We start from the raw sequence: 230,686 nt of genomic DNA, 5'->3' as shown, positions 1-230,686 counted from the left end.
CGTCGGCCGGGCCACAAGAACCGCCGAGGCGCACAGCAGCACGACGACGAACAGCGGGTGTCGGCGAGAGAAGCGCATGTCAGCGATCGTGGCCCGATCCAGCGCCACAGTCCTGTTCGAGTCGTACAGCTGGGGGACACAGTGCCCCGGACGGTCCAAGGGCGCTGGGCCGAACAGGAACCTGACCGCGGCGTGTTCGGCGCGGAGACTTGTGGGCGGGGCCGGGCCGTACTAGACGGTCCTGGTCAGAGGAGGCCACGCAGGCAGAACTTGAGGGAGCGGCACCGGAACAGGGAAAGGCGGCGAACCGAACCACCGATGCCACTCCGCGGCTGCCTGCCTCGGACCGCAGCCGACAACACGACAGCCGCCCGTCGGCAGTGGGCGGTGCGCGACAGCGGCGGCGCTCAGCGGGGGCGCCTGGCACACCACCGTCGTCCCCTCGACCGCGGCGAGGCGCTCAGACCCCGGTCAACAGTTCCCCCCGCCGCCTCCCGCTCCACCATCGCCCGCAAGGGGCCGTCGATCACGGCCAGTTCCGCATAGGTTCCGCGCTGCGCGACGCGTCCCTCCGCCAGCACGACGACCTCGTCCACGGCCTCGAGTCCGGCCAGCCGATGGGTGATCAACAGGGTCGTACGGCCCTCGGTCGCGGCCAGCAGGTCCGCGGTGAGCGCGTCGGCCGTCGGCAGGTCCAGGTGTTCCGCGGGCTCGTCGAGGACGAGGACGGGGAAGTCGGCCAGCAACGCGCGAGCGAGGGCGAGTCGCTGACGCTGGCCGCCTGACAGCCGCGCCCCGTGCTCGCCGATCAGGGTGTCCAGTCCATCGGGCAGTTCGTCGGCCCAGTCGAGCAGCCGCGCCCGAGCGAGCGCGTCCCGCAGTTCCACCTCGCCCGCGTCCTTCCGGGCGAGCAGCAGGTTCTCCCGCACCGAACTGTCGAAGAGGTGCGCGTCCTGGGCGCACAGCCCCACGAGTCGCCGTACCGTGTCCCCGTCGAGCGCGTACGCGTCCACGCCGCCCAGCGTGTACGTCCCTTCCCGCGCGTCCAGGAAGCGCAGCAGCACCTGTGCGAGCGTCGTCTTGCCGGCCCCCGAGACACCGACCACCGCGATCCTGCGCCCTTGTTCGAAGGTGAGATCCAGCCCGGCGAGCGCGTCCCGGTCCTGCCCGGCATACCGCGCGCCGAGCCCTTCGAGCCGCAGCGGGAACGGCGACCCCGGTGCCTCGGCCGCCTCCTCCGGTTCACGTACGGGGTCGGGGGCGTCCAGCACCTCGTACACGCGCTCCGCGCTCCTGGTCACCCGCTGGCGAAACTGGGCGGCCAGTGGCATTCCCAGCACCGCCTCGAACGCGGCCAACGGGGTGAGCACGACGACGGCCATGACCACACCGCTCAACCGTCCGTCGCCGACGGCCTGTGCGCCGAAGAGCGCGGTGGCGGCGACGGTGAGCCCGGAGACGAGTGCGGTGAGCCCGTCACCGAGCGCGGTGGCGGTGGCGGCTCGGGAGGCGATCCGGGTGAGCGCATGGTCGGCCTGCCGTACCTCGGCGGTACGCGCCGGCAGGGCCCCTGCGACCGTCAACTCGGCGGTGCCGGTCAGCAGGTCGGCCACGCGGGTGGCGAGCACCCCGCGGGCCGGCGCCAGCCGGTGCTCCGCCCGCCGGGCCACGGCCCCGGTCACGAGGGGCACCCCGGCCCCGGCGGCGAGCAGCCCGACGGCGAGAGCCGCGCCGGCTTCGGGCAGGAGCCAGGCGGTGAACCCGACGGAGGCGGCGGAGACGGCCACCGCGGCCCCGGCGGGCAGCAGCCAGCGCACCCAATAGTCCTGCAGGGCGTCCACATCGGCGACCAACCGTGTGAGCAGATCGCCTCGCCGGGTCGTCCGCAGTCCAGCGGGTGCCAGCCGCTCCAGGCGCCGGTAGACGGCCACCCTGGTGTCGGCCAGCATCCGCAGCACGGTGTCGTGCGACACCAGCCGCTCCGCGTACCTGAACACCGCCCGCCCAATCCCGAACGCCCGCGTCGCCGTCACCGCAACCATCAAATACAGCACCGGAGGCTGCTGCGAGGCCCGAGAGATCAGCCATCCGGAGGTCGCCATCAACCCGACGGCGCTGCCCAGCGCGAGGCTGCCCAGCAGGAGGGCGAGGGCGAGCCGACCTCTGCGCGGGCCGGCCATGTGGCGGACGCGGCCGAGTACACCTCGCCGAGAGGCGGGGGGCGTCGTGTCGGGACGAGGCACCATCCTCCCGGCCGCCTGAGTCCCGCCTCCCACACTTGCCCCAGCCCCGCCCCCTGTTCCTGTTCCTGTTCCTGCCCCAGCCGTGTCGAAGGGTGCCCGCACGGCAGCAGCCTTCTCGTCCGCCCTCGCACCGACGGCCCGCACGACCGCTGTTCCGGGAACACCGGACTCTCCCAGCGCCTCCCCTGCCTCTCGCTGGCGCGGCGCGAGCGAACCGACGGGTTCCCACGACGGAAGCACATGGGTGGGCAGCACCTCAGCCGCCCGCCCTTCCATCCGCACCACCCGGTCCGCCACCCTCAGCAGTGCCGGCCGGTGGACCACCAACAGCACGGTCCGACCCACCGCCAGCCGCCGTACCGCCTCCACGACCTCCGCCTCGGTCTCCCCGTCGAGCGAGGCCGTCGGCTCGTCCAGGAGCAACACGGGGCGGTCGGCGAGGAACGCGCGGGCGAGGGCCAACCGTTGCCGCTGCCCGGCGGAGAGCCCGGCGCCGTCCTCACCGAGGACCGTCTCGGCCCGGGCGGGCAGCGCGTCAACGAACTGAAGCGCCCCCGCGTCGCCGAGCGCCCGCCGCACCGCCGCGTCATCCGCGTCCGGACGGGCCAGCCGTACGTTCTCGGTGATCGACCCGGCGTACAGATGCGGCCGCTGCGGCACCCAGGCCACGCGCGAACGCCACTCGTCCAGGTCGAGCGAGGCGAGATCGACTCCCCCGACCCGCACCCCGCCCGCCGTCGCCTCCGTGAACCCCAACAGAACGTTCAGCAGCGTCGACTTGCCCACACCGCTCGGGCCGACGAGGGCCACGGTCTCCCCAGGGGCCACCGCGAGGGCTACGTCCGAGACCGCCTCGTACGACCGCCCTGGGTACCGGACGGTCACCCCGTCGAAGTGGATGTCACCGGCGGACGGGACGGGCTCTGTCCCTGACGCCGGCAACGGTGTCTCCAGGACCTCGAAGATCTCCTCGGCCGCCGCGAGCCCCTCGGCGGCCGCGTGGAACTGGGCGCCCACCTGCCGGACCGGCAGATAGGCCTCGGGGGCCAGCACGAGGATGACCAGCCCGATGTACAGGTCCATCTCGCCGTGCACGAGCCGCATGCCGATGGTGACCGCGACCAGCGCGACCGAGATCGTCGCGAGCAGCTCCAGCGCGAAGGACGACAGAAAGGCGATCCGCAGCGTCCGCATGGTCGCCTGCCGGTACTCGCCGGTGATCCGCTTGATCGACTCGGCCTGGGCCTTGGCCCGGCCGAACACCTTCAACGTCGGCAGCCCGGCGACGACGTCCAGGAAGTGCCCCGACAGCTGTGACAGCAGCCGCCACTGACGGTCCATCTGCGAGCGGGTCGCCCAGCCGATGAGCACCATGAAGACCGGGATCAGTGGCAGCGTGCCGACGATGATCGCGGCCGACACCCAGTCCTCGGTGACGATCCGCGCGAGTACCGCGACGGGCACGACGACGGCAAGACCCAGCTGCGGCAGATAGCGCGAGAAGTAGTCGTCGAGCGCGTCGACCCCCCGGGTGGCGAGGGCGACCAGCGAGCCGGTGCGCTGCCCGCTCAGCCAGCCGGGCCCCAGCGCGGTGGCCCGCTCCAGCAGCCGTCCCCGCAACTCCGACTTCACCGCCGCACTCGCGCGATGCGCGGCCAGCTCGGTCAGCCAGGAGACCAGGCCCCGCCCCAGCGCAACTGCCGCCAAGAGCAGCAGGGGAGTGCGGAGTTCGGCTACCGACATCCCGTATTCGAAGGCGCCGACCACCACTTCGGCGATGAGCATGGCCTGCGCGATGACGAGCGCGGCTCCGACGACACCCAGTCCGACGACCACCATCAGAAAGAGGCGGGTAGCGCGGGCGTACCGCAGCAGTCGTGGGTCGATCGGTTTCACGTGAAACACCCTCTTCTCAGCAGGCATGTTTCACGTGAAACATGCCTCTTCGGCCTGAGGAAGCTCGCTTGACGATGTTTCACGTGAAACATCATGAAACATGCCTCCTCACCGGGACTCAGTGAGCCGACTCGGCGATGTGCTGTGTACCGATCCGCTTGCGGAACACCCAGTACGTCCACCCCTGATAGAGCATCACGACCGGCGTGGCGATGGCCGCACACCACGTCATGATCTTCAGGGTGTACGGGCTGGACGAGGCGTTGGTGACCGTGAGGCTCCAGTCCTCGTTCAGCGAGGAGGGCATGACGTTCGGGAAGAGCGTGAGGAAGAGCATCGCGACGGCAGCCACGATGGTGACCCCCGACAGGGCGAACGCCCAGCCCTCGCGCCCCGCTCGCACCGCCGCCAATGCCGTCACGAGCGCGGCGACCGCCACGACCGCCGCGACCAGCGACATGCCGTCACCCTTTTCGATCTGGGTCCAGAGCAGGAAGAGCAGCGCCAGTCCGGCCGTCACGGCCCCGACGCGCAGCGCCAGCTTCCGCGCCCGCTCCCGGATGTCCCCAACGGTCTTGAGACCGACGAACACCGTCCCGTGGAAGGTGAACAGCGTCAGCGTGACCAGGCCGCCCAACAGGGCGTAGGGGTTGAGCAGGTCGGCGAGGGTGCCCACGTACTCGAAGTCGCGGTCGATCTTGACACCGCGCACGATGTTCGCGAAGGCCACGCCCCACAGAAACGCGGGGAGCAGCGAGGTCCAGAAGATCGCCGTCTCCCAGTTGCGCTGCCAGTTCTCCTCGGGCCGCTTCACCCGGTACTCGAAGGCGACACCTCGGACGATCAGGCAGACCAGGATGAGCAGCAGCGGCAGGTAGAAGCCGGAGAAGAGCGTGGCGTACCACTCGGGGAAGGCGGCGAAGGTCGCTCCGCCCGCCGACAGCAGCCACACCTCGTTGCCGTCCCAGACAGGCCCGATGGTGTTGATGAGGACCCGCTTCTCCGGACGGTTCCTGGCCAGCAGCTTGGTGAGGACACCGACCCCGAAGTCGAAGCCCTCCAGGAAGAAGTAGCCGATCCAGAGGACGGCGATGAGGATGAACCAGACGTCGTGAAGTTCCATGACTGTGCTCCCTTGGCCCGGTGCGGCCTAGTACGAGAAGGCCATCGGCTTGTCGGCGTCACGGGAGTCGCCGCCGATCTTCGTGGGCGGGTTGAGGTCGGCCTCCGTCAGCTCGGGCGGCCCCGCCTTGACGTACTTCACGAGCAGCTTGACCTCGACGACGGCGAGGATGGCGTACAGCGCGGTGAAGACGATCATCGAGGTGAGGATCTCGCCCTGGGAGACACCGGGGGAGACCGCGTCCTCGGTGCGCAGCACGCCGTAGACCACCCACGGCTGGCGGCCCATCTCGGTGAAGATCCAGCCCCAGGAACTGGCGATCAGCGGGAAACCCAGGGTCAGGACCGCGATGCGCCAGTACCACTTGGTGAGGGTCGGGCCCAGCGCCTTCTTCGGCAGCAGTACGAGATGCGGCACCTCGTCGTCGCCGACCCGGAGGTGCTGTGGCAGCAGGAACTTCTTGCGGGTGAGCCAGAGTCCGACGGCGCCGATGGCGACGGACGCCATGCCGAAGCCGATCATCCAGCGGAACCCCCAGTAGGCGACGGGGATGTTGGGCCGGTAGTCGCCGGGACCGTACTTCGCCTGCTCGGCCTTGTTGACGTCGTTAATGCCGGGGACGTACGAGTCGAAGTCGTCGTTGGCGAGGAAGGACAGCAGACCGGGGACCTCGATGGCGACCTTGTTGTGGCCCTTGTCGACGTCGCCGTAGGCGAAGACGGAGAAGGGCGCGGGCGCCTCGCCGTCCCAGAGGGCCTCGGCGGCGGCCATCTTCATCGGCTGCTGCTTGAACATGACCTTGCCGAGCAGGTCGCCGCTGATCGCGGTGAGCAGGCCGGCGATCACCACGGTGACCAGGCCGAGTCGCAGCGAGGTCTTCATCACCGGGATGTGCTTCTTGCGTGCCAGATGGAAGGCGGCGATGCCGACCATGAAGGCGCCACCGGCGAGGAAGGCGGCCGACAGGGTGTGGAAGACCTGGGTGAGCGCGGTGTTCTGGGTCAGGACGAGCCAGAAGTCGGTGAGCTCGGCCCTGCCCTTGGCTTCGTTGATCCGATAGCCGACGGGGTGCTGCATCCAGGAGTTGGCCGCGAGGATGAAGTACGCCGACAGGATCGTGCCGATGGAGACCATCCAGATGCAGGCCAGATGGATCTTCTGCGGAAGCTTGTCCCAGCCGAAGATCCACAGTCCGATGAAGGTGGACTCGAAGAAGAAGGCGATCAGCGCCTCGAAGGCGAGTGGGGCCCCGAAGACATCACCGACGAAGCGGGAGTAGTCGGACCAGTTCATGCCGAACTGGAACTCCTGCACGATGCCGGTGACGACACCCATCGCGATGTTGATCAGGAACAGCTTGCCCCAGAACTTGGTGGCCTTGAGGTACTTCTCCTTCCCCGAGCGCACCCACGCGGTCTGCAGGCCGGCGGTGAGCGCGGCGAGCGAGATCGTGAGCGGGACGAAGAGGAAGTGGTAGACGGTCGTGATTCCGAACTGCCAGCGCGCCAGGGTCTCCGGCGCCAGGGCGAGGTCCACGTCTTCTCCTTACATGCCGTGGCACTGCGGCAGCCTGTCCCGCCTGTCGCGCACATCTCAGGACAACCGGGACGCGCTTGTGAACGCGTTCACATTCACAAGCAAGTATGACGCATGCCCGTTCGAGACAGGAGCGGGGGGTCCAAAAAAGCAAGGGGTCCGGAGAAAATCTCCGAACCCCTTGGTCAGCAGCCCTTCGAAGCTCTCTAGAGCTCCTTGCGGAACGTCTCCGTCACCTTGAGGAAGATGTCGTTCGCCTCGGTCTCGCCGATCGTCACGCGCACGCCCTCGCCGGGGAACGGCCGCACGACGACACCGGCCTGTTCACAGGCACCGGCGAACTCGACCGTGCGCTCCCCCAGCCGCAACCACACGAAGTTCGCCTGGGTCTCCGGTACCGTCCAGCCCTGACCGCGTAGGGTCTCGACGACCCGGTTCCGCTCACAGACCAGCGAGCCGACCCGGCCGAGGAGCTCGTCCTCCGCGCGCAACGAGGCGACCGCGGCGTCCTGTGCGAGCTGGCTCACACCGAACGGCACGGCGGTCTTGCGCAGGGCGGCCGCCACCGGTTCATGAGCGATCGCGAAGCCCACCCTGAGTCCCGCGAGGCCGTACGCCTTGGAGAAAGTGCGCAGCACACAGACGTTCGGCCGCTCGCGGTAGAACTCGACGCCGTCCGGCACCTCGACATCCCGCACGAATTCCCGGTACGCCTCGTCCAGCACCACCAGCACATCACCGGGCACCCGGTCGAGGAACCGTTCCAGCGCGGCCCGGCGGACCACCGTCCCCGTCGGGTTGTTCGGGTTGCAGACGAAAATCAGCCGGGTCCTTTCGGTGATCGCGTCCGCCATCGCGTCCAGGTCGTGCACATCGCCCGGCGTCAACGGCACCTTCACGGACGTGGCCCCGCTGACCTGCGTGATGATCGGGTACGCCTCGAACGACCGCCAGGCGTAGATCACCTCGTCGCCGGGGCCCGAGGTGGCCTGCAGCAGCTGCTGGGCGACGCCGACCGAGCCGGTGCCCGTGGCCAGGTCCGTGACCGGCACCCCGAAGCGGTCCGCGAGCTCGCTCATCAGCCCCGTGCACGCCATGTCCGGATACCGGTTGAAGGACGCGGCCGACGCCGTCACGCTCTCCAGCACACCGGGCAGCGGCGGATAGGGGTTCTCGTTGGAGGACAGCTTGTACGCCACCGGGCCGCCCGCCGCGGCCGGCTTGCCGGGCTTGTAGGTGGGAATACCCTCCAGCTCGGCTCGCAGCTTGGGGCTCGTCTCGCTCACCGCAGTCCTCCTCGTCGACGTAATGCTTCTCACCTTATGAGGATTCGGCGCCCCTGCGAATGGCCTGTGGACAACCGCGTCCACCCGTGACCACACCTCTGCCGTCCCACCCACCTCACGGGCATCAGCGCACGAAGGGGTACGAACCAGGGGGCGCGCCGCTTGCGGGCTCACGCGCCGGTGGCTCACGCCGTGGCGCGCATCACCCGTGCAGGTGAGTTGAGACCTCTTCGAAACATCAGCTACTTGGCAGGCCCATGCGCGTCGACAAGTCACGTACTAGCATTAAATCGTTCAACTCCCTTGCATTGCAAGGAAATTGGCCCTTGCTGACCATGCAAAAACGTGCCTGTCAACGAGTGCATATGCGTCCGCACTACCCCACCGCATGAGCCCTACTATCGGCTCGCCATGACAGCAGCAGGGAAGCACCAGGTGAGCCGCGCGGAAACTCCCCGCAGAGGCAGCCGGTCGGGCCGGGCGGGCATCCGGGACGTAGCCGCCGCCGCCGGAGTCTCCATCACGACCGTTTCCGACGCCCTCAACGGCAAGGGTCGGCTCCCGGACGCCACCCGACGCCATGTACGCGAGGTCGCCGACCGACTTGGCTACCGCCCCTCGGCGGCGGCCCGAACCCTCAGAACCGGCAAGTCCGGCCTCATCGGCCTGACCGTGACCACCTACGGGGATGAACCTTTCACCTTCACCGAGTTCGCGTACTTCGCGGAAATGGCGCGGGCCGCCACCTCGGCCGCGCTGGCCCGGGGCTACGCCCTGGTCATCCTCCCCGCGACCTCGCGGCACGACGTGTGGTCGAACGTCGCCCTGGACGGCACCGTGGTCATCGACCCCTCCGACCACGACCCGGTCGTCAGCGAACTGGTCCGCCAGGGCTTACCGGTGGTCTCCGACGGCCGCCCGGCCGGCTCGCTGCCGGTCACCGCATGGGTCGACAACGACCACGAGGCCGCCGTCCTCGGCATCCTCGACCACCTGGCCGGCGCGGGCGCCCGCCGGATCGGACTCCTCACGGGCACGACGACGGACACGTACACGCGTCTCTCCACCACCGCATACCTGCGTTGGTGCGAGCGCGTGGGCCAGGATCCGGTGTACGAGGCCTATCCCGCGCACGATCCGTGCGCAGGCGCCCTCGCCGCCGACCGGCTGCTGGCCCGGCCGGACCGCCCGGACGCGGTCTACGGCCTCTTCGACCCGAACGGCACCGATCTGCTGGCCGCCGCCCGGCGGTACGGTCTGCGCGTCCCCGAGGACCTGCTGCTCGTCTGCTGCAGCGAGTCCACCGTGTACGCGACCACCGAGCCGCCGATCACCACGCTCTCGCTCAAGCCGCGCCGGATCGGCACGGCCGTGGTCCAGCTCCTCATCGACGCCATCGAGGGGGTCGAATCGGACCAACCGGTCGAGCAGGTGATACCGACGGAGCTGATCGTGCGGACCTCGTCCGAGCGGCGTTCACCGCGTACGACGGTCAGTCCGCCACGATCACCTGAAGAGGGTTGACGTCCGAACTGAGGATCCGAACGGGAATTGGGTGGGGAGAGCCCCGCCCAATTCGGGAGAAAACCGCGGTGAACTGGGGCCCTGCGCCATTTCACCACCCCTGGGTCATCACATGGCGCGATCCGCATTCCTATGATGGGCGCACACACCGCGGGCCGCTGCGACCAGGCAGTCCGATGCGGTGCAGACGCGGGCGATGGTGGTGGAGGGGTCGATGACTCAGGGGGCCGGTCAGGGACCCGAGGTGCGGACGCCGACGGTGCGCGATTTCCGCGTGCCCGCGTACGTCCACGAGGCCGGTCCGTACGGACACACCACGGACCCCGGTGAGGCCTCCAGGCCCGCCGAGGAACCCGAGGGCTACCCGGAGGGGTACACCCCGACCCAGCGGGACCTGCCGGTGATCAACCGGGGCGACACACTTCAGGTCGTGATCGACCCGGAGGCCGCGGCGGCCGAGCAGTCCTCCGCCCGACCGGGGCCGCTCTTCGTCGTCGGGGACGTCCACGGTTACCTCGACGAGCTCCTCACCGCACTCCGTGAGAAGGGCCTCGTCGACGACGCGGGCAACTGGTCGGCGGGCACCGCCCGGCTCTGGTTCCTCGGTGACTTCACCGACCGGGGTCCGGACGGCATCGGTGTCATCGACCTCGTGATGCGGCTGTCCGCCGAGGCGGCCGCCGCCGGCGGCTACTGCAAGGCCCTCATGGGCAACCACGAGCTGCTGCTGCTCGGCGCCAAGCGGTTCGGCGACACCCCCGTCAACTCCGGCGCGGGCACCGCCACCTTCCAGGCCGCCTGGCTCCTCAACGGCGGCCAGAAGACCGACATGGACCGCCTCCAGGACCACCACCTCCAGTGGATGGCCCGCCTGGATGCCATGGAGGAGGTCGACGGCCACCTCCTGGTGCACTCCGACACCACCGCCTACCGCGACTACGGCGACTCCATCGAGGCGGTCAACGACACCGTCCGCGAAACGATCACACGCAACGACGCGGACGAGGTCTGGGACCTCTTCCGCAAGTTCACCCGGCGCTTCTCCTTCCGCGACGAGGGCGGCGCCGATGCCGTGCGCTCGCTGCTGGAGACCTATGGCGGCACCCGCATCGTCCATGGCCACAGCCCCATTCCGTACCTCCTGGGCGAGGTCGGCTCGGAGGAAGGCGAGGACGGCACGGGCCCCTCGGTCAACGGCCCGTACACCTATGCGGAAGGTTTGGCCGTCGCCATGGACGGCGGCGTGACCATGGCCGGAAAGCTGCTGGTCCAGGAACTTCCCCTGCGTAACTGAGCCCTCAACGGGCAGGCGTCACCGTCGGAAGACTTCGCTGGCCAGGGGCCAATTTATTCAAACCCCCTGTCACGGCCTGCCGTCACCGCTCTACCATCGGCTTTATCCGTAGCAGGCTCCCCTCCGTTTCTGCCCGACGGCTCGTCAGCATGCCGAGTCACAAGCCCTACGGAGCATCGGGGGATGCACATGAACAGCGTTCCGCAGCACCTGCTCAGTGAGGACCGCCAGGAGTACGAGCGGATCCTCGGCGAGGTGCTGCGCTCCGCACCACACCGCCCGGAATTCGCCGCCGGCCTCCAGCGGCTCAACCCCGAACAGCTGCGCACCATGGCCCTCAACGCCACAGCGATCATCACGGCCGCCGCAGCGACCGAATACCAGTACTACGTAAAGGTCCGCGACGAATTCCGCAGCCCGTCGCCGGCCACCGCACCCGCCCACGAGGGGACGGCGTCCGGCTCCAGCGAACCGGACGGCACCGCCGTCGGACTCGCGGCCTCCGTGGGCGAGTTCACCGAGGCGGCCGGCGCGGGTGCCGGTGCCATCGCCGCGGTGCTCGCCCCCGTCCTCGCCGGAACCGCCGCCGTGCTCTTCCTGCTCGTGGGCTACGTCATGAAGGTGCTCGACCCCGAGCGGGCGATCGCCGAGACCCTTCTCACCACTGGTTGGGTCTTCGGCGCGGTCACCGCGGCGGCGATCCTGGTGGCCGCGGTCGGCCTCCTCCTGACCGCCCTGCGCAACAACGCCACCGCCCTCCTGGACGACGGGGTCCGCAACGAGCTGAACGAGGAGGTGACCCGGGCCAGGGAAGCCTGGCGCGAAACCCTCCTGGAGCGCGGCATCCTGCCGTTCCTCCGCGAGGCCCTCGCCAACCCGGGCCCGGCGTTGCTGAGCGAGCCGGACCGGCCGGCCCCGCCCAGCCGCATGCCGCACCTCGGCTACAACCGCCCGAGCTTCAGCAGCAACCCGGACAGCGGCAGCTCACGCTCCCGCCCCAGCTACAGCAGTCCGGACTTCTCCAGCCCGGACTTCGGCGGGCCGGAACACCAGCCCGAGTGACGCCAGGGTTCCGGCCGCCGCCCGGAACCCACAGGGCTGAGACGGCCACCCGGGACGCCCCGGGACCGGCCCCACGGCACCGCCCACCCGCGGCAGCGGGCTCTCCCGGCAACTGGCCGGAAGAGCGCCGCTCGTCGCGCGGACAGCGGCAGCCGCGACCGCACCACGTCCACCACCCTCGCCACCAACGCGTCTCGGTCCGCCATCGGCAGACCACCTGCCCGAGATGGCCCGGAAGCATCTGATCAAAGGATGCCCGCCTGGCCGGCGGCAGCCACCCAGCTCGGGAATTCGGACAGGAGCCGGTCGTACAGCTCCTGGTCGGGGATTGCGCCGATGTCGTCCACAGCGAAAAATCCGACATTGTCGACGCGACGGCCAGGCAGGGTGTCGAAGCGTTCCAGCACTCCGTAGTCGGATCGCCCCAGTCCCACGAACTGCCAGAAGATCGGCTCCTCGACAGCATCCCGCAGCTCTTGCTCGATCAGGTCGTTGCGATGGATACCGCCGTCGGAAAAGAACAGCACGAAAGTGGGGTCAGCGGCGGGATTTTCCCGGACGTATGTGCGGACTTGGGCGATCGCCTTCTGTTCTTCGTTCTGGATGCCAACCATCCGCATATCGACCTGGCCGGCTTGCAGTCCTTTGCCTGGCTTCTTGCTGCGGCGGAAGAGGCTGATCTGTCCCACCCGGACGTGCAGTCGCAGCCATTCGGGAAGGTCCCCGAGTCGCAGGTCGGGCAATCGTGCCGCATTCGAAGCGAACGTCCAGGCTTGCATATGACCGTCATCGTCCAGCTGCGCGGCGACCGCCGCCATGCGCTCCACGACATCGGCGACGACGCCCTTGGAGTAGAGGAGGGACATGGATCCGGAGGCGTCCAGAACCAGAACGACCCGCGCGGTGATGCCGGCCGCTCCATGCTTTCTGAGGCTGACCGCCACCTGCTCCTTGCGCAGCGACAGACGCTTGCGCATGTCGACGGGCAGCTGTTCCTCGTCCTTGCTGAGCCGCGGGCCGACCGGTGCCGCGGCTGGGGCGGGCGGTGCGGCTGGGACAGGCAGTGCGGCTGGGACAGGCGGTGCGGGGACACAGGTCGAGGGGAACGCTGACGGGTCCGAGGGCGCATCGTCAACGGTGATGCCGAAATCGGAGGCCAGTCCAGCGAGCCCGGAGGCATAACCCTGACCGACTGCGCGGAACTTCCACTGCCCCGCCCGTAGATACAGCTCGCCGCCGATGAACGCGGTCTCCGTCCCAGCCTCCATGTGAAACCGCGCGATCTCGGTCTGTGTCGCGGCGTCCAGCAGCCTCAGGGTCAGCCCAGGCACCTGCCCGAACGTTCCGCCATCGGCCGACGCACACAGCACGACCCGCTCGACAGTGGGCTCGAGCGAGTGCAGATCCACCTCGACCGTGTCGGTCAGAACACCACCGGCACTCCGCTTTCCCAGGTGGACCACAGCATTCGAAGCATGCTGCGGCTGGTTGTAGAAGACGAAGTCACCGTCGTCGCGAACACGTCCGACACCGGTGAGCAGCAACGCCGAGGCGTCGACATCGGGTGTGCCGACTCCTCCGGACCACGTCAGTTCAACGCGCACCGTGGGAAATTCGACGGGAAGGTTGGCGCCCTTGCTCAGTGCTCTCGCTGTCATGGGGGCAGTCTGCCCGCCGAGAGAGCGGGAGGGCAGACCTGCTGAGGTCTTCAAGGGTGCGATGCCCCGAAGCACCAAGGCATCGCACCCCGATTCTCATTCCGCCAGCGGCAGATACACCCGGTTCCCGCTCTCCGCGAATTCCTTCGACTTCTGGAGCATCCCCTCAGCGATCTCCTTCTGCGAAGCCCCCTCGGCCGCCGCACCGCCGAACCGCTCTGCGATGCTCTGGCTGATCTTCATCGAGCAGAACTTCGGGCCGCACATGGAACAGAAGTGGGCCGTCTTGGCAGGCTCCGCCGGGAGCGTCTCGTCGTGGAACTCACGGGCCGTTTCGGGGTCGAGGGCCAGATTGAACTGGTCCTCCCAGCGGAACTCGAAGCGGGCGTCCGACAACGCGTCGTCCCACTCCTGTGCGCCCGGATGCCCCTTGGCGAGGTCCGCCGCGTGGGCCGCGATCTTGTAGGTGATGACGCCGGTCTTCACGTCGTCGCGATTGGGCAGTCCCAAGTGCTCCTTGGGCGTGACGTAGCAGAGCATCGCAGTGCCCCACCACGCGATCATCGCGGCGCCTATGCCCGAGGTGATGTGGTCGTACGCCGGTGCGACGTCGGTGGTCAGCGGGCCGAGCGTATAGAACGGAGCCTCATCGCAGATCTCCTGCTGCAGGTCGATGTTCTCCTTGATCTTGTGCATCGGGACATGTCCCGGGCCCTCGATCATGGTCTGTACGTGAAAACTCTTGGCGATCGTGTTGAGTTCCCCGAGCGTGCGCAGCTCCGCGAACTGCGCCTTGTCGTTGGCGTCCGCGATGGAGCCCGGCCGAAGTCCGTCGCCGAGGGAGTACGTGACGTCGTAGGCGGCGAGGACCTCGCACAGTTCCTCGAAGTTCTCGTAGAGGAACGACTCCTTGTGATGCGCCAGGCACCAGGCCGCCATGATCGAGCCGCCGCGCGAGACGATGCCGGTCTTGCGGTTCGCGGTGAGCGGCACATACGCGAGGCGCACGCCCGCGTGGACCGTCATGTAGTCCACACCCTGTTCAGCCTGTTCGATGACCGTGTCCTTGTAGATCTCCCAGGTCAGCTCCTCGGCCTTGCCGTCGACCTTCTCCAGCGCCTGGTAGAGCGGCACCGTGCCGATGGGGACGGGGGAGTTGCGCAGCACCCACTCGCGGGTGGTGTGGATGTTCCGGCCGGTGGAAAGGTCCATGACCGTGTCGGCGCCCCAGCGGGTCGCCCAGGTCATCTTCTCGACCTCCTCCTCGATGGAGGAGGTGACCGCGGAGTTGCCGATGTTGGCGTTGACCTTCACCAGGAACCGCTTGCCGATGATCATCGGCTCGGTCTCCGGATGGTTGACGTTCGCCGGCAGTACGGCCCTGCCTGCGGCGATCTCCTCGCGGACGACCTCCGGCGAAACGTTCTCCCGTACGGCCACGTACTCCATCTCGGGGGTGATCTCCCCACGTCGTGCGTACGCGAGCTGGGTCACCGCCCGGCCGTCACGACTGCGACGCGGCAGGCGTGGCCGGCCCGGGAACACCGCGTCGAGGTTGCGCAGTCCGCCACGCGGCGAGGTGTGCTTGATCCCGTCGTCCTCGGGGCGGACTGGACGACCCGCGTACTCCTCGGTGTCTCCCCGGGCGACGATCCAGTTCTCGCGAAGGGGGAGCAGTCCCCGCCTGACATCGGTCTCCGCTGTCGGATCGGTGTACGGGCCGGAAGTGTCGTACAGGGTGACGGACTGCCCGTTGGTGAGGTGCACCTGGCGGACCGGCACCCGCAGATCGGGGCGCGAGCCCTCGATGTACGACTTGTGCCAGCCGATGGACTTCCCGGCCTCCAGGGGCTGTTCGCCCTGGTTCCTTTCGCCCTCGGACGGGACAGATGTCCCGTCCGCCTGGCTGGAGGCAGGCGTGCGTGTGTCCTCGATGGTCATGAGACCTACTCCCTACGCCGGCATTACCCGGTAACAGGTTCAGCGGTCGACGCAGCGATTTCCGCCCGACGATGTTCCACGTGAAACATCGCGTCTGCGGAGGTCAACGCCCTCTCAGCCCGGTGCTCCGAGCTCCCGCGTGTGCAAAGGTGCCTCCACGCTAGCGGCAGATGTGGCGCGGTGAACAGTGGGCATCGCTCGTTCTTGCGATGATCGGTCGGTGACCACGACGCAGCAGCCCCCGCCTCCACCCCCCGAGCCGCCCCATGGCCATGGTCCCGGAAACGGCCACGGGCATGGGTCCGACGGTGGCCCCGGCTACGGTTCCGGCGGCCACGGCTCCGGAGGCGGCGAAGGCCCGTCCTCCGGTGGCGGCCACGGGCATTCCCACAGCCACAGCCACGGCCCCGCCGCGCCCGTTTCGCAGCACCTGCGCAAGGTCATCGCAGCGGTGCTGATCCCCTTCGCGACCGCGGTCGTCGTGGGCCTCGTCGTGCTCTGGCCCGGCGGCGCCCCGGCGCACGAGCGCACCGGCGTGGGCTTCGACCGGCAGACACAGCAGGCCACCGTCACCAAGGTCGACGAGGTCGACTGCTCGTCGGTGAACGCCTCGGGCGGCACCCCGACCGGCGACACGTCCACCGCCGAGGGCTCGTCCGCCCAACAGCAGGCCAACGGCACCTGCAAAAAGGCCACGATCCGGGTGGAGACCGGCGACGACAAGGGCCGTACGTTCACTGAGATCGTGCAGCCGGACCAGTCACGGCAGTTGGAGCAGGGCCAGGAGGTCGTGGTCGCGTACGAACCCGCCGCGCCCAAGGACCTGCAGTACTCGGTCACCGATGTGAACCGGAAGTTCCCGATGGCGCTGCTCGCCGGGATCTTCGCGCTCGCCGTCGTGGTGGTGGGCCGGATGCGCGGTGTCATGGCCCTGGTGGCGCTGGCCATCAGCTTCATGGTGCTGACCCTCTTCATCCTGCCAGCCATCCTGCAGGGCTCGAATCCGCTGGTGGTCGCGGTGATCGGAGCGAGCGCCATCATGCTGATCGCCCTCTACATGTGTCACGGGCTCTCGGCCCGAACATCCGTGGCGGTGATCGGCACCCTGATCTCACTGCTGCTGATCGGCCTGTTGGGCTCGGGATTCATCGGCTGGGCCTATCTGACCGGCAACACGGACGACAACACCGGTCTGATCCACGGGCTGTACCCGACGATCGATATGAGCGGTCTGCTGCTCGCGGGCGTCATCATCGGTTCGCTCGGTGTGCTCGACGACGTGACGGTCACACAGACGTCGGCGGTCTGGGAACTGCACGAGGCCAATCCGGCGATGGGCTGGCGAGGTCTGTACCGCGCGGGCATTCGGATCGGCAGGGACCACATCGCGTCGGTGGTCAACACCCTCGTCCTCGCCTACGCCGGTGCCGCGCTACCCCTGCTACTCCTCTTCTCGATCGCGCAGAGCAGCGTCGGCACGGTCGCCAACAGCGAGCTCGTCGCCGAGGAGATCGTGCGCACGCTCGTCGGCTCGATCGGCCTGGTGGCCTCGGTCCCGGTGACCACCGTGCTGGCCGCCCTGGTCGTCTCGGCCGACCGCCCGGGGGCCCCGGAACCGGCGGCGGCCGTGCCCGCTCCGGCCCGTGGGGGGAGGGGCCGCCGCCGCAAGCGCTGAAGCGTTACGGCACCCTGGCGCCGTAACGGTTCACCCCGCGCTCTGTTCCTCCGCCAGGATGCGGTCCAGAGCCTCGTCGAGCAGCGTGTCGAAGTCGGCGAGGGAACGCTCCTGCCCCAGCGGCACGAGCTTGTCCGTACGGTCCAGGAAGGCCACCAGCGGCGCCGTGCCGACCCGGAACATCGCCTGGTCGGTGCCCACCTGAAGCCGGATCAGGACCTCGCCGAACGTCTCCGGATCGGCGGGTGCGATGTGGACGTCCCCGTCCCCGCACGGCCGTCCCACGCCGTCGATGAGCAGCTCCCGCCCGAAGGCCCAGGTCACCGGAGCATCGCCCGGTAGGTGGAAGGTCAGCCGCACGGCATAGGGATCACAGGTCTCATAACGCAGCTCCACCGGGATGCGGAAGGAAAGCTCCTCCGAGACGAGGAAGCTCATCATGACCTCTGCCTGTACCGACTCGCGCATCGCCTACCCCGCCGTGTTCGTCGACTGGCCAGGAATCGTCCGCCTGACACCTCTGGAAGTTTGCTGAAAGTACACGAGAGATCACAAGGAGTGATTTTTCAGATGCTGATAGAGATGGCGAGTGTTCCTAGCAGCTTTCCGATCTCGGTCTGCATCTGACGGGCCACCGGCAGCAGCCGGTCCGCCTGGTGCGAGGGCAGCGAGATGGCGAGAGCCCCGGCGGTCGTCCCCGCCGTGATGGGAATCGCGGCGCAAACCGTCCCCAGGGCGTACTCCTGCCGCTCGACGACCGGTTCCATCCGCCCGATCCGGTTCAGGCGCCGCAGCAGCGTCTCGTCGTCACGGACCGTGTACGGGGTGAGCGACCGCACCGGATAGCGGTCCAGGTGGTCGCGGCGGGCCTCGTCGCCCAGTTGGGACAGCAGGCACTGCCCGATGGCGTGCGCGTGCCCGGTCTCGCGGAAGTCGGCCCACTCCTCGACCGCCGGGGTGTTCGGGCTGTCGGCGACGCACTTGACCTCGATCTCGCCGTCCCGGTAGATCGCGAAGTACACGGGCACGCCCAGGGCGTCCCGCCAGTGGGCCAAGGCCTCGCCCACCGTGCTGCGACGTTTCTGCTGCGCTCCGCTGCTGCTCAGCCGCTCGGCCGCCTCACCAAGGAAGAACAGCCCCTTCTCCCGGCGCAGATAGCCCTCGTGGACCAGTGTGCGGAGCAGGTGGTACGCCGTGGGCAGCGCGAGCCCGGCGTCCCGCGCCAACTGTTTGGCGGGCGCCCCGTGTTCTCGCTCGGCCACGGCCTCCAGCAGCCGCATCGCCCGCTGTACGGAGCCGATCAGGGTGCCGGAGTTCGCCTCCGACACGGTCGGCGACGGCGGGGACGGGATACGCGCTCCCCTTCCCGGACCGTGTCCGAGCGGCGACACGGGGCGTACGGGCCCCGCCGCCTGAGGCCGGGTCCTGGTCGGTGGCGCCAGCGGCTGCGCCTGTTTACGAGGCGATGACAACCGTGGCTGCCCCTGTGGCCGAGCCGCCGACGCCGGCGCCGGCGACTGCGCCCGCGTCTGTGTCTGTGTCTGTGTCTGTGTCGCGGAAGGTTCGGGGTATCGCGGGTTCTCCTCGCCCGGCGAGGTCCATGGCTGCGCGGGGGGAGCCGGGCTCTTCGAGGGCGCCGTACGCGGCGGCTGCGGGGCATGTGGCTCCGCGGCGCGGACACGTGGCTGCTCGACGGGAGCTGTCGGTGTCGATCGGGGGCCCGGCTGTGTGGGCGGAACGGCGCTCTGTGTCGACCGGGGGCGCGGCCGGGCGGATGGCAAGAGCGGTTCTGCGGGTGCGGTGTCAGCCGTGGCCAAGGGTCACTCCCGAAGCGCGAGGAGGGCCGCCCGTGCGGGGGACACGGGAGGGAGATGCGCCGCCCGCGGGGTCGAGCCCGCGACGAGTTCCCGGACTCTAGCCGCCCGTCACCGCCCGCAGACGCCCCCGCCGGGAAACTTCCCTCTGGCGAGGGAACCTCAGGTTCCTGTTACCGCCGCGCCCTGACCGGGCCTCACCCACTCACGCCTCACCGGTTACACGGTGCTGACGCCTCACCAGTCGCCGCGTGAGGAGGAGCCCGCCGTGAACTTCCTTACGACGTAGACCAGTCCGCCCACCAGCGCCACGAAGACCAGCAGCTTGAACAGCAGGCCCACCACGACCTGGACGACGCTGACTATCAGCCCTCCGAACACCAGCAGGGCGATGACCGGCACCGCGATCCACTTCACCCACCACGGCATCCCCGCGAAGATCTCTCGCATCGCCCTTGCTCCTTGTGTCTCCACCCGTCGCCCCTCCATCGGGGCACTGATTCCGGGCCTTCTGCTGTCCTGTCGTCGATGCTAGGGCCACGAGGGGGCCACCCGGGGGTTTCGCACCCCTTGTCCATCCCTGATCGTCCCCCTAGGGAACACCGATGCGGACCTCAGCCTTCCGGCGGAGAGAACACCACGACGACCCTCAGGTCCTCGGTGATGTGGTGGAACTTGTGGGCGACCCCGGCGGGCACGTACACGACACTGCCCCGCGCGACCTGGGTGGTCTCCAAGCCGACGGTGAGCGCGGCTCGGCCACTCACCACGAGGTACACCTCGTCCTGGCTGTGCGGCTTCTGCGGGTCGAGTTCGCCGGCATCGAGCGCGTACAGGCCGACCGACATGTTCCGCTCACGCAGGAACTGCAGATAGGCACCGTCATTGGCGGCGCGCTCCGCCTCAAGCTCGTCCAACCGGAATGCCTTCATCGACTTAGTTGCCCCTGCCCGGTGCTCGTACCGATCTCTTCTGCCACGATCAGACACATGATGAATTTCCTAGTCAAGACGATCGCCAACGCGGGCGCCCTGGCGGTCGCCGTCTGGATACTTCCCAAGATCACGCTGACCGGTGACAGCACAGGCAAGAAGGTCGTCACGCTGCTGCTGGTCGCGCTCGTGTTCGGCCTGGTGAACGCCGTGGTCAAGCCGCTCGTGCAGTTGCTGACCCTCCCGCTGTTCCTCCTGACGCTCGGCCTGTTCACGCTGATCGTGAACGCTCTCATGCTGCTGCTCACCTCGTGGCTGGCCGACGTGCTCGACCTGAGCTTCCAGGTGGGGGGCTTCTGGACCGCCGTCCTCGGTGGCCTGATCATCTCGATCGTCTCCTGGGCGCTCTCTCTCGTCCTGCCCGACGGTGACTGAGGATCCGGCATGACCTACCGAGTCTCTTTCGTCTGCACCGGCAACATCTGCCGCTCCCCGATGGCCGAGTCCGTCTTCCGTGCCCGGATAGAGGAGGCCGGGCTCGGGGGCCTGGTCGAGGTCGACAGCGCGGGCACCGGAGGCTGGCACGAGGGTGACGCCGCCGATCCGCGCACGGTCTCCGTACTGGAGGCGAACGGCTACGTCGGCGTGCACGCGGCCCGACAGTTCCAGGTCTCCTGGTTCTCCCGCCTCGACCTCGTCATCGCCCTCGACGAAGGCCACCTCAAGGCTCTGCGCCACCTCGCGCCGACCGCGGCGGACGCTGACAAGATCCGGCTGCTGCGCTCCTACGACCCCGCCGCGGGCGACGACCTCGACGTTCCGGACCCCTACTACGGCGGCATGGACGGCTTCGAGGAGTGCCTGGAACTCGTCGAGGCGGCGAGCCCCGGTCTGCTGGCCGCCGTCCGCGAGAAGGTGGAGGGACAGGCCGCATGAGCACGGAGAACCCCGCCGCAGGCCACGGAGACGGCACCCGCGCGGTACGGGCCGGGCTGCCCGAACCCGTCAAGCACGAGCCGACCCTGCCCGGGCCGGTCTTCGCCGCCCACTACCACCTGCCGGGCGAGCCCACCGGCCCGTACGCCTACGGGCGCGACCAGAATCCCACCTGGACGCACCTGGAACGCGCCATCGGCGAACTGGAGGCCCCCGGACAGGACGACGCCGAAACGGTCACCTTCTCCTCCGGCATGGCCGCCATCTCGGCCGTGCTCTTCTCCCAGCTGCGCACCGGTGACGTTCTCGTCCTGCCGAGCGACGGCTACAACGTGCTGCCTCTGGCCGGTGAGCAGCTGCGGTCGTACGGCATCGAGGTGCGCAGCGCCCCGACGGGTGGCGACGCCCAGCTCGACGCTCTGGACGGCGCCAGCCTGCTGTGGCTCGAGACACCGTCGAACCCGGGGCTGGACGTGTGCGACGTGCGGCGGCTCAGCGAGGCGGCACGCGCGCGTGGCTGTCTCGTGGCGGTCGACAACACCCTGGCGACCCCGCTCGGGCAGCGGCCGCTGGATCTGGGCGCCGACTTCGCCGTGGCCAGCGGCACCAAGCAGCTGACCGGGCACGGGGACGTCCTCCTCGGATACGTCGCCGGGCGCGACGCCTCGCTGATGGCCGCCGTACGGCGCTGGCGCAAGATCGTAGGCGCGATCCCGGGCCCGATGGAGGCCTGGCTAGCGCATCGCTCGCTCGCCACACTCCAGCTGCGCGCCGACCGGCAGAACACCAACGCCCTCGCCGTGGCCGAAGCGCTGAAGGGGTGGCCCGAGGTGACGGAGGTGCGCTACCCGGGACTGCCCGAGGACCCCTCGCACAAGATCGCCTCGCAGCAGATGCGGCGCTACGGGTGCGTGGTGTCGTTCACGTTGCCCACGCGCGCGCGTGCCGACCGATTCCTCGACGCGCTCCGCCTCGTGGACGACGCCACGAGCTTCGGCGGGGTGCGCTCCACCGCCGAGCGGCGCGGCCGTTGGGGAGGCGACGCGGTTCCGGAAGGCTTCATCCGCTTCTCGGCCGGCGCGGAGGACACCGACGATCTCGTGGCGGATGTGCTGCGTGCGCTGGCAGTTTCTGCCGACTAGTACTCCGCTACGCACAACGGACGGTCCGAGCCTCCCCCCTCGTGGCTCGGACCGTCCCGGTTCTGCGCGCGAAGAACCGCGCGAACAAGGCTAGTTGACTCTGTGTCAGTGTCCAATCACAGTAGCGACAGGGGCCTATCGACTTATTTATAGTTGGGCGCTCCGGCGACGACGAGGGGAGGGGCAACCATGGATCTGGCCCTACTGCGCACGTTCGTGACCGTGCACCGAGCCGGTTCCTTCACCCGCGCCGCCGCCCTGCTCGGCCTCTCGCAGCCGGCCGTCACCTCACAGATACGCACTCTGGAACGCCAGTTGGGCCGCCCGCTGTTCCTGCGCCAGGCCCGAGGCGTGACCCCGACGACCATCGGCGACGAGCTCGCCCACAAGGCGGCACCGCACCTCGACGCGCTGGTGGAGATCGCCGAGACCGGCCTCGACGACGACTCCTCCTTACGGACCCTGCATCTCGCCGGCCCACCGGAGTTCACCGCCGAGCGGGCCCTGCCCGCCCTCACCGAGCTGACGGGGGACGACGGCCAGAGCTTCGCGCTCCGGGTCTCCCTGGGCAACGCGGACGAGACGCTGGAGGGGCTCGCCGCCGGGCACAACGACCTGGCCATCACCACCTCCCAGCCACGCGGTCCCCTACTCACCGCGACTCCCCTCTGCGACGAGGAACACGTCCTGGTCGCCGCCCCGCGCTGGGCGGACGAGATCAGTCCCGGAAAGCTGCACCGCAAGGGGGCACAGGCGCTCGAGGCCCTTCCCGTCGTCGAGGTACACGAGTCAATGCCCTTCATCGCCCGTTACTGGGCCTCGGTCTTCGACGCCCGTCCCGCGACCTCCGGCACCGTTGTCGTCCCTGACCTGCGCGCGGTCCTCGCTTGCGCGATCTCGGGCGCCGGACTGGCCGTGCTGCCCCGCTATCTGTGCGCCTCCGCCCTGGACCGCGGTGACGTCGTCGCGCTGCTCGACCCTGCGGTGCCCCCGTTGCGGACCTATTTCCTGGTGGTCCGAACCGGCACTTTGGCCATGCCGCACATCGCGCGGGCGCACGAGTGGCTGCTGAGGGCCGCGGCGAGTTGGTCCTGAGGCAGCCCCCTGGAACCCTCGGTGGAGGGAGGCGCCGGGGGGCCCGCTCATAAGCGCAGCGGCGCGCCGCCTGTCTTCCTCGCCCCGGCGATGTTTCACGTGGAACATGCAGGGCCACATTTCTCCCATGACCGTACGACCCGTGGTCAAGCGCACCGCCCGTGCCGTTCTGCTCGACGGCGACGACCTGATCCTGATCAAGCGGACCAAGCCGGGCATGGATCCCTACTGGCTCACGCCGGGCGGCGGTGTCGAGCCGGAGGACGCCACTGTCGTCGACGCGCTCCACCGAGAAGTGCACGAGGAGCTCGGCGCCAAGATCACCGATGTGGTGCCCTGCTTCGTGGACACCGTCGAGCACATCGGGGAGGACGGCGGCGCCACTGGCGTGAAGGTCCAGCACTTCTTCGTCTGCCGCCTGGAGTCCATGGACCCCTCCAAGCGGCACGGCCCCGAGGTGGACGAGCCGCTGGGCGAGTACGAGATCGTACGCATCCCGTTCACCCGGGTCGGCATCGCGTCCGTGCACCTCGTCCCGCTGTCCCTGCGGCACTACCTGGACGGGAACATCGAGGGCGTACGGGCGATGCACGCGCCCGACCTGGGCTGACGCAGCGGCCGCCGACCGCTCGGCGGAGAGATCTCGGCTGTCAGTCTCCGGCTGCCACCAGTTCCTCCACCGAGTCGTGTCGTATGCGGTCGGAGGGGATACCGGCGCTTTGCAACGCGTCCACACCGCTGCGGATCATGCCGGGCGGGCCGGAGAGGTACGCCTCATACCCGTTCCAGGGTCCGTGGTCCCGTATCGCGTCGGGCAGTTGGAGCAGCCCGTGCCGGTCCACGACCGGGCGGACCTCGAGCCACGAGTTGCTCTGCTGCAGTCGTAGCAGGGTGTCGAGGTCGTAGAGGTCCTGGCCGGTGCGGGCGCCGTAGAAGACCTCGACGGGACGGTGCCGCCCGTGCTCGGCGACGTCCTCGACGATGGCCCTGATGGGCGCGATACCGGTGCCGCCGCCCAGACAGAGCAGTCCGCTGTCGGTGGTGTGGTCGACGGTCATCGCGCCGGTCGGTGGTCCCAGGCGCAGAACGTCGCCGGGCCGGGCACGGTGCACGAGCGCGTTGGACACCCAGCCCGCGGAGATCGCCTTCACGTGGAACGACAACAGTCCGTCCGAGCGGGGTGCCGAGGCGAACGAGTAGTGCCGCCAGATCCGCGGCCACCAAGGGGTCTCCAGGCTCGTGTACTGCCCGGCGAGAAAGGGGTAGGGCTGGTTCGGACGGACGGTGAGGACCGCTATGTCCGCGGTTCGCGGATCGTGCGAGACGACCTCGGCGAGCCACCAGGGCGGGGACCGCAGTTCGTCCGCCGCCGCCGCGTCGATCATCACCTGGGAGATCGTCGTGTACGCCCGGACCCAGGCCGCCTCGGTCTCGTCGTTCCAGCTCGCCTTGGCATACCGACTCAGCGCGCCGATGAGGCACTCGCCGACGGCCGGATAGTGATCGGCCTGCGTGCCGTACTTGCGGTGGCCGCGACCGAGGTTCTGCAGATAGTCGACGAGCACCGGGGTGTTGTCGATGTGCTCGGCAGCAGTGAGCAGCGCTTTGAGCAGGCGGTCGCGCTGGGCGTCCATCGCTGGAGGGAACATCGAGCGCAGCTCCGGGTGCTGGACGAAGAGCAGCGCGTAGAAGTACGAGGTGACCTTGTCGGCAACGGGCCCGACCTCGGCCATGGTCCGCTGGATGAGAACGCCGTCGGGGGAGGCGGTGGCCGCGTGACCGCCGCTCCGGGCCGGCACGCGGGCGTCGAGGGCGGAGTGCTCGGATGCGTGCTCCGCCGTGACCGGGGCGGACTCAGGGCGAGGCGGGTCACTGGGAGGAAGATCCGTGGAGGTCTGTATTCGCTCCTGGACGGCGCTTTCACGGTTCTGCTGCGAGCCGTTCGGCGGCTTCTGGGAACGGCCCACGGGTCGCAGGGCGGCGAGGCGGTTTCCCTCGGGCTCCTGGTCTCCGCCGGGGGACGGCGGAGACGTGTGCGGTGTGAACCAGCCGCCTCCGTCGCTGTCCCCCGAAGTACCGTTGCCGGCCGACGTGGTGGTCGGAGCGTCCATGGTCTGCCTCGCCTCAAGCATCTTTCGGTCGATCTGCGTACGCCTCCAGTCGGAAGTCGCACGCTTTCCCCCGCGGACGGCCTTGCTTTCCCCGTGCGTTCCCCGTCGACCAATGCGGCCACATTCAATCGGGGTTCCCGCTCCGTACGGACTAGTAGGTGAGAGTGTGACGTGAGCCGCAGCACTCACGGCAGCGTTCCACGGCGCACGACCGCCCCCGCCCCGTAACGGTAAACGCAGGTCCTCGATCTCCCTGTCCGGTTAGGCTGCACTGAGCCGTGTTCGTACCCCCACCATGAGACGACTGCATCTCGCTTCGGACACGAACCGGACTCGACCCTACCGGCAGGGCCGCCACACACAAGTCCCCCCATGCCGTACCGGGAATTCCATGGGAGCGAATCAGCAATTCCTTCAATTACCGGGCGCGTCGCACCAATTCATAGGCATCCCACAGATTCCGCCCCTCACGAGCGAGTGGTCGGCCTCATCGGATACTCCCCGGCATTCATGGCCACCGAGATCGGCACAGTACCGAAGAGGGCCGCGTCCAGCCTGCCCCGCATGCGCCACACGCCTCCCCGGGTCGGGGGATGCAGTCGCGCCAGGGCCAACCATGTCTGCACGCATATGCCTGGAGACGGATGTTTCACGTGAAACATCTGTCCGCGCGCTGTGCAGTTGTGCACGAGATGGCCAAAAGGGCGTACGTCCGACCGCAAACCGGTGGACGCCGAGGGCTCGTGTCGGACAGCCTGACCTGCGTGTCGACACCTTCCCCCACCGCTCTGCCCATCCGCCGCCTGACGCCTCGCGATCGGACCGCCTGCGCCGATCTGTCCGAGGACCGGGGCTGGCCTCGCGAGGAGCACAAGTGGGGGCTGCTACTCGCAGCCGGCACCGGGTACGGCGTCGACGACCCCGAGGGTGGCCTTGTCACCGCCTGCGTGGTGACCGAGTACGGGCCGGCGGGCCGCCCGGATCTGGGTGCGATCGGCATGGTTCTGGTCGCCGAGCGGCACGCCCGCCAGGGCATCGGCCGCCGCCTGATGCGCCATGTCGTCACGGAGATGGGCACGACTCCGTTGACCCTGCACGCGACCCCGTACGGACGTCCGCTCTATGAGGAGCTGGGCTTCAAGGTCACCGGGCGGGCCGAGATGGTTCGCGGACACTTCACACCGGAAGGGCCCGATCCTGCGGTCTTCACGCGCCCGGCCACGGCCGAGGATCTCACCACGATCCTCCGCCTCGACGAAGAGGTCTTCGGCACGGATCGCACGCACGTCATCACCCGGCTCCCCGCCTTCGCCGACCAGCTGCGCGTGGCCGAGGAGAAGGGCCGGATCATCGGTTACGCAACCGCCTGGCCCAACATGGACGACCATGTCGTCGGCCCACTGATCGCCCGTGACACACAGACGGCGAAGGCGCTCATCGCTTCCCTGGCCGCCCACACCGACCGACCTTTGCGCACCGACATCGACGTGCGCCATGAGGAACTGCTGACGTGGGTGAAGAAACGCGGCCTGGCGTCGATCGCCTTCAACTCGGTGATGATGTACGGGCTCTCCGAGCTACCGGGCGACTGGACCCGGCGGTACGCCCCGCTGACCGTGGCAGCGGGCTGAGGCCGGCCAGCCGTCAGTGGCGGTGGCCGGGCCGGCCGGCCGCTGCGCAGTCGCTCCGGAGGCCTTGGCGACCCTGCCGACGGCGCTGCCCCTGCGCTCCAGCATCGTCGCGACGAGCGCCGGCGCAAGAGCGCTGACCGCGAGGGGGTGGACCCAGCTGGGTGCCATGTAGCCGAGGCCCGCGTCGATGACGGGGCCGCCAAGCCATGCGAAGAGCGCGTTGCCAAGGTTGAAGGCACCGATGTTCACGGCTGCGGCGATCTTGTAGTGGGCAGCGAACGAGAAGAGCCCGAGGACGACGGCCTGTGCGCCCATCGAGACGTACAGCAGAGACATCAGCGCGCGGTCGGCGTACTTGCCACCCACGAGATTGCCGCCGACCATGCCGAGGCTGAAGAGGACGGGAGCCAGGTGACGGAGGAGTCGTCGAAGTCGACGACGCGCGTCAACATCGGGGCGATGTAGGTGATGGCCGCGAAGACACCACCGAAGCCAGCACCGTCATCGCCATGGCCGGCAAGACCTGGATGTTCTTGAAGGCGGCCTGCTCGTGGCGGAGGCGAACGTCCTTGGGCCCGCCTGTGTCGGGGACCAGCCGGGCGATGCCCGGCAGCCCGACGACACCCAGCGCCGCGACCCCTGCGAAGTGACCCGCCAGCCGGACTGCCCGATCAGGGTGCCCAGCGGCACCCCGACGACGTTCCCGACAGTCAGACCGCTGAACATCATCACGAGGGCACCGGCCTTCCGGTCCCGGGCGACCAGTTCGGTCGCGACCACCGAGCCGATGCCGAAGCGGGCGCCGTGCGCGAGTGAGGCGACCACACGGCCGAGCAGCATGACGGAGTAGGTGGGGGCGAGCTCGGAGAGCAGATTACCCGCGGTGAACAGCCCCATCACCAGCATGAGCATCCGCTTGCGGGACACCCGAGCGCCCAGAGCGGTCATGATCGGCGCTCCGAACACGACACCCAGTGCGTAGCCGGTCACGAGGACCCCACGGTGGGGATGGAGACACCGAATTCGCCCGCGCCCTCCGGCAGCACTTCCATGATCACGAACTCAGTCGTACCGATGCCGAACGACGAGGCGGCCAGGAAGTCCGAACTGGCTCCCCTGGTCCGCGTCGTGGAGTCACTGAACGTGCCCGCATAGGGTGCAGGCGTGGGAGATCTGGAAATTCGCCCGGCGACCGAGGACGACGTCCCGGAGATCGTCGCGATGCTGGCCGACGACCCCTTGGGCGCCCGACGCGAATCGCCGGACGATCTCGCCCCCTACTTCGCAGCGCTGAAACGCCTCAGCGGCGACCCCAACCAGCACGTGGTGGTCGCCACCCGCGAGAACCGCGTCGTCGGCACACTCCAGCTGACGATCATTCCCGGCCTCTCCCGGCGCGGCTCCACCCGCTCGATCATCGAAGGAGTGCGTGTCCATGCCGATGAGCGCGGCAGCGGCCTCGGTACGCGGCTCATCGAGTGGGCGGTCGGCTCATCACGGGACCAGGGCTGCCAGTTGGTGCAGCTGACGTCCGACGTCGAGCGCACCGACGCCCACCGTTTCTACGAGCGGCTCGGCTTCGAGGCCACCCATGTGGGCTTCAAACTGCCGCTCTGAGAAGCGACCCTGGGATGCCGGTGGGTTCCTGTTTCACGTGAAACATCGCAAGCCGGAACTCCACCGGTGCCAGAACCACGCCTACGAGATCCCGCGCCACCCCTCGGGATCCACTCCACCCGGTACCGGAGCGCCCTCGTCGTACGGCTGACGCGTGAACACGAACGACCCGAGGTCCAGATGGCTCACGGTCCCGTCGGTCCTTCGTACGGCCCTCAGGAGCTCTCCGGCGAAGTAGCCGTTGAGCCCGGTCCAACTGCCGTCGTCGTTGGCCCGGAATCGAGCGCCGCGCAAGGTGGCGGAGAGCGGATCCAGCGAGAGCCCGCCGCCGGCGCCGAGACGCAACACGAAGCTGTACGTCCCCCAGTACCAAGGGCCGACCAACTCCAGGACCGAGCGGTCCACCTCGGGCAACGGCCGCCAAGGCTCGGGGATCCGCGGCTCGGCGTCCGCCACGATGCGTACGAGGTCGGCTGCCACCTCCGACACCACCGGCCCGGAGGTGCAGTTGGTCAGCACGACGGCCGCCAGATCGTCCTCGACGCTGAGGGTCATCTGTGCGAGGAAGCCGGGAACCGAACCTCCGTGCCCGACGAGGAACCGGCCGTCCCGGTGGTGGAGCTGCATCCCGAGCCCGTACGCCGAGCCGGCCGACACGTCGGCAGCCTCCCCCGGCGCGGCCGGCGTCCGCATCTCCCGCACGGACTCCACGCTCAGCACCCGGTCGTCCCCGTTTGCCAGGAAGACCGCGAAGCGCGCCAAGTCGGCTGCCGTCGACCAGAGTTGGCCGGCAGGACCCATGCGACCCAAGTCCTCGACCTGCTCCGGCAGCATCACGTCCGCCCAGGGATGCACGGCCCAGCCGCCGGCGTGCGGTGCCTCCGGGTGCCACGTCGTGCGGCGCAGGCCAAGCGGTTCGAGCACCTCGCGCCGCAAGGTGTCCTCCCACGGCGCGCCCCTCAACTGTTCGACAAGCGCGCCGAGGAGCGTGAAGCCCGGGTTGGAGTAGTGGAAGCGGCGGCCAACGGGATGGCGGTGGGGCTGTTCGCCGAGCACATCGGCGAGCTCCGGGCGGAGCGAGCCCGGGGTACGCTCCCACCAGGGCGACGGCGACTCGGCTGCCAGTCCGCCCGTGTGCGCGAGCAGTTCGGCGATGGTCGCCTCCCCCGCGCCGGTACCCGGCAGATGCTTCTCCAGCGGATCACCGAGGTCCAGCACACCCTCGTCACGCAGCCGCAGGACCAGAACCGCGGTGAAGGTCTTGGTGATCGAACCGATCCGGTACTGCACGTTCGCGTCCGGCGCGTGCCCCACCACCGAGGTCCGCGCCCCGTTCCACACCGTCTCCCCGCCCCGGACCACCGCCGCGACCAGCGACGGTGCCCGTCCCTCGGTCTGAGCGACGGCGATGCAGTGCAGCAGAGCCCGGCGTGTGGCGGGAAGCAGATCTTCCTGAGGTGTTGTCATGCGGCCAGTTCACCGGGCCTGACACCATGCGTCGAGCGCATTTCCCGTAGGGTCGCCAATCGCGTGGCATGTCGATCTCAGCTGACCAGCGAATCCTGGGTTGCATCAAGGATGTGATGCGGCTGGAATCTCAGTTCCGTGGCGTTCCTTCGGTTTCCGCGCACTTTGGCGACGTTGCGTAGTCTGCAACGTGTCGGCGCCGACCTGGCGCTATGGGCGGTACCGGTCCGCCCCCTCGGCCGCGCGTCACCGTGAGATGCGGCCTTCAATGCCGTCGAGCAGGAAGTCGAGGCCAATCCGGAAGGTGCGGTCGGCGTCCAGGTGGGCGGCATCGCGCACCACCGTGGCCAGCGCGGGGAATCGGCCGGTGGCGAAGGTCCGCTCCAGATAGGGCCCGAGTGCGGCCTGCCAACGCTTCTCGTCCATCCCTGTGGCCCGCTCGGCACGCCGCTCGGCGACCTCCCGACGCACCGCCCCGATCGCGTACGCGTTGACGGCGGCGACCACCGGCATGATGGCGTCCACGTCGACGCCGCCCAGCGCGGCCACCACGGTCTCCCCACTGGCCAGCGCGTGCGGCCCGAGCTGAGGTCGGCCACCCAGTAGATCGGCGAGCCATTCGTGCTCGTGAGCGGCGTGCCGAGTCGCTTCGGCGAGAGACTGGAGCACCTCCCGCCAGCCGTCTCCGACCGGCCGGATCTCGGCGTGGACAGCGTCGACCATGAGGTCGAGCAACTCCTCCTTGCTCGCGATGTAGCCGTACAGCCGCATCGGACGAACATCCAGCGCGCTGGCGACCTTGCGCAGCGATACCGCGTCCAGACCGTCGGCGTCAGCCAGCTGGATCGCCGCACGCACGATCCGCTCCCGGCTCAAAGGGGCCGGCACGGGTCGATTCGGCGGCTCCGGCCTCTCCCACACCAACATGCCGCTAACCATACATCGCATCGAGCGATACAGTGTATGGGTCCGTACGTCGTATCGAAGGGGAAGGTAACCATGACCATTGCCATCGTCGGAGCGGGCCTCGGCGGCCTGGCTCTCGCCCGTGTGCTGCACGTGAACGGCATGGATTCCGTCGTCTATGAACGTGAATCATCACGCGGTGCGCGCGGTCAGGGCGGCATGCTCGACATCCACTCCGGCCAGCGGGCGCTGCGCGAGGCCGGTCTGATCGACCAGTTCTACGAGATCGCCCGTGGTGAAGGCCAGGACATGCGACTTCTCGAGCCGGATGGCACCCTGCTGCTCCAGGAGGACACGCCCGACGACGCCCCGCTTGAGCGACCCGAGGTCGACCGCGCCGATCTGCGCAATCTGCTGCTGGATTCCCTCCCCGAAGACGTGGTGCGCTGGGGGCACGCGTTCACATCCGCCGACAACAACGGCCTGCTGCACTTCGCCGACGGCAGCAGTGCGACGCATGACCTGATGGTCGGCGCGGACGGCGCCCAGTCCCGGGTCCGCGCGCTGCTCACCGACGCCCGCCCGGCGCATATCGGCCAGAACATCGTCGAGGTCGGCATTCCCGACATCGACCGCACGCACCCCGACCTCGCGGCGATGGTCGGGCGCGGCAATTACTGGGTGCTCGGCAACGGTCTGTCCCTGGCGGCGCAGCGCAACGGCGACGGCCGCGTTCGCATCGGCCTCAGCTTCTACAACACCACCGAGGACTGGTTCGCTACCAGCGGGATCCCGTTCGACGACCCGGCCGGCGCCCGGGCGCGGCTGATCGACCTGCTCCCCGGCTGGGACTCACGGATCACCGCGCTGATCGCGGCCTGCGACGACACGGTCGTGCCGCGGTCGATCACCACTCTCCCGGTCGGCCTGACCTGGCCGTCGACGCCGGGCGTCACGCTGGTCGGGGATGCCGCGCACCTGATGCCGCCGGTGGGAGAGGGCGCCAACATGGCGCTGCTCGACGGCGCCCTGCTCGGTCTCGCGCTGGCCGCGCACCCGGACGACTTTCCGGCCGCCGTCAAAGAATACGAACGCGAAATGTTCGAACGCACCAGCGCTGCCGCCCGGATGTCCGCAGACATGCAGGAATTGCTGACGTCGCCGGACGCCAGCCAGAAGATGCTCGCATTCTTCCAACCTGAAGAAATCTGAGGCCCTACAAGGTCTGTAGGTTCTCACCGTCCGTGACATACGCGTGGTGCTGTGACCTGAAACTTCGAGGACGATGCTGCCGCGAAGTGTCGCACCGCTGCTGTTCCAGGGCCGCCGCCTGGAGCTCAAGGCGGGCCGATGTGCCCGGTACTGCGGGCGAAAAGGTAGTCGGACAGGTCGTCCGCAAGCATGCCGGGTGCTTGTCGGCGAGCACGAGGCGCTGTTCGAGGGCCCTGCGTCCTCGAAGGGCCGGACCAGAATCCCCATCACTGAAAGGTTGAATGGTCCGATCAGGGAGTCGCACAACTTCGGCACAAGTGCCCGTCGTGCCATCGCGACTGAAGCTGTGTCACGAAATCTAGGGCCCTACATTTTCCCGGGTCAGGTCTGCGCCATGTCCACGAACCGCGAGTAATGGCCTTGGAAGGCGACCGTGATCGTGGCCGTCGGACCGTTACGGTGCTTGCCCACGATGATGTCGGCCTCGCCCGCGCGCGGCGACTCCTTCTCGTACGCGTCCTCTCGGTGCAGCAGGATCACCATGTCCGCGTCCTGCTCGATCGATCCCGACTCACGCAGGTCGGAGACCATGGGCTTCTTGTCCGTGCGCTGCTCAGGACCACGGTTGAGCTGCGACAGCGCGATCACCGGCAGCTCCAGCTCCTTGGCCAGCAGCTTCAGGTTTCGCGACATGTCCGAGACTTCCTGCTGGCGGCTCTCGGACCGCTTGCCGCCGGACTGCATGAGCTGCAGGTAGTCGATGATGACGAGCTTCAGGTCGTTGCGCTGTTTCAGGCGTCGGCACTTGGCGCGGATCTCCATCATCGACAGGTTCGGGGAGTCGTCGATGTAGAGCGGCGCTGCCGAGACGTCCGGCATCCGGCGGGCCAGTCGAGTCCAGTCCTCGTCCGTCATCGTGCCGGACCGCATGTGGTGCAGGGCCACGCGTGCCTCGGCCGACAACAGACGCATCGCGATCTCGTTGCGACCCATTTCGAGCGAGAAGATCACACTCGGCATGTTGTGCTTGATCGAACAAGCGCGCGCGAAATCCAGTGCCAGAGTGGACTTACCCATGGCGGGACGGGCCGCGATGATGATCATCTGGCCCGGATGCAGACCGTTGGTGAGCTGGTCGAGGTCGGTAAAGCCGGTCGGCACACCAGTCATCTCCCCCGACCGCGAACCGATCGCCTCGATCTCGTCAAGCGCGCCCTCCATGATGTCGCCGAGCGGCAGATAGTCCTCGGTGGTGCGCTGCTCTGTGACCGCGAAGATCTCAGCCTGAGCTCTGTTGACGATCTCGTCGACGTCGTCGTCGGCCGCATATCCCATCTGGGTGATGCGGGTGCCGGCCTCGACCAGGCGGCGCAGGACGGCGCGCTCGTGGACGATCTCCGCGTAGTACTCGGCGTTCGCCGCCGTCGGCACCGTCTGGACAAGGGTGTGCAGATACGGGGCGCCGCCGACCTTGGTGATCTCGCCGCGTTTGGTGAGCTCGGCGGCGATGGTGATGGGGTCGGCGGGCTCTCCCTTGGCGTAGATGTCGAGGATCGCCTGGTAAATGGTCTCGTGCGCCGGCTTGTAGAAGTCGGGGCCCTTGAGAATCTCGACCACGTCGGCGATGGCGTCCTTGGACAGCAGCATGCCGCCGAGGACTGACTGCTCGGCGTCGAGGTCCTGCGGTGGTACGCGCTCGAAGGCCGAGCCTCCGCCGTCCCACTCCCCGTTGTCCCGGCCGCGGTCGTGCCGCTCGTCTCTGCTCCGGCCTCCGTCGTCCTGACGCCGTCGGGAAGAGGGCAGACGATCACTGGGCCCGCTGTCGGCCCACGGGTCGTCCAAGGGCTCGGAAATGCTCACCGAGCGACCTCCTCCCGTCCGCCGAGCGGACCTCGCCGTGCTTCTCATTTCTACGGCACGACACTGACAAATAAGAGGCCCAACTCCGGTTCTGGCGCGTCGGTTTTGCGAGGTTTCCGCGATCAGCCGAGGAGCGGGCGCCGCACCACCGTAGGCCCGTCGGCACCGTCAGCCAATCTGGTTATCCACAGGGCATGTGGACGACGGCCCAGATGCTGTGGAGAACCCTGCAAAACCTGTGCACGACTCGGTGGACAGGCCTGTGAACAAGACCTCGCCCCGTCCGCCGAATACGCTCTGACCTGCACCTTTATCATCCACTGGCTGTGCAGAAGAAAAACTTTCCCGACCGGATCAAGATCATCACCCTCCCTGCGCAAGAACGCACTCGGCCGAGGGGTGTGTAATAGTCATTAGCGCATTGCATCTCTTACCTGTGGAAGATTGGATTGGTGGTCATGACACAGGCTTCCGCGCCCCCCAGGGCCGCCCGGCGTCGGCATGATCGTGAGATCATCACGCTGGCTGTTCCGGCCTTTGGCGCACTCGTCGCCGAGCCACTCTTCCTGATGGTCGACACGGCCGTCGTCGGCCACCTCGGCACCGCCCAACTGGCCGGTCTCGGCATCGCTTCGGCCCTCCTCGTCACCGCGGTGAGCGTCTTCGTCTTCCTGGCCTACGCCACCACGGCCGCCGTGGCCCGACGCGTCGGAGCCGGAGATCTACGGGCCGCCATCCGCCAAGGCGTGGACGGCATCTGGCTCGCCCTGCTGCTGGGCGCGGTCGTCGTCGCTGTCGTCGTGCCCACGGCGCCCACTCTCGTCACCCTCTTCGGTTCCTCGGACACCGCGGCACCCTATGCCACGACCTATCTGCGGATCTCGGCACTCGGCATTCCGGCCATGCTCGTTGTGCTCGCCGCCACCGGGGTACTGCGCGGCCTCCAGGACACGAAGACGCCTCTGTACGTCGCTGTGGCGGGCTTCGTCGCCAACGGTGCCCTGAACGCAGGCCTTGTCTATGGCGCCGACCTGGGCATCGCTGGATCCGCCTGGGGCACGGTCATCGCCCAGGTCGGCATGGCAGTCGCATACCTCTGGGTCGTGATCCGCGGTGCCCTCAGACACGGCGCCTCGCTGCGGCCGGACGCCGCTGGCATACGCGCCTCGGCTCAAGCAGGGGTGCCCCTGCTGGTCCGCACGGTCTCGCTGCGAGCTGTCCTCATGATCGCCACTGCTGTCGCCGCCCGGCTCGGGGACAAGGACATCGCCGCGCACCAGATCATCCTCGCTCTCTGGAGCCTGCTCGCCTTCGCCCTGGACGCGATCGCCATCGCCGGACAGGCCATCATCGGCCGCTACCTCGGCGCGGGCGATGCCCAAGGAGCTCGCGAAGCCTGCCGCCGTATGGTGCAGTGGGGGATCGCTACAGGTGTCGTACTTGGACTACTGGTGATTCTCGCTCGCCCCGTATTCATCCCGCTCTTCACGGACGACCCGACAGTGCAACAAGCCGCACTCCCTGCTCTTGTCGTGGTGGCGCTCGCCCAGCCGATCTCCGGGATTGTCTTCGTGCTCGACGGTGTACTCATGGGCGCGGGAGACGGTCCCTATCTCGCCCGGGCCATGCTGCTGACCTTGGTGGTCTTCATCCCGGCCGCTCTGCTCGTCCCCACCTTCGGCGGGGGTCTGACCGCCCTCTGGGGCGCCATGACACTGATGATGGCGACGCGCATGCTGACCCTCTGGCTGCGATCCCGTTCCGGCCTCTGGATGGTCACTGGAGCGACGCGCTGAGCATGGACGTGAGCCCGGCGTTGTTTCACGTGAAACATCACCCCGTTCGCTGTGTTTCACGTGAAACAGTCGCTTCGTCGGCATCCTGAGCCGATCGGTACCGGTCGGCAAAGGCCCCGGCAAGCATGTGGGGCCGCACCCTTCACAGGGTGCGGCCCCATACACCGCTTCAGCGAGAGCAACCCTTAGGCCGCGATGACCTCGATGTTGACCTTGGCGGCAACCTCGGGGTGCAGACGCACGGACGTCTCGTGGGCGCCCAGCGTCTTGATCGGAGAAGTCAGCTCGATACGGCGCTTGTCGACCTCGGGACCACCGGAAGCCTTGATCGCCGAAGCGATGTCGGCCGGGGTGACGGAACCGAAGAGACGACCGGCGTCGCCGGAGCGGACAGCCAGACGGACCTTGACGGCCTCAAGCCGGCCCTTGATCTGGTTGGCCTGCTCGATGGTCTGGATCTCGTGGATCTTGCGAGCACGACGGATCTGCTCGACGTCCTTCTCGCCGCCCTTGGTCCAGCGGATCGCGAACTTCCGCGGGATCAGGTAGTTGCGAGCGTAGCCGTCCTTGACGTCGACGACGTCGCCTGCAGCGCCGAGGCCGGAGACCTCGTGGGTAAGGATGATCTTCATTATTCGGTCACCCTTCCTTAGCGCGCGGTGGACGTGTAGGGCAGCAGCGCCATCTCACGGCTGTTCTTGACGGCCGTGGCGACGTCACGCTGGTGCTGCGTGCAGTTGCCGGTCACGCGGCGGGCACGGATCTTGCCACGGTCGGAAATGAACTTCCGCAGCATGTTCGTGTCCTTGTAGTCCACGTACGTGACCTTGTCCTTGCAAAAAGCGCAGACCTTCTTCTTAGGCTTGCGCACAGGCGGCTTCGCCATGGTGTTTCTCCTGTGTGATCAAGAAGTTTGGGGTACGGCCCCGCCCTCGACCTCGAAGACCGGTTGTTCCGGCCTCCGCAGCCTTAGAAGGGGGGCTCGTCCGAGTAGCCGCCACCGCCGCCGGAGCTACCGCCCCAGCCGCCGCCACCGCCCTGGTTACCAGCCTGGTTACCGCCGGCGGGAGCGCCGCTGGCCCACGGGTCGTCGGCGGGAGCGCTGCCGGCCTGCTGGCCGCCACCGGAGCTACCGCCCCAGCCGCCGCCACTCTGGCCGCCACCGTTACCGCCGCCGCCACCGCCGTAACCACCCTGGCCACTGCGGCCACCGCCGGCGGTCTTGGTGACCTTGGCCGTGGCACTGCGCAGGCTGGCGCCGACTTCCTCGACGTCCAGCTCGTAGACCGTGCGCTTGACGCCCTCACGGTCCTCGTAGGACCGCTGCTTCAGTCGGCCCTGCACGATGACGCGCATGCCTCGCTGGAGCGATTCGGCGACGTTCTCCGCCGCCTGACGCCAGACCGAGCACGTCAGGAACAGGCTCTCGCCGTCCTTCCACTCGTTGGTCTGACGGTCGAAGGTGCGGGGGGTGGACGCGACACGGAACTTCGCGACCGCCGCACCGGAAGGGGTGAAGCGCAGCTCGGGGTCGTCGACAAGATTGCCGACGACCGTGATGACGGTCTCGCCTGCCATGGGGGTACCTCTCGGCGGGTTTGCTGCTGGCTGCTTGCTGCTACTCGAATCCCGGGATCAGCTGAGCGGGAGAGCTCAGTGGGTCTCGGGGCGGAGGACCTTGGTCCGGAGGACCGACTCGTTCAGGTTCATCTGGCGGTCGAGCTCCTTGACGACCGCAGGCTCGGCCTGCAGGTCGATGACCGAGTAGATGCCCTCAGGCTTCTTCTTGATCTCGTACGAGAGACGACGACGGCCCCAGGTGTCGACCTTCTCGACCTTTCCGTTGCCCTCACGGACGACGGAGAGGAAGTTCTCGATCAGAGGGGCGACAGCGCGCTCCTCCAGATCGGGGTCGAGGATGACCATCATTTCGTAGTGACGCATGTAGAACCCACCTCCTTTGGACTCAGCGGCCACGGTCGTTCCGTGGCAGGAGGGTCGTGATGCGTACGCAACGGTATCGGCAGCCACTGACAATCGGGGGTCCCCGCTTGGGGATCCCTGTCATGGCCTGGGCAGACACCGGTGCAGACGCTACAGACTACCTGCACCCCCGCTTCCGGTTGAAATCCGGGGGTGGTGACCGTCAATCTGTACACATCGGGTGTGTATGGCGCTACGATGCGCCGCCTTCCGCAGGAGGTGCCCTATGGCACAGACATTGCGACCCAACATCGCCGGCTCTCTGTTCGCCACCGACGACAAGCCTCACCCCGTGCAGGACACCCTGTTGGCCGTGACGCTCGTATTCGGGGCGGTCTCCTTCATCACGGCGATGTTCCACCATCTGCACCTGCTCAGCTCCTGGGCGGGGCTGGTGGGAATTCTGACCGGCGCGTACGGGCAGTTCATCTCGGAGACGACCCGCGAGCGCTTCGGCCTGATCGTGGGTCTCGGTGCCTCGGCCGTCGGCTTCTTCCTCGGCATGGCCCATGGAGGTCTGTTCGGCGGAGTCGTCGGCTGACTCCGTACCCCCGGCCGCACGGGCGGCGGACCGTGTTCCTTGCTGTCCGCCGCCTTACATCGGACCAAGCGCCCGAATAACACCGCCTGACGTCCCGGCCGCATACTGGCCGGGGCCCAGGTTCCATACGGCCAATCGAGGCGCCCGCAGGGCGCAGTAGGCTTCGGCGCGAGAGCCGGAGCCCCTGTACCCATGGGGACACACCAGCCCGAGGAGCGCCCTGAATGAGCCTGACCCTGAGGACGATCAGCCGTGAGCAGCATCTGGCGTACATCCAGAGCCTGCCCGCGGCTAGCCACATGCAGGTCCCGGCCTGGGCCGACGTCAAGGCCGAGTGGCGCTCCGAGAGTCTCGGGTGGTTCGACGACAAGACCAGTGAGATGGTCGGCGCCGGCCTGGTGCTGTACCGCCAGCTGCCCAAGATCAAGCGCTATCTCGCCTATCTGCCCGAGGGTCCGGTCATCAACTGGTTCGCCCCGAACCTCACCGACTGGCTGGAACCGATGCTCGCGCATCTGAAGCAGCAGGGCGCCTTCTCGGTGAAGATGGGGCCGCCGGTGATCATCCGGCGCTGGGAGGCCACGTCCATCAAGGCGGGAATCCAGAACCCGGACGTGAAGCGTCTGCGTGACATCGAGGCCGACTTCATCGAGCCACGCGCCTTCGAGGTCGCCGACAAACTGCGCCGTATGGGCTGGCAACAGGGCGAGGACGGCGGCGCCGGCTTCGGTGACGTGCAGCCTCGTTACGTCTACCAGGTGCCGCTGGCCAACCGCTCTCTGGAAGAGGTTCACCGGAACTTCAACCAGCTGTGGCGCCGCAACATCAAGAAAGCCGAGAAGGCGGGCGTCGAGGTCGTCCAGGGCGGTTACCAGGACCTGGAGGAGTGGCAGCGACTGTACGAGATCACCGCCGTGCGCGACCGCTTCCGACCCCGCCCGCTGTCGTACTTCCACCGTATGTGGACGGCCCTCAACACCGAGGACCCCAACCGTATGCGGCTCTACTTCGCCCGGCACAATGGCGTGAACCTGTCCGCTGCGACCATGCTGGTCGTCGGCGGGCACGTCTGGTACTCCTACGGTGCATCGGACAACATCGGCCGTGAGGTCCGGCCCTCGAACGCGATGCAGTGGCGCATGCTGCGCGACGCCTACGCTCTCGGCGCGACCGTCTACGACCTGCGCGGCATCTCCGACTCGCTGGACGAGACGGATCACCTCTTCGGTCTGATCCAGTTCAAGGTGGGCACGGGCGGACAGGCCGCCGAATACCTCGGTGAGTGGGACTTCCCGCTGAACAAGCTGCTCCACAAGGCACTCGACATCTACATGTCGCGCCGCTGACGCCCCCGTTTTTGCTTCCATACCTCTGATACACCGCAGCCACCAGAAAGGTTCCGGGACTGTCCATGGCGCTCACGCTGTACATCGACACCGCGCGCTGGCGGGCACACCACAAGCATGTTCAGGAGCAGTTCCCGGGACTCGTCCCCGTCTGTAAGGGCAACGGCTACGGCTTCGGGCACGAGAAGCTGGCGGAAGAGGCCACGCGCCTCGGGTCGGACATCCTCGCCGTCGGCACCACGTACGAGGCCGCCCGGATCAAGGACTGGTTCAGCGGCGACCTGCTGGTGCTGACGCCCTACCGGCGCGCCGAGGAGCCGGTACCCCTGCCCGACCGCGTCATCCGCTCCGTGTCGTCGGTCGACGGCGTGTACGGCCTCGTGGGCGCCCGTGTCGTCATCGAGGTCATGTCCTCGATGAAGCGCCACGGAGTGAGCGAGCAGGAGCTGCCCCAGCTCCATGCGGCCATAGAGAACGTGCGCCTGGAGGGCTTCGCCATCCACCTGCCGCTGGACCGCACGGACGGCTCGGACGCCGTCGAGGAGGTCATCGGCTGGATGGACCGCCTGCGTGCGGCCCGCCTGCCGCTGCACACCATGTTCGTCAGCCACCTCAAGTCCGAGGACCTCATCCGCCTCCAGCAGCAGTTCCCGCAGACCCGTTTCCGGGCCCGCATCGGCACGCGGCTGTGGCTGGGCGACCATGAGGCGACCGAGTACCGCGGGGCCGTGCTGGACGTCACCCGCGTCGCCAAGGGCGACCGCTTCGGTTACCGGCAGCAGAAGGCGGCCTCCGACGGCTTCCTGGTGGTCGTGGCGGGCGGTACGTCGCACGGGGTGGGTCTGGAGGCGCCGAAAGCGCTGCACGGCGTCATGCCGCGCGCCAAGGGCGTCGCCCGGGCCGGCCTTGCCACGGTCAACCGGAACCTTTCTCCCTTCGTCTGGGGCGGCAAGCAGCGCTGGTTCGCCGAGCCGCCGCACATGCAGGTGTCGATCCTCTTCGTGCCGTCGGACGCCGCGGAGCCGAAAGTCGGGGAGGAACTGGTGGCCCATCTGCGACACACCACCACGCAGTTCGACCGGATGGTCGACCGCTGACCCCCTCCTTCCCAAGGGGGCGAGGAACGAGTCGCCGGGCGGATCATCCGCAGTGCAACGCGGAAGGCCCTACACGAGGTCTCGTGTAGGGCCTTCCGCGTTACTGCCCGTGCTCTGTTCGCTCAGGGCGAACGGTCTCCGGTTCACGGCTGCCCCATTCCACCTGCGGCCCTTCGAAGTGCATCGCGTGCCGCGGGGGATGGGCCGCCGCGCCGTACACATGAACGTCCTCCGCGCCGTCGAGCACCCCTCCGGAGGGATCGTCGTCACCCGCCCGGCGCACCGTGTCCCGGTCGGGCATGAAGATGTCCCGCACGACGACGACGCACAGGTAGATGGTTCCCAACAGGTGCGCCATGATGGCGAGTTGGTAGCCCTCGACAGGCAGGCCCTTGTGAGCGTCCCCGCTGGTCGTGTACGCGAGATACATCCAGATCCCCAGGAAGTACGCCACTTCGCACGCCTGCCAGATAAGAAAGTCCCGCCATCGGGGCCGGGCCAGCGCGGCGAGGGGTACCAGCCAGAGCACGTACTGCGGCGAGTAGACCTTGTTGGTGAGGATGAAGGCCGCGACGATCAGGAAGGCGAGCTGCGCGAAGCGTGGGCGGCGCGGTGCGGTCAGCGTGAGCGCGGCGATGCCCCCGCAGACGAGCACCATCGAGACCATCGCGTATGCGTTCGCCGTCTCTGCCGTGATCTGGATGTTCATCCGTTGCGAGACAACGAGGAAGAAGGAGCCGAAGTCGACGCCGCGTTCCTGGCTGAAGCGATAGAACTTCGCCCATCCGTCGGGTGCCAGGAGCATCACCGGGATGTTCACCGCGACCCAGGCCCCGACGGCGCCGAGCAGCGCGGTCACGAACGCGCGCCACTTGCCGGCCCGCCAGCACAGCACGAAGAGCGGTCCCAGCACCAGGAACGGGTAGAACTTGGCGGCTGTGGCGAGGCCGATCAGCACACCGAAGGCGAGAGGCCGCCCGCGTGACCACATCAGCATCGCGGCGGCCAGCAGGGCCACAGCGAGCAGGTCCCAGTTGATGGTGGCGGTCAGTGCGAAAGCGGGCGCCAGGGCCACCAGAAGGCCGTCCCAGGGGCGCCGACGGTGAATGCGTGCGCAGCAGACGGCGATGACCGCCGCGCACGCCATCAGCATCCCGGCGTTGACCATCCAGTACCACTGCTCTTGTTTTTGGATGGTGCCGCTGCCCGGGGTGAGCCAGGCGGCGACCTCCATGAACACACCGGTCAGCACCGGGTACTCGAGGTACTCCATGTCGCCGGGGATCTTGTCGAAGTACGGCACGAGCCCATCGGCAAAGCCACGCCCCTGATAGAGGTGCGGGATGTCCGAGTAGCAGGCGTGCGTGTATTGGGAGCTGGCCCCGAAGAACCAGGCGCCGTCGTAGCAGGGCAGCTTCTGCACCATGCCGAGCGCGAACATGCCGATCGCCACGAGCGCGACGACCCGTACCGGTGTCCACCAGGACGTGCCGAGCAGTGCCCGACGCCCGATCGGGCCGCCGATCAGCTCGCTGCCGGTCGAAGCGACCTCGTCCTCCTTGGTCGGCCGCACGGGCTCCGGCTCGTCCACGCTCACTCGCGTCGTCTCTGCACTGGGCATGCCGCACATCCTGCCGTACGCGCCTGGGGATACGCCGAGGACCACCGCATCCCGTCGTGTGCGACAGCCCATGTTTCACGTGAAACATGGGCTGATCGCCCTGCCCTGGTCTCTCGGGAACACGGCAAGGGCCACCGCACCTGATCGGTGCGGTGGCCCTTGTTTCACGTGAAACACATCCTGCCGGGCAGGGAGCTACCCTGAAGAGCCTCCGAAGAGCCCTCCGTTCTGATTCCCTCTCGAATCGTCCTCCGACTCCGTCGGGGTCGCGGTCACCCCACCAACGGTTCCACCGGTATCCGTACCGCCTGTGTTCGTCTCGCCCGTGTCCTCACAGGTTGGGTCGAACGGGTTTCTGCAGGTCTCGCTGGGCGTCGGCGACGGCAGGATCTCGCTCTCGGTCGGCGTCGGGCTCGGCTCGTCGGGGATCTCCTCCTCGGACTCGGTCGGCGTCGGGGTGGGCGTCGGGTCCGGGTCGTCGTTCACGATCACACCGATCGGCTGGGGCTCCGGGAAGTCCACCGCCGGCTCATTCTTGAGCGCGTCCTCCATGTAGTCGTGCCAGATCTCGGCCGGGAACGAGGCACCGTGGATCGTCTCCTGGCCACCCGTGCCATACATCTCCAAGAACGTGCGGTTCTTGTTCGACTCGTCGTCGTCCATGCGGTACATGCTGATCGCGGTCGACAACTGCGGGGTGTACCCGACGAACCAGGCCGACTTGTTGCCGTCGGTGGTACCGGTCTTGCCCGCCACCTCACGGCCGGTCAGCTGGGCCGACGTACCGGTTCCCTCGTCGACGACGGTCTTGAGTACGTCGGTGACGTTGTCAGCGACCTCCGACGTGAAGGCCCGCTTGGGATCGGCGATCTCGTCGTGGTCGAAGCTCGTCAGACCTTCATACTCGACCGTCTTCACCGAGAACGGGTCGTTCTGCTTGCCGCTGGCGGCGAAGGTCGCGTAAGAGCCCGCCATACGAATCGCGCTGGGATCGGAGATACCGATCGAGAAGGACGGGAAGCTCGTGCCAGCGAGGCTGCTCTCCTTGAGGCCTGCCTCGACGGCCGCTTCCTTCACCCGGTCCAGACCGACGTCCATGCCCAGCTGCACGAAGGCCGAGTTAGCCGAGATCCGCATCGCCTCACGGAGGTCGATCTGGTACTTCGGCGCGCTGCCATACGACGCGTCATCGTCGTTCGCCTGCAGCCACTCCTCACCCTTCTCATTGGTCCAGACCTGGCCGTCGTAGTCCTTGATCTTAAGGTTGTTCTTGCCGCTGTAAAGGCTCTTCGGGGAGACGATGGTGCGCTCGTCCTGCGCCTGATCCCCATCGAGTTCTGGGTCGCGCTTGCCCCAGGTCATGGCCGCCGCCAGGACATACGCCTTCATCGTCGAACCGATCTGCGCACCGGTGACGTCAGCGTTGTTGGTGAAGTGCTTGGTGGCGTCCACACCGCCGTAGATCGCCTCGATGGCACCCGACTTCGGATTCACCGACGCACCGCCGAACTGCACATGGGTGTCGGTCTTCGGGCGCAGGTCGGGCTTGATGTTCTCCTTGCGGACCTTCGCCACGGCCTTCTCGAGTTCCTTGACCTTGTTCTTGTCGAAGGTCGTGTGGATCTCGTAGCCGCCCTGTTCGAGCTTCTTCTGACTGATGTCCGTGTTGTTGAGGATATAACCCTTGGCCGTGTCGACGAGGTAGCCGATCTGACCCCCCAACTGGGCGTTGGACCGCGGGCTCTGGATCTTGGGGAAATCGGGGTACTTGGCCCGGTCGGCCGCGGACAGGTGCTTGTCCTTGACCATCTCGTCCAGGATCCAGCGCCAGCGCTCCGAGGCCCGCTTGCGGTTGTTCTCCGGCGAGGCGGCCGGGTCGATCGACGGCGCGCCGGCCGGATCGTAGTACGTGGCGCCCTTGAGGACCGCGGCGAGGAAGGCACACTGGCTCGGATTGAGCTTGTCGGCGTCCTCGCCGAAGTACGTGCGGGCGGCCGCCTGAATGCCGTACGCACCACGTCCGTAGTACGCGGTGTTCAGGTACCCCCGCATGATGTCTTCCTTCTCGACCGAGGTGCCCACCTTGACCGAGATGAAGAGTTCCTTGACCTTCCGCGACAGGGTCTGCGACTGATCGTCGAGCATGGCGTTCTTCACGTACTGCTGGGTGATGGTCGACCCACCCTGTGTCTGACCACCCTTGGCCATGTTGACAACAGCTCGGGCGATACCCATCGGGTCGACGCCGCTGTCCGTCTCGAACGTCTTGTTCTCGGCCGACATGACGGCGTAGCGCATCGCCTTGGGGATCTTCTCGTACGCGATGATCTGGCGGTTGACCTCACCGCCCGTCGCGACCATCTGAGTGCCGTCAGACCAGTAGTAGACGTTGTTCTGCGCCGTCGCGGCCTCGGCCGGGTCGGGAACCGCCACGACCGCGTATCCGATGCCGGCCGCCGCCACCAGGCTTCCGAAGAACCCGATGAACAGCCCTGTCACCTGACGCCACGACGGAACCCAGCGCATCGCCCCGTACTTTCCCGCGCGTGGGTAGTCGATAAAGCGCTTCTTTCCGGGTGGCGCCGCGCGTCCACGGCCTCGGCCTGGTGCACGCCCTGCGGGTTCGACGGCTCTACGGCGGCCGCCGACGCCGAGGTCGGTGCTTCTCTGCGACGCTCGTCGAGTCGCGGCACGGCCCTCGAACTGGGTCTCCTCACCTCCCGCGCCATAGGTGTCGGAAAGTGACCCGGTGGCGCCCCGCGGTGCCGCGCGGCGGCCGGCGGACGCCGACTGGCCGCGTCGGGCCGCGGCACGTCCGCCTCCCTGCGGCTGCGGCGGTTTGCGACGGTGCTCGCTCATCGAACGACTACTCCTCGGGCAGGCGCACCCGTGCGCGCCTGGAAACGGCGGCTGGTTTCCTGTCCCCCCGAAGTACGGATGCGGTCCTGTTGGCATTCATCCGTACCGCACCCAGGACGACGACGTGCTCAAACGTCACTCGGCTCCCAGTGGTGTGCATGCCGCACAGACTACGCACCGCCAAAACCCACTGAGCACCGAACTTCACCCCAAATCAGGCAACTTGCTTCCTACTAATCAGTGATGTGACTCCGTTCACCGGATCCCCACTTGTCGCATCCGTAGGGGCGTTCTATCGTCTGGATGTATCGAGTCGATACATCAGCTCGGCATAAAACGTGTCGGCAGGGCCAGCGGGAGAGGGGAGGCGACGATGAGCCGGCGCTCCGGGATACTCGAGTTCGCTGTCCTCGGCCTGCTCCGCGAAGCCCCGATGCACGGCTATGAGCTGCGCAAACGACTCAACACGTCGTTGGGTGTGTTCCGTGCGTTCAGCTACGGGACGCTCTACCCCTGCCTCAAGACGCTGGTCGCCAACGGCTGGTTGATCGAGGAATCGGGTGGTACCCCGGAAGATGCTGCCGCCGCCCCCCTCACGGGCCGCCGCGCCAAGATCGTCTACCGGTTGACGGCGGAAGGTAAGGAGCACTTCGAGGAGCTGCTCTCGCAGACGGGTCCCGACGCCTACGAGGACGAGCACTTCGCTGCTCGCTTCGCGTTCTTCGGGCAGACCTCCCGTGATGTGCGCATGCGCGTCCTGGAGGGCCGTCGCAGCCGTTTGGAGGAACGGCTGGAGAAGATGCGTGCCTCTCTGGCGCGCACTCGCGAGCGCCTCGACGACTACACACTCGAGCTCCAGCGCCACGGGATGGAGTCCGTGGAGCGCGAAGTGCGCTGGCTGAATGAGCTCATCGAGAGCGAGCGGGCAGGCCGGGACCTGAAGGGGCCCGCCCTCGGAGAACCCGCTCGCGACACCACAGAGGGAGCGTCGGGCGCTCTGCCCCGGCCCGGGGATACCCCCGGGCCGGATGCGCCCGGCGACACCACCACGTGAGGTCCCTGCCAGGACCTCACTCGTACACACAGGGAGCAACCGGAATGGGTTCGGTTCGCGTAGCCGTCGTCGGTGTGGGCAACTGCGCCGCGTCGCTGGTGCAGGGAGTCGAGTACTACAAGGACGCCGACCCGGCGTCGAGGGTCCCGGGCCTCATGCACGTGCGGTTCGGTGACTACCACGTCCGTGACGTGGAGTTCGTCGCCGCCTTCGATGTCGACGCCAAGAAGGTCGGCCTCGACCTCGCGGACGCCATCGGCGCCTCCGAGAACAACACCATCAAGATCTGTGACGTGCCCGCCACCGGTGTGACCGTGCAGCGCGGCCACACCCTCGACGGCCTCGGCAAGTACTACCGCGAGACCATCGAGGAGTCCGCCGACAGCCCGGTCGACGTGGTCCAGGTCCTCAAGGACAAGCAGGTCGACGTCCTCGTCTGCTACCTGCCCGTCGGGTCCGAGGCGGCGGCTAAGTTCTACGCCCAGTGCGCCATCGACGCCAAGGTCGCCTTCGTCAACGCCCTTCCGGTCTTCATCGCCGGCACCAAGGAGTGGGCGGACAAGTTCGTCGAGGCGGGCGTCCCGATCGTCGGTGACGACATCAAGTCACAGGTCGGTGCCACCATCACGCACCGCGTCATGGCGAAGCTGTTCGAGGACCGCGGCGTGGTCCTGGACCGCACGATGCAGCTGAACGTCGGCGGCAACATGGACTTCAAGAACATGCTCGAGCGCGAACGCCTGGAGTCCAAGAAGATCTCGAAGACGCAGGCTGTCACCTCCCAGATCCGTGACCGCGAACTCGGCGCCGACAATGTCCACATCGGCCCGTCCGACTACGTGGCCTGGCTCGACGACCGTAAGTGGGCGTACGTCCGTCTTGAGGGCCGCGCGTTCGGTGACGTCCCCCTGAACCTGGAGTACAAGCTCGAGGTCTGGGACTCCCCGAACTCCGCCGGTGTCATCATCGACGCCGTGCGCGCCGCGAAGATCGCCAAGGACCGCGGCATCGGCGGCCCGATCCTGTCGGCGTCCTCGTACTTCATGAAGTCCCCGCCGGTGCAGTACTTCGACGACGAGGCCCGAGAGAACGTCGAGAAGTTCATCAAGGGCGAGGTCGAGCGCTGACCAGGCGTTCGTAGTGGGCTGTTGAGGGTCCCCGGGTCACGCGACCGGGGACCCTCCCCGTATGTGAGGCTGTGCCCCATGTCCGTCGTCCGCGACCTGCGCGTCCTGCTCCGCCTTCGGGACTTCCGGCATTTGCTGGCAGTCCGACTGCTGTCCCAGGGAGCCGACGGCGTCTATCAGGTCGCGCTCGCCGCGTACGTCGTCTTCTCCCCCGAAAAGCAGACCTCGGCGGCCGCCATCGCCTCCGCCATGGCGGTCCTGCTCCTGCCGTACTCCCTCGTCGGCCCCTTCGCGGGCGTCCTGCTGGACCGCTGGCGACGTCGACAGGTGCTGCTGTACGGAAACCTGTTGCGCGCCCTACTGGCGTCCGTGACAGCCGTCCTGATCCTGAGCCACGTGCCCGACTGGCTCTTCTATGTCTCCGCTCTGTGCGTCACCGCGGTCAACCGCTTCGTGTTGGCCGGACTCTCCGCCGCGCTGCCCCGTGTGGTGGACGCCGACCGTCTGGTGGTCGCCAACTCGCTCTCGCCGACAGCCGGAACGCTCGCGGCGACCGCCGGCGGGGGACTCGCTTTCGTCGTTCGGCTGGCGGCCTCGGACTCCGACGCGCTGGTCGTCCTCCTCGGCTCGGCCCTGTATCTGTGCGCGGCCCTGGCCTCACTGCGTATCGCCCGGGAACTGCTCGGCCCAGAAACGGATTTGCTGCAGCCTCGGCTGGGTGCGGCGCTCGCCGGGACCGCACGGGGCCTGGCAGCAGGCGTACGACATCTTGCCGAACCGGGGCGGCGGGCTGCTGCCTGGGCCTTGGCCTCGATGACGCTGATGCGGTTCTGCTACGGCGCCCTGACGGTCATGGTGCTCATGCTCTGCCGATACGCTTGGTCGTCCGATGGTTCCGGGGCGTCCGACTCCGAGCAGGGGTTGGCCCTCCTCGGTCTCGCCGTGGGGATCTCGGGAGCGGGATTCTTCACCGCGGCGGTGATCACGCCCTGGGCAGCCGGACGATTGGGGCCCGGCCTCTGGATCGTCACCTGCTCCGCTGCCGCCACCGTGCTGGAACCGGCCCTCGGCCTGCCGTTCACGGAAGTGCCCATACTGATCGCGGCGTTCGTCCTGGGTCTGGTCACACAGGGAGCGAAAATCTCCACGGACACGATCGTCCAGTCCTCTGTCGACGATGGCTACCGGGGCCGGATCTTCTCCCTCTATGACGTCCTGTTCAACGTCGCCTTCGTCGGCGCCGCCGCCGTGGCCGCCCTGATGCTCCCTCCGGACGGTCGCTCGCCCGCTCTGGTGATCACCGTGGCCGTGATCTATGGAGTGATCGCTTCAGCCATGGCCCGCTTCGGGGTAACCAGGCGGCGCTGATGCGGGAGCGGCGATGTTTCACGTGAAACATCGCCGCTCGTACCCGCGCCTCCCCCTGTCGACTCCGCGACACGACAGCGGCGCGGTGCGATGTTTCACGTGAAACATCGCACCGCGCTGTCATCCTCCGCAGTCGGCGGAGGATCTGTCGTCACGAAACCTGCGACGTCTGGGCCCACCACTCCTTGAGTGCTGTCACCGCCTCATCGTGTTCCATCGGCCCGTTCTCCAATCGCAGCTCCAGCAGGAACTTGTACGCCTGCCCGATCGCCGGCCCGGGTGCGACGCCCAGGATCTCCATGATCTGGTTGCCGTCGAGGTCCGGGCGGATGGCGTCCAGTTCCTCCTGCTCCTGGAGCTGGGCGATGCGCTCCTCCAGACCGTCGTACGCGCGAGACAGAGCGTTCGCCTTGCGCTTGTTCCGTGTCGTGCAGTCGGAGCGGGTCAGCTTGTGCAGCCGCGCAAGGAGTGGGCCGGCGTCGCGCACGTAGCGGCGGACGGCGGAGTCCGTCCACTCACCCATGCCGTACCCGTGGAAGCGCAGGTGCAGTTCGACCAGGCGCGAGACATCCTTGACGAGTTCGTTGGAGTACTTGAGGGCAGCCATGCGCTTCTTGGTCATCTTGGCGCCCACCACCTCGTGGTGGTGGAAGGAGACCCTGCCGTCCTTCTCGAACCGACGAGTGCGGGGCTTGCCAATGTCGTGCAGCAAAGCGGCAAGTCGCAGGGTGAGGTCCGGTCCGCCGTCCTCAAGCGCGATCGCCTGCTCCAGGACGATCAGTGTGTGGTCGTAGACGTCCTTGTGCCGATGGTGCTCGTCTCGTTCCAGCCGCAACGCCGGCAGCTCGGGCAGGACGTGCTCGGCGAGCCCGGTGTCGACCAGCAGGCTCAGGCCCTCTCGGGGGTGGGCGGACAGGATCAGTTTGTTCAACTCGTCCCGTACCCGCTCCGCCGAGACAATCTCAAGACGGCCGGCCATGTCAGTCATCGCCGAGACGACCTCGGGGGCCACCTCGAAGTCCAGCTGAGCGGCGAAACGCGCGGCCCGCATCATGCGCAGCGGATCGTCGGAGAAGGAGTCCTCAGGGGTGCCGGGCGTACGCAGAATGCGTGCCGAGAGGTCTTCGAGCCCGCCATGGGGGTCGATGAACTCCTTCTCGGGGAGGGCCACCGCCATCGCGTTCACGGTGAAGTCGCGGCGTACGAGATCTTCCTCGATCGAGTCGCCGTACGACACCTCGGGCTTGCGTGAGGTCCGGTCGTACGCCTCGGAGCGGTAGGTCGTGACCTCGATCTGGTAGCCGTCCTTCTGCGCCCCCACCGTGCCGAAGGCGATCCCGACCTCCCAGACGGCATCGGCCCAGGGGCGCACGATCTTCAGCACGTCCTCGGGGCGGGCGTCCGTCGTGAAGTCCAGATCGTTACCGAGCCGGCCGAGCAGCGCGTCCCTGACCGAACCGCCGACCAGGGCGAGCGAGAACCCGGCCTTCTGGAATCGGCGGGCGAGGTCGTCGGCGACCGGCGACACCCGCAGCAGTTCACTCACCGCGCGGCGCTGCACCTGGCTCAGGGCACTGATGTCTTCGTTGGCGTTCGGCACAACAGAAAAGGGTACGTGGCGCCGGTGGCAGCGGTCGCCTCCATTGAACGGGCACAAGGCTTAGCGCAGGGGGACCCCCTCGCCGACCTCATTGATACGTGCACATAAGGGGACAGTCCGGCCTCGCCCCCGATCTTGTGGAGCGGACCGCGGCACTTCCCCTCGGCGCGCATCGTTACCATGCGTGGACGCACATTCCGACGACCACTGACACGACGAGGGACGGGCGAGCGCGTGGCCGAGGCGGCAGACTTCCAGGGGACGAGTCCCTCACCTGCCCGCCGGTGGCTGCTGCGCACCGGAGCGCTGTTCGCCGGGGCGCCCCTGCTGGCCGGTCTGGTTCAGCTGCCCGCGGTCCCGTCCGCAGAGGCGTCGCCGAATGCATCCCTGGCCGAGGCCACGGGGTCGAACACCGTCGAGGTCTCCCTGGACTCTCTCAGCCCCAGTGTGCCCACCGACGGCGACACGGTCACTGTCTCCGGCACGGTGACGAACAAGGGCAGGCAAACGGTCACGGACGCCCACGTGGGCCTGCGCGTGGCCTCGGGGGCCGTGACGGGCCGCTCGGCCGTCGACGACGCGGCCAAACGCAGCGGCTTCGACCAGTTCACCGACGGGGCGGAGGTCGGCGGGAAGTACGTGGAGAAGTTCTCCGCGCTGGCCTCCGGTGTGGCCCATCCCTTCACCATCTCGGTGCCTGTCAAGGAGCTGGATCTCGGCTCGGACGGCGTGTATCAGCTGGGTGTCTCCCTCTCGGGGAGGACCGCCGCCGCTCAGTACGACCAGGTCCTCGGCATCCAGCGCACGTTTCTGCCGTGGCAGCCCGACGAGGCGGGCGCCAAGACGAAGACGACGTACCTCTGGCCGCTGATCTCCACCACCCATCTGACGGCCGAGACCGGTCCCGGCGAGCAGCAGACACCTGTCTTCCTGAACGACGACCTGGCCAAGGAGATCTCGGCCGGCGGACGCCTGGAACAGATGCTGACGCTGGGCAAGGATCTGGACATCACCTGGGTGATCGATCCGGATCTTCTGGCATCGGTCGTCGCGATGACGGAGAGCTACCGGGTCCGGAGCGGGGGCACCACCGTCGCGGGCGAGAACCAGGCCGTAGCCAAGGAGTGGCTGGCGGAATTGGAGACGGCGGTCCAGGGCGAGGAGGTGATCGCCCTCCCCTTCGCCGACCCCGACCTCGCTTCGTTGGCCCACAACGGCAAGACGATCACGGGCTCCCTCAGCCGGCTGAAGGGCGCCACCGATGTGGCGTCGGACACCGTCCAGAACATCCTCCGGGTGGTACCGGACACGGACTTCGCCTGGCCCGTCAACGGCGCCGTCGACCCGTCGATCGTCAAGGTCGCCATCTCCGCGGGCGCCGACAAGGTGATCGCCCGCAGCGACAGCCTGCAGGAGGGCAGCAGCCTGTCCTACACGCCCAACGCGGCCCGGCCCGTCGGCGGCGGCACCACGGCCGTGGTCGCGGACGCCCGGCTGTCGAAGGCGTTCCAGGGCGACATGACGAAGGCCGAGAGCTCCACGCTGGCGGTGCAGAGGTTCCTCGCCCAGAGCCTGGTGACGGACCTCCAGAACAACAAGCAGCGCAGCGTCGTGATCGCCCCGCAGCGCATGCCGTCGGCGAGCCAGGCGCAGACGATGGCGCAGGCCCTGACGGCGCTCCAGGGGGGAAACTGGTCGCAACCCCAGGAACTGTCCGAGGCCGCCGCCACGAAACCCGACCCGAGCGCCACCACCAGGATCCCGTCGGCTTCGGCCTACCCCAAGTCGCTACGGAAGCAGGCGCTGTCGAAGTCGGCGTTCGGGGAGATCCACGCCACGCAGGCCGATCTCGACCGCTTCAAGGTGATCCTCACCGACCGGTCCCGCGTGGTCACGCCGTTCGGCAGGACCATGGACCGGGAGATGTCCACCTCCTGGCGGGGCCGCTCCATGGACGCGGCCGTCTATCGCAACGACGTGCAGTCCTACCTCAACTCGCTCACCGGCCAGGTCCGGCTGATCGAGAAGTCCGAGACAAAGCTCTCGGGCCGTAGCGCGACGATCCCCGTGACCGTGCAGAACAACCTCGTGCAGGGTGTCGACAACCTGACGCTGCGCCTCACGTCGAAGGCCCCGAAGCGCCTGAAGATCGGTGACGGTGACTTCGGTGACTTCGACGAGCAGGGTATCGACATCTCCGGCGAACGCCGCGAGTCGGTGAAGTTCACCACCAACGCCGAGGCCAACGGCAAGGTCGATGTCGTTGCCCAGCTCTACACGGCTGACGGCGAGAAGTATGGTGACGAGGTCAGATTCACGGTGAACGTCACCGAGATCACGCCCACGGTCATGCTGGTCATTGCCGGTGGCGTCCTGCTCCTCGTCCTCGCCGGATTCCGGATGTACACGCAGCGCAAGCGCGCCGCCGCCCGGCAGTCGGCGGAGGGAGCCCCGGCTGACGACGACCCGTCGGAAAGCGTCCCGACGGACGAGGACGCGAACGCCGAAGCGGCCTCAGCCGTACACACTGCCGAAGAGCAGTCCCCGGCGAAGTCCGGGTCAGATGAGCCGGAGCACCCGAGTGACCCGGCACCGGACACCGCTCCGGAAAGCGCCGACCCCTCCGGCACGGGTGAGAGAGTGGACCGTTGAGCGACTGTCGTGGCCGGTTGGCCCGGGGACGATGAGGTGGGGTAACCATGAACGCGCCGTACGACGGTGACCGCGGCCAGGACGCGGCCGATTCGGGGTATCCCGACGGCCCACTGTCCGGGCCGGGCCAGGTGCCGCCGCAGCATCCCGCGGACATGTACCTCCAGGACGCCTACGACCAAGACCCCTACCGCGCGCGCGATCTCGCCGCACAGGATCCGGTGGCCGAGGCGCTCTACGACCGTGCCGCGCACCCGCCGCCCGCTCCGGGCACCTACCAGCCGCAGCAGCCGCTCTACGCACAGCCGTCGGCGCCTCAGTACGCGCCCGACCCGCATGTGTGGGCCCAGACGCCGGCGCCCGAGCCCGAAGGGCCGACCCGGCACCTGCCGTACGGCGACGACGCACGTACGACCCAGTTCGTCGGCGTGGACGACCTGGTGACCCAGGCCGGCGAGGAGCGCCACGAGCCGGACGCGTTCGCCCATCTCTTCCGCGACCAGCAGCAAGGCGGCCACGCCCCCACGGGGCAGCCCTCCGTTCCCGGGCCGGCCCCTGCCCCGTCGCCCGGTCCGGGCCGCCCGGCGTACCAGGAGCCCGCACCCGCTCCGGCGCCCACGCCCCCGGCGAAGAAGGGCGGGCGGGCCTCCGGCCTGCTGAAGTCGAGCGCCGTGATGGCAGCGGGCACCATGGTGTCGCGCCTCACCGGCTTCATCCGCTCGGCGATGATCGTCTCGGCGCTGGGCCTCGCCCTCCTCGGTGAGTCCTTCCAGGTCGCCTACCAGTTGCCGACGATGATCTACATCCTGACCGTCGGCGGTGGTCTCAACTCCGTCTTCGTGCCGCAGCTCGTCCGTGCCATGAAGGACGACGACGACGGCGGAGAGGCATACGCCAACAGGCTGCTGACTCTGGTCATGGTGATCCTGGGCCTCCTCACCGCGCTCGCGATGTTCGCCGCACCACTACTCGTCCGCGCGCTGTCGACGCCCCTCGCCACCGACGCCGCGGCCAACGACGTCGCTGTCACTTTCACCCGCTACTTCCTGCCCTCGATCTTCTTCATGGGCATCCACGTGGTGATGGGGCAGATCCTCAACGCCCGCGGCCGCTTCGGCGCGATGATGTGGACGCCGGTCCTCAACAACATCGTCATCATCGTCACCCTCGGCGCGTTCCTCTGGGTCTACGGCAGCGCGGCCAACTCCCACATGTCGGTCAAGAACATCCCGCCGGAGGGCGAGCGGCTACTCGGTATCGGCATTCTCCTGGGTCTCGTGGTCCAGTCCCTGGCGATGATCCCGTACCTGCGGGAGACCGGGTTCCGGATGCGGCTGCGCTTCGACTGGAAGGGTCACGGTCTCGGCAAGGCCGCGATGCTGGCCAAGTGGACGATCCTGTTCGTGCTCGCCAACCAGGCGGGCGCCCTCGTCGTCACCCAGTTGGCGACTGCGGCGGTCACGGAGACGAAGATCGCCGGCACAGGTTTCAGCGCCTACGCCAACGCCCAGCTCATCTGGGGCCTGCCGCAGGCCATCATCACCGTCTCGCTCATGGCCGCCCTCCTGCCGCGCATCTCGCGCTCGGCCGCCGAGGACGACACGGGCGCCGTTCGTGACGACATCTCACAGGGCCTGCGCACCACGGCGGTCGCCATCGTGCCGATCGCCTTCGGCTTCGTCGCACTCGGCATCCCGATGTGCACGCTGATCTTCGGTTCATCCGGCACCGGCGCGGCCACGAACATGGGCTTCATGCTGATGGCCTTCGGGCTCGGCCTGATCCCGTACTCCGTGCAGTACGTCGTCCTCCGCGCCTTCTACGCGTATGAGGACACCCGGACGCCGTTCTACAACACGGTCATCGTGGCCGCCGTCAACGCGAGCGCCTCCGCGGTCTGCTTCTTCGTGATCCCGGCCCGCTGGGCCGTGGTCGGCATGGCGGCGTCGTACGGTCTGGCGTACATGTTCGGTGTCGGCATCGCCTGGCGTCGGCTCAAGAAGCGGCTGGGCGGGGACCTGGACGGATCCAAGGTCATGCGGACGTACGCGCGGCTGTCCATCGCCTCGCTGCCCGCGGCGCTGCTCAGTGGCGCCGCCTGCTACGGCATCAGCCGGTCCCTGGGGCAGGGCGTGGGCGGCTCGATGCTCGCACTCGTCGGGGGAGGAATCGTTCTGCTCGGTGTCTTCTACGTCGCCGCGCGACGCATGCGCATCGAAGAGCTCAACTCGATGGTTGGCATGGTCCGCGGACGGCTGGGGCGCTGAGGCTGGGGTACGCGCACAACCATCGTCCGCCGCCGCGTGTCGCTCATAGCGGCGGACTGTGGGCACAATTGGCTTTGGCGTCTTGGAGCGCTCAACGGATGGGGAGGCAGGAACGACGGTGGCGGAACGGAGCACGGCTGCCGTCGACGTGGCAGACAACAGCGGCGACGAGCCGCTGACCGCACAAGCGGACCAGTCCACGGCCGACGGGGAGGCCCAGAACCGGGAGCGGGACACGGAAAGCTCGGCGAGCGAAGAGGCACAGGGGAGCGGCGGTACCGAGAGCCCTTCGAAGACGACACCGCCCGAACTGCACAGCGGCCACAAACTCGCCAGGCGATACCGCCTCGAAGAGTGCGTCACCCGTCTGGACGGTTTCAGCAGTTGGCGTGCCGTGGACGAGAAACTGCGTCGCGCGGTCGGGGTACATGTGCTGCCCGCCGACCACGCGCGTGGTCGTTCGGTGCTGGCGGCGGCCCGCTCCTCGGCGCTGCTGGGGGATCCCCGCTTCGTCCAGGTGCTGGACGCCGTCGAGGAGAACGACCTCGTGTACGTCGTGCACGAATGGCTGCCGGACGCCACGGAGCTGACGGCGCTGCTGGCCGCCGGTCCACTGGAACCGCATGACGCCTACCAGATGGTCACGCAGGTCTCCCACGCCATGGCCGCCGCGCACCGCGAGGGCCTCTCGCATCTGCGGCTCAACCCGAGCGCTGTGCTGCGTTCCGCCTCCGGGCAGTGGCGCATCCGCGGTCTAGCGGTGAACGCCGCGCTGCGCGGCATCGGCTCGGACACCCCACAGCGGACGGACACAGAGGCGATCGGCGCGCTGTTGTACGCGGCGCTCACCCAGCGCTGGCCGTACGAGAACGACGCGCACGGCCTCTCCGGGCTCCCCAAGGGCGTCGGGCTCATCGCGCCCGACCAGGTCCGTGCGGGCGTCCACCGAGGGCTGTCGGAGCTCTCCATGCGCGCGCTCGTCAACGACGGTGCCACCGCTTCCCGCCACGAGTCTCCGTGCACGACGCCGGAGGAACTGGTGAAGGCTGTCGGTGAGATGCCTCGCATCCGCCCGCCGGAGCCCGCGTTCACCGCGCCACCCGACTACCAGCGCACGACGTACCAACAGGGGTCGTACGGCCGCCAGGCACCGCACCCCGGCGTCACCCAGCCGATGCAGACACCGCCGCCCCCGCTGCAGAGCCGGACTGGCAAAGCCCTCAAGTGGGCCGTCTCGGCACTACTGATCGCCGCCCTCGGTCTCGGCAGCTGGCAGTTGGCCGACGCGCTCATGCGCCGTGGGGACCAGTCCAGCGAGCAGGACACCGGCCAGACGACGGACGGCAACGACAAGGGCACCGGCAAGGCCAAGCCCATCACGGCGCTCAGCATCAAGGGCGCCGCAGAGTACTACCCGGACGGCAAGCCACAGCACGCGAACGACGCGGATCTGACGTACGACAACGACACGTCGACGTACTGGCGGACCTACTCCTACACCGGCGGCCCGACGCTGGCTCCGTTCAAGCAGGGCGTCGGCATCGTCTACGACCTCGGCTCGGCGCAGGAGGTGTCGGCTGCCTCGATAGGGCTGTACTACTCCGGCGACCACACGACCGCCTCGCTCTACGCGGCCGATTCCCTCTCGTCGTCCGCTCCGCTCAGCACCATGACGAAGATCGCCACCAACAAGACGACCGGGACGAAACTGAAGATCTCCGCGAAGAAGGCGGTGAAGACCCGGTACGTTCTCGTCTGGCTCACAGATGTGCCCAAGGCGGCCGGCGACCAGTACAGCAACCCCGGCTACAAGCAGGCGATCACCGATGTGAAGTTCACGGGCTGAGAGTTCACCGAGGGAGGGGGCAATGGCGCACGGCGCTGATCACAGCGAAGCGAGCGATCAGGATCTCCTGGCCCGACATGTCGAGGGCGACCCCGACGCCTTCGGTGAACTCGTCCGGCGGCACCGCGACCGGCTGTGGGCGGTGGCGCTGCGGACTCTGGGAGACCGTGAGGAGGCCGCCGACGCCGTCCAGGACGCGCTGGTGTCCGCCTATCGGGCCGCCCACACCTTCCGTGGCCAGGCGGCCGTCACGACCTGGCTGCACCGCATCACGGTGAACGCCTGCCTGGATCGTGCCCGCAAGACGGCCTCCCGTAAAACGTCGCCCGTCGACGACACCGAGCGCCTTGAGCAGCTCCTGGAGCCGCACGAGTCGGCTTCCGCTCCGGCCGAGCGCAACGATCTGCACCGGCAGCTGCTGGAGGCCCTGGGCACCCTGCCGCAGGATCAGCGGGCGGCGCTCGTCCTGGTGGACATGCAGGGCTACCCGGTGGCTGAGGCCGCGCGAATCCTCGACGTGCCGACCGGCACGGTGAAGAGCAGGTGTGCCCGTGGCAGAGCCAGACTTCTGCCGCTCCTGACTCATCTCCGTACGGATGGTGAGGGCGGCGGCGGCAAAAAGTCGGGGCATGGAAGGAACCGGGCGCAGGGGACATCCGTCCCACCCGCAGCGGGACCACATGATGCAGGGCCAAGCGATTCAGCTGCTGTGAAGGGCGGAGGTGGGCGAGCGTGACATCCACGACCGGCACGGCCGGGCACCCGGAAGTCGCGGAGATCTCCGACCTCAGCGAAGGTCTGCTCCCTGCGTCCCGCACCACGGGTGTCCGACAGCATCTGGACGAATGCCCTCTCTGCGCCGATGTCTACGCCTCACTCGAGGAGATCCGCGGTCTGCTCGGCACCCTGCCGGGCCCTCCCCGCATGCCTGACGATGTGGCGGGACGGATCGATGCCGCCCTGGCAGCCGAGGCCCTTCTGAACGCCACCGCACCCGAGCGCGAGACCGTCGGAGACCGTGCCACTGCCGGAGTCTCCCGCACCGCGGGGAGCGAGGAAGCCGCGCATGTTTCACGTGAAACATCGCCGGTGGCGGATCGCCCTGCCGGCCATCCACGCGCGTCCACCGGCCCGGGCCGCATGAGCAGGAGGCGCCCCAACCGTCGTACGACGGTCATCGGTGCCGCCTTCGCCATCGCAGCCCTGGGCTTCGGCGCAGTCCTCGTCCAGTCGATCGGTGAGGGTGACGGTCCTACGAGCAAGGCTCCGACAACGGCCTCCGAAGCCTTCTCCGGCGTCAAACTGGAGAAGCGGGTCAAAGCCCTCCTGGGCGATGCCGAGCAGAACTCGCCCGAAAAGGATTCCTTCGGGACTGCGGCGTCCCCGGACAAGAGCAGGAACACGGTCTTCAAGGCCGATGTACCCGTCTGCATCGCGAAAGGCATCGGCGATGTCACGGGCGCGATCGCTTCCGAGCCCGGTACCTATCGGGGAGCTGACGCGTATCTCGTGGTGCTGCCCGACCCCTCCGACGACTCACGCGTCACTGCCTACGTCGTCGACGCCTCCTGCTTGGATCAGGCTTCGGAACCGGCCGGCGACGTTTTCGTGAAGCACTCCTACGCTCGCCCCTGAGCACTGTCTCGCGCGTAGCGCCCTCCCTGTCATCCCTGTGCGGTGCCCTGTCTCCGTGTGCCCGGACACACCGGGAATGCGCGCCCCTTAGGATCCGTTGGGTGGGGTGAGAGTTCTGAGAGCAGCTCCCACCGGCAGTACGCAGCAGTTTCCAGAGACGAGGAATCAAGCCGTGACCGACGTCCGTAACGTGATCATCATCGGCTCCGGGCCCGCCGGCTACACGGCGGCGCTCTACACCGCGCGCGCGTCGCTGAAGCCACTGGTGTTCGAGGGCGCCGTCACCGCAGGCGGCGCGCTGATGAACACCACCGAGGTGGAGAACTTCCCCGGCTTCCGGGACGGCATCATGGGCCCCGACCTCATGGACAACATGCGGGCCCAGGCCGAACGCTTCGGTGCCGAGCTCATCCCGGACGACATCGTCACCGTCGACCTGAGCGGCGAGATCAAGACCGTCACGGACACGGCCGGCACGGTGCACCGCGCCAAGGCCGTCATCGTCACCACGGGCTCCCAGCACCGCAAGCTCGGCCTGCCCAACGAAGACGCTCTCTCCGGCCGCGGTGTCTCCTGGTGCGCCACCTGTGACGGGTTCTTCTTCAAGGACCAGGACATCGCCGTGATCGGCGGCGGGGACACGGCGATGGAGGAAGCCACCTTCCTCTCGCGGTTCGCCAAGTCCGTGACCATCGTCCACCGCCGGGACACGCTGCGTGCCTCCAAGGCGATGCAGGAGCGCGCGTTCGCCGACCCGAAGATCTCCTTCGTGTGGGACAGCGAGGTCGCCGAGATCCAGGGCGACCAGAAGCTCACCGGACTGAAGCTGCGCAACCTCAAGACGGGCGAGACATCCGAACTGCCGGCGACGGGTCTGTTCATCGCGATCGGTCACGACCCGCGCACGGAACTCTTCAAGGGTCAGCTCGACTTGGACGACGAGGGTTATTTGAAGGTGCTCGCCCCGTCGACCCGGACGAACCTGACCGGTGTCTTCGGCGCTGGTGACGTCGTCGACCACACGTACCGCCAGGCGATCACCGCGGCAGGTACCGGCTGCTCTGCCGCCCTCGACTCCGAGCGCTACCTCGCCGCCCTCGCGGACGGCGAACAGGCTGCCGAGCCCGAGAAGACCACCGTCTGACCCCCGTCCGCCCCACCGCATCAAATTAGATAGGAGCCCGCTGTGGCCGGCACCCTGAAGAACGTGACCGATGATTCCTTCGAGCAGGACGTCCTGAAGAACGACAAGCCCGTCCTGGTCGACTTCTGGGCCTCGTGGTGCGGCCCGTGCCGCCAGATCGCGCCGTCCCTCGAAGCCATCGCCCAGGAGTACGGCGACAAGATCGAGATCGTCAAGCTCAACATTGACGAGAACCCGGCCACGGCTGCGAAGTACGGCGTCATGTCCATCCCGACGCTGAATGTCTACCAGGATGGCGAGGTCGCCAAGACCATCGTCGGCGCCAAGCCCAAGGCAGCGATCGTGCGTGACCTCGAGGACTTCATCGCCGAGTGATGTTTCACGTGAAACACGAAGGGGCCAACCCGAACGGGTTGGCCCCTTCGCTTCAGAGCGGGCGCAAAGACGGCTCCTTCTGCACGACTCCCAGAAGCCGATCCAACGCCAGCTCGACGTCCTCCTTCCAGGAGAGCGTCGTCCGCAGCTCCAACCGCAGCCGGGGATAAGTCGGGTGGGGGCGAACCGTCTTGAAGCCCACCGCTGTCAGGTGGTCGGCGGGGAGAACACACGCCGGTTCCTTCCAACGGGCGTCCCCGAAAGCCTCGATCGCCTTGAAGCCTCGCCGCAGCAGATCCTTGGCAACGGTCTGGACCATCACACGGCCGAGCCCTTGTCCCTGATAGCCCTGTCTGATGAAGGCGGTCATCAACTGAACCGCGTCGGGAGACACCGGACTCGTGGGGAACGCGATGGCGCGGGGCACATAGGCCGGAGGCGCGTACAGCACGAAGCCCACCGGTACCTCATCCACGTAGGCGACCCTGCCGCAGGACCCCCAGTCCAGCAGGACGGCGGAGATCCACGCCTCCTTCTCCAGGGCGGGGGTGCCTCCCTTTACCGCGGCCTCACCACTGACTGGGTCCAACTCCCAGAAGACACACGACCGACAGCGCTTGGGAAGGTCCTGAAGGTTGTCCAGCGTAAGCGGTACGAGCCGACGCCCCATGAAGGCTGTTCCTCGCTTCCTTCGCCCGCTGCGTGGCGAGCGGCTGTCAGAGCGCTCCGCTCCCTGAGGAGACTGCCGACGAATCCGCCGACCGCCCCCAGTCCCAGGCCTGCGGTCACCAGTCCGGAACGGCTCACGGTTCGCATGGCCCCGCCTCTCCAAAGAAGACCCGCCAGGTCGATGCGCCATACCCGAACGCATCGTATCGACGATGCGATTTCCTAGATACCGCCTCAAAGCAAAGAGCGGGCTGTGTCCGGTATACATCGGATACAGCCCGCTCAGACGGTCGACGAGCCGAAGGCCGCCCTTCCATACGAAGCCTCAGGCCTCCGTGTCCTCCGAGTCGTCGTCCAGGAGGCTCTTCTGGAGAGCGAGCTTCTCGCCCGGAGCGAGCGTGCTCAGAATCCGCTCAAGGTCCTCCGTGGACGCGAACTCCACAGTGATCTTGCCCTTCTTCTGGCCCAGATCGATCTTCACCCGCGTCTCGAAGCGATCCGAAAGACGGGTCGCGAGCTCGCCCAACGCCGGGGACCGCACGGAGCCGGCGCGTGGGCCCTTGGACCGCACAGAGGTGTTCGGATGCGATCCCATGAGGGTGACGATCTCTTCAACGGCTCGGACCGAAAGCCCTTCGGCCACGATCCGGTGAGCCAGCTTGTCCTGCTCCTCCGAGTCCTCGACGGAGAGCAGCGCCCGAGCATGCCCGGCCGAGAGAACGCCGGCAGCCACACGGCGCTGGACCGCCACCGAGAGCTTCAGCAGACGCAGCGTGTTGGATACCTGCGGGCGGGAGCGGCCGATACGGTCTGCCAGCTGGTCGTGCGTGCAGTTGAAGTCCTTGAGCAGCTGGTCATACGCGAACGCCTCTTCCAGCGGGTTCAGCTGGGCCCGGTGCAGATTCTCCAGCAGTGCGTCCAGCAGAAGCTTCTCGTCGTCTGTGGCCCGCACGATCGCCGGGATCGCTTCCAGGTCGGCTTCATGGCAGGCTCGCCAGCGCCGCTCACCCATGATGAGTTCGTAGCGGGCCGGGCCCACCTGCCGAACGACGATGGGCTGGAGGAGGCCTACCTCCTTGATGGAGGTGACCAGTTCTTGGAGAAGGTCCTCGTCGAACTCTCTGCGCGGCTGGCGCGGGTTCGGGGTGATGGAGTCGAGAGGCAGCTCGGCGAAGTAGGCGCCGATGGGTGCGGCGGGCAGTTCCGCCGCACCGTTCGGCGACAGCTCGGCTGTTTCACGTGAAACAGGCGGGAGGGTGGCCACCTTCGAGGCGGCCAGCCCACGCTCGGGGATGAAGACAGATGGCGCTGCCGATGGTGTGGATGCGGGTACTCCCGCTGCTGGAGTTTCCTGCTCTCCTGTTGCGGCCGCTGGGATCAGTGCGGCGAGACCACGGCCCAACCCCCTCCGTCGATCACTCACTGGATCCCCTCCACCATGCTCGGATTGTTCTGAGCACCGATATGGGCGTGCATGGGGTCGTACCCCACACCCACGCCCCTCAGCGCGACTTCTCGTGCCGCCTCCAGATAGGAGAGGGCACCGCTCGATCCTGGATCGTAGGTCAGCACCGTCTGCCCATAGCTCGGCGCCTCGGAGATACGGACGGAACGAGGAATGCTCGTCCGCAGCACCTCCTCGCCGAAGTGGGTGCGCACCTCGTCGGCGACCTGGGACGCCAGGCGCGTTCGGCCGTCGTACATGGTGAGCAGGATGGTCGACACATGGAGGACGGGGTTGAGGTGCCCCCGTACCAGGTCGACGTTGCGGAGCAACTGGCCAAGGCCCTCCAGCGCGTAGTACTCGCACTGGATGGGAATGAGGACTTCCTGGCCGGCGACCATGGCGTTCACCGTCAGCAGGCCGAGCGAAGGCGGGCAGTCGATGAGGATGTAGTCCAGGGGCTGCTCGTATGCCTGAATCGCTCGCTGCAGTCGGCTCTCTCGTGCCACCAGGGACACCAGCTCGATCTCCGCACCGGCGAGATCGATCGTGGCCGGTGCGCAGAAGAGACCCTCTACATCAGGAACGGGCTGGACGACTTCTGCCAGCGGCTTGCTGTCGATCAGCACGTCGTAGATGGACGGCACGTCGGCGTGATGGTCGATCCCCAGCGCGGTGGATGCGTTGCCCTGGGGGTCGAGATCGATCACCAGGACACGGGCGCCGTGCAGAGCCAACGAAGCGGCGAGGTTGACTGTCGTCGTGGTCTTGCCGACGCCGCCCTTCTGGTTGGCGACCACCATGACTCTGGTCCGCTCGGGCCGAGGCAGGCCTTCGCCGGCGCGGCCCAGAGCCTCTACCGCCAGTTGGGCAGCACGACCGATGGGAGTGTCGTCCATCGGGGGCGGTGTTTCACGTGAAACATCCTCCCCCATCGACTCGGTACGGGGACCGGGGACCGGATCGGTCATCGGTCCCGCGATGTTGGCGTCGGACCGCAAGGATTCACTCTCCTCGACTTCAGGCTCGCAATGAACAGAGCCTCCCATGTCTTCGGGGTCGTGAACCAGTGAGGCCTGGTGTTCTGTGGAGAATTCCACCTTTGTGGAAAACTCCGTTACCTCTCCGAGTGACCCGAGAGGCTTCCGGTCGCGCGGTTCGGCCGCGGCGCGGCCACGGCTGATGATGCCGTGCAGCAATGAGCGACGTTTCACGTGAAACACGATGCCTAGCGATACAAGCCAAGCTCGCGCGACACTCCGAGATGAGTAGGTTTGGAAGCTTGTGTGGAGTACGGCTCGTCGTCAGGACGGATCAGCGAACGTCCGGAGCGATGCCTAGCGGCGTCGACGTACTCGCCCTGTCCTGGCCGCCTTGGCCCGCTTCGCCGCGAAGCGCACACCACCAGGGCTCTCCCCGACCTCCACACGGACCACTGTGGACAGGGGATCGACCACGCCCTCACCAACATGGAGGACGGAGGTCGCCACCGCGCCGAGCTTGTTCAGGGCCGAGGCAGCACTCTTCAGCTCCTCCTCCGCGGTGTCGCCCTTGAGCGCCAGCATCTCTCCGTACGGACGCAGCAGAGGAATGCCCCACGCGGCCAGTCGGTCCAGCGGGGCCACGGCCCGAGCCGTGACCACATGGACCGGCTGCAACGTCCCGAGGACCTCTTCGGCTCGGCCGCGGACGACGGTCACATGGTCAAGGCCCAGAAGCTCGACGACCTCGGTCAGGAAGTTCGTCCGCCGCAGCAGAGGCTCCAGCAGCGTGATCTTCAGATCCTCCCGGACGAGAGCCAGTGGAATACCGGGCAGTCCGGCACCGGAGCCGACATCGCACACCGTCACCCCCTCAGGCACGACCTCTGAGAGCACCGCGCAGTTCAGCAGGTGCCGCTCCCACAGGCGGGGCACCTCCCGCGGGCCGATGAGCCCGCGCTGCACTCCCGCCTCAGCCAGGAGCTCGGCGTACCGAACCGCGTCCGCGTAGCGATCACCGAATACGTCGCGCGCCTGCTCGGGCGCAGGGGGGAGCTCCGCTGACTCCGTCACGGGAACCGTCCTTCCGTACCGCAAGAGCGCACTTGGCGCTGACTCCAGAACAACAGGCTGACAAAGTTCGGCCCCGCCTGCGGGCAGACGGGGCCGGGGAAACGTACGTACCGAATCAGGCAGGCAGCACGACGACGAAGCGCTGCGGCTCCTCGCCCTCGGACTCACTGCGCAGGCCCGCGGACTTGACCGCGTCGTGCACGACCTTGCGCTCGAAGGGTGTCATCGGCTTCAGCTTCACGGGTTCGCCGGTGCTCTTGGCCTCGGCCGCCGCCTTGGCACCCAGCTCGGAGAGCTCGGCGCGCTTCTGGGCGCGGTAGCCCGCGATGTCCAGCATCAGACGGCTGCGATCACCGGTCTCCCGGTGCACGGCCAGGCGCGTGAGCTCCTGGAGCGCCTCGAGCACCTCGCCCTCCCGGCCGACCAGCTTGTTCAGATCGCGGCCGCCGGAGTCGCTGATGATCGAGACAGAGGCACGGTCGGCCTCGACGTCCATGTCGATGTCGCCGTCGAGATCTGCGATGTCCAGCAGACCTTCCAGGTAGTCCGCCGCAATCTCACCCTCCTGCTCCAGGCGGGTCAGGGTGTCGCCACCCTCGGAGGCTGTGGAGGTGGTGCCTTCCGTCACGGGAGGGGCTCCTTCTTACTTCTTGGACGGGGACTTGGGGCGCTGCTGACCCTTGCGCTGACCGGACTGAGCCTTGCTGCGGCCACCGGTTCCGGGCTTGGCCGCGGCCTTCTTGGCACCGGCCGCCGGCTTGGTGTCCTCCGGCTCGGTGCTTTCCGGCTCGGTGTCCTCCGGCTGGTCGGACTTGATCAGCGAAGTGGGCTCGGCCTTCGGCTCGTCTTCGTCGGCGGTCTTCGCTGCACCGGACTGACGCTGGGCCTTGGTCTGGCGCTTGGGCTGCTGACGCTTGGGAGTACCGGGCGTGGGCGTACCGTCTTCGGCCACGGCGACGGCCGAGACCTCGCTCTTGACCACGGTGCCGTCGCTCTGGGCCGCGAGGCCCTCCTTGCCCAGGCCGGTGATGAACTTCCGCTCGTGCTCGTTGCGGTCGCGGCCCTTGGCGACGATCGCCTTGACGATGGTGCGCTCGCGGCGGTTACGAGTCTTGCCGTGCCGCATGACGTGCTTGAAAAGGCGCTCCAGGTAGGCGGCCTGGGCCTTCGAACCCGGGGTCGGGTTGTTGTGGATGACGTACATCTGCTGGCCCATGGTCCACACGTTGGTGGTCAGCCAGTAGACGAGGACACCGACCGGGAAGTTGATGCCGAAAACGGCGAACATGACCGGGAAGACATACATCAGCATCTTCTGCTGCTGCATGAACGGCGTCTTCACCGTGGTGTCGACGTTCTTCGTCATCAGCTGGCGCTGTGTGTAGAACTGCGACGCCGACATGAGGACGATCATGACCGCGGTCACGACGCGCACGGTGGTCAGCGAGGCGTCGAGCGCGACGAGGTCCGAGGAGCTGTCGGTGAACTTCGCGGCCAGCGGAGCACCGAAGATGTGCGCCTTCTGCGCGCTCTGCAGCAGGCTCTCGTTGATGACACCGATGGTGTCGTTGTTCGCGATGCTGTTGAGCACGTGGTAGAGCGCGAAGAAGAACGGGGACTGCGCCAGGATGGGAAGGCACGAGGAGAGCGGGTTGGTGCCCGTCTCCTTGTAGAGCTTCATCATCTCTTCGGACTGGCGCTGCTTGTCGTTCTTGTAGCGCTCCTGGATCTTCTTCATCTCGGGCTGCAGCGTCTGCATCGCCCGGGTCGCCTTGATCTGCTTCACGAAGAGCGGGATCAGGCAGATACGGATCAGGATCACCAAGGACACGATGGACAGGCCCCAGGCCCACCCGGTGTCAGCGCCGAAGAGGGCGCCGTACACCTTGTGGAACTGGACAATGACCCAGGAGACAGGTGTCGTGATGAAGCTGAAGAGACTGGCAATCGTGTCCACTAATCATGCTCCTTGGGCATGGGACGGGCTCTCGGCGGCCGGGCTCGAAGGAACGTGCCCCTCGGTGGCCGGTTCGGCGGCGGAGGACCCGCCCTTGCGTGCGCGCCACGTGCCACGCACCATCTCGTGCCACCGTGGACGCTTGCGCGGCGGGACGTGGTCCACGCCGCCGAGCGACCACGGATTGCACCGCAGGATGCGCCAGGCGGTGAGTGCCGTTCCCTTGATCGCACCGTGCCGGTCGATGGCCGTGTAGCCGTAGTGGGAGCACGACGGGTAGTACTTGCACACCGGCCCGAGCAGCGGACTGATCGTCCACTGGTACAGCTTGATCAGCGCCAGCAGCGGGTACTTCATCGTGCGCCCCCTCCCAGCAGCCGCCCTATGGCGGCATCCAGGTCTTGGGCCAGTTGTACGTGGTCGGCGTCACCCGCTCCGGGCAGCGCTCGTACCACTACCAGGCTACCGGGGGGCAACAGGGCGACTCGTTCGCGCATCAGATGGCGAAGCCTTCGCTTCACCTTGTTGCGTACGACCGAACCACCGACAGCCTTGCTCACGACGAAACCCGCACGCGTCGGGGGAGCGCTCTCCCCAGGCGCGTGCGGGTTCGTGGCACCGCTACGTAGGTGAACGACGAGGAGCGGGCGGCCGGCCCGGCGTCCTCGTCGTACCGCGGTCGCGAAGTCCTCGCGCCGCCTCAGCCGATGCTCGGTAGGCAGCACGACGTCATGACCTGATCGGGATCAGGCGGACAGGCTTGAGCGACCCTTGCTGCGGCGGTTCGCGAGAATCGCGCGACCGGCACGGGTACGCATCCGCAGGCGGAAGCCGTGGGTCTTCGCACGACGACGGTTGTTCGGCTGGAAGGTGCGCTTGCTCACTCGGGGGCTCCAGAAAGAAATCGGTGTTTGCGGGTGCCGTCCTGGCTGTCACCGTGCGCCCACGAGTAGCTCGTATAAACGCCCGAGTGCACCGCTGTCCGATCACCTGACGCGATCTGTGCCCATCGGAGGCAGGCGGCAGCAGCCATCGACAACTCGACCTGTTTACGGTACGCGCGGCTACGCCATCCGGTCAAACCGAGGGTCACAGGGAGACACTATCCACAGGCTGGGGACAACAACTTGAACCGTACCGGTCGCCGTGACTACCGTGTCTGAACTCCGATTCGTTCCCCTTCCTTTGGCTGCTGGGCCCCGACCCACCCACCAGCACCTCGTCCCGAGTGCCCCACCCGAGTTCCAAACCAACCTGTCCCAGAACCACACGTTCGTGGGACCTGTGAGAGAGCGTGCCCTGTGGCTGACGTACCTGCCGATCTTGCCGCAGTGTGGCCACGAGTACTGGAAAAGCTCCTCGGTGAGGGCCATGGTCAAGGCGTCGAGGTGAAGGACGAACGCTGGATCAAGCGCTGCCAGCCACTCGCCCTGGTCGCGGACACGGCTCTCCTCGCCGTCCCGAACGAGTTCGCGAAGGGCGTACTTGAAGGCCGTCTCGCGCCGATCGTCAGCGAGACCCTGAGCCGGGAGTGCGGCCGCCCGATCCGTATCGCGATCACCGTCGACAGCTCCGTCGGCGAACAGCAGCCTCCGCCGGTCCAGCGCCGCTTCGAGGAGCCGGAGCTCCCCTCCGTCCCGGCCCAGAACCGCGACGGCTACGACAACAGGACCCCGTACGACGGGCAGGGTCGCGAGGGACGCGGCGGGTACGAGGCCCAGAACGGATACGACGGCCAGGCCCGTGATCCCTACGAGGGGTATGGCCGCCATCGGGCCGACGACCGCGGTCCGGGACGCGGCGAACAGATGGGCGGCGGCCCCGGCGACCAGTTGCCGCCCCCACGCCCGGACCAGCTTCCGACCGCGCGCCCCGCGTATCCGTCCGAGTACCAGCGGCCCGAGCCGGGCGCCTGGCCGCGGCCGTCGCAGGACGACTACGGCTGGCAGCAGCAGCGGCTCGGTTTCCCGGATCGGGATCCGTACGCCTCGCCGTCGTCGGACTACCGCTCGCAGTCGATGGACCGGCCGCCGTACGACCAGCGCTCCGAGTACGAGCAGTCCCGCGGCGACTACGACCGGCCGGGGGGCGGCTCCGACTATCCGCGGCAGGACCGGCGTGGCCTTCCCGAGCCTCCGCCGGGCTCGGGCCATGTGCACCGGGGCGGCCCCGCGAGCAGCGCGCCCGGCCCGCTGGCGGCGCAGCCCGCGCCGGCGCCCGGTCCTGGTGAGCCGACGGCACGCCTGAACCCGAAGTACCTCTTCGACACCTTCGTCATCGGCGCCTCGAACCGTTTCGCGCACGCGGCCGCGGTGGCCGTCGCCGAGGCGCCGGCGAAGGCGTACAACCCCCTCTTCATCTATGGGGAGTCGGGGCTCGGCAAAACGCACCTGCTGCACGCGATCGGGCACTACGCGCGCAGCCTCTACCCGGGCACGCGGGTGCGGTACGTGAGCTCGGAGGAGTTCACCAACGAGTTCATCAACTCCATCCGCGACGGCAAGGGCGACAGCTTCCGCAAGCGGTACCGGGAGATGGACATCCTGCTCGTGGACGACATCCAGTTCCTGGCGGACAAGGAGTCGACGCAGGAGGAGTTCTTCCACACCTTCAATACGCTCCACAACGCGAACAAGCAGATCGTGCTCTCCAGCGACCGGCCGCCGAAGCAGCTGGTGACTCTGGAGGACCGGCTGCGGAACCGTTTCGAGTGGGGTCTGATCACCGACGTCCAGCCTCCCGAGCTGGAGACTCGTATCGCGATCCTCCGCAAGAAGGCGGTGCAGGAGCAGCTCAACGCCCCTCCGGAGGTACTGGAGTTCATCGCGTCCCGTATCTCGCGCAACATCCGCGAGCTCGAAGGCGCGCTGATCCGGGTGACGGCGTTCGCGTCGCTCAACCGGCAGCCGGTGGACCTCGGTCTGACCGAGATCGTGCTCAAGGACCTGATTCCGGGTGGCGAGAACGCGTCTCCCGAGATCACCGCCACCGCGATCATGGGCGCGACAGCCGACTACTTCGGGCTCACGGTCGAGGATCTCTGCGGCACCTCGCGCGGCCGCGCCCTGGTCACCGCCCGGCAGATCGCCATGTACCTGTGCCGTGAGCTGACGGACCTGTCGCTGCCCAAGATCGGCGCGCAGTTCGGCAACCGTGACCACACCACCGTCATGCACGCCGACCGCAAGATCCGCGCGCTGATGGCCGAGCGGCGCTCCATCTACAACCAGGTGACGGAGCTGACGAACCGCATCAAGAACGGCTGACAGAGGCCGCCGTACGTCGCTGAGGGCGCCCCGGGACGAGTTCCCGAGGGCGCCTTCGTCGTTCCGGGCCGGCTTCGTCCGTCGCCGGTCGGACATCAGGTGTTCGAATACCTGCCGCGTTACGGCCTCCCTCCACAGATTCCGGGACTTTCTCCCGTCCACACCCTGGGGACCGGGAAGTTATGCAGATCGTGTCCACAGGGCCGCCTGTTGAGAGATCATCAGGCCAGGTCAGCCCCCTGTGGATTCGTGGACGAAAGATCTCCACAGGCTGTGGACAAAGCGAAGGCCCACAGGCCGTGGACGGAGTTGTCCACCGACAGCCCACAGGGCGGGGCTGGTTGTCCCCAGTGATCGTCGGGTTCTCCACATGGCTGTCCACTGTTCGGCAAGCCGAGGCGCCCCCTCACCGTGTCGAGTGAAAGGCGTCACACGAGGTTGCCTGGTTGGGCTGTGGGAAAGGCGGGTAAATCTGGGGACGCCGTTGGGGAGAAGTGCCCCGGGGCTGTGCACGGTGTGTGCAGAACTTTCCGTTCTCCACAGATACCCCCGGTTGTCCACCGCCTCCGCCCACAGGCCCGGTGGACAAAATTTGCCGCCTGAGCTGCGAAAACGGGGTTATCCACGGTTTCCACAGGCCCTACTACTACTCCCAACTAGAGAGAGCTGGGAATCCGTTTCGAAGTGGGTCCTGTGCACAACTCGCTCTGGGTTGTCCGACCGCGCCTCGTCACGACTTGACCCCGAGAGGCTCCGAGTGTCAGTGGTGTGCGTCAGACTGTTCCCGGTGTCCTTCCCCTCACAGGAACCAGTGACACCGAGACATACGACGAAGCCAGGCAGGGCGAGAAGCGCCGGCAACAGCAGGAGGCGGCAACAGTGAAGATCCGGGTGGAACGCGACGTACTCGCGGAGGCAGTGGCCTGGGCGGCGCGCAGCCTCCCGGCCCGGCCGCCGGCGCCTGTTCTCGCCGGCCTCCTTCTGAAGGCCGAGGAAGGCCAACTGAGCCTCTCCAGCTTCGACTACGAGGTCTCCGCGCGGGTGTCCGTGGAGGCGGAGGTCGACGAGGAGGGCACGGTGCTCGTCTCCGGCCGGCTGCTCGCAGACATCTGCCGGGCCCTCCCCAACCGTCCGGTGGAGATCTCCACAGACGGTGTACGGGCGACGGTGGTCTGCGGCTCCTCGCGGTTCACGCTCCACACACTGCCTGTGGAGGAGTACCCGTCCCTGCCGCAGATGCCGAACGCCACGGGTACCGTCCCCGGCGAGGTCTTCGCCTCCGCCGCCGCCCAGGTGGCCATCGCCGCCGGCCGCGACGACACACTGCCCGTCCTCACCGGTGTGCGCATCGAGATCGAGGGCGACACGGTCACGCTGGCCTCCACCGACCGCTACCGCTTCGCGGTCCGCGAGTTCCTGTGGAAGCCGGAGAACCCCGAGGCGTCCGCGGTGGCCCTGGTACCCGCCAAGACGCTCCTGGACACCGCCAAGGCCCTCACGAGCGGCGACAGCGTCATCCTGGCGCTCTCCGGCTCGGGCTCGGGCGAGGGCCTGATCGGTTTCGAAGGCGCGGGCCGTCGTACGACCACGAGGCTGCTGGAGGGTGACCTCCCGAAGTACCGCACGCTGTTCCCGACGGAGTTCAACAGCGTGGCCGTCATCGAGACGGCTCCCTTCGTCGAGGCCGTCAAGCGTGTCGCCCTGGTCGCCGAGCGGAACACCCCGGTGCGGCTGAGCTTCGAGCAGGGCGTGCTGATCCTGGAGGCCGGCTCCAGCGACGACGCACAGGCTGTGGAAAGGGTCGACGCCCAGCTGGACGGCGACGACATCTCGATCGCCTTCAACCCCACGTTCCTGCTGGACGGCCTGAGCGCCATCGACTCCCCGGTCGCCCAGCTGGCGTTCACGACGTCCACCAAGCCCGCGCTGCTCAGCGGCAAGCCGGCCGTGGACGCCGAGGCGGACGAGGCCTACAAGTACCTGATCATGCCGGTGCGACTCAGCGGCTGACCGTCCGGACGCCGCCGCGGCCGAGCTGCCGGAGGTGGTCCGCAGCGCCGTGGGGCCCGGTGGATCACCGGGCCCTCGGTGCGAAGCCGCAGGTCGGGCGTACTTATGAGCGGGTATGCCCACAGGTGTGCGTGAGAGACCGGGTTTAGGCTCGTGCGTGGGTACGCAGGTGCCCTCATGCCACGTCGCAACCTAAGGAACAACTGATGGAGCTCGGTCTCGTCGGCCTCGGCAAGATGGGCGGCAACATGCGCGAGCGGATCCGCCGCGCGGGCCACACCGTCATCGGATACGACCGGAACCCGGATCTCGCCGATGTCCACAGCATCGAGGAGCTTGTGGGCAAGCTCAAGGGCCCACGGGTCGTGTGGGTGATGGTCCCGGCCGGTGCCGCCACCCAGTCGACCGTCGACGAGCTGGCCGAGCTGCTCCAGCCCGGTGACGTCGTCGTGGACGGCGGCAACTCCCGCTGGACGGACGACGAGAAGCACGCAGAGGAGTTGGCGGCCAAGGGCATCGGCTTCGTCGACTGCGGTGTCTCCGGCGGCGTCTGGGGCCTGGAGAACGGCTACGCGCTGATGTACGGCGGCGACGCGGAGAACGTCGCCAAGGTGCGGCCCGTCTTCGACGCGTTGAAGCCCGAGGGCGACCTCGGCGCGGTGCACGCCGGCAAGGTCGGCGCCGGGCACTTCGCGAAGATGGTCCACAACGGCATCGAGTACGCCATGATGCAGGCGTACGCCGAGGGCTGGGAGCTTTTGGAGAAGGTGCACTCGGTGACGGACGTCCGCGAGGTGTTCCGTTCCTGGCAGGACGGCACGGTCATCCGCTCCTGGTTGCTCGACCTGGCGGTGAACGCCCTCGACGAGGACGAGCACCTGGACGGCCTGAAGGGCTACGCACAGGACTCCGGTGAGGGCCGGTGGACCGTGGAGGCCGCCATCGACCACGCAGTGCCGCTGCCCGCGATCACGGCCTCGCTCTTCGCACGGTTCGCGTCGCGCCAGGAGGACTCTCCGCAGATGAAGATGATCGCGGCGCTGCGAAACCAGTTCGGTGGCCACGCGGTCGAGAAGAAGTAGCCCGCGGCACCGAAGACAGGAACGAACATACGTACGGTTGGCGAGAAGTCGTCCACAGGGCCGTACGGCGGTCCACAACCCTGGGGAGGTCGGCACCCGACCATGCACGTCACGCATCTGTCGCTGGCCGACTTCCGCTCGTACGCCCGGGTCGAGGTCCCGCTCGACCCGGGCGTCACCGCGTTCGTGGGCCCCAACGGGCAGGGCAAGACGAACCTGGTCGAGGCTGTCGGCTATCTCGCGACCCTCGGCAGCCACCGGGTGTCCTCGGACGCGCCCCTGGTTCGGATGGGCGCCGACCGCGCGGTGATCCGGGCGCAGGTGCGGCAGGGCGAGCGACAGCAGCTCGTCGAGCTGGAGCTGAACCCCGGCAAGGCGAACCGGGCGCGCGTCAACAGGTCGTCGCAGGTCAAACCCCGTGACGTGCTCGGCATCGTGCGGACGGTGCTGTTCGCGCCGGAGGACCTCGCACTGGTCAAGGGCGACCCCGGTGAACGGCGGCGCTTCCTCGACGAGCTGATCACGGCACGGGCCCCACGCATGGCGGGCGTGCGCTCCGACTACGAGCGGGTGCTCAAGCAGCGCAACACACTCCTCAAGTCGGCCGCACTGGCCCGTCGGCACGGCGGTCGCACCATGGATCTGTCCACGCTCGACGTGTGGGACCAGCACCTCGCGCGCGTGGGCGCCGAGTTGCTCGCCCGGCGCCTGGACCTGGTCGCCGCGATCCAGCCGCTCGCCGACAAGGCGTACGAGCAGCTCGCACCTGGGGGCGGACCAGTGAGTTTGGAATACAAGCCTTCCTCGCCCGGCCTCGTCGGCCACGCGCGCGAGGAGCTGTACGAGCAGCTGATGGCCGCTCTCGGCGAGAGCCGCAAGCAGGAGATCGAGAGGGGCGTCACCCTCGTAGGGCCCCATCGAGATGATGTGAATCTCAAACTCGGTCAGCTGCCTGCCAAGGGATACGCCTCCCACGGAGAGTCCTGGTCGTACGCCCTGGCCCTGCGGCTCGCCTCGTACGATCTGCTGCGGGCCGAGGGGAACGAGCCGGTGCTGATCCTCGACGACGTCTTCGCCGAGTTGGACGCCCGCCGACGGGAGCGCCTGGCGGAGCTGGTCGCGCCGGGCGAGCAGGTCCTGGTGACCGCCGCGGTCGACGACGACGTACCGGACGTACTGGCAGGGGCGCGGTACTTCGTGTCCGACGGGGCGGTGGAGCGCGTATGAGCGGATCCGAGGGAATCCCGAAGCCTCCCGAGCCCTCCGGTGTGGACCTCGCGCGCGTGGCGCTGCGCGCCGCGAGGGAGGCCGCACGGGCGCGTGGCGAAGCCACCCAGCAGCAGAAGCAGGCCAGGCGCGGCGGCGGGCTGCGCTCCGGCGCCCGTGCCGACGGCCGCGATCCGATGCCCTTGGGCCCCGCGATCAACCGCCTGATCACCGAGCGGGGCTGGGAGACGCCGGCCGCCGTCGGCGGGGTCATGGGCCGCTGGCCGCAGATCGTCGGTGACGACCTGGCCAGGAGGTGCGTACCGGAGCGGTACGACGAGGACGAGCGGGTCCTGCACGTGCGGTGCGACTCGACGGCATGGGCGACGAACGTGCGGCTGCTGGCTCCGCAACTGGTCGCCCGGCTCAACGAGGATCTCGGGCACGGCACCGTCCGGCTGCTGAAGGTCCATGGCCCCGCCGGCTCCTCCGCCCGTCGCTACGGGCCTCTGCGTGCCCCGGGCAGCACCGGGCCCGGCGACACCTACGGGTGACCGTAGTCACATTTCCGGGCGCTTCCGTACCGATGACCGGGGGGTCCTCCGGCGTCTCACGAACGACCGTGTGCGTGGGCGCGCGGGTTCGCGTGCGGTTGCGAACATCGACGTGACCCGGGAGTAGCAAAGGGTTGACACCCGGAAGCGCTGAGTGCCGCTGTGAGCCTCTTGGAGCCCCGCTCCGTATATGGGGAGTCGGGAGAGACCGGTTCAGGGCGGCACATGCGGACTCAGGTACCGGCAAACCCCCATCACTGTCGGCGCTACCGGTAGACTGGAAGCTAATACCGCCCCATTCGTGGGGACCGCTTCGGAAACACTGTTCAACGCTGACAAAGGCTTCCACCGCAACACGCCGCAGCCGCTCCGGCAAACCCGCCGGGAGCCTGGTTTGTGCTGTGCCAGAAAGGGCGCTTCGTGGCCGATTCCGGCAACCCCAACGAGAACATCCCGTCCACCGGCGCCGGCGCCAACGGCGAGGTCACAGCCTCGTACGACGCCAGCGCCATCACCGTCCTCGAAGGGCTGGACGCGGTCCGCAAGCGGCCCGGCATGTACATCGGCTCGACCGGTGAGCGTGGGCTGCATCACCTGGTGCAGGAGGTCGTCGACAACTCCGTCGACGAGGCGCTGGCCGGCCACGCTGACACCATCAATGTCACGATCCTCGCCGACGGCGGCGTCCGGGTCGTCGACAACGGCCGCGGCATCCCGGTGGGCATCGTCCCTTCGGAGGGGAAGCCGGCCGTCGAGGTCGTGCTGACGGTGTTGCACGCGGGCGGCAAGTTCGGCGGCGGCGGCTACGCGGTCTCCGGCGGTCTGCACGGCGTCGGCGTATCCGTCGTGAACGCCCTGTCCAGCAGGGTCACCGTCGAGGTCAGGACCGACGGCTACCGCTGGACCCAGGACTACAAGCTGGGCGTCCCGACGGCACCGCTGGCCCAGCACGAGGCCACCGCCGAGACCGGCACCTCGGTGACCTTCTGGGCCGACGCCGACATCTTCGAGACCACGTACTACTCTTTCGAGACGCTCTCGCGGCGCTTCCAGGAGATGGCGTTCCTCAACAAGGGTTTGACGATCAAACTCACTGACGAGCGCGAGTCCGCAAAGGCCACCGCGGGGGCGGACGAGGCCGGCGAGGACGAGAAGCACGAGGTCAAGACCGTCTCGTACCACTACGAGGGCGGCATCGTCGACTTCGTGAAGCACCTCAACTCCCGTAAGGGAGACGTGGTTCACCCGTCCGTCATCGACTTCGAGGCCGAGGACAGGGACAAGCTCCTGTCCATCGAAGTCGCGATGCAGTGGAACAGCGGTTACAGCGAGGGTGTCTACTCCTTCGCCAACATCATCCACACGCACGAGGGCGGTACGCACGAAGAGGGCTTCCGTGCCGCGCTGACCGGTCTGATCAACCGCTACGCGCGCGACAAGAAGCTGCTGCGCGAAAAGGACGACAACCTCACGGGTGACGACATCCGCGAGGGTCTGACGGCGATCATCTCGATCAAGCTGAGTGAGCCGCAGTTCGAGGGCCAGACCAAGACCAAGCTGGGCAACACGGAGGCGAAGACCTTCGTGCAGAAGGTCGTGCACGAGCACCTGACGGACTGGCTGGACCGCAACCCGGTCGAGGCGGCGGACATCATCCGCAAGTCCATCCAGGCGGCCACCGCGCGCGTGGCGGCCCGCAAGGCCCGTGACCTGACCCGTCGCAAGGGCCTCCTGGAGACGGCGTCCCTGCCGGGCAAGCTGAGCGACTGCCAGTCGAACGATCCCGTCAAGTGCGAGATCTTCATCGTCGAGGGTGACTCCGCCGGCGGCTCGGCCAAGTCCGGCCGCAACCCGCAGTACCAGGCGATCCTCCCGATCCGCGGCAAGATCCTCAACGTCGAGAAGGCGCGGATCGACAAGATCCTGCAGAACCAGGAGATCCAGGCGCTGATCTCCGCCTTCGGCACGGGTGTGCACGAGGACTTCGACATCTCCAAGCTCCGCTATCACAAGATCATCCTGATGGCGGACGCCGACGTCGACGGCCAGCACATCAACACCCTGCTGCTGACCTTCCTGTTCCGCTTCATGCGCCCGCTCGTCGAGGCCGGACACGTGTTCCTGTCGCGTCCCCCGCTCTACAAGATCAAGTGGGGCCGGGACGACTTCGAGTACGCGTACTCGGACCGTGAGCGCGACGCCCTGATCGAGCTCGGCCGGCAGAACGGCAAGCGCGTCAGGGAGGACTCGATCCAGCGCTTCAAGGGTCTCGGCGAGATGAACGCCGAGGAGCTGCGCATCACGACCATGGACCAGGACCACCGCGTCCTCGGCCAGGTCACGCTCGACGACGCCGCCCAGGCGGACGAGCTGTTCTCGGTGCTGATGGGCGAGGACGTCGAGGCCCGGCGCCAGTTCATCCAGCGCAACGCCAAGGACGTCCGCTTCCTCGACATCTGAGTCGGTCTCAGCTGACCGCACCAGGAAGGATCTTCACCAGCAATGGCCGACGAGAACACTCCCGCCACGCCTGAAGAGGGCGGCGAACTCGCGATGCGCATCGAGCCTGTCGGGCTCGAGACGGAGATGCAGCGCTCGTACCTGGACTACGCGATGTCCGTCATCGTGTCCCGCGCGCTGCCCGACGTACGCGACGGTCTCAAGCCCGTCCACCGCCGCGTCCTGTACGCCATGTACGACGGCGGCTACCGGCCCGAGAAGGGCTTCTACAAGTGTGCCCGTGTCGTCGGCGACGTCATGGGCACCTACCACCCGCACGGCGACTCCTCGATCTACGACGCGCTGGTCCGCCTCGCGCAGCCGTGGTCGATGCGGATGCCGCTGGTGGACTCCAACGGCAACTTCGGTTCCCCGGGCAACGACCCGGCCGCCGCCATGCGGTACACCGAGTGCAAGATGATGCCGCTGTCCATGGAGATGGTCCGGGACATCGACGAAGAGACCGTCGACTTCCAGGACAACTATGACGGCCGCAACCAGGAGCCGACGGTTCTGCCGGCCCGCTTCCCGAACCTGCTGATCAACGGTTCGGCGGGCATCGCGGTCGGCATGGCGACCAACATCCCCTCGCACAACCTGCGCGAGGTCGCGTCGGGCGCCCAGTGGTACCTGGAGAACCCGGAGGCCTCGCACGAGGAGCTTCTGGACGCTCTGATGGAGCGCATCAAGGGCCCCGACTTCCCGACCGGCGCTCTGGTCGTCGGACGCAAGGGCATCGAGGAGGCGTACCGCACGGGCCGTGGTTCCATCACGATGCGCGCGGTCGTCGAGGTCGAGGAGATCCAGAACCGCCAGTGCCTGGTGGTCACGGAACTGCCCTACCAGACCAACCCCGACAACCTCGCGCAGAAGATCGCCGACCTTGTGAAGGACGGCAAGATCGGCGGCATCGCGGACGTCCGCGACGAGACGTCGTCCCGTACGGGCCAGCGCCTGGTCATCGTCCTGAAGCGCGACGCGGTCGCCAAGGTCGTGCTGAACAACCTGTACAAGCACACCGACCTGCAGACGAACTTCGGCGCCAACATGCTGGCGCTGGTCGACGGTGTGCCCCGGACGCTCTCCCTGGACGCGTTCATCCGCCACTGGGTGACGCACCAGATCGAGGTCATCGTCCGCCGTACGCGCTTCCGGCTGCGCAAGGCCGAGGAGCGGGCGCACATCCTGCGCGGCCTGCTGAAGGCTCTCGACGCCATCGACGAGGTCATCGCGCTGATCCGGCGCAGCGACACCGTCGACATCGCGCGCACGGGCCTGATGGGCCTCCTGGAGATCGACGAGATCCAGGCCAACGCCATCCTCGAGATGCAGCTGCGGCGCCTGGCCGCCCTGGAGCGCCAGAAGATCATCCAAGAGCACGACGAGCTCCAGGCCAAGATCCGCGAGTACAACGAGATCCTCGCCTCCCCGGTCCGTCAGCGCGGCATCGTCAGCGCGGAACTCGCCGCGATCGTCGAGAAGTTCGGCGACGACCGCAAGACGATGCTGGTGCCCTACGACGGTGACATGTCCATCGAGGACCTGATCGCCGAGGAGGACATCGTCGTCACCGTCTCGCGCGGCGGCTACGTCAAGCGGACCAAGGCGGTCGACTACCGCGCGCAGAAGCGTGGCGGCAAGGGCGTACGCGGTACGAAGCTCAAGGAAGACGACATCGTCGACCACTTCTTCGTGTCCACGACCCACCACTGGCTGCTGTTCTTCACCAACAAGGGCCGCGTCTACCGGGCCAAGGCCTACGAGCTGCCGGACGCCGGACGTGACGCGCGTGGACAGCACGTCGCCAACCTGCTGGCCTTCCAGCCGGACGAGGCGATCGCCGAGATCCTCGCGATCCGCGACTACGAGGCCACGCCCTACCTGGTGCTCGCCACCAAGGGTGGTCTTGTGAAGAAGACGCCTCTGAAGGATTACGATTCGCCCCGTTCCGGCGGCGTCATCGCGATCAACCTCCGTGAGAAGGAGGACGGTTCCGATGACGAACTGATCGGAGCCGAACTCGTATCGGCAGAGGATGACATCCTTCTGATCAGCAAGAAGGCACAGTCGATCCGCTTCACGGCGACGGACGAGGCACTGCGGCCCATGGGCCGTGCCACCTCGGGTGTCAAGGGCATGAGTTTCCGTGAAGGGGACGAGCTGCTCTCGATGAATGTTGTTCGACCCGGTACGTTCGTGTTCACTGCCACAGACGGCGGGTACGCGAAGCGGACCAACGTCGACGAGTACCGCGTCCAGGGTCGCGGCGGCCTCGGCATCAAGGCCGCCAAGATCGTCGAGGACCGCGGTTCGCTCGTCGGCGCGCTGGTGGTCGAGGAGACCGACGAGATCCTCGCCATCACGCTGTCGGGCGGTGTGATTCGTACGCGAGTCAACGAGATCAGGGAAACCGGCCGTGACACCATGGGCGTCCAACTGATCAACCTGGGCAAGCGCGATGCCGTGGTCGGTATCGCGCGAAACGCCGAGGCAGGGCGGGAGGCGGAGGAGGTCGACGGCGACGAAGCCGTCGACGAGACCGCCGAGGGTGCCGCGACGACAGGTACGGACGAGGGTGAGGCGCCCTCGTCCGAGTAGCACGAGGAGTGAGTCAGCGTGAGCGGAGCCACGGGCGCCGGATCGTCCGGTACTTCGGCCGGCACTTCGACCGGGTCGGAGGCGGACGGCGGCGGCCGTGGCTCCGCCGCGCGTGCGATGGACACGCACACGACCCAACTGAAAGCGATCAAGACGAGCGCGACCGATTCGGCCGCGCCCGCGGCCTCGCCCGAGAAGCCTGGATCCCAGGGGGGAACCGTGACGGACACCCGTGGTCCGCAGAGCCAGCAGCCCGCGCCGGGCAGCCCGGCCGCGGTTGCGGGCGGACCCGCCCGCCAGGCTCCGGCGCAGCCCCCCGCCCAGGCTCAGGCCGGTGGCTCGGCGCTGCCCGGTGAGCGGCAGTCGCAGCAGCAGGCCGGTCCGTACCATCCGCCGCAGGCCTACCAGCCGGCGCCGGAGGGTTCGTCCCGCAAGCCGCGTACGGGAGCGCGCACGACGCCTCGTACGCGCAAGGCGCGGCTGCGGGTGGCCAAGGCCGACCCGTGGTCCGTGATGAAGGTCAGTTTCCTGCTCTCCATCGCCCTCGGCATCTGCACGGTCGTCGCGGCCGCGGTGCTGTGGATGGTCATGAACGCGATGGGTGTGTTCTCCTCGGTCGGCGCCACCATCTCCGAGGCCACCGGCTCGAACGAGTCCAACGGATTCGATCTGCAGTCGTTCCTGTCGCTGCCCAACGTGCTGATCTTCACCACGGTCATCGCGGTCATCGACGTCGTCCTCGCGACCGCCCTCGCCACCCTCGGTGCCTTCATCTACAACCTGTCCGCGGGCTTCGTGGGCGGCATCGAGCTGACGCTCGCCGAGGACGAGTGAGCGCGGAGACGACCTAGGGGACTGCCTATGGGGACGGCGCCGAGCGCCGTCCCCGACAGGGCGCCCCACCGCGTCGCGCTCCCCCTCCGGGTATCGATTTTGGGACTCCCCACGTCGTGCGCTAATCTTCAGGAGTCAGCGCGCGGGACACACACCGCAGAGCGCGGCGGGGCTATAGCTCAGTTGGTTAGAGCGCATCCCTGATAAGGATGAGGCCACAGGTTCAAATCCTGTTAGCCCCACCATCGCGAAGACCCCCAGTCGATACCGGCTGGGGGTCTTTGACATCTACGGCTGACATCTATGGCATTGGTCGCTCGCGGGTTACCCCGGAGCTACCCCGCCGGGTCTGTCGGCTTCAGGAAGGCGAGCAGGGAGCCGCAGGTGTACCGGGCGAGTGTGGCTGTGATGCGACACACGCAGGCCCGCTTCATGAGCCGATCGAAGATCCGGGAAAAGCAACTGCGGCGCAGGACCAGCACCAAGACGCAGGCCGCGTAGAGGCGGTGGGTGTGAGCCGCACCGAGGCACGTGATCGCCGAGACGGCGCGGGCTGGCTGCGGGCCGTGGCGGACAAAGCCTTCTGATGTGCGATTGAACTGCTGATAGGGCTAATGCGCGCCCTACTGCTCTCTGTTCAGAGCTACTCGCACTCGAACGCATGGGGCGACAGGTGGCCGTGACGAGCGCGCCGAACTCTGCGACGTCTGTTGGGGCCGACTCGCAAACTCGATGGAGCTGAGCGAGGGTGCCACGGCGCCGCCCCGACCGGAGCCGGGTCCTGACGATGTGACGTTCATCGAGCCACCCACCTGAGCCCTGTGCCGCGCCGACATCCGCATCCGTCCGACGGTCTACGACCGGTGGGTCGGTCTGGCCGTGGCAGAGCTGGTGGCCAAGGCAGTGCCCGAGCGCTTCCGAAGGCGTCTCGTCAAGATCCGGACGCCCCGGTCGCCAGTGGCCGTCGATGTCGTGGCCGTCCGGGTGTGAGGTATTGATCCGCTTCCCGGAGAACAGGTGGTACCGGCTTATCAGATGCTGTGTGCCGGGCAGGACGCGGAGCGGCCGCCTGCCGGCGGGTGCGCTCGATTCTGACATCAGTGGCTGACACCGACGGCACTGACGGGCTCGGACCCGGAGGACTGCCACGACTGCCGCTGCGCCGGTTCTCGTCGTTCACGCGGGGCCGAAGGATGGGAATGAGGGAACCCCCGGCCATCCCGGCCGGGGGTTCCCGTTGTTCTGTGAGGCTGCACTACGGGGCGTCGTACGCAAGATCGCCACGGTGGTCGTGCGGGTTGCTGCCTGGCCTCGATCAGCGCTGGAGGGGTGCGGCGGGCCGTTCGGCTTGCGGAAGCGGGTCTTCCAGGGCGGCGGTGTCCGTGGCTGCCGTGTCCAAAGGCGTGCGGTGGCGGCAGGAGGGTGAGGAGCCGTGAGCCTCGGCGCGGATGCGTTGCTTCATCGTGGGGGGCAGCGCGCGGTCGTGGGGCCGGGCCGGAGGGGACATCGCCTGCGTCGTCGTGGGGGCCGCGCAGTTGCGGGTGGTCTCGGTCTGCGGTGCGGCGGCCGACGCCGTGGTCGTGATCAGTCCGAGCGCCGTGCACAGGGCGAGGACGGCGGTGACGATGGCGGTCCACATCTGCATGACCTTGTTCTGGGCCATGGCCCCTCACTTTCGGGTTGGGCGATTTGCGTACTTTCCTCATGATGTGTATGTGGGCTCCGGAATTGCGGACCGACGCCCGTGGCGCGTGGATCTTCAGATGAACACCACACGGATGGGCGCAAGGGGAGGGGGAGTCCCAGGGAGCCCGCAGGCAGCCGCAGACGGCCGCAGGAAGCTGAGGGAAGGCGCAGTGCAGGGCGTGCGGGGCCGGGGGCCCGCCCGGTCCGTCGCGGTGTGCGAGTTATGGGGGACCTGTGTGATGAGCCTGCGATCGGAACAGTGACATCCGGTTCTACTGCGTTCTTCCCGGCGGGAGTTGAGGGGTCGACTCAGGTCACCGATCGGTATCGGTCGGTGTGTATAGTCGGGCGCCAGAGGTCCTCTACGTCAGGAAAGACGAGGTCGCGCGGTGAAGAAGCTTCTCCTGGTCGCACTGGCCGCCATCGGCGGGCTCCTCGTGTACCGCCAGATCCAGGCGGATCGCGCCGAGCAGGATCTGTGGACGGAGGCGACTGACTCCGTGCCCACGGGTTCGTGAAATCGACATCAGTCTCAGAGCAGACCCCGGCCGCGCTCGCGGTCGGGGTTTTGTGTCACTCAGGCACAAAACGCACGTGATTCAGGACATTCGTGCGCATATCCTCAGCCTTGATTCGCTTTGGCGAAGAATTTGATCGCTGTAGCAAGGTGGCGGTCGGCGTAGAGGCCGTTTTCGGCCGCTCCTCCTCAGGAACGCGGGCGTCGGCGCCCACGGCCCGGCAGGATGGGCGCGTTCAGGGCCCTGACTTCCGGGAAGCTGCTGCGGAATCACGACCGCTGGACGGGGTCTGGTGGATGTGTATCCGGGCATCGGCTGCCTGGCTTCCTCTGGGCTTCTTCCGGGCTCCGCATTCGGAGCCGCGACTTCGGGTCTACGACGAGGGGTGGCGCTTGATGGGGCGGCGCACGGTCTGGTGGCGAACTGCGGCAGCCGTGGGTGCGGCCCTGTGTGCCACGACAGCGTCGATCGAGCCCGCCGCGGCGGCCGACGCGCCCACTCCGTACTCCTACGCCGAGGACGCGAGGGCGGTCGAGGGCGCCACGAGCAGCACAGGAGCCGTGCGGCTGGCGGCCGGCAAGACATACCGGAGCTCCATCGGTCCGGGCGGCAAGCTCTACTACCGTCTCGATCTCGGCGCCGCCGCCAACGCGTACGTCTCGGCCACGGCCGTACCCGGTGCCGGAGCGGCGGTCGCCTCCGCGGACGGCGTCCGGGTGTCCCTGCAGGACGCCGACGCACATCGTTGCTCGTACGAGACCGCCCGCTTCGGCCCGACCAGCAGTGCGCACCCCGTCACCGCCTGGGCCTCACGTGAGATCGGCAGCGACGAGTACATGTGTCAGGAGGCCGGGGCGTACTACGTCGTCGTCGAACGGGTCGGTTCGGGCGCGGGAACCGGTACAGGGACCAGTACGGGCTCGGCTTCCGGCTCGGTGTCGGGCACCCCCTCGGAGGGCTCGTCGGAGGAGTGGGGGCTGGAGCTCGGCTTCGTGTCGGAGCCCGCTGTGACGAAGGGCGGTTCGACGAGTGCCCCCGAGAGCTGGAACTCCGCACCGCCTGCAAATCTGTCCGGCGACCCCGAGCTTCGCCGCGGCGGAAGCGGCTTCGCCACGGCGAGCCCTGTGGCGCAGGGCGTCTGGCAGGACCAGGCCGGGATCAGAGCCGGGGAGACCCTCTTCTACAAGGTGCCCGTCGGCTGGGGGCAGCAGATCCATGCCACCGCAGAACTGGGCAGCACGACTGACGGCGACGGGTATGTGGGGAACGCGTTCGTCATGTCGCTCTACAACCCCGTACGCGGCTTCGTGGACGACAGGACCGCCAACTACGGCGGTGAACAGCGGTCCACCGCTCTGGACCCGCTCCCGCCCGTCGCGTACGAGAACCGTTTCTCCCTCGACGGCGAAGTGAGCGGGATGCGGTTCGCCGGCTGGTACTACCTGGCGCTGCACCTCGGGACATCGGTAGCCGACCGGTACGGCGAGGAGCCTCTCGGGTTGACCCTGCGGGTGCGGCTGGAGGGCACGGCCGGGGACGGGCCGGGATATCTGGGCGCCTCCGAGCCACGCGGGGTCTTCGAGGTCACCGAGGAGGACCAGGAGGCCGCGGAGAGCGGGACCACGGGGGACACGCTGGACGGAGCGGGGGACAGCGGCGGTGGAGGCGACGCGGAGACTTCCGGCGGCGAGGAGGGTTCCGGGAACTCCTCCGGCACCGGGGATCGGCGTCTCGCCATGACGGTCGTCGCGGCGGGCGGCATCGGCACGGGGAGCCTGCTGGTGTTCGGGCTCGTGGTGTGGACACTCGTCGCGAGGAGGCGGGCATCCGCGGGCGCGGACGTGGAGCGGCCGAAGGCGGGCACAACTCCGCGGGGGCGGCATGGGGCGTCCCGGGGACGGTAGGACGATCAGCCGCTGTTGGGGCTGGGATCGGTGGGGACAGCGGGGGCGGAGTCGGCCGAGGGGCGTGAGTCGACATCATCCAGTAGCGGCCGATATCTGCCGGTGTCGTCGGAGCAGGATCAGAGCTGGCCCAGCGCCCAGAACCCCACGGCGAAACAGACCAGTGCGAGCAGCAGGACGGGAAGGACCACCTTGACGGGCGGGCCCGGACGGCGCCGGGGAAGTGCCCTCGACGGACGTGGAACCTGCGGGGGCCGAGCGGTGTATGAACCAGTAGAGGCGTAAGCGTGCTGCTGCACCGCTGCGGTCGGGGCCTGAGAGAAGCCCAGCGGCGTGGGCGACTGGGGGGAGGGCACATGCGCGGGTTCGGGGTGTTGCGCTGGGACAGCTTGGACAGGCGTCGCGGTAGGGGGAGTGACCTGCTGCTCGGGGTGGTGCTCGGGATAGCCAGGTTCGGGGGTGAGCTGCTGCTCCGCCTGTCGCGATGGTGCGTGGGTGGCGAGCACCTGGGGGGGCGGCAGATGAAAGCTGCCCGTGTCCGACATCGTGGACGGCTGCGGGGGTACGGGGTCGCGTTCGGGCCGCGGGGGTACGGCGGTGGGGGGCGACTCGGGCGATATGTGACCGGCATGCGGCGAAAACGCCGGAGATGCCGAGGGCGAGAGGGTGGAATCGTGAGACCACTGCCCGGTGCCGGTGCCGGTGCCGGTGCCGGTGCCGGTGTCGGTGGAGCCGGTCTGGGGCGGGGTGGTGGTGGGCATGGGCGGTGGCGATATGGAGCCCGTGGGTGGGGGCTGAGGCACGGAGCCTGCGGACGGTGCGGGTAGCGAGGTGCCTGGGCCGGGACGGGGTGGAAGGCCCTGAGGCGGTGGGCTGTATGCCGGCGGATTGTGCGGTGGTGGCGGTGTCGTCTCCGCACCGGACGGTGAGACGCCCCCCATGACCGGCCCGGAGGACGTAGGCGAAGACGAAGGCGCAGGCAGGGAAGCCGGTGAAGCAGCGGGTGGGAAGGAGACGGGAGCCGAGGGAACGCCGGGAACCGAAGGAGTTGAAGGGGCATGCCAGCCAGGCGCGTTGGAAGGAGCGTCCGTGCCCGGGCTGGGAGTCGGCGAGGATGTGCCGCCGGTACCCGTGCCTGTTCCGGTCTTGTCCAGCCCCGATGCGCGCTGCAAGGGGCCCGTGGGGGCGAACCCCTCGGGGAGCGGGCCGAGTTGGTCGAATACCTCCACCAACTCGTCGTCGGGGCCGGGCTCGGGCAGCAGCTCCGTGGCTGCGCCAAGAGCTTTGCGGGCGCCTGTGGCGGTGCGGAAGCGGGAGTTGGGGTCGGGTTGGAGCAGCGTGGCGATGACCTGCCACAGCGGTTCGGGGATGCCGCGGGGGGCGTTCGGTGTGCCGTGGGCGGCGAAGTGCTCGATGAGGGCCTTGGCGTCAGGTTTCGCGCCCTCCAGCAGGTACAGGGCGACGAGGCCCACCGCGAAGAGGTCGGCCGGGAAGTCCGGGTCGGCTCCGAGCATCTGCTCAGGAGCGAAGTAACCCGGCGTTCCCACCACGTAGTTGGTCTCTGTCAGGCGGGGCTCGCCCAGACGCATGGCGATGCCGAAGTCGGACAGGCGCAGGCGGGGCCGGGCCGTGCCGGTGGCCTCCAACAATACGTTGGCGGGCTTGATGTCGCGGTGGATGACGCCCTCGGCGTGCACGGCGGCGAGGCCGGACAGCAGTTGGTCGAGCAGCCCGCAGACGTAGGCGGGTGGAAGGGGACCGTAGTCATTGATGAGATTGACCAGGGAGCCTCCGGCCACCAGGTCCATGGTGAACAGGACCTTGTCGTCGTCGGCGGCCCAGCTGGCGGGCGCGAGTACATGGGGATGGTCGATCCGTACGGCCTGCTCGCGGACGAAGCGCAGCAGGGCGTGCGCGTCACGCTGTTGCAGAACCTTGGCGGCCACATAGCGGCGGCGGCGGTGGTCCCAGGTGCGCCAGACCGCGCCGACTCCCCCGCGCCCGATCGGGTCGACCAGTTCGTACCGGCCGGCGAAGACCTCACCCATGGCTGTGCGTCGTTCCCCCTTCGACTCCCCCTTTGGCTGCCCGTCGGCGGAGGACACGGCGCTCGCACCGCGCTCCGCGGAGCCGGCTCGCACGTGCCCGGCTTCCCCCGGGGCCTGCTTCTCGCCTCTGTTCCTCCTGTACGTCTGTTCCGATGCGCTTGCCGACTCTTCCGGAGCCTACGTCTACGTCTCCGTGGCTCTCGAGGGGCCTACAGACCCCTCGTCCACATCTTCGGCCTCGGCCCGGCCGCCGAACCCCCTTCCGGGGACCGGGCCTTGGGCTCAGTTCTGGTGGGACTGGTAGTGCGCCACCGCGTCCGACGTGCGGCCCGCGCCGTACACCCGGAGGAACTCTGCCAGTTCCGGGTGGGTCGGGGCGAGGGTGTCCGCCGCGTCGATGATGTCGCCCGCGGCCGCCACCGAGCGAAGCAGTGACTGGATCTCGCGGACGACCCGCTTGACCGTGGGCGCCCCCGAACTCGTCGTCGACTGCGTGGTGTTGCTGAGCACCGATCCCCCCTGTGACTTCTTGATCTCGTCCATGCGCTCGGTCGCCTCGGCGGCGCTCACGCTGCCGTCCGCGACCTGGCCCGCCAGGTCCTGCAGCAACTGCACCCGCTGGACCACTGCCGGGTTGCCGATCTTGGCACGCTGACCGCTCATCAGCTGCGACAGCATCGGTGCGGACAGGCCCAGCACCCCCGCGAGACGGGCCTGGTTGAGACCCAGGTCCTCGATGAGCCTACGGAAGAGCGCCCCCAGTGGCTCTCCGTACCAGTTCCGCTGCAGCTCCCGGGCTCTTGCGGTCGCTTCCTGCTGTGCGGCGTCCATTGCGTCTCCCCATCGCTTCCCCAAATACCGTGGTTCGCTGTAGCGAACCACGACGAGCATCTTACGGAGAGTGGTCGTTCACGGGGACCCCTAATCTTTTTGCGAGATCCGGGGGGTGACCCGGTACTCTGGTCTGCGAAGCCTCCCGGGGTCGGTTGTTCCGGGTGGACGCTTCCCTTTCGGGGCCTTAGCTCAGTTGGTAGAGCGCTGTCTTTGCATGGCAGATGTCAGGGGTTCGACTCCCCTAGGCTCCACAGTGGATTGGCCGGGCCGGATGTCTCAGGACATCCGGCCCGGCCTTTTTCCTGCCTCCGGTGCCCGGATCGTCGGGGGTGCTCCGGGTGGGGGTCGTCGCGATCGCTATCTGTGCAGTCCAGGAAGAGAAGGCCGCTGGAACGGGGCGACGGGGGCTGGCACGTGTCGGCGTACGCATATGCGAAAACGGTGCTCTGAGTCACAAGGGTGCGCGGCCGAATGTGTGCATCACCCTTTGCAACCGGACCAATACATTCCGGCTGCTGTGTTCCGTGTACTGAAGGGCAGGGCTGTTTCACGTGAAACAGCCCTGTGGGGCAGAAGAGCTGCAAGTCTTCTGCCCCACAGGGCTGTTGCAAGGTGTTCCGTCGAACCGACCTCCGGGCAAGCGAGACCGAGCCGGGAGAGAACTGGTCACGGCGGCGGCAGTCGCGAAAAAATGACCTCGGCTGCCGGTCCTCAGGGGCGGTCGTCGCGGTCGGCGGCCTCCTCCTCGGCCTGCTTGGCCTGGACCTCGGGGTCGAGGGCGGACTGGCCGCTGCCGTCGACGGAGGACAGGCGACCGGGGTCGGAGACCTCGGTGGCGGCGGGGGGCTCGACCAGCCAGTCGGGGTTGGCCTGCTTGTCCCACCACTTCCAGGCGGCGAAGGCGCCGCCCGCCAGGACTCCAAGCACGGCCAGGCCCTTGACGGCGCTGCCGAGCTTCGCGCGGCGCTGCTGCCTGCGGACCAGCTTCTGGATCTGCTGGGGCGAGACCTGTCCGCGCAGTGCGGCCAGCGCCGCGACACTGCGGGCGGTGGCCTCCTCGCGCACGGGGCCGGCGGCGGCCACGGCCTGTTCGATGCGGGGACGGGAGTAATCAGCGGCCTGGCGGGCCGCCTTGCGGGTGCGGACGGCGGCTTCATGGGCCGCGTAGTCGACCTTCGGCGGAACATGTGTGCGGGCCTGCTCCAGGCGCGGGACGACAAAGGCGCCGTACTGGACGCGTGCCTGTTCCGCGGCCTGCGACACCTTCGGCGCGATCAGTACGCGTGCCTCATGCGCGTAGTGCGAGGCCTTGTCCTTTGCCGTGTCGGCGTAGGGCGCCACCACTTCCGCGGCGTGCAGCACGCTGTCCTTGGCCGAGCCGGTCGCGGCACGCACGCTGTCGATGCGGGTCACGGGATCCTCCTCCTCGGTGGCGTACGTCATTCGACTTTCCACCCTTTTGGGGATCATGCCTCCCGGATCGCTCCGGGGCATGTGCGGGCGGGCATCCGGGTCATGGGCTCCGACTCCGGCTGATCATCGAGCAAGAGCCGCTCTGAACCGGTCACGTGCAATAGAGGATGAATGCGGGACAACGGGAACTTGTCCACGACAGTGCCGACAATGCCACGGATCGCCGCGAAGCGCGCCGGTACCGGGGGGTACTCGACCGGTTTTCCGCGCACCCGCCGTACGAGAGGGTGGGCGTCGGCGGACGGACGGCGTCGTCCGTGCGAGGATCGGGGGAGTCACAGAGGACAACGGAAGGCAGATCGTGGCAGAGCAGCTGTACGCCACCCTGAAGACGAACCACGGCGACATCGAGGTACGGCTGCTGCCGAACCACGCGCCCAAGACGGTCCGTAACTTCGTCGAGCTCGCCCAGGGCGAGCGTGAGTGGACCAACCCGGCCACCGGGCAGAAGTCCACGGACAAGCTCTACGACGGCACGGTCTTCCACCGGGTGATCAGTGGATTCATGATCCAGGGCGGTGACCCGCTGGGCAACGGCACCGGTGGTCCCGGCTACCAGTTCGCGGACGAGTTCCACCCGGACCTCGCCTTCGACAAGCCCTACCTGCTGGCCATGGCCAACGCCGGTCCGGGCACCAACGGCTCGCAGTTCTTCATCACCGTCTCCCCGACGGCGTGGTTGACCCGCAAGCACACCATCTTCGGTGAGGTGGCCGACGCCAGCAGCCAGAAGATCGTGGACGCCATCGCCGGTGCCCAGACCAATCCGCGCACCGACCGCCCGGTCAACGACGTCGTCATCGAGTCGGTCGTCGTCGAGACCCGCCAGGGCTGAGCCCGCCCTGCTCAGTCCTGAGGGCCGAGCACGCAGGGTTCACCGCGAGGGCCGGAGCCGAAAGGTTCACAAGGTCCCGAAGGGAACCAATCGCCCCGCTCATCCGTAAGGATGGGCGGGGCGGATGCGTTCCGCACACGAGACGGAGGGGACCCGATGGACCAGGAGGCGAGCAGCTCGCAGGACGCGCAGAGCCTGCCCACCTGCTACCGGCACCCGGACCGCGAGACGGGTATCCGCTGCACCCGCTGCGAGCGCCCCATCTGCCCCGAGTGCATGGTGAGCGCCTCCGTGGGCTTCCAGTGCCCCGAATGCGTCCGCGGCGGCTCCGGCACAGGCCACGCGCCCTCCGCCTCCGCCCCGCGCACCCTCGCGGGCGGCACGGTCACCTCCGACCCCCGGCTTGTCACCAAGATCCTGGTCGGCGCGAACCTGCTGCTCTTCCTGGTGCAGATGTCGGCCGGTGACACCTTCACCGACCGGTTCAGCCTCATCGGGCAGGCTTGGGTCCCGGAACTGGGTTGGCAAGGCGTCGCCGAGGGCCAGTGGTACCGGCTGCTGACGTCGATGTTCCTCCACAGCGGCGAGATGCACATCGCCTTCAACATGCTCAGCCTGTGGTGGATCGGCGGCCCTCTGGAAGCCGCCCTCGGCCGAGCCCGCTACCTGGCGCTCTACTTCGTCTCAGGTCTCGCGGGCAGCGCGCTCACCTATCTCCTCGCCGAGCCCAACCAGGCGTCCGTCGGCGCCTCCGGCGCCATCTTCGGCCTCTTCGGTGCGACAGCCGTCCTCATGCGCCGGCTGCGGTACGACATGCGCCCGGTCATCATCCTGCTGGTCATCAACCTGATCATCACCTTCGGCTGGTCCAGCATCGCCTGGGAAGCCCACGTCGGCGGCCTCGTCGGTGGTGTGCTGATCGGCTACGCGATGGTGCACGCACCGCGTGAGCGACGGGCGCTGGTCCAGTACGGCGTGTGTGCTGTGGTACTGGTCGCCGTGGTGGTCATGACGCTGCTCAGGACCGCGCAGCTGACCTGAGGTGATGGCGGACCGTGACTGGTCCGGCGCTCCCTCGGCACCGTTACAGCACTGTTGTCCACAGACTGTGGCGGATCTTGTGCATAGAGTGCGGGAACAGGTGTGCCCCCTGTCGCTCACCTACATTTTCGCAGGTCAGGCAGGGGGCGAACACGCTTGCGGATGCCGGTAGGTCAGTCGTACCGGTCGTACCGGCGTCAACGCCCGGTGAGTTATCCACAGATCGTCGTTCTTTTTCCCCACTGTGGAAAACATCTGTGGATAACTCCGTGGATAGCTCTGGGGAGAGCTACGTCCACCGGGTCGAGACCCCTACTTCCACTGGGTCGAGACGCCGAATCCCGCGGCGATGAAGCCGAAACCGACCACGATGTTCCAGTTGCCGAGGGAATCGATCGGCAGTGAACCGTCGGTCACATAGAAGACCACGATCCAGGCCAGCCCGATGAGGAACATGGCCAGCATGACCGGGGCCACCCAGCCGCGGCTGTTCAGCTTGATGTTCGTGGCCTGCTTGGACGGCGGCGGCGTGTAGTCGGCCTTCTTGCGGATACGTGACTTCGGCACGAGGGTCTCTCCTGTCGATGCGCTGCGTGGCCGCGCAGGGAACTGTGGCGGGCTCCGGGGCAGCGTACAAGGGGACACTGATTGCTCCCCCGGGCGTCCGTTAGCGTAGTGCTTCCGCGGCGCCTAAGGAGATAAGGGTACGTTGAGCAATTCAGCCGACTCCCCCAAGGCTGGTTCCGGCACCTCCCCGGAGGCCGGGTCCGGTGACTCCTCCGGGACCGGCTCCGAGCCCGCCGCCCGGAACGGGGACACCTCCACCCGCGGCGGGATCCGCCCCGTGCGCGTGCTCACGGTCGGGGTCTTCGCCCTCGCCGGGCTGATCTTCTTCACCAGCTTCGACACGGCCAAGGGCACCAACATCCGTACGGACGCCTCGCTGCTGAAGCTCTCCGACCTGATCCAGGAGCGCAGCCACAAGAACGGGCAGCTCGACGAGTCCAACGCGGTGCTCCGGGACGATGTCGAGGCCCTCGCCGAGCGGGACGACGGCAGCACCAAGGCCGAGGACGCCCGGCTCAAGGCCCTGGAGAAGAACGCCGGCACCCAGAAGCTCAAGGGCGACGGCCTCACGGTCACCCTCAACGACGCTCCACCGGACGCCACCGCCAAGCTCCCCGGTTACCCCGAGCCGCAGCCCGACTATCTGGTCATCCACCAGCAGGACCTGCAGGCCGTGGTGAACGCCCTGTGGCTGGGCGGCGCCGAGGGCATCAAGGTCATGGACCAGAGGCTGATCTCCACCAGCGCCGTCCGCTGCGTCGGCAACACCCTGATCCTCCAGGGCCGCGTCTACTCGCCCCCGTACAGGATCCAGGCCGTCGGTGACCCGGAGAAGCTGCAGAAGTCGCTCGCCGCGAGCGAGGCGATCCAGAACTACATGGTGTACGTCAACGTCTACGGGCTGGGCTGGAAAGTCACCGAGGACGGGCCGGTGACTCTTCCCGGCTACTCGGGCACAGTGGATCTGAAGTACGCGAAGCCCGTGGACTAACGGCAGCCGGGGGACCCGTGTCGGTGCGCGTGATCGTGAGGACCGTCAGCGAACTCTGCGTCACCGTCGGCGCCCTGATCGTGCTCTTCGTCGTCTACGTGCTGTTCTGGACCGGCGTGAGGGCCGACACCGAGATGAACCGCCAGATCGACCTGCTCCAGGACCAGTGGGCGAAGCAGCCGGTGCAGTCGGCGTCCGACCCGGGCGCCTCGGCGGCTCCGGCGCCGCCCGCCCCGTACCGGTACGGCAGGCCGTTCGCGCTCATGTACATCCCGCGCCTCGGTTCCACGTGGAACAAGCCCGTCCTTGAGGGTACGAAGACGGACACTCTCAAGAAAGGGCTCGGGCACTACGCGAACACCACGCAGCTGGGGCAGAAGGGGAACTTCGCTGTCGCCGGCCACCGCCGCACGTACGGTGATCCCTTCAAAGATTTTGCCAAGCTGCGCCCCGGCGACGCGGTGGTCCTGACCGACGGTGCGGACTGGTTCACGTACGTCATCGACACGGGTCCCTATCGGACATTGCCCACGGACGTCCAGGTCATCGACCCCGTGCCGACGAAGTCGGGGTACACACGCGCGGGGCGCTATCTGACGCTGACGACGTGCGACCCGGAGTGGGGACACAGCCATCGGCTCATCGTCTGGGGCCATCTGGAATCCACACAGCCTGCGGAGTCAGGGAAACCGGAGGCACTACGCCGTTAGTCTGGTGGCGGTACGGGCGTGAGTCCGGTGCCGTGGTGTGAAGGAAGGGACGGCATGTACGGCTGGATCTGGCGGCATCTGCCGGGTAACGCGTGGCTGAAGGCGCTGGTTTCCCTCGTGCTGACCCTGGCCGTCGTCTATGTCCTCTTCCAATACGTCTTTCCCTGGGCGGAGCCCCTGCTCCCCTTCAACGATGTGACGGTGAACGACCAGTGAGTGCCGCCCGATCCACCCGCGTCCTCGTCGTCGACAACTACGACAGCTTCGTCTTCAACCTGGTCCAGTACCTGTACCAGCTGGGCGCCGAGTGCGAGGTGCTGCGCAACGACGAGGTGGCGACCTCGCACGCCCAGGACGGTTTCGACGGCGTGCTTCTGTCCCCCGGGCCGGGAACCCCCGAGGAGGCCGGCGTCTGCGTCGACATGGTCCGCCACTGCGCCACGACCGGTGTCCCCGTCTTCGGAGTCTGCCTGGGCATGCAGTCCATGCAGGTGGCGTACGGCGGTGTGGTGGACCGCGCTCCCGAACTGCTGCACGGCAAGACGTCGCTGGTGGAGCACGGGGGCAAGGGCGTCTTCGCGGGCCTGCCCACCCCCTTCACGGCGACCCGCTACCACTCCCTGGCCGCCGAGCCGACGACCGTACCGGCCGAGCTGGAGGTCACGGCGCGCACCCACGACGGGATCATCATGGGCCTCAGGCATCGTGAACTGCCCGTCGAGGGCGTGCAGTTCCACCCCGAGTCGGTGCTCACCGAGCACGGCCACCGCATGCTCGCCAACTGGCTGGCGGAATGCGGCGACCAAGGGGCCGTGGCGAGGTCGACGGGGCTCGCCCCCGTGGTGGGCAGGGCCACGGCGTGACGGCACTGCGCCCCGAGCGCGAGAGTGCCCCCTACGGCGGCGAGGCCGCGTACGGGGGCGCCGAGTCGTTCGAGGCGGAGGCCTTCGAGCCGGGGGTGCCGTTCGGCGGCACGGCCGAGCCCCAGCAGTGGGCCCCCCAGCAGACGCCGCAGTACGCCCCGGCCGACTGGTACGGGCAGCAGCCGTACGAGGAGCCCTCGTTCGAGCCGTACGAGGCCTACGAGCCGCGTCCCCGGGCACCGTACGACGGTCCGTACGAGACCTATCAAGCGGCGACCGTCCACGCGGGACCTTCGACCGACGTCGCCCAGGAGCACCCTCCGATCGACGAGGAGACCGTGGCGCTCCGGGTGGAGGATGCGCGGCGGATAGCGGCGACGGCCGAATCGATACCTCCCTCGGCTGTCACCGCGGGCCGTGCGGCCCGTCGTAAGGCCGCCAGGCGGCACGGGAGGCACGGAGGCTCCCCGGGTGCCCCCGAGGTCTCCAGAGCCGCTCAGGGGCCCGAGAAGCCCTTACTCGCGGCCGGTGAGGCGTCGGCGCCCCTCTCCAGGATCGAGGCGCGGCGGGCGGCGCGGGCACGGAAGCCCAGCGCGGGAGTGATCGCGAGCCGGGCCATCGGCGAGGTGTTCATCACCACCGGTGTGGTGATGCTGCTGTTCGTCACGTACCAGCTCTGGTGGTCGAACATCCGGGCCCATCAGCAGGCGGGCAGGGAGGCGACGAGCCTCCAGGAGGAGTGGAAGAGCGGCAGGCGCGCGCCGGGTGCGTTCGAGCCGGGGCAGGGTTTCGCCATCCTGCACATTCCGAAGCTGGACGTCGTCGTGCCGATCGCCGAGGGCATCAGCAAGTCGAAGGTCCTGGACCGCGGGATGGTCGGGCACTACGACCAGAACAGCATCAAGACGGCGATGCCCGAGGACAAGACGGGCAACTTCGGCATCGCGGGTCACCGCAACACCCATGGTGAACCGTTCCGTTACATCAACCGGCTCGAGCCGGGCGACCCGATCGTCGTGGAGACGCAGGACAAGTACTACGTCTACGACATGGCCTCGATCCTGCCGGTGACACCGCCGTCGAACGTCAGCGTGCTCAATGCCGTGCCCCCCGCGTCGGGGTTCACCGAGCCGGGCCGCTACATCACGCTGACCACGTGCACGCCGGAGTTCACGAGCAAGTACCGCATGATCGTGTGGGGCAAGATGGTGGAGGAACGGCCGCGCAGCGAGGGAAAGCCCGACGCGCTCGTCCAGTAGGGGCTCGACCAAGGGCGGAAGAACTGTGGCAGTGACCACCGACGACACCGAAGAGAAGACAGGCGCACCCGAGAGCGCGCCGCGCCGCCGCCGTATGAGCCGGCTGGCCATGGCGGTCAGTGTCTTCGGTGAACTCCTCATCACCGCGGGCCTGGTGCTCGGCCTGTTCGTCGTCTACTCGCTGTGGTGGACGAACGTGCTCGCCGACCGCGAGGCGGACAAGGAAGCGGACAAGGTCCGCGACAACTGGGCCTCCGACACCGGTCCGGGCGCCCTGGACATCAAGGACGGCATCGGGTTCCTGCACGTCCCCGCCATGAACAACGGCGAGGTCCTGGTGAAGAAGGGCACCTCCACCAAGATCCTCAACGGTGGCGTCGCCGGCTACTACACCAACCCGGTCAAGGCGACGCTGCCCAGCTCCGACAAGGACGGCAACTTCACCCTCGCCGCCCACCGCGACGGCCACGGCGCGAAGTTCCACAACATCGACAAGCTCGGCAAGGGCGACTCCATCGTCTTCGAGACCCGCGACAACTGGTACGTCTACAAGGTCTACGACACCCTCACCGAGACCTCGAAGTACAACGTCAAGGTCCTGTCGAACATCCCCAAGGAGTCCGGCAGGAAGAAGGCCGGCAAGTACATCACCCTCACCACCTGCACGCCCGTCTACACGTCCCGGTACCGGTTCGTCGTGTGGGGCGAGCTGGAGCGGGTGGAGCGCGTTAACGCGGAACGTACGCTGCCGAAGGAACTGCGGTAGCTGTCTCGCCGGTTTCCTGCCCTTGGGCATGTTTCACGTGAAACAGCCGGTTTCACGTGAAACATCGCAATGACGAAGGAGCCCCGGCACCCCCTTCAGGGAGGGTGCCGGGGCTCCTTCGTCACACAGGACGAGGTGGTGGATCAGTCCTCGTCGCGGGAACCGGTGGGGCTATCCGAAGAAGCCGCCGCCGTCGCTCCCGCCATTGTTGTTGTTGCCGTTGTTACCGCCGAAGCCGACCGACGCGAGGGTGATCGTCGTCTGGGTCGGGTCGGCGTCGTTGCCGCCGTCCGGGTCTTGGTCAGTGACCAGCGCGGTGTCGCTCTGGTCGCTGCCGTTGGCGAACTGGATGTTGGTGAAGCCGGCTGCCTGCAGGATCTGCTTGGCCTGGCCCACGGTCCGTCCGACGACGTTCGGGACCTCGGCCTCCGGCTCCTCCTCCTCGGCAGCCTTGCCGATCTGGATGGTCACCGTGTCGCCCTTGTTGAGCTCGGAGCCCGCCTCGGGGGTGGTCGCGACGACCTTGCCGACGAGGTTGTCGTCGTCGGTCTCGACCTCGGTGCAGGTGCCGACGAGGTTGTTGGCCGCCATCTGGTTCTTGGCTGCGTCACAGCTCTGCCGGGACACGTCCGGGACGGTTTCCTTGTCCGGAGCCTTGGCGACCGTCAGCGTGACCGTGGAGCCCTTTTCGATCTTTCCGCCGTCCGGGTCCTGGGCGATCACGATGCCTGCGGTGCGTTCGGACTCCTCGGTCTTCTTCTCGACCTTGAAGCCCTTGTCCGTGAGCTGGGCCTCGGCCTCGTCGAACTTGATGCCCTGGACGTCGGGAACCGTGATCTTCGGAGCGCCCGTCGAGATCACCAGGGCAATGGTGTCGCCCTTTTTGACCGGATCGCCGGCGGCAGGATTCTGGCTGCAGACGTTGCCGGTCTTCTGGTTCTCGCACTCGTCTTTGGTGACCGCCACCTCGAGATCAACATTGATTGCTGATCTCTTGGCCTCGGCCTCTGACTGTCCGACGAAGCTGGGGTTCTTGAACGTCTCCTTGGAGGCGTCGTTCCCCGGGAACATCCACCTGCCGATGAGGATCGCGCCGATCAGCACCAGCACACCCGCGAGGACCAGGAGGATCGTCGAGGTGTTGTTCTTCTTCTGCTGTCGGCGGCGGCCCTGGCGGTCGTCGTAGCCGTAGCCGTCGTCCGGGCCGACCGGTGGCAGCATCGTCGTGGCACCGGCGTCGGCGCGCAGGGCGGTGGTCGGCTGGTCGTCGGGGTAGCCGCCGTAGCCGACCGAGCCCATGGCCGCGGTGGCCGCGACGGGCTGGCCGTCGAGGCAGGCCTCGATGTCGGCGCGCATCTCGTCGGCGGACTGGTAGCGGTAGTCCGGGTCCTTGACCAGCGCACGCAGGACGATGGCGTCCATCTCCGGCGTGATCTCCGGGTCGAAGACGCTCGGGGGCTGCGGCTCCTCCCGTACGTGCTGGTATGCGACCGCCACGGGGGAGTCACCGATGAACGGTGGGCGGACCGTGAGCAGTTCGTAGAGCAGACAGCCCGTCGAGTACAGGTCTGAACGGGCGTCCACCTGCTCGCCCTTGGCCTGCTCCGGGGAGAGGTACTGGGCGGTGCCGATGACCGCGGACGTCTGCGTCATCGTCATGCCGGAGTCGCCCATGGCGCGGGCGATGCCGAAGTCCATGACCTTGACCTGGCCGTTGCGCGTCAGCATGACGTTGGCAGGCTTGATGTCGCGGTGGACGATCTGGTTGCGGTGGGCGTACTCCAGGCCCTGGAGGATGCCGATGGTCATCTCCATGGAGCGCTCCGGCAGCAGCCTGCGGCCGCTGTGGAGGAGCTCACGGAGGGTGGAACCCTCGACGTACTCCATGACGATGTACGGGATCGAGACCCCGTCGATGTAGTCCTCGCCCGTGTCGTACACCGCCACGATCGCGGGGTGGTTGAGTGAGGCGGCCGACTGGGCCTCCCGGCGGAACCTGGCCTGGAAGGTGGGGTCGCGCGCGAGGTCCGCTCGCAGCGTCTTCACCGCCACGGTGCGGCCGAGGCGGGTGTCCATCGCGAGGTAGACCTCCGCCATGCCACCACGGCCGAGCACCTGGCCCAGCTCGTACCGGCCGCCGAGGCGACGCGGCTCTTCCATAGCTTGCTACCAGCCCTCTCCGTCGGTCCCGACCGCACCCATGTGTGGTCCGGCGGCTGTGCTCCGGGATACGGTACCCGGCTCGCCCTCTGTGACCTGGCCAACCGCGTCACCCGATACAGGACCGGTATCGCAACGTGCACCGATGTGAAGGTGACGTGAGCGGGGTCACTTCTTGCTGTTGATCACTGCCTGCATCACGCTCTTCGCGATCGGGGCGGCGAGACCGCCACCGGAGATGTCGCCACGCTCGGCGTCACTGTCCTCGACGACCACGGCCACGGCGACCGGCGAGCTGCCGTCGCTGAGCTTGGCGTACGAGATGAACCAGGCGTACGGCTTCTCCTTGTTGTTCACACCGTGCTGCGCGGTGCCGGTCTTGCCGCCGACGGTGACACCGCCGCCGATCTTCGCCCTGCCGCCCGTGCCCTGCGGGTCGCTGACGACGGTCTCCATCATGTCCTGCAGTGCCTGGGCGGTGTCCGGTGAGACCGCCTGGGAGAGCGTCTCGGGCTCGTGCGTCTCGATGACGTCGAGGTTGGAGGCGCGCAGTTGGTCGACCATGTACGGCTTCATCAGCTCGCCGTCGTTGGCCACGGCCGAGGCGACCATGGCCATCTGCAGCGGGGTGCTGCGGTTGGAGGCCTGACCGATGCCGTCCATGGCGTTCTGCGGCGCGTTGTCCTCGGGGTAGACACTCTCGGCGGCGCGGACCGGGACGTCCAGCTCGTCCTCGTTGAAGCCGAACTTCGCGGCCTGCTCACGCATCTTCTCGTTGCCGACGTTGTCCGACATCTTCGCGAAGACGGTGTTGCAGGAGACCATCAGCGCGTAACGAAGGGTGGCGTTCTTGCACACGCCGTGCTCGTTGGTGAGGTCGGTCTTCGTGCCGGGCAGCTGGTACGGGTCGGGCGTGCTCGTCTTGTCGTCGATGCCCGAGACGATGTCGTTCTCCAGCGCCGCGGCGGCCGTGACCACCTTGAAGGTGGAGCCCGGCGGGTAGGTCTCGCGCAGCGCGCGGTTCAGCATCGGCTTGTCGGAGTCCTTGTCCAGCTTCGTGAAGGTCTCGCTGTCCTTGTTGCTGATGCCGGCGAAGGTCGACGGGTCGTACGAGGGAGTGGAGGCCAGGGCGAGGATTGCGCCGGTCTTCGGGTCGAGCGCGGCGACGGCGCCCTTCTTGTCACCGAGGCCCTCGAAGGCCGCCTTCTGCGCTGCGGCGTTGAGGGTGGTGACGACGCTGCCGCCCTCCTTCTTCTTGCCGGTGACCATGTCCAGCGTGTTCCGGAAGAAGAGCCGGTCGTCGTTGCCGGTGAGGATGCCGTCCTCGAGGTTCTCCAGCTGGGAGGCGCCGACGATCTGCGAGGAATAGCCGGTGACCGGCGCCCACATCTCGCCGTTCTTCCAGGTGCGCTTGTACTTGTAGTCGAGGCCCTTGGAAGCGGCGGACCCGGTGATGGCCTTGCCGTCGACGATGATGTCGCCACGAGGCGTGGCATAGCGCTCGATGGCGACGCGCCGGTTGTCCTTGTGGGTGGCAAGGGAATCCGCCTGGACGTACTGGAGCCAGTTGTTGCGGATGAGCAGGGCGAGGACCAGGAGCCCGCAGAAGATCGCGATGCGGCGCAGAGGTTTGTTCATGACGGGCGGACCACCTGGGTCATCTCGGCATCGGGGTTCGGGGCGGGGGCGGGCGCGGGCCGGCGCGCGGTGTCGCTGATTCTGATCAGAATGCCGATGAGTGCCCAGTTGGCGATGACGGAGGAACCGCCGTACGCCAGGAAGGGCATCGTCATACCGGTCAGGGGGATGAGGCCCATCACGCCGCCGGCGACGACGAAGACCTGGAGGGCGAACGCGCCGGACAGGCCGATGGCGAGCAGCTTGCCGAACGGGTCGCGGGCGGCGAGGGCGGTGCGGATGCCGCGCTCCACGATCAGGCCGTAGAGCAGCAGGATCGCCATCACGCCGGCCAGTCCCAGTTCCTCACCGAAGGTGGCGAGGATGAAGTCGGAGTTGGCGGCGAACCGGATGAGCTCGGAGTGGCCCTGGCCCCAGCCGGTGCCGAGGGTGCCACCGGAGCCGAACGCCCACAGGGCCTGCATGGCCTGCTCGGAGTGGACGATGCCGTCGCTGGTCCCGGCGCGGCTGAGCTGGTACTCGCGGTACGGGTCGAGCCAGGCCTGGACACGGGTCTGGACGTGCGGTTCGAAGCTGGCCACGCCGACGGCGCCGGCCGCGGACATCAGCAGACCGAAGACGATCCAGCTGGTCCGCTCGGTGGCGACGTACAGCATGATCACGAACATGCCGAAGAACAGGAGCGAGGTACCGAGGTCGGTCTCGAAGACCAGGATGAGGATCGAGATCGCCCAGACGACGATGATCGGGCCGAGGTCGCGGCCGCGCGGTAGGTACAGGCCCATGAAGCGGCGGCTGGCCAGCGCGAGCGCGTCGCGCTTCACCATCAGGTAGCCGGCGAAGAACACCGCCAGCACGATCTTGGCGAACTCGCCGGGCTGGATGGTGAAGCTGCCGACCTGGATCCAGATCTTGGCGCCGTAGGTGATGTCGGCGCCCAGGCCCGGGACCAGGGGGAGCAGCAGCAGGACCAGCGCACCGACCATGGAGATGTAGGTGTAGCGCTGCAGGGTGCGGTGGTCCTTGAGGAAGATCAGCACGGCGATGAGGAGCGCGATGCCCATCGCCGTGTAGATCAGCTGGTTGGTCGCCTTTCCACCGGCCACACCGAGGCCTCGCAGGAGGCTCGACTGGTCCAGCCGCCAGATGGCCACCAGCCCCAGGCCGTTCAGCAGTGTGGCCAGGGGCAGCAGCAGCGGGTCCGCGTACGGCGCGAACTTGCGTACGACGAGGTGGCCGATGCCGGCCAGCACGCCGAGGCCGATGCCGTACGCGGCCAGACCGGCCGGGACCTCGTCGTTCAGGGCGAGACCCACGTTGACGTAGGCGAACACCGGGATGACGACCGCGAACGCCAGCAGCGCCAGCTCGGTGTTGCGTCGGCTCGGGGTGCCGATCGCGCCGATCGTGGACGTGTGCTGCGTCGATGGGTTGGTAGTACTGCTCATCGTGTGAGTGGGCCCCTCGCGGCTTGCCTACTGCTCACCGCACCGTGAGACCAGTTCCTGCTCCTCCTCCGAGAGGCTGGGGCCGGTCGACGGTGTGGGTGCGGTCTGGGTCGGGGTCGGGGACGTCGACGGTTTCGACGTCGGGGACGGTGTGGCCTTGGACGTGAGGGAGGTCTTCGTGGTTCCCGTGACTCCGCCGGCCTCGCCCTCGCCGGTCTTGGCGTTGTTGTCCGCCGCCTCACGGCGCTCGGCGTTCTTCTTGCACGCCGACGCCTGGGTGGAGAGCTCCGTGATCTTCTTCTCGGCGTCGTTCAGACCGCCTTCGGCGATCGTGGCCTCGACCAGCTTCTGCTGGTAGGGCGGGAGGTACTTGAGTTCGATCTCGGGGTGGTCCTTCTGCACCTTCGAGAGCGAGATCCAGGCCAGGTCCTGGCTGATGCCGCGGTACAGCGCCACATGGTCGTCGTTGGAGCCGACGTAGTACTGCGTCTGCGTCCAGCGGTAACCGCTGTACAGGCCCCCGCCGACCACGGCGAGCGCGAGGATGCCGAAGAAGGATCTCTTCAGCCACCTGCGCTTCTTGTGCGGCTTGACGAAGTCGTCGTCCGAGTAGTCGTTGAAGCTGCCCGAGGCCGGCATGTACCCGGTGCTGTCGCCGGAGCCGGGCGGGCCGAACTCGCCGCCGCCCTGTCCGTGCCCGTGGCGGCCGAGCCCGGAGGCGCGGCCGGCCGGGGTCTGCATGATGCCGTTGTCCTGCAGGTGGAGCTGGTTCTCGGCGACCGCGCCGACCACGACCGGGGTGTCGGAGAGCTGCCCGGCGAGGGTGTCTCCGGTGTCGAGATCGAGGACGTCGGCGATGATGACCGTGATGTTGTCCGGACCGCCGCCGCGCAGCGCGAGCTGGATCAGCTCCTGCACGGTCTCCTGCGGGCCCTGGTAGCTGGCGAGGGTCTCCTCCATCGTCTGGTGGGAGACGACGCCGGACAGTCCGTCGGAGCAGATCAGGTACCGGTCTCCGGCGCGGACCTCGCGGATGGAGAGGTCGGGCTCGACGTGGTCGCCGCTGCCCAGCGCGCGCATCAGCAGGGAGCGCTGCGGGTGGGTCGTGGCCTCCTCCTCGGTGATGCGGCCCTCGTCGACCAGACGCTGGACCCAGGTGTGGTCCTGGGTGATCTGGGTGAGGACGCCGTCCCTGAGGAGGTACGCGCGTGAGTCGCCGACATGCACGAGGCCGAGTCGCTGACCGGTCCACAGCAGGGCGGTGAGCGTGGTGCCCATGCCCTCCAGCTGGGGGTCCTCCTCGACCATCGCGCGCAGTTGGTCGTTGGCGCGCTGCACGGCGGTGCCGAGGGAGGTGAGGATGTCGGAGCCGGGGATGTCGTCGTCGAGCGTGACGAGGGTGGAGATCACCTCGGAGGAGGCGACCTCGCCGGCGGCTTGGCCGCCCATGCCGTCGGCGATCGCGAGCAGCCGGGGACCGGCGTAGCCCGAGTCCTCGTTGCCCTCGCGGATCATGCCTTTGTGCGATCCGGCGGCGAAGCGCAGTGACAGACTCATGCGCACCTCGCCTGTCGGCTCCGGGTACATCCGCACGGTGCCCACCCTCCGGTCGGGAGCGCGCCGGAGCCCTTGGTGGGGGCCGCCGCTGCGTGCTCGCTCCGCTCGCGCCTATTCATGATGTAGCACTACTTCCGCAGCTCGATGACGGTCTTGCCGATGCGGATCGGCGCGCCGAGCGGAATCGGCGTGGGAGTCGTCAGTCGGTTCCGGTCGAGATACGTGCCGTTGGTGGACCCCAGGTCCTCGACGATCCACTGGCCGTCGCGGTCCGGGTAGATCCGGGCGTGCCGGCTGGAGGCGTAGTCGTCGTCCAGCACGATCGTGGAGTCGTGTGCACGGCCCAGGCTGATTGTCTGGCCCTGCAGCGCCACGGTGGTGCCCGTCAGCGTGCCCTCGCTGACGACGAGTTTGGTCGGGGCGTTGCGCCCGCGGCGCCCGCCGCCGCCGCCGGTGGCGGGCGCGGGCTGCTGGCCGCGTTGCTGTGGAGGGGCGGCCTGGCGCGCGGCCTGCTGTGGCCGCGCGGCCTCCCGGCGCGACCCCCGCTGGGTGACGCGCGTACCGAACAGGTCGCTGCGGATGACCTGCACGGCCACGATCACGAACAGCCACAGTACGGCCAGGAAACCCAGCCGCATGACCGTGAGGGTCAGCTCTGACATTGCCCCCGCTTCACCCTTCGGCTTGCCGGTAAATGATGGTGCTGCTGCCCACGACGATCCGCGAGCCGTCGCGGAGCGTAGCGCGGGTGGTGTGCTGCCCGTCCACCACGATGCCGTTGGTGGATCCGAGATCTTGGATCGTCGAGGGCGTTCCGGTCCGGATCTCGCAGTGCCGGCGGGAGACGCCGGGGTCGTCGATCCGCACGTCGGCTTCCGTGCTGCGTCCCAGTACCAGCGTCGGGCGGGAGATCTGATGGCGGGTGCCGTTGATCTCGATCCAGTAGCGCATGCGCCCGCCGGCCGCCGGAGCGGTAGGCGGCCGCTGGCCGAGCGGGGCGGCGCCGGGACGGCCACCGCCGGGCGGTGGCGTGGCCGGCATGGGCGGGGCACCAGCGGGTGCCGCGGTGGGCGGGTAGCCGTAACCGCCGGGGCGGCCCGCGGCGGGGCTCGCCGGGGCGCCCGAGGGGGCCTGCTGGTCGGTGGAGGAGGCGAGCGTACGGCTGCGTACCCGGTACAGACCGGTGTCGAGGTCGTCGGCCTTCTCCAGATTGACCTTGATGGCACCCATGAAGGTGTAGCGCTGCTGCTTGGCGTAGTCGCGCACCATGCCGGCGAGCTCGTCGCCGAGCTGGCCGGAGTAGGGGCTGAGGCGCTCGAAGTCGGGCGTGCTCAGCTCCACGATGAAGTCGTTGGGGACGACCGTGCGGTCGCGGTTCCAGATGGTGGCGTTGTTGTCGCACTCCCGCTGGAGTGCTCCCGCGATCTCCACGGGCTGGACCTCGGACTTGAACACCTTGGCGAAGGTGCCGTTGACCAGACCTTCGAGACGTTGCTCGAACTTCTTCAGGACTCCCATGGGGCACCTCCTCCGTCGTCACCGCTCGGCGTACCGGGTCGGTACTGCTTACTGATCGTATCCACGCGCCGGGAAATCGGCTGGTTCCCCCCGTCGGCCCGGTCGATCGGTGTCACCCGGTCTCGACGCCCACTGAAGTCCCTTCCCGGATTCCCACCGGAGCTCTTCTTCGAACTACCCCGTCCGAACTCTGCCAAGGATCGTAGAGGCGGTACGAGACCAGTGTCCCGCACCGGACTGTGCACCCCGTCCCTCTCCAGTGGAGATGTCCGGGACCGGTACGAGGTTGATACGTGAACCAGCACGCGTTGATACGTGGCCGGAAGGGCCGTGTGTTCGGTCCGTGCTGGTCGACCGGGTCACGTCGTCGTGGGGCGGGCCGGCCGCGGATAAGGGATGTGAAGCCACCCTCTCCAGCGTGCTAATCTTCTCGATGTCGGAAGGCACCAACACCGCAAGGAACGGGGCCTGAAGACACACCTAATGCGCGGGTGGCGGAATAGGCAGACGCGCTGGATTCAGGTTCCAGTGCCCGCAAGGGCGTGGGGGTTCAACTCCCCCCTCGCGCACAGCGAAGCGGTCCCATCGTGATCACGATGGGACCGCTTCTTTTTTGTTCGCTCGCGGACTGCCCGGAGGGTTGAACGGGCCGGCCAGGGGCTCTTGAGTGTGAGGAGTCTCTCAGGGGTCCAGTAAGGGCTTCCGGCTTCCGGTGGCGCGGGACGGCGTGGGGGCGTGCCGAGTCCCGAGTGCGCGGTCGTGGGTGGCGTCGGGGTCAGCGTCATGTGAATCGTCGTAGATGGGGATACGAGCGATGTTTCACGTGAAACGGTGCCGAGCCAGCGTATGCGGCCTCCCTGTCTGGGTGATGGCTTCGTGAAACCCGTCAGTACCGTTGACGCCCGTCTGCCTCATCCCTATCTTCTGGTCGGCAATTCGCACAGTGTTCGCAATGTCGAACAATATTCTCGCTTTCTCGGACACCCCACACCTGCCAGACCCCACACCTGCCAGAGACGAGGCGCACATGGCACCGCCGCTCTCCAGACGCTTTCTCCTCCAGTCCGCGTTGCTCACCGCAGCCGTACCCGGAGTCTCTTTCGCGGCGGGCGGCGGCCGAGCGGTCGCCGCCACTGTTCCCACGCCTTCCGCCTGGTCGGTGCGGCCGTTCGAGCTGAAGGACGTGGCGCTCGGCCAGGGCCTGTTCGCCGACAAACGCCAGTTGATGCTCGACCACGGCCGTGGCTACGACGTCGACCGGCTGTTGCAGGTCTTCCGCGCCAACGCGGGACTTTCCACCAAGGGCGCGGTTGCCCCCGGCGGCTGGGAGGGTCTCGACGGCGAGGCCAACGGCAACCTCCGCGGCCACTACACCGGGCACTTCCTGACGATGCTCGCCCAGGCCTACGCGAGCACCAAGGACACGGCGTACTCCGACAGGATCCGCTACATGGTCGGCGCCATGACCGAGGTGCGCGCGGCGCTGCGCACCGACCCGCGCATGCTCGCCGTCACCGGGAAGTTCGGCGGTGCCCACGAGAACGTCCGGGGCTCCTACCAGTACGTCGACCTGCCGAACAGCGTGCTCGGCGGCGCGTCGGCGATCACCCTGTCGACCTGGGTGAAGCCCACCCACAACGCCAACTGGCAGCGGGTCTTCGACTTCGGTAACAACACCACCCGGTACATGTACCTGGTCACCCGCAACGGGAGCGGGGTTCCGCGTTTCGCCATCACCACCAGCGGGGCGGGCGGGGAGCAGAGCCTCAACGGCACCGCCGCGCTGCCGCTGAACCAGTGGAGTCACCTGGCGGTGACCATCTCCGGCAGCACGGGCACCCTCTACGTCAACGGCACCGCGGTCGCCCAGAACACCTCGATGACCCTCAACCCATCGGTCCTGGGGACCCTGACGAACAACTGGCTGGGCCGCTCCAACTACTCCTCCGACCCGACGTTCGCGGGCGCCTTCGACGAGTTCAACATCTGGTCGCGGGCGCTGACGCCGGCGGAGATCACCTCGCTGCAGACCAACGAGGCCAAACTCTCCTCGGCAGGGCTCGGCAACCTCGTGTCGTACTACTTCTTCGCCACCAGCGGCGGCACGTTCGCCGACGCCTCCGGGCGCGGGCTCACCGCCACCCTGCGCCGCACCTGGGGCGGGCCGAGCCATGCCGGGTTCCTCGCCGCCTACCCGGAGACGCAGTTCATCGATCTGGAGTCGCGGACCAGCGCCGACTACACCAAGGTGTGGGCGCCGTACTACACCGCGCACAAGATCCTCAAGGGCCTGCTCGACGCCTACCTCGCCACGGACGACGCCCGGGCGCTCGACCTCGCGTCCGGCATGTGCGACTGGATGTACTCCCGGCTGTCCAAGCTGCCCGAGTCCACGCTGCAGCGGATGTGGGGCATCTTCTCCAGCGGTGAGTTCGGCGGCATCGTCGAGACGATCGTCGACCTGTACTCGATCACCGGCAAGGCCGACCACCTCGCGCTGGCCAAGCTGTTCGACCTCGACCGGCTCATCGACGCCTGCGCGGCCGACACCGACATCCTGGATGGCCTTCACGCCAACCAGCACATCCCGATCATGACCGGTTATGTCCGGCTGTACGACGTGACGGGCGAGACCCGCTACCTCACCGCCGCGAAGAACTTCTGGGGCATGGTGATCCCGCAGCGCATGTACGGGATCGGCGGCACCAGCACGGCCGAGTTCTGGAAGGCGCGCGGGGTCGTCTCCGGGACGATCAGCGACACCAACGCCGAGACCTGCTGCGCGTACAACCTGCTCAAGCTGAGCCGGACCCTGTTCTTCCACGAGCAGGACCCGAAGTACATGGACTACTACGAGCGAGCCCTGCTCAACCAGGTCCTCGGCTCCAAGCAGGACAAGGCCGACGCGGAGAAGCCGCTGGTCACGTACTTCATCGGGCTGAATCCCGGTCATGTGCGTGACTACACCCCCAAGCAGGGCACCACCTGCTGCGAGGGCACGGGCATGGAGAGCGCCACCAAGTACCAGGACTCCGTGTTCTTCACCAAGGCAGACGGCAGCGCGCTGTACGTCAACCTGTACAGCGCCGCCACGCTGGACTGGTCCGCGAAGGGCGTGACGCTCGCCCAGAGCACCGACTACCCCCGGGAGCAGGGCTCCACGATCACCGTCGGGGGCGGCAGCGCGGCCTTCGAACTGCGCCTGCGGGTGCCGTCATGGGCGACCGCCGGCTTCCGGGTGACCGTCAACGGCAGTGCGGTGAGCGGCACTCCGGCCGCGGGGAGCTACTTCACGATCCCCTCCCGCACCTGGGGTGGCGGGGACGTCGTACGCGTGACGATCCCGTTCCGGCTGCGGGTGGAGAAGGCCCTCGACGACCCGACGCTCCAGACGCTGTTCTACGGGCCGGTCAACCTGGTCGGCAGGAACAGTGCCACCAGCTATCTGCCGGTCGGGTTGTACCGCAACGCGGGGCTCTCCGGCGACCTGCTGCCCTCCCTCACCCCGGTGAGCGGAAAGCCGCTGCACTACACGCTGGGCGGCACCGAATTCGCTCCCTTCTACGAGGGGAGCGAGGACCCGACCCACGCCTACGTCAAGCGCTCCGAACCGACTGTCTTCCTCGGCGGCACCGACTCGGGCGTCGCCAACCCGGCGAAGTCCGACGGCACGACCCTGCTGGACGAGATCTGGGCCGGGGCGCCGTTCGCCGACAAGGGCGCGCTGGTGGCGCGTGTGGAGTCGACCGCCGGCTCCTGGGTGTCGGCCGGGCTGCTGAGCCAGGCCGACGGACAGAAGGTGGTGACCACCGCGCAGAACGCGACCTACGCGGCCTGACGGCACGGGCGGCCGTTCCTGCGGTGGGGCGACCGCCCTTCGCGTTCCCCCGGGAGGGGCTGCGCGGCGAGGCACTCGGCCAAACTCTCCAAGGCCCTTGACGACCGCGTCGTCGAGGCCTTGGTGCGGGAGGCCTTGGCGCGGGCGGCCTGGAAGCGATGGACTGGTCCGATCGTGGCCGTGCCGATGCCGCATCCCGCGCACTTCGTCGGCCTGCGCAGAGCGGTCCCCGGCATCAGCGGCATCAGCGAGCGCATGCTCTGGCGATCGGCTCACCGAACTCGGCCCCGCCGGGCTGGTGGTGCGCGAGGTCGACGAAGGGCCACCGCCGCGAGTCGCCGCGCCGGCTGACCGAGGCCGGGGTCGCGCTGGGAGTCGCGCCGCAGGAGCTCCGGGACTGGGCCAAGGGCCATCTCCCGCAGAGCCGGCCGTGTGCGGGGGGCGGCGCGGACGTGGCGTCGGTGGGTGGGCCGGTCCAGCGGTGCGGGGGCGGTTTCTCCGCAGGTGTGGGCGGGCGGGGCGGGGAGTTATCCACAGGGTCTGACGCGTTTCGGCCACCGGCTGTAACGTCATCACGAGTTGATGTTCGTGCGAGGACGTGTGCGGGGGAGGCGGTCGCTGTGACCGAGGCCGATACGACGGCAGGGCCGGTGGCCGAGGCGGGGTCGGCACAGTTCCGGGAGACCGGGGCCAGGGTGGCGTCGCCGTCGCCCGGCTCGCGGGTGCCGGGGGTGCCGGGATTCGCCCGGTGGCCCTCGGAGGGGTCGCCCAAGGACGAGGGCAAGGCCTTGCGCACGCGGGTGCCCCGCAGTGCGCACGCCGATCTGACCCTCACCACCGACAGGCCGGACGCGGTGTCCGCGGTGGAGGAGTCCAACCGCGGTCGGATCACCGGCCTCACCCCGATACGGGTCGGCAGGATGGCGGCCACCCCCTTCGCGTTCCTGCGCGGTTCGGCAGGCCTCATGGCCTACGACCTCGCCCGTACGCCCATGACCGGCATCGGCACCCAGATCTGTGGCGACGCCCACGCGGCCAACTTCGGTTTGTACGGAGACGCCCGCGGCGACCTCGTCATGGACCTCAACGACTTCGACGAGACCGTCCACGGTCCCTGGGAATGGGACCTCAAGCGCCTCGCCGCCTCCCTGGTGCTCGCCGGACGCGAGGCCGGCGCCGACGAGGACATCTGCCGCAAGGCGGCCTACGACGCGACGGGCGCCTATCGGCGCACGATGCGGCTCCTCGCCAAGCTCTCGGCGCTCGACGCGTGGAACGCCATCGCGGACGAGGAACTGGTCTCCTACACCGATGCCCACGACCTGCTGGGCACGCTGGAGCGGGTCTCGGAGAAGGCGCGCGCCAACACGAGCGGCCGTTTCGCGGCCAAGGCGACCCGGCCGGTGGAGGGGGGCGGCCGTCACTTCGTGGACGCCCCGCCGGTGCTGCGCCGTGTGGAGGACGAGGAGGCCGCCGCCGTGGCCGCTTCCCTGACGCAGTACCTGACCACACTCTCGGAGGACCGCCATCCGCTGCTCGCCCGGTACGCCGTGCACGATGTGGCGTTCCGCGTGGTCGGCACCGGCAGTGTGGGAACCCGGTCGTACGTCGTCCTGCTCCTGGACCACCGAGGGGAACCGCTCGTCCTTCAGGTGAAGGAGGCCCGTCCCTCGGCGCTCGAGCCACACCTCGCCACCGCTGGTTTCGAGGTGCCGGAGGTGGAACACGAGGGGCGCCGGGTGGTCCTCGGCCAGAAGCGTATGCAGGTTGTCAGCGACATGCTGCTGGGCTGGACCACGGTCGACGGCCGCCCCTTCCAGGTACGCCAGTTCCGCAACCGCAAGGGCAGCGTCGACCCCGCGGCGCTGGCCGCCGACCAGGTGGACGACTACGGCCGCATGACCGGCGCCCTCCTCGCCCGTGCGCACGCCCACAGCGCCGACCCCCGCCTCATCGCCGGCTACTGCGGCAAGAACGACGAACTCGACGAGGCGACGGCCACGTTCGCCGTGACCTACGCGGACCGCACGGAGGCGGACCACGCGGACCTGGTGGCGGCCGTGCGGGCGGGACGGATCGCGGCGGAGGCGGGGGTCTGAGGGGAAAGCCGATGGGGGCGCCCCAGGGTGGTCGGGATGACCGGGTGGCCGGGGCGCTCGGGTGGCTGGGGCGGCCGGACCGGGGGACGTGTTCTGAGTCTGAGCCCGCGCGGAGTGTTCGGAAACGTCCGGCAGGCGGCAGGGGGTGTCCGGACGAGCCGACTGCGCCAGGTGAAGTGACTGCGCCGGGTGAGGCGACTGGGCCGGCCGCGCCGACTGGGCAGCCGGTGAAGCGGGGGCGTTATCACTCCGTCGCCGGGTCCCCGGTGGCTTTCGGTGGGGCTCGGAGTCGTGGCCTAGGCTGGGTCGGGTGACGACCCCGGAAGCCGAGCAGACACCGTCCGAGCGCCTCACCGAGCCCGTGGAGCCCGATGAGGGCGCCGCGTCTGCCGGGGGCAAGGGCTCCACTGACGGTGAGCCCTCCGCCGAGAAGCCGTCGTCCGCCGATGGGACGACACCCGCCGAGGGGTCGACCCTTGCTGAGAGCGTCGGCTCGGGGCGGCCCGAGGAGCGGCTGGAGCGGGCTGTGCGGGCGGCCGAGCAGGCGCTGATCGAGTACGAGATCGCCGTCGAGACCTTCCGGGTCGAGGTGGAGAACTTCTCCCGGCTGCACCACCAGAAGCTCGGCCCCGTGTACGCGCGGCTCGACGAGCTGGACGCCCGGATCGCCGAGGCGAAGGCCGCGCGCACCGGTGATCCGGAGGATGTGCGCAAGGCCCAGGAGGCGCGGGCCCGGGTCATGCCCATGCCGGGCGTGGAGGAGTTGTTCCACGGCTGGATGGACTCGGAGGGCCTGTTCCCCGAGGCCGCGGCGATGCTCACCGACCAGCCCGTACGGTCCCCGGAGCGAGTGCGCCCGAGCGACGAGGCCCGCAGGCTCTACCGCGAGCTGGTCCGCAAGGCCCACCCCGACCTGGCACAGGACGACAAGGAGCGGGGGCGACGGGACGAGTTCATAGTCCGTGTGAACGCCGCGTACGGCCGTGGTGACGAGGTGCTGCTGCGGGAGCTGTCCGAGGAATGGGCGGCCGGGCCCGTGCCGGAGGAGCGCAGGCCGAGTCGTGCCGAGGAGCTGTACGCCCGGCTCGAATGGCTCGCCCAGCGCAAGGATCTGCTCGCCGTCGTCGCCCGGGAGCTGGAGGAGGGCGCCATCGGCTCGATGCTCCGCCTCGCGCCGGACGACCCCGACCGCCTCCTCGACGAGATCGCCGACCAACTGCTGGCGGAGGTCGAACAGCGGGAGGCGGAGCTGGCGGGGTTGCTCGGCGAGGAGGATTAGCCCGGTAGGTCTGCCCTGCCTGTGCCTGTGCCTGTGCCTGTGACTGCGGCTGTGACTGCGGCTGTGACTGTGCCCGCCCTGCTCTGCCTGGTCGGAACAGTCGAGGGCTCGGGTCGGTGGCTGTCCGGTCGGGTAGCGTCGTCTGTATGCATCTCGGAGCTGGTGTGCCCACGGTTGAGGTCGGAGACCTCAAGGACGACGACTTTCTGCTGGATGTCCGGGAGGACGACGAGTGGCAGGCGGGTCACGCCGAAGGGGCGCTGCACATCCCCATCAGTGAGTTCGTGGCGCGCTACGGCGAGGTGACCGAGGCGGCTCCGCAGGACGGCAGGATTCATGTGATCTGCCGCTCGGGCGGTCGTTCGGCGCAGGTCACCATGTACCTCGTCCAGCAGGGCCTCGACGCCGTGAACGTGGACGGCGGCATGCAGGTCTGGGCAGCCGCCGGCCGTCCGGTGGTGGACGACGAGGGCGCGTCCGGGTTCGTTCTCTAGGGAACCTCGTTCTCCAGGAAACCTCGTTCTCCAGGGAACGTTCGGCGGGACCGCGGGTAGGTGCGGGGCGCGCGGACAGGACGTGCGCGCCCCGAGGCGTGGACTGCGCGGTGCTCAGCCCAGTGGGTGCGCTGCGAGAAGGTCGCCCAGCGCCTCCTCGTGGGCTGCTGCGGGGCCGAGTGACAGTTCGAGGTACTTGGCCCAGGCGTGATAGCGGTGCAGGGGGTATTCGACGTCGGCGCCGAAGCCCCCGTGCAGATGCTGGGCGGTCTGCACGACTCGTCGTACCCCCTCCGAGGCCCAGATCTTGGCCACGGAGACGTCCCCGCCGACGGGCAGCGCACCCCCCGCGCCGGAGGTGATGCGCCAGGCGGCCTGCCACAGCGTCGCCTCCATCGCGCGAAGGTCGATGAAGCGGTCGGCGGCCTGTACAGCGACGGCCTGGAACGAGGCGATCGGGAAACCGAACTGTTCCCTTTTTCCGGCGTATTCGCTGGTCATGCCTAGTACACCTTCGCCGAGGCCGAGCGCCAGCGCGCACGTTCCGGTGGCCAGCAGCTCCCGCAGCCGCTCCCACGCCCCCTCGGCGTCGATGACGTTCCGGGCGGCGATCCGTGCCGAGTCCAGCCGCAACCGCGCGAGCCGTTCGCCGCTGGTGGAGATCTGCTCGGCGAGCGTCACCCCGTCGTGGACGCGGGGAACGAGGGCGAGCACGGTCCGGCCGTCGGCGGCAGCGGCAGCGTCCTGCTCGGCTCCGTCGCCGGGCACGCCGGGGGCGACCGACTCCGGTGGGACCGTCGCGGGGACGACGACGAAGTCCGCGTTGTACGCCCATGGCACCGCTGTCTGCACGCCGTCCAGGACCCAGGCGCCGTCGGCGTCCCGCCGTGCGGTCACGGCGAGTTCGGCCGGGTCGTGGCCGGTGCGGCCGTGCGCGGCGACGGTCAGGACGATCTCGCCCCGGCCGACGCGTGCGAGCAGATCCGTCTTCAGCTCTTCACTCCCGTGCGCCTGTACGGCCACGGCGGCCGCGCTGCTCTCCAGCAGCGGTCCCCTGGCCAGCACCTTCGCCGACTCGCGCAGCACCAGGCACAACGCGATCGGATCGAGGCCCGAGCCGCCGTACGAGGGGTCCAGCAACAGGCTGAGCAGGTCCGCCTCGGCGAGCTTCGCCCACAGGACCCGGTCGAAGTCGTCGGCCACGGCCCCCGGCACGAGAGAGGGGCTCGGTACCCCGTCCGGCGCGACCCCGGCGAACACCGCCCTCGCCGCCTCGGCCGCCGCCTGCTGTTCCTCGGTGAAGGTGAAGTCCACGGTTCCCGCCCCTTCCGTGTCGCCGATGACAGGGCGTCAAGATAGAACAGGTTCTAGAAGAGGGGAATGGTGTGGGGCGCGGTGGTGTCACGGGCGTCGGGCGCGGCAGGCTGCTGAGCGGCCGTGACGGCTTTCGCGAGAGAGGCGGACCACACTGAGCCGTAAGGTGTCCCCCGCTGTGGATAACCTCATGGGTGCCGTGTGAGCGGTGTGACGATGTGACTGCTGTGGCCATCGGGGCTGTGCCGGAGGGACGCGGCTGAGTAAGTTCCGGTGGGGAAGTGGACCGGGTAGTGGGAATCGGGGAGCGGGGCGGAATGGACGCGAACGACGAGGTCTCGAACGCCCGGCGGGGGCCGGACGAGCCCGAGGGCCCCGCCTCCGTGAGCGAGGGGAACCCGCAGGCCCAGCCTCCCCAGCAGACCCCGGCCTCGGCCCCAGCCTCGACCCCGACCTCGGCCTCGTCCCTGACCTCGGCCCCCGCAGCCCCGTCCTCGCCGGAGTCTCCCCGGCCGCGACCCGAGCAGATGGCCGAACCGGTGCGGTCGACCGCCGGTATCGCGGCGCTCACCCTGCCGTACCAGATCGCCGTGGCGCTGGTGCTCGCGGTCGTGGCGGTGGCGACCTGTGCGCACGTCGGGCTGGTGTTTCTCCATATCGCACCCTCGAACACGCTGACGAAGCAGCACGGTGGGGCGGTGGACGAATGGGTGTACCCGGAGTTCGAGCAGAACTGGAAGCTGTTCGCGCCGAACCCGTTGCAGCAGAACATCTCGGTGCAGGCGCGCGCCGAGGTCCGTACCGCGGACGGTGAGACGCGCGAGACCGGCTGGTACGACCTGTCCGGGCTGGACGGCGCCGCGATCGACAGGAATCCGGTGCCGAGCCACACCCAGCAGAACGAGCTGCGCCGGGCCTGGGACTTCTATGTCTCCACACACGACGGCGAGGACCGCGCCACCACCTCGCGCGGCGACCTCTCCGAGCGCTATGTGCGCCGCATCGTGGTGATGCGCCTCGACCGCGAGCAGGCCGACGGTCCCGACGGTGTGATCGAGCGGATCCAGCTCCGATCCCGTACGACCAACGTGCCGTCGCCCGAGTGGAGCGAGGAAAAGGTGTCCGACAAACCCGTCGTCCGTGAGCTGCCCTGGTGGTCGGTGACCGGTGATGACCGGACGGACGCCGCCGCCAACGCGGCCGGCGCCGGCCGGGCCGTCACCGGCCGGACGGAGGCGGGCGCCGAATGAGCTCCGTGAACCCGACCGACCCGGTCCGGCCGGTGAGCCCGGTGGGGCGCCTCACCACCGTGATAGGCAACGGGATCACCCGTGTCACGGATCGCGCGCTGGGCCCGTACCAGAGCGCGATCATCCGTATCGGCTTCTCCGCGACCTGGCTGCTGTTCCTGCTGCGCGAGTTCCCGCACCGACGCGAGTTGTACGGCCCCGAGGGGCCCTGGAGCTGGGAGCTGGCCCAGCAACTGATCGCGACCAACGACGCCTTCACGGTGCTGATGTGGTCCGACAGCATGGTGTGGTTCGAGATCGTCTACGCCGTCGCCATCCTGGCCACCTTCCTTCTGCTGCTCGGCTGGCGCACCCGCGCCGTGAGCGTGCTCTTCATGGTGGGCGTTCTCTCGCTGCAGAACCGCAGCGTCTTCATGGGTGACGGCGGCGACAACGTCCTCCACCTCATGGCGATCTATCTCGTCTTCGTCCGCTGCGCCCAGGTCTGGTCGCTGGACGCGCGGCGTGTACGGCGCGGGCGCGAGCGCCTGGAGCGGGACGGCAGCGCACCGCAGGACAGGGTCGGCCCCGCCCTGTGGTGCGTGCTCGGGTTCGCGCTGCTGGTGGCGACGTTCGGTGGTCTGATTCCGGGCGGCGATCTGGTGCCGGGCGGCTGGCTGACGTTCTTCTGGGGGCTGTGGGTGGTGCACGCCCTGTGGTGGGCCGTCGGCCGCGTCACGTCGGACACCAAGCCGCGCGCGCTGCTCGACATCGTCGGCAACCTCACGCACAACGCCGTCCTGGTCGTGATCATGGCCGAGGCGTGTCTGATCTACGCGGCGGCCGGCTGGTACAAGATCCAGGGCGGGCGCTGGCAGGACGGCACGGCCGCCTACTACCCGTTCCACCTGGACTACTTCTCGCCCTGGGCCGGGCTCTCCGACCTGCTGTCGTCCAGCGGCACGATGGTGATGCTGGCGACGTACGGGACGGTGATCGTGCAGGTCGCCTTCCCGTTCACGCTCTTCAACCGGCGCGTCAAGAACGTCCTGCTGGCGGTCATGATGACCGAGCACGCCGTGATCGCCGTCGTGCTGGGCCTGCCGTTCTTCTCGCTCGCGATGATCGCCGCCGACGCCGTGTTCCTGCCGACGCCCTTCCTGAAGCGCCTGGGTGGCCTGGTGGCACGCGGGCGTGACCGCGTCGTACGTCGCGTGCTGCCCGGGCGCGCCCTCACGATCCCTGGCCCGCGTGACCCGCGGCGGTCACCGCTCTCCCAGGAGAAGGAGTCGGCCGAGCAGGCCAACGTAGGCTTCACCGCATGAACGATCCGGTGAAGAGTCCGGTGAGCGGATCAGAGGACGGACCGGAGGACGGACGGGCGGTCAGCCCGGCGACCGCGTCGATCGTCCGTCCGGCGGACGACGTCCTGCGGGCCTGGCGCCGCCTCGCCGACGCCGCGGTCCTGCTCGACGGCTTCCACGCCCTCAAGCACGCCGTGCGCTTCGGTGCCGAGGTGCCGGTGGCCGTCACCGCCGACCGCACGGCGGCGCTCGCCCTCGCCGACGAGCTGGCCCCGGACGTACGGGACCGGCTCGCGCAGCTTCTCCAGGAGGTCCCGCAGGAGGCGTACCGGGCCCTCGTACCGCGACCGCACCCTACCGCCGTCGCCGCCCTGGCCGTACGCCCCTCGCGCGCGGCCCATCTGGCCGTCCTCGCCCACACCCCGCGCACCGCCCCCGTCGTCGTCCTCGACAACCCGCGCAACCTGGGCAACGCGGGGGCCGTGATCCGGCTGGCCGCCGGTTTCGGCGTGACCGGTGTGGTCACCACGGGCACCATGGACCCCTGGCACCCCACGGTCGTACGCGGTGGGGCGGGCCTGCACTTTGCGACCGCCGTCGAGCGCCTGGAGGTCGCCGACCTGCCACCCGGCCCGCTCTTCGCACTCGACCCCGAGGGCGACGACATCCGGGGCCTGAGGCTCCCGGACGACGCCGTCCTCGCCTTCGGCTCGGAACGCAGCGGCCTGTCCGCCGAACTCCGGGCACGAACCGACCACTTGCTGGCCCTCCCGATGCGCCCCCAGGTCTCCAGCTACAACCTGGCGACAAGCGTGGCGATGACGCTGTACCACTGGAGCACGGGTTCCTTCTGAAGGGACGTGGTGGGTGCGCCCCTTCAAGGGCGTGAGGAACCGCGCGACCAGCCGGGGACGGCCCACGGACGCCCGGCCATCGCGGTCACCCGGCGCCCCTAGCGGAGCGCTTCGCTCCGGACCTCGACCACCCGGAACCGATTGGCCACGAACGCTCCGTCGCACAGAGCCGCGTTCGCCGCCGGATTCCCACCGGACCCGTGGAAGTCCGAGAACGCCGCGGTCTGGTTCACATACACCCCACCCGTGAGGTTCAGCGACAACTGCGCGCACTCCTCCAGGCAGACCTCCTCGACGGCCTCGGCCACCTCGTCGGAGGTCGTGTACGCGCCGACGGTCATCGCGCCCTTGTCGCCGATGGTCCGCCGCAGCAACTCCAGGCCGTCCGCGGCCGAGTCGACGGCCACGGCGAACGACACCGGCCCGAAGCACTCGCTCATGTAGGCGGCCTCGTCCTCGGTCCGCTCCCAGTACTTCCGCGCGCCGTCGAGCTTCACGATCACCGGTGTACGGACGACCGCGCCGGGGAACTCCGGGTTGCTGATCTCCCGTGAGGCGAGGGCGACTTCGCCGAGCGACGCGGCGGCTTCGAGGCGGGTCCTGACGTCGGGGTTCACGATCGCGCCGAGCAGTGCGTTCGCGCGCGCGTCGTCGCCCAGCAGGCCGCCGACCGAGGTGGCGAGGTCGGCGACGACCTCGTCGTAGGACCTGGGGCCCTGGTCGGTGGTGATGCCGTCGCGGGGGATGAGCAGGTTCTGCGGGGTGGTGCACATCTGGCCGCTGTACAGGGACAGGGAGAAGGCCAGGTTGGAGAGCATGCCCTTGTAGTCGTCGGTGGAGTCGACGAGCACCGTGTTGACGCCGGCCTTCTCCGTGTAGACCTCCGCCTGGCGGGCGTTGGCCTCCAGCCAGTCGCCGAAGGACGTCGAACCGGTGTAGTCGATGATGCGGATCTCGGGGCGGGTGGCCAGGTCCTTGGCGATGCCCTCGCCGGGGCGCTCGGCGGCCAGCGCGACCAGGTTGGGGTCGAAGCCGGCTTCGGCGAGGACCTCGCGGGCGACCTGAACCGTCAGGGCGAGCGGTAGCACCGCGCGCGGATGGGGCTTCACGAGCACCGCGTTGCCGGTGGCGAGGGAGGCGAACAGGCCCGGGTAGCCGTTCCACGTCGGGAAGGTGTTGCAGCCGATGACGAGGGCGGTGCCGCGCGGCACCGGCTTGAACTTCTTGGTGAGCGCGAGCGGATCGCGCTTGCCCTGGGGCTTGCTCCACTCCGCGGTGTCCGGGGTGCGGACCTGCTCCGCGTACGCGTACGCCACAGCCTCCAGGCCTCGGTCCTGGGCGTGCGGGCCGCCCGCCTGGAAGGCCATCATGAAGGCCTGGCCGCTGGTGTGCATGACGGCGTGGGCGAACTCGTGGGTGCGGTCGCTGATCCGTTTGAGGATCTCCAGACACACCGCCGCGCGCGCCTCCGCGCCCGCGTCGCGCCACGCGCGCCGGCCCGCCTTCATGGCGGGCAGCAGCGTGTCGATGTCCGCGTGCGGGTAGGTGACGCCCAGCTCGATGCCGTACGGGGAGACCTCGCCGCCCACCCAGTCGTCGGTGCCGGGCTGGCCGAGGTCGAGTCGGGTGCCGAGGAGGGCGTCGAAGGCGGCCTTGCCCTCGGCCATGCCCAGGCTGCCGTTCTCGCCGTACGCCTTGGGGTGCTCGGGGTGGGGCGACCAGTACGCGCGGGTGCGGATCGCTTCCAGCGCCTGGTCGAGGGTGGGCCGGTGCTTGGCGATCAGGGCGTGCGCGGACGGCTCGGCGGCCATGCTTGACCAACTCCTCACGTCAGAAGCTCTTCGTCAAGCTCTGACCTGGGCAGGAACAGGCGGACAAGGCTAGAGTAACCGAACGATCGGTCGGTACAAGGGGGTCCGCCGCATCTGTGGACAACCCCGTGCGGGAGGATCGCGCACATGACAGGACTCGACCCCGGCAGCCCCGTGGCCGTCGTAGGCACCGGCACCATGGGCCAGGGCATCGCCCAGGTCGCACTGGTCGCGGGCCACCTCGTACGGCTGTTCGATGCTGTTCCCGGCCGTGCGCGGGAGGCCGCGGAGGCGGTCGGCGCGCGGCTCGACCGGCTCGTCGCGAAGGACCGCATGACCGCCGCCGACCGGGACGCCGCGCGCGCCCGGCTGCACGCCGCCGAGGGCATCGCCGACCTCGCGGACTGCGGTCTCGTCGTCGAGGCGGTCGTGGAGCGGCTGGACGTCAAACAGGAGCTGTTCCGCGCGCTGGAGGACGTCGTCGGCGAGGACTGTCTGCTCGCCACCAACACCTCCTCCCTGTCCGTCACGGCCATCGGCGGCGCCCTGCGCAATCCGGGCCGTTTCGTGGGCCTGCACTTCTTCAACCCCGCGCCGCTGCTGCCCCTCGTCGAGGTCGTCTCCGGGTTCTCCACCGACTTCACGTCGGCCACGCGCGCGTACGAGACGGCCCGCGCCTGGGGCAAGACGCCGGTCGCCTGTGCCGACACCCCCGGCTTCATCGTCAACCGCATCGCACGCCCGTTCTACGCCGAGGCCTTCGCGGTGTACGAGTCCCAGGCCGCGGAGCCGGTCACCATCGACGCGATCCTGCGCGAGTGCGGTGGCTTCAGGATGGGCGCCTTCGAGCTGACCGACCTGATCGGGCAGGACGTCAACGAATCCGTCACCCACTCCGTGTGGCAGGCCTTCTTCCAGGACGTGCGTTTCACGCCCTCGCTGGCCCAGCGACGGCTCGTCGAGTCCGGCCGGCTCGGCCGCAAGACGGGGCAGGGCTGGTACGAGTACGCCGACGACGCCGAGCGCCCCGAGCCGCACACCGCCGAGCCGGTCCCGGCGCCCGCGTACGTCGTCGTCGAGGGTGATCTGGGCCCCGCGGCCGACCTGCTCCCGCTGATCCGGGAGGCGGGCATCGCCGTCCGCGAGGACGAGGAGGACCACGGCACCCGGTTCGTGCTGCCGAGCGGCGGCCAGCTGGCCCTCGCCGACGGGCAGACCTCCGTGGAGTTCCGGGACGTCGTCTACTTCGACCTCGCACTCGATTACCGCAGGGCCACCCGGATCGCCCTGTCCGCCTCCCGGGACACCTCGCCGCAGACCCTCGCGGAGGCCACCGGGCTCTTCCAGGCGCTGGGCAAGGACGTCAGCGTCATCGGGGACGCCCCCGGCATGATCGTCGCCCGCATCGTGGCGCGGATCGTCGACCTCGCGCACGACGCCGTCGCCAAGGGCGTGGCCACCAAGGAGGACATCGACACGGCGATGCGCCTGGGCGTCAACTACCCGCTGGGGCCCTTCGAATGGAGCCGCAGGCTGGGCCGCAACTGGGCGTACTCCCTCCTGGACGACCTGCACCTGCGCGACCCCTCCGGGCGCTACGCGCCCTCGCTGGCGCTCTACCGCCACGCCTACGCCTCCGACAAGCGGGAGGGCACCTCCTCATGACCACCGCCAAGCGCGACACGTACACCCCGGAGACACTGCTGTCCGTCGCGGTCCGGGTCTTCAACGAACGCGGCTACGACGGCACGTCCATGGAGCACCTCTCCAAGGCGGCCGGTATCTCCAAGTCGTCGATATACCACCACGTCACGAGCAAGGAGGAACTGCTGCGGCGGGCCGTCAGCCGGGCGCTGGACGGCCTCTTCGGAATCCTCGACGAGGAACCCGCGCGCGCGGGACGTGCGGTGGAGTGCCTGGAGCACGTCGTACGGCGCATGGTCGAGGTGCTCATGAGCGAGCTTCCCTACGTGACCCTGCTGCTGCGCGTGCGCGGCAACACCGACACCGAGCGCTGGGCCCTGGAGCGGCGCCGTGACTTCGACCACCGGGTCGCCGAGCTGCTGAAGGCCGCGGCCGCCGAGGGTGATGTGCGCCGTGACGTGGAGGTGCGCCTCGCGACCCGGCTCGTCTTCGGGATGATCAACTCGATCGTGGAGTGGTACCGGCCGGACGGGCGGGGCATGGGCGAGCGGGAAGTGTCCGACGCGGTGACGCACCTGGTCTTCGCGGGGCTTCGCGCCCAGGACTGAATGATTCCGGTGGGCCCGGGAAGCGGGGGCTGATCGATGCTCCGGGAGCCGGGAGCCAGGGCTGATCGACTCCGGCGGCACGGGAGTTCGGGGCTGACCGGCTCTCCGGTGGCCCGAACGGGCTCGGGCCCGGTCAGCCCTCCGGTTCCACGTCCTCCTCCTCGAACACCAGCAGTGTCCGGGTGCTGAGCACCTCCGGGATGGCCTGGAGCTTGGTGAGGACGACCTCGCGCAGGGCCCTGTTGTCCGAGGTGTGCACCAGGAGCAGGACGTCGTAGTCGCCGCCCACCAGGGCGATATGGGCGGCGCCGGACAGCTGGCGCAGCTGGTCGCGGACCGTGCGCCAGGAGTTCTGCACGATCTTGAGGGTGATGTAGGCCGAGGTGCCCTTTCCGGCGCGCTCGTGGTTCACGCGCGCCCCGAAGCCACGGATCACGCCGTCCTCGATGAGGCGGTTGATGCGGGCGTAGGCGTTGGCGCGGGAGACGTGGACGCGTTCGGCGACGGACCGTATCGAGGCGCGCCCGTCGGCCTGCAGCATGCGCAGGATGTCCTGGTCTATGGCGTCCAGCGGTCGAGGGGGCGGCAGGGCCGGGCCGTGCTCCGGCGGCTCGGCCATTTGTTCAGGTGCCATGTGCCCCTGCCTCCCTACCATGGACGTACTGCGTTCATTTCAGGCTGTGCAGAACCGTTTGTCCACAGCCTGAGGGTGCCTGTAGCCAAAATGCGTCAACGACCGAACAATCGGTAGGTGAGACGTGTCACAGCCGTGCCGCGTCCCGGAGCCACTCCCACGAGGAGGTGCCGTATGACGGTCATGGAGCAGCGGGGCGCGTACCGCCCGACACCGCCGCCCGCCTGGCAGCCCCGCACGGACCCCGCGCCGCTGCTGCCCGACGCGCTGCCGTACCGCGTGCTCGGCACGGACGCGGCGGCCGACGCCGACCCCGCGCTGCTGCGCCGGCTCTACGCCGAGCTCGTGCGCGGTCGGCGCTACAACACGCAGGCCACGGCCCTGACCAAGCAGGGCAGGCTCGCCGTCTACCCCTCCAGCACCGGCCAGGAGGCCTGCGAGGTCGCCGCCGCGCTCGTCCTCGAAGAGCGGGACTGGCTCTTCCCCAGCTACCGCGACACCCTCGCCGCCGTCGCCCGTGGCCTCGACCCCGTGCAGGCGCTCACGCTGCTGCGCGGCGACTGGCACACCGGTTACGACCCGCACGAGCACCGCGTCGCACCCCTGTGCACCCCGCTCGCGACCCAGCTCCCGCACGCCGTGGGCCTCGCGCACGCCGCCCGCCTCAAGGGCGACGACGTGGTGGCGCTCGCCCTGGTCGGCGACGGCGGCACCAGTGAGGGCGACTTCCACGAGGCGCTCAACTTCGCCGCCGTCTGGCAGGCCCCGGTCGTCTTCCTCGTCCAGAACAACGGCTTCGCGATCTCCGTCCCGTTGGCGAAACAGACTGCGGCCCCGTCGCTTGCCCACAAGGCCGTCGGCTACGGGATGCCGGGCCGCCTGGTCGACGGCAACGACGCGGCGGCCGTGCACCAGGTGCTCGCCGAAGCGGTGGCCCACGCGCGCGCGGGCGGCGGTCCCACGCTGGTCGAGGCGGTGACGTACCGCATCGACGCCCACACCAACGCCGACGACGCGACCCGCTACCGGGGCGACGCCGAGGTCGAGACCTGGCGTGGGCACGACCCGATCGCCCTCCTGGAGCACGAGCTGACCGAGCGCGGCCTCCTCGACGAGGACGGCGTCCGGGCCGCCCACGACGCCGCCGAGACGATGGCGGCCGACCTGCGCGAGCGCATGAACCAGGACCCCGTCCTCGACCCCATGGACCTCTTCGCCCACGTCTACGCCGAACCCACCCCCCAACTGCGCGAACAGGAGGCCCTGCTCAGGGCCGAGCTGGCGGCGGAACGAGAAGGGGCGCACCGATGACCACCGTCGCCCTCAAGCCCGCCACCATGGCGCAGGCGCTCAACCGCGCCCTCCGCGACGCCATGACCGCCGACCCCACCGTGCACGTCATGGGCGAGGACGTCGGCGCCCTCGGCGGTGTCTTCCGGGTCACCGACGGGCTCACGAAGGAGTTCGGTGAGGACCGGGTCACCGACACCCCGCTCGCCGAGGCGGGCATCCTCGGCACGGCCGTCGGCATGGCCATGTACGGGCTCAGGCCGGTCGTGGAGATGCAGTTCGACGCGTTCGCCTACCCGGCCTTCGAGCAGCTCATCAGCCACGTCGCCCGCACGCGCAACCGCACGCGCGGGGCGATGCCGCTGCCGATCACCATCCGCGTCCCGTACGGCGGCGGCATCGGTGGCGTCGAGCACCACAGCGACTCCTCCGAGGCGTACTACATGGCGACTCCGGGGCTCCATGTCGTCACGCCCGCCACCGTCGCCGACGCCTACGGTCTGCTGCGCGCCGCGATCGCCTCCGACGACCCGGTCGTCTTCCTGGAGCCCAAGCGCCTGTACTGGTCGAAGGACTCCTGGAATCCCGAGGAACCGCAGGCCGTCGAGCCGATCGGCCGCGCGGTCGTGCGCCGCGCCGGCCGCAGCGCCACGCTCCTCACCTACGGCCCGTCCGTGCCCGTCTGCCTGGAGGCCGCCGAGGCGGCCACGGCCGAGGGCTGGGACCTCGAAGTCGTCGACCTGCGCTCCCTGGTGCCCTTCGACGACGAGACGGTCGCCGCGTCGGTACGGCGGACCGGACGCGCGGTCGTCGTCCACGAGTCCGGCTCCTACGGCGGGCCGGGCGGCGAGATCGCGGCCCGCGTCACCGAGCGCTGCTTCCACCATCTGGAGGCGCCCGTGCTGCGCGTCGCCGGATTCGACATCCCGTATCCGCCGCCGATGCTGGAGCGGCACCATCTCCCCGGCGTCGACAGGATCCTGGACGCCGTGGGGCGCCTGCAGTGGGAGGCGGAGAACTGATGGCCCACGTGCTGGAGTTCAAGCTGCCCGACCTCGGTGAGGGGCTGACCGAGGCCGAGATCGTCCGCTGGCTGGTCCAGGTCGGGGACGTCGTCGCGATCGACCAACCGGTCGTCGAGGTCGAGACGGCCAAGGCCATGGTCGAGGTCCCCTGCCCCTACGGCGGGGTCGTCACCGCACGCTTCGGCGAGGAGGGCACGGAACTGCCCGTCGGGGCACCGCTGTTGACGGTGGCCGTAGGGGCGCCCGCCTCCGGCGTCACCGCCGACGAGGGCTCCGGGAACGTGCTGGTCGGATACGGCACCGGGGCACCACCGGCGCGACGCAGGCGGGTGCGGCCCGGGGAGCCGATCCGGTCCGCGGTGCCTGCCGCGCCGGCGGTGCGGCTCACCACCGTCGATACGACAGCCGTCCCGGTCGCCGCTCCCGAGTGCCCGGACGGACCCGTGCCGGTCATCTCCCCGCTCGTCCGCCGTCTCGCCCGCGAGAACGACCTGGACCTGCGGAAGGTGCATGGCTCGGGCCCCGAGGGGCTGATCCTGCGGGCGGACGTGGAGCACGCGCTGCGGGCCGCCTCGGCCCCGGTGCAGGCGCCGCGGGCCGTGACCGCGCAGCCGCTCGCCGCACCTGCCGCACAGCCCGCGCCCGCCGGGGCCCCCTCCGCCACCCGCATCCCCCTGCGTGGCGTCCGGGGCGCCGTCGCCGACAAGCTCTCCCGCAGCCGGCGCGAGATCCCCGACGCGACCTGCTGGGTGGACGCCGACGCGACGGAGCTGATGCGCACCCGTGCGGCGCTGAACACGTCCGGCGGTCCGAAGATCTCCGTCCTCGCACTGCTCGCCCGGATCTGCACGGCGGCGCTGGCCCGTTTCCCGGAGCTGAACTCGACGGTCGACATGGAGGCCCGCGAGGTCGTACGTCTCGACCAGGTGCACCTCGGGTTCGCCGCGCAGACGGAACGGGGGCTGGTCGTCCCCGTCGTGCGGGACGCGCACACCAGGAACGCGGAGTCGCTGGGCGCCGAGTTCGCCCGCCTGACCGAGGCGGCGCGGACCGGGACGCTGACGCCCGGCCAGCTGACCGGCGGGACCTTCACGCTGAACAACTACGGCGTCTTCGGCGTCGACGGGTCCACACCGATCATCAACCACCCCGAGGCCGCCATGCTCGGCGTCGGCCGCATCGTCCCCAAGCCCTGGGTGCACGAGGGCGAGCTTGCGGTACGGCAGGTCGTGCAGCTCTCGCTCACCTTCGACCACCGGGTCTGCGACGGCGGCGCGGCGGGAGGCTTCCTGCGGTTCGTGGCGGACTGCGTCGAACAGCCGGCGGTGCTGCTGCGCACACTCTGATCACCGGCTTTGCCCGGTCGGGTCCGATCGTCCTCCGCCGTCGGAGCCGACCGGGCCGTGATTGCGCGGCCTCCCCGCGTTCCCTGTGATCGTCAGGGCCCGCATACTCGGGGGGTGACCGCGTACGAGCCCCCGGGCGGCCCCGGTACCGAGGCGTTCGACGCCGTCGTGCTCGCCGGAGGCGCCGCCCGGCGGCTCGGCGGCGCCGACAAGCCCGCCGTGCGCGTAGGCGGACGGGCCCTGCTCGACCGGGTGCTGACCGCCTGCGCCGGGGCCGGAGCGACCGTCGTCGTCGCCGAACCCCGGCCCACCGCGCGACCCGTTCTCTGGGCCCGCGAGGAACCCCCGGGCGGCGGCCCTCTCGCCGCGCTGGACGCCGGACTCCGGCACACCACCGCGCCGTACGTCGTCGTCCTCTCCGCCGACCTGCCGTTTCTGGCCGAGGAGACGGTACGGCGACTGCTCGACACCCTCTCGGACAGCGCGGGCCCCGCCGACGGCGTCCTGGTCACCGACCCCGACGGCCGCGACCAGCCCCTCGTGGCCGCCTACCGGGCCGAGGCCGTGCGCCGTGAGCTCACGCGGCTCGCCGCCGAGCACGGAAGCCTCACCGGGCTCCCTCTGCGGCGGCTGACCGCCGCACTGCGCCTCACCCGCATCACCGACCCGGTCGCGTCCTTCGACTGCGACACCTGGGACGACATCGCCGCCGCCCGCGCACGGATCAGGGAGCATGGCCACGTGTTGGATGAATGGATTTCCGCAGTCAAGGACGAGCTGGGGATCGACCTCGACGTCGACATCACCGAACTGCTCGACCTCGCCCGTGACGCCGCCCACAGTGTGGCCCGGCCCGCCGCTCCGCTGACGACGTTCCTGATCGGCTACGCCGCGGCCAAGGCCGGGGGAGGCCCCGAGGCGGTCACCGAGGCCGCCCGTAAGGCGTCCGCCCTGGCCCTCCGCTGGGCCGACGAGGACACCCCCGACGCCAAGCCGGACACCGAGCCGGACGTCAAGCCGGACACCGAGCCCGGCGCCGCGCCCGGCACCGGCCACAGCACCGGCCCGGCCACCGGATGACCGCTCAGGACGCCGAAGAACTCGACGTGGAGGAGGCGCTGGCCGTGGCCAACAACAGGCCCGTCCGGGGGCCGGACGGGCCCCGCTCCTCCCGCGCGACCCCCACGACCGGCCAGGCCGACGCGCCCCGGGCCAAGGACCACTCCCACCACAGGGCCACCTCCTGGCCCGAGGCCCGAGCCACCGCCGAACGCGCCGCCCGCTCGGTCGGCCGCCGGGCCCCCGTGTCGGTCACCCTGGACAAGGCCCTCGGTCTCGTTCTCGCGGCCGCCCTCACAGCCCTCACCGACCTCCCTTCCTTCGACACCTCCGCGATGGACGGCTGGGCGGTCGCGGGACCCGGGCCCTGGGAAGTTCGGGAGGACGGTGTGCTGGCAGGACACGCCGATCCCCGGCGGCTCACGGACGGGGAGGCGGTCCGGATCGCCACCGGCGCCCGCATCCCGCCCGACACGACCGCCGTCCTGCGCAGCGAGCACGGCCGCACCGACGACAAGGGGCGGCTGCACCCGACCCGGGACCTCGCACACGGACAGGACATCCGCCCACGGGGCCAGGAATGCCGCATCGGCGACCAACTGCTGCCGCTCGGCACGCAGATCACCCCGGCCGCGCTCGGACTCGCGGCGGCCGCCGGGTACGACACGGTGAGTGTGCTCCCCCGCCCTCGCGTCGAACTGCTCGTCCTGGGCGACGAACTGCTCACCGAGGGGCTTCCGCGCGAGGGGCTGATCCGAGATGCCCTCGGGCCGATGCTGCCGTCCTGGCTCCGGGCGCTCGGCGCCGAGGTCACCGCCGTACGCCGCCTCGGGGACGACGCCGACGCCCTGTACCGGGCCGTGAAGAAGTCCTCCGCCGACCTCGTCGTCACCACGGGCGGCACGGCCGCCGGACCCGTCGACCACGTCCACCCCATCCTGCGCCGCGTCGGGGCCGAACTCCTCGTCGACGGTGTGAAGGTGCGCCCGGGCCACCCCATGCTGCTGGCCCGCATCAAGCAGGACCAGCACCTCGTCGGTCTGCCGGGCAACCCCCTGGCCGCCGTCTCCGGACTGTTCACGCTCGCCGAGCCCCTGCTGCGGACCCTCGCCGGACGTCCGGCCCCGGAGCCGTTCGCGATGCCTCTTCGGGAGGCGGTGCACGGGCATCCGTACGACACCCGGCTCGTTCCCGTCAGTCTGCGCGGTGACGACGCTGTGCCGCTGCACTACAACGGTCCCGCTATGCTCCGCGGAATCGCCACCGCTGATGCCCTTGCCGTCGTACCGCCGGGCGGCGCCCGCCCCGGTCAGGAGCTGGAGCTGCTCGACCTGCCCTGGGCGACAGCGGGGATCCAGGTGTGTTTCACGTGAAACATCGGTATGGCCGACCGGCCTTGCGGCCAACGATGTTTCACGTGAAACAACGGGCAGCCGGGGGTGGAGTACAGCCAGGGGATGTACGTCGAAACGGGGAGTGTTTCACGTGAAACTGCCGGGCCATGATGCGATCGCCCGCAACGCGGACGAGCGTCTGGTGACCCACCAGGTCAAGCTGCCGAAACGTGAGCTCGAACGGCCGATCCGACAGGTCGGCAAGCGGCTGGCGATGGCCTTGTTCGTGCTGCTCGCGACCGCGCTCATCGTCTACGCCGACCGCGAGGGGTACAACGACAACTCCGACGGCTCCGTGGACCTGCTCGACGCGTTCTACTACGCCACCGTCACCCTCTCCACCACCGGGTACGGCGACATCACCCCGGTCAGCGACGCTGCCCGGTTCACCAACATCTTCGTGATCACGCCGCTGCGCGTGCTGTTCCTGATCATCCTGGTCGGAACCACGCTGGAGGTCCTCACGGAGCGCACGCGTGAGGAATGGCGACTGAACCGCTGGAGGGCGGCCTTGAGGGAGCACACCGTTGTCGTCGGCTTCGGAACGAAGGGGCGCTCGGCGATCCAGACCGTCTGCACGACAGGGCTGAAGAAGGAGCAGGTCGTCGTCGTGGACCCCAGCTCCAAGGTCATCGACGCCGCGACGGCCGATGGGTACACGGGGGTCGTCGGGGATGCGACGCGCAGCGATGTGCTGTTGCAGGCCGAGGCGCACAAGGCGCGGCAGATCATCATCTCGACCGCGCGGGACGACACCGCCGTACTGGTCACGCTGACCGCCCGCCAGCTCAACCGCGGGGCGAAGATCGTGGCCGCCGTACGGGAGGAGGAGAACGCGCCGCTGCTGAAGCAGTCCGGGGCGGACGTCGTCATCACCAGCGCGAGCGCGGCCGGACGCCTGCTCGGGCTCTCCGTGCTCAGCCCCGCCGCCGGCATGGTCATGGAAGACCTCATCCAGCAGGGCAGCGGGCTCGACATCGCCGAACGGCCGGTCATAAAGGCAGAGGTGGGCCGTGGTGTGCGGGAGACGGAGGACCTGGTGGTCAGCGTGCTGCGCGGACATCGGGTGCTCGGCTACGACGATCCGTCCATCGGCGAGCTTCAGTTGACGGACCGGCTCATCACCATCGTCCGCGCCACGCCGAGCACGAAGATCACCCCCGAGACCAAGCACCTGCCGTAGCGGATCGACGGCGACGGGTACGGGAACGACGAAGAGGGCGCCCCGGGGACGTATCCCCAGGGCGCCCTCACCGCATGGACCACCGGTCCCGCATGACCGAGCGGTCCGGCGGGGCGCTTACTTGCGGTTGTACAGCCGCATCGTGATCGGCCCGAAGACCAGCACGAACAGGGCCGACCAGCCCAGAGTCCAGGCGATCTCCGCGGCGGGCCACTCGCCCGCCATCAACTCGCGGACCGCCGAAGCCAGATGCGTGACCGGGCTGTTGTTGACGAACGCCTGGAGCCAGCCCGGCATCGTGCTCGGGTCGACGAAGACGTTGGACAGGAAGGTCAGCGGGAAGATCACCATCATGCTGACGCCCATCACGGACTTCTCGGTGCGCAGCATCAGGCCGAACAGCGTCCAGATCCACGAGAACGCGAACGAGAAGACGATGAGCAGCGCGACCCCGGCCACCACGCCCGGCACCCCGCCGTCCGGGCGGTAGCCGAGGATCATGCCGACGGTGAGCATCACCACGGACGCGATCGCGTAGCGCAGGGCATCGCCCAGCAGATAGCCGACCATCGTCGACGGCCGCCAGATCGGCAGCGAGCGGAACCGGTCGAAGACACCCTTCTCGATGTCCGTGTTGACCGAGACACCGGTGTACATCGTGATCATCACGACCGACATCACCAGGATGCCCGGCAGCAGGAACTGGATGTACTCCTCCGGGGAGCCGGCCAGCGCACCGCCGAAGAGGTACGTGTACATCAGCACCATCATGATCGGGAAGGCGGTGACGTCGAAGAGCTGCTCCGGCACGTGTTTGATCTTGAGCATGGCCCGCCAGCCGAAGGTCAGGGACGCCGACAGGGCGCTGGGACGCGGCGGTCGTTCCCTGGCGATGAGCAGCGCGGCGAGCGACTCGGCGCTGACGGGGGCGAGTTCCTTGTTCTCGGTGGTGGTCGCGGTGCTCATGCCGCCGCCTCGTCCTTCGTCTCGGGGGCGTTGTCGGCCTGCGCGGCCGCTGCTTTGGTGTCGTGTCCGGTGAGGGCGAGGAACACCTCGTCCAGGCTGGGCTGCCCCAGCGAGAAGTTGTCGACGGTGATGCCGGTGCGGGCCAGCTCGGCCAGCGCTCGGGCGGCCGCCTCGGCGGCACCCTGCCCGTTGGCGGACCCCCCGCCGACGCGTGCCGTCAGCGCCACCGGGTCCGGCTCCCGCTGCACATCGGCGTCGAGGGCGCGGCGCAGCACCTCCTCGGCCTGTGGCCGCTGGGCCGCGTCGCGCAGCCGCAGATGGACGGAACCGGCACCCACGGACGCCTTCAGCTCGCCCTTCGTGCCCTCCGCGATCACCTTGCCCTGGTCGATGACCGCGATCCGGGACGCCAGCTGGTCCGCCTCGTCCAGATACTGCGTGGTCAGCAGCACCGTCGTGCCCTGGGCGACCACCGCGCGCACGATGTCCCACACCTGGTTGCGGCTGCGTGGATCGAGGCCGGTCGTCGGCTCGTCGAGGAACAGCAGGTCGGGCGTGTTCAGGATGGACGCGGCGATGTCGATACGGCGCCGCATACCGCCCGAGTAGTGCTTGACCTGCTTCGCGGCCGCATCGCTCAGCCCGAATGCCTCCAGCAACTGCCCGGCACGATGGCGGGCCGCCCGCTTGTCGTGGCCGAGGAGCCGGGCGAGCAGCACCAGGTTCTCGGTGCCGGTCAGGTCCTCGTCCACGGAGGCGTACTGCCCGGTCAGGCTCACCCGGCCGCGTACCTCGTCGGCCTCCCGGACGACGTCGTGACCGAAGACGTGCGCCTCGCCCCCGTCGGGGCGCAGCAGGGTGGCGAGCATCTTCACCGTGGTCGTCTTGCCGGCGCCGTTCGGGCCGAGGACGCCGTAGACCGTGCCGGCGGGCACGGCCAGGTCGACGCCGTCGACGGCCCGGGTCTCGCCGAAGGTCTTCACCAGACCCGCGGTCTCGATCGCGAGGCCGGACGTCTGTGCGCTCATGTCTGGAATCCTTCCGCGTGCGGGGCCCGTGTCCGGGGCTACGCAAAGGGAGACCACCGGGACCGCCGAAACTCATCGGTCGCCGCGCGGGGAGTCGGGGCCGCGCTTCGACACCGGGGGGCGAAGCGTGTCGGTGAGAACCCGTGCGGCCATGAAGTCCCCCGGGTCTCGCCCATGGAGTCCGAGCGCACCTCAATGAGGACCAGGGGCGCTGATGGACCGGGCGGCGGCGCAGGCGGACCGGAGTCCGGGACGTACCTGATCGCACAACCTGCGGGTCGGCCGCGCCGGGGACGCGGGCCGACCGGGGACACGGGCCGGCCGGATCGGCAACGCGGGTCGGCCGGGCCGGGCCGGGAGTCGGAGTCGGCCGGGGACGTGAAGGTGCTGGGGACCGGGGGCATGGCACGCAAGCCGAGGAGTAGCGTCCCCTTCATGCATGCGATCACGATTCCCGAACCCGGTGGACCCGAGGCCCTGGTGTGGGACGAGGTCCCCGACCCGGTGCCCGGCGAGGGCGAAGTGCTCATCGAGGTGGCGGCGAGCGCGGTGAACCGCGCCGACCTGCTCCAGCGCCAGGGCTTCTACGACCCTCCGCCCGGCGCCTCCCCCTACCCCGGCCTGGAGTGCTCCGGGCGGATCGCGGAGATCGGGCCCGGTGTGGCCGGATGGAGCGTCGGCGACGAGGTGTGCGCGCTGCTCTCGGGCGGCGGCTACGCGGAGAAGGCCGTCGCTCCGGCCGCCCAGCTGCTGCCCGTGCCCGCCGGCATCGGCCTGACACAGGCGGCCGCGCTGCCCGAGGTGACCTGCACGGTCTGGTCGAACGTGTTCATGATCGCGCATCTGCGCCCCGGTGAGACCCTCCTCGTGCACGGCGGCTCCAGCGGCATCGGCACGATGGCCATCCAGCTCGCCAAGGCCGTCGGCGCGAAGGTCGCGGTCACGGCGGGCACCAAGGAGAAGCTCGAACAGTGCGCCGCCCTGGGCGCCGACATCCTGGTCAACTACCGCGAGCAGGACTTCGTCGAGGAGGTCCGCGGGGCCACGGACGGCAGGGGCGCGGACGTCGTCCTCGACAACATGGGCGCCAAGTACCTCGACCGCAACGTCCGGGTCCTCGCCGTCAACGGCCGCCTCGCGATCATCGGCATGCAGGGCGGTATCAAGGGAGAGCTGAACATCGGCGCACTCCTCGCCAAGCGCGCCGCGATCAGCGCGACCTCGCTGCGCGCCCGCCCGCTGGAGGAGAAGACCGCCATCGTCGCCGCCGTACGCGAGCACGTGTGGCCGCTGATCGACGGCGGTCACGTACGCCCGGTCGTCGACCGCGAGATCCCCATGGACGACGCGGCCACGGCCCACCGGGTACTGGAGGAGAGCGGCCACATCGGCAAGGTGCTGCTGGTGGTGCCGTAGACCGGCCGCAACACCAACACCGTGACAAGTCCCCGCGCGGCTCTGCGCGGCCCTGCGAGGGGACCCGGGCAGCGCACTCGGCACTGCTCGACCCGGCTCAGTACCGCCTTATCCGCAGCCCGACGAAGGCCAGACCGAGGCCCAGGCCCATGAGCACGAGCCCGCCGCCGAGGGAGACGACCTGCAGGACGGGTCCCTCGTCGGTCGCGGCGCCGGTTCCGGGTGGGGCGGTCGGGAAGGGCAGAGCGGCGTTCTGTGACGGCTCGGGGGCGATGGTGGCGTCCGGGCCGTCCGATTCGGCGGCGGCCTCCTCCGAGGGCGCGTACGCCTCGCCTTCCGGTTCCACGGGCCCGGCGTCCTGCCGCCCCGGCCGCTCCCGACCCTCGCCCGCGCGGCTGCCGGCCCAGGACGTCGCGGGGTCGGGCTCGACCGCGTACACACGCGGCACGGGCCCCGCCACCAGGACCACGAGCAGTCCCGGGACGAGGACCAGTCCCGTCACGCGCGCCGAGCGCAGCCAAGGAGCCACGCCCCCAGACTCACACGCCACCCGCACCCCGGCATCCCGGCCCGGCAGTCGGTGATCCGATCGAAGCCCCCGGCTTCCCCGGCCGTCCCCGGCCCCCGGCCGTCCCCGGCCCCCGGCCAGGAAACGGACAGTTGGTACGTAAACGGTGGATCACCCTGTGTGGGGGGCACCAGAGTGTAGAGGTGTAGGTGTGCGAGAGAATGGCGGCATGGAGATGCCGAGGAACGAACGGTCGCCCGAACAGCCCCAGATCCTGGTCGTGGGCCAGGACGGAATGGCGGTGGGCGGCGCAGGAGACGAGGGCTCCCGCGAAATCCCGGTGACGGAGATGGTGGAACAGCCGGCCAAGGTCATGCGCATCGGCAGCATGATCAAGCAGCTGCTCGAAGAAGTACGGGTCGCCCCCCTCGACGAGGCCAGCCGGGCCCGGCTGAAGGAGATCCACGCCAGCTCGGTCAAGGAACTGGAGGACGGTCTGGCGCCCGAGCTCGTCGAGGAGTTGGAGCGGCTCTCCCTGCCCTTCACGGACGAGGCGATCCCGAGCGACGCGGAACTGCGGATCGCGCAGGCCCAGTTGGTCGGCTGGCTCGAAGGCCTCTTCCACGGGATCCAGACGACGCTGTTCGCCCAGCAGATGGCCGCCAGGGCCCAGCTGGAGCAGATGCGCCGCGCGCTGCCGCCCGGCGTCGGCGGACACGAGGACGACGACGACCCGCGGACGATCGGCCGCTCGGGCGGCCCGTACCTCTAACCCCCGGCCGACCCCCACCGCCCACACGTACCCGAAGGGCCCGGCACGCGAAGTGCCGGGCCCTTCCTATGACGCGTCAGGCCGGGTCGCCCGTCGAGACCTTGAGGATGATCGAGGGCATGTCCTTGGGGTCGACGTCCTCGTCGGCCGTGGGGTACTGCTCCATGACCGTGCCCTCCCCGTACGTGTTCTCGTCGACCTTCTGCACGTCGGCCACCCAGCCCGCGGCCTGGAGGCACTTCTTCACCGAGTCGATGTTCTTGAAGGTGAAGTCCGGCAGCTCGATCTTGTCGGGGTCGTTGTACGACTCCGTGGGCTCCGTGCACTCGGTCGATTCGATGGCCTTCGACGTGTCCGGGCCCTTGTGCCCCTCGACCACCGTCGGCGAGGCGGACACCTCCGCGCCGCTGTCGCCGCCCTCGGCCTCGCTGCCGGTGTTCAGGCTGAGCGCCACGATCAGACCGCCGACCGCGAGGACCGACATGACGATCGCCCCCACGATCACGCCCTTGTTGCTCTTCCCGCCTCCGGAACGCCCGGCCGAGAGCGACGACGGCTGGGGCGTCAGGTTGTACGGCGGCGGGGTGGCCGCCCCGTGCTGCGGTGCGTACGCGGCCGTCTGCGGCGGCGTCTGGTAGCCGCCCTGCTGCGGGTAGCCGTAGGAAGGGGCGGGCGCGGGCGTCGGCGGACCGTATCCGCCCGTCGCGTGCGGCTGGTACGGCGTTTGGACGCTGCCCGACTGCGGCGCGCCCGTGTGGTCGATCGGCGGGAAGACAGCGGCGGAGACCCCGGCGCCGCTGGACGTCTGCGCGCCCGGCACGATGCTCGGCGCGACGGGCTGGAGGGACGCGGCCACCCGCAGGCACTCGTCCCGCATCGCCTCCGCGCTCGGGAACCGCTCGTTCGGGTTCTTCTTCAGCGCGCGGGCGACGATGGCGTCGACGGCCGGCGGCAGGGAACGGTTGATCGAGGAGGGAGCGACCGGCTCCTCCTGGACGTGCGCGTACGCGATGGCCAGCGGAGAGTCCGCCTCGAACGGCAGCCGTCCGGTGGTCAGCTGGAACAGCATGATGCCGACCGAGTACAGGTCGGAGCGCGCGTCGACGCCGCGGCCGAGGGCCTGCTCGGGCGACAGGTACTGCGGGGTGCCGACGACCATGCCGGTCTGCGTCATCGACGTGACGCCCGACTGCATGGCGCGGGCGATGCCGAAGTCCATGACCTTCACGATGTTGCGCTTGGTCATCATCACGTTGCCCGGCTTGATGTCCCGGTGGACCAGGCCCATCTCGTGGCTGATCTCCAGCGCCGCCAGCACGTCCGCGGTGATCTTCAGCGCCTTGTCGGCGGGCATCGCGCCGACCTGGGTGACGTCCGCGTCGAGAACCGAACCGAGCGGCTGGCCCTCGATGTACTCCATGACGATGTACGGCGTCGTCAGGCCGTCCATCTCGTCCTCGCCGGTGTCGAAGACCGAGACGATGTTCGTGTGGGTGAGCTTCGCCACGGCCTGCGCCTCACGGCGGAAACGCTCACGGAAGGCCTGTTCGCGGCCCAGCTCGGTGTGGAGTGTCTTGATCGCGACCTGTCGGTCGAGCACCGAGTCGTACGCGAGGTGGACGGAGGCCATGCCGCCCTCGCCGAGCAGGTCACGCAGCTGATAGCGGCCACCGGCTAGCGACCGACCCGCGTACCGGCCCTGTGCGGCGTCCTGGCTCATCTTCCTGCGTCCCCCATCGGCGCGCGCGAAAGCTGCTGGCGTGGCTCCCGCGATCGGTGATCCCCGAACTGCTGGTGATCCTTTGTGCTATTCCCGGCCAAGTCTGCCCCAGGGCACCGACACGTCAAGCGCGGTGCCCGATCCGTGACCGTACGCGAAAGAAGCGTCGCGGAAGCGTTACAGGGGGCGTACGCCCGGTACACAGAACTTGCACGAGTGAGCGCGCTGTGGGTTTCATGGCCGACCAACCTTTGAATCCACCTTGAATCCGTCGTGAACCCGTCGCGCATCCAACCCGGACCGGCCGCTTGCATGAAGGCTGTAGCGTGGCCGACGGAGACCGTAACAAGTACCGCGCGGACCGCGGGCAGAAACGACGGCGAGGACTGATGGCACAGCAGCAGCGCTCTCAGGGCCCGTCCGACCCCGAGGCGACTGGCAGCGGCATGTCGGATGCGCCGGAGTTGTGGGGCAACGGCGGGCTTGTCGGTGACGGTCGGTACCGGATGACCCACAGACTCGGCCGGGGCGGTATGGCCGAGGTGTTCGCGGCCGAGGACGTGCGCCTCGGCCGTACGGTCGCGGTCAAACTGCTCCGTTCCGACCTGGCCGAGGACCCCATTTCCAAGGCCCGCTTCACGCGTGAGGCCCAGGCGGTGGCCGGTCTCAACCACCACTCGATCGTGGCGGTCTACGACTCCGGCGAGGACGTCGTGAACGGCACCCCCGTGCCGTACATCGTCATGGAGCTGGTCGAGGGCCGCACGATCCGCGATCTGTTGATCAACGCGGAGGCGCCCGGCCCCGAGCAGGCGCTGATCATCGTCTCCGGTGTGCTGGAGGCGCTCGCCTACTCCCACCAGCACGGCATCGTGCACCGCGACATCAAGCCGGCGAACGTCATCATCACCGACAACGGGGCCGTGAAGGTGATGGACTTCGGCATCGCGCGCGCCCTGCACGGGGCGTCGACGACGATGACGCAGACCGGCATGGTGATGGGCACGCCCCAGTACCTCTCCCCGGAGCAGGCGCTCGGCAAGGCCGTCGACCACCGCTCCGACCTGTACGCCACCGGCTGCCTGCTCTACGAGCTGCTTGCGCTCAGGCCGCCGTTCATCGGCGAGACCCCGCTGTCGGTGGTCTACCAGCATGTCCAGGACATCCCGATGCCGCCCTCCGAGGTCTCGGAGGGGGCGGCGCCGCCGGAGCTCGACGGTCTCGTCATGCGCTCCCTCGCCAAGGAGCCGGACGACCGGTTCCAGACGGCCGAGGAGATGCGCGGCCTCATCCAGTACGGCCTGCAGATGCTGTACGACCAGGGCGGCCACACGGGCACCTGGAACACCGGGCCGGTCGCCGCGCACGACGGCCGGCACACGCCGCCGGGCGGTATGTCCGGTACGACGGTCATGCCGCACCCCGGGGAGTCGGGCACCTCGCAGATCGCGCAGCCGATCCTGCCCGGGTACGGCGGAGGCGGCCGGGACGACGGCGGCTTCGACGGGCACGGCAACCGGGGCAGCGGCCGCGGCAAGCTGTGGATCCTCGCCGTGCTCGCGGTGATCGCCATCTCGGCGGGTGTCGCGCTGGCGCTGAACAGCGGCAACAACGGCACCGACGGCGGCACCGAGACCACGAAGTCTCCGACGGCTTCGACGTCCAGCAAGGACAAGGACGCCAGCGAGTCGCCCAGCGAAGAGGAGACCACGGAGGAGACGACGGAGGAGAACACCGGCTCGGGCGGCGACCCCGACTACACGCCGTCGTACACACGGTCCCCGTCCTTCAGCCAGTCCCCGACGCAGAGCCCGACGGACGAGCCGACGACGGAGGAGCCGACGACGGAGGAGCCGACTCCCTCGGAGGAGCCGGAGAGCCCGGTGACCGAGACCCCTGACGACGGCGGCAGCGGGGACACCGCCGGTCTGCCGGGCGGTGTCGGCGACGACGAGGAGTGATCCCGGGCGGGCGGAGTGACCCTCCACGGGTCACTCCACGAACGCCTCGCACACCGCGTCGTACTCCCGCGTCCACCACACCGCCAACGCCGAAGCCGCGGGGAACTGTGGGTCGGCGCGGGTGTCGCCGCGCTCGTAGTGCCAGCGCAGCATCCAGAAGTCGTTGAGCCGCTCCCACCACACGCGGTGCACGGCGGCCGAGAGTTCGGCCGGGGCGGCGCCCGCGGAACGCCGGTACGCGCGCGCGTAGGACCGTACTCTCGCCAGGTCCAGGGCGCCGACCGGACGCACGAAGAAGATCACCGCCGCCCGGACCGCCTCCTCCGCGCGCGGCTGCACACCGAGCCGGTCCCAGTCGAGGATGGCGGCGGGCACATCGGGCACGTCGTCCCGGTAGAGCACGTTGAACGGGTGGAAGTCCCCGTGCACCCACCCCACCGAACCGCCCCTGGGCGGCCGCCGTTCCGCCTGCCGCTCCAGCAGCTCCCGCCGCTCCAGCAGCCGGTGCCGGGCGAGCGCGTCGAAGGTGTCGGCCGGCCGGTGCCGCCGTACCCGGTCGAGCAGAGCGTCGATGAGGGCGAAGGTGTCTACGGGATCCGCGCTCTCGGACCCGACGGTGTCCATGGCCCCCAAGACCCCCGTGGCCCCCGGGGTCCCCGCGCGGTCTGCCGTACGGGGGCTTTCGGCTGGCATTCCCTCCCGAGGCTGCCGCTGCGCCGGGATCAGCCGCGTTCGTACGGGAGCGACCCCCTCCCGCGCCGGCATCACCCGCTCCAGGGACGCGTGCACGACACCCAGGAGGGTCCCCAGGCGGCCGCACTGCCCGGGGGTGAGCTGGCCGCCGTGCCGGTGCCGTCCGTCGATCCACGGGTGCAGGGCGTAGGCATGGCCGCCGACGACCGCGACCGTGCGCCCGTCGCGCCCGGTCAGGGGCGGGGCCACCGGCACGCCCAGTTCGGCGAGGCGCTGGGTGGCCCGGTGCTGGCGGACGATCGCGGCCGGGTCGGCGGTCTCGGGATCGAAGTGGTGTTTGAGGAAGTACCGGCCGCGGGTGGTGGAGAGCCGGTAGCCGCGGTTGAGCAGCCCCTCGTCGACAGGTTCACAGGTGAGTGCGGATCCGGCGGCGTACCGCTTCAGCAGAGGGCCCAGCGGGGGCGCGTGGAGCACAGCGGGTGGTACAGATGAGCGCGGCACGCGCCAGATGTTAGGGCACACGCCATGCCGCTGATCTCGTGCTTGTCACGCACAGTCGTTACCGATCACGGAGTGCGCAGAACCGAACTGTGGCTCGACGTGCGGACGTGCGGATGGGGCGGCCGCCGTGCCCACGAGGAACCGGGCGGGTTCAGTCGTCTTCACGGATGGAGCAACTTCCACGGCCGATCTCACGGCCCGCCTCCGGCGAACTCTTCCCGTGGCCGGGGTGGCCGGGATAACGTGCCCGTGTTCCGGCCCCCTGCCAGGCTGTGACCAGTGCTGTGACCAGCAGGTGTTCCCTACGGACGCGACTTACTTGGACCCCCTAGTACCGAATTACTTGGAAATCCAAGGAAAATCGCAGGTCAATAGGGGTTTCACAGGAATGTGGAGCACTGGGTAACGTGCCTCGTGCAGGGCGCTCGCCGGGGCACCTGTCACGTCTGTTCCCGGCCAAGGGCACCCACCCCGTGCACGGGTTACCGGGATCAGGCGAGCCGCACTGGTCTTTCGGCAACCCCGAGGGCCGGACCGACGGAGGAGCACACGTGACCGTGGAGAGCACTGCCGCGCGCAAGCCGCGACGCAGCGCCGCAGGCAAGACCGGCACCACCGGCAGCAAGGCGGCCGGTACCACCGGCACCAGGCGCGCCGCTGCCAAGAAGCCGACCGACGCTCAGCCCGAACTGGTTCAGCTGCTGACGCCCGAGGGCAAGCGCGTCAAGCACGCAGATAACGCGGCGTACGACCCGTTCGTCGCCGACATCACCACCGACGAGTTGCGTGGCCTGTACCGCGACATGGTGCTGACCCGCCGCTTCGACGCCGAGGCCACCTCCCTGCAGCGCCAGGGCGAGCTGGGCCTGTGGGCCTCGTTGCTCGGCCAGGAGGCCGCCCAGATCGGCTCAGGGCGGGCCACCCGTGAGGACGACTACGTCTTCCCGACCTACCGGGAGCACGGCGTCGCCTGGTGCCGCGGCGTGGACCCGACCAATCTGCTCGGCATGTTCCGCGGCGTGAACAACGGCGGCTGGGACCCGAGCAGCAACAACTTCCACCTCTACACGATCGTCATCGGTTCCCAGACGCTGCACGCCACGGGATACGCCATGGGCATCGCCAAGGACGGCGCCGACTCGGCCGTCATCGCCTACTTCGGCGACGGCGCGTCCAGCCAGGGCGACGTCGCCGAGGCGTTCACCTTCTCCGCGGTCTACAACGCGCCGGTCGTGTTCTTCTGCCAGAACAACCAGTGGGCCATCTCGGAGCCCACGGAGAAGCAGACCCGCGTCCCGCTGTACCAGCGTGCCCAGGGCTTCGGCTTCCCGGGCGTCCGCGTCGACGGCAACGACGTGCTGGCCTGCCTCGCGGTCACCAAGTGGGCGCTGGAGCGCGCCCGCCGGGGCGAGGGCCCCACCCTCGTGGAGGCCTACACCTACCGCATGGGCGCCCACACCACCTCCGACGACCCCACCCGCTACCGCCATGACGACGAGCGGGTGGCCTGGGAGGCCAAGGACCCGATCGCGCGTCTGCGCGGTTACCTGGAATCCGAAACGGACACGAACGAGGGATTCTTCGCGGAACTCGAAGCGGAGAGCGAGGCGTTGGGAAAGCGAGTGCGCGAAGTGGTGCGTGCCATGCCCGACCCGGACCACTTCGCCATCTTCGAGAACGCGTACGCGGACGGACACGCGCTCGTGGACGAGGAGCGCGCCCAGTTCGCCGCGTACCAGGCGTCGTTCGCCGATGTGGACGTAGAGGAGGGCAAGTAGCGATGACCACGCAGACAGCCGCGCAGACGGCAGGGCAGACCGCCGGGCATTCCGTCGTGAAGAGCATGGCGATCGCCAAGGCGATCAACGAATCGCTGCGCAGGGCCCTCGAAGCCGACCCCAAGGTCCTCGTCATGGGCGAGGACGTCGGCAAGCTCGGCGGTGTGTTCCGGGTGACGGACGGCCTCCAGAAGGACTTCGGCGAGGAGCGGGTGATCGACACCCCGCTCGCCGAGTCGGGCATCGTCGGCACCGCCATCGGCCTGGCCCTGCGCGGGTACCGCCCGGTGGTCGAGATCCAGTTCGACGGCTTCGTCTTCCCCGCGTACGACCAGATCGTCACCCAGCTCGCCAAGATGCACGCGCGCTCGCTGGGCAAGGTCAAGCTCCCCGTCGTCATCCGTATCCCCTACGGCGGCGGCATCGGCGCGGTCGAGCACCACTCCGAGTCCCCGGAGGCGCTCTTCGCGCACGTGGCGGGCCTGAAGGTGGTCTCGCCGTCGAACGCGTCGGACGCCTACTGGATGATGCAGCAGGCCATCCAGAGCGACGACCCGGTGATCTTCTTCGAGCCCAAGCGGCGCTACTGGGACAAGGCCGAGGTCAACCCGGAGGCCATCCCCGGTCCGCTGCACAAGGCCCGTGTCGTCCGCGAGGGCACCGACCTCACGCTCGCCGCGTACGGCCCGATGGTGAAGCTCTGCCAAGAGGTCGCCGACGCGGCCGCCGAGGAGGGCCGGGCGCTGGAGATCCTGGACCTGCGGTCGGTGTCCCCGCTGGACTTCGACTCGATCCAGGCGTCCGTGGAGAGGACGCGCCGCCTGATCGTGGTCCATGAGGCCCCGGTGTTCTTCGGCTCGGGCGCGGAGATCGCCGCCCGCATCACCGAGCGGTGCTTCTACCACCTGGAGGCCCCCGTCCTCCGCGTCGGCGGGTACCACGCCCCTTATCCGCCGGCCCGCCTGGAGGAGGAGTACCTGCCGAATCTGGACCGGGTGCTCGACGCCGTCGACCGCTCGCTGGCGTTCTGAGGAGAGGTCCGTGACGACGATGACAGACACGTCTCCGCGCGAGTTCAAGATGCCCGACGTGGGCGAGGGACTCACCGAGGCCGAGATCCTCAAGTGGTACGTCCAGCCCGGTGACACCGTCACCGACGGCCAGGTCGTCTGCGAGGTCGAGACGGCCAAGGCCGCCGTCGAACTGCCCATCCCGTACGACGGTGTCGTACGCGCACTGCACTTCCCCGAGGGCACCACGGTCGACGTCGGCACGTCGATCATCGCGGTGGACGTGGCGAGCGGCGCGGCCCCTGCCCCTGCCTCGGAAGCGGCGTCGGCATCGGCATCGGCCGAGAAAGCCGCGCCCGCCACGCCTGCCGCGCCCGCCGCGAAGCCCGCGCCGGCGGCCAAGAAGATCGAGGGCCGCAAGCCGGTCCTCGTCGGCTACGGGGTCGCCGAGTCGTCCACGAAGCGCCGCCCCCGCAAGGGGGTTCCGGCCACGGCGGCGCCCGCCGAGGACACCCTGTACGCGGCCGCCGCGATCCAGGCCGTCCAGGGCGAGCTGAACGGGCACGGTCACGCCCCGGGCGGACAGCGTCCGCTGGCGAAGCCGCCGGTCCGCAAGCTGGCCAAGGACCTCGGCGTGGACCTGGCGACGATCACCCCGTCCGGTCCGGACGGCGTCATCACCCGCGAGGACGTCCACGCGGCCGTGGCCCCGCCGAAGGCCCCGGAGCCCGTGGTGGAGGCGCCCTCGGCCCCGGCCGCGCCCGCTGTCGCCCCGGCGCCGGTGGCGTCGTACGACGGCGCGCGGGAGACCCGTATCCCGGTCAAGGGGGTCCGGAAGGCCACGGCGGCGGCGATGGTCGGCTCGGCGTTCACCGCGCCGCACGTCACGGAGTTCGTGACGGTCGACGTGACGCGCACGATGAAGCTGGTCGAGGAGCTGAAGCAGGACAGGGAACTGGCGGGCCTGCGGGTCAATCCGCTGTTGCTGATCGCCAAGGCGCTACTCGTGGCGATCAAGCGCCACCCGGACATCAACGCCTCCTGGGACGAGGCGGCCCAGGAGATCGTGGTCAAGCACTACGTGAACCTGGGCATCGCGGCGGCCACCCCGCGCGGCCTGATCGTCCCGAACATCAAGGACGCCCACGCGAAGACGCTGCCCCAGCTGGCCGAGTCACTGGGCGAGCTGGTCTCCACGGCCAAGGAGGGCCGGACCTCACCGGCCGCCATGCAGGGCGGCACGGTCACCATCACCAACGTCGGCGTCTTCGGCATCGACACCGGCACGCCGATCCTCAACCCCGGCGAGTCCGCGATCCTCGCGGTCGGCTCGATCAAGCTCCAGCCGTGGGTCCACAAGGGCAAGGTGAAGGCCCGTCAGGTCACCACCCTGGCGCTCTCCTTCGACCACCGGCTGGTGGACGGGGAGCTGGGCTCGAAGGTGCTGGCGGATGTGGCGGCGATTCTTGAGCAGCCGAAGAGGCTGATCACCTGGGCGTGAGAGCGTGACCGGATAAGCTCAGCACGAAAGGGCCGACCGCAACTTTGCCTTGCGGTCGGCCCTTTCTATGTGAGTCCCTCAGACGCCGTCAGCGTGGGCTGAGCACATACACCGGTGCCCCTTCCACCGTCGCCCCCTGGGGATGGATGCAGGCGTGCTTGCGCAGCATCCGCATACATTCGTTGACGCGGTGCACCGACAGCCCCGTACGGGCCGCGATCGCCTCCAGTGGCTGACGCAACTCGCCCTCCTCGACGAGCACCGGGGCGATCACCACGGCCACCGTCCACACGTCCTCCGTCACCGACAACCGCTTCCGCCAGTCGGCCAGCACGGACTCCGTGGTCGGCTGCGTCGAGAACTCGGGGGCGGGTGCCGGCCGGTCGAGCGCGAGGGTGTCGAGCCTGTTCGCGATGCGTTCCATGGCCTGGGCGATGGCTTGTTGGGCGGCGAGTGTGGCGCGCTGTGTCTCCAGCATGGTGCGCTGGGTCTCCAGTGTGTCCTGTTGCAGAGCGAGTGACTTGTGCTGTGCGACTGCATGCTGCTCGTCCGCCTGAAGGTTGCGCTCTTCGAGCCGGACGATGGCCTCGGCGACCTGTTCGGGCATGGCGTAGGCGACGGGGGTGCCCGGCCCGGTGGGCTGTACCTCGGCCTCCTCCAGCGTGTAGGAGCCCTCTCGCTGAATGGTCTCGATGACCTGGGCGACCCACTGTTTGAACGGTGCGCATTCGGCTTTGGTGCAGGCGCTGACGAGAAGGATCAGCCCCTGGAGGTCGATGAGATTCAGGTCTCGACGCCACTCTCTACCTGCGGGAATGCTGAGACCGTAAGCTCCAGTTACGGTCTCAATAATCTCTCGGTGCTCCTCTGGAACATGGTCGGAGAGTGCCTGCCGAGAGTTGGTGTGTCCCAACTGCTTGCAGACATCCACCGCCGGGAACCAGTGCGTCCCGTCAGGCATGGTCAGTCGGCGGACGCGGGCTCCGGTGGCCGCGTAGACGAAGTCGCCGACGTCGAGCGCATCCTGCTGCGTGCGCGGGTCGGGTTGGTGCATGCTGGGTTCGATCATGTGAACCACCTCCGCCCCGGAACGTAGGGCGGAGGAATTCGAATATGCCAGCCAGATAAACGATGTTCCCCATTGCGAGGGAAGATCGGCTGTTCGGCTTGCGATCCAGCCAGCGATTTGTGCTATGCCACGCAAACTGCTCGTTCGCCCGAAGGTTGCGCTCTTCGAGCCGGACGATGGCTTCGGCGACCTGCTCGGGCATGGCGTAGGCGAGGGGGGTTGGCTCGGCGGGCTCTACCTCAGCCTCCTCAAGAGTGTAGGGGCCATCCATCGCACGGTCTCGATCACTTCGGCGACCGACTTTTAAGGGATACATTCCGATCGGTGCAGGCGCTGACGAGAAGGATCAGCCCCTGGAGATCGGTGAGGTTAAGGTCTCGGCACCACTCTCTACCTGCTGGAATGCTGAGACAGTGACCTCCAGTCACTGTCTCAAGAATGTCTCGATGCTTCTCTGGGACATGGTCGAGGAGAGCCTTTCGCGGCGTGGTGTAGCCCAACTGCTTGCAGACATCCACCGCCGGGAACCAGTGCGTCCCGTCCGGCATGGTCAGTCGGCGGACGCGGGCCTCGGTAGCCGTGTAACGAAGTCGCCGACGCTGGCTGTTCGGCTTGTGATTCAGTCGGATCGCCTTGGTGTTGGGCATGCGGAACATGAAATGAAGAGGGCTGCCCCTTCGTCGCGCGAAGGGATAGCCCTGTCCTGTTCCGCTGTCGGTCAAACGGCTGTGCTGCCGACCATGAGGATCTTGACGGAGACGGTGTCACCGTCGATCTCGTACGTGGCCCTGTAGACGCCGACGCGCAGGCGTCTCAGGTTGGTATTGCCGAGCTTGCCGCTCGTGGCCGGCTCGGGATTCCGGGCGAGTGCGTTGATCGCTTGGACGAGAGGCTTCACGGCGCCGCCGTCGCGCGCCCGGAGCCGCTTGAGGCCTTCGGAAGCGGCTCGCTCCCAGATGATCGTGTAGCTCAAGGGGCTTCCGCTCCGGCGACGAGGGCTTCGATCTCGGCTTGGGTGGATGTGGGTCCACCTGCGGATCGCGCGTACAGGGACACGGTCACGTCGGCGAACTCGATTGCCCGCTCGCGTGCGTCCTCGTCGGGCGCCGAGTCGGCGAGTGCCTGGGTCCACCAGTGGTTGAGGAAGGCCTCGAAGCGGGCGGAGTCGGCGAGGGAGCCCAGTTCCGCGTAGAAGTCGGCCCGGTGGTCGATTCGCAGGGCCGCCCCGATGCCGTCGACGTTGCGCTGGACGACCACGCTGTTGAATCCCGTGGCTTCCAGAGCCTCTGTCACCGCGTTCTGCCACTCGGCTGCCATCTGCATCCCCTTTCGCCGTGCGGCCAAGGTACCGCCGCGGCACCTTCGGAGACGGCCGAGGAGCCTACGCATCCGCTCCTCCCGGAACGTCCAGCTCCGCCCAGATCCTCTTGCCCACGGTGAGCTTCTCGACGGCCCAGCGGCTGGCGAGGGCGCGGATGATGAGCAGCCCGCGCCCGGACTGGTCGCTGTCCTCCGCTGTGCGGGCCTCCGGCAGCCGTTCACCCCTCGGATCGGTGACGGCGACGCGCAGCGCGTTGCCGTTCAGGGACGTCTCCACGCGGAACAGCCGGTCCCGCAGGCGCCCGTGCAGCAGAGCGTTGGTGCACAGCTCGCTCGCGAGTAGCGCCGCGTCGCCGGCTGCGCCGGGATGGCCCCAGTCGACGGCGAGTTGGGCGACGTGCCTGCGGGCGGCGGGGATGTTGCCCGGGGTGGGGGCGTAGCTGACGGCGTCGTAGCGTTCGTGGGCCTTGGGCCGGTTGAAGGGGGGAGGACAGGAATCGGTCATGGGCGCACCTCCTTGTGCATTACCGGGTGCCCGTGGCGGTGACCAGGTGGGTGGGGTGGTGGCTCTGCCGTCCAGGCCCTGGCTTGGGCAGTACGGTGCCTTCCGCCAACTGGTGTCACTGAGTGGGCGACCGGATACCGACCGTAGCGCCGAGCGAGCTTCGGCAGCAATCGAACGTGGCAGAAAAATCCCTGCCAAGATTGTGAGGTGCTCCGAGGACCTACAGACTGGGGTCACTCAGCTGGAAGGATCGCTGCATGGGCAACAACCCTGACCGTGGGCGGACTGTCACAACCGTCCTGGGGCGCAGGCTTGGCGGAGAGCTGCTACGCATGCGTGAGGCGTGCTCATTGCGCCAAGCGCATGCTGCCGAGGCGCTGACGGCGTCCGTCACGAAGGTCGCGAAGATAGAGCGCGGCCAAGTGCCGTTGCGGGATCCTGACGTCAGGGCACTTTGCCATCTGTACGGCGAGAAGGACGAGTTGGTGATCGGTAGGCTGCTGGCCATCGCGAAGGCCGACCGAGACCGACGCAGGGTCCAGGGTTGGTGGAACCAATACCCCCAGCTGAAGGCGCAGATGGAGTACGTCGCCTTGGAGGACATCGCCACAGAGCTACGGACCTGGCAACTCACCTTTGTCCCGGGCCTCTTGCAGACGCCGGACTATGCTCGGGCCCTCGCGGTGGGTAACGGAACCTGGGAAGACGCCGGTGAAATCGAGTCCTTTGTCGAGGCGAGGATGGCTCGCAAGGCGCGGCTGACCGGTGAGCGCCCGGTGCAGCTCTGGGTGATGCTGCATGAGGGGGCGCTGCGGCAGTGGGTCGGCGGGCGAGACGTGATGCGTTCCCAGTTGGACCACCTCCTCGGAACGGCGCAACTACCCAACGTGCGGGTGCAGATCGTCCCGTTCTTCGCGGGTGCCCACCCGGGGATGACCAGTGCCTTCACTGTGGTTTCCTTCGCCGAGCCGGGTGCCCTGGACCTCGTACAGGCGGATACCGTCTCGACGAAGGTCTGGCTGGAGAGTGAAACTGATGCCGCGCGCCACAACGCGATCTTCGATCGCCTCACCCAGCTGGGGATGGCGCGGCATGAATCCCTCAGCTTCATCGACAGCATCCGCAAGGAGATGTAGGCCGACATGCCCGGGTTCGAGTTCACGAGGTCTACGTACAGCAGCGGCGATGCGCACGGCGAGTGCGTCGAAGTCGCCCGCAACATCCCCGGCGCCGTCGCCGTCCGGGACTCCAAGGACCCGGACGGGCCGATACTCCGGCTCACGCCAAGGGCGTGGGCATCGTTTGCCAACCATGTGGGGCGGACTCGGGGCTGAACCACGAAGGGGGCTGTCGCTGTCGAGCGACGGCCCCCTTCGTCATGCTGGTGCTGTTGTGGCTACAGCGTGGCGAAGCCGTAGTCCATCAGCTTCTTCACGTCCGCCATGCGGGTGGTCGCGTTGGTGGCGGTGAGGACGGTGCCCACGATCGTCTTTCCGCTGCGGGTCGCGGCGAAGACGAGGCAGTACTTGGCCTCGGTGCCGGAGCCCGTCTTGATGCCGATCGTGCCCTTCCAGCCGAGAAGCTCGTTGGTGTTGTTCCACGCCGCCATGGTGCGGGTGCTGCCGGACGCGGTGACTGTCTTCGCCGTGTACGACTTCGTCGCCACGATGGTCTTGAACGTCGAGTTCTTCATGACGTTGCGCGCGAGCTTGGTGAGGTCACGCGGAGTCGAGGCGTTCGCGCCCTTGCTGATGCCGTCGAACGAGTCGAACTTCGTGTTCGTCATGCCGAGGCTCTTGGCCGTGGTGTTCATCTTGGCGATGAAGTTCTTGGTGCGGGCCGAGACCGTCGAGCCGGAACCGAACTTGTCAGCCAGCGCCATCGCCGCCTCGCAGCCCGACTTCAGCATCATCCCGTACAGCAGCTGACGGACGGTGACCTTGTCGCCGACGATCAGGTTGGCCGTCGAGGCGCCATTGGCGACGATGTAGTCGCTGTACGCCTTCTTGATCGTCACCTTGGCGTTGAGGTCCAGGTTCGACTGCGACAGCACGACCTTGGCGGTCATGATCTTCGTGGTGGAGGCGGTGAGCCTCTTGGTGTCAGCGGCCTTGGTGAACAGCGTCTTGCCGGTCGCGTTGTTCATCACGAACCCGCCCTTGGCGGTGATCGTGGGCTTCGCGGGGGCGGCCTGTGCGGGAGCGGAGCCGACGACTCCGGTCGCGATCATCGCACCGGTGGTCACGACGACTGCAGCGGCTCTGCGGACACGTACGCCCTTTATGGCGGTAATCAAGTCAAGTACCCCGATTGCGTCAAATGTCTGTGGAGCGCGGCCACTTGGGCTCCGGTTGCGGGCATGCAGGGCCGCTTCTCGTGTGACAAACGAGTAGCACAAAAGGATGTGCTCCGGGTGGCGCGGGGGTCAATTCAAGTCCATTTCACACTCCTCCGACAGGTTCACGGTGGGATTTCGTCCGGATCGTGGACGACCGCCATCCATGGGTACGTGTTGTATCTAAGCTGTGGGCATGCCCACCGCGCCAGCTGCCACCCCCGCCCCCGCCGTGAAGCAGGCCCCCGCGGCCGACCGTGTCTACACCCACGTCAAACAGGGTGTTCTCGAACGGCGTTACGAGGGCGGCACGCTGCTCACCGAGGGCGAGTTGGCCGAGGCGGTCGGGGTGTCCCGGACGCCGGTGCGGGAGGCCCTGCTGCGGCTGGAGGCCGAGGGGCTGATCAGGCTCTACCCGAAGAAGGGCGCCCTGGTGCTGCCCGTCTCCGCGCAGGAGATCGCGGACGTCGTCGAGACCCGGCAGTTGGTCGAGGAGCACGCGGTCCGCAAGACGGTCCCGGCCTCGCCGCGGCTGATCGAGCGCCTGGAGAGCCTCCTGGAGCAGCAGAAGGCGCAGGCCGCCGCCGGAGACCTGGCGGGCGCCGCGGTCACCGACCGCTGTTTCCACGCCGAGATAGTCCGCAGCGGGGGGAACGAGATCCTCTCCCGCCTCTACGACCAACTCCGCGACCGGCAGCTGCGTATGGGCGTCGCCGTGATGCACGCCCATCCCGACCGCATCACCAAGACGCTCAGCGAGCACGAGGAGATCCTCCAGGCGCTGCGCGCGAATGACGCGGAGGCGGCCGTGGCGCTCGTGCACCGGCACGTCAGCTGGTTCTCCATGCTGGCGCGGGGTGAGGTCCGTTGAGCCGCCCCGCCATGTCGTCGTCCGCCGGGTCCCTGCCCGGGGATCCGCCCGGCGGCCGTCGCGCCCTCGCCGTCTGGAGTGTGGGCGTCTCCGTCTACTTCGTCGCCGTCATCTTCCGTACGTCGCTGGGCGTGGCCGGCCTCGACGCCGCCGACCGCTTCCAGGTGGGTGCCTCCGCGCTGTCGGCCTTCTCGATACTCCAGCTGCTGGTCTACGCAGGCATGCAGATACCCGTCGGCCTGCTGGTCGACCGAATCGGCACCAAGAAGGTGCTGATCCTGGGCATCCTGCTGTTCACGGCCGGCCAGATCGGCTTCGCGCTGTCGCCGTCGTACGGCACGGCGCTGGCGTCGCGGGCGCTGCTGGGCTGCGGCGACGCGATGACGTTCATCAGTGTGCTGCGGCTGGGCAGCCGCTGGTTCCCGGCCCGGCGCGGGCCGATGGTCGCTCAGATGGCGGGCCTGGTCGGCATGGCGGGCAACCTGGTCTCGACGCTGCTGCTGGCCCGGCTGTTGCACGGGGTGGGCTGGACGGCGGCGTTCGCGGGCAGCTCGGTCGCCGGTCTCGTCGTCCTGGTCCTGACCCTGCTGTTCCTGAAGGACCATCCCGAGGGGCACGAGCCGGAGCCGTTCCCGCACCGCGGGGCCGCGTTCGTACGGCGGCAGATCGCGGCGTCCTGGCGGGAGCCCGGCACCCGGCTCGGGATGTGGGTGCACTTCACCACCCAGTTCCCGGCGATGATGTTCCTGCTGCTGTGGGGGCTGCCGTTCCTGGTCCAGGCGCAGGGTCTCAGCCGCGGCACCGCCGGTGAACTGCTCACTCTCGTCGTCCTGTCCAACATGGTCGTCGGACTGGTGTACGGCCAGATCGTCGCCCGGCACCACGCGGCGCGGCTGCCGCTGGCCCTCGGTACGGTCTTCACGACGGCGGTGGTGTGGGCGACCACGATCCTGTACCCCGGTGAGCACGCGCCGATGTGGCTCCTGATCGTCCTCTGCGCGGTCCTCGGCGCCTGCGGCCCGGCCTCGATGCTCGGCTTCGACTTCGCCCGCCCGGCGAACCCGCCGGAGCGTCAGGGCACCGCCTCCGGAATCACCAACATGGGTGGTTTCGTCGCCTCGATGACCACCCTCTTCGCGGTGGGCGTCCTCCTGGACCTGACCGACGACGACTACCGCGTCGCCTTCTCCGCGGTCTTCGTCCTCCAGGCCCTCGGCCTCACCCAGATTTTCCGCCTGCGCGGCCGCGCGGCCCGCCGGGAACGGGAACGGCTGGTGGCGAGCCGGGTGGAGACGGTTCACGTACCGGTGTAAGGCGCTTGCTCCCTGACACTGCTGTCTTGATTCGTCAGGTGCCCTGGCGCTTTTCAACCCTTACAAGACGGTGATCCGCCCCGTAGTTTGATCAAGCTCTGTGGGCTACGGGGGGAATCGCCATGGATGTCATCGACGTACTCGGGCTGCTGCTCGCCGCGACGGCGGCCGGATGGGTGGACGCGGTGGTGGGCGGGGGCGGGGTGCTGCTCATCCCCGTGCTGCTGCTCACGTTCCCGCAGGCGCCGCCCGCGACGGCCCTGGGCACCAACAAGGTCGCCGCTGTCATGGGGACCGCGACCGCCGCGTACATGTACCAGCGGCGGACCCGGCTCGACCGCTCGATACTCCTGCCGGCCGCGGCGCTCGCCGTCCCGTCCAGCGCCCTGGGCGCGCTGTTCGCGGCGAACGTCCCCACCGGCCTCTTCCGCCCCGCTGTCATGGCGCTGCTCGTCGGCGTGGCGCTCCTGGTGGCGGTCAAGCCGTCGTTCGGCGTGCGGCACCCGGAGGCGGCGGTGACCCGGCGTCGCCGTATCGCGGCCGTCCTTCTGGCGGGCGTCGGGATCGGCTTCTACGACGGGGTGTTCGGCCCCGGCGTCGGCACCTTTCTGATCATCTCCTTCACCACGCTCCTGGCCACCCAGTTCCTGGAGAGCGCGGCCATGGCGAAGGTCGTCAACGCCTCCTCCAACCTGGGCGCGCTCGCGGTGTTCGCCTGGCAGGGCAACGTGCTGTGGGCGCTCGGGCTGGGCATGGCCGTGGGGAACATCGCCGGAGCGGTGCTCGGTTCCCGAACCGCGCTCAAACGGGGCTCGGGCTTCGTCCGGGTGGTGCTGGTGGTCGTGGTGGTGGGCATGGTGACGAAGATGGCGTTCGACCAGTTCGCGTGAGCGCGCCCCGGCCGTGCGGGCGCCGTGCGGGCGCGTGCGACCGCCGGGTGGGGCGCCGTTGAGATCTACACGGTCACGGCGAACGCGCGCAGGATCGCCGCGATCAGGTGGGGGTCGCCCTCGGCCTTGACGCGGTCGGCGACGAGGTCGGCGGTGACACGGCCGCAGGCCAGGCGGACGTAGGTCTCCCAGTCGAGGGTGATGCTGGCGGCGGGGCCGAGCGCGGGAGCGGTCTCCAGGGTGCCGCGGCCCTGCATGTCGACGCGGACGGTACGGATGAACTCCACCGGGCCGTGCACGTCGAAGACGACGGCCGAACTGCGCGGCGCCTGCGCGTCCTCGGCGACGACCTTCGGCAGTACGGACAGCAGCTCGTCACGGACGACGTACGCGCCCGGCGAGTCCAGGTTCCCCGGCCGGCCCAGCGCGGCGCGCAGGTCCTGTTCGTGGACCCACACGTCGAAGGCGCGGTTGCGCATGGCGCGTTCGAGGGTCTGCTCCGTGCCGAGCGGGCCGCGGATCTTGTGACCCGGGTCCCGGGACTCGTTCCGCAGCTGGCGGTTGCGCCGGATGATCGTGTACTCCAGCTCGGAGGTCATCTCCGGCGCGGTGTGGTGACGGCGGGCGTCGACCTGCATCTCCATGTACCGCTGGTGCTCGGTCCGTACGTGGTAGAGGTCGCGCGGGAGGGTGTGGATCGGCCGCGGGTCGCCGAGCATCTCGCTGTCCAGGCCGATGACATGGGAGACCACATCGCGCACCGACCAGGCGGGGCACGGTGTCCGCCGGTTCCACTCACCCTCCACGAGCGGCGTCACCAGCTCGGATATCGCGTCCACGGAGTGGGTCCAGGCGTCGGCGTAGGGCTGAAGAGTGGGATGCAGACTCACGAACGGGACCCCTCGGGCGGTCGGTACCTGTCAGTACGGTCGATGCGTATCAGTATGTGGGTGGCGGGTTTCGGTAGGGGCGTCGGCGTTGACGGCGGTGAGTGGGCGTCGGCGGCTGTCAGTGGGTGTTCTGAGACGTTAAGTTACGCTGCTGTGAGGCACCCCGGCAGTGCTTTGGTGTGACGATCGTAGGCCGGAGTGGACGTCTCGAATGCCAGGACGGTGGTAGTGTGCGCGCCTCGCTCATCCAGATCGGTGTAGATGAGGACGAATCGGTTGATTCGCGCAGGCGGCGCGTGGCCTCGCTGGTACGGGGCCAGGCCGGCGCCGATCTCGTCGTACTTCCGGAGCTCTGGACCACCGGCGCGTTCGCGTACGAATCCTTCGCGGAGGCGGCCGAACCGCTGCAGGGGCCGACGTACGAGGCGATGGCCAAGGCGGCGAGCGACGCGGGCGTGTGGCTGCACGCGGGCTCGATCCCCGAGCGCGCTGCCTCCGGCAGCGGCTCCGCCGCGGGTGACGGCTCTCTCTACAACACCTCCCTCGTCTTCTCACCGTCCGGCGACCTCGCCGCCGCCTACCGCAAGATCCACCGCTTCGGCTTCGACAAGGGCGAGGCCGTGCTGATGGGCGCGGGCTCGGAACTGGTGACGCTCCGCCTGCCCGACACGACCATCGGCATCGCCACCTGCTACGACCTCCGCTTCCCCGAGCTGTTCCGCGGGCTCGTCGACGCCGGCGCCGAGATGTTCGTGCTGTCGGCGGGGTGGCCGGAGCGGCGGCGGTCGCACTGGACACTGCTGGCGCAGGCGCGGGCCGTGGAGAACCAGGCCTATGTACTCGCCTGTGGAACGGCCGGTACGCACGCGGGAGTTCCCCAGGCCGGTCACTCGATCGTGGTCGACCCCTGGGGCGAGGTGCTGGCGGAGGCGGGCCGCGACGAGGAGGTCCTCACGGTGGAGCTCGATCCGACGAGGGTGGCGGCCACGCGTGAGCAGTTCCCGGCCCTGAAGGACAGGCTGCTGGGACTGGAGCCACCGCGTCGTTGAGCTGGGTTCAGCCCTGCGGTGCGGTTCGGGGGCCGTTGCGCAGAGTGGTGAGTAGTGCGTGGAGGGCGACGGGGGTGGGCGACAGGATCGTGGCCGGAGTGTCGCTCTCTCGTAGGTGGAGGGTGGTGGGGGCGGTGGCTATCTCCACGCAGGACGTGTTCTCCGCGCCTCCGGAGAACGACGACTTCTGCCAGCGGGGTGTGGAGGACATCGGCAACCTTTCACAGCTCTTGCGTGATACGGCGGATGAGGTCGAGGGAAGCGTCTTGTGGGAGTGCGGCGCTGTCAACGCGCTCCAGTTGGCTCCGGTAATAACGCAGTTGGGCTGAAGCGTCGATGAAAACCACGCCGTGCGGTGTATCGGTCTGCACGGTGTCCAACTGCGGGACGACTCCGCCAACGTACTGCATGGGAAAACCAGCCCCTGCGAAGCCGTCGGCCTGGAACGGGATCACGCGCAGGGAGATGTTCTCCCGTTCGGCGGCCTTGAGGATGTGTTGGAGCTGTGCGCGGGCGACTCCGGGACCTCCGACGCGCATGCGCAGCGCGGCTTCATGAATGATCACGTCGAGAGGCGTGCCCGAATCGAGAACCTCCTGGCGTCTCATGCGGAACGAGACCCGGGCTTCACGGTCGCTCTCGGGTAGGTCTGGGGCCACGAAGGTCGAGGCTGCGCGCACATGGTCTTCGGTCTGAAGAATCCCGGGGATGTGCACGGCTTCGAACAGATTGATGTACGAGGCGTGATGCTCCAGTTCGGCGAGGTCTAGTGCCCCGGGCAACAGGACTCCGCGGTACTCCTCCCACCAGCCTTTACCGCGATCAGCCGCCATCTCGGACAGTACGTCCACGAGTTGTGCTTCGTCGCAGGCGTACAAGGTGGTGAGTCGACGCAGCCGCTCCGGGCTGATCCCGGAGCGCCCCGCTTCAATGTGGCTGATCTGGGTCGGGCTGGTGTTCAGGAACTCGGCGGTCTCCCGGTTCGATACGCCTGCGGCCTCGCGCAACTTGCGCAGTTCTGCTCCGAGTCGCGCTTGGCGCGCTGTGGGGTTGAGCCTCGGGGGCATGCCGTCCTCCTCACGATCCGCTCCGATTTGCGGAACAAGTTGATGCGGCGCAACTTGCTCCGCTAGCGTCGTAACGTACCTCACGGAGGGTGCCCATTTGGTCACTCATCCGCAACTCCCGCACGCCCTCCCCACGTTGGAAGCGCCACCCCGACCATCGACACCGGGGCGCCGGACAGCAACGCGGACAGAGGCGTGCAAGCCCCTCACCCCTCACCGGAGTTGATGCCCCATGCCCTCGTACACCCTCATTTGCCCACCCCTCGAAACCACCCCCCACATCGCCCGCGACTTCGTCGCCACCGTCCTGCACACGCTGCGCCTGGACCGCACCCTCGTCGACGACGCCATCCTCTGTACCTCCGAACTCGTCACCAACGCCTGTGTGCACGCCAAGGGCGGTGACGGCACCGTGCTGTGGCTGGCCGTGGAGGAGGGACGGCTCCGGGTGGTGGTGTACGACGGGGACGAGAACCCGCCGGTGACAAGGGAACTGACGGCACGGACGTGGGAGTGCGGTGGCGGCCGTGGGCTGTATCTGGTGGACGCCCTTACCGAGGGCCACTGGGGGCACGGCCCGGACATCCCGTACGGCGGCCCGACGCACCCGGTGGGCAAGGCGGTGTGGTTCGACCTGCCCGTGGACCTGCCCGTACGGCGCATGGCGGCGCCATGACCGACGAGCCGCGCCCGCCCGACCCTCAGCAGCGGCAACTCGAATCGGCGGCCGTCGTCCTGGGCCTCGCGCGGCCGATGGTGCACGACGACGCATGTCTCACGGCCGACCAACTGCGCTGGATCGCCCGCCGTCTGGTCGAGTCCCTGGCGGAGGTCCTCAGGATCGCCGCCGACCGGTGCGATCCCACACCCGAGCCGGGTGGAGGCGATGGGTACAACTCCTCCATCCGCTCGATCACCCGCCCCTAGGATGGCCCGCATGGCTATGGATGGCGCGCAGACGACTCCGGACGTGGTGGAGGACGTGTTCGAGGGACACGCCACTGACATCGAGGTCGAGGACCCCGGTGAGGAGACCGAGCGGATCCAACGGCCGTGGAACCCCGACCAGATCCGGGTGAACACCAGCCAGTTCTCCCTGCGCAACATCCTCGACCAGATCGACGAGGGCTCCATCGAACTCGCTCCGGACTTCCAGCGTCTCCAGGTCTGGCGCGCCGACCAGAAGTCCCTGCTCATCGAGTCCCTGCTGCTCCAGATCCCGCTGCCCGCGTTCTACTTCGCGGAGGATGCGGACGGGTCGTTCCGGGTCGTCGACGGCCTTCAGCGGCTCTCCACGCTGCACGCGTTCGTCCGGGGCGGCGAGAACGGCTTCGCCCTCGGGAAGCTGGAGCATCTGAGAGACCTGAAAGACCTGCGTTTCACCGATCTCCCCGTGCCGTTCCAGCGGCGGATCAACAACACCCAGTTGATCGTCAACGTGATCGATCCGACGACACCGCGCGGAGTGACATACGAGATCTTCAAGCGGATCAACACCGGTGGGACCCCGCTGAACGCGCAGGAGATCCGACACTGCATGAGCAGTCCGCGCAGCAGGGACATCCTGCACCGGATGACGCACACGGACGCCTTCGCCAAGGCCACCGGGGGCCGCCTGACCAACCACATCCGGATGAACGACCGGGAGATGGCGCTGCGGTTCGCCGCGTTCTGGCTGAAGGACATCGAGGCCTACCAGGAGCGGCCCATGATGGAGCTGTTCCTGATGGACGCCACCGAGATGCTCGACGATCCGAAGCAGGTCCCCGACGAGCGGGTGGCGGCGCTGGAGGCCGCCTTCGACCGGGCGATGACCCATGCCTACCTGGTCTTCGGGGAGCACGCCTTCCGCAAGTGGCCGAAGGGCGACGACTACCGTCGTCCGATCAACCGAGCCATGTTCGAGAGCTGGTCGCTCGCCCTGGCCGATCCCGACCACACCACCGCCGATCTGCGAACGCGCCGGAAGGCGATCGTGCAGGCCGCGCGGGAGCGGATGACCACTGACGTCACCTACCTCAACGCCATCACCTCCTCCACCGCCGACCGTCATCGCGTCGACTACCGCTTCAAGGCCGCCGTCGCGGACGCCGGAGCCGGCCGGTGATCACTTCTCTGGAGATCCGGGGCTTCAAGCGCTTCGAGTCGGAGTCGTTCGAGCTACGCCCCCTGACCGTCCTGACCGGTGTCAACGGCGGTGGCAAGAGCACCGCGATCCAGTCTCTGCTGCTGGCGCGGCTGGCGTCCCTCTCCAGCGGCACCGTCCGGCTGAACGGCCCCCTCGGTCTGGCCCTCGGCGAGGCCCGCGACGTGCTGAACTGGACGGCTGACACACGGGAGATCACCGTACGACTGGGCGGCCCGGCCGGTGAATCATGGGTGTTCGGGTTCGGCCTGCCCGACACCGAACAAGCCCTGCACCTGGACGTACGGCGGTCGCCCGTGGCCGTCGTACCCGGTATCGGACCGGGTGTCGTGGACCCTGCCTTCACCTACCTCTGTGCGGAACGCCTCGGCCCGCGCGACACCCTGTCGGTGTCCGCCGACGAACCCGACCGCATCGGCGTCGGGGTACGCGGTGAGTTCACGGCACAGGTCCTCGCGCTGCGCGAGTCGCGAGCCGTCGGCACCCGGACGAAGGTCCGCGTTCCCCTGCGCCACCCGGAGGCGACCGGTCCACAGCTGAGGGTGCATGCCGAGGCCTGGGCCTCGGAGATCATCCGTCCGCTGCGGATCACCGCACGGGTGGCCGTCGGCATCCTGGCCGGGACCATCCGGTTCGGCGAGACGGGCCTGAGCGGTGAGGAGATCCGCCCCGCCAACACCGGTTTCGGTGTCTCCTACGCCCTTCCCGTCATCGTCGCCGGTCTGCTCACCGAGCCGGGCGACCTGCTGATCGTGGAGAACCCGGAGGCGCATCTGCACCCGGCGGGGCAGTCCCGGCTGGGCCGCTTCCTCGCGCGCGTGGCGGGCAGCGGGGTACAGGTCCTGGTCGAGACGCACAGCGACCATGTCCTCAACGGAGCCCGGCTCGCCGTCGCCCAGGACCGCTCCCTCCCGGCGAAGGACATGATCACGCACTACTTCGACCACGACCGGACCCTGCCCATCGCCATCAACGACAAGGGCGAACTCAGCCACTGGCCGAGTGGCTTCTTCGACCAGATCGAGACCGACCTGGGGAGGCTGGCCCGTGCCGGACGCAGCAGGTGACGCCGACGACTACCGCGTAGTCGTCGGTGAGGAGTCCTTCGACTGGCGGGAGCTGGCGGACGCCGATCTGCCCGAGGCCCTCGCCACGCTCGCGAAGTTATTGGAGCCACTGGCCGACGGCCGCAAGGCCGCGTTCATGAACGCGGCCTACGACGTCGAGTGCCGGCCCTCGGTCTCGCTGATCGACGCCCTGTACTCGCCGGACGGCGGACTGCCCCGTGACACGCGGGCCCGTCTGCAGACGCTGCTGGGCAAGTGCAAGCGGGTGGATCCCGACGAGGCGGACCTGCCGCAGCCCGTCCGTCTGGCCGACGGTCCCTGGCGCGAACCGTCCTGGGGCACGGCACACGCCCTGGCCAGAGCAGCGGAAGGCCGGGCCATGTCCTGTCTCCTCGCGCCCTACGCCAAGGAGCCCGACTGGCCGTCCGGATGGGTCACCGTCACACGGACGACGGAGACGGGCCAGGACGAGGTGAAGGCGCATGTGCTGCGCTCACCGGAGGACGCGCCGGACTTCTGGCGAGGCCTGTTCACCCACGAGCCCGTCCCGGCCGAGCACTTCTTCACCCTCACCGAGGACGCCTTTCCGCGGCTGCTCTTCGCGGAGACGCTGCGTCTGCACCACTTCAAGGGCTCCTACGACGAGGTCCTGCCCTGGCTGGTGAAGCTGCTCGGAGCGCTCAACGACCACTTCAGCCGTACCCTGACCGACTGCGGTGGCGACCAGAACCAGGTCATGGCCAGATTCTCCGCCCTGGGTCTGGACATCTCCCCCGAGAGCCCGAACACGAAGAAGAACGCGAAGGCGTGGGAGCAGCGCAAGGTGGTCCACGGCGACGCGGCCTACCGCTGCGAGTGGCACGGCAAGCGCCTGTGGGACCGCGACCGGGTGCACTTCTCCCTGCCGCTCGCCGAGCAGGACGACCGTGTTCTCATCGGGATTTTCGTGGAGCACCTGGCGACCTGACGAGTGGTCTCAGTCGTCCCGCTCCTTCTCCGCCAGATTGATCACGCACACCGTCACGGCGATCAGCAGCGCCGGGTCCGCGTCGTCGCGTACGACGTCGAGGCCGTAGGTCTCGCGGACCCGCAGCCATCGGCGGGAGATGTGCGCCAGGAGTTCGCCGTCGTACTCGATGACGAACTCACGGTCGAGGATCTTGCCGCTGACGTCGAGTTCGGTGCCCTCCGCCAAAGAGACCCGGTAGTGATTGCGCAGGAGGGACAGGCGTTTGCGGCGGACGGTGGCCAGGGGCTCGCCGTTCCGTTCGACGACCATGGTGTCGCGCAGGGCGAACATCTTGCGGCGGATGTCGATCAGGACCTGCCCCCGGGTGTCCTTCAGCTCGAAGGTGTCCCGCAGCCGCATGGCCTTGCCGTCGACGAGGAAGGCTTTTCTGCCGTGTTCGTCCTCGATCCAGTAGTCGTCACCGATGCCGAGGAGCCGGTCGCGCACGAGGAATCTCATACCTTCAGGCGTTCCCCGGGGCCCGTTCCGAAACGTCGTCTGTAGGCCGAAGGGCTCAGTCCGGTCTCCTGGCGCAACCGCGCGCGCAGGTTCGCCGCGGTCCCGAGGCCGCTGCGCTCGGCGACCACGTTCAGACGTTCCTCGCCGCGTTCGATGAGCCGCCGGGCCAGGGTCACGCGCTCCCCGATGAGCCAGGCCAGGGGCGTCGTGCCGAGCTGAGCGCGGAAACGGCGGTGCAGGGTGGCGGGCGACACGGCCGCGCGGGCGGCGAGGTCCGCGACGGTGAGCGGTGCGTCGAGCCGCTCCTGCGCCCATGCCAGCACAGGGCCGAGGGACTCGTCCGGTATGTGCGGAACGGGCCGCTCCACGAACTGCCGCTGCCCGCCGTCACGATGGGCGGCGAACACCAGCCGACGGCTCACCGTGTTGGCGAGCTCCGCGCCGTGGTCCCGGCGCCAGATGTGCAGCCCCAGGTCGAGCGAGGCCGCGCTGCCGGCGGAGCTCAACAGGTCGCCCTCGTCGACGTAGAGCACGTCCGGTTCGAGCCGGACCTTCGGATGCAGCTCCTGGAACGCCTCTGCCCAGCGCCAGTGGGTGGTGGCCCGGCGCCCGTCGAGCACTCCGGCCTCGGCCAGCGCGAAGGTGCCGGTGCAGAAGCTCACGATCCGCGCCCCGCGCGCGTGGGTGCGCCGGATGGCGTCGAGCACGGCGGCACCGCGCGGCACGACGTTGTCCGGCCGGCCCGGTACGACGAGGGTGTCCGCGTCGTCGACGGCGTCGAGCCCCGCCACCCCGGTCATGGTGAAGAACCCGTGGTTCATCCGGACCTCGGGCCCGGGGGTGCACAGCGTCACCTCGTACAGCGGCCCCGGCAGCCCCAGTTCGGGCCGCGGCAGCCCGAACAGCTCGGTCGCCACACCGACCTCGAACGGGTTCGTGGACTCGTCCACGACCACCGCGACCCGATGCGGAACCGGCGGGTTCGGTCTCCGCTGTTGCGAGAATCCTTGCGACATGTGCGATTCCTAGCACTCGTACCGTGCTGTCGGAACCCCGCACGATGGCCGCATGGAAACCACACCGGCCGCGGAAGCCGCAGGAATCACGGAACCGATCTCCCTGACCCGGGCCCTCGCGTCCTTCGACGCCCTCTGGAGCCCCCGCATCGTCACCACCGTCAACGACTACGACGTCCGCATCGCCAAGGTCGAGGGCGAGCATCTCTGGCACGTCCACGAGAACACCGACGAGTTCTTCCTGGTCGTGGAGGGCGAACTGCACATCGGCCTGCGCGAACCCGCGGGTGAGCGCACGGTCGTCCTGCCCCAGGGCTCGGTCTTCACCGTCCCGCGAGGAATCGAGCACAGGCCGTACGCCCCGGCCCGCGCCGCGATCCTCGTCATCGAGCCCTCCGGCACCCTCAGTGTCGGCGACCGGCACGACGAGGTCCCGGACCATGTGGACGTGACGACAGGCCATGCGCTGAGCCGACCCGCGAGGGTCGGTCCGCCGGAGACCGTGTCCTAGTACCCCTGGTACCCGCCCCGCGGTTGCCGGTCCTCGTCGATGACGGGAGTCGAGGGCGGTACCACCACCCGCCTCCGCCTGGCGATGCTGCTGAACGTGGCGACACCGATCAGTCCGACGATCATGAAGATGACACCGACCAGGTCGAGGTTGACCCCCTGCATGTCCCAGTCGGTGGCGAACGTGAGGATGGCTCCCACGGCGATCAGAATGATGCACCCGCCCAGGCCCATGAGTGTTCCCTCCCAGTGTCCGGTTGGGTCGGCCGGTGGTTCCGGTCGTTCGGTCCTACCGGTCGACACCGGGTACCCGGACAGGCCGGTCAGTAACAGCAGTTGAGAGCCGGGCCCGGGGTCAGCCCTCCAGGAAGGCCACCAGAGCGTTCGCCAGGAGGTAGGGGTCCTTCGCGCCGCACAGTTCACGGACGCTGTGCATCGAGAGGATGGCGACGCCGATGTCGACGGTACGGATGCCGTGGCGGGCGGCGGTGATGGGGCCGATGGTGGTGCCGCAGGGCATGGAGTTGTTGGAGACGAACGTCTGGAAGGGCACGCCCGCCTTGTCGCAGGCGGCGGCGAAGACGGCACGGCCCGAACCGTCCGTGGCGTAGCGGTTGTTGACGTTGACCTTGAGGAGCGGGCCGGCGTCCGCGCGCGGGTGGTGCGTCGGGTCGTGGCGCTCCGCGTAGTTGGGATGGACGGCGTGCCCGGTGTCGGAGGAGAGACAGACCGTGCCGGCGAAGGCCCGCGCCCGGTCCTCGTAGGAGCCGCCGCGGGCGAAGACCGAGCGCTCCAGTACCCCGCCCAGCAGCGGGCCGTCGGCGCCGGTGTCGGACTGGGAGCCGTTCTCCTCGTGGTCGAAGGCGGCGAGGACGGGGATGTACGGAAGTGCGTCACCGGAGCCGGCGACCGCGGCGAGCGCGGCCGTACCGGCGTGCACGGAGAGGAGGTTGTCCATGCGGGGACCGGCGAGCAGGTCGTTGTCGCGACCCAGGTACGCGGGGAGCTCGACGGAGTGGGTCATCAGGTCCCAGCCGGTGACCTCGCCCGCGGGGACGCCCGACTCCTCCTCCAGGAAGGCGATCAGGTCGCCGTCGCGGACGTCGTCGCCGAGGCCCCAGACGGGCTGGAGGTGACGCTGCTTGTCGAGCTTGAGGCCCTCGGAGGTGACCGTACGGTCGAGGTGGATGGCGAGTTGGGGGACGCGGAGGAGCGGTCTGTCGACATTGACGAGGCGGCTGGTGCCGTCGCGCAGGGAGAGCCGGCCGGCGATGCCGAGGTCGCGGTCGAGCCAGGAGTTGAGCAGCGGGCCGCCGTAGATCTCCACGGCGATCTGGCGCCAGCCGTGCGCGCCGCTGTCGGGGCGGGGCTTGACCCGCAGATTGGGGGAGTCGGTGTGCGCGCCGACGATGCGGAAGGGGGTGTGGGGGGTGGCGCCCTCCGGCACGTACCAGGCGACGATCGCGCCGCCGCGCAGCACGTACCTGCCGCCCAGCGAACCGTCCCACGCGTCGGTCTCCGAGACCTGCCGGAAGCCTGCCTTCTCCAGCCGTTCCGCGGCGCTCGCCACCGCGTGATACGGGGTGGGGCTGCTCGTCAAGAAGGTCATGAGGTCGTCGGTGTGGCCGCGGTCGAAGCGTGGGGGTGTGCGCATGGGTTCACCTTAACGACGTACGAGAGCCCGTTCCCGGGGATGGGAGCGGGCCCTCGTGGTGAGCGTGCGGGGGAAGGGGCGTCGGACGGACGGGCAGGGTCCGTCCGACGCCACGACCGGGTGCGGCTGGGATGTGGCCGGAGGAGGGGCTGTCTAGAACGCCGCCTCGTCCAGCTCCATCAGGTCCAGTTCGACGCCCTCGGAGAGCTTGCGGGCGAGGGTGACGCCCGGGAGGACGTTGGCCGCGAAGAACTTCGCCGCCGCGATCTTGCCGGTGTAGAAGGCCACATCCTTGGAAGACAGAGCCTTCGCCGAGGCGGTCTCCAGCTTCTCGGCGGCGACGACGGCGCCCCTGAGGAGCAGGTAGCCGACGACCACGTCACCGGAGGCGAGCAGCAGGCGGCTGGTGTTGAGGCCCACCTTGTAGATGTTCTTGACGTCCTGCTCGGTGGCGGCGAGGTCGGTGAGGAGGAGGCCGACGATGGCCTCCAGCTCGACGGCGGCCTTGGCGAGGTGCTCGCGGGCGCCGGTCAGCTGCTCGCCGCCCTCGTCGAGCGCCAGGAACTTCTTGATCTCCTCGGCGAGGGTGTTCAGCGCGGCGCCCTGGTTGCGGACGATCTTCCGGAAGAAGAAGTCCTGGCCCTGGATCGCGGTGGTGCCCTCGTACAGAGTGTCGATCTTGGCGTCGCGGATGTACTGCTCGATCGGGTACTCCTGCAGGAAGCCGGAGCCGCCGAAGGTCTGCAGCGACTGGGCGAGCTGCTCGTAGCCCTTCTCGGAGCCGTAGCCCTTGACGATGGGCAGGAGCAGGTCGTTCATGGCCTCCAGGGCGGAGATGTCCTCGCCCGCGGCCTCCTTGACCTGGATCTCGTCCTGGATGGAGGCCGTGTAGAGGACCAGCGAGCGCATGCCCTCCGCGTACGCCTTCTGCGTCATCAGCGAGCGGCGGACATCGGGGTGGTGCGTGATGGTGACCTTGGGCGCGGTCTTGTCCATGAAGTTCGCCAGGTCGGTGCCCTGCACGCGCTCCTTGGCGTACTCCAGCGCGTTCAGGTAGCCCGTCGACAGCGTGGAGATCGCCTTCGTGCCGACCATCATGCGGGCGGACTCGATGATGCGGAACATCTGGCGGATGCCGTCGTGCTTGTCGCCGATCAGCCAGCCCTTGGCCGGGTGACGGTCGCCGAAGGTCATCTCGCAGGTGTTGGACGCCTTGAGGCCCATCTTGTGCTCGACGTTGGTGGCGTAGGCGCCGTTGCGCTCGCCCAGCTCGCCGGTCTCGAAGTCGAAGAGGTACTTCGGGACGAGGAAGAGGGAGAGGCCCTTGGTGCCGGGGCCGTGGCCCTCGGGGCGGGCGAGGACGTAGTGGAGGATGTTCTCCTCCATGTCGTGCTCACCGGACGTGATGAAGCGCTTCACGCCCTCGATGTGCCAGGAGCCGTCCTCCTGCTGGATCGCCCTGGTGCGCCCGGCGCCCACGTCCGAGCCGGCGTCCGGCTCGGTGAGCACCATGGTGGAGCCCCAGGTCTTCTCGACCGCGATCTGGGCGATCTTCTTCTGGACGTCGTTGCCCTCGTCGAAGAGGAGGGCGGCGAAGGCCGGGCCGGAGGCGTACATCCACACGGCCGGGTTCGAGCCGAGCAGCAGCTCCGCGTACGCCCAGATCAGGGAGCGCGGTGAGGTGGTGCCGCCGATCTCCTCGGGCAGGCCCAGACGCCAGTACTCGGAGTCCATGAAGGCCTTGTAGCTCTTCTTGAACGAGGCCGGCACCGGAGCGGTGTTCGTCTCCGGGTCGAAGACCGGAGGGTTGCGGTCGGCGTCCGTGAAGGACTCCGCCAGCTCGTTCTCCGCGAGACGGGCCAGCTCCTCCAGGATGCTCTTGGCCGTGTCCGTGTCCATCTCCGCGAACGGGCCGGTGCCGTACAGCTTGTCGCGCCCGAGCACCTCGAAGAGGTTGAACTCGATGTCGCGGAGATTCGACTTGTAGTGCCCCATGGCGACGGCTCCGTAAGAGAGATCGGCGAGGCACTGGATCCTCGCGCTAGTTCACGTACCAACAAGTAGCTTCTATGTCGATGATGCTACCCATCAGTAATAAGAAGCAACCCCGAGCGGTCCATCTGTGACTGGTTACGCTTTGCCACATGTACGGCTACGACCAGAGCGCCGGTTCCCAGCAGCAGTACGCCCCGCCGCCGCAGCAGCAGATGCCCGGCGGCCAGATGGGGGGCGGTTACGGGCAGCAGGCCCCGCTGTACCCGGAGCCGTCCCCGCCCTCCCTCGCGGACGCGGTCCGCGCCTTCACCACCGGTCAGCTGGCCGCGGAGGACTTCCAGCAGGTCTTCGCGACGTCCAAGGTGTACTGCCCGCGCGGCGACAACCCCGGGTTCCTCGCGCTGCACAACACCCAGCAGCCGGTGATCCCCATGTTCACCTCGCTCAAGGAGCTCCGCCGGTACGCCGGCAAGGAGTCCAAGTACTTCGTGATCACCGGTGCGGAGGTGATCGATCTGCTGCCGACCGGGTACGGCTTCGTCCTCGACATGGAGGGGGAGCACCGGATGGTGTTCGACGCGAAGGCCGTGGAGCAGATGGTGGAGTTCGCGATGCGGCGGATGTACGGATAGCTCCGCTGGTTCAGCAGGGTTCGGGTTTCGGGTTCGGGTTCGGTTTCAGCTCGGTGGGATGTGGTTCGTCGCGGGTGCGGGTGCGGGTGGTGTGTGGTTGCTCGCGTAGTTCCCCGCGCCCCTTAGGGGTCGCTGCCCCTTGGAGGCTTGCTGAAGCGTTTCGTCCGGTCCGTGGGGTCCCCTACTGTGCACCGGTGACCGAGATCGACACATCGCCGCTGGTCCTGCGTGGCCGGCGGCGTTCTGTTGCCCGGCTGAGGGCCGGAGTGCTGTCGCTGGATCAGGGGTGGACGCGTGGGCGGATGCCCGTGGCGGCGGGCGAACGGGTGGATGTGGGCGGTCCTCGGGATCAGGAGCTGACCGTCGTGCTGACGGCCGCGCCGCCGCCCCCTGTGACGTACGTCATGCGGGCACGTAGCGCTCCGATGGTCCGGGAGTTCGCGGCGGCCGTGAGCCGGGTGCTGCCCGTGCGGGACGCCAGGGAGCCGCGCGTCGACGGGGCGGGGCCGGTGTCCGAGGAGACGGTGCGGCGCTGGTCGCCGAGCCCCCGGCACCGGGTCGCGGCGGGTCTGCTCGCCGCCTGTCCGCTGGTGCCGCTCGTGCTGTGGCTCGCCCGACCGGGTGACGCCGCTCGTCCTGTGGCTGCTGGGCCCCGTGGTGGCCGTGGCCGGAGTCTGGGCCGTGACGGGCGGCTGGGGGAGGAAGCGGATGGCCGCCGCGCTGCGCAGCCGGGGGATCACGGTGGAAGGGCAGCTGGAGTCGTCGTACGAGGAGCGGTCCGGGGACGGCACCGTCACGAAGTACGTCTACTCCTTCGTCTCCTTCGCCTCCTTCGCCGACGTGTGCGGCCGGGGCCGCGAGCGCCGTGGCGCGCAGGGCCGGGGCGCCGAGCGGGTCGGGATCGTCTACGACCCCGAGGGCCCGGAGAACAACATCGTCTACGACCCCTAGGGCCCGGCGAACAACAAGGTCGGACGCGGGGCGGCGGTGCGGTCGGCCGGGACGTGGCTGCTCGTAGTGCTGGTCTGGTCGAGGGTCCGGCTGTGGTGGCCGGGGTGGTCTTCATGGCCGTGGGAGTGGTGGCACTGGTTCCGTGGCCCGGAGCGGGATGAGGCGTCCACCGCGGGGAGGGAATGGGATGCCGTCCGTGCGCTGTTGGGGCTGGCAGGAAGTTCAATAATCAACTAAACTGAGCGCACAAGGAGGTACCGACATGCCTGCAGTGACCGTCGAGAACCCGCTGAGCCTGCCCCGTGTCGCCGCGCCGACCGACGCGGTGGCCCGTCCGGTGCTCAGCGTGACGACCGCGCCCAGTGGTTTCGAGGGCGAGGGCTTCCCGGTCCGCCGCGCGTTCGCCGGGATCAACTACCGCCACCTCGACCCGTTCATCATGATGGACCAGATGGGTGAGGTGGACTACGCGCCGGGAGAGCCGAAGGGCACCCCCTGGCACCCCCACCGCGGCTTCGAGACCGTCACCTACATCATCGACGGGATCTTCGACCACCAGGACAGCCAGGGCGGCGGCGGCACCATCACCAACGGCGACACCCAGTGGATGACGGCCGGCTCGGGCCTCCTCCACATCGAGGCGCCGCCGGAGTCCCTCGTCATGTCCGGCGGTCTCTTCCACGGCATCCAGCTGTGGGTGAACCTCCCGGCCAGGGACAAGATGATGGCCCCGAGGTACCAGGACATCCGCGGCGGCCAGGTCCAGCTGCTCACCACCCCCGACGGCGGCGCGCTCCTCCGCGTCATCGCCGGTGAGCTGGACGGCCACGAGGGGCCGGGCATCACCCACACCCCGATCACCCTGCTCCACGCGACCGTCGCGCCGGGCGCGGAGATCACCCTGCCGTGGCGCGAGGACTTCAACGCCCTCGCGTACGTCCTCGGTGGACGCGGCACCGTCGGTGCGGACCGGCGTCCGATCCAGCTCGGCCAGACGGCTGTCTTCGGCGCGGGCTCCTCGATCACCTTCCGCGCGGACGAGCAGCAGGACTCCAACGCCCCCGACCTGGAGATCGTGCTCCTCGGCGGACAGCCGATCCGTGAGCCCATGGCCCACTACGGCCCGTTCGTCATGAACACCCGCGACGAGCTGCAGCAGGCGTTCGAGGACTTCCAGAAGGGGCGGCTGGGGACGATCCCGGCGGTTCACGGGATGACCGCCGAAGGACTGTAGGTCTGCGTTCCCAAGGACTCCAGGGCTATAGGCACGCGGCGAAACGCTGTAGGTCCGCGGCTCAGTGCAGGAAGGCCCCGTCCGGAAGGCCCCGTCCACACGTGGACGGGGCTTTTTCTCTCCGGGTTCACTGCCTTTCGCGTGATCATGCCCACCCGAAAAACGACTGGATAGGTCTTCTTCCCGCCGCGTAGGTTCTGACATGTCCACCCGGTCGGCTGACCTCCGAAACGGGTGGCTCTCAGGGGGAGATCAGCACTCGGACCCGCCCTGGCCTGTGGCCAGGGCGTGGTTCGGCGTGCCCGCTGCCCTCGCCGTATGGACAGGGGAACGGGGAGAGAAGACATGGGCAGAGGCAGGGTGCTTGATGACAGGGGATTTCGCCGCCCGGACGTTCTCAGTTCTCCGATCGCTTGAGCACTGATGCTCCGCTGTCCCTGAGATGTCGCATGGCCGTCACGGCCGTCACGACCGCCTGCTCGGCGGCCGGGGCTGTGGCAGTGGCCGCGGCAGTGGCCGTGGTGCGGCGTCTCCCGCTCTGGTCGGTCCCCATGGTGTGGACCCTCGTTCTCGGCCTGTGGGGGCTGTCCCGGCAGCACACCGTGTGGCGGGACGAGGCCGCGACCTGGCAGGTGGCGCGGCGGTCGGCCGCCGACATCTGGCACCTGCTGGGGCAGGCCGATGTCGTCCACGGGTTCTACTACCTGCTGATGCACGGCCTCTTCTCGTGCTTCGGACCCGGTACGACGACCCTGCGGCTGCCCTCGGTGCTGGCCATGGCGGTCGCGGCCGTCTGTGTGACGGTCATCGGCCGTCGGCTGGCCGGGGTCTGGGCGGGACTGGGCGGTGGACTGGCGTTCGGGCTGCTGCCGGCCGTGCAGTTCCATCTCCAGGAGGGCCGCCCGTACGCGCTCATAGCGGCGGGCGCGGGAATCTCGACGCTGTCACTGGTGACCGCGCTCCAACGCGAGCGGAGTGGCCACGGTACGCACCGGGCGGCGTACTGGGCGGGGTACGGGGCCGCGATCCTGGTGTGCGGGCTGCTGAACTGGCTGTCGTTGCTGATCGTGCCCGCGCATGCGGCGACCCTGGCGTGGACGCGGGCGTCGCGGGCGACGTGGGCACGCTGGGCGGCGGCATCGGTGGTCGCGACGGCGGGTGTCCTGCCGTTGGTCCTGTTCAGCCGGAGGCAGTCCGGCCAGGTCTCCTGGATACCGCCGCTGACCTGGCACATGATGATCGGCCCGGCGGTCCTGCTGACGATCGGCGGTCTCGGGGCCCTGCTGAGCCGACCGCGGGCGGGGCGACTGTCGGTGGCGGCCGTCGCGCTGCCGCTGCTGGCGGTGCCGCAGATCGGCCTGCTCGGCCTCTCCCTGATCCGGCCCCTGTTCCTGGAACGCTATGTCCTGTTCAGCATGCTGGGTCTGGCGCTCCTGATCGGGGCGGCCCTCAGCGTGGCGGTACAGGCCGTCCCGCCACGGTTCCCGAGAGCGTCGTCATGGCTCGTCCCGGTGGTGGTCGCCGTCGCGGTGGTGGCACTGTTGCCGCAGTCGCTGGCCAAACGGTCCCCCGCCAGCCGCGTCGACGACGTCCTCGCGACCGCCGAGGACGTGCGACGCCTGAAGCAGCCCGGCGACGCGGTGCTCTTCGCGCCGTCGGCCCGGCGCGACACCGCGCTGGTCTCCCCCGACGACTTCGCGGGGTTACGGGACATCGCGCTCGCGCAGAGTCCCGCGCTGTCCGGGACTCTGAAGGGAGTGGAGGCGGATCCGGCCCGGATACGGGCCGCGATGCTGGCGGAGCGGCGGATCCTGCTGGTCACCGACGCGCCCGGCGTGGCCCGGCCGCTGACGGGGGGACGGGACGAGGTGAAGGCCGCCGTGCTGAAGAAGTACTTCACCGTGGTGGCGGACGAGCGGACCCATGGGCGACGGTTGATCGTGTACGAGCGGCTCTGACCGGGGTGGTCGCGTTTGACGGGTTGGGCAACGGCCGGTTGTTGGAATTCGGTACGGTACGGCGAGGCCCGAAGCCGCAACTCCGTTTTGCGACTTCGGGCCTCATCCATGTGAGCTTGCTACGGCGCTACGGCGCTACGGCAGGACGTAGACCGGTGCCCCGTCCGGCGTGCAGCCCGTTTGCCGGACGCAACCTCGCTTGAGGAGCATCCTCAGGCAGTCGTTGACGCGTTCCTGGGGCAGCCCCGTACGGGTGGAGATTTCCTCCATGCGGTAACGGGCCTCGCCGCGTACCAGCGCCGGGGCGAGGTAGGCCGCGACCGCGTGGATGTCCGCGGTGACCACGAGGTTCTTCGCCTTCCAAGTGGCGAGGAGTTCCTGAGGGGTCAACTCCGGCTCCGGGGTGGGATGGGGGCGGTTGCCGGGGTGCCTGAGGGTTGCGGCGATGTCCTGCAGCGCGTCGGCCATGATGCTCTGGCTGCGGTTGATCTGGCGCAGCAGGTCGTTCCGCTCTTCCTGGAAGGCCGTCAGCATCTCGTCCGCCCGGATGTTCCGCTCTTCGAGCCGGACGATGGCGTCGGCCACTTGCTGGGGCATGGCGTAGGCGGTGCCGCCGGTGGGGGCGGGTTGTACGGGGGCCCGTTCGAGGGTGTAGTAGCCGTCGCGCTGGATGGTGGCGATGACTTCGGAGACCCACGTCTTGAAGGGAGCGCATTCGGGCTTGGCGCAACCGTTGACGAGTGCGATGAGCCCGCGCAGGTTCACCATCTTCATCGACTTTTGCAGCCTGTGAGCTGCAAGTTTGCGTGAGGCGTCTACTGTATAGACGCCCTGTGCAATCTCCTCCAGCCGCCTTGTGCAGTCCGGTGCAACATGCCAGATGAGTGCCTGGCGCGTGTTTGCGTAGCCCAGGTCCGTGGCCACGTCCGCCGCTACGAACCAGTGCTCCCCGTCCGGGGTCGTCAGCCTCCGCATTCGGGCCCCCGTCGCCGCGAACACGAAGTCGTTGATGTCGATCGCGTCCTGGTGTGCCGTCGGTTCTTCCGGCGGCGTGTTGTTCTGCTCGTGCATCGAGCATCACCTCCGCTCTGGAAGCTAGGCAGGTGGAGGTGCGACTCGTGTCCATAGCAAGGAGGTTCACCCGATCGTGGGTGGACGTATCGATTCTGCCGCGTTTGGGCGGCGGAATTCGCGGGAGTTCTCGCTCTCGTCGTCTCTCACGAGGCCTTTGACCTGCGACTTTGTGCAGAGTGTGCGCTGTATAGACGCCTCGTGCAAACTCGATGCTTCACCTTGTCCCGGTGGCACGGCTGTTCGGGGCGTGGGGCTGAGGCGGCTGGGTGAGGGCGAGTTCGTGGGGCGCGGCTAGTTCAGTGACCCTCCGTTCGAGCCGTCCGGCGGTGCCGCTTCGTAGAGCTCGAACCAGATGCTCTTGCCGTCGCCGCGGGGGTCCACTCCCCAGGCGTCCGCGAGCACGTCCATGAGGACGAGGCCGCGTCCGGAGGAGGCGAGTTCGCCGGGGTGGCGTTTGTGGGGGAGGTCGTCGCTGGCGTCGGTGACCTCGACGCGCATCCGGCGCTTGCCGCCATCGCCGGTCATCTCGGCGACGAGGAGCGCGTCGGCGTCCGTGTGGACGAGGACGTTGGTGAGCATCTCGGAGACGAGGAGGACCGCGGAGTCGACCTGGTCGCCGCAGCTCCAGTCGTGGAGCAGCTCGCGTACCTGTTGGCGGGCTCCGGCGATGCGTTCGGGCTCCGCCTGGGCGATGGTCAGCGCGGTGCGGCGTACGGGTGGGCGTACGGCGGTGGTGTCGCCGCAGCCGCACCCCTCGCTCTCCCGGCACAGCAGCAGCAGCGCTATGTCGTCCTCCCGCCGGTCGGCGAGGGGGCCGGGCGTGTGGTGCGAGGAGGGGCCATGCACCCCTTGGACCAGCGCATCGGCCAATGCCTCCAGCCGCCCGGGCGCCAGGCCGGTGGGCTCCAGTCGGGCGGGTGTGGGGGACGTGGGCTCCGGGCGGGCGGGTGTGGGGGACGTGGGCTCCAGTCGGGCGGGTGTGGGGGACGTGGGCTCCGGGCGGGCGGGTGTGAGGGACGTGGGCCGCGGGCCTCCCGGCGTGAGGTCATCCTGCTCCGCGCCGCCTGCCGCTGGCCCGCCCGTTTCTACTTCCAGGCGGCTCGTTTCAACGCGACCCGGCACAAGGCCTTGTGCTTCATCGGCACCCGATCCTTCCGCACCCACCCGGCCCTCCCCCATCCCCCCGGCGCCCTCTCCCTCGTACTGGACGGCGTCGAAGGATTCCAGGATCGTGCGGATGCGGCGCCAGCCCGTGTCGAGGTCGTGGCCGCCTGTTTCGATGAGGCCGTCGGTGCAGAGGAGCATGGTTTCGCCGGGTTCGAGGACGAGGCGGGTCGTGGGGTAGTCGGCGTCGGGGTCGATGCCGAGGGGCAGGCCGCCCGGGGTCGGGCGGACGAGGACCGTGCCGTCGGCCATGCGGATCGCCGGGTCGGGGTGCCCGGCGCGGGCGACGTCGAGCAGGCCGGACACCGGGTCGACCTCGACGTAGAGGCAGGTCGCGAAGCGCAGGTCGGCGCAGTCGGTGGCGGAGTCGTTGGTGACGCCGTGCAGGAAGCGGGAGGCGCGGGAGAGGACGGCGTCCGGGGGGTGCCCCTCGGAGGCGTAGGCGCGCAGAGCTATACGGAGCTGGCCCATGAGGCCGGCGGCGCGTACGTCGTGGCCCTGGACGTCGCCGATGACCAGGGCGAAGCGGCCGCTCGGCAGGGCGATCATGTCGTACCAGTCGCCGCCGACCTGGAGTCCGCCGCCGGTGGGGACGTATCGCGCGGCGACGGTCATGCCCGGTATCTCGGGGCCCAGCGTGGGGAGCATCGTGCGCTGGAGGCCGTCGGTCAGCTCGCGTTCGGTCTCGGCGGCGCCGGCCCGGGACAGGGCCTGGGCGAGCATGCGGGCGACGGTGGTCAGCACCGAGCGCTCGTCGGGGGTGAAGGTGACGGGGTGGGTGAAGCCCGCCATCCACGCGCCCATCGTGCGGCCGGCGACGATCAGCGGCAGGAACGCCCACGACTGGCGGGCGAACTGTTCGGCGAGCGGCCAGGCCGTGGGGTAGCGCCTCTTGTAGTCCTCGGGGGAGGAGAGGTAGACGGCGCGGCCGGTGCGGACCACCTCGGCGGCCGGATAGTCCGTCTCCAGCGGCATGTGGGTGAACGGGCCCTCGTCGCCCTGGTTGTGTCCGTGGTGCCCGATGACGGTGAGGTGGTCGGCCTCCACCCCGAACACGGCGAGCCCGTCCGGTGAGAAGCCCGGCATCGCCAGGCCTCCCGCGACCCGCAGCACCTCCGCCGTGGACCGCGCCTCGGCCAGCGCCCGGCCCGCGTCCAGCAGGAACGCCTCGCGCGAGCGGCGCCAGTCGCCGGTGACGGAGGGCGCGCGGGCGGCGGTCTCCGGTGAGGGCTCGGTGACCTCCTGGATGGTGCCGATCAGTTCGAAGGACTTGCGCACCGGGTCGAAGGTGGGCTTGGAACGGCTGCGGACCGTGCGGATCACCCGGCCCCCGTCGTCCATGACCCGGATCCGTACCTCGGCGAGGGTGTCCTCGGCGATGGCGAGCTGCACGACCGACACGATCTCGTTCCAGTCGACGGGGTGCAGACGTGCCCGCGCCCCGGCCTGGGTGAGCGTCGTCGGTTCCGCGGGCAGCCCCATGAGCCGGGCGGCTTCGGCGTCCAACGTGACGGTTCCGGCAGCGCTGTCCCAGGTCCACAGTCCCGTCGCGAGGGCGGACAGGACGTCCCCCACAGTGGGCGGGGGCTCACCAGTGCGCATTGACCCACTCTAAGAACAGCTGATCGGACCGTGCCACCGAAGCAGTACCGGGCACCGGGCGGGACCGGAAGCCATGACAAGTAACCACGACCGGCGGCGACGGAGGTGACGGCAATCGACGCTAGCGACAGTAACCGCTTACGGTCCTGCCCATGGCTATGACCGTGCGTATCCGGTCAGTGTGCGGTGGCAGTCGCGGGGCCGTGGTCCTGCCGTTCGGTGTCGCCCGGCGCGGTCCGGTGCTGTCCGGTGCCGCCCGGTGGTAAATGGTGGGGAGGTGATCTCGGGGTGCCCGGTACCCTTGGGTTTGTTTCACGTGAAACATCGGCCGTGAGACACCGGCCGTGAGACACCCGCCAAGATCCCCGATCAGCGAAGGCTGGATGAACGACGATGCATCGGTACAGGTCCCACAGCTGCGGCGAACTCCGCGCCTCTGACGTCGGCACCGACGTCCGGCTGAGCGGCTGGCTGCACAATCGGCGCGACCTGGGCGGCATCCTCTTCATCGATCTCCGCGATCACTACGGCATCACGCAGCTGGTGGCCCGCCCGGGCACCCCGGCGTACGAGGCGCTGGACAAGATCTCCAAGGAGTCGACCGTCCGCGTCGACGGCAAGGTCGTCTCGCGAGGCGCCGAGAACATCAACCCGGACCTGCCCTCCGGCGAGATCGAGGTCGAGGTCGGCGAGGTCGAGCTGCTCGGCGCGGCCGCCCCGCTGCCCTTCACGATCAACGCCGAGGACGGGGTCAACGAGGAGCGGCGCCTGGAGTACCGCTTCCTCGACCTGCGCCGTGAGCGCATGCACCGCAACATCATGCTGCGTACGGCCGTGATCAGCGCCATCCGTCACAAGATGACGGCCCTCGGGTTCAACGAGATGGCCACGCCGATCCTGTCCGCCACCTCCCCGGAGGGTGCCCGCGACTTCGTCGTGCCGTCGCGCCTCAACCCGGGCAAGTTCTACGCCCTCCCCCAGGCCCCGCAGCAGTTCAAGCAGCTGCTGATGATCTCGGGCTTCGACCGGTACTTCCAGATCGCGCCCTGCTTCCGTGACGAGGACGCGCGCGCGGACCGTTCGCCGGGCGAGTTCTACCAGCTCGACGTGGAGATGTCCTTCGTCGAGCAGGAGGACGTGTTCCAGCCCATCGAGAAGCTCATGACCGAGCTGTTCGAGGAGTTCGGCAAGGGCCGGCCCGTCACCTCACCCTTCCCGCGCATCCCGTTCCGCGAGGCGATGCTCAAGTACGGCTCCGACAAGCCGGACCTGCGGGCCCAGCTGGAGCTGGTGGACATCACCGATGTCTTCGAGGGCTCGGAGTTCAAGGCGTTCGCCGGCAAGCACGTCCGCGCGCTCGCCGTGCCGGACGTCTCGGCCCAGCCGCGCAGGTTCTTCGACCAGCTCGGCGAGTACGCGATCGAGCAGGGCGCGAAGGGTTTGGCCTGGGTGCGGGTCGCCGAGGACGGTTCGTTGTCCGGCCCGATCGCCAAGTTCCTCACCGAGGAGAACGTCGCCGAGCTGACCAAGCGCCTGTCGCTGGCCGCCGGCCACGCGGTGTTCTTCGGCGCGGGCGAGTTCGACGAGGTCTCGAAGATCATGGGCGCGGTGCGGGTCGAGGCCGCCAAGCGTGCCGGGCACTTCGAGGAGGGCGTCTTCCGGTTCTGCTGGATCGTCGACTTCCCGATGTACGAGAAGGACGAGGAGACCGGCAAGATCGACTTCTCGCACAACCCCTTCTCCATGCCGCAGGGCGGTCTTGAGGCCCTGGAGACCCAGGACCCGCTGGACATCCTCGGCTGGCAGTACGACATCGTCTGCAACGGCGTCGAGCTGTCCTCCGGCGCGATCCGGAACCACGAGCCCGAGATCATGCTCAAGGCCTTCGAGATCGCGGGCTACGAGCGCGACACCGTCGAGGAGCAGTTCGCGGGCATGCTGCGCGCCTTCCGCTTCGGCGCCCCGCCGCACGGCGGTATCGCGCCGGGTGTCGACCGCATCGTCATGCTCCTCGCGGACGAGCCCAACATCCGCGAGACCATCGCCTTCCCGCTCAACGGCAACGCCCAGGACCTGATGATGGGCGCGCCGACGGAGCTGGAGGAGGCGCGGCTGCGCGAGCTGCACCTGTCGGTGCGGAAGCCGCAGCCGAAGTAGGCAATGAGGCGGACAATGAAGTAAGGCAAGCCTTTCTTGGCTTGTCTGTGAAAAGGGTCCTGAAGTCGTCCGTCGATTTCAGGACCCTTTTCCGTGTGTGGGGAAAAGGCATCGTTTTCTCAGCTCGCTGACAGGGTTCCTATCTAACTTCCGGGCGCATGACAGCGAATCAACAGGAACAGCAGCCCCAAGAGCCGACCGAAACGCGGGACGTGACCCGGCGCAAGGTCGTCGTGGCCGGTGCGGGTGCCGTCGCGGCGATGGGCCTGGGCGGTGCCATGGCGGCTGACGCCTTCGCCGGTGAGCAGAGAGGAGAATCCGGATCCGGCGGCCGCGCTCCCGTCCCGGAGGAGTGCTACCTGCTGACGTCGGAGACCATGGAGGGCCCGTACTACATCGACGCGGACAAGCTCCGCAGGGACGTCACGGAGGACCGTGAGGGCATCCCGCTCCTGCTCCGGCTCAAGGTGATCGACTCCGAGACATGCCGGCCGATCCGCAACGCCGCCGTCGACATCTGGCACTGCGACGCCGTCGGCGTCTACTCCGGCTACGAGGACGTGGGCAACGGCGATGGCGGCCCGGCCCCGACCGGCGAACCCCCGACCGGCCCGCCTCCGAGCGAACCCCCGACCGGCCCGCCTCCGAGCGGGGGCCCGTCCGGCCCGCCTCCGGGCGGCGGCCACCAGGAACCGACGGACGACACCCGCTATCTGCGCGGCACCTGGCGCACGGACCGGCAGGGGTTCGTCACCTTCAAGACCGTCTTCCCGGGCTGGTACACGGGCCGCTGCGTGCATATCCACACGAAGGTCCATGTCAACGGCGAGTGGACGGAGGCGGGCTATGAGGGCGGAAACACCTGCCACACCGGCCAGTTCTTCTTCGACGAGGAGTCCGTTCTCGCCTCCACGGTCGTGGAGCCGTACGCGTCCAACACCGCCGAACGCACGACGCTCGACGAGGACTTTCTCTACGACGACAGCGGCGCCCAGGGCGGCCTTCTGAAGCTCCGCTACGACCAGCGGGAGATCACGAGGGGAGTGCGGGCCTCGCTCACGGTCGGCGTGGACCCGGAAGCGACCAACGAAGGGACGGGGATGCCGCCGCGGCCGAGCACCTCGGCGTCGCCGTCGGCCTCCGCGAGCTAGAGCACAAGTAAGGTAAGCCTAGCCAGAGTTGTCGCTGAATAGGGGCCCGAAATAGACGGCGATTTCGGGCCCCCTTTTCTCCCGTGCGGGAATCCGCACGGGAATGCGGGGCAAACCACAGTCCTTTCCCACGGCTTTGACAGCCTGCCTCCCTAATTTCCTGGCCATGACGGGAAACCAGACCGGAAACGAGAAGGCCCAGGGGCCGAAGCACAAGCGGGACCTGACGCGCCGCAAGGTCGTCGTGGCGGGCGCGGGTGCCGTGGCCGCCGTGGGTGTGGGCGGAGCGGTCGTCGCGACCGCGAGCGCGGGGACGGGCAAGAAGGGGAGCGCGAAGCCCCTCGCCTCCACCAGCGCGAGCGCCGGCGAGGAGTGCTACAAGCTCACCTCGGAGACCACCGAGGGCCCGTACTACATCGACGCGGACAAGCTCCGCAAGGACATCACCGAGGACAAGGAGGGCATCCCCCTCACCCTTCGCCTGAAGGTGATCGACTCCGAGACCTGCAAGCCGATCCGCGACGCGGCCGTCGACATCTGGCACTGCGACGCGCTGGGCCTCTACTCCGGCTACGAGAGCTTCTCCGAGGGCGGCGGCACCGCCCCCACCGACGCCCCCTCGGGCACGCCCACGGACGTGCCGTCCGGCACCCCGACCGGGGAGCCCCCGGCCGGTGGCGGCGGCGGTGGCGGCGGGCACGAGGAGCCGACCAGCGACACCCGCTATCTGCGGGGCACCTGGAAGACCGACAAGCAGGGCTTCGTCACCTTCGAGACGATCTTCCCGGGCTGGTACCGGGGGCGCTGCGTGCACATCCACACCAAGGTGCACGTCAACGGCGAGTGGACCGACGCCGGTTACGAGGGCGGCACCACCTGCCACACCGGCCAGCTCTTCTTCGACGAGGAGTCCGTCCTCGCGTCCGCCGAGGTCGAGCCGTACTCGACCTCCACGACCGAGCGCACGACCCTCGACGACGACACGATCTACGACGGCAGCGGCGTCCAGGGCGGTCTGCTCAAGCTGAAGTACAAGAAGAACGGCATCGCCAAGGGCGTCGTCGGCTCCCTCACGGTCGGCGTCGACCCGGAGGCCACGAACACCGGCACGGGCGACTCCGCGTAGCCGGGCGCGTCGGACACGGCGTCGGAGTCCGCCTCGGCGAGCCGACCCCGGCCGGCGTACGTCGTCGCTGAGCGGTCGGCCGTCGGCGGCCGCGGTCGTACGGCTCCACAAGGCCCGGAACCCCTCCCCCTTGGGTTCCGGGCCTTCGGCGTGCGTTCGTCCCCGTGTCGGGTACCTGCTGGGGAAGTCATCAGGGGACGCACAGGTTTCTCGTCGGACGATCACAGTGGGAGGGGATGTGATGGGACGTACAGGGTGAGGAACCCGTAGGAGCCGTACGGGACGTAAAAGCCCTACGGGACATACGAGTTGTACGGGACGGAACGTCGGAATGCTGGAGGAGGCCATGAAGCTGGCCGTGCTGGTGGCAGTGCTGCTGATCGTTGGGGCGGTGGTCGCGATCGTCGCGCGGCGGCGGTCCGTGGACGGACCCGGACCGTCGTCCGACCTGGACGCGGAGGCCGATGCCAACCGCTGGGTCGTACGGCTGGGCGGCAGCCTGGCCGGCATCGACGTACGGGCGCAGGCAGGGGCGGGCGGAAGTGCGGCCGAGTCCCTGACCGACGCCACCGAACGCCTCCGCACCGCCCGCGCGCAGCTGACCCGGGCCCGCACGCCCGATGAGTACGCGCAGGTCACGCGCACGGCGGTCGAAGGGCTGCGCCATGTCCGGGCGGCCCGTACGGCGCTGGGCATGGACACGGGTCCAGGCGCGGGGCCGACCGGGGGTGCGGGTGCGGGTTCGAGCGCGGGTCCGGGTTCGGGTCCGGGGTTGGGTCCGGACGGTCAGGCCGAGGTGCCGGTGGCGTCGCTGGTGCGGACGGCGATCAGCAGGCCGCTCGACCAGGCCAGCCGGGTCGTCCGGAAGTCCGAGCGCCCCTCCAGAACCGCGAGCAGGTCGGTCACCGCCGCCTCGTGACCCTCGGGCCGGCCGGGGACGGGCGTCAGATCGTCGACCACGTACGCGCCGCCGGGCGCCACCAGGTTCAGGGCGGCGTCGAGGTGGGTGAACTTGCCGGGCCAGGTGTCCGCGAAGACCAGGTCGAAGGGCACGCCGTCGAACTCGTCCAGCCAGCGTCCGCCGTCCCCGGTGACGAAGGTGATCCGTTCGTCGCCGCCGAACCGCTTGCGGGCGACGGCCTGTACGGAGTCGTCGAGTTCGACGGTGACCAGCGTCGCCGTCGCGTTCATTCCGCCGAGGAGCCAGGCCGTGCCTTCGCCGACGCCGGTTCCGAGTTCGAGGATCCGGCCGCCGGGGCGGGTGGCGGCGAGGGTGGCGAGCAGGCTGCCTTCTGGGAGCGCGGGGGTGGGGGGCTCAACTCGATTTTCGCAACTGCCGAACTCCCGCACGCGTCGTACTGATCATGACCACGTCGACCACGCCCACTCCAGCCGACACTCCCGCCTCGGTCCCCGTCCCCACGACCCTCGGCGAGGAGATCCTTCTTCTCTCCCTCGACGACTCCACGGGTGAGGCCCGGCTCCCCCTGCGGACGCCCCACGCGATCGCGGCGGCGGCCCTGCTGGAGCGGTCGCTGTCGGACGACTCGGCCGACGCGCTCCTGGACCCACTTCCCGACGACGCCGGGAAGTGGATCCAGGAGCACCGCGCGAAGGAGTACGAGAGCGCTCTGCGGGGCGTGCTGGACAAGGGCCTGATCCGTGAGGAGAAGCGCCGTGTCCTGCTCGTCTTCCGCACCACCCGCTACCCGGAGGCCGACGGCACGGTGGAGTCCGCGCTGCGCGGGCGCCTGGCGCAAGTGGTCCTGGAGGGCGCCGAACCGGACCCCCGCACCGCTGCCCTGATCTCCCTCCTCCACCACGGAGACCTGCACACCCTCGCCTTCCCGGACGCCGACTCCGAGGAGTCCCCGGCCAGGCGGCGGATGACCGAGATCGCCGAACACCACTGGGCCGACCCCGCGCTGCGCCGCATGGCCGCGACCGCGGCGGCCACGGCGGCGGCCCTCACGGCGGCGACGATGGCGACGACCGTGGTCGTGATCACGGCGGTGACCTGACGCCGAGCCGGTCGCCCGTGGGGCGGCGGTTACGGCGTGACTGCCAGGACCGTGCGCCCGAGGGTGGTCGAACCGTCGCCGTACTCGACGAGGCCGAGGTACGGCGTGGCCTTCAAAGCGGGCCAGGTCACCTTGAGTTCGGGCCGGTCTCCCGCGGCCACCGGCAGGGTGGCCGGGGTGACGGTGGCGCGGGCGTCGGGGTCGCCCTGGCCGACCTTCCAGCTCCAGAGCGTGTACTGCTGGCCGGTGGTGCCGGCCGGCAGTTCGTACTGGACGACGTAGACGTCGTAGTCGCCGGGCGGCAGGTCGGCGTGTTCGTCGGAGCTGAAGCCGGGCGATTCGCCGACGCGTTCGCCGTCGGTGCGGAAGGCGTAGAGGTCGAGGTCGCTGCCGGGGACGTGGTCCGCGGCGGTGACGGCGACACGGGTGAAGGCGCCCTCGGGGACATGGATCCGGTGCCGCACCACGGCCTCGTTCTCGTGCGGGCTGTCCCAGAAGCCGGAGGTGTCGGTGCCGGTGAGGGTCCCGGTGGTCTTCTCACCCGCGTACAGGCCCGTGACCTCGGTCGTCAGCTTGCCGTTCCAGCCGATGCCCGGCGTGAGCGTGACGGGGCCGGTCGAGCCCTCGCCGCCGGTCACCGTGACCTCCGCGGGAGCCTCGATGCGGGCGGCGCTCAGGGTGATGGGGCTGGTCACCCGGTGGTGGCTGTGGGCGTCGCTCCAGGTGAGGGATCCGAAGACCGACTCGCCGTAGGGCGCGGATGTCCGGGTGAACCTCACCCGGTACGTGGCCGACGCGCCGGGCTTCAGCGTGAGCCGCTTCGGTGTGACGTCGGCCTTGTAGCCGCGCGGTGTCCGCAGCTTTGCCCGGTAGGTGGCGGTGACGTCGTCGACGTTGGTGACCGTGCGGGTCACCGTCTGGCTGCCGAGGAGGCCACCGACGGAGAGGGACGGGTAGTTGAGGTCGCTGGGGTCGGTCCTCGGGGCAGCGGCACAGGGGTCGGTGCCGTCGGCGGCGGTGGGCTGCTCGCCGAGGGCGCAGAGGTACGCCGTCCAGTCGGTGGGCGTCGAGTCGTAGACCAGGCCGGGGTCGGCGGCACGGGTCACCCTGGGCGAGCCCGCTCCGTGGTCGAGCGGGGTGGCGGGAGCGATATCGGTGCCCTCACCGTATCGCCGGCCGATCGGCTCGCCCTCGTTGTCGGTCGTGGTCGCCGTGGTCATCAGCGCGGACTTGACCTCCATCGGGGTCCAGTCCGGGTGCAGTTGCATGAGCAGGGTGGCGAGTCCGGCGATGTGCGGGGCCGCCATCGACGTGCCGTCCATGAAGCCGTACTCACCGGTGTATCCCGCGAAGCCGCCGGGCACGGTGCCCGCCGCGATCATTCTGCCCGGTGCGGCGATGTCGGGTTTGAGCAGGTCGCCGCCGGAGAACGGGTCGGGGCCCGAGGAGGAGAAGCCGGTGATGACGGGAGCCCGGACGTGCCCGCTCCTGGTCGGCGAGATCTCCGCGCCGGCGCCCGGACCGGCGGCGTACTCCTTGATCGTCTCCCGGTCCTTCGGGCCCACCGAGATCATGGGGAACTGTGGGTCCACGACGAGGTCCTGGTGGCTGGTCGGCGTGTTGGCCAGGACCATCGCGACCGCGCCGGACTTCTTCAGCTCGTCGAACCTGTCCTGGTAGGTGAAGCCCTCGCCGCCCCGGTCGCAGACGACGATCTTCCCTTTCGCCCTGTCCGGGTCGAGCGTGCCCGGCGCGCAGTACTCGATCTGCTTCGCGTCCTGCCTGCCGACCGCGACGGCGTTGACCAGCGGAGTGGCGGGAGCCCCCACGGTAAGGTCGGGGTTGGTGAAGGCGCGGCCGTCGCCGAGGGTCAGGGTCGAGGTGTAGTAGGTGTCGTGGGACTCCGCCGCGACCGTCGTGATCCAGGGAGCCGTGTTCTCCACGGTGTCCGGGCCGCCGTTGCCCGCCGCGGTTGAGACGAACACCCCTGCCTTCGCCGCGTTGAACATCGCCTCCGTGGAGGTCGGGTCGGTCAGCGTGCCGCCGATGGAGAAGCTGATGACGTCCACGCCGTCGGCCACCGCGCGGTCGATCGCGGCGGTGTTGTCCGCGCCTCCGCAACCGGTGCTCCAGCAGGTCTTGTAGAAGGCCAGGCGTGCCGCCGGAGCCAGCCCGCTGAGCGTGCCGGTGATGTTCGTGCCGTCGATCGTCACCGGGGTCCGGTAGTTGCCGGCGATCGTGGTGCCGATGTGGGTGCCGTGGCTGTGCATGTCGAGCGGCGAGGGCACGTCGATCGGCTGGGGGTCCGGCACCTCGGCTCGGAACCAGGCGGCCCCGATCACCTTGTTGTTGCAGGTGACCTTGTGGTCCGGGTCGCTGTCGTCGCCCTCGTCGCAGGTGCCGCGCCACTTCTTGGCGATGACGTCCGCGTCGGGGCGGGGCTCCGGCAGCGGGGCGAGCATCGGGTTCTTCGGATCGAACGGGTCGATCACCCCGACGATCATGCCCTCGCCGGCCCGCTCGGGACCGCCGGCCTTCGCCCACAGGCCCTTCTTCCCGGTGAGGCCGAGGAACCGGGGTATGTCGGGGAGGGCCGCCTTGGCAGTGCCACTCTTGTCAGCGGGTGCGGGTGCGGGTGCGGGTGCGGGTGAGGCGTACGACGAGGTGCGCTCACCGCCGACGGCCCTCTTGGTCCCGTCGGCCGCCTCGGTCCCGTCAGCTCTCTTGGTCCCCTTGGCCGCCCCGGCCACCGACTCCGGCGAAGCGGGAGCGATCGGCTGCACGACCGTGGAGCGGGTCACCGACAGCACGCCCGGCGTGACGGCCAGCTTCGCGGCCTGCCGACCGGTGAGCCGGGCGGCGAACCCGTTGAACGTGTAGTCGTAGTCGTACAGCTTCTTCGCGTCAGGGACGGCGTCCAGGACCTCGTCCCGGCGGGCATCCAGATGCCGCACGTAGCTGCGGACCGCGGTGGAGCCGGCGTCGAGCCGTTCGCCCGGGGCGGGTGCCGTCCGTTTCAGTCGGGGCAGCCCGCCCTCGTATGCGGCGACGGGCGCGTCGGCGAGCTTGACGATGTAGGTGTAGACGTCGTGGTTCTGGCCGTGGCCGTAACTGCCACTGTGTTCAGTGGAGTTGGCGTAGGAGGGAGCGGTGACCGCGGTCAGGGTCAGGGCTCCGGCGAGGAGCGGTGCCAGTAAGGTGACGGCCGCCCTCGGGCGTAGGTGATGGTTCGTCAACTGTGGGTCCATGTCGCTCGATCCGAAAGATCTCGATCCCCCGAGGACCCTCAATGTCACAGACGACTCGGCAGTAACAATCTTGAAACCTTGAATACTTCCGGGCCTTCACAGATGTTTCACAAGAAACGGCCGCAGTTGATCGAGTTCGCTCGTCCTTGGTCCGCAGAACTTCTCAAGTTCAGTTAAGGGAAGGCAAAGCGCGCTCAAAGGTTGACCCCCGATTGTCTTTTGACATGGACCAGACCCTTCTCGTGGTCGCCGATCTGGCTGCCATCTCCGTGCTGACCTTCGCGGTCTACTTCCCGCGCCACCACCGCCGGGACCTCATCGCCGCCTTCCTTGGCGTCAACGTCGGTGTCCTCGCGGTGGCGATGACGCTCAGCTCCTCGTCGGTCGGCATCGGCCTCGGAATGGGGCTGTTCGGCGTCCTGTCGATCATCCGGCTGCGGTCCAACGAGATCGCCCAGCACGAGATCGCGTACTACTTCTCCGCCCTCGCCCTCGGCCTGCTGGCCGGGCTCCCGGAGCAGGTCAACGTCCTGTCGACCCTCCTCATGGCACTGATCGTCGCCACGATGTACGTCGGCGACCACCCGAGGCTCTTCGGCCGCTACCGGCAGCGCAGCCTGCGCCTCGACGCCGCCTACACCGACGAGGACGCCCTGCGCGCGTACCTCGAAGTACTGCTGGGTGGGCGGGTGGTGAACCTGTCCGTGCAGAGCGTCGACCTGGTCAACGACATGACCCTGGTCGACGTCCGGTACGTCGTCACCGGCGAGGGACCGCGCGTACGCGAGGAGGCCGGACGCCGGATCGGGCAAGGGCACGCGCAGGCGCAGGGACACGCGCAAGGGCAGGGACAGGCGCACGGAGCGGCGCAGGGACAGGCGCACGGAGCGGCGCAGGGGCAGGCTCATGGTCAGGGGCAGGCTCATGGTCAGGGACACGGGGTCCGGGCATGACGGCGCTGGACTCCGTCGCCCCCGTGGTGGGGGCGCTGCGCCCCATCGGCCTCGACGAACTCGTCGACCGTGCCGAGCTGCTGACCCGCCTGGACCGCAAGTACATGCTGCCCCTCACCGACCTCCCCTTCGTGGTCGGCGGGCTCGACGGTGGGGGCACCTCCCGGTCGAGCGGAGCCGAGACCGGGGGAGTGCGGGTCCTGGAGGTCGACGGCGAGCGGCAGTTCGCGTACCGGTCCGTGTACTTCGACACCCCGGACATGGACGGCTATCTGGGCGCGGCCCGCCGCCGGCGACGCCGTTTCAAGCTGCGGATCCGGACGTATCTGGGGTCCGGGCAGCACTTCCTGGAAGTCAAGACGCGCGGCCCGCGCGGCACCACCGTCAAGCAGCGCATCCCGTACGACGGGGAGCCGGAGCGGCTGGGCCCCGAGGCGCGCGCGTACGCCGACGACGTCCTCGGTGAGGCGGGCATCGACGCGCGGGACCTCCTTCTGGCGCCCACGCTCACCACCCTCTACCGCCGCACCACCCTGTTCCTGCCGGGCAGCGGCAGCCGGGTCACCGTCGACACCGACCTGACCTGGGCGCTGCCCGACGGCACCGAACTGCGCACCCCCGAGCGGACCATCGTCGAGACCAAGGCCGGGCGCGCGGGCTCCGGCGCCGACCGGCTGCTGTGGTCGCTCAGGCACCGGCCCTGCCCGGTCTCCAAGTACGGCACCGGGCTCGCCGCGCTCCGGCCCGACCTGCCCGCCCATCGTTGGCTGCCCGTTCTGCGGCGCCACTTCCCCACCGCACCGGCACTGAACGGGAGTCCCGCATGAACATCCGTATGAACGCGTGGAAGAGGAGGGCACGGGGGTTCCGTACGAAGGCGGTGGCCGCCCTCACCTCCGTCGTCCTCGCGACCGCCGCGCTGGCCGGCTGCTCCTCCGGCAGTGACTCCGGCTCGGCGTCGTCCGACTCCTCGTCGAGCGCGAGCGCGGCGGCCGTGGACGGGACGCAGGACGCGTCCGCGGTCCTCGCCGACAACGAGGACACGCACGCCGAGGACGGCGACACGGAGTACGAGAAGTCGGAGGCCGTCTCCATCGAGCTGAAGGGTGACTCGGCCTCCGCCGACGGCAAGGGCGTGGACGTCGACGGGTCCACCGTCACCATCACCTCCAGCGGCACGTATCTGCTGAGCGGGTCCCTCGACGACGGGCGGATCGTGGTCACCGCCCCCGAGGCGACCGTCAAGCTGGTCCTCGACGGGGTCGACATCTCCAGCTCCTCCGGGTCGGCGATCGCCGCGACCGAGGCGGAGCGGCTCGTGGTCGTCCTCGCGGACGGCAGCGAGAACAAACTGAGCGACACGGACTCCTACGCCGACGACGCCGAGGCGAACGCCGCCCTCTACAGCGCGGGCGACCTGACGATCGGCGGCAGCGGCTCGCTGACCGTGAAGGGGAACGGCAACGACGCGATCGCCGGCAAGGACGGCCTGGTCGTCGAGGGCGGGAACGTCACCGTCGAGGCCGCCGACGACGGCATCCGGGGCAAGGACTACCTGGTGGTGAACGGTGGCACGGTCACCGTGACGGCGAAGGGCGACGGACTGAAGTCCGACAACGCGGACGAGGAGGACGCGGGTTACATCGCCGTCTCGGGCGGCAAGGTCTCCGTCACCGCGAACGGTGACGCCGTGGACGCCGCCACCGACCTCGTCGTCACCGGCGGCAGACTGACCGTGAAGGGCGAGGCCTCCGACGACACCTCCGCGCACGGCCTGAAGTCCGGGGTGATCACGGTGCTGGAGGGCGGCACGGTCGACGTGAACGCCTCCGCCGACGCCCTGCACGGCGACGCGGCCGTCCACCTCAACGGCGCCGACGTCACCCTCGCGGCCGGCGACGACGGCATCCACGCCGAGGGCGACCTCGTCATCAGCGAGGGCACGCTGAACATCACCGGCTCCAACGAGGGCCTGGAGGGCAAGGACATCCTCGTCCGGGGCGGCACCTCGAACGTCACCTCCGACGACGACGGCGTCAACGCGTCCGGCAGCGAGGCGACTTCCGAGGAGGAAGCGCAGGGCGAAGAAGGCGGACAGGGCGGCGGCCCCGGTGGCCGCGGTCCAGGCGGTGGCGGCGGTGGCGAGAACGTCGGCGACTACTCCGCCAAGGTCACCGGCGGCACCCTGATCCTCAACTCCCAGGGCGACGGCTTCGACTCCAACGGCACCGCCGAGATCACCGGCGGCACGATCGTCGTCAACGGCCCCGAGATGGGCGGCAACGGAGCGCTCGACGTCAACGGCAGCTTCACCGTCAGCGGCGGCACGCTCCTCGCCGCCGGCAGCGCGGGCATGGTCGTCGCCCCGGACGAGGAGTCGGAACAGGGCTGGCTGTCGGCGACCCTGGACGCGTCGGTCGAGGCGGGCACGACCCTGCACATCGTCGACGCGGACGGGAAGGTCGTGGCGTCCTACGTCACCTCGAAGACCATCCAGAACGTCGTGTACTCGGGTGGGTCGATCAAGAGCGGCGAGGAGTACACGGTGTACTCCGGCGGCTCCACCTCCGGCACCGACACCGGCGGCCTCGCCGGCTCCGGCAAGCTCGGCTCGGCGAAGAAGATCGCCACGGTCACGGCGGGCGAGGCCCCGGAGGGTGGCTTCGGAGGGCCCGGCGGGGGTGGGGACCGGGGCTGAGGCTGAGCGGAGAGGAAGCCGGAAGCTCGCCGTCGCCACCCGGCCTTGCCGGCCTGGCGGCGACGGTGTTGCTGTCACACTTGACTGGGCTGCGGAGTGAAGAGTTGCTCCGCGGCGGTGACGGTAGAGGCCAGGTCCAGCCAGTGGGAGAGGACGGACAGATCGGAGCACGCGGTGATGTGCTCCCAGGTGTTTCCGGTGACCTCGATGCCCCGGCTCTGCAGGATCCGCAGGACCGCGGTGGCCCGCCCCTCCGCGAACCCGGCCGCCCAGGCCTCGGTGTATTCCTGGCTCCAGTTGCCCGCGAGGGCCCGCAATGCGGTGATCTCGTCGAGGGTGAGCGAATCACGTCGGCTGATCTCACCCAGGTGCGCGTTGTGGTCGGCGACGGCGTCGTCCAGGGACAGCCCGATGGCCATGGAGAGCGTCGTGACCATGTACCGCCCTCTCACCTTCTCCTGCAGGTCCGGGTTCAGCCGCTCGATGAGGTCAGAAGCCGGGATCTGGCGGCGGAGATGAGGCTTCACACGGGCTCCCCGCTGATCGCACCGCCAGTGACCTGCGGGTCCTCCACGAAAAGGTCTTCCGCGCGTTCAACTGTGCCGGATTGGGTGAGCCAGATGTCGAGGCGGTCGATGTCGGTGCACGTGGTGATGCGTTCGCGGACGTCGTCGGTGACGGGAATGCCACGCACCTCCAGGACGCGCAGGACTCCTTTGGCCTCGCCCTTGGCCGCACCCTCCAGGTAAGCCGTCTCGCGGACTGTCCCGCGACCGGGGAAGTAGCTGACGAAGCTCATGATGTCCCTCCATTTCTCTCCGGCGGGAGTGCCCCGCAGGTTGACTTCCAGGAACTCGTAGAAGTAGTCGGCTGCCTTCCCGTCCGCCTCCTCAAGGGCGCGGCCCATCGCGTCCGGTATGTCGTTGATCTGAGCGCTGCGGGCGTGTGCGAGAGCGGAGAAGGCGGCCATGGCGAGGTTGTTCGCCGCGGTCCTCGCGTCGGTGATCGCCGGAAGGTTGTCCGGCCCGACGACCATGGGGTGGGTGCGCTGAGTGATCCAGCCTCGCGTGCCGCAGTCGAAGGGGCCCGACGCCCACTTCGCGGTGCGCCGGTCCTGGCAGACGACGAGGAGTAGTACGGGCAGACGGTACTTGGACTGGAGGTATGAGACGTAGTACGGCCAGCTCCTCTCCTTGTCCGGCTTTCGCTCACCCTGTACTTCGACCGCGAGCATGAAGTCCTCGCCGTCGGACGGGCCGATGCGCAGCACGGTGTCCACGCGCCGCTCCATCGGTTTGGTCTCCGTCACGTCGGTGGTGAGCGCGTCCACGGTCGCCTTCTTCGGAAAGGGGAGGCCCAGCACTCCGAAGACGGGTGCGAGGATCTCGGGCTTCTCCTGGAAGATGCGGTGCAGGCCCTCGTGGGCTGAAGTGACCATGTGGTGGAACCTATGGGGTATCTCGCGCCGATTTGGGCCACTTGGGGGATGATCGCTCTTTCGAGCGAGGAAGAAACGTTCACACCGCCGTGGTCAGCTCGCACCAGACGAACTTGCCGTCCGTGCGGTGGGGTTCGGCGGTGTGGATCGAGTTGAACCACCCCCAGTTCTCGGCGCAGGCATCGACGAGGGCGAGGCCGCGGCCGGTGTCGGAGGTGGGGCTGGGGGCTCGGGGAGCGAGGGCGCGGGCGAAGCGTCGCGGTGCCGTGTCCCATGCGGTGATCCGCAGCACCGGGTCGGCCCAGCGGAGCTTTATGGCGGCCGGGCCCTTGGTGTGCCGTACGGCGTTGGTGATCAGCTCGGTGGCGAGGAGTTCGGCGGCGTCGGTGAGGTGGGGGAGGCCGTGCAGGGTCAGGATCAGACGGAGGGTGCGGCGGCAGATGGTGACGGCGCGGGGGTCGTTGGGGATGGTGAGGGTGTAGGTCCAGGGTTCGTCCGGGCGGGGCGTCGATTCGTCGGTGGGCTCTCCGGTATCGAGCATGCGTGACTCCTCTGGCCGGCGGGGGAGTTGGGGGGCGACCGGTGGCCTGCCGCACCCGCCGTGGCAGGGCGGGGCGCTTCCGGGGGCCGGTGGTTCCGCAGGGTGTGCGGCGCGTCACTGAAGGTATGGCATTAATTTGTGCCGCCGCAAGCCGGTTGCGTAGTCTGCCCCTCATAAGTGGGATGCCGGTACGGCTTGTTGAGGAAGAGGTCCGCATGCCGCCGAGGAGTCAGCCGACCGAGCGTCAGGTGCGACTGGGCACGGAGCTGCGCAGGCTGAGGGAGGCCGCCGGTCTGACCGCCCGGGATGTGGCGCGGTTCCTCGGGTCGACATCGGCGCAGATGAGCCACATGGAAGCGGGCATCGCTGGCGTCAGCGAACAGCGTGTACGACAGCTGGCGGCTCACTACACCTGCACCGACCAGGAGTTGGTCGGAGCACTCGTGGCCATGGCGACAGATCGGACGCGAGGCTGGTGGGAAAAGTTCGCGGGTGCGCTGCCTCCGATCTTCGCGGATCTGGCGGAGATGGAGCACCACGCCACGTACCTCCAGGACATCGCCACCGCCCATGTCCCGGGGTTGCTGCAGACCGAGGACTATGCGCGGGCCGTATACACGTACTGGCGCCCCGAGCTTCGGCAGAGCGAAGTGGAGCTACGCGTCGAGCACCGGATGAGCCGCAAGGTCGTTCTCGGGCGCGAGGAAACGCCCTACACGGCGGTGCTGCATGAGCCCGTGCTGCGCACCCGGGTCGCCGACCGGAGTGTGGCGCGGACTCAACTGGACTCGCTCCTCGCGCTGTCCGAGAATCACGGTGTCACCCTGCGAGTCATTCCGTTCGACGTCGACGGATTCGCGGGGGCGAGCGCGGAGTTGATCTATGCGGGAGGCCGGGTCCCCGCGCTGGACTCGGCGCAGCGGGACACCACGTATGGGCCTGCCTTCATGGATGCTCCCGCACAACTGAAGGCAATGCGCGCGCTGTTTCGTAGAGTGGCCGGGGTGTCGCTCGACCCCGTACCGTCCCGGGACTACATCCACCGTCTCGCGAAGGAGTTGTAGGACGTGACCCAGTGGCAGAAGTCCAGCTTCTCCAGCGGATCCGACGGCACGAACTGCGTCGAACTCGCCCTGTCCCCTTCCCGCATACTCCTCCGCGAGAGCGACGACCCCGCCCGAATACTCCCCGTCACCCGCCACGGCGCCGCCGCCCTCATACGGCACCTCGGTGGCTATGCCTGTGAGCCGAAGTCCTGCGTCCAGTAGTTGCCCGGCCCGGCCAGGCCGATGCCGATCTCCTTGAAGGCGCAGTTGAGGATGTTGGCCTTGTGGCCGGGGCTGTTCATCCAGCCGTCCATGACGCTCTCAGGGGTGCCGTACCCGGCGGCGACGTTCTCGCCCGCCGTACTGAACCTGTACCCGACACGGGCGAGCCGGTCGCTCATGGACGAGCCGTCGGAACCGGTGTGGGACATGTTCGTGTGATCGGCCATGTCCTGGCTGTGGTCCTGCGCGGCCTTGGTGAGCTTGGCGTCCACGGTCACCGGGGAGCAACCCGCCTTCGAGCGTTCGGCGTTGACCAGGGTCAGTACGCGATCCGTGGGGCCGGAGTCCGCGCTGTCGTCGGAGGCGCGGGGCGTGCTGTCGGCACTCGTGGCCTTCGTGGCCTTCTGGGCGCTCGGAGGCGGAGTGGTCCTGTCGGGGGCGTCGGCGGAGTCGGGGGTGGGCTTGGCGGTCGGGCTGCCGGACTTCGAGGGAGACGCGCTCGGGCTCGCGGAGCGGGCGGGACGCTTCTTGCGGGCCGGGGTGGGGGAGGCGCTCGCGGAGGGGTCTGTCGCGGACGCGGAAGGTGTGCGCGACGGCGTCGGCGGAGCCGCATCCGACTCCTGCCCTCCCCACCAGGAGGACGCCACACTGCTCCAGCTTCCCAGCCCGATGCCGCCGGCCCACGCGGCCGTGGGGATGCCGACGGCGCCCACGGTCATCACGACGGCGACGGCGACGGCTGGCTTCCGGCGTTTCGTTCTCGGACGCCCCGGCTCCGAGCGGTTGGTCTCGGAACGTTTCGTCTTCCGGCGATGACTGTTCATGCGCGACATACGTGGCCTCACTGAGTGGTCCGGCTTCGGTTCGACTTCGGCCCTGTATGACCTCCTGGTTGGCCACGGCCCTGGCGAGCCCGGTCATTATGGGGACCGCCGAGCGCACCGGGCAACGAACGCCCGTGCGACTGTCAGGGCGGTGCCGATGGCGTTTCGCGGGGGCGGCAGGACGTACGAACCCAGCCGTCGACGTACCTGCTCAGACCCCCCGTGCGACCCCGGGACCAGGCAGAAGGCCGATCCGCCGGGACGGCAGGCAAGGCATCGCCGATCCGGATGATCAGTCGAATTTGCCACCCGTGGCGGCAAGCACCCCTATTGGGATGTGAAAGAAGCGATTTGTCGCTCGGGGAAAGCGGGTCGATCAATTCCATCGGGCGCATTTCGGTCGTGACGCAAGTCACGCCGATTCGAGGTGTGTGAAAGGCAGGCGCAGACTGGAAAGTGCAGGGTCCCCGAGAGAGCGGACCCCGGCAGGTAGATTCCCGAGGCCCCGCGACGGATCGCTCGTGGAGGAATCATGACGGCAGTCACGCGGACGGAAGCCCCCGTCGAGATCGAGGGCGACGGCCTGGAAGTGCGCATCCAGGAGATGGGCGGCGGCATGAGCGTCGCCTTCCTCAAGCTCCCCAAGGGCATCGACATGGCCCCGGCGCTCAAAGGACTCCCCGACGACCTGTGCCAGTGCCCCCACTGGGGCCTCGTCGTCAGCGGCCGGCTGCGGATGCGCACCAAGGAGGGCGAGGACTTCTACGAGGCGGGACAGGCCTACTACTGGGGCCCCGGTCACTCACCGGAGGCCCTGGAGGACGTCGAACTCGTGGAGTTCTCCCCGACGAAGGAGTTCCAGGAGGTGCTGGACCACATCAAGTGACAGCCATGAAGTGACAGCCATGAAGTGACAGCCATCAACTCACAACCGAAAAAGTTCAGCCGGCGGCAACCTATCCCGGACCGGCGACCACACATGAGTCGGAACTCCCTTCACGGGGGCTCCACACGAACCACGTGTTCCCCCGAATCACGTACGTTACGTAAGGACTCATCCGTGGCCTCTGCCTCTCCGCGCCCGTCCCACCGCCGGTCCCTCCGCACGCGCCGGACCCTCGCGGTCTCCGCCGCCGCAGTGGCCGCCGCTGTCGGCGCCGGCGTCCTCGTGATGAACGCCAGCGCCAGCCCCGCGGACCTGTACCACCAGGTGCTGCCCGCGAAGGACGGCTGGGCGGCGTCCGGTTCCGGTACGACCGGTGGTGCGAAGGCCGACGCGGCGCACACCTTCACGGTGTCGACCCGGGCGCAGCTCGTGAAGGCGCTCGGCTCCGCCACCGACACCACGCCCCGCATCATCAAGATCAAGGGCACGATCGACGCCAACACGAACGACTCCGGCAAGAAGCTGACCTGCGCGGACTACGCCTCCGGCACCGGCTACTCGCTCTCCGCCTACCTCAAGGCGTTCGACCCGTCGACGTACGGCAAGAAGGCGCCGAAGGGCACCCAGGAGACCGCCCGCGCGGACGCCGCCAACAAGCAGAAGAAGAACATCCTCTTCAGGGTGCCGTCCAACACCACCATCGTGGGCGTCCCCGGCACCAAGGCAGGCATCCTCGGCGGCAGCGTCCTGGTCCAGAACGTCAAGAACGTCATCGTGCGCAACCTGACCTTCGCGGACACCAAAGACTGCTTCCCGCAGTGGGACCCGACCGACGGCTCGTCCGGCGAGTGGAACTCCAACTACGACTCGGTCACGCTGCGCGGCGCGACCAACGTCTGGGCGGACCACAACACGTTCACCGACGCGCCGACCTTCGACAAGACCGAGGCGACGCACTTCGGCCGCAAGTACCAGGTCCACGACGGAGCCCTCGACATCACCAACGGCTCCGACCTGGTGACCGTCGAGCGCAACCGGTTCCTCAACCACGACAAGACCATGCTGATCGGCAGCAGCGACACCGACAGCACCGGCAAGCTGCGCGTGACCATCCACCACAACCTGTGGAAGGGGATCGTGCAGCGGGCGCCCCTGGCCCGCATCGGCCAGATCCACATCTACAACAACGTCTACGACACCACCACGGTCAACGGCTACGCCCCCAAGTACAGCATCGACTCCCGCGCCAAGGCCCAGGTCGTCGCCGAGCGCAACGTCTGGAAGATCCCCGCCGACGCGAAGATCGCCAAGCTGCTGAGCGGCGACGGCACCGGCTCGATCGCCGGCACCGGCAACATCGTCAACGGCAAGGCCACCAACCTCGTCGCCGCGTACAACGCCGCGAACTCGAAGAAGCTGAAGACGACCGTCAACTGGACCCCGGCCCTCACCGCCGGCCTCCAGACCAAGGTCACCAACCTCCTGACCGACCTGACCGGCACGACGGGCGCGGGCACCCTCTCCTGACCGTTCCCACGCATACGTGACGCCGTCCGGCCACCCTTCTCCGGTGGCCGGGCGGCGTCACCATGTCCGCGGAACGGGTCGCCGACGGGTGCGTGAGGGTGACGGATCAGAGCCCCTTCGCCGGGCCCCGCAGACCCGGTCGTCCGCCCCTGTCCGGCATCACGCGAGGCGCAGGCCGGAGTGAGCGGCCTCGCTTGAGTCTCGTACGAGGCCTCGGGGGTCTCGGAGCAGCCTCTGTACTTCAGAAGCCGAGATAGGTGATCTGGACGACGTAGACCCGCTCGCTGCGTACAACGACCTGGTACGCAGTGCGGGCGGCTTCCTCCGCGCCGAAGGCGTACTCCCACTTCCAGCTCACTCGCGCACTGCCTTCATGGCCTCGTCCAGTACTGCGCTCAGCTCTCGTAGGGCTTCCTGCGCGACGACGGCATCCTCGTGCTCCAGGTTGCTCTTCGCGTGAGCATGGCGGGCGGACAGCTCGGGACGGCGGCCGATCTCGATGTCCCTGGCCCAGGCGAGGACCCAGCTCTGTACCGGACTCAGGGACTGCCACTCGACGGCCTTGGCGAAGGTCTCGTCCTTCGTCCTCTGTATCTCTTCCAGACGGCCCGGGGCGACGACGGCGAGGGCGGCGCGCAGGGCATCAGGGGTCTGCTCGGGACGGGGGATCAGCTCATGTCCGTGATCGGCCTGGGTGCTCATGGTGTCCTCCAGAGGGTGCCCCGGCCAGGGTATCCGGCCAGGGGCACGGCGGAGCCGGGCGGCGAGCGCAGCGGTGCCCGGCTCACGGGCGCCTCCCGGGTCACCCCTCAGGAGCTCGTGCCTGTGCTCCCGCAGGCTCTCGCCGCTCACCGCTCCACCTCCAGGCTTCCGCGTACCGGGCCGGAATCCCCGGCGGGGCGCTCCCGGCAGTCGCGGCACCGTGCGCCGGGGCCGGGCGAATGGAAGCCGCGGTCACAGCCGTCGCAGTTCCGGACCCGGTACTGGACGGGTGCGGGCTCGGCAGGGGCGCGCCACGGTGGCAGGGGCGGGAGCCGGTCCGTGAGGCGGTGGGCCAGGAGGGCGGCCGGGCGGTACAGGGGCTCGGCGGGCAGGTCGCTGGTCAGCGCGTGGCGTACCGCGGTGGGGGTGAGGTCGCGCTCCAGCCAGGCGGCGACGCCGGGGGCGAGGTGTTCGGCGTCGGTGGCGGAGAGGAGCAGGCGGGGGTCCTCGCGGCGGAGGCCGGCGAGGACGTCGGTCGCTGTCTGGAGGAGGGCGGGGGAGGTGTACCCGGGCTGGGGTACGGCGGGGAGGGCGCGGCGTGGGGGGTTCTTGCGTTGTTCGGCCGCCCGCCGGGCCGGGGGCCCGGCAGAGGGTTTGGGTGCGTCGTCGGGTGCGTCCCCGTGCCGGCCCGGCTGGTTGCAGGAGACGGTGCGGGTGACGATCCGGCCGCTGTCGGTGCGTTCGCGGGTGCGGCGCAGGTAACCGTGGGTCTCCAGTTCGCGCAGGGCGGCGGCGATACGAGCCGGGCTCTCCGGGAAACGGTCGGCGAGGGTCTTGATGTCGGCGCGGGCGCCGGTGGGGAGCGACTGGACGTGGACGGCGAGTCCGATGGCCAGCGCGGACAGCTCGGCGTGCTGGGCGAGGTGGTTGCCGACCACCGTGAAGCGGGTGGTGTGACGGGAGTTGTCGTGGATCACCCCGCCCGCGTGGGTGCTCCGGCGGGGGTGGTTTTTGCCCGTGGTTCGGGTCTGGGCGTGCGGGTGCACGCTAGGGTTCTGCGTATCCATTGGGAAGGTTCTGCTTCCTCTGTGGTCAGGCCCTCGCATGGGATTGCAGTCCCGGCGGGGGCCGTCGCATGTCTGCGGTTGTGTGGCTGCTGCGGTTGTGTGGTGCCGCGCTGAGCGTAGAGCAGCCAACCTGTCCGGAAGCCAGCCGAGTTGGTGTTGTTCACTCGACCGAGTGAGCGGACGCTGTGGGCGGGAGGGGTGGGGCTTGGTGGGGTTTCTTTCTCTCTCGTGGTTCTTTGGGAAGAGCGCCTGAGGCACCGGAGCTCAGTTTTCTGCGGTTCGGTGGAGGCCGGCTTTTCGGGCTGCCACGGCCGTGGCCTCGCCGGCCGATGCGAGGGCCCGGCGGTGGCGGCGCAGTACGGCGGACTCGCCCAGCAGCAGCGCCTGCGGTCGCACAGCAGGCTGACGGCACGGGTGAGCTCGTCCGCCGTGGCGAAGTGATCGAGGGGCGCGCCGTCGACGACGAAGATGTCGTTGCGGGACCCGTGGGCCTTGGTGAGCGAGAGAGCAGGCATCAGGTACTTTCCGTCGCGCGGTCCCACCGGGTCCGGACTGCTGTCATGGGGGAAGTGCCGGCCATCCGGGTTTCCGGGTCGGTGACGACGTGTTCGGCAGCGTCGATGACGCCGCGGGCAGGTCCCGGGTGGGTGGCCGCTCGGTGGTGAGCAGGAGGGCGAGGTGGGCTCCATATGGTGTGGAGGGCCGGACCACGCTGAAGTGACGTGTGAGGGTGGGAAGTTGGGTAGAGCTTTTGTGGTTCACGTCACTGAGCGTGGCGGAGCGCGCTCACCGCAAACAGTGACAACGCCGATGCGTAGGGTGACTGTCCGGAGCTTGTCCGCTGTTGTCCGGGCTGTCGGAATGGCTTTGCAGGAATCGCCAAACGGTCTGGGTGATGAAGGTCACCGAGAACGCCTGTGGCGCCGGAGCGCAGACCGCTGGGTTCCGGCCAGGGCGAGGTGGGAACCGTCGGTCGTGCGAGGGCCCAACTGGGTGGTCGTCACTTGGTGATGCCGCACCGGCACCCGGTGTGCTGTACTGGGACTCAAGGAGGGCCCCCGCATCGGACGGGCATCCGAGCAGGGGCCCAGGCTCGTCAGGAGCTTGTCGGATGTCCCCACTGTGTATGGGGACATCCGGCTACCTGCTGAGCCACCAGAGCAGCCACCTCCTCGCGTGCTTCGCGGTCGGCTCCGGCAAAAGCCGGGTCAGCCGGATGACGAGAGTCGGCTTCCGCTCCTCGTGACAGCCCATCTGAGGGCGTCCTCCCTTCGACGTGAGGCGGCCATACACACAGTCCCGGGACCGCTCTCGTCGGGCCGGGCCCCGAAGAGGAGGGGCCCGGAGTGAAGGGAGGACGCACCCACGGGTGCGTCACGGGTTCGATGCTACCGGCTGAACTTACTTGCCGTGACGGGAGTTTCACGCGCAGTACGTGGCGCCTCTCGGTCATGCCGGGCCGTCGGTAAAGCCGGTAATGGCCCGTTCAAGAGCCGAGGTCGAGTTCGGCCCATACGGTTTTTCGGCGTACGGGGCCGAGTTCGACGCCCCAGCGGTCCGCGAGGGCCTCGACGAGGAGGCCGCGTCCGGACTCGGCGTCGGGGATGGGGCAGCCCGTGTGCTGAAGCTGCCCCAACCGAGGACGCGGGCTGTTGGTCAGGGCTGATGGCCGCGTTCGGCCCGGCGCAGGATGTCGCGTTCCCGGCCGGTCTGGGTGTCGAGAGAGTCCTCGTGGTCGATGACGATGGTGTCGTCGGCCTCCTGGGCCCGGAGGTGGGCCCCGTAGGCGTCGGTCGCCCTCACCAGAAGAGCTTCCTGGTGTGCCGCGGGCCAGCTCTGGAGCAGATAGGACTCCACGACATCATCCACCACTGTCTGGTCGACAGCCGTGTCCCTGCCCCGGGCATGGACCCGCAACCGGTAGTGGCCCGGTCCTCGCGAGGCCAGCGAGGGCAGGTCTACGGGGTCGTCCATGAGTGGAGCCACGAGCGCTTCCCCGGACGGGGATTGCCATGAGATCTCGGCGATCTCTTCCCAGTCCGCAGCGGGCTCGGGCTTCACCGTATGAAGTTCGACGGTCACCTGGACGTTGCCGGTGTGGATCCCGGTCGACACCTCGATGGCTCCGTCGATGGCCGACACGAGCCCGTTGTGAGACGCGTCGAGGTCACCGGCCACGGGCCCCTCCGGATCCGAGATCTGGAAGAGGTGATACTCGGCGTGCACCAGAGCGGTTCGGGTGTGGACTGACTCATTCACGGTGTTGTCTTCCGGTCTCATCCGTCAGGGGGCTACCTGATCCATACCAGGTACCGGTCCCCTTCGAGGACGCGGCTGTAGGCGTAGAAACCTTTCAGCGCGCGACCGGCACCCTTGTTCTGTTTGTCGTTGACCATGCGTCGGCTGAACGGACCGCCGCTGTATTTGGCACCCTGCCATGTGCTGGCGAAGGGGTACTCGTCGCAGGACTTGCCCGGTGGGCGCTCCAGGCTCGACGGACACGCCTTGCCACGGTTCTTGTCGATCTTCGTCTTGTTCGTGAGCCGCGTGAGGTAGTCGGTCGTACCGTACTTGCCGGGTTTTCCGTCGGCCTGGGCGTCCTTGATGTGCTTGGCTATCTGAGGCCACGGCCCCGTCAGGCTGTAACTGATCACTGGCACAGCACGGAGATTCACACAGCCGACCTGCTTCGGCGCACCGGGCAGGGCGTTGTCGCACCGAACTTCCAGGGTGGACAGCTTCAGGGGCTCCGACGGCGCAAGCCACTCAGAGTTACGGAACCGCATAGTGGCGATGCTCCGCCCGGTACCCCGCTGCTTGGATGCCTTGGTGTCGATGGTGGACTTCATGAAGAACTGACCGAAGGGCTCGGCTCTCGAACTGATCGTCTGCGCCGGGAAGTCCTTGTCCGTCACCTTGCACTTGCCCACGCAGGAAGCACTGCCGTACGCCTTCGTGCCGCTCACCGCCTTCCCTGACCGGGACACCTCCACGAACTTGACCTGAGCCGCCCACGTCTTGGAGTCGCGGGCCGTGAAGGAGTATCCGATGAAGAGAAACTTGATGTTGCCGACCACGCGGCCCGTGCGCACATCCTTGGCGTAGACCTTGCCGCGCCACACACCGCAGCTTCGCATCCGCTGCATGTACCAGGTCGAGTCCACACCCTCGTCGATGCACCACTTGGGTTCCTTCCACGGCGAGCGCTTGGCCGCGGCGGTGAGAGCGTCCGGGCTTTCGACGGGTTCGGTCTCCGAGGCCGCGTCATCCGTCGTGTCCTGCAGCAAGGCTTCCTGGTCGACGCTTTCGCGGGCCGCTGCGACAGCCAGGGCAGCCGCCTCACCTGCGGACGGGTTGGCGGTGGCATCACTGCGCGACAGTGCGGCCTGTTCCTCGGCAGTCAGCTCGTCCGCCGGCGTCGGAGGCGATACGCAGGCCACGTACTGCCCGTCGGGCGCCTCGTCGGCGCCCGACTCCGCCTGCTCGCCGCACGCCGTCTGCGTGCCGGTCTCCATCGTGACGGGCTGTCCGTCCTCGGCGGTATCCGGCGCCGCCGCCGGCTCATCGGCCGTGCCTTCGATGCCCAGCGCTATGTCCTCTTCCGACGGCTCCGACTCCGGGTCACCCTCAGTGTCTTCCTCAGCCAACGGCAGTTCCTCATCTGCCGGGTCGGCGAGGTCCGCACTCGTGCTCAGCGAGCTTTCCGGTACGGCTGCGGGATCGTCCGCCGCCTGCGCCACGGTCAGATTGCTGCCCAACAGCGCCAGCGAGGCAGCCCCCACGGCCAGCATGATTCTCGGTCTCAAGTCGTACCCCCTGTGGATGGTCAGAGCAGCGCAAACCCGCCCATTTCTTGGCGTGTTCACGCCGATCAACCCGATCGAAGCGCGGGGGACTGACAGTCGGCCATTGAGTTAGGCGCAGACCCGGCAGCGGGAGTCCGGCTCGAACGATCCGATGCAACGCGCGCAAGCGGCCGAGCGCGTCACGTTCCGGCCGCCGCCTCGGCCACACGCGTGACGAGGGCTTGAGCTGATCTGTCAGGACGTCCCGTGGCGTCATTCACCAGGGCCGGCCTGCGGCTCAAGACTCGAACGCAACGGTGTTGAGATCGAGTTCGGCCCATACGGTCTTGCGGGGGACGAGGCCGAGTTCGGTGCCCCAGCGATTGGCGAGTGCCTCGACGAGGAGCAGGCCGCGTCCGGATTCGGCGTCGGGGGACGGGTGGCGGTGGCGCGGGAGGGCGTCGCCGCGTGTGTCCGTCACCTCGATGCGGAGTGTGTTGTCCCGGGTGTGGAGGACGAGGCGGAAGTCCCGGCCGGGGAGCCGGCCGTGGGTGGCGGCGTTCGCGGCGAGTTCGGCGACGAGGTGTTCGGCGGTGTCGAGGACGCCGTACGGCGGGTCCCAGGTGCGCAGCCATTCCGTGGCGAGGAGCCGGGCGAGGCGGGCGCCGCGCGGTGTGGGGGACAGCAGGATGCTGAAGCGGCGGGTGGGGGTGTCGAGTTGGGTGGACTTTTCCTTGTTCACCTCACTGAGAGTGGCCGTGCGTGCTTACCGTGAACAGTGACGACGCCGGTGCGTACGGTGACTGTCCGGAGCTTGTCCACTGCTGTCCGGGCTGTCGGTACCGGCTATAGGGGTACGGGCGTTGCGGCATGGCGGTACGACGGAGGGGTGCGGTATGTCGGTGGACGGCGAGGTACGACGGCTCAAGAGCGAGGCGGACGAGCCGGGGTGGGAGGTCGACCCGGACGACGACTGGGGAGTGGCGGTCGTCGCCACCGTGGGGCGGCAGTTGAGGCTGCGGCGGGAGGCGGTGGGGATGCGGGCCGCCGAGTTCGGGGTGGCGGTGGGGTACGGGGAGGACTTGGTCTACAAGATCGAGGGCGGCAAGCGGATCCCCCGGGGTGAGTATCTGGACAGGGCGGACGAGGTGTTGGGGGCGGGTGGGTTGCTCTCGGCGATGAAGGAGGATGTGGCCCGGGTTCGCTATCCGAAGAAGGTCCGGGACTTGGCGAAGCTGGAGGCACAGGCGGCCGAGATCGGTGTGTACGTCGGACTCAGCATCCACGGCCTGTTGCAGACACCGGAGCACGCGCGGGCCCTCTTCGAGGCACGGCAACCGCCCTACTCGGAGGAGGAGGTGGAGCGCCTGGTGGCCGCTCGCATGGCGCGCAAGTCGATCTTTGAAAAGTCTCCCGCGCGTCCACTCAGCTTTGTCCAAGAAGAGGCGGCGCTACGGCGTCGCATCGGAGGGACAATGGTGCGGCGCCGACAGCTCGAACACCTGCTGGAGGTGGCGCGATTGCGTAACGTGACGTTCCAGGTCATGCCGACGGACACCGAGGCCCACCCCGGTGTGGACGGCAAGATCGAGATGCTGAAGTTCGCGGATGGCACGGCAGTTGGGCGTTCCGACGGTGCGTTCAATGGCCGCCCGACCTCCGACCCGAAGGAGCTGCGGATCCTCGAACTGCGGTATGGCATCATCCGGGCCCAGGCTCTCACCCCGAGGGAGTCACTCGCCTTCATCGAGCAAGTGCTGGGAGAAACATGATCCGCAAGGTCTCTGCCGGAGACGCCTCCGAGCTGAAGTGGTTCAAGAGCAGCTACAGCGACGGCACCGAAGGCGACAGCTGCGTCGAGATCGCGACCGCACCTCGCACAGTGCACGTCCGCGACTCCAAGGACACGGGCGGCCCTCAGGTCGTGCTCGCGCCGGAAGCATGGGCGAATTTTGTGACGTACGCCTCGGGGAGCTGACCTCGCAACGGTTCGCGCCTCGCACCTGGTTGACACCAGAAGCAGGGCGCGTCGGCGTGCGGTTCAGAACAGGGCGTCCGGCTGGGGGAACAACCCGTCCGCGGAGTCCTGCTCAGCGATCTTCGAGGTGCGTGCAGTGGCCCGCGCCTTCGCGGTACTGGTCGTGGACATCCGTCGCCTGCTCCAGCTCCCACACGACCCGCAGTTCCTCGTCCCGGCCGTCGCTCTCCAGGGAGGACAGCTTGACCAGGTGAGTGGTGGCGGCTTCGGCGGCACGCGCCGGGTCGTCGCTGGCGGCGGTCGAGCGGACTATGTCGGTGACCACCCAGGGACGGCGGCGCACGGTGACGCGCTGCCCGGGGGCCGGTACCCCACTGTTCGGTGTGCCCGACGTGTCCGGATCCCCCGACTGCACGGCCATCTCGCTCGTCCCCCCAGCTTTCACGGGCACCTCTTCTCCCCAGCGGTCGTAGAAGTCTAGGTGTGGAACGAGCGGCGACACCCGGGCTGAACGGATGTGCCCCGAGCGGAAGCCACGGGACTCCTACCCCGCGTCGGGCCGTGGGGCAGGTGATGACTCCCGTGCGCGCCGGGACGCGGAGCGTGTGGTCCGGGCATCCGTGGAATCGATCGTGCGGTGCGCGAGGAATCGCCGAATCAGGCACCTCGCGGGAGGATTCGGCTGATATCGTCCCGGCCCACCGAACGGGCCGGGAGGTGCTCCCGCCGACCGCGGGACGAGCGGGATGAACCGGACGAAGGAGTGCTGCGCGGTGCGAGTTCTCATGGTCGGGGCGGGAGGCGTGGGCGGGGCGGTTGTCAGGATCGCGGCCCGGCGGGCGTTCTTCGAGCACATGGTGGTGGCCGACTACGACCCCGCGCGGGCGGAGTCGGCCGTCGCGGCACTCGGGAAGGACGGGCACAGGTTCACGGCGGTGCGGCTCGACGCGTCGGACACCGGGGCCGTGCGGGCCGCCCTCGCCGAGCATCGCTGCGATGTGCTGCTCAACGCCACCGATCCACGGTTCGTCCTGCCGTTGTTCGACGCGGCGCTCGCGCACGGCGCCCACTACCTGGACATGGCGATGTCCCTGTCCCAGCCGCACCCGAACCGCCCCTACGAGGAGTGCGGCGTCAAGCTGGGCGACGCGCAGTTCGAACGGGCCGCCGAGTGGGAGGCGGCGGGCCGGCTCGCGCTGGTCGGCATGGGGGTGGAGCCCGGCCTGTCGGACGTGTTCGCCCGGTACGCCGCCGACGAGCTGTTCGACGAGGACGGGATCGAGGAGATCGGCATCCGTGACGGGGCCGACCTGGTCGTGGACGGATACGACTTCGCGCCCTCCTTCAGTATCTGGACGACCATCGAGGAGTGCCTGAACCCGCCGGTCGTCTACGAGGAGGGCCGCGGCTGGTTCACCACGCCGCCCTTCAGCGAGCCGGAGGTCTTCGACTTCCCGGAGGGCATCGGGCCGGTGGAGTGCGTCAACGTCGAGCACGAGGAAGTACTGCTGGTCCCCCGGTGGCTGAAGGCGAAGCGGGTCACCTTCAAGTACGGCCTGGGCGACGAGTTCATCGGCGTGCTCAAGACCCTCCACAAGCTGGGGCTCGACCGCACGGACCCCGTCACCGTCACCGTCGGTACGGGAGGTGGCAAGGCCGCGGTCTCCCCGCGGGACGTCGTCGCCGCGTGCCTGCCCGACCCGGCCGGCCTCGGGGACCGTATGCGCGGAAAGACGTGCGCGGGCACCTGGGTCAAGGGCACCAAGGACGGGCGGCCCCGCGAGGTGTACCTCTACCACGTGGTCGACAACCAGTGGTCGATGCGGGAGTACGGCTCCCAGGCCGTGGTCTGGCAGACCGCGGTCAACCCCGTGGTCGCCCTCGAACTCATCGCGTCCGGAGCCTGGCACGGCAGCGGCGTACTCGGCCCCGAAGCACTGCCTCCCCGACCGTTCCTCGCTCTGCTGACGGAGTACGGCTCACCGTGGGGCATGCGCGAGGACGTGGCCGGAGAGCCCGGATAGCGTAGAAAGTCCCTTAGCCCCCTGTTGGGTGGATTCAACGGATTCGCCCACGACCGGAGCGAGGGACCATGGCCGACGACACCGCCGACACCGCCGACGACACCCCTGCCACCCGCCCGCCCGACGGACTGAAGCCCAACGCGATCGGCTTCGTCGACGCGCTCGTCATCGGGCTCAACTCCACCTCCCCGGCGTACTCGCTGGCGGCGGTCATCGGCCCGGTCGTGGCGCTCGTGGGCATCTACGCCCCCGGCGTGATGGTCGCCTCGTTCGTGCCGATGCTGCTGATCGCGTCGGCGTTCTACTACCTCAACAAGGTCGACCAGGACTGCGGCACGACCTTCTCGTGGGTCACCCGGGCGATGGGGCCGTGGGCCGGCTGGCTCGGCGGCTGGGCCATCGCGATGACCGGGGTCCTGGTGGTCGGATCGCTGGCGGACGTCGCTGTCAGCTTCGCCCTGCTCGCCTTCGGCCTCGACAGCTGGGTCGACAACGACGTCGTACGCCAGTCGCTCACCGTGCTGCTCATCCTCGTGATGACGGCCGTGTGCGTCATCGGCACCGAGGTGTCGGCCAAGGTGCAGAACGTCCTCATCCTCGCCCAGGTCGTCTGCCTGCTCGCCTTCGCGGTGGTGGCGCTCTACCGCGTCTACGCCGACACCGGCACCCTCGACGCCGTCGATCCGTCGCTCAGTTGGCTCAACCCCTTCGGGTCCGGTGGCGCGACGCTCACCGCGGCCCTGCTGCTGGGCGTGTTCATCTACTGGGGCTGGGAGTCGGCGGTCAACCTCACCGAGGAGGTCGAGGACTCCGCGACCGCCCCGGGCAAGGCCGGCGTCTGGTCCACGGTCATCCTGCTGGTGACCTACGTGTCGGTCGGATACGCGGTCGTCGCCTACGCCGGGACCGCCTATCTGACCGACAACGCGGACGACGAGGAGTACATCTTCGCGCTGCTCGCCGGCGAGGTGATGGGCGGCTGGGACTGGGTCGTCCTGCTCGCCGTCTCCACGTCCGCGCTGGCGTCGACACAGACGACGATCATCCCGGCGTCCCGCACGGCGCTGTCCATGGCCCGCCGGCACGCGCTGCCCGCACACTTCGCGCACATCGCCCCGCGCTTCCGCACGCCCGACGTGAGCACGTGGTGGGTCGCCGGCATCGCCATCGCCTGGTATCTCGTCGTCAACGCGATCAGCGAGAACGCACTGTTCGACTCGCTCACCGCGCTGTCCTTGCTCATCGCGTTCTACTACGCGCTCACGGGTGTCGCCTGCGCGGTCTACTACCGCCGCCATCTGACCGAGAGCGTCCACCACTTCCTGCTCATCGGCCTCGGCCCGCTGGCCGGTGCCGGACTGCTGGCGTGGCTGCTGGTGGAATCGGTCTCCGACATGTCCGACCCCGCGAACTCCTACAGCGGCGTCTCCTGGTTCGGGCTCGGCCCGCCACTCGTCATCGGCATCGGCATCGCGCTCACGGGTGTGGTGCTCATGGTCGTGCTCCGCCTGGTGACCCCCGCCTTCTGGTCGGAACGTCCGGGCGTGGCCGACCCCCGGCTCGTCCATGGAAAGGGCAGGGAGTCCTGAGATGGCGATCGTTCTCGGATACGACGAGTCGCCGGGCGCCGTACGCGCGCTGCGGGTCGCGATCGAGGTGTCCGCCAACTACGGCGAGCCCCTCGTGCTGGTCTACGGCGCGGCGGCCCCGGGCGGCAAGGGCGACGAGTACCGCACCCACCGCGAGGCCCTCCACCAGGCCGGACGCATCGCACTCGAACACGCGGTCACCGCGGCCGAAGCGGCCGGCGTACCGACCCTCGTCGAGATCATCGACCAGAAGCCGGCACAGGCCCTGATCGACGCCGCGTCACGCCACGACACCCGGCTCATCGTGGTGGGCACGTGGGGCGAGAGCCCGATGCGCGGAGCCTTACTGGGCTCGACCCCCCACAAACTGCTGCACCTGTCGCGCTTCCCCGTCCTCTGCGTGCCGGCCGAGGAGGAGTGAGAGAACATGCGGAGGGCCTTGGGGCGTGCGGCTTCCCAGGTCCCGGTGTGCGGTGCGGCCGACGGTCGCTACCGGGCCACGAATTGCGTGAGGATCGCCTGCACCTCGTAGATGTCCACACCCTTGGTGAACGTCTTCTCGATCGGTTCATGGGTGCCGGACAGCCAGATCTTCAGCTCGGCGTCGAGGTCGAAGTGGCCGGCCGTCTCGACCGCGAAGTGCGTGATGCTGCGGTAGGGGACGGAGTGGTACTCCACCTTCTTGCCGGTGATCCCCTGTTTGTCGATCAGGATGAGACGGCGGTCGGTGAACAGGATGGTGTCGCGGATCAGCAGGAACGCGGCGTGGACCTGCTCCCCGTGACCCAGCAAACGTCCGTAGTCCTGCTGGGCCTTGCCGGGATTGACGGTGTGCGCGTTTCCGAACAGTGCCATGTATCGGGAGACGCGCACCCGGGCGTACAAGGTTGCCGGCCCTATGGCTCAAGTGGCAGCGAAAGAGCGGGAGCCCAGGAAGGTCAGTCCTTCCTGGGCTCCCGCTGCGTAGTCGCAGTGCGTGGCTACGCCTTCGGCTTCTCCTCCAGGCGCGGGAAGAGGATCGCGCCCTTGGTCACCGTCGAGCCGGCCGGGAGTTTGCCCCACTCGCCCGCCTCCTGGACGTTCTGGTCCGCGAGGGCTCCGAGAGTGACCTCCGCGCCCAGGGAGTCCCAGAGCTGCGCGGAAGTGTCCGGCATGATCGGGTTGAGGAGGACGGCGACAGCGCGGAGGGACTCGGCAGCCGTGTAGAGGATCGTGGCCAGGCGGGCCTTGCCCTCGTCACTCGTGTCCTTGGCGACCTTCCACGGCTCCTGCTCCGTGATGTAGCCGTTGACCTGCTTGACGAAGTCGAACACGGCCAGGATGCCGCCCTGGAAGTCCAGCTCGTCGCCGATCTTCCGGTCGGCCTCGGCGACCGCCTTGGCCAGGCCGTCGTGCAGCGCCTTCTCGGCCTCACTGTCGGCCGTGGCCTCCGGCAGGGCCCCGGCGTAGTACTTGCCGACCATGGCCGCGACACGGGAGGCGAGGTTGCCGTAGTCGTTCGCGAGCTCGCTCGTGTAGCGGGCGGAGAAGTCCTCCCAGGAGAACGAGCCGTCCTGACCGAAGGCGATCGCGCGCAGGAAGTACCAGCGATAGGCGTCGACACCGAAGTGCGAGGTCAGATCCTGCGGCTTGATGCCGGTCAGGTTCGACTTCGACATCTTCTCTCCGCCGACCATCAGCCAGCCGTTCGCCGCGATCTTCCCTGGCAGGGGGAGGCCCTGCGCCATCAGCATGGCGGGCCAGATCACCGCGTGGAAGCGGAGAATGTCCTTGCCGACGAGGTGGACGTCGGCCGGGAACGTGGCCCCGAACTTCTCCTCGTTCTCGTTGTAGCCGACCGCCGTGGCGTAGTTGAGCAGCGCGTCGACCCACACGTAGATCACGTGCTTCTGGTCCCACGGGATCGGGATGCCCCAGTCGAAGGTCGAGCGGGAGATCGACAGGTCCTGCAGGCCCTGGCGGACGAAGTTCACGACCTCGTTGCGCGCGGACTCGGGCTGGATGAAGCCGGGGTTCGCCTCGTAGTGGGCGAGGAGCTTCTCGCCGTACTCGCTCAGCTTGAAGAAGTAGTTCTCCTCGCTGAGGATCTCCACGGGCTTCTTGTGGATCGGGCAGAGCTTCTGACCCGCGAAGTCGCCTTCGCCGTCGAGCAGTTCGCCCGGGAGCTTGTACTCCTCGCAGCCGACGCAGTACGGGCCCTCGTAGCCGCCCTTGTAGATCTCGCCCTTGTCGTACAGGTCCTGGGCGAACTCCTGAACGCGGTCGGTGTGCCGCTTCTGCGTGGTGCGGATGAAGTCGTCGTTCGCGATCTCCAGGTGCTCCCAGAGGGGCTTCCAGGCCTCCTCGACGAGCTTGTCGCACCACTCCTGCGGAGTCACTCCGTTGGCATCGGCGGTACGCATGATCTTTTGACCGTGCTCGTCCGTGCCGGTGAGGTACCACACCTTCTCGCCGCGCTGACGGTGCCAGCGTGTGAGCACGTCCCCTGCGACGGTCGTATAGGCGTGGCCCAGGTGAGGAGCGTCGTTGACGTAATAGATGGGGGTGGTGACGTAGAACGCCTTGCCACCCTGCTTCTCGGTTCCAGTGGCCGCCATGCCGAAATCCTACTGGCCCCATGAAGCTCGACTCACACGCGTTTCGGGTGGCGGACGGGCCCCGGCCTTCGCCGGGGCCCGTCCGCCGTGGGTGACTACGGGCGCCAGGTGGCCAGGATGCCCTCGTAGACCTCGGCGTCCGTGAGTTCGCGCGGGGTCTCTCCGGCCAGGAAGTGGGACGTGTTGTCCGTCTTCAGCTTGCGGAGGTAGTCGAAGGCCTTGTTCTCCGGGTCGCCGAACGCGACGAACGCGAAGTGGACGGCCGGGTGGTTCTTCGCGGCGTCCGCGAGCGCCTGGTTCGCGGGGGTCTTGGTGTCCGGGGCGCCGTCGGTCTGGAAGACGACGAGGGCGGGGGCGCCGGTGTCGGCCGCCTTCTGGTGCTGGGCGAGCACCTCCTCGACGGCCACGTGGTAGCTGGTACGGCCCATGCGGCCGAGTCCGCCGTGCAGCTCGTCGACCTTGTTGTCGTACGAGTCGAGGGTGAGCTCGCCGGTGCCGTCCAGCTCCGTGGAGAAGAAGACGACGGGGACGGTGGGGGACTCGGGGTCGAGGTGGGCGGCGAGGGCGAGGGTCTGCTCACCGAGTGCCTGGGCGGAACCGTCCTTGTAGTAGCCGCGCATCGACGCGGACCTGTCGAGGACGAGGTACACCTTGGCGCGGGCGTCGGCGAGGTCCCGCTTCCCGAGTACGGCCCTGGCGGCGTCGTACGCGGTACGCAGGCCGGCCGGCACGGCCTCGGCTCCGCCTGCGGTGGCTGGCACGACGGCCTCGGCTCCGCCTTCGGCCGGGTCCGTTTTCCCACCCGCACCACCCGTGCGGCTTTCGTCGTCGGCTGCGGGTGCCACCTGCGGGGCGCCTTCACCGTCGGCGACCGCGGGTTCGGGCGTGGCGTCGAGAGCCGCGGCCACGGGTTCGGGGGCGGCTTCCGGTTCGGGAACGGCGGCCGGTTCGGGAACGACTGCCGGTTCGGGAGTGGCTTCCGGCTGGGTGGCGGTGGCCGGTTCCGGGGTGGCCTCCGGCTCGGTGGCAGCCACCGGCTCGGGAGTGGGCTCGGGCTCGGCAGAGGTGTCGGGCTCAGGGGTGGCGTCGCGCTCGTTCGCGGCTTCCGGTTCCGCCTCGGAGGCGGTTTCGGTCTCCGGCGCGGTCTCCGGCTCCTCTACGGCTGACGGTTCCGGCGCGGCAGCGGCCTCCGGCTCGGGTGAGGCCTCGGGCTCGGCGCCGCCCTCGGAGGTGGCTTCCGCCTCGGCTGCGGGCTCATCGGCGGCCACGGCGACCGGCTCCGGCGTTTCCGCACCGGCAGGCTCGGCCTCCGCGACCGGCTGCGGCTCGGCCTCGGCGACGACCTCCGCGACCGGCTCCGGCTCGGCGGCAGACACCACGGTCTCCGCGTCCGCCTTCGGCTCCGGGTCGGCGACCGGCGCCACAGGCTCAGTCGCGGCTTCCGTTTCGTCCTTCGCAGCCGCGGGCTCGGCCTTGACGACCGGCGCCGCAGCCTCCTCGGCCTCGGCCGACGCCACAGGCTCAGCCGACTCCGCGGGTTCAGGCTCGACGGCGGGCTCAGGCTCGGCAGCCGGGGTCGGCTCCACGACCGGCGTCTCCGCCTTGGTCTCCCCGTCCGTCTCAGCGGTGGGCTCGGCCTCCGTCTTCGGCGCCACCTCGGCCTCTGCGGTCACTTCCGCCTTCGGCTCGGCCTCAGCCGGAACGGCAGCCTCAGCCGGAACGTCCGGCTCATCCCCAGCCGGAGCCGGAGCCGGAACCTCAGCCCCAGCCGGTGTACCGGTCTCGGCCGAAGCCTCGGGCTCCCCGTCCCGCGGCTTCGGTACCGTCACGTTGTCGAAGGCCGCGGAGACGAGGTCGTCGGCGACGGAGGTGGGCGGCGTGGAGGCGGCCGCAGGCGCGGCGGCGGCGGTGGTCGTCGGCTCGGGCTCGGTCGCCGGGGCCGGAACCCTCGGCTCGGCCTCCCGCGGGGAAGCCGGCTCGGTGTTCGCCGCGGAGCCGTCGGCGGCCTCCGGCGAGGAAACCCGCTCCGCCTCCTGCGAAGGAACCGTGTCGCGCCCCTTGCGTGAGCGGCTGAACGCATTCCGCAGGAGAGAGAGAATGCCCATATGCGCAACCCTTCGGGTGAGTTGTAGCCCGTCAATCCCTGGCCAGGACGGACACGTAAGGTTAGCGGCCGGGCGTGGCGATCTTGGGGTGGGGCGGGGCCTTTCATTATCCCCGCCGCCCCGCGCTGTCAACAGCGCCTCAACTGCCGCAGGTTCACCCCATGTTCACCCTGCGTCCCCGTTCTCGAACACACGCCCACCTAGCGTCGCGCTCACACTCAAAATGCACAAAGAGCATCGAGGAGCGCGCTGTGCGCAAGCTGCTGCCCATGATCGGCTCGCATCCCGGCGGCCGTTCCGCCATGACCTGTCGTTTCCGCTGTGGGGACGCCTGCTTCCACGAGGTACCGAACACCAGTACCAACGAATACCTGGGTGACGTCATCGCGACCGCGCTGAGCCGCCGCTCGGTGATGAGGGCCGCCGCCGTCGTCTCCGTGGCCGGCGCGGCCGGTACGGCCGTTACGCTCGGCACCGCCCCGCCGGCCGCCGCGGCCACCACGGCGGACGCCGCCGAGGCCGCGAAGGCCGCGGCGGCCACGGCGGCCAAGAGCAAGGCCGCCCGCGGTCTGCGGTTCACCGCCGTCGAGCCCAACACCGCCGACACCGTGACCGTCCCCGAGGGGTACAAGCAGAACGTCGTCATCCGCTGGGGCGAGCCGATCCTGCGTGGCGCCCCCGCCTTCGACCCGGAGAACCAGACGGCGAAGGCCCAGGCCGGCCAGTTCGGCTACAACAACGACTTCCTCGCGCTGCTCCCGCTCCCCGGTGAGCGCGGCCGCCGGCTCCTCGTCGCGAACCACGAGTACACCGACGAGATCCTGATGTTCCGCGGCTACGACGCCGCCAACCCGACCCGCGACCAGGTCGAGGTCGCCTGGGCCGCGCACGGGCTGTCCGCCGTCGTGGTCGAGGAGGACCGGCGCACCGGCAAGCTCACCGCAGTGACCCGGCACCAGCTCAACCGGCGCGTCACCGCCACCACCGAGTTCCGCCTGACCGGCCCCGCCGCCGGGTCCGACCTGCTCAAGACCTCCGCCGACCCGACCGGTACCAAGGTGTTCGGCACCCTCAACAACTGCTCGGGCGGCACGACCCCCTGGGGCACCACGCTGCACGGCGAGGAGAACTTCAACCAGTACTTCGCCAACAGCAGCCGTACGACCGACAAGCGGTACGGCATCGGCACGGGCGCCACCGAGCGGAAGTGGGAGCGGTTCGACAAGCGGTTCGACGTCGCCCAGGAGCCGAACGAGGCGCACCGCTTCGGGTATGTGGTGGAGTTCGATCCGTACGACCCCTCCTCCACACCCCGCAAGCACACCGCGCTCGGGCGGTTCAAGCACGAGGCGGCCACCATCCGGCTGACCTCGGACGGGCGTCCGGTCGTCTACTCCGGTGACGACGAGCGCTTCGACTACTTCTACAAGTTCGTCAGCGGCAAGCGGATGAAGAAGGGGTCGAGCCGCTCCGTCCGCGAGCACAACCTCTCGCTGCTCGACGAGGGCACGCTCTACGTCGCCAAGCTGACCGGCGACTCCCCGGCGATCGAGATCGACGGCACGGGCAAGCTGCCGGCCGACGGCGAGTTCGACGGCGCCGGTGAGTGGATCCCGCTGGCCACCGCCACCGCCGAGGGTGCCGTCTCGCACGTGGACGGGATGACGGCCGACGAGGTCTTCGTCTTCACCCGGCTCGCCGGGGACAAGGTCGGCGCCACCAAGATGGACCGCCCCGAGGACATCGAGCCCAACCCGGTCACCGGCAAGGTCTACGTCGCCCTCACCAACAACACCAACCGCGGTGTCGGCTCCAACGCCAAGGCGGACGAGGCCAACCCGCGCAACACCAACAAGCACGGTCAGGTCCTCGAACTCACCGAGCACCGCAACCGGCCCGAGAGCACCAGGTTCGGCTGGCTGCTGTTCCTCGTCGCGGGCGACCCCGAGGACCCGGCGACCTACTTCGCGGGCTTCCCGAAGGACGACGTCAGCCCGATCTCCTGCCCGGACAACGTCGCCTTTGACGCCCACGGCAACCTGTGGATCTCCACCGACGGCTCGCAGCTCGGCTCGCACGACGGGCTGTTCGGTGTCGCCACGCGCGGTAAGCGGCGCGGTGAGCTGAAGCAGTTCCTGACGGTTCCGAGCGGTGCCGAGACCTGCGGTCCGATCATCCAGGACTCCCGCGTCCTGGTCGCCGTCCAGCACCCGGGCGAGCTCGACGGAGCCACCGTCGAGAACCCGAAGAGCGCCTGGCCCGACGGCCCGGGCACGTACGTCCGCCCGGCGGTCGTCGCGGTGTGGCGCGCGGACGGCCGCGACATCGGCGTCTGATCCCGTCCGCACACATGCGAATGCGGGCCGTCCTCCTGTCGGGGAGGACGGCCCGCACGTCTTCGGGCTGCCGCGGAGGTCAGGGAGCCAGGCAGCTGACGCCCGGGGCGGCGGCCGGGTCCAGCAGACCGGCGGGGTCGAGCAGCACGGCGGGGTCGACGAGCTCCGTCACGCCGGCCGGGGTCTCGGCGATGCAGGTGACGGTTCCGACCGGGTCCGGGATCGCTTGGGCGGCCGGAGCCATGGCGCCGGCGAGGGCGAGGGTTCCGAGCAGGACGGTCGCGGTGCGACGCATGAAAAATCCCCTTATAGGTAGGGCGTTTGAACAGGATTGATCATTGCGCCTTTCCGCCTGCGAACTCTCCCCCCGTCACCCGTGCGGGGATGACGTAACGATTCAGCGCCCTGCGCCGAGTTGACCTTGAGGGGGGCGGGCTCAGAGGGGAGAGGTGATCGCCCTGGCCGCCGCCACCTCCTGGCGCAGTGGCTCCAGCACGCTTCCCGGCGGTCCGCCGAGGTCGGAGCGGACCGCGTAGAGCGTCTCCGTCCTCCGTAGTCCGTCCGCCAACTCCCGCAGTTGGAGCGCTACGTGACCGACCTCGGCGGTGGACGGCGGCTCCGCGCCCTGCTTGATCCGGACCCGTGCGGCCGTCGTCGCGTCGACGATCCGCTCGACGGCCACGACCAGCGGCCACCAGGCGGCGGCCCGCCGGCCGATGGGGGGCGGTTCGGTCAGGGCCCGCTGGAACTCCGTACGGATCGCGGACAGGTCCCGGTAGAGGCGGCGGCGCATCCGGGTCCGCCCGGAGGGGTCGGCCGGGACCTCCCCGAAGGCGCCCTCGACGTACGCGGCCGTGTCGGCGACGGCGTCCGCGAGCCGGGCGCCGACCCGTGCGTGCCAGCTCTCCGGCCAGAGCAGATAGCCCGCGACCAGGGCGATCGCGCAGCCCATGAGGGAGTCGACGAGACGCGGCATCAGCAGGCCGGTGCCCTGGTGGTTGAGGATGTCGGACAGGAGCAGGATCACCGGGGTGATGGCGGCCGTCTGGTAGCCGTAGCCCCGGGGTGTGAACACCGGGATGAGCGGGGCGAGCAGCAGCATCACCGGCACGTCCCACCAGCCGCGCGGCACCTCCGCGAGGATCCCGGCCGCGACCACGAGCCCCACGACCGTGCCGAGCGCCCGCAGCAGCGCCCGGGAGAAGACCGACCCGAAGTCCGGCTTCAGCACGAACGTGATGGTCAGCGCCACCCAGTACGAGCGCGGCACGGCCACGAGCGACACCAGGGCCTGCGCGATGCCGATGCACAGCGCGAGACGCAGGCCGTAGCGCCAGGAGGCGCCGGAGAGGGCGACGTTCCGCGCGACCCGGGCGGCGCGCACCCCCAGCGGGGCGGGCCGCCCGGCCCGGTCGCCGGTCTTCTTCAGGGCGTCCGGCGACTTCTCGGCGGCGACGTCGGCGGCGTGCCGCAGCGCCTGGTCGACCGCCCGCCCGATCCCGCTCCCGGGCTCCGGCAGCCGCAGCCCCAGCGGCCCTGAATACCCCGTCTCCACGGCTTCCGCGAGATGGCGTACGGCCGTGGGGATCTCCGCGGGCAGCGGCCGGCCGGACAGCCGTACCGCCGGGGCGGCCTCCACCAGCGGGGTGATCGCGTTCAACTGGGCCAGCAGCCGCACCAGTTCGGGGCTGCGGCCGTGGTGCCGGGCGCGGCGGGCGAGGACGAGGTCGTAGGACTGGTCGAGGGACCGGGTGACGAGGTGCCGGGCGGCCTCGTACGCGGCCTCGGCTCCGTCGGGGTCGTCCGTCGTCGTGGTCGCGAGGAGGTCCGCGACCCTGCGGTAGGTGTCCGCGACGGCGACCCGTTCCGGTACGCCCGCCCTGAGGGGCCAGGCGAGCAGAGCGAGGGCGAGGACCAGGAGGCCGCCGCCGGTCATCAGGACCGGGGCCAGCCACCACTCCCCCGGCATCGGCAGGCCCGCGCCCACCACCGAGTTGAGGAGCAGGAGCAGCCCCGACACGGAGGCCACGGCACCGATCGACGAGATCATCCCGGAGACGAGCGCGGCCAGGGTGAGCGCCGCGACGGTGATCCAGCCCTGCCCGTACACCAGCGAGCCGAGCGTGATGCCCACGGCGGCGAACAGCTGCGGGATCGCGATGTTGAGCAGCCGCATCCGGTACGCGGCCGCCGTGTCGCTGATGACGCCCGAGAGGGCGCCCATGGAGGCGAGCGCGCCGTACTCGGGCCGGCCGGCGGCGAGGCCGAGCACGAGCGGCAGCGTCAGCGCGACGGCGGCGCGTGCGACGGCCGGCCGGTTGACCGGGGCCTGCTGTGGCTTGAGGTTCCGCACCAGCCAGTCGGGCGGGGCGAGGCCGATGGGGAGCGTGCGGGACATGCACCCATTATGGCTGGGGGATTTTGGGGCTTATGGGGAGCGTTTGTGACTCTTTGGTTCACCCGCGCCGGTGAAGGTCGAGGTCCACGGTGACGGCGTTGTGGTCGGTGCCCGACAGCTCCAGGAAGCGGACCTCGCGTGCGGAGAAGTCCTTGGTGGAGACGAGGACGTGGTCGATCTGGGCGCCGAACCTCGGGGTCGTCCGGGCGGGCCAGGTCGGCCTGCGGTCCTGCCCGGTCAGACGCGCGGCGTCGCTCAGGCCCGTGTCGAGGACGGCGCGGAAGGCCGCGTGGTCCTGGGTGGCGTTGAAGTCGCCGGCCAGGATCGTCGGCGTACGGGTGTCCTTCGCCGCGTACGCCCGCAGCGCGCCGAGCTCCCGCCGCCAGGTGTCCAGCTGTCCCGGCAGCGGGGGCATGGGGTGCGCCAGCTGCAGCCGTACGGGATGGCCCTCGATGTCGGCGACCGCGCCGGGCATGCCCATCGAGCCGGGGATCGGGGCGGCGGACTTCAGGGGGTAGCGGCTGAGGATGACGGAGCCGGTGGAGCCGTAGCCCTCGACGGCCTGGCGGTGGGGGTACTCGACGGACTTCTTCTTCGAGTCGCCGGAACCGCCGTCCTGCCTGTCGTCGAGGTAGCCGAAGGTGTCGCGGAGGGTGGCCGAGCAGGTGAGTTCGCACTCCTCGACGAAGACGATGTCGGGGCGGTCGCGGCGTACGGCCTTGATGAGGGCGTCGGTGCCCCGGCCGAACTGCACGTTCGACGTCATCACCCGTACCTCGGCGAGCACCGGCCCGCCCGGCTCGCTCACCTTGCCGTACGGCTCGATGTACCAGGCGAGCGCGCCGAGGACGACCACGCCCCAGGTCAGGCCGGTCCACCAGCGCGCGACGAGGGCGAGGAGGAGCGCCAGGCCGGTGGGGGCGAGGAGCCAGGGCAGGAACGCGAGGAGTTGCGTGACCGGGGTGAAGGCGTCCAGGTCGGCCGTGCGGGAGGCGACGACGAGGCTGACTCCGAGGAGGAGCAGGGCGGCGAACCCGGCCTTGCCGCGGCGCCGCTTCCGTGGGGCCGTCCCGGCTCGTGGTGCCCGGTCCGGCATAGGCTCCGGCCGCTCGATGGTCGCGCTCTCCACGGGCCGGTGCCTTTCGTTCTGTTGCCAAGGTCCTCTTAATGACGGGTGGGGCGGGGAGAAGGTTGCATGGTGTGTGGTGCGGGTGGGGGCTGGTCGGGCCCCCGCGGCGGAGCCGCGGTTCGACGCAGCCCCGCGCCCCTGAGAGGACAGGGCCGCGGGGAACCGCGCGAGCGACCACGGCGGACCCGCGGTCGCCGGCGAAGCCGTACGCCCGAGGTGGTACCCCCGAGCTCTTGTGCGTCCGGCGGTGTCACATGCCGTGCGCGCGTGACTCCGGGGCCGTCGCCAGGGACCAGATCGCGAACACCGCGATGCCGATGCAGATGACGGCCCAGACGGGGGCGTACGGCAGGAACATGAAGTACTCGATGGCGAACAGGGACGTCAGGGCGATGCCCACCGCACGAGCCCAGGTGCGGCCCTGGATGACGGCATAGCCGGTGCCCAGGACGGCGAGTCCGATGATCAGGTGGATCCAGCCCCATGTGGTGAGGCTGAACTCGAAGGCGTAGTTCCCGATGCTCGCGTACACGTCGTCCGTGGCGATCCCCGCGATGCCGTTGAGGATGCTCATGACGCCGATGACCATCATCAGGACACCGGCGAAGACCATCCCGCCGTGGGCCCACTCCGAGCGGGCCTCCCGCTGGGACGTCGGCGTCTCCTGCGACGTGCGGTTCGAACGCGGTGCGGTGCTGTGCTGGGCCATGAGGGCCTCCTCCGACGGATGGACAGCTCATCCGCATGGTCACGCGGCAGGGGGAGCGCCGCACTCGGTGTAGGCCAAACGGGTGAACCGTCCCACGTGCCTGGTGGTCAGGGGCGGGGGTGGTGCCGCCCCCGGTCCAGCCGCGCCAGGAAGTGCTCCAGCGCCTTGTTGAACTCGTCCGGGCGCTCCAGGTTCGGCAGGTGGGCGGCGCCCTCGACGACGTGGAGGGTGGAGTCGGGGAGGGCGGCGTGCATGGCCTCGGCGTCGGAGACGGGGGTGTACTCGTCGTCGGCGCCCACGACGACCAGGGCCGGAACGGTGACGCGGGTGAGCAGGTCGCGGTAGTCGGGGCGTTCGGCGCGGCCGCGCAGGGCCGCCGCCGCGCCCTCCGGGTCGGTGGCCGTCATCATGCGGCGCACATGTGCCGCGACCTCCGCGTCCGCGTACGGCGCGACCATCTTGAACAGCACCTCGTCGGCGTACCCCGTCATGCCCTCGCGCAGCAGCCGGTCGGCCATGGCGTCCCGGGTCCGCCGGCCCTCCGGGGTCTCGGCGGCCGGGAAGGTGTCGGCGAGGAGGAGGCCGCGGACGCGGTGCGGGTACTGGCGGTAGCACTCCATCGCGATCTGTCCGCCCATGGAGAGGCCCCCGAGCACGAAGTCGGAGACCCCGAGGTCGTCGAGGAGCGCGGCGATGTCCTCGGCGAAGGCCGGGAGCGGGGTGACGCCCGGGACCACGGGGGACTCCCCGTAGCCGCGCAGATCGGGGGCGATGACGCGGCGGGAGGCGGCGAACGCGGTGATCTGGGGGTGCCACATCGTGCGGTCGAAGGGGTGGCCGTGGATGAGGACGAGAGGAAGGGGGTGCGACGGGCCCGCTTCCCCTTTGTCCTCGTATGCGAGGAAGGTGGTCATGGGTTCGACCCTAGGGTTCCCCAACTCCTCGGTGCAATAAGATCTTTGCTCTCGGTGCAATGTGCTGAACGCCGGGGGAAGGCGGGGAACGGCCGTGGCCGACTACCGGCGTATCGCCGATCGCGTCGCCGACGACATCGCCGCCGGGCGGCTGCAGCCCGGTGACCGGCTGCCGCCGCAGCGGGTGTTCGCTCGGCGGCGGGGGATCGCCGGGTCCACCGCCGGGCGGGTGTACGCGGAGCTGGTGCGGCGCGGGCTGGTGGTGGGGGAGGTCGGGCGCGGGACGTTCGTACGGGCGGCGCCGCCGGGGTCGGCGGGGTGGGCGCTGGCCGAGCCGGCCGGCTCGGCGCCCGTGAACCTGGAGCTCAACTACCCTTCCGCGCCCGGTCAGTCGGAGCTGCTGGCCGCCGGGATCGCGCCACTGCTGCGGCCGGACGTGCTGACGGACGCGCTGCGCACGGCCCCGGCGACCGGTACGGCCGCCGCGCGCGAGGCCGCGGCCGGGCTGCTCGCCACGGCCGGCTGGCGCCCGGCCCCGGACCGCTTCCTCTTCGCCGGGAACGCCCGCCAGGCCATCGCGGCGGCCCTCGCCCACCTCGTACGGCCCGGGGGCCGCGTCGGGGTCGAGGCCCTCACGTATCCGCTGGTCAAGGAGATCGCCGGGCGGCTGGGGGTGACCCTGGTACCGCTCGCGACGGACGGGCAGGGGGTGCGGCCGGAGGCCGTGGCCGCCGCGCACCGGGCGGCGCCGCTGTCGGCGGTGTATGTGCAGCCGACGTTGCACAATCCGACGTCCGTGACGATGGGAGGCGCACGGCGGGCCGAACTCGCGGATGTGGTGCGGGAGTTGGACCTGCCGGTGATCGAGGACCGGATCTGGTCGTTCCTGGCGGGCGGCGTTCAAGGCGCTGGTGCGGGCGGCGATGTGGGCGGCGATGCGGGTGGGGGGTACGGCGAGGAGGTGCCGCCGCCGTTGGCCGCGTATGCGCCGGAGCGGGTGTTCGTCGTCGACGGGTTGTCCAAGCGGGTGGCGCCGGGGCTGACGGTCGGGTTCCTGGTGGTGCCGGAGGGGCGGGTCGAGGGGGCGGCGGACGCGTTGCGTTCGGGTGGCTGGACGGCGGGGCGGTTCGCGCTGGAGGCAGGGGTGCGGTGGATCGCGGACGGGACGGTCGGGCGGCTGGTCGCGGCGAAGCGGGCGGACGCGGCGGCCCGGCAGCGGCTGGTCGCCGAGCATCTCGCGGGGTTCGCCGTACGGGGGGATCCGCGGGCGTACTACGCGTGGTGGGAGTTGCCGGAGCCGTGGCGTGCCGACACGTTCTGCGCGGCGGCGGCGGAGAGGGGAGTGGCGGTGACTTCGGGGTCGGCGTTCGGTGTTCCGGCGGTGGGGGCTGGGCGGGGGCCTGCCTTCGGTGGTCCGGCGGCCGACGCAGGTCGGGGGGTGGCAGGCGGCGGCCCGGCGGCCGGTGCGGGTCGGGGGCCGGGCATGCTCACCGGCGGTGACAGGGTGCCGCCGCGCCCACCCTCCCCCACTCCCGGCTTCGATCGAGCCGGGGGACACCCATCGCCCCAGCGGCCAGACTGCCCGCGGTCGGGGCGGTCGGGGCGGTCGGGGCGGTCGGGGCAGACGGGAGAGCCGGGGCGGTCGGTGCCGCCGGGGTGGGCCGCGGGGTCGGGGCCCTGGACGCGGACAGGGCGGCCGGGGCCGGACGGGGCGGCGGCGCAGGAGGGTGAGCGTTCCCGGGCGGGGCAGCTCCGGGCGGCGGCGCCCGCCGCCGACTGCGTCAGACTGGGGCTCGCGTCGGTTCCTCTGCCGGAGTTGGCGGGGGCGTTGCGGACCCTCGGCGAAGTCGCGCGAGGCGGCCCGTGAGCCAGGCGACCGCGGCCACGGTCGAGCCGAGGCCCAGGAGGCCCCAGGTGACGGTGCGGAGGGTGGCGGTGAGGGCGTCGTAGACGGCGCCGGCCGCCGCGGGGGAGACGTCCGGGGGCAGGTCGGCGAGGGTCAGATGGCGGCCGAGGGCGACGGCGACGCCGAGGAGCGCGCCGCCGAGAGCCGTGCCGAGGCCCGTCGCGCAGACGGCCCGGCGGCGTTGTGTCGCGACGAGAATGCCCCCGGCGGCCAGCGCGAGCGCGCCGACCGGGAGCCAGAACGCGGCGATTTCGAGCACGCGATACCCCTTCCGAAGCTGAACCAGTTCTGCGGCCGACAGCACCTCGACCTCGGTGTGCGCGACCGGGATGCGATGGGCGAACGGCACGTGGTCGCGGACGAGTTGACGTTTGACGCGTTCGCCGACCGGCGCGAGGTCGAGCGTCACCGGCCGGGCCTCGCCGCCGCCCGCGCCCCCACTTCCGCCGCCGCCCCCGCCACCCGCGACCTCCTCGCGCATCGCCGTCAGCACCGCGTCGTGTGCCGCCCGGTTCGCCGTGTGCCACGCCGTGCGGAACGCTTCCGTCCGCGTGAAGGAGTGCGCCGCGTCGTAGGTGAAGTCCCGTACCGGTCGCCGTAGCCGCGGCCCCACCCGGATCTCGCGCAGGATCCCGTCGGCGACCGCGTCCGCGAGCGCCTCCCGTACGTCGGGGTCGGTGGCCAGCGGCGCCATGACCGCCTCGTACCGCGTCCGGTCCGCGATCTCGTACGTCGCCCACGCGGCCAGCGCGCCCACCGGCGAAAGCAGGCAGGCGAGCACGGTCAGCACGGCCGACAGGGTGCCGCGGGCACGGGGGGACACCCCTCCAGGCAAGACCCCCGTCCACCACCGTGCGAGCGCTCCCGCCGGTGGTGACTGCGAATGGCCCCGCAGGACAAGCCGAACGGGGGATCGAACGGGAGACCGGCCGAGAGACCGGCCGAGAGATCGGCCGGGAGTCCGGGCGGGGGGACCGGACAGGGAGACCGGCCGGGTGACCGACCACCTTCCTCCGGTGCGGCGACCACCTCCCCTCCGGTGGAGCGCTCACCCGAACGGGTGTTACCTGGAAAGGGAGTGACAGGGGGTAGCGAGGGGGGTGTTGAGGAGGCCGAGCATGCGAAGTTGTCCGGATACTGCGGTCCTGCGGGCCCTCGTCGCGGCCGGGATCACGGGTGGTTTGCTGACGGTGTCGGCGCTCGCGACGACGGCCGGGGCGGCGGACCTCTCAGCGGGCCACTCCGCCACGGACCACGAGGGTTCCGTCCGGGGCACGGTCGTCGCCCGCGGTGATCTCAACCTCCGCGAACAGCCGACCACGCACTCACGCGTCGTCGGCTTCCTCGCGCCCGGCAGTCAGGCCCGGGTCGACTGCGTGGTCCGAGGCCAACAGGTGTTCGGTGACCGGCACTGGTACTGGCTCGCGGACGCCCGCGGCTGGGCGAGCGCCGTGTACGTCGACACCCACGGTCGCTCCGTACCCAAGTGCACGGACCCGTGCCCGCGCTGGAAGGACTGCGATCCCTGTCAGGACGGGCACGGGCACGGGGATGGGGACGAGCAGCGGAACGGGTCCGTCTCGTTCACCTGGACCTTCACGGCCTCCGGCACCTGGGAGTGGGAGGCGGAGGCGGACTGAGCGGGAGTGGACTGAGCGGGACCGGATCACCGCAGCCGGTGGCCCCTCGCGTCCTCGTGCGTGTAGTAGCGGTAGAAGTTCACCGCGAAGAACGACGCCGCGACGGCGAGCGACATGAGCGTGGAGCGCAGCACGGTGTGCTGGGACGCCTGGCTGTAGAGGAAGCCGAAGGCGCAGCCCGCGAAGGTGGCCCAGAGGAGGGCGCGCGGTTCGCGGCGCAGACGGGGTGCCACGGCCAGTACGGCCGTGTGGAGCGCCGCGAACACGAACGCGGTCACGAAGCCGAAGAGGACGTTCCAGCCGGTGATGGGGCCGGCGTCGCGGTTCATGGCCGCCGCCCAGTAGCCGTACACAAGGCCGAGGACCACGGGCAGGATCCGGTTCGTGAGCGCGTGGGTGCGCTCGCTGAAGACATCGGGTGTGGCAGGCGCCGCCTGCCTGCCCGGAGCAGAGGGCCTGCCCGGAATCACCGGCCGGCCCGGAGTGGGTGCCGCTTGCGCCATGGGAGCACTCCTCTCTTCCCTCCCCCGTGACTCTCCGCCCCGACTACCAGAGCACACCTGGGGGGAGCCGCTGGCAAGTCGGGACACGGAGGCCGTGACAGGGCGGTGCGGCGCGGCGCCGGTGGGGGTCGGGCGAGGAGCCGGTCGGGATGCGGGGGTCCCGGGGGCGTGTTTCGCTGTGGGGCATGCGGATGCGGATGCCGGTGCCGCGTGTGCGCCGGGAGCCGGACCCCGTCGAGCGGCTGCAGCTGCTCCGGGTCCGCGGGCACGACATCTCCTGGCTTCCGCCGCTGGTGGTCCTGCTCGCCGTACCGGTGCTCGACTGGATGACCGGCGGCGACTTCCGGGTCATCTCGTGGCTGGTTCTCGTACCGGGCGTGGCCGCCGCCGTCTGCCGGGTGTGGACGACCGCGCTGTTCGCGGCGCTCGCCCTGCTCATGTACGTCGTGGGCGACAGCTCCTGGCCGCACCAGGAACGCACCGGGCTGCCCGACTTCGTCCTCGTCGCCCTCGGCGGGATCCTGTCGGTGCTGGCCTGCGCGGTACGGCTGCGCGGGCAGGAGCGGATGCTGCACATGCGGGCCGTCGTCGACACCACCCGCCGTATCCTGCTGCGCCAGTTGCCGCCGGACGTCGGCGGCCTCGACCACGCGGAGATCTACCTCGCCGCCGACAGCCAGGCCCGGGTGGGTGGAGACTTCTACGACATCCAGCCCAGCCCGCACGGCACCCGGGTCGTCGTCGGCGACGTCCAGGGCAAGGGGCTCGCGGCGGTGGAGGCGGCGTCCGTGCTGCTCGGCACGTTCCGTGAGGCCGCCTACTACGAGTCCGACCCGGTCACCGTGGCCGAGCGGCTGGAGACGCGGATGGTGCGGCACGTCAGGTACTGCGCGCACGTCGGCCGCGACGACTCCGAGCGCTTCGCCACCGCCGTGCTCCTCGACTTCCCCGAACTGCGCAGCGAGCGGACCGACTGGGGGCCGGACCTCACCGGGCTCGACGAACTCACCGTGGACGTCGTCAACTTCGGGCACGAACCCCCGCTCGTGGTCTCCCCCGGCGGCGTGCGCTTCCTGCCGCTGTGGGACGGACTCCCGCTGGGGCTCGGCGAGTTGGCGCCGCGGACGCCCCGGACGGTCACGGTCCGGCTCGCCGCCGACGAGACGTTGCTCCTGGTCACCGACGGGGTGACGGAGGCCCGTGACGGGAGTGGTGTCTTCTTCCCCCTCCGCGAGTACCTCACCCGCGCCCTCACCGCCGGGCCGCCCGCCCTCGACCCCCAAGCCCTGGTCCACCTCGTCCGCGACGGCGTCCTCGCCCACACCGGCGGAGGCCTCGACGACGACACGACGATCTTCGCGGTACGGCGGGCGTCGGAGCCGGTGCGGAGGGCGCCGGGCGCCCCGAAGTGAGCGCTCGTACCGCGCTCCTTTCCCCCTTTGCACGCGCAGCGGTTACCGTGCTGGCTGGCGTACGTGATCGACGGGGAGTCGGCGGGAGTGTCGGCGGGAGTCGATGGGAATCGATGGGGAGGGAACGATGCCCGGAACAGTGCTGCTGCTCGCGGCCTCGCCCATGGGCAAGGGGTGCCTCGTGGACGCGGCCTCCGTGCTTCCCGTACTGGCGGCCGTCACGCCCGAGGTGCTGTCCGGTACGGGTACGGCGAACGTGGTCGAGCTGGCCGATCCGCTGGAGCCGCAGGCCGTCCTCACCCGGCTGCGGGCGGCGGCCACCGCGCCCGGGCCGCTCACCGTGTACCTCGCCGGGCAGCTCCAACTCGACCGCAAGCAGCGGCTCGTGCACCTTGCGCTGGCGCGTACGACGCCGGCGACCGTGCGGTACACGGCGTTTCCCTGGCACTGGATCGTGGAGGAACTGCGGCTGCGTACGCCGGGGTCCACGACCCTGTTCGTCGATCTGCACGCCGACGCGGAGGTGTGGCGGCAGTTGGCGGGGCAGCCGCTGTCGGCCGGGCCCGGGGTGAGTGTGTACGGGCGGATCGCGCCGCCGGGGGCGGGGCTGCGGCGGGGGGTGGCCGTGCCGGGGTACATGAAGGCGCTGGCGACGATACTGCGGAGTGGGCAGCGGCCGGGGGCCGGTGTGCTCCACGAGCAGGTGCTCGCGCGGACGGGGGGTTACGGGGATCTGGTGCTGGCCTGGGACGCGGCGGCGCCCGGCGCGGGTGCCCCGCACGGCGGTTCCGCCCCCGTTGCCCCCGCCGCCCCTACCCGCCCCATTCCGTCCCCGGGGGCTGCGCCCCAGGCCCCCCGCAGTCGTCCTTCGGGCTCGTCCTCGGACGCCGGACAGGCTGAGAACACCTGGCCGGCGCCGGGCCGGAACGACGTGCCCGCGCCGGAGGCGGCGGCGGGCATCGACCCTCACAGTGCCATTGCCGTCGCAGTCGAGGCGGGGCGGCATTCCGAGGCGGCCGGGCTTGCGGCTCGGTGGGAGCAGGGGGCGTTGCGGGAGTTCGGGGACGGGTCGGAGGAGGTGTTGCACTGGCGGGAGGTGCGGGCGGATCTGGCCATGTTCGCGGGGGACGCGGCCGGGAGCTGCGAGGCCTGGATGGGGGTCGCCCGGGCGCGGCTCGTGGCGGGGCGCCCCGCGCGGGATCCGCTGGTCGAGGCGGCGGTCGACCGGGCGCACCATCAGTGGGGGCTGGTCGCGGACACGGGACGCGCCCGTGAACTGGGTGTCACGCTCGTGGAGTTGCGGAGCCGGGTGCCGGGGCGGCGGGCCGGGGCCCTGGAGCACGCCCGGCAGTATCTGGCCGAACTGGTGGAGCGGAGCGGGGAGTTGAGGTCGGCCCAACACGTACCCGGTTAGCCGAGCCGGTCGATGAGCCGTCGTCCGTTCGTCGTAGATCGATGAGCCGTCGATCAGGGCGAATGCCGGGCCGACCTCGGAGGGGAGTCGTACGAGGTCACACCGTCATGACAGGTGGTGGACACCGCACGTTGATCACTTAAGCGGTCGTAGCTCCGGAACGGATCGGAGTTTGATCAGAGAATGATCAGAAACTCCTCTGCCATCGGCAAAGTCCCCTCCCGGTCACCACCCTTCGGCTATGACGGGTCTATGACAGGTGGGACCTGACCGGCCATGGCCAGTCAGGACGAGGCCGGTCAGGACGGGTCCAGTCAGGACGAGGCCGGGATCAGCACCCTGAACCACGCCCCCCGGTTCGACGGGTGGGACGGTTCCAGTGCGACCGTGCCGCCGTGGGCCGTCGCGATCGCCGCGACGATGCTGAGGCCCAGCCCGCTGCCGGCGGCCCGTGTCTCCTCGCCGCGTACGAAGGGGTCGAAGAGCCGGGCGCGCAGCTCGTCCGGGATTCCGGGACCGTCGTCCAGGACCTCGATCACCCGGTAGCCGTCCTCCGTGCCGAGCCCCAGCGTGGTCGTGGTGCCCGGCGGCGTGTGGACACGCGCGTTGGCCAGCAGGTTGGCGACCAGCTGGTGCAGCCGCAACGGGTCGCCGGTGACCGTGTGATCGCCCGGGGCGAGCAGCAGCCGTACGGGATGGCAGGGGTGGCAGTCGCGGGCGGCGGAGGCCGCGTCGCGGCACAGCTGGGCCAGGTCCACGCAGGTCAGTTGCAGGGGCTGGCCGAGGTCGAGGCGGGTCAGCAGCACGAGTTCGTCGATGAGCGTGCTCATCCGGCCGACCTCGGTGGCGATCCGGCCGAGCGCCTCCTGCCGCATGGGTTCGTAGGCGGGGTCGCCGACCCGGGCGAGCTCGGCGTAGCCGGAGATCGTGGTCAGCGGGTTGCGCAGTTCGTGCCCGGCGGACGCCATGAACTCACGCAGCCGCCGCTCGGTGCCCTGCCGCTCCCTGACCTCGCGGCGACCGAGGCGGCGGGCGCCGATCAGGACGCCGGCGAGGAGGGGGAGCGCGGCGGCCGTCTCGACCTGGAGGAGGTGCTCGACGGCCCGCCGGTCGTCCGCCGTCCACCTGGCCGTGACGATGTAGGCGCCCTCGTGGTTCCGGCCCGCCTCCGGCGCGCGCACCACCTTCGCCCGGTAACTCTCCCCGATCGCCGACGGGTGCGCCCGGCCCGCGTACGCCTTCAGCCGGGCGGGCGTGAGCGTCGGGAACGCGGGGAGGGCGTCGGACCCCGCGTGGCGCTCCACGACCTTGCCGTCGGCGTCCAGGACGAGGATCAGGTCGTTCTCGTCGAGGAGTGGGGCCGGTGCGGGAGCCGGGGCCGGACTCGTGGTGGCGGCGGGCGCCGGCCCGGGTGCGAATGCCGAGGGCAGTGATGACGGTGACACCGATGGTGGGACCGATGCCGTCGTGGCCCTCGGGGCCGGCGCCCAGGCCGGGTACGGGGCCGAAGCCGGATCGCCGAGGCTGCCGAATCCACCGAGGCCGCCTGATCCGCTGGCCCTCGCTATCTCCTGGTCGGTGCGGGCGGTGAGGTGTTGGGCGAGGGAGTGGGCGGAGAGGGCGGCGACCGCGCCCAGCGTGGTGAGGGTGGCGAACAGCCAGAAGCCGACGGTGCGCCGGCCCGTGGGGTGGGGGCGGATCGGCTTCTTCACGGGAGGGAGGGGGCGGCCGGGGTGGGGCCGTAGGCACGTGTCACTCGACGCGAGCAGCCCGGCCGCCCTGATGTTCTCGCCCAGCCCGGTGAACCCACTCATCCGACCAGCCCGTCCACGCCGCCCAGCTTTCCGTAGCCCCCGCTGCCGTTGCCCGCCCCTCCCCCGGAGGCTCCCTCGCTCAGTTCGTGCACAGCTGGTAGCCCACGCCCCTGACGGTGCGTATGAGGGACTGGCCCGGCTCGCCCAGTTTGCGGCGCAGATAGTAGATGTACGTGTCGACGACGCCGGACCCCTCGTCGCGGTGGTTCCAGACGCGTTCCTGTATCTGACCCCGGGACAGCACACGGCCGGGGTTCTCCATGAGGTAGCGCAGGAGGGCGAATTCGGTGGTGGTGAGTTCGACGGGGCGGCCGGCGGCCCAGACCTGGTGGGCGTCGGCGTCGAGCTGCACGGCGCCGGCGCTGAGGCGGTTGCGGTCGGGCGCGGGGTGGCCGCCGCCGGCCCGGCGCAGCAGGGCGCGGACGCGGGCGGCGACCTCCTTCAGCTCGAACGGCTTGGTGACGAAATCGTCGCCGCCCATGTCCAGGCCTCGCACCCGGTCGTCGACACCGCCGAGCCCGGTGAGGAACAGGACCGGGACCGCGTTGCCCCGGTCGCGCAGGGTCCGGCACACCTCGAAGCCGCCCAGGTCGGGGAGGTTGACGTCGAGGAGGATCAGATCGGGGTCGTACCGCGTGACGGCCTGCAGCGCCTGCCGCCCGGTCGCCGCGGCGGTCACCTGGTATCCGAGGAACTCCAGCGCCATGGTCAGCATGGACCGGATCCCCTCCTCGTCATCCACGACGAGCAGTTGCCCGGCAGCCCCGGCGGTGGTCGCCGATGGGGACCGTGCGGCCGGAGCGGCTGGTGGGACTGCGGCATGGGCGGAGGGCACAGGGGTGGTCATGTCCTGTTCCTTTGCGACCGTGACCTCAGTTTGAGGTCTCAAGTTTCGGCAGAGCCCGTATCGTCACACGTACCGGCAGGTAAGTGAGACCGCTTTCCCATTCATTCGGAATGCCCCCTTCCTCACGGTCGTGCTCTTCCCCGTCCCGGGACGCAAAGCGGCGAGCGCCGCCGGGGGACCCGTGGATCCGCCCGGCGGCGCTCGCCGTGGTGCTGCTCGTACTGCTCGGTGGCGCCTGCTAACTGGTGTAGATGAAGTACTTCCAGGCCCCGTACGTCGTGGTGTTGACGTTGTCGCCGGAGGTCGTGTCGTGGTACTCGGAGCGGAAGCGGAGACGGACGTTCGTGGTCGGGGTGCCCGTGAGGGTGATGTCGGACCCGCCGGACGTGCCGAGGGAGAAGTACTCGGCGCCCCAGTCCTGCCAGACACCGTCGTAGTAGAACTCCAGCTTGAGGCGCTGCTTGCGCTCGGGGTAGTACGTCATCGTGGTCTTCAGGACAGGGTCCTTGGACTTGCGGACGTAGTGGTACTTCTGGCCCCAGACCGACCTGGTCTTGTAGTGACCCGAGATCGACGACGAGATCTTGACCTTGGTGTAGACGGTGTTGGTGACCGTCTTCGCCTTGTAGCGCGCGTCGCCCGCGAACTTCACCGAGAGCTTGGTGTCGCGCTTGAGGTCGACGGTGACCGACAGGTTCCCCTGCGAGCTCACCGTCCCCGACTTCACCAGCTTGTTCGGCCTGTCGGAGCCGTACGGGTCGGCCCAGATCTCGACCTTGCGGTTCTTGTACGTCGTGCCGAGGTGCGCGGTGAACTTCACGTCCGCGCCGTACGCGTACGTCTTGCGGTTCTTGTCCAGCGACAGCGTGGGCGTCGCGCGGGAGACCTCGACGGTGTCGGAGGCGGACGTGGCGGTGTGGTCGGCGTCGCCCGCGTACCGCACCGTGTACTTGACCTTGCCGCCGACCGGCGGGGTGTCGGAGAAGGTGTAGCCGCCGTCGGCCGCCACGGTCACCGCGGCGAGCGCCTTGCCGCCCGTGGACTCCAGGTCGGTGCGGGTCACCGTCAGCTTCGTTCCGGCCGGGAGCGCCGCCTTCGAGGTGACCTTGCCCTTGACCGTGAGCTTCTTGGCGCGGGTGGCCGTGGCCGGGGCGTTCACGGTGATCGACGTGAGCGCCCTGGTGGGGGCGTCCAGCACGCGCAGCGAGTGCACGCCCTCGTCGTTGTACGTCACCGCGAAGAGGCGGGAGGCGTCCGGCGCCCAGGCCAGGCCGGAGTCGGGGAGCTCGTCACCGCCGCTGCTGCCACCGGTGTTCGTGAAGTCGTACTCCCGGACCGAGGTGGTGCCGCCCGGCTTGTAGATGTAGATGTCCGGCTCGTAGATGCCGTCGATGCCGGCCGCGACCGTGCCGTCGGGCGCGATGGCGACCGAGTTCGGGTAGGTGTCGCTGGCGTAGGTGCCGTCCGACGTCAGGTCGGAGGTCTTGAAGACCTGGTGGTGGTACGGGGAGCCGCTGGCCACGACGACGCGCTGCCCGTCCGGGGTGACCGCGAGGTCGCCCATGTTCCCGCCGCCGGTGTCCACGGCCGCGGTACGGGTGGCGGTGCCCGACGCGACGTCGTACACGGCCAGCTTGCTGCCGCCGGGCTCGCCTGCCACCACGGCGTCGGAGCCGGGGGCCGCGTCCAGGATCGGCGCGTAGTACCAGAGGTGCGTGGTGTCCTGGTCGAGGGTGACCACGGGCTCCTCGCCGGACAGGTCCAGCGAGCCGATGTCGCCGTCACCGGCCGCGCCGTAGCCGAACCAGACCTTGCCGCCGGCCACGGCGACGCCCACCGGGGCGTCGCCCACCGGGTAGCGGGCGGACTCGGTCTCCGTCGCCGTGTCGAGGGCCACGATCGCGTCGGCGTCGCGCACGGCCGCGTACAGCGTGCCGGAGTCGGCCGACAGCTCCAGGCCCTGGACGCCCGGCAGGTTCGTGAACTGCTTGCGGACGATGCCGTAGTAGTCGGTGACGACGATCTTGCCGTTGGTCGGGTCGCTGACGAAGACCCGCTGGTGGACGCCGTCCACCACGATGTCCGCGCTCGACGCGACCGGCAGGACCTTGGTGGTGTCGGCGGACGCAGCCGGTGCGACCGCGAGCGCGGCGGAGCTGAAGAGGACTGCCAGCGCGGTGGCAGCCGGAAGAGTGCGCATACGCACGGTGTCGAACCCCCCGGGGAACGAAAGAAATGGGCGCGTCGTCGCGCGGGGCCGGTGTGTTCGACCTGTGCGGCGCGTGTGACGCGTGTGAAGCGTGTGCGAAGACTAAGTCATGCCACTGACAAGAGGGTCACAGGGGGTGGCGGAGAACTCAACGTATTTACGTGACGGACGTCCACTCCGGCGTACGCGCCGTCCGCGCACCCCGTGCGCGGTCACCCGAACGGCCCTGCACCGCGCCGTCACCCGGTCGGCCCACTGCTATCCACAAGGGGAGGGGACGTATCCGACGTACCCGCGAAGGGAACAACCACCCATGGTCAGCCTGTCCGTCGACCTGTCCGTCGACTTCACCCAGGGCTTGAACGACGCCTGGTCCAAAGTCGCACAGTTCGTTCCGCAGCTCGTCGCCTTCCTCGTCATCCTGGTCGTCGGCTGGTTCGTCTCGAAACTGATCGCCCGCGTCTTCGACCGCGCTCTGCGTAAAGTCGGTTCCGAGCGCCTGTCGGAACGTGCCGGAACGTCTCGCCTGCTCCAGGACTCCTCGTACGACCTGACCGGCATCCTCCGCAGGATCGTGTACTACGCGCTGATGCTGCTCACCCTCCAGTTCGCGCTCGGTGTCTTCGGCACGAACCCCGTCAGCGCGATGATCAACGGCATCGTGGCCTGGCTGCCGCGCGCGGTCGTCGCCGTCGTGCTCGTCGTCGTGGCGATGGCCATCGCCAACGCGGTGCGCGGCATCGTCGGGGGCGCGCTCGCCTCCGTCTCCTACGGCCGGACCCTCGCGACCGCCGTCTGGGCCTGTGTCGTCGGGCTCGGCGTCATCGCGGCGCTCGGCCAGGCCGGCATCGCCCAGGACATCACCCGGCCCGTCCTCTACGCCGCGCTCGCCACGGTCGCCGGAATTCTCGTCGTCGGTGTCGGCGGCGGCCTGATCGGGCCGATGCGGCAGCGGTGGGAGCGGATGCTGACGACGGTCGAGCGGGAGACCGTGCAGGCGAGGGGGAGCGTGGCGGCGTACCAGGCGGGTCGCGAGAACGTCCCGGCCAGTCGGACGACCGCCGACAAGTGACTGCTGGTGCCGGGCCGGCGACCGCCGTCAGGTGATTGCTGGTGCCGGCAGGTGATCGTCGGCAGATGACCGCCGTCGTGCCGCGGGGCGGGCTGTGACCGCGGGCACCTCGTGGTTCTTCGCGTGGTTCCCCGCACCCCTTCCAGGGGCGCGGGGAACCACGCGTTTTCAGAGGATCAGCCCGCGCCGTTCGGGTCGAAGGAGATGCCGGAGGGCTTGGCGCGGGTCAGCTCCGTGGTGAAGCGGCCGTCCTTCAGCGGGAAGTTGGCGTCGCCCCACGTGGCGTTCTGCAGACGGCTCTGGAGGTTCGCCGTCCACTTGTTGTCGCCGCCCGGGAAGCTGTTCCAGCTGATCAGGCCCGGGAAGTCCCAGCCGCCGTCGCCCCAGGCCTCCGCCCCCTCACCCGACTTGGCGAAGCGGAACGAGTGGGTGTCCCACACGTTGCCCCCCTTGTGGTAGACGACCTTGAGGCGGACGCCGTCCCTCTGGAGGGAACTCCACGACGAGGTCGTGTACTCGCCGTGGGCGGAGACGGACGCGTAGGACGGTGTGGCGTCACCCTGCCGCACCCAGATGACGGCGGCCTCCCAGTCGTGGCGGTGCGAAGTGGCCGTGCAGTCGCCGCAGCTCATGTCCTTCTCGAAGTACAGCGTGTAGATGATGCCGCACCAGCCGTTGTTGCACTTCACCCGCGAGTAGGTGTTGGCCTTGCCGAGGTGGTTCGTGCGGCACTGGCCGGTGACCGACCCGCTGTCGTCGAGGCCGCCGTTGAGGGCGCCGTTCTTGTCGATCGCCGCGACGGGGAAGCAGCTGTTCCCGTCGTAGTCGAAGACCGGCTGGAAGTTCTTCTGGAACGAGGTCGTGCTCTCGGCCAGGGGTGTCGGCACACCGGCGTGGGCGCTGGTGCCCAGGGCGACGGTCAGGGCGGTGGCGGTGGAACCTACGAGAGCGGCTCTGGCGAGCAGCCCGAGGCGTGCCTTCAGGGACTTCCGCGTCGACTTCTTCCGTGCTTGAGGCATCAGCGGTTCTCCACTTGCTCAGCGGTGGGGGACGCCGGTGATCCGGCTCTGCGGGACAGAGGCTGGCAAGCGGAGAATTGATCGGCAGCTACTTCCACCAGGGCAATCAACTCGGTACGGCGGTCGCGGGTTGTTCGACCGCGCGTACGACCGTTGTCATCAACACCACACTTCGCGTGCCCAGGGTTACGCGTGTCCACCGGGATACGTATGTTGATCGCCGCCCGAGCCGGAAGGGGGTGGAGCCGTGGGGCGTCCCGAGAGACCCCTGGACCCGGCAGCCGGGCCCGTACAGCGACTCGCCCACGAGCTACGGGAGTTGCGCCGGACCGCAGGCAGCCCGTCCTACCGGGCGATGGCCGAGGGCACCGCGGGCTTCTCCGCGACGACTCTCTCCCAGGCGGCGGCCGGCGAACGGCTGCCCACGCTCGCCGTCGTCCAGGGGTACGTCCGGGCCTGCGGGGGTGACCCCGGCGCGTGGGAGACGCGCTGGAAGGAGGCCGAGGCGGCGGCCGGCGCGGCGGCCGTGGGCGACGGCGGGGACGACCCGGCGCCGTACCGGGGCCTCGCCCGCTTCGAACCGGACGACCACGCACTGTTCTTCGGCCGCGACCGGCTGGTGGACGAGCTGTGCGAACTGGTCGCCGCCCACCGCTTCGCGGCCGTCTTCGGCGCCTCCGGCAGCGGCAAGTCGTCCCTGCTGCGGGCCGGGTTCCTGCCCCGGCTCCGCGAGGACATCGCGCGGCAGCGTTGCGAGTCGGTGCTGCGGGTGTTCACTCCGGGCGCCCGGCCGGCGGAGACGTACGGGCATCTGCTGACCGTGGCCGAGGGCGAGCCGGACAGCTGGGTGGTGGTGGACCAGTTCGAGGAGGTGTTCACCCTCTGCCGGGACGAGGCGGAGCGGGCCCGCTTCCTCGATCTGCTGCTGACCGCCCGCGACCCGGACTCCCGGCTCCGGGTCCTCATCGCCGTACGCGCCGACTTCTGCGCCCGCTGCGCCGAACACCCCGGCCTCGCGGAGGCGTTGCGCGTCGCCGGGCTGCCGGTGGGTCCGATGACCGCGGACGAGCTGCGCGAGGCGGTGGTACGGCCCGCACAGGCGGCCGGACTCCTGGTGGAACGGTCCCTCGCCGCGACCGTCGTCGAGGAGGTCCTCGACCGGCCCGGCGCGCTGCCCATGCTGTCGCACGCCCTGCTGGAGACCTGGCGCCGCCGCAGGGGCCGCATGCTGACGACGGCCGCGTACGAGGCGGCCGGGGGCCTCAACGGCGCGATCGCGGCGAGCGCCGAGACGGTGTACGGGCAGCTGTCCGCGCCCCAGGCCGCCGCCGCCCGGCAGCTGCTGCTGCGGCTGGTCGAACCGGGGCGCGGCACCGTCG

Annotated in this window: 195 protein-coding genes, 3 tRNA genes, 5 pseudogenes and 1 riboswitch (2 of these 204 only partly in view); of the genes and pseudogenes, 109 read left to right on the top strand and 94 right to left on the bottom strand. The window is 69.2% G+C overall.

Annotated features, from left to right (window positions below; translation table 11 throughout):
* The 5 genes from OG622_RS25185 to hisC form a co-directional block, all read right to left on the bottom strand.
* Positions 1-78 carry the 5' end (the start) of a peptidoglycan DD-metalloendopeptidase family protein gene (locus OG622_RS25185; RefSeq protein WP_371578895.1) on the bottom strand. It extends 987 nt beyond the left edge of the window, so 78 of the gene's 1,065 nt are visible here — the first part of the coding sequence; it begins with the start codon at positions 76-78; its stop codon lies off the left edge, out of view.
* Between the two features lie 329 nt (positions 79-407).
* Positions 408-4,148: a thiol reductant ABC exporter subunit CydD gene (gene cydD / locus OG622_RS25180; protein WP_371584207.1), complete on the bottom strand. Its 3,741-nt coding sequence runs from the start codon at positions 4,146-4,148 to the stop codon at positions 408-410.
* Positions 4,149-4,257: 109 nt separating this feature from the next.
* Positions 4,258-5,262: a cytochrome d ubiquinol oxidase subunit II gene (cydB, locus tag OG622_RS25175; RefSeq protein ID WP_371578894.1), complete on the bottom strand. Its 1,005-nt coding sequence runs from the start codon at positions 5,260-5,262 to the stop codon at positions 4,258-4,260.
* A 27-nt stretch (positions 5,263-5,289) separates the two neighbouring features.
* Positions 5,290-6,798: a cytochrome ubiquinol oxidase subunit I gene (locus OG622_RS25170; RefSeq protein WP_371578893.1), complete on the bottom strand. Its 1,509-nt coding sequence runs from the start codon at positions 6,796-6,798 to the stop codon at positions 5,290-5,292.
* Between the two features lie 206 nt (positions 6,799-7,004).
* A complete protein-coding gene (hisC, locus tag OG622_RS25165) occupies positions 7,005-8,084 on the bottom strand; it encodes a histidinol-phosphate transaminase (protein ID WP_371578892.1) in 1,080 nt (359 codons plus the stop codon).
* Positions 8,085-8,495: 411 nt separating this feature from the next.
* Between hisC and OG622_RS25160 the strand changes: the two genes are divergently transcribed.
* The 3 genes from OG622_RS25160 (at position 8,496) to OG622_RS25150 (ending at position 11,964) form a co-directional block, all read left to right on the top strand.
* A complete protein-coding gene (locus OG622_RS25160; RefSeq protein ID WP_371578891.1) occupies positions 8,496-9,608 on the top strand; it encodes a LacI family DNA-binding transcriptional regulator in 1,113 nt (370 codons plus the stop codon).
* Between the two features lie 199 nt (positions 9,609-9,807).
* A complete protein-coding gene (locus tag OG622_RS25155; RefSeq protein WP_371584206.1) occupies positions 9,808-10,902 on the top strand; it encodes a metallophosphoesterase in 1,095 nt (364 codons plus the stop codon).
* Positions 10,903-11,085: 183 nt separating this feature from the next.
* Positions 11,086-11,964 (top strand): hypothetical protein, encoded by an 879-nt coding sequence (locus OG622_RS25150; RefSeq protein ID WP_371578890.1) that lies wholly within the window; start codon positions 11,086-11,088, stop codon positions 11,962-11,964.
* Positions 11,965-12,209: 245 nt separating this feature from the next.
* On the opposite strand, the gene OG622_RS25145 is transcribed toward OG622_RS25150, so the two are convergent.
* Both OG622_RS25145 and thiC read right to left on the bottom strand, forming a co-directional pair.
* Positions 12,210-13,622 (bottom strand): VWA domain-containing protein, encoded by a 1,413-nt coding sequence (locus OG622_RS25145; protein ID WP_371578889.1) that lies wholly within the window; start codon positions 13,620-13,622, stop codon positions 12,210-12,212.
* 96 nt (positions 13,623-13,718) lie between these two features.
* Positions 13,719-15,563 carry a phosphomethylpyrimidine synthase ThiC gene (gene thiC / locus OG622_RS25140; RefSeq protein WP_371578888.1) on the bottom strand — a complete coding sequence of 615 codons (1,845 nt, stop codon included), beginning with the start codon at positions 15,561-15,563 and terminating at the stop codon, positions 13,719-13,721.
* A riboswitch (TPP riboswitch) is annotated at positions 15,556-15,712 on the bottom strand. (Overlaps the previous gene by 8 nt.)
* Positions 15,713-15,783: 71 nt before the next feature.
* Here thiC and OG622_RS25135 point away from each other — a divergent pair.
* Positions 15,784-17,238: a YibE/F family protein gene (locus OG622_RS25135; protein ID WP_371578887.1), complete on the top strand. Its 1,455-nt coding sequence runs from the start codon at positions 15,784-15,786 to the stop codon at positions 17,236-17,238.
* A 30-nt stretch (positions 17,239-17,268) separates the two neighbouring features.
* Here OG622_RS25135 and OG622_RS25130 read toward each other — a convergent pair whose 3' ends face one another.
* The 4 genes from OG622_RS25130 to OG622_RS25115 form a co-directional block, all read right to left on the bottom strand.
* Entirely contained in the window at positions 17,269-17,706 is a 438-nt protein-coding gene (locus OG622_RS25130; protein ID WP_005482911.1) for an SsgA family sporulation/cell division regulator, read from the bottom strand.
* A gap of 98 nt (positions 17,707-17,804) precedes the next feature.
* Positions 17,805-18,566 (bottom strand): IclR family transcriptional regulator, encoded by a 762-nt coding sequence (locus tag OG622_RS25125; RefSeq protein WP_371578886.1) that lies wholly within the window; start codon positions 18,564-18,566, stop codon positions 17,805-17,807.
* A gap of 723 nt (positions 18,567-19,289) precedes the next feature.
* The gene (locus tag OG622_RS25120) at positions 19,290-19,502 is read right to left on the bottom strand and encodes a DUF5326 family protein (protein WP_371578885.1); all 213 of its coding nucleotides are present in this window, start codon (positions 19,500-19,502) and stop codon (positions 19,290-19,292) included.
* A 164-nt stretch (positions 19,503-19,666) separates the two neighbouring features.
* The gene (locus OG622_RS25115) at positions 19,667-19,984 is read right to left on the bottom strand and encodes a cupin domain-containing protein (protein ID WP_046704297.1); all 318 of its coding nucleotides are present in this window, start codon (positions 19,982-19,984) and stop codon (positions 19,667-19,669) included.
* Positions 19,985-20,041: 57 nt separating this feature from the next.
* Between OG622_RS25115 and OG622_RS25110 the strand changes: the two genes are divergently transcribed.
* The 5 genes from OG622_RS25110 to OG622_RS25090 all read left to right on the top strand — a co-directional run bounded on the left by OG622_RS25110 (position 20,042) and on the right by OG622_RS25090 (position 23,767).
* Positions 20,042-20,419 (top strand): phage holin family protein, encoded by a 378-nt coding sequence (locus OG622_RS25110; RefSeq protein WP_371578884.1) that lies wholly within the window; start codon positions 20,042-20,044, stop codon positions 20,417-20,419.
* A 9-nt stretch (positions 20,420-20,428) separates the two neighbouring features.
* On the top strand, positions 20,429-20,920 hold the full coding sequence (locus OG622_RS25105; RefSeq protein ID WP_371578883.1) for a low molecular weight protein-tyrosine-phosphatase: 492 nt from the start codon (positions 20,429-20,431) through the stop codon (positions 20,918-20,920).
* On the top strand, positions 20,917-22,062 hold the full coding sequence (locus OG622_RS25100; protein WP_371578882.1) for a cystathionine gamma-lyase: 1,146 nt from the start codon (positions 20,917-20,919) through the stop codon (positions 22,060-22,062). The genes OG622_RS25105 and OG622_RS25100 overlap by 4 nt, the downstream gene beginning before the upstream one ends.
* A gap of 189 nt (positions 22,063-22,251) precedes the next feature.
* Positions 22,252-23,157 carry a LysR family transcriptional regulator gene (locus OG622_RS25095; RefSeq protein ID WP_371578881.1) on the top strand — a complete coding sequence of 302 codons (906 nt, stop codon included), beginning with the start codon at positions 22,252-22,254 and terminating at the stop codon, positions 23,155-23,157.
* Positions 23,158-23,284: 127 nt separating this feature from the next.
* The gene (locus OG622_RS25090; protein ID WP_371578880.1) at positions 23,285-23,767 is read left to right on the top strand and encodes an NUDIX domain-containing protein; all 483 of its coding nucleotides are present in this window, start codon (positions 23,285-23,287) and stop codon (positions 23,765-23,767) included.
* 40 nt (positions 23,768-23,807) lie between these two features.
* Here the strand turns inward: OG622_RS25090 and OG622_RS25085 are convergent, their stop codons facing one another.
* Entirely contained in the window at positions 23,808-25,268 is a 1,461-nt protein-coding gene (locus OG622_RS25085; RefSeq protein ID WP_371578879.1) for a globin domain-containing protein, read from the bottom strand.
* Between the two features lie 764 nt (positions 25,269-26,032).
* On the opposite strand from OG622_RS25085, the gene OG622_RS25080 reads away from it, so the two are divergent.
* Positions 26,033-26,899, top strand: a complete 867-nt coding sequence (locus tag OG622_RS25080; protein WP_371578878.1) for a GNAT family N-acetyltransferase — start codon at positions 26,033-26,035, stop codon at positions 26,897-26,899.
* Here the strand turns inward: OG622_RS25080 and OG622_RS25075 are convergent.
* Positions 26,846-27,951: pseudogene (locus OG622_RS25075) on the bottom strand (MFS transporter). The gene OG622_RS25080 and the pseudogene OG622_RS25075 sit on opposite strands and share 54 nt — an antisense overlap.
* A 112-nt stretch (positions 27,952-28,063) precedes the next feature.
* On the opposite strand from OG622_RS25075, the gene OG622_RS25070 reads away from it, so the two are divergent.
* Positions 28,064-28,516 (top strand): N-acetyltransferase family protein, encoded by a 453-nt coding sequence (locus OG622_RS25070; protein ID WP_371578877.1) that lies wholly within the window; start codon positions 28,064-28,066, stop codon positions 28,514-28,516.
* An 81-nt stretch (positions 28,517-28,597) separates the two neighbouring features.
* Here the strand turns inward: OG622_RS25070 and OG622_RS25065 are convergent, their stop codons facing one another.
* Both OG622_RS25065 and OG622_RS25060 read right to left on the bottom strand, forming a co-directional pair.
* Positions 28,598-29,983, bottom strand: coding sequence for a serine hydrolase domain-containing protein (locus OG622_RS25065; protein ID WP_371578876.1), 1,386 nt, complete (start codon positions 29,981-29,983; stop codon positions 28,598-28,600).
* Positions 29,984-30,229: 246 nt separating this feature from the next.
* Positions 30,230-30,910, bottom strand: coding sequence for a TetR/AcrR family transcriptional regulator (locus OG622_RS25060; RefSeq protein WP_371578875.1), 681 nt, complete (start codon positions 30,908-30,910; stop codon positions 30,230-30,232).
* 72 nt (positions 30,911-30,982) lie between these two features.
* On the opposite strand from OG622_RS25060, the gene OG622_RS25055 reads away from it, so the two are divergent.
* Complete coding sequence (locus OG622_RS25055; RefSeq protein WP_371578874.1) at positions 30,983-32,101, top strand: FAD-dependent oxidoreductase; 1,119 nt, start codon at positions 30,983-30,985, stop codon at positions 32,099-32,101.
* A 381-nt stretch (positions 32,102-32,482) separates the two neighbouring features.
* Here the strand turns inward: OG622_RS25055 and dnaB are convergent, their stop codons facing one another.
* The gene (gene dnaB, locus OG622_RS25050) at positions 32,483-33,961 is read right to left on the bottom strand and encodes a replicative DNA helicase (RefSeq protein ID WP_371578873.1); all 1,479 of its coding nucleotides are present in this window, start codon (positions 33,959-33,961) and stop codon (positions 32,483-32,485) included.
* A 449-nt stretch (positions 33,962-34,410) separates the two neighbouring features.
* Here dnaB and OG622_RS25045 point away from each other — a divergent pair, with 449 nt between their 5' ends.
* The gene (locus OG622_RS25045; protein ID WP_371578872.1) at positions 34,411-35,757 is read left to right on the top strand and encodes an MATE family efflux transporter; all 1,347 of its coding nucleotides are present in this window, start codon (positions 34,411-34,413) and stop codon (positions 35,755-35,757) included.
* 185 nt (positions 35,758-35,942) lie between these two features.
* Here OG622_RS25045 and rplI read toward each other — a convergent pair whose 3' ends face one another.
* From rplI to rpsF, 4 genes are all read right to left on the bottom strand, one after another.
* Complete coding sequence (rplI, locus tag OG622_RS25040; protein ID WP_371578871.1) at positions 35,943-36,389, bottom strand: 50S ribosomal protein L9; 447 nt, start codon at positions 36,387-36,389, stop codon at positions 35,943-35,945.
* 17 nt (positions 36,390-36,406) lie between these two features.
* Positions 36,407-36,643 (bottom strand): 30S ribosomal protein S18, encoded by a 237-nt coding sequence (rpsR, locus tag OG622_RS25035; RefSeq protein WP_003949403.1) that lies wholly within the window; start codon positions 36,641-36,643, stop codon positions 36,407-36,409.
* A gap of 83 nt (positions 36,644-36,726) precedes the next feature.
* Positions 36,727-37,335 (bottom strand): single-stranded DNA-binding protein, encoded by a 609-nt coding sequence (locus OG622_RS25030; RefSeq protein WP_371578870.1) that lies wholly within the window; start codon positions 37,333-37,335, stop codon positions 36,727-36,729.
* A 75-nt stretch (positions 37,336-37,410) separates the two neighbouring features.
* A complete protein-coding gene (gene rpsF, locus OG622_RS25025; protein ID WP_055610618.1) occupies positions 37,411-37,701 on the bottom strand; it encodes a 30S ribosomal protein S6 in 291 nt (96 codons plus the stop codon).
* 265 nt (positions 37,702-37,966) lie between these two features.
* Between rpsF and OG622_RS25020 the strand changes: the two genes are divergently transcribed.
* The 3 genes from OG622_RS25020 to OG622_RS25010 all read left to right on the top strand — a co-directional run bounded on the left by OG622_RS25020 (position 37,967) and on the right by OG622_RS25010 (position 40,724).
* On the top strand, positions 37,967-38,281 hold the full coding sequence (locus OG622_RS25020) for a hypothetical protein (protein ID WP_371578869.1): 315 nt from the start codon (positions 37,967-37,969) through the stop codon (positions 38,279-38,281).
* A gap of 224 nt (positions 38,282-38,505) precedes the next feature.
* Positions 38,506-39,627 (top strand): peptidoglycan bridge formation glycyltransferase FemX, encoded by a 1,122-nt coding sequence (femX, locus tag OG622_RS25015; RefSeq protein ID WP_371578868.1) that lies wholly within the window; start codon positions 38,506-38,508, stop codon positions 39,625-39,627.
* 65 nt (positions 39,628-39,692) lie between these two features.
* Positions 39,693-40,724, top strand: coding sequence for an alanine racemase (locus tag OG622_RS25010; protein ID WP_371578867.1), 1,032 nt, complete (start codon positions 39,693-39,695; stop codon positions 40,722-40,724).
* A gap of 100 nt (positions 40,725-40,824) precedes the next feature.
* On the opposite strand, the gene OG622_RS25005 is transcribed toward OG622_RS25010, so the two are convergent.
* On the bottom strand, positions 40,825-42,354 hold the full coding sequence (locus tag OG622_RS25005; protein WP_371578865.1) for a glycosyltransferase family 87 protein: 1,530 nt from the start codon (positions 42,352-42,354) through the stop codon (positions 40,825-40,827).
* A 186-nt stretch (positions 42,355-42,540) separates the two neighbouring features.
* Positions 42,541-45,204, bottom strand: coding sequence for a transglycosylase domain-containing protein (locus OG622_RS25000; RefSeq protein WP_371578864.1), 2,664 nt, complete (start codon positions 45,202-45,204; stop codon positions 42,541-42,543).
* A gap of 373 nt (positions 45,205-45,577) precedes the next feature.
* On the opposite strand from OG622_RS25000, the gene OG622_RS24995 reads away from it, so the two are divergent.
* From OG622_RS24995 to OG622_RS24985, 3 genes are all read left to right on the top strand, one after another.
* Entirely contained in the window at positions 45,578-46,258 is a 681-nt protein-coding gene (locus tag OG622_RS24995) for a PadR family transcriptional regulator (RefSeq protein ID WP_371578863.1), read from the top strand.
* Between the two features lie 44 nt (positions 46,259-46,302).
* Entirely contained in the window at positions 46,303-47,385 is a 1,083-nt protein-coding gene (locus OG622_RS24990; RefSeq protein ID WP_371578862.1) for an inositol-3-phosphate synthase, read from the top strand.
* A gap of 78 nt (positions 47,386-47,463) precedes the next feature.
* The gene (locus tag OG622_RS24985; RefSeq protein ID WP_371578861.1) at positions 47,464-48,753 is read left to right on the top strand and encodes an MFS transporter; all 1,290 of its coding nucleotides are present in this window, start codon (positions 47,464-47,466) and stop codon (positions 48,751-48,753) included.
* A gap of 151 nt (positions 48,754-48,904) precedes the next feature.
* Here OG622_RS24985 and OG622_RS24980 read toward each other — a convergent pair whose 3' ends face one another.
* Positions 48,905-50,353: a CCA tRNA nucleotidyltransferase gene (locus tag OG622_RS24980; RefSeq protein ID WP_371578860.1), complete on the bottom strand. Its 1,449-nt coding sequence runs from the start codon at positions 50,351-50,353 to the stop codon at positions 48,905-48,907.
* Positions 50,354-50,587: 234 nt separating this feature from the next.
* On the opposite strand from OG622_RS24980, the gene OG622_RS24975 reads away from it, so the two are divergent.
* From OG622_RS24975 to trxA, 7 genes are all read left to right on the top strand, one after another.
* The gene (locus OG622_RS24975) at positions 50,588-53,005 is read left to right on the top strand and encodes a DUF6049 family protein (RefSeq protein WP_371578859.1); all 2,418 of its coding nucleotides are present in this window, start codon (positions 50,588-50,590) and stop codon (positions 53,003-53,005) included.
* 47 nt (positions 53,006-53,052) lie between these two features.
* Positions 53,053-55,272 (top strand): murein biosynthesis integral membrane protein MurJ, encoded by a 2,220-nt coding sequence (gene murJ, locus OG622_RS24970; RefSeq protein WP_371578858.1) that lies wholly within the window; start codon positions 53,053-53,055, stop codon positions 55,270-55,272.
* 118 nt (positions 55,273-55,390) lie between these two features.
* Entirely contained in the window at positions 55,391-57,118 is a 1,728-nt protein-coding gene (locus tag OG622_RS24965; RefSeq protein ID WP_371578856.1) for a protein kinase family protein, read from the top strand.
* Positions 57,119-57,140: 22 nt separating this feature from the next.
* Positions 57,141-57,854, top strand: coding sequence for an RNA polymerase sigma factor SigM (gene sigM, locus OG622_RS24960; RefSeq protein ID WP_371578855.1), 714 nt, complete (start codon positions 57,141-57,143; stop codon positions 57,852-57,854).
* Positions 57,851-58,753 carry an anti-sigma factor gene (locus OG622_RS24955; RefSeq protein WP_371578854.1) on the top strand — a complete coding sequence of 301 codons (903 nt, stop codon included), beginning with the start codon at positions 57,851-57,853 and terminating at the stop codon, positions 58,751-58,753. Before sigM ends, OG622_RS24955 begins: the two co-directional genes overlap by 4 nt.
* Positions 58,754-58,925: 172 nt before the next feature.
* On the top strand, positions 58,926-59,897 hold the full coding sequence (gene trxB, locus OG622_RS24950; RefSeq protein ID WP_371578853.1) for a thioredoxin-disulfide reductase: 972 nt from the start codon (positions 58,926-58,928) through the stop codon (positions 59,895-59,897).
* Positions 59,898-59,939: 42 nt separating this feature from the next.
* Positions 59,940-60,272 (top strand): thioredoxin, encoded by a 333-nt coding sequence (trxA, locus tag OG622_RS24945; RefSeq protein ID WP_371578852.1) that lies wholly within the window; start codon positions 59,940-59,942, stop codon positions 60,270-60,272.
* 52 nt (positions 60,273-60,324) lie between these two features.
* Here trxA and OG622_RS24940 read toward each other — a convergent pair whose 3' ends face one another.
* From OG622_RS24940 to rpmH, 9 genes are all read right to left on the bottom strand, one after another.
* Entirely contained in the window at positions 60,325-60,942 is a 618-nt protein-coding gene (locus tag OG622_RS24940) for an N-acetyltransferase family protein (protein ID WP_371578851.1), read from the bottom strand.
* A gap of 324 nt (positions 60,943-61,266) precedes the next feature.
* Entirely contained in the window at positions 61,267-62,364 is a 1,098-nt protein-coding gene (locus OG622_RS24935) for a ParB/RepB/Spo0J family partition protein (RefSeq protein ID WP_371578850.1), read from the bottom strand.
* Complete coding sequence (locus OG622_RS24930) at positions 62,361-63,434, bottom strand: ParA family protein (RefSeq protein ID WP_371584205.1); 1,074 nt, start codon at positions 63,432-63,434, stop codon at positions 62,361-62,363. The genes OG622_RS24935 and OG622_RS24930 overlap by 4 nt, the downstream gene beginning before the upstream one ends.
* Positions 63,435-63,722: 288 nt before the next feature.
* Entirely contained in the window at positions 63,723-64,439 is a 717-nt protein-coding gene (gene rsmG, locus OG622_RS24925; RefSeq protein WP_371578849.1) for a 16S rRNA (guanine(527)-N(7))-methyltransferase RsmG, read from the bottom strand.
* 115 nt (positions 64,440-64,554) lie between these two features.
* Positions 64,555-65,067, bottom strand: coding sequence for a R3H domain-containing nucleic acid-binding protein (locus tag OG622_RS24920; RefSeq protein ID WP_037689663.1), 513 nt, complete (start codon positions 65,065-65,067; stop codon positions 64,555-64,557).
* 15 nt (positions 65,068-65,082) lie between these two features.
* Positions 65,083-66,396 (bottom strand): membrane protein insertase YidC, encoded by a 1,314-nt coding sequence (gene yidC / locus OG622_RS24915; RefSeq protein ID WP_371578848.1) that lies wholly within the window; start codon positions 66,394-66,396, stop codon positions 65,083-65,085.
* 3 nt (positions 66,397-66,399) lie between these two features.
* On the bottom strand, positions 66,400-66,753 hold the full coding sequence (gene yidD / locus OG622_RS24910) for a membrane protein insertion efficiency factor YidD (protein ID WP_005482973.1): 354 nt from the start codon (positions 66,751-66,753) through the stop codon (positions 66,400-66,402).
* A complete protein-coding gene (gene rnpA, locus OG622_RS24905) occupies positions 66,750-67,121 on the bottom strand; it encodes a ribonuclease P protein component (RefSeq protein ID WP_371578847.1) in 372 nt (123 codons plus the stop codon). The genes yidD and rnpA overlap by 4 nt, the downstream gene beginning before the upstream one ends.
* A gap of 21 nt (positions 67,122-67,142) precedes the next feature.
* Positions 67,143-67,280 (bottom strand): 50S ribosomal protein L34, encoded by a 138-nt coding sequence (rpmH, locus tag OG622_RS24900; RefSeq protein WP_060891143.1) that lies wholly within the window; start codon positions 67,278-67,280, stop codon positions 67,143-67,145.
* A 417-nt stretch (positions 67,281-67,697) separates the two neighbouring features.
* Between rpmH and dnaA the strand changes: the two genes are divergently transcribed.
* The 9 genes from dnaA (at position 67,698) to OG622_RS24855 (ending at position 80,690) form a co-directional block, all read left to right on the top strand.
* The gene (dnaA, locus tag OG622_RS24895) at positions 67,698-69,662 is read left to right on the top strand and encodes a chromosomal replication initiator protein DnaA (protein ID WP_371578846.1); all 1,965 of its coding nucleotides are present in this window, start codon (positions 67,698-67,700) and stop codon (positions 69,660-69,662) included.
* An 879-nt stretch (positions 69,663-70,541) separates the two neighbouring features.
* Complete coding sequence (gene dnaN / locus OG622_RS24890; RefSeq protein WP_371584204.1) at positions 70,542-71,672, top strand: DNA polymerase III subunit beta; 1,131 nt, start codon at positions 70,542-70,544, stop codon at positions 71,670-71,672.
* A gap of 206 nt (positions 71,673-71,878) precedes the next feature.
* Positions 71,879-72,754: a phosphogluconate dehydrogenase (NAD(+)-dependent, decarboxylating) gene (gene gnd, locus OG622_RS24885; RefSeq protein ID WP_371578845.1), complete on the top strand. Its 876-nt coding sequence runs from the start codon at positions 71,879-71,881 to the stop codon at positions 72,752-72,754.
* 102 nt (positions 72,755-72,856) lie between these two features.
* Positions 72,857-73,981 carry a DNA replication/repair protein RecF gene (gene recF, locus OG622_RS24880; RefSeq protein ID WP_371578844.1) on the top strand — a complete coding sequence of 375 codons (1,125 nt, stop codon included), beginning with the start codon at positions 72,857-72,859 and terminating at the stop codon, positions 73,979-73,981.
* Positions 73,978-74,514, top strand: a complete 537-nt coding sequence (locus OG622_RS24875) for a DUF721 domain-containing protein (protein WP_371578843.1) — start codon at positions 73,978-73,980, stop codon at positions 74,512-74,514. The genes recF and OG622_RS24875 overlap by 4 nt, the downstream gene beginning before the upstream one ends.
* Positions 74,515-74,910: 396 nt before the next feature.
* A complete protein-coding gene (gene gyrB / locus OG622_RS24870; protein ID WP_371578842.1) occupies positions 74,911-76,974 on the top strand; it encodes a DNA topoisomerase (ATP-hydrolyzing) subunit B in 2,064 nt (687 codons plus the stop codon).
* 42 nt (positions 76,975-77,016) lie between these two features.
* Positions 77,017-79,611: a DNA gyrase subunit A gene (gyrA, locus tag OG622_RS24865; protein WP_371578841.1), complete on the top strand. Its 2,595-nt coding sequence runs from the start codon at positions 77,017-77,019 to the stop codon at positions 79,609-79,611.
* An 18-nt stretch (positions 79,612-79,629) separates the two neighbouring features.
* The gene (locus tag OG622_RS24860) at positions 79,630-80,445 is read left to right on the top strand and encodes a DUF3566 domain-containing protein (RefSeq protein ID WP_371578840.1); all 816 of its coding nucleotides are present in this window, start codon (positions 79,630-79,632) and stop codon (positions 80,443-80,445) included.
* Between the two features lie 168 nt (positions 80,446-80,613).
* Positions 80,614-80,690: transfer RNA gene (locus OG622_RS24855), tRNA-Ile, on the top strand.
* 1,070 nt (positions 80,691-81,760) lie between these two features.
* Here the strand turns inward: OG622_RS24855 and OG622_RS24850 are convergent.
* Positions 81,761-82,108 (bottom strand): DUF6344 domain-containing protein, encoded by a 348-nt coding sequence (locus tag OG622_RS24850; protein WP_371578839.1) that lies wholly within the window; start codon positions 82,106-82,108, stop codon positions 81,761-81,763.
* 412 nt (positions 82,109-82,520) lie between these two features.
* Between OG622_RS24850 and OG622_RS24845 the strand changes: the two genes are divergently transcribed.
* Both OG622_RS24845 and OG622_RS24840 read left to right on the top strand, forming a co-directional pair.
* Positions 82,521-82,649, top strand: a complete 129-nt coding sequence (locus tag OG622_RS24845; protein WP_003999697.1) for a DLW-39 family protein — start codon at positions 82,521-82,523, stop codon at positions 82,647-82,649.
* 395 nt (positions 82,650-83,044) lie between these two features.
* Positions 83,045-84,553: a hypothetical protein gene (locus OG622_RS24840; RefSeq protein ID WP_371578838.1), complete on the top strand. Its 1,509-nt coding sequence runs from the start codon at positions 83,045-83,047 to the stop codon at positions 84,551-84,553.
* A 119-nt stretch (positions 84,554-84,672) separates the two neighbouring features.
* Here OG622_RS24840 and OG622_RS24835 read toward each other — a convergent pair whose 3' ends face one another.
* Together OG622_RS24835 and OG622_RS24830 are read right to left on the bottom strand one after the other, a co-directional pair.
* A complete protein-coding gene (locus OG622_RS24835; protein ID WP_371578837.1) occupies positions 84,673-86,601 on the bottom strand; it encodes a protein kinase in 1,929 nt (642 codons plus the stop codon).
* A gap of 282 nt (positions 86,602-86,883) precedes the next feature.
* Entirely contained in the window at positions 86,884-87,432 is a 549-nt protein-coding gene (locus OG622_RS24830) for a transcriptional regulator (protein ID WP_037689714.1), read from the bottom strand.
* Positions 87,433-87,613: 181 nt separating this feature from the next.
* On the opposite strand from OG622_RS24830, the gene OG622_RS24825 reads away from it, so the two are divergent.
* A tRNA-Ala gene (locus tag OG622_RS24825) sits at positions 87,614-87,686 on the top strand.
* Between the two features lie 460 nt (positions 87,687-88,146).
* On the opposite strand, the gene OG622_RS24820 is transcribed toward OG622_RS24825, so the two are convergent.
* The gene (locus tag OG622_RS24820; protein ID WP_371584203.1) at positions 88,147-88,848 is read right to left on the bottom strand and encodes a DUF5324 family protein; all 702 of its coding nucleotides are present in this window, start codon (positions 88,846-88,848) and stop codon (positions 88,147-88,149) included.
* Positions 88,849-89,209: 361 nt separating this feature from the next.
* On the opposite strand from OG622_RS24820, the gene OG622_RS24815 reads away from it, so the two are divergent.
* Together OG622_RS24815 and OG622_RS24810 are read left to right on the top strand one after the other, a co-directional pair.
* On the top strand, positions 89,210-89,743 hold the full coding sequence (locus tag OG622_RS24815) for a peptidylprolyl isomerase (protein ID WP_371578836.1): 534 nt from the start codon (positions 89,210-89,212) through the stop codon (positions 89,741-89,743).
* 156 nt (positions 89,744-89,899) lie between these two features.
* On the top strand, positions 89,900-90,784 hold the full coding sequence (locus OG622_RS24810; protein ID WP_371578835.1) for a rhomboid family intramembrane serine protease: 885 nt from the start codon (positions 89,900-89,902) through the stop codon (positions 90,782-90,784).
* 312 nt (positions 90,785-91,096) lie between these two features.
* Here OG622_RS24810 and crgA read toward each other — a convergent pair whose 3' ends face one another.
* On the bottom strand, positions 91,097-91,351 hold the full coding sequence (gene crgA / locus OG622_RS24805; protein WP_045558527.1) for a cell division protein CrgA: 255 nt from the start codon (positions 91,349-91,351) through the stop codon (positions 91,097-91,099).
* 142 nt (positions 91,352-91,493) lie between these two features.
* Here crgA and OG622_RS24800 point away from each other — a divergent pair, with 142 nt between their 5' ends.
* From OG622_RS24800 to OG622_RS24775, 6 genes are read left to right on the top strand one after another with little or no spacing between them, the layout of a single operon-like run.
* The gene (locus OG622_RS24800) at positions 91,494-92,342 is read left to right on the top strand and encodes a DUF881 domain-containing protein (RefSeq protein WP_371578834.1); all 849 of its coding nucleotides are present in this window, start codon (positions 91,494-91,496) and stop codon (positions 92,340-92,342) included.
* Positions 92,343-92,359: 17 nt separating this feature from the next.
* Entirely contained in the window at positions 92,360-93,052 is a 693-nt protein-coding gene (locus tag OG622_RS24795; RefSeq protein ID WP_371578833.1) for a class E sortase, read from the top strand.
* Between the two features lie 54 nt (positions 93,053-93,106).
* Positions 93,107-93,268 carry a hypothetical protein gene (locus OG622_RS24790; protein WP_037689719.1) on the top strand — a complete coding sequence of 54 codons (162 nt, stop codon included), beginning with the start codon at positions 93,107-93,109 and terminating at the stop codon, positions 93,266-93,268.
* Complete coding sequence (locus OG622_RS24785; protein ID WP_371578832.1) at positions 93,265-93,915, top strand: aminodeoxychorismate/anthranilate synthase component II; 651 nt, start codon at positions 93,265-93,267, stop codon at positions 93,913-93,915. Before OG622_RS24790 ends, OG622_RS24785 begins: the two co-directional genes overlap by 4 nt.
* Complete coding sequence (locus OG622_RS24780) at positions 93,912-95,174, top strand: class E sortase (RefSeq protein ID WP_371578831.1); 1,263 nt, start codon at positions 93,912-93,914, stop codon at positions 95,172-95,174. Before OG622_RS24785 ends, OG622_RS24780 begins: the two co-directional genes overlap by 4 nt.
* 25 nt (positions 95,175-95,199) lie before the next feature.
* Entirely contained in the window at positions 95,200-95,940 is a 741-nt protein-coding gene (locus OG622_RS24775; RefSeq protein ID WP_371578830.1) for a class E sortase, read from the top strand.
* A 171-nt stretch (positions 95,941-96,111) separates the two neighbouring features.
* On the opposite strand, the gene pknB is transcribed toward OG622_RS24775, so the two are convergent.
* The 6 genes from pknB to OG622_RS24745 form a co-directional block, all read right to left on the bottom strand.
* Positions 96,112-98,100 carry a Stk1 family PASTA domain-containing Ser/Thr kinase gene (gene pknB / locus OG622_RS24770; RefSeq protein WP_371578829.1) on the bottom strand — a complete coding sequence of 663 codons (1,989 nt, stop codon included), beginning with the start codon at positions 98,098-98,100 and terminating at the stop codon, positions 96,112-96,114.
* Positions 98,101-98,268: 168 nt separating this feature from the next.
* On the bottom strand, positions 98,269-99,738 hold the full coding sequence (locus OG622_RS24765) for a penicillin-binding transpeptidase domain-containing protein (protein ID WP_371578828.1): 1,470 nt from the start codon (positions 99,736-99,738) through the stop codon (positions 98,269-98,271).
* Entirely contained in the window at positions 99,735-101,186 is a 1,452-nt protein-coding gene (locus OG622_RS24760) for an FtsW/RodA/SpoVE family cell cycle protein (RefSeq protein ID WP_371578827.1), read from the bottom strand. Before OG622_RS24760 ends, OG622_RS24765 begins: the two co-directional genes overlap by 4 nt.
* Positions 101,187-101,213: 27 nt before the next feature.
* Positions 101,214-102,743 carry a Stp1/IreP family PP2C-type Ser/Thr phosphatase gene (locus OG622_RS24755; RefSeq protein ID WP_371578826.1) on the bottom strand — a complete coding sequence of 510 codons (1,530 nt, stop codon included), beginning with the start codon at positions 102,741-102,743 and terminating at the stop codon, positions 101,214-101,216.
* A gap of 128 nt (positions 102,744-102,871) precedes the next feature.
* Positions 102,872-103,405 carry an FHA domain-containing protein gene (locus OG622_RS24750; RefSeq protein ID WP_371578825.1) on the bottom strand — a complete coding sequence of 178 codons (534 nt, stop codon included), beginning with the start codon at positions 103,403-103,405 and terminating at the stop codon, positions 102,872-102,874.
* 10 nt (positions 103,406-103,415) lie between these two features.
* Positions 103,416-104,261, bottom strand: coding sequence for an FhaA domain-containing protein (locus tag OG622_RS24745; protein ID WP_371578824.1), 846 nt, complete (start codon positions 104,259-104,261; stop codon positions 103,416-103,418).
* Positions 104,262-104,746: 485 nt separating this feature from the next.
* Here OG622_RS24745 and OG622_RS24740 point away from each other — a divergent pair.
* From OG622_RS24740 to OG622_RS24715, 6 genes and pseudogenes are all read left to right on the top strand, one after another.
* Positions 104,747-104,830, top strand: a tRNA-Leu gene (locus tag OG622_RS24740).
* Positions 104,831-105,288: 458 nt separating this feature from the next.
* Positions 105,289-108,099: a beta-L-arabinofuranosidase domain-containing protein gene (locus OG622_RS24735; protein ID WP_371578823.1), complete on the top strand. Its 2,811-nt coding sequence runs from the start codon at positions 105,289-105,291 to the stop codon at positions 108,097-108,099.
* Positions 108,100-108,219: 120 nt separating this feature from the next.
* A pseudogene (locus OG622_RS24730) lies at positions 108,220-108,533 on the top strand (winged helix-turn-helix transcriptional regulator); the annotation flags it as partial.
* A gap of 186 nt (positions 108,534-108,719) precedes the next feature.
* Positions 108,720-110,198, top strand: a complete 1,479-nt coding sequence (locus OG622_RS24725; RefSeq protein WP_371584202.1) for a DUF2252 domain-containing protein — start codon at positions 108,720-108,722, stop codon at positions 110,196-110,198.
* Between the two features lie 310 nt (positions 110,199-110,508).
* Entirely contained in the window at positions 110,509-111,477 is a 969-nt protein-coding gene (locus OG622_RS24720) for a hypothetical protein (RefSeq protein WP_371578822.1), read from the top strand.
* A gap of 164 nt (positions 111,478-111,641) precedes the next feature.
* The gene (locus OG622_RS24715; protein WP_371584201.1) at positions 111,642-111,971 is read left to right on the top strand and encodes a rhodanese-like domain-containing protein; all 330 of its coding nucleotides are present in this window, start codon (positions 111,642-111,644) and stop codon (positions 111,969-111,971) included.
* A gap of 114 nt (positions 111,972-112,085) precedes the next feature.
* Here the strand turns inward: OG622_RS24715 and OG622_RS24710 are convergent, their stop codons facing one another.
* A complete protein-coding gene (locus OG622_RS24710; RefSeq protein ID WP_371578821.1) occupies positions 112,086-113,285 on the bottom strand; it encodes an acyl-CoA dehydrogenase family protein in 1,200 nt (399 codons plus the stop codon).
* 317 nt (positions 113,286-113,602) lie between these two features.
* Between OG622_RS24710 and OG622_RS24705 the strand changes: the two genes are divergently transcribed.
* Genes OG622_RS24705 through OG622_RS24695 form a run of 3 tightly spaced genes read left to right on the top strand, consistent with a single transcriptional unit; the run spans position 113,603 to position 116,672 of the window.
* On the top strand, positions 113,603-114,535 hold the full coding sequence (locus OG622_RS24705; RefSeq protein ID WP_371578819.1) for a DUF5819 family protein: 933 nt from the start codon (positions 113,603-113,605) through the stop codon (positions 114,533-114,535).
* Entirely contained in the window at positions 114,532-115,839 is a 1,308-nt protein-coding gene (locus OG622_RS24700) for an HTTM domain-containing protein (protein WP_371578818.1), read from the top strand. The genes OG622_RS24705 and OG622_RS24700 overlap by 4 nt, the downstream gene beginning before the upstream one ends.
* Positions 115,836-116,672: a TrmH family RNA methyltransferase gene (locus OG622_RS24695; RefSeq protein ID WP_371578817.1), complete on the top strand. Its 837-nt coding sequence runs from the start codon at positions 115,836-115,838 to the stop codon at positions 116,670-116,672. Before OG622_RS24700 ends, OG622_RS24695 begins: the two co-directional genes overlap by 4 nt.
* A gap of 98 nt (positions 116,673-116,770) precedes the next feature.
* Here OG622_RS24695 and paaN read toward each other — a convergent pair whose 3' ends face one another.
* Positions 116,771-118,483 carry a phenylacetic acid degradation protein PaaN gene (gene paaN, locus OG622_RS24690; RefSeq protein WP_371578816.1) on the bottom strand — a complete coding sequence of 571 codons (1,713 nt, stop codon included), beginning with the start codon at positions 118,481-118,483 and terminating at the stop codon, positions 116,771-116,773.
* A gap of 147 nt (positions 118,484-118,630) precedes the next feature.
* On the opposite strand from paaN, the gene OG622_RS24685 reads away from it, so the two are divergent.
* Together OG622_RS24685 and OG622_RS24680 are read left to right on the top strand one after the other, a co-directional pair.
* The gene (locus OG622_RS24685) at positions 118,631-120,148 is read left to right on the top strand and encodes a 3-hydroxyacyl-CoA dehydrogenase (RefSeq protein WP_371578815.1); all 1,518 of its coding nucleotides are present in this window, start codon (positions 118,631-118,633) and stop codon (positions 120,146-120,148) included.
* Complete coding sequence (locus OG622_RS24680) at positions 120,145-120,735, top strand: TetR/AcrR family transcriptional regulator (protein WP_371578814.1); 591 nt, start codon at positions 120,145-120,147, stop codon at positions 120,733-120,735. The genes OG622_RS24685 and OG622_RS24680 overlap by 4 nt, the downstream gene beginning before the upstream one ends.
* A gap of 133 nt (positions 120,736-120,868) precedes the next feature.
* Here the strand turns inward: OG622_RS24680 and OG622_RS24675 are convergent, their stop codons facing one another.
* Positions 120,869-121,354 carry an Lrp/AsnC family transcriptional regulator gene (locus OG622_RS24675; RefSeq protein WP_013002201.1) on the bottom strand — a complete coding sequence of 162 codons (486 nt, stop codon included), beginning with the start codon at positions 121,352-121,354 and terminating at the stop codon, positions 120,869-120,871.
* A 189-nt stretch (positions 121,355-121,543) separates the two neighbouring features.
* On the opposite strand from OG622_RS24675, the gene pdhA (OG622_RS24670) reads away from it, so the two are divergent.
* The 6 genes from pdhA (OG622_RS24670) to OG622_RS24645 all read left to right on the top strand — a co-directional run bounded on the left by pdhA (OG622_RS24670) (position 121,544) and on the right by OG622_RS24645 (position 128,666).
* On the top strand, positions 121,544-122,680 hold the full coding sequence (gene pdhA, locus OG622_RS24670; RefSeq protein ID WP_371578813.1) for a pyruvate dehydrogenase (acetyl-transferring) E1 component subunit alpha: 1,137 nt from the start codon (positions 121,544-121,546) through the stop codon (positions 122,678-122,680).
* A complete protein-coding gene (locus OG622_RS24665) occupies positions 122,677-123,681 on the top strand; it encodes an alpha-ketoacid dehydrogenase subunit beta (RefSeq protein ID WP_371578812.1) in 1,005 nt (334 codons plus the stop codon). The genes pdhA (OG622_RS24670) and OG622_RS24665 overlap by 4 nt, the downstream gene beginning before the upstream one ends.
* Positions 123,681-125,030, top strand: coding sequence for a dihydrolipoamide acetyltransferase family protein (locus OG622_RS24660; protein ID WP_371578811.1), 1,350 nt, complete (start codon positions 123,681-123,683; stop codon positions 125,028-125,030). Before OG622_RS24665 ends, OG622_RS24660 begins: the two co-directional genes overlap by 1 nt.
* A 114-nt stretch (positions 125,031-125,144) precedes the next feature.
* Positions 125,145-126,110 carry an NTP transferase domain-containing protein gene (locus OG622_RS24655; RefSeq protein ID WP_371578810.1) on the top strand — a complete coding sequence of 322 codons (966 nt, stop codon included), beginning with the start codon at positions 125,145-125,147 and terminating at the stop codon, positions 126,108-126,110.
* A complete protein-coding gene (locus tag OG622_RS24650) occupies positions 126,107-127,462 on the top strand; it encodes a molybdopterin molybdotransferase MoeA (protein ID WP_371578809.1) in 1,356 nt (451 codons plus the stop codon). The genes OG622_RS24655 and OG622_RS24650 overlap by 4 nt, the downstream gene beginning before the upstream one ends.
* 103 nt (positions 127,463-127,565) lie before the next feature.
* Positions 127,566-128,666: a TrkA family potassium uptake protein gene (locus OG622_RS24645; protein ID WP_371578808.1), complete on the top strand. Its 1,101-nt coding sequence runs from the start codon at positions 127,566-127,568 to the stop codon at positions 128,664-128,666.
* A 117-nt stretch (positions 128,667-128,783) separates the two neighbouring features.
* On the opposite strand, the gene OG622_RS24640 is transcribed toward OG622_RS24645, so the two are convergent.
* Both OG622_RS24640 and OG622_RS24635 read right to left on the bottom strand, forming a co-directional pair.
* Positions 128,784-129,632 carry an ABC transporter permease gene (locus tag OG622_RS24640; protein ID WP_371578807.1) on the bottom strand — a complete coding sequence of 283 codons (849 nt, stop codon included), beginning with the start codon at positions 129,630-129,632 and terminating at the stop codon, positions 128,784-128,786.
* Entirely contained in the window at positions 129,629-130,660 is a 1,032-nt protein-coding gene (locus OG622_RS24635; RefSeq protein ID WP_371578806.1) for an ATP-binding cassette domain-containing protein, read from the bottom strand. The genes OG622_RS24640 and OG622_RS24635 overlap by 4 nt, the downstream gene beginning before the upstream one ends.
* A gap of 435 nt (positions 130,661-131,095) precedes the next feature.
* Here OG622_RS24635 and OG622_RS24630 point away from each other — a divergent pair, with 435 nt between their 5' ends.
* Positions 131,096-132,076: an NAD(P)H-quinone oxidoreductase gene (locus OG622_RS24630; RefSeq protein WP_371578805.1), complete on the top strand. Its 981-nt coding sequence runs from the start codon at positions 131,096-131,098 to the stop codon at positions 132,074-132,076.
* 97 nt (positions 132,077-132,173) lie between these two features.
* Here OG622_RS24630 and OG622_RS24625 read toward each other — a convergent pair whose 3' ends face one another.
* Complete coding sequence (locus OG622_RS24625) at positions 132,174-132,605, bottom strand: hypothetical protein (protein WP_371578804.1); 432 nt, start codon at positions 132,603-132,605, stop codon at positions 132,174-132,176.
* A gap of 208 nt (positions 132,606-132,813) precedes the next feature.
* Here OG622_RS24625 and OG622_RS24620 point away from each other — a divergent pair, with 208 nt between their 5' ends.
* Complete coding sequence (locus OG622_RS24620) at positions 132,814-133,356, top strand: bacterial proteasome activator family protein (protein WP_371578803.1); 543 nt, start codon at positions 132,814-132,816, stop codon at positions 133,354-133,356.
* Positions 133,357-133,432: 76 nt separating this feature from the next.
* On the opposite strand, the gene OG622_RS24615 is transcribed toward OG622_RS24620, so the two are convergent.
* Positions 133,433-135,076: a protein kinase gene (locus OG622_RS24615; RefSeq protein WP_371578802.1), complete on the bottom strand. Its 1,644-nt coding sequence runs from the start codon at positions 135,074-135,076 to the stop codon at positions 133,433-133,435.
* A 389-nt stretch (positions 135,077-135,465) separates the two neighbouring features.
* Between OG622_RS24615 and OG622_RS24610 the strand changes: the two genes are divergently transcribed.
* Positions 135,466-137,037: a protein kinase gene (locus tag OG622_RS24610; RefSeq protein WP_371578801.1), complete on the top strand. Its 1,572-nt coding sequence runs from the start codon at positions 135,466-135,468 to the stop codon at positions 137,035-137,037.
* A 30-nt stretch (positions 137,038-137,067) separates the two neighbouring features.
* Here the strand turns inward: OG622_RS24610 and OG622_RS24605 are convergent, their stop codons facing one another.
* Positions 137,068-138,231: a phosphotransferase gene (locus tag OG622_RS24605; protein ID WP_371578800.1), complete on the bottom strand. Its 1,164-nt coding sequence runs from the start codon at positions 138,229-138,231 to the stop codon at positions 137,068-137,070.
* 551 nt (positions 138,232-138,782) lie between these two features.
* Between OG622_RS24605 and pdhA (OG622_RS24600) the strand changes: the two genes are divergently transcribed.
* From pdhA (OG622_RS24600) to OG622_RS24590, 3 genes are all read left to right on the top strand, one after another.
* Entirely contained in the window at positions 138,783-140,009 is a 1,227-nt protein-coding gene (gene pdhA / locus OG622_RS24600) for a pyruvate dehydrogenase (acetyl-transferring) E1 component subunit alpha (RefSeq protein ID WP_371578799.1), read from the top strand.
* A 65-nt stretch (positions 140,010-140,074) separates the two neighbouring features.
* Entirely contained in the window at positions 140,075-141,040 is a 966-nt protein-coding gene (locus OG622_RS24595; protein ID WP_371584200.1) for an alpha-ketoacid dehydrogenase subunit beta, read from the top strand.
* A gap of 10 nt (positions 141,041-141,050) precedes the next feature.
* On the top strand, positions 141,051-142,520 hold the full coding sequence (locus OG622_RS24590) for a dihydrolipoamide acetyltransferase family protein (protein WP_371578798.1): 1,470 nt from the start codon (positions 141,051-141,053) through the stop codon (positions 142,518-142,520).
* Between the two features lie 88 nt (positions 142,521-142,608).
* Here OG622_RS24590 and OG622_RS24585 read toward each other — a convergent pair whose 3' ends face one another.
* From OG622_RS24585 to OG622_RS24565, 5 genes and pseudogenes are all read right to left on the bottom strand, one after another.
* A complete protein-coding gene (locus OG622_RS24585) occupies positions 142,609-143,589 on the bottom strand; it encodes a Bro-N domain-containing protein (RefSeq protein ID WP_371578797.1) in 981 nt (326 codons plus the stop codon).
* A gap of 130 nt (positions 143,590-143,719) precedes the next feature.
* A pseudogene (locus OG622_RS24580) lies at positions 143,720-144,137 on the bottom strand (Bro-N domain-containing protein); the annotation flags it as partial.
* Between the two features lie 170 nt (positions 144,138-144,307).
* Complete coding sequence (locus OG622_RS24575) at positions 144,308-144,562, bottom strand: type II toxin-antitoxin system RelE/ParE family toxin (protein WP_371578796.1); 255 nt, start codon at positions 144,560-144,562, stop codon at positions 144,308-144,310.
* Entirely contained in the window at positions 144,559-144,906 is a 348-nt protein-coding gene (locus OG622_RS24570; RefSeq protein WP_371578795.1) for a hypothetical protein, read from the bottom strand. Before OG622_RS24570 ends, OG622_RS24575 begins: the two co-directional genes overlap by 4 nt.
* 64 nt (positions 144,907-144,970) lie before the next feature.
* Complete coding sequence (locus OG622_RS24565; protein ID WP_371578794.1) at positions 144,971-145,414, bottom strand: ATP-binding protein; 444 nt, start codon at positions 145,412-145,414, stop codon at positions 144,971-144,973.
* Positions 145,415-145,671: 257 nt separating this feature from the next.
* Between OG622_RS24565 and OG622_RS24560 the strand changes: the two genes are divergently transcribed.
* Together OG622_RS24560 and OG622_RS24555 are read left to right on the top strand one after the other, a co-directional pair.
* Entirely contained in the window at positions 145,672-146,550 is an 879-nt protein-coding gene (locus tag OG622_RS24560; protein ID WP_371578793.1) for a helix-turn-helix domain-containing protein, read from the top strand.
* 6 nt (positions 146,551-146,556) lie between these two features.
* Positions 146,557-146,748: a DUF397 domain-containing protein gene (locus OG622_RS24555; RefSeq protein ID WP_371578792.1), complete on the top strand. Its 192-nt coding sequence runs from the start codon at positions 146,557-146,559 to the stop codon at positions 146,746-146,748.
* A gap of 62 nt (positions 146,749-146,810) precedes the next feature.
* On the opposite strand, the gene OG622_RS24550 is transcribed toward OG622_RS24555, so the two are convergent.
* Entirely contained in the window at positions 146,811-147,659 is an 849-nt protein-coding gene (locus OG622_RS24550; RefSeq protein WP_371578791.1) for a D-alanyl-D-alanine carboxypeptidase family protein, read from the bottom strand.
* Positions 147,660-147,945: 286 nt separating this feature from the next.
* Between OG622_RS24550 and OG622_RS24545 the strand changes: the two genes are divergently transcribed.
* The 3 genes from OG622_RS24545 to OG622_RS24535 all read left to right on the top strand — a co-directional run bounded on the left by OG622_RS24545 (position 147,946) and on the right by OG622_RS24535 (position 150,823).
* A complete protein-coding gene (locus tag OG622_RS24545) occupies positions 147,946-148,620 on the top strand; it encodes a GntR family transcriptional regulator (protein ID WP_371578790.1) in 675 nt (224 codons plus the stop codon).
* Positions 148,621-148,631: 11 nt separating this feature from the next.
* On the top strand, positions 148,632-149,933 hold the full coding sequence (locus tag OG622_RS24540; RefSeq protein WP_371584199.1) for a nitrate/nitrite transporter: 1,302 nt from the start codon (positions 148,632-148,634) through the stop codon (positions 149,931-149,933).
* Positions 149,934-150,055: 122 nt separating this feature from the next.
* On the top strand, positions 150,056-150,823 hold the full coding sequence (locus OG622_RS24535) for a TSUP family transporter (protein WP_371578789.1): 768 nt from the start codon (positions 150,056-150,058) through the stop codon (positions 150,821-150,823).
* A gap of 65 nt (positions 150,824-150,888) precedes the next feature.
* Here the strand turns inward: OG622_RS24535 and OG622_RS24530 are convergent, their stop codons facing one another.
* Positions 150,889-151,713 carry a maleylpyruvate isomerase family mycothiol-dependent enzyme gene (locus OG622_RS24530; RefSeq protein WP_371578788.1) on the bottom strand — a complete coding sequence of 275 codons (825 nt, stop codon included), beginning with the start codon at positions 151,711-151,713 and terminating at the stop codon, positions 150,889-150,891.
* Positions 151,714-151,943: 230 nt separating this feature from the next.
* Between OG622_RS24530 and OG622_RS24525 the strand changes: the two genes are divergently transcribed.
* Positions 151,944-152,762 carry a carbon-nitrogen family hydrolase gene (locus OG622_RS24525; protein WP_371578787.1) on the top strand — a complete coding sequence of 273 codons (819 nt, stop codon included), beginning with the start codon at positions 151,944-151,946 and terminating at the stop codon, positions 152,760-152,762.
* Positions 152,763-152,769: 7 nt separating this feature from the next.
* Here OG622_RS24525 and OG622_RS24520 read toward each other — a convergent pair whose 3' ends face one another.
* Positions 152,770-152,973, bottom strand: a complete 204-nt coding sequence (locus OG622_RS24520; RefSeq protein WP_371578786.1) for a DUF397 domain-containing protein — start codon at positions 152,971-152,973, stop codon at positions 152,770-152,772.
* 10 nt (positions 152,974-152,983) lie between these two features.
* Positions 152,984-153,829, bottom strand: a complete 846-nt coding sequence (locus tag OG622_RS24515; protein WP_371578785.1) for a helix-turn-helix domain-containing protein — start codon at positions 153,827-153,829, stop codon at positions 152,984-152,986.
* A gap of 232 nt (positions 153,830-154,061) precedes the next feature.
* Here OG622_RS24515 and OG622_RS24510 point away from each other — a divergent pair, with 232 nt between their 5' ends.
* From OG622_RS24510 to OG622_RS24490, 5 genes are read left to right on the top strand one after another with little or no spacing between them, the layout of a single operon-like run.
* On the top strand, positions 154,062-154,505 hold the full coding sequence (locus tag OG622_RS24510) for an ATP-binding protein (protein ID WP_371578784.1): 444 nt from the start codon (positions 154,062-154,064) through the stop codon (positions 154,503-154,505).
* Complete coding sequence (locus OG622_RS24505; protein ID WP_371578783.1) at positions 154,502-154,756, top strand: hypothetical protein; 255 nt, start codon at positions 154,502-154,504, stop codon at positions 154,754-154,756. Before OG622_RS24510 ends, OG622_RS24505 begins: the two co-directional genes overlap by 4 nt.
* 10 nt (positions 154,757-154,766) lie before the next feature.
* The gene (locus OG622_RS24500) at positions 154,767-155,936 is read left to right on the top strand and encodes a DUF262 domain-containing protein (protein ID WP_371578782.1); all 1,170 of its coding nucleotides are present in this window, start codon (positions 154,767-154,769) and stop codon (positions 155,934-155,936) included.
* Positions 155,933-157,042, top strand: coding sequence for a DUF3696 domain-containing protein (locus OG622_RS24495; protein ID WP_371578781.1), 1,110 nt, complete (start codon positions 155,933-155,935; stop codon positions 157,040-157,042). The genes OG622_RS24500 and OG622_RS24495 overlap by 4 nt, the downstream gene beginning before the upstream one ends.
* Positions 157,023-158,009, top strand: coding sequence for a hypothetical protein (locus OG622_RS24490; RefSeq protein ID WP_371578780.1), 987 nt, complete (start codon positions 157,023-157,025; stop codon positions 158,007-158,009). The genes OG622_RS24495 and OG622_RS24490 overlap by 20 nt, the downstream gene beginning before the upstream one ends.
* A 9-nt stretch (positions 158,010-158,018) precedes the next feature.
* On the opposite strand, the gene OG622_RS24485 is transcribed toward OG622_RS24490, so the two are convergent.
* Positions 158,019-158,510 (bottom strand): LURP-one-related/scramblase family protein, encoded by a 492-nt coding sequence (locus OG622_RS24485; protein WP_371578779.1) that lies wholly within the window; start codon positions 158,508-158,510, stop codon positions 158,019-158,021.
* Positions 158,507-159,526: a helix-turn-helix domain-containing protein gene (locus OG622_RS24480; RefSeq protein WP_371578778.1), complete on the bottom strand. Its 1,020-nt coding sequence runs from the start codon at positions 159,524-159,526 to the stop codon at positions 158,507-158,509. The genes OG622_RS24485 and OG622_RS24480 overlap by 4 nt, the downstream gene beginning before the upstream one ends.
* 52 nt (positions 159,527-159,578) lie before the next feature.
* On the opposite strand from OG622_RS24480, the gene OG622_RS24475 reads away from it, so the two are divergent.
* Positions 159,579-160,037, top strand: a complete 459-nt coding sequence (locus OG622_RS24475) for a cupin domain-containing protein (RefSeq protein WP_371578777.1) — start codon at positions 159,579-159,581, stop codon at positions 160,035-160,037.
* Here OG622_RS24475 and OG622_RS24470 read toward each other — a convergent pair.
* From OG622_RS24470 to OG622_RS24460, 3 genes are all read right to left on the bottom strand, one after another.
* The gene (locus tag OG622_RS24470) at positions 160,034-160,270 is read right to left on the bottom strand and encodes a DUF6458 family protein (RefSeq protein WP_371578776.1); all 237 of its coding nucleotides are present in this window, start codon (positions 160,268-160,270) and stop codon (positions 160,034-160,036) included. The two genes, OG622_RS24475 and OG622_RS24470, sit on opposite strands and share 4 nt — an antisense overlap.
* Positions 160,271-160,391: 121 nt before the next feature.
* Positions 160,392-161,690 carry a M18 family aminopeptidase gene (locus OG622_RS24465; protein ID WP_371578775.1) on the bottom strand — a complete coding sequence of 433 codons (1,299 nt, stop codon included), beginning with the start codon at positions 161,688-161,690 and terminating at the stop codon, positions 160,392-160,394.
* A 153-nt stretch (positions 161,691-161,843) separates the two neighbouring features.
* Positions 161,844-163,685 (bottom strand): acyl-CoA dehydrogenase, encoded by a 1,842-nt coding sequence (locus OG622_RS24460; RefSeq protein WP_371578774.1) that lies wholly within the window; start codon positions 163,683-163,685, stop codon positions 161,844-161,846.
* Positions 163,686-163,834: 149 nt separating this feature from the next.
* On the opposite strand from OG622_RS24460, the gene OG622_RS24455 reads away from it, so the two are divergent.
* The 4 genes from OG622_RS24455 to OG622_RS24440 all read left to right on the top strand — a co-directional run bounded on the left by OG622_RS24455 (position 163,835) and on the right by OG622_RS24440 (position 168,460).
* Positions 163,835-164,317 carry an SseB family protein gene (locus OG622_RS24455; protein WP_119581828.1) on the top strand — a complete coding sequence of 161 codons (483 nt, stop codon included), beginning with the start codon at positions 163,835-163,837 and terminating at the stop codon, positions 164,315-164,317.
* A gap of 621 nt (positions 164,318-164,938) precedes the next feature.
* On the top strand, positions 164,939-165,268 hold the full coding sequence (locus OG622_RS24450; protein ID WP_371578773.1) for a hypothetical protein: 330 nt from the start codon (positions 164,939-164,941) through the stop codon (positions 165,266-165,268).
* A 262-nt stretch (positions 165,269-165,530) separates the two neighbouring features.
* Positions 165,531-166,502 (top strand): pirin family protein, encoded by a 972-nt coding sequence (locus tag OG622_RS24445; protein ID WP_371578772.1) that lies wholly within the window; start codon positions 165,531-165,533, stop codon positions 166,500-166,502.
* Between the two features lie 551 nt (positions 166,503-167,053).
* Entirely contained in the window at positions 167,054-168,460 is a 1,407-nt protein-coding gene (locus OG622_RS24440; protein WP_371584198.1) for a hypothetical protein, read from the top strand.
* A 135-nt stretch (positions 168,461-168,595) separates the two neighbouring features.
* Here OG622_RS24440 and OG622_RS24435 read toward each other — a convergent pair whose 3' ends face one another.
* Both OG622_RS24435 and OG622_RS24430 read right to left on the bottom strand, forming a co-directional pair.
* On the bottom strand, positions 168,596-169,531 hold the full coding sequence (locus OG622_RS24435; protein WP_371578771.1) for a Bro-N domain-containing protein: 936 nt from the start codon (positions 169,529-169,531) through the stop codon (positions 168,596-168,598).
* 294 nt (positions 169,532-169,825) lie between these two features.
* On the bottom strand, positions 169,826-172,300 hold the full coding sequence (locus tag OG622_RS24430) for a SpoIIE family protein phosphatase (RefSeq protein WP_371578770.1): 2,475 nt from the start codon (positions 172,298-172,300) through the stop codon (positions 169,826-169,828).
* 393 nt (positions 172,301-172,693) lie between these two features.
* Between OG622_RS24430 and aspS the strand changes: the two genes are divergently transcribed.
* The 3 genes from aspS to OG622_RS24415 all read left to right on the top strand — a co-directional run bounded on the left by aspS (position 172,694) and on the right by OG622_RS24415 (position 176,734).
* A complete protein-coding gene (aspS, locus tag OG622_RS24425) occupies positions 172,694-174,457 on the top strand; it encodes an aspartate--tRNA ligase (RefSeq protein ID WP_371578769.1) in 1,764 nt (587 codons plus the stop codon).
* A 158-nt stretch (positions 174,458-174,615) separates the two neighbouring features.
* Positions 174,616-175,608, top strand: coding sequence for an intradiol ring-cleavage dioxygenase (locus OG622_RS24420; RefSeq protein ID WP_371578768.1), 993 nt, complete (start codon positions 174,616-174,618; stop codon positions 175,606-175,608).
* A 166-nt stretch (positions 175,609-175,774) separates the two neighbouring features.
* Complete coding sequence (locus OG622_RS24415; RefSeq protein ID WP_371578767.1) at positions 175,775-176,734, top strand: intradiol ring-cleavage dioxygenase; 960 nt, start codon at positions 175,775-175,777, stop codon at positions 176,732-176,734.
* A 786-nt stretch (positions 176,735-177,520) separates the two neighbouring features.
* Here the strand turns inward: OG622_RS24415 and OG622_RS24410 are convergent.
* The gene (locus OG622_RS24410; RefSeq protein ID WP_371578766.1) at positions 177,521-178,084 is read right to left on the bottom strand and encodes an O-methyltransferase; all 564 of its coding nucleotides are present in this window, start codon (positions 178,082-178,084) and stop codon (positions 177,521-177,523) included.
* Between the two features lie 14 nt (positions 178,085-178,098).
* Here OG622_RS24410 and OG622_RS24405 point away from each other — a divergent pair, with 14 nt between their 5' ends.
* Complete coding sequence (locus OG622_RS24405; protein WP_371578765.1) at positions 178,099-178,755, top strand: GPP34 family phosphoprotein; 657 nt, start codon at positions 178,099-178,101, stop codon at positions 178,753-178,755.
* A gap of 29 nt (positions 178,756-178,784) precedes the next feature.
* Here OG622_RS24405 and OG622_RS24400 read toward each other — a convergent pair whose 3' ends face one another.
* Complete coding sequence (locus OG622_RS24400; RefSeq protein ID WP_371578764.1) at positions 178,785-181,991, bottom strand: S8 family serine peptidase; 3,207 nt, start codon at positions 181,989-181,991, stop codon at positions 178,785-178,787.
* 236 nt (positions 181,992-182,227) lie between these two features.
* On the opposite strand from OG622_RS24400, the gene OG622_RS24395 reads away from it, so the two are divergent.
* Genes OG622_RS24395 through OG622_RS24385 form a run of 3 tightly spaced genes read left to right on the top strand, consistent with a single transcriptional unit; the run spans position 182,228 to position 185,654 of the window.
* Positions 182,228-182,956, top strand: a complete 729-nt coding sequence (locus OG622_RS24395; protein ID WP_371578763.1) for a DUF4956 domain-containing protein — start codon at positions 182,228-182,230, stop codon at positions 182,954-182,956.
* Positions 182,953-183,783: a VTC domain-containing protein gene (locus tag OG622_RS24390; protein WP_371578762.1), complete on the top strand. Its 831-nt coding sequence runs from the start codon at positions 182,953-182,955 to the stop codon at positions 183,781-183,783. The genes OG622_RS24395 and OG622_RS24390 overlap by 4 nt, the downstream gene beginning before the upstream one ends.
* On the top strand, positions 183,780-185,654 hold the full coding sequence (locus OG622_RS24385; protein WP_371578761.1) for a carbohydrate-binding domain-containing protein: 1,875 nt from the start codon (positions 183,780-183,782) through the stop codon (positions 185,652-185,654). The genes OG622_RS24390 and OG622_RS24385 overlap by 4 nt, the downstream gene beginning before the upstream one ends.
* 74 nt (positions 185,655-185,728) lie before the next feature.
* Here OG622_RS24385 and OG622_RS24380 read toward each other — a convergent pair whose 3' ends face one another.
* The 3 genes from OG622_RS24380 to OG622_RS24370 form a co-directional block, all read right to left on the bottom strand.
* The gene (locus tag OG622_RS24380) at positions 185,729-186,181 is read right to left on the bottom strand and encodes a hypothetical protein (protein ID WP_371578760.1); all 453 of its coding nucleotides are present in this window, start codon (positions 186,179-186,181) and stop codon (positions 185,729-185,731) included.
* Entirely contained in the window at positions 186,178-187,092 is a 915-nt protein-coding gene (locus OG622_RS24375) for a hypothetical protein (RefSeq protein ID WP_371578759.1), read from the bottom strand. The genes OG622_RS24380 and OG622_RS24375 overlap by 4 nt, the downstream gene beginning before the upstream one ends.
* Before the next feature lie 79 nt (positions 187,093-187,171).
* A complete protein-coding gene (locus OG622_RS24370) occupies positions 187,172-187,633 on the bottom strand; it encodes an ATP-binding protein (protein ID WP_371578758.1) in 462 nt (153 codons plus the stop codon).
* Between the two features lie 215 nt (positions 187,634-187,848).
* On the opposite strand from OG622_RS24370, the gene OG622_RS24365 reads away from it, so the two are divergent.
* Positions 187,849-188,697, top strand: coding sequence for a helix-turn-helix domain-containing protein (locus OG622_RS24365; protein ID WP_371578757.1), 849 nt, complete (start codon positions 187,849-187,851; stop codon positions 188,695-188,697).
* Between the two features lie 3 nt (positions 188,698-188,700).
* On the top strand, positions 188,701-188,901 hold the full coding sequence (locus tag OG622_RS24360; protein ID WP_371578756.1) for a DUF397 domain-containing protein: 201 nt from the start codon (positions 188,701-188,703) through the stop codon (positions 188,899-188,901).
* Here OG622_RS24360 and OG622_RS24355 read toward each other — a convergent pair.
* On the bottom strand, positions 188,868-189,620 hold the full coding sequence (locus OG622_RS24355; RefSeq protein ID WP_371584197.1) for a CAP domain-containing protein: 753 nt from the start codon (positions 189,618-189,620) through the stop codon (positions 188,868-188,870). The genes OG622_RS24360 and OG622_RS24355 overlap by 34 nt on opposite strands.
* 637 nt (positions 189,621-190,257) lie before the next feature.
* Between OG622_RS24355 and OG622_RS24350 the strand changes: the two genes are divergently transcribed.
* Both OG622_RS24350 and OG622_RS24345 read left to right on the top strand, forming a co-directional pair.
* Positions 190,258-190,611, top strand: coding sequence for a hypothetical protein (locus OG622_RS24350; RefSeq protein WP_371578755.1), 354 nt, complete (start codon positions 190,258-190,260; stop codon positions 190,609-190,611).
* Between the two features lie 174 nt (positions 190,612-190,785).
* On the top strand, positions 190,786-192,138 hold the full coding sequence (locus OG622_RS24345; RefSeq protein WP_371578754.1) for a polysaccharide lyase family 1 protein: 1,353 nt from the start codon (positions 190,786-190,788) through the stop codon (positions 192,136-192,138).
* A gap of 354 nt (positions 192,139-192,492) precedes the next feature.
* Here the strand turns inward: OG622_RS24345 and OG622_RS24340 are convergent, their stop codons facing one another.
* Complete coding sequence (locus OG622_RS24340) at positions 192,493-192,840, bottom strand: hypothetical protein (RefSeq protein ID WP_371578753.1); 348 nt, start codon at positions 192,838-192,840, stop codon at positions 192,493-192,495.
* 146 nt (positions 192,841-192,986) lie between these two features.
* The gene (locus tag OG622_RS24335) at positions 192,987-193,907 is read right to left on the bottom strand and encodes a helix-turn-helix domain-containing protein (RefSeq protein WP_371578752.1); all 921 of its coding nucleotides are present in this window, start codon (positions 193,905-193,907) and stop codon (positions 192,987-192,989) included.
* A 1,111-nt stretch (positions 193,908-195,018) separates the two neighbouring features.
* On the opposite strand from OG622_RS24335, the gene OG622_RS24330 reads away from it, so the two are divergent.
* On the top strand, positions 195,019-195,153 hold the full coding sequence (locus tag OG622_RS24330) for a hypothetical protein (RefSeq protein WP_371578751.1): 135 nt from the start codon (positions 195,019-195,021) through the stop codon (positions 195,151-195,153).
* 240 nt (positions 195,154-195,393) lie between these two features.
* Here the strand turns inward: OG622_RS24330 and OG622_RS24325 are convergent.
* The 4 genes and pseudogenes from OG622_RS24325 to OG622_RS24310 all read right to left on the bottom strand — a co-directional run.
* Positions 195,394-195,516, bottom strand: a pseudogene (locus tag OG622_RS24325) (ATP-binding protein); the annotation flags it as partial.
* A 47-nt stretch (positions 195,517-195,563) separates the two neighbouring features.
* Complete coding sequence (locus tag OG622_RS24320; protein WP_371578750.1) at positions 195,564-196,166, bottom strand: hypothetical protein; 603 nt, start codon at positions 196,164-196,166, stop codon at positions 195,564-195,566.
* 32 nt (positions 196,167-196,198) lie between these two features.
* Positions 196,199-197,698 carry a NucA/NucB deoxyribonuclease domain-containing protein gene (locus tag OG622_RS24315; RefSeq protein WP_371578749.1) on the bottom strand — a complete coding sequence of 500 codons (1,500 nt, stop codon included), beginning with the start codon at positions 197,696-197,698 and terminating at the stop codon, positions 196,199-196,201.
* Positions 197,699-197,990: 292 nt separating this feature from the next.
* Positions 197,991-198,434 carry an ATP-binding protein gene (locus tag OG622_RS24310; protein WP_371578748.1) on the bottom strand — a complete coding sequence of 148 codons (444 nt, stop codon included), beginning with the start codon at positions 198,432-198,434 and terminating at the stop codon, positions 197,991-197,993.
* 154 nt (positions 198,435-198,588) lie between these two features.
* Between OG622_RS24310 and OG622_RS24305 the strand changes: the two genes are divergently transcribed.
* Both OG622_RS24305 and OG622_RS24300 read left to right on the top strand, forming a co-directional pair.
* Positions 198,589-199,464, top strand: a complete 876-nt coding sequence (locus OG622_RS24305) for a helix-turn-helix domain-containing protein (protein ID WP_371578747.1) — start codon at positions 198,589-198,591, stop codon at positions 199,462-199,464.
* On the top strand, positions 199,461-199,670 hold the full coding sequence (locus OG622_RS24300; protein WP_371578746.1) for a DUF397 domain-containing protein: 210 nt from the start codon (positions 199,461-199,463) through the stop codon (positions 199,668-199,670). The genes OG622_RS24305 and OG622_RS24300 overlap by 4 nt, the downstream gene beginning before the upstream one ends.
* Before the next feature lie 112 nt (positions 199,671-199,782).
* Here the strand turns inward: OG622_RS24300 and OG622_RS24295 are convergent, their stop codons facing one another.
* Positions 199,783-200,115, bottom strand: a complete 333-nt coding sequence (locus OG622_RS24295; protein ID WP_371578745.1) for a hypothetical protein — start codon at positions 200,113-200,115, stop codon at positions 199,783-199,785.
* A gap of 328 nt (positions 200,116-200,443) precedes the next feature.
* On the opposite strand from OG622_RS24295, the gene OG622_RS24290 reads away from it, so the two are divergent.
* From OG622_RS24290 to OG622_RS24280, 3 genes are all read left to right on the top strand, one after another.
* On the top strand, positions 200,444-201,694 hold the full coding sequence (locus tag OG622_RS24290) for a saccharopine dehydrogenase family protein (protein WP_371578744.1): 1,251 nt from the start codon (positions 200,444-200,446) through the stop codon (positions 201,692-201,694).
* Positions 201,695-201,762: 68 nt separating this feature from the next.
* On the top strand, positions 201,763-203,283 hold the full coding sequence (locus OG622_RS24285) for an APC family permease (RefSeq protein WP_371578743.1): 1,521 nt from the start codon (positions 201,763-201,765) through the stop codon (positions 203,281-203,283).
* Between the two features lies 1 nt (position 203,284).
* The gene (locus tag OG622_RS24280) at positions 203,285-203,704 is read left to right on the top strand and encodes a universal stress protein (RefSeq protein ID WP_371578742.1); all 420 of its coding nucleotides are present in this window, start codon (positions 203,285-203,287) and stop codon (positions 203,702-203,704) included.
* A gap of 68 nt (positions 203,705-203,772) precedes the next feature.
* Here OG622_RS24280 and OG622_RS24275 read toward each other — a convergent pair whose 3' ends face one another.
* The 3 genes from OG622_RS24275 to OG622_RS24265 all read right to left on the bottom strand — a co-directional run bounded on the left by OG622_RS24275 (position 203,773) and on the right by OG622_RS24265 (position 207,985).
* Positions 203,773-204,138: a PH domain-containing protein gene (locus OG622_RS24275; protein ID WP_371578741.1), complete on the bottom strand. Its 366-nt coding sequence runs from the start codon at positions 204,136-204,138 to the stop codon at positions 203,773-203,775.
* 125 nt (positions 204,139-204,263) lie between these two features.
* Positions 204,264-205,880: a methionine--tRNA ligase gene (metG, locus tag OG622_RS24270; RefSeq protein WP_371578740.1), complete on the bottom strand. Its 1,617-nt coding sequence runs from the start codon at positions 205,878-205,880 to the stop codon at positions 204,264-204,266.
* 95 nt (positions 205,881-205,975) lie between these two features.
* On the bottom strand, positions 205,976-207,985 hold the full coding sequence (locus OG622_RS24265) for a VWA domain-containing protein (RefSeq protein WP_371578739.1): 2,010 nt from the start codon (positions 207,983-207,985) through the stop codon (positions 205,976-205,978).
* A gap of 251 nt (positions 207,986-208,236) precedes the next feature.
* Here OG622_RS24265 and OG622_RS24260 point away from each other — a divergent pair, with 251 nt between their 5' ends.
* The gene (locus OG622_RS24260; protein WP_371578738.1) at positions 208,237-210,321 is read left to right on the top strand and encodes a PhoX family phosphatase; all 2,085 of its coding nucleotides are present in this window, start codon (positions 208,237-208,239) and stop codon (positions 210,319-210,321) included.
* A gap of 79 nt (positions 210,322-210,400) precedes the next feature.
* On the opposite strand, the gene OG622_RS24255 is transcribed toward OG622_RS24260, so the two are convergent.
* From OG622_RS24255 to OG622_RS24235, 5 genes are all read right to left on the bottom strand, one after another.
* Entirely contained in the window at positions 210,401-210,616 is a 216-nt protein-coding gene (locus OG622_RS24255; protein WP_371578737.1) for a hypothetical protein, read from the bottom strand.
* A 141-nt stretch (positions 210,617-210,757) separates the two neighbouring features.
* Entirely contained in the window at positions 210,758-212,719 is a 1,962-nt protein-coding gene (locus OG622_RS24250; RefSeq protein ID WP_371578736.1) for an FUSC family protein, read from the bottom strand.
* Positions 212,720-212,777: 58 nt separating this feature from the next.
* Positions 212,778-213,848 (bottom strand): endonuclease/exonuclease/phosphatase family protein, encoded by a 1,071-nt coding sequence (locus OG622_RS24245; RefSeq protein ID WP_371578735.1) that lies wholly within the window; start codon positions 213,846-213,848, stop codon positions 212,778-212,780.
* Positions 213,849-214,098: 250 nt separating this feature from the next.
* Positions 214,099-214,557 carry a hypothetical protein gene (locus OG622_RS24240; protein ID WP_371578734.1) on the bottom strand — a complete coding sequence of 153 codons (459 nt, stop codon included), beginning with the start codon at positions 214,555-214,557 and terminating at the stop codon, positions 214,099-214,101.
* 107 nt (positions 214,558-214,664) lie between these two features.
* Positions 214,665-215,471, bottom strand: a complete 807-nt coding sequence (locus OG622_RS24235) for an alpha/beta fold hydrolase (RefSeq protein ID WP_371578733.1) — start codon at positions 215,469-215,471, stop codon at positions 214,665-214,667.
* Between the two features lie 94 nt (positions 215,472-215,565).
* Between OG622_RS24235 and OG622_RS24230 the strand changes: the two are divergent.
* Positions 215,566-216,867: pseudogene (locus tag OG622_RS24230) on the top strand (PLP-dependent aminotransferase family protein); the annotation flags it as partial.
* A gap of 385 nt (positions 216,868-217,252) precedes the next feature.
* Here OG622_RS24230 and OG622_RS24225 read toward each other — a convergent pair.
* A complete protein-coding gene (locus OG622_RS24225) occupies positions 217,253-218,200 on the bottom strand; it encodes a hypothetical protein (protein ID WP_371578732.1) in 948 nt (315 codons plus the stop codon).
* 295 nt (positions 218,201-218,495) lie between these two features.
* On the opposite strand from OG622_RS24225, the gene OG622_RS24220 reads away from it, so the two are divergent.
* A complete protein-coding gene (locus tag OG622_RS24220) occupies positions 218,496-219,017 on the top strand; it encodes an SH3 domain-containing protein (RefSeq protein ID WP_371578731.1) in 522 nt (173 codons plus the stop codon).
* Between the two features lie 26 nt (positions 219,018-219,043).
* On the opposite strand, the gene OG622_RS24215 is transcribed toward OG622_RS24220, so the two are convergent.
* Positions 219,044-219,520 (bottom strand): hypothetical protein, encoded by a 477-nt coding sequence (locus tag OG622_RS24215; RefSeq protein WP_371578730.1) that lies wholly within the window; start codon positions 219,518-219,520, stop codon positions 219,044-219,046.
* A gap of 185 nt (positions 219,521-219,705) precedes the next feature.
* On the opposite strand from OG622_RS24215, the gene OG622_RS24210 reads away from it, so the two are divergent.
* A complete protein-coding gene (locus OG622_RS24210) occupies positions 219,706-220,932 on the top strand; it encodes a PP2C family protein-serine/threonine phosphatase (RefSeq protein WP_371584196.1) in 1,227 nt (408 codons plus the stop codon).
* A 127-nt stretch (positions 220,933-221,059) separates the two neighbouring features.
* Positions 221,060-222,346 (top strand): hypothetical protein, encoded by a 1,287-nt coding sequence (locus tag OG622_RS24205; RefSeq protein WP_371578729.1) that lies wholly within the window; start codon positions 221,060-221,062, stop codon positions 222,344-222,346.
* A 314-nt stretch (positions 222,347-222,660) separates the two neighbouring features.
* On the opposite strand, the gene OG622_RS24200 is transcribed toward OG622_RS24205, so the two are convergent.
* The 3 genes from OG622_RS24200 to OG622_RS24190 form a co-directional block, all read right to left on the bottom strand.
* Positions 222,661-224,160, bottom strand: coding sequence for a sensor histidine kinase (locus OG622_RS24200; protein ID WP_371578728.1), 1,500 nt, complete (start codon positions 224,158-224,160; stop codon positions 222,661-222,663).
* A gap of 79 nt (positions 224,161-224,239) precedes the next feature.
* On the bottom strand, positions 224,240-225,007 hold the full coding sequence (locus OG622_RS24195) for a response regulator transcription factor (RefSeq protein WP_371578727.1): 768 nt from the start codon (positions 225,005-225,007) through the stop codon (positions 224,240-224,242).
* 238 nt (positions 225,008-225,245) lie between these two features.
* Complete coding sequence (locus OG622_RS24190; RefSeq protein WP_371578726.1) at positions 225,246-227,207, bottom strand: Ig-like domain repeat protein; 1,962 nt, start codon at positions 227,205-227,207, stop codon at positions 225,246-225,248.
* Positions 227,208-227,529: 322 nt separating this feature from the next.
* Here OG622_RS24190 and OG622_RS24185 point away from each other — a divergent pair, with 322 nt between their 5' ends.
* Positions 227,530-228,288 (top strand): hypothetical protein, encoded by a 759-nt coding sequence (locus OG622_RS24185; RefSeq protein WP_371578725.1) that lies wholly within the window; start codon positions 227,530-227,532, stop codon positions 228,286-228,288.
* A gap of 176 nt (positions 228,289-228,464) precedes the next feature.
* Here the strand turns inward: OG622_RS24185 and OG622_RS24180 are convergent, their stop codons facing one another.
* Positions 228,465-229,307: an NPP1 family protein gene (locus OG622_RS24180; protein ID WP_371578724.1), complete on the bottom strand. Its 843-nt coding sequence runs from the start codon at positions 229,305-229,307 to the stop codon at positions 228,465-228,467.
* A 247-nt stretch (positions 229,308-229,554) separates the two neighbouring features.
* Here OG622_RS24180 and OG622_RS24175 point away from each other — a divergent pair, with 247 nt between their 5' ends.
* Positions 229,555-230,686, top strand: partial view of a hypothetical protein gene (locus tag OG622_RS24175; protein ID WP_371578723.1) — the 5' end (the start) only. 2,744 nt of this gene lie beyond the right edge of the window; 1,132 of the gene's 3,876 nt are visible here — the first part of the coding sequence; it begins with the start codon at positions 229,555-229,557; its stop codon lies beyond the right edge, outside the window.

Origin of the sequence: Streptomyces sp. NBC_01314 (assembly GCF_041435215.1) — a bacterium.
Taxonomy (GTDB): Bacteria; Actinomycetota; Actinomycetes; order Streptomycetales; family Streptomycetaceae; genus Streptomyces.
Note: the sequence above shows the minus strand (reverse complement) of the source record. Positions and strands in the feature narration are given on the sequence as shown.

Coding starts and splice junctions, on each gene's coding strand:
- cydB (WP_371578894.1), bottom strand. CDS start 5,262: ATGGAACTTCACGACGTCTGGTTCATCCTCATCGCCGTCCTCTGGATC.
- OG622_RS25160 (WP_371578891.1), top strand. CDS start 8,496: ATGACAGCAGCAGGGAAGCACCAGGTGAGCCGCGCGGAAACTCCCCGC.
- OG622_RS25150 (WP_371578890.1), top strand. CDS start 11,086: ATGCACATGAACAGCGTTCCGCAGCACCTGCTCAGTGAGGACCGCCAG.
- OG622_RS25145 (WP_371578889.1), bottom strand. CDS start 13,622: ATGACAGCGAGAGCACTGAGCAAGGGCGCCAACCTTCCCGTCGAATTT.
- thiC (WP_371578888.1), bottom strand. CDS start 15,563: ATGACCATCGAGGACACACGCACGCCTGCCTCCAGCCAGGCGGACGGG.
- OG622_RS25130 (WP_005482911.1), bottom strand. CDS start 17,706: ATGCGCGAGTCGGTACAGGCAGAGGTCATGATGAGCTTCCTCGTCTCG.
- OG622_RS25120 (WP_371578885.1), bottom strand. CDS start 19,502: ATGCGAGAGATCTTCGCGGGGATGCCGTGGTGGGTGAAGTGGATCGCG.
- OG622_RS25115 (WP_046704297.1), bottom strand. CDS start 19,984: ATGAAGGCATTCCGGTTGGACGAGCTTGAGGCGGAGCGCGCCGCCAAT.
- OG622_RS25110 (WP_371578884.1), top strand. CDS start 20,042: ATGATGAATTTCCTAGTCAAGACGATCGCCAACGCGGGCGCCCTGGCG.
- OG622_RS25105 (WP_371578883.1), top strand. CDS start 20,429: ATGACCTACCGAGTCTCTTTCGTCTGCACCGGCAACATCTGCCGCTCC.
- OG622_RS25100 (WP_371578882.1), top strand. CDS start 20,917: ATGAGCACGGAGAACCCCGCCGCAGGCCACGGAGACGGCACCCGCGCG.
- OG622_RS25095 (WP_371578881.1), top strand. CDS start 22,252: ATGGATCTGGCCCTACTGCGCACGTTCGTGACCGTGCACCGAGCCGGT.
- OG622_RS25090 (WP_371578880.1), top strand. CDS start 23,285: ATGACCGTACGACCCGTGGTCAAGCGCACCGCCCGTGCCGTTCTGCTC.
- OG622_RS25085 (WP_371578879.1), bottom strand. CDS start 25,268: ATGGACGCTCCGACCACCACGTCGGCCGGCAACGGTACTTCGGGGGAC.
- OG622_RS25065 (WP_371578876.1), bottom strand. CDS start 29,983: ATGACAACACCTCAGGAAGATCTGCTTCCCGCCACACGCCGGGCTCTG.
- OG622_RS25060 (WP_371578875.1), bottom strand. CDS start 30,910: ATGTTGGTGTGGGAGAGGCCGGAGCCGCCGAATCGACCCGTGCCGGCC.
- OG622_RS25055 (WP_371578874.1), top strand. CDS start 30,983: ATGACCATTGCCATCGTCGGAGCGGGCCTCGGCGGCCTGGCTCTCGCC.
- rplI (WP_371578871.1), bottom strand. CDS start 36,389: ATGAAGATCATCCTTACCCACGAGGTCTCCGGCCTCGGCGCTGCAGGC.
- rpsR (WP_003949403.1), bottom strand. CDS start 36,643: ATGGCGAAGCCGCCTGTGCGCAAGCCTAAGAAGAAGGTCTGCGCTTTT.
- OG622_RS25030 (WP_371578870.1), bottom strand. CDS start 37,335: ATGGCAGGCGAGACCGTCATCACGGTCGTCGGCAATCTTGTCGACGAC.
- rpsF (WP_055610618.1), bottom strand. CDS start 37,701: ATGCGTCACTACGAAATGATGGTCATCCTCGACCCCGATCTGGAGGAG.
- OG622_RS25020 (WP_371578869.1), top strand. CDS start 37,967: ATGGCACAGACATTGCGACCCAACATCGCCGGCTCTCTGTTCGCCACC.
- femX (WP_371578868.1), top strand. CDS start 38,506: ATGAGCCTGACCCTGAGGACGATCAGCCGTGAGCAGCATCTGGCGTAC.
- OG622_RS25010 (WP_371578867.1), top strand. CDS start 39,693: ATGGCGCTCACGCTGTACATCGACACCGCGCGCTGGCGGGCACACCAC.
- OG622_RS25005 (WP_371578865.1), bottom strand. CDS start 42,354: ATGTGCGGCATGCCCAGTGCAGAGACGACGCGAGTGAGCGTGGACGAG.
- OG622_RS25000 (WP_371578864.1), bottom strand. CDS start 45,204: ATGAGCGAGCACCGTCGCAAACCGCCGCAGCCGCAGGGAGGCGGACGT.
- OG622_RS24995 (WP_371578863.1), top strand. CDS start 45,578: ATGAGCCGGCGCTCCGGGATACTCGAGTTCGCTGTCCTCGGCCTGCTC.
- OG622_RS24990 (WP_371578862.1), top strand. CDS start 46,303: ATGGGTTCGGTTCGCGTAGCCGTCGTCGGTGTGGGCAACTGCGCCGCG.
- OG622_RS24985 (WP_371578861.1), top strand. CDS start 47,464: ATGTCCGTCGTCCGCGACCTGCGCGTCCTGCTCCGCCTTCGGGACTTC.
- murJ (WP_371578858.1), top strand. CDS start 53,053: ATGAACGCGCCGTACGACGGTGACCGCGGCCAGGACGCGGCCGATTCG.
- sigM (WP_371578855.1), top strand. CDS start 57,141: ATGGCGCACGGCGCTGATCACAGCGAAGCGAGCGATCAGGATCTCCTG.
- OG622_RS24940 (WP_371578851.1), bottom strand. CDS start 60,942: ATGGGGCGTCGGCTCGTACCGCTTACGCTGGACAACCTTCAGGACCTT.
- OG622_RS24930 (WP_371584205.1), bottom strand. CDS start 63,434: ATGGGAGGCTCTGTTCATTGCGAGCCTGAAGTCGAGGAGAGTGAATCC.
- yidD (WP_005482973.1), bottom strand. CDS start 66,753: ATGAAGTACCCGCTGCTGGCGCTGATCAAGCTGTACCAGTGGACGATC.
- gnd (WP_371578845.1), top strand. CDS start 71,879: ATGGAGCTCGGTCTCGTCGGCCTCGGCAAGATGGGCGGCAACATGCGC.
- recF (WP_371578844.1), top strand. CDS start 72,857: ATGCACGTCACGCATCTGTCGCTGGCCGACTTCCGCTCGTACGCCCGG.
- OG622_RS24875 (WP_371578843.1), top strand. CDS start 73,978: ATGAGCGGATCCGAGGGAATCCCGAAGCCTCCCGAGCCCTCCGGTGTG.
- gyrA (WP_371578841.1), top strand. CDS start 77,017: ATGGCCGACGAGAACACTCCCGCCACGCCTGAAGAGGGCGGCGAACTC.
- OG622_RS24850 (WP_371578839.1), bottom strand. CDS start 82,108: ATGGCCCAGAACAAGGTCATGCAGATGTGGACCGCCATCGTCACCGCC.
- OG622_RS24840 (WP_371578838.1), top strand. CDS start 83,045: ATGGGGCGGCGCACGGTCTGGTGGCGAACTGCGGCAGCCGTGGGTGCG.
- OG622_RS24835 (WP_371578837.1), bottom strand. CDS start 86,601: ATGGGTGAGGTCTTCGCCGGCCGGTACGAACTGGTCGACCCGATCGGG.
- OG622_RS24830 (WP_037689714.1), bottom strand. CDS start 87,432: ATGGACGCCGCACAGCAGGAAGCGACCGCAAGAGCCCGGGAGCTGCAG.
- OG622_RS24810 (WP_371578835.1), top strand. CDS start 89,900: ATGGACCAGGAGGCGAGCAGCTCGCAGGACGCGCAGAGCCTGCCCACC.
- OG622_RS24790 (WP_037689719.1), top strand. CDS start 93,107: ATGTACGGCTGGATCTGGCGGCATCTGCCGGGTAACGCGTGGCTGAAG.
- pknB (WP_371578829.1), bottom strand. CDS start 98,100: ATGGAAGAGCCGCGTCGCCTCGGCGGCCGGTACGAGCTGGGCCAGGTG.
- OG622_RS24765 (WP_371578828.1), bottom strand. CDS start 99,738: ATGAACAAACCTCTGCGCCGCATCGCGATCTTCTGCGGGCTCCTGGTC.
- OG622_RS24760 (WP_371578827.1), bottom strand. CDS start 101,186: ATGAGCAGTACTACCAACCCATCGACGCAGCACACGTCCACGATCGGC.
- OG622_RS24755 (WP_371578826.1), bottom strand. CDS start 102,743: ATGAGTCTGTCACTGCGCTTCGCCGCCGGATCGCACAAAGGCATGATC.
- OG622_RS24750 (WP_371578825.1), bottom strand. CDS start 103,405: ATGTCAGAGCTGACCCTCACGGTCATGCGGCTGGGTTTCCTGGCCGTA.
- OG622_RS24745 (WP_371578824.1), bottom strand. CDS start 104,261: ATGGGAGTCCTGAAGAAGTTCGAGCAACGTCTCGAAGGTCTGGTCAAC.
- OG622_RS24735 (WP_371578823.1), top strand. CDS start 105,289: ATGGCACCGCCGCTCTCCAGACGCTTTCTCCTCCAGTCCGCGTTGCTC.
- OG622_RS24705 (WP_371578819.1), top strand. CDS start 113,603: ATGGACGCGAACGACGAGGTCTCGAACGCCCGGCGGGGGCCGGACGAG.
- OG622_RS24700 (WP_371578818.1), top strand. CDS start 114,532: ATGAGCTCCGTGAACCCGACCGACCCGGTCCGGCCGGTGAGCCCGGTG.
- OG622_RS24695 (WP_371578817.1), top strand. CDS start 115,836: ATGAACGATCCGGTGAAGAGTCCGGTGAGCGGATCAGAGGACGGACCG.
- paaN (WP_371578816.1), bottom strand. CDS start 118,483: ATGGCCGCCGAGCCGTCCGCGCACGCCCTGATCGCCAAGCACCGGCCC.
- OG622_RS24685 (WP_371578815.1), top strand. CDS start 118,631: ATGACAGGACTCGACCCCGGCAGCCCCGTGGCCGTCGTAGGCACCGGC.
- OG622_RS24680 (WP_371578814.1), top strand. CDS start 120,145: ATGACCACCGCCAAGCGCGACACGTACACCCCGGAGACACTGCTGTCC.
- OG622_RS24675 (WP_013002201.1), bottom strand. CDS start 121,354: ATGGCCGAGCCGCCGGAGCACGGCCCGGCCCTGCCGCCCCCTCGACCG.
- pdhA (WP_371578813.1), top strand. CDS start 121,544: ATGACGGTCATGGAGCAGCGGGGCGCGTACCGCCCGACACCGCCGCCC.
- OG622_RS24665 (WP_371578812.1), top strand. CDS start 122,677: ATGACCACCGTCGCCCTCAAGCCCGCCACCATGGCGCAGGCGCTCAAC.
- OG622_RS24660 (WP_371578811.1), top strand. CDS start 123,681: ATGGCCCACGTGCTGGAGTTCAAGCTGCCCGACCTCGGTGAGGGGCTG.
- OG622_RS24650 (WP_371578809.1), top strand. CDS start 126,107: ATGACCGCTCAGGACGCCGAAGAACTCGACGTGGAGGAGGCGCTGGCC.
- OG622_RS24640 (WP_371578807.1), bottom strand. CDS start 129,632: ATGAGCACCGCGACCACCACCGAGAACAAGGAACTCGCCCCCGTCAGC.
- OG622_RS24635 (WP_371578806.1), bottom strand. CDS start 130,660: ATGAGCGCACAGACGTCCGGCCTCGCGATCGAGACCGCGGGTCTGGTG.
- OG622_RS24630 (WP_371578805.1), top strand. CDS start 131,096: ATGCATGCGATCACGATTCCCGAACCCGGTGGACCCGAGGCCCTGGTG.
- OG622_RS24620 (WP_371578803.1), top strand. CDS start 132,814: ATGGAGATGCCGAGGAACGAACGGTCGCCCGAACAGCCCCAGATCCTG.
- OG622_RS24615 (WP_371578802.1), bottom strand. CDS start 135,076: ATGAGCCAGGACGCCGCACAGGGCCGGTACGCGGGTCGGTCGCTAGCC.
- OG622_RS24610 (WP_371578801.1), top strand. CDS start 135,466: ATGGCACAGCAGCAGCGCTCTCAGGGCCCGTCCGACCCCGAGGCGACT.
- OG622_RS24595 (WP_371584200.1), top strand. CDS start 140,075: ATGGCGATCGCCAAGGCGATCAACGAATCGCTGCGCAGGGCCCTCGAA.
- OG622_RS24585 (WP_371578797.1), bottom strand. CDS start 143,589: ATGATCGAACCCAGCATGCACCAACCCGACCCGCGCACGCAGCAGGAT.
- OG622_RS24570 (WP_371578795.1), bottom strand. CDS start 144,906: ATGGCAGCCGAGTGGCAGAACGCGGTGACAGAGGCTCTGGAAGCCACG.
- OG622_RS24565 (WP_371578794.1), bottom strand. CDS start 145,414: ATGACCGATTCCTGTCCTCCCCCCTTCAACCGGCCCAAGGCCCACGAA.
- OG622_RS24560 (WP_371578793.1), top strand. CDS start 145,672: ATGGGCAACAACCCTGACCGTGGGCGGACTGTCACAACCGTCCTGGGG.
- OG622_RS24555 (WP_371578792.1), top strand. CDS start 146,557: ATGCCCGGGTTCGAGTTCACGAGGTCTACGTACAGCAGCGGCGATGCG.
- OG622_RS24545 (WP_371578790.1), top strand. CDS start 147,946: ATGCCCACCGCGCCAGCTGCCACCCCCGCCCCCGCCGTGAAGCAGGCC.
- OG622_RS24540 (WP_371584199.1), top strand. CDS start 148,632: ATGTCGTCGTCCGCCGGGTCCCTGCCCGGGGATCCGCCCGGCGGCCGT.
- OG622_RS24535 (WP_371578789.1), top strand. CDS start 150,056: ATGGATGTCATCGACGTACTCGGGCTGCTGCTCGCCGCGACGGCGGCC.
- OG622_RS24520 (WP_371578786.1), bottom strand. CDS start 152,973: ATGTCCTCCACACCCCGCTGGCAGAAGTCGTCGTTCTCCGGAGGCGCG.
- OG622_RS24515 (WP_371578785.1), bottom strand. CDS start 153,829: ATGCCCCCGAGGCTCAACCCCACAGCGCGCCAAGCGCGACTCGGAGCA.
- OG622_RS24510 (WP_371578784.1), top strand. CDS start 154,062: ATGCCCTCGTACACCCTCATTTGCCCACCCCTCGAAACCACCCCCCAC.
- OG622_RS24505 (WP_371578783.1), top strand. CDS start 154,502: ATGACCGACGAGCCGCGCCCGCCCGACCCTCAGCAGCGGCAACTCGAA.
- OG622_RS24500 (WP_371578782.1), top strand. CDS start 154,767: ATGGCTATGGATGGCGCGCAGACGACTCCGGACGTGGTGGAGGACGTG.
- OG622_RS24485 (WP_371578779.1), bottom strand. CDS start 158,510: ATGAGATTCCTCGTGCGCGACCGGCTCCTCGGCATCGGTGACGACTAC.
- OG622_RS24480 (WP_371578778.1), bottom strand. CDS start 159,526: ATGTCGCAAGGATTCTCGCAACAGCGGAGACCGAACCCGCCGGTTCCG.
- OG622_RS24475 (WP_371578777.1), top strand. CDS start 159,579: ATGGAAACCACACCGGCCGCGGAAGCCGCAGGAATCACGGAACCGATC.
- OG622_RS24470 (WP_371578776.1), bottom strand. CDS start 160,270: ATGGGCCTGGGCGGGTGCATCATTCTGATCGCCGTGGGAGCCATCCTC.
- OG622_RS24465 (WP_371578775.1), bottom strand. CDS start 161,690: ATGCGCACACCCCCACGCTTCGACCGCGGCCACACCGACGACCTCATG.
- OG622_RS24460 (WP_371578774.1), bottom strand. CDS start 163,685: ATGGGGCACTACAAGTCGAATCTCCGCGACATCGAGTTCAACCTCTTC.
- OG622_RS24455 (WP_119581828.1), top strand. CDS start 163,835: ATGTACGGCTACGACCAGAGCGCCGGTTCCCAGCAGCAGTACGCCCCG.
- OG622_RS24445 (WP_371578772.1), top strand. CDS start 165,531: ATGCCTGCAGTGACCGTCGAGAACCCGCTGAGCCTGCCCCGTGTCGCC.
- OG622_RS24440 (WP_371584198.1), top strand. CDS start 167,054: ATGGTGTGGACCCTCGTTCTCGGCCTGTGGGGGCTGTCCCGGCAGCAC.
- OG622_RS24435 (WP_371578771.1), bottom strand. CDS start 169,531: ATGCACGAGCAGAACAACACGCCGCCGGAAGAACCGACGGCACACCAG.
- OG622_RS24430 (WP_371578770.1), bottom strand. CDS start 172,300: ATGCGCACTGGTGAGCCCCCGCCCACTGTGGGGGACGTCCTGTCCGCC.
- aspS (WP_371578769.1), top strand. CDS start 172,694: ATGCATCGGTACAGGTCCCACAGCTGCGGCGAACTCCGCGCCTCTGAC.
- OG622_RS24420 (WP_371578768.1), top strand. CDS start 174,616: ATGACAGCGAATCAACAGGAACAGCAGCCCCAAGAGCCGACCGAAACG.
- OG622_RS24415 (WP_371578767.1), top strand. CDS start 175,775: ATGACGGGAAACCAGACCGGAAACGAGAAGGCCCAGGGGCCGAAGCAC.
- OG622_RS24405 (WP_371578765.1), top strand. CDS start 178,099: ATGACCACGTCGACCACGCCCACTCCAGCCGACACTCCCGCCTCGGTC.
- OG622_RS24395 (WP_371578763.1), top strand. CDS start 182,228: ATGGACCAGACCCTTCTCGTGGTCGCCGATCTGGCTGCCATCTCCGTG.
- OG622_RS24390 (WP_371578762.1), top strand. CDS start 182,953: ATGACGGCGCTGGACTCCGTCGCCCCCGTGGTGGGGGCGCTGCGCCCC.
- OG622_RS24385 (WP_371578761.1), top strand. CDS start 183,780: ATGAACATCCGTATGAACGCGTGGAAGAGGAGGGCACGGGGGTTCCGT.
- OG622_RS24375 (WP_371578759.1), bottom strand. CDS start 187,092: ATGGTCACTTCAGCCCACGAGGGCCTGCACCGCATCTTCCAGGAGAAG.
- OG622_RS24370 (WP_371578758.1), bottom strand. CDS start 187,633: ATGCTCGATACCGGAGAGCCCACCGACGAATCGACGCCCCGCCCGGAC.
- OG622_RS24365 (WP_371578757.1), top strand. CDS start 187,849: ATGCCGCCGAGGAGTCAGCCGACCGAGCGTCAGGTGCGACTGGGCACG.
- OG622_RS24355 (WP_371584197.1), bottom strand. CDS start 189,620: ATGACCGTGGGCGCCGTCGGCATCCCCACGGCCGCGTGGGCCGGCGGC.
- OG622_RS24350 (WP_371578755.1), top strand. CDS start 190,258: ATGACGGCAGTCACGCGGACGGAAGCCCCCGTCGAGATCGAGGGCGAC.
- OG622_RS24340 (WP_371578753.1), bottom strand. CDS start 192,840: ATGAGCACCCAGGCCGATCACGGACATGAGCTGATCCCCCGTCCCGAG.
- OG622_RS24335 (WP_371578752.1), bottom strand. CDS start 193,907: ATGGATACGCAGAACCCTAGCGTGCACCCGCACGCCCAGACCCGAACC.
- OG622_RS24330 (WP_371578751.1), top strand. CDS start 195,019: ATGTCCCCACTGTGTATGGGGACATCCGGCTACCTGCTGAGCCACCAG.
- OG622_RS24315 (WP_371578749.1), bottom strand. CDS start 197,698: ATGCTGGCCGTGGGGGCTGCCTCGCTGGCGCTGTTGGGCAGCAATCTG.
- OG622_RS24305 (WP_371578747.1), top strand. CDS start 198,589: ATGTCGGTGGACGGCGAGGTACGACGGCTCAAGAGCGAGGCGGACGAG.
- OG622_RS24300 (WP_371578746.1), top strand. CDS start 199,461: ATGATCCGCAAGGTCTCTGCCGGAGACGCCTCCGAGCTGAAGTGGTTC.
- OG622_RS24285 (WP_371578743.1), top strand. CDS start 201,763: ATGGCCGACGACACCGCCGACACCGCCGACGACACCCCTGCCACCCGC.
- OG622_RS24280 (WP_371578742.1), top strand. CDS start 203,285: ATGGCGATCGTTCTCGGATACGACGAGTCGCCGGGCGCCGTACGCGCG.
- OG622_RS24275 (WP_371578741.1), bottom strand. CDS start 204,138: ATGGCACTGTTCGGAAACGCGCACACCGTCAATCCCGGCAAGGCCCAG.
- metG (WP_371578740.1), bottom strand. CDS start 205,880: ATGGCGGCCACTGGAACCGAGAAGCAGGGTGGCAAGGCGTTCTACGTC.
- OG622_RS24265 (WP_371578739.1), bottom strand. CDS start 207,985: ATGGGCATTCTCTCTCTCCTGCGGAATGCGTTCAGCCGCTCACGCAAG.
- OG622_RS24255 (WP_371578737.1), bottom strand. CDS start 210,616: ATGCGTCGCACCGCGACCGTCCTGCTCGGAACCCTCGCCCTCGCCGGC.
- OG622_RS24250 (WP_371578736.1), bottom strand. CDS start 212,719: ATGTCCCGCACGCTCCCCATCGGCCTCGCCCCGCCCGACTGGCTGGTG.
- OG622_RS24240 (WP_371578734.1), bottom strand. CDS start 214,557: ATGGCCCAGCACAGCACCGCACCGCGTTCGAACCGCACGTCGCAGGAG.
- OG622_RS24235 (WP_371578733.1), bottom strand. CDS start 215,471: ATGACCACCTTCCTCGCATACGAGGACAAAGGGGAAGCGGGCCCGTCG.
- OG622_RS24220 (WP_371578731.1), top strand. CDS start 218,496: ATGCGAAGTTGTCCGGATACTGCGGTCCTGCGGGCCCTCGTCGCGGCC.
- OG622_RS24215 (WP_371578730.1), bottom strand. CDS start 219,520: ATGGCGCAAGCGGCACCCACTCCGGGCCGGCCGGTGATTCCGGGCAGG.
- OG622_RS24210 (WP_371584196.1), top strand. CDS start 219,706: ATGCGGATGCGGATGCCGGTGCCGCGTGTGCGCCGGGAGCCGGACCCC.
- OG622_RS24205 (WP_371578729.1), top strand. CDS start 221,060: ATGCCCGGAACAGTGCTGCTGCTCGCGGCCTCGCCCATGGGCAAGGGG.
- OG622_RS24200 (WP_371578728.1), bottom strand. CDS start 224,160: ATGAGTGGGTTCACCGGGCTGGGCGAGAACATCAGGGCGGCCGGGCTG.
- OG622_RS24195 (WP_371578727.1), bottom strand. CDS start 225,007: ATGACCACCCCTGTGCCCTCCGCCCATGCCGCAGTCCCACCAGCCGCT.
- OG622_RS24190 (WP_371578726.1), bottom strand. CDS start 227,207: ATGCGCACTCTTCCGGCTGCCACCGCGCTGGCAGTCCTCTTCAGCTCC.
- OG622_RS24185 (WP_371578725.1), top strand. CDS start 227,530: ATGGTCAGCCTGTCCGTCGACCTGTCCGTCGACTTCACCCAGGGCTTG.
- OG622_RS24180 (WP_371578724.1), bottom strand. CDS start 229,307: ATGCCTCAAGCACGGAAGAAGTCGACGCGGAAGTCCCTGAAGGCACGC.